Origin of the sequence: Pusillimonas sp. ANT_WB101, assembly GCF_008369125.1 — a bacterium.
Lineage (GTDB): Bacteria > Pseudomonadota > Gammaproteobacteria > Burkholderiales > Burkholderiaceae_B > Allopusillimonas.
On the sequence record NZ_VOAY01000001.1, the window covers coordinates 570,087 to 800,772 of the forward strand.

Genomic DNA, 230,686 nt, shown 5'->3' on the forward strand with positions numbered 1-230,686 from the left:
ACAAGGCAAACTGCAAGAGAACGTCATCGGCATTGTCGCTGCTCTCATGCATAATGGCTGCGACGGGTAGGGGTTGCTCTGCGTCAGTCATGGCGGGTCTCGATCATAGTTTGTGACGCTGTTGGTCCTTAATGCGTCAGGTTCTTGAATGGATGGTGTCATGGTACTGCTTCTGCAGTCAGGCAGGATTTCAGGCAGGTACACGGGTCATTTTGGGTTTCCACGAAAGCAACGCCCATTGCATGGGTGCAACGCCGCTTTGTGCGCGTTCAGGGTTGTCGTTGTACCAGGCGTGCAATGTGGCAAGTTCAGGCGGTGACAGCTCGCCAACCGACCCGGCGACTTTTTCCGCAAAGCCTGTAAAGTCTTTGGCGCCAGCCAGACGGCTGGGCGTCTCAATGTAGCTAAGAGTGGGGTGTATGCCCATGGCATACAGAATATTGACGGCGTATATATAGTCGGGCACCGGTTCGTGAATGCGGCCCAGTAAAGAAGCAATTTGTGCGTCAATGAAATGACCACCCACGATATGCGTCATGTACACACGCTTACGCGCATGTTTATTGAGTTTTTCTATAGCCAGAGCCAGATCATTGACCATGGACGAGCGTGAGGCTACCGCAATATCACATACGGGCACGCCCGACCAGTCGCTGTCCCAGGATAAGTGCAGGGCGGTGACGTTGGTTAGTTTTTGATCAGCAGCGATTTCCATAAGACAGTCAAGCATGCCAGCGCTGTAATCGAGGCCGTAAACATGCTGCAAACGATGAGCCAGTGGCAGGCAAATAGTGCCTGGGCCGCAGCCCACGTCTAACAAAGTGCTGACGCCGTCCAGATCCATATGTGAAATGAAGTCTTGGGCGTAGCTGCTGTGCCGGGCTTTTCGGCTGAGTTCTTTGGCACGGGCATCCCAGACGCTGGCAGGCCGTGGCGCACGCTGGCTGTGCAGTAAATGACGCCGGTAGAGCTCCGCAAAATCTATGCTCGATATCATTTAAAGGCCCGTAATGCGAGATATTTGAATTAACAGTGGGCAACAGCGCGCATGAAGGGTTGCCCGCTGGCGCGTGGCGCACATGCTTCGTACTGCCAATATCATCGCTATATCCTAGCATGCATAGGGCCGCTGGCTTTTGCGTTAGGGCAATAAATCGAAACCCTGTAAATAAGAATGATTCCCATCTATAATAGGTGGGCTTTTTGTGTATAGATAGGGGGCCTTATGGTCATGTCGTCCGGTGAAGTACCAGGTTTAGTCTCCGAGCATCATGCCTTAGTGGCCGAATACGGCCGCGCACAAGTTCGTTGCAGTCAAATGTTGCTGTCTCAGGCTGGCGAAATAACGCGTCTTGAAGCGCAATTAATGCAGCTTCAAGATCAAATAATGCAGTTACGCATTGCGGTCTTTTTGCGCGATACCGCGCACGCATGGAATAGCGCCAGGCGAGCACACAATCTGGGTGGTTATCCTGCAAAACAGGCTAACGGTGACGTCGTCGTGCAAGAAGATGCCCAGGTGGCATGGCCAGAGGCTGATCTGGTCATATGTCAGGTGGGGTGTGTCAGCCATGGCAATTATTGGCGAGATGGCGATATTTGCTCTCGTACTTACAGGCAATGTGTAGTGGTTGGCGACGAGCACGCGTTAAATGGGGTGCACAGCCCGGTAAAACAGGGCAATTGATCACGCTGGGCGATGGCGGCAAGGGCCATACAGGCAGGCCAGCGCCAATATTAGCCCTCCCATTGATGCAATCATGCCGGCAGCGCTCAGGCTTTTGTGCCAGCCTAACCAATGTGGCCCCCAGGCTGCCAGCGTATAGCCGGCCAGCGCGGCTATAGCGGCCAGCAACACGCTGATGCCAACTTGAGCCGCGAGGTTGTTGGTAAGTAAGCGTGCACTTGCGGCGGGGCATGTAAGCATGGCCACCACGATAATGGCACCCACTGCCTGAAACGCGGCCACCGTTGCCAGGGCAACCATTGCCAACAACAAGGCACTGACCACGGCCGGACGGGCTCCGGTGCTGGCAGCAAACCCCTGGTCAAATGTGGCTGCTTTAAGTGGCCGCCAACCTACACTAGTCATTACGATTAGTACGGCAAGTATCACGATTAGCCGTGGCAATGCAACCGGCACGGTAGCCAGCGCTGCTCGGTCCCACAATGAGTGCCAGCCGGTTGCGTCTAGCCAGATCAGGCTTTCAAGATTGCCATACAGTACATGTTCGACATCAAAATGCACGGTGGCGCTGCGCGATTGCTCCAGCCATAAGACGCCGGCCGCAAACATGGTTGTAAACACGACGCCTATGGCCGCACCGGGTTCTATATGTGTTAAGCGCTGTATGGTTTCAATAAGTGCGACAGCCAGCAAGGCGGCTACGGCAGCGCCTGCCAGCATGGGCCCTGTGGAAAGTGTGTCGGTCAACACAAAGACGCCTACCAGCCCCAGCAATATTACGTGACTAATGGCGTCGCCGAGCATGCTTTGCTTGCGCAACACCAGGAAGTTGCCAGGGATCGCACATACCACGCTGGCCAGTACGGCGACGGCAAGAGGTGTGAGGCTTAGCTGAATAAATTCTGCATACATTGGGTCGAGGCGCGGGCGGGTTGAAAACTTTACGCAGTAGTCGTTACGTGGGGCATCGAACCTACCGGGTTTTGTTCGGCGCCGGCCTGCCGGTAGTGTTGTTCAAATTCGCGAAACTGAGTGGCTGGAAGATATGTGTGTAAGGGCTGCATATGCGGCTGTTGTAAGTGGGCGGCTTGGTCGGGGTAAAGCCTTCTGTATAGCGCCCAGAGGTTTTCATCGCGTCGCGCGCCGCGCGCAGCCAGCGCGCCGGCCGCCGTGGTGAGCCCGTTAGCGTGCACCCACCCCGCCTTACGCAATAGTCGCAGAGTTTCAGGGCTGCAAATGTGCTTTTGCTTTTCAAGAGCTAGCAGGCCTTGACGTAGATGCACCTGTTGTTGGTAGTGCCTGTGCCGTAGCGCCGTGGCAATCAGGCCCCCCGACGGCGCGGCCAGCATCGAAATCAGAAACAACATAAACAAAGACAACGTAATAACGGCCCCCGTTGGCAGTGAGTGCGCTGTCGACGAGAGTGCGGCGCCGATGTGGCTACCGGTGGCCCCGAAGGCCGCTGACACCAAAACCATGGTTGTTACGCGGTTGGTCCAGAAGCGCGCTGCGGCCGCCGGAATAATGCAAAGCGCAACACTGAGTATCAGACCTACGATTTTCAGGCTTGTGACAACCAATGCCAGCAATAACCCAGATATTGCTAGATCAAGCAGGTGGACGGGAATGCCTGCGATAGAGGCGTGCTGGCTATCGAAACACAACAAGGTAAGAGGGCGGCGCACCATATAAATGATGATGCCGGTTGCCAGTGAGAGAACGGCGATGAGTTGAGCCTCGTGACGCAGCATACCTGCGGCGGTCCCCAATAGGTATGCATTGAGGCCCGCAGGCCGCCCGGTGCCCAGCGATTGAACCACTGTGAGCATGACCACGCCCAGGCCGAAGAAAGTCGAGAGTACGGCTGCAATGGCGGCGTCTTGCTGCAGGCGGGTTCGGCTGACTAACAAATGCATGCACCACAGTCCCAAGGCTGCGCTACCTGCGGCGCCAAGCATGAGGCCAGGCATCCATCGGCCGTCACCCGTTAAGAGGGCCATGATAATAAATGCGGCTGTCAGGCCAGGCAACGTGGCATGGCCGACAGCATCACTGGCGAGTGAACGTTGCCGCAACAAAATAAACGTGCCCAAGGCGCCGGCGGCTGCACCCAACATAATCGCACCCAGACATACGACAGTTGTGTTGTAGTTTGCACGGAAAAAAAGGGCGTCAATAAAAAGATTCATCGAGTGCCCCTTACACGCAAGAATTGGCTGCTCTCAGTTTTTTGAACAAGAATGCACAGCCTTTCAGAAATCAGAGAGGCGATGGATGCAGCGTGCCGTTTGCGGCCTAAGCGTGACGTCATGGTGCGGCAACCGGCGTGGTGGCAGGAGTTGCTGAACGGCAGGCCAGGTCGCGACGCAGGCGGTCTAGTTGGCCTGGTGTAAGCTGGCCGCCATAGGCCTCTTGCACTTTTTCTGGTGTAAAGATGGTGCGCACCGGGCCTATTGCGATGTTACGCACATTGAGCAGCATGACAAAATCAAAGTACTCAGGCACGGTGGCAAGGTCGTGATGCACACAAATAACCGTTTTTCCAGTGCCTGCAAGCCGGTGTAGCAGCGTGGCGATGGCTCGCTCGGTGGCGGCGTCTATACCGGCGAAGGGTTCATCAAGTATGAATAGGTCAGCGTTTTGTGCCAGAGCGCGGGCTACAAATACGCGCTGTTGTTGCCCCCCAGAAAGCTGGCCTATTTGTCGCGATGCGAAGCGGCCCATGCCAACCTGGTCGAGGCAGCTAAGCACACGCAAGCGGTGTGGTCGGCGCCACGGGCGCAGCCAGCCAAGCTCTCTGTACATGCCCATGGCGACTACGTCGTATGCCGTGGCGGGGAAGTGCCAATCTATGCTGGCACGCTGGGGCACGTAGGCGACCCGGGCACGAACGCGAGAGAGCGGCTGACCAAAAAACAGGATATCACCACTTACGCGTGGCGTAATGCCAAGGGCGGCCTTGATCAGTGTAGATTTGCCAGCGCCGTTGGGCCCGACAATGGCGTTCATGCTAGCGGTGGCAGCTGTGTAGTCGACCGAAAATAAGGCGCATGCTGACGCATAGCACACCGTAAGACCATGTATGGTCAGAGCGGGTTCCATGGTGTCGGCGTGAAATGCCGCATCTGACCATGTGGTATCCATTAGTTCACCCGTAAAAACTTGCCGTTCAAGACAAGGAAATTGACGTGCTGTTTATCCCTTCGGGGCAAGAGAATCGACCTGCTGTTTACCCTGTTCGGGGAAAGAGAATCGACGTGCTGATTAACCTTTCAGGGCAGGGAAGTTGAGGTGCTGTTCAACCCTTCAGGGGAGGGAGATCGACCGGCTGTTTAACTGTTCAGGCTAGGTGGATTGGCGTGCTGTTTGACCTTTCAGGGCGAAGAAACTGACGCACTGCTTAACCCTTTGGCTATGATCTGGGCGTTGTGTTCGATCATGCCCAGGTAGGTGCCCTCGGGGGTGCCTTCAGGGCCCAGGGCATCAGAGTAGAGTTCGCCACCGATGACGACGCGCTGCCCTTGCGCTGCAGCGCCCTCAGCCAGCGCACGAATGCTTTGGTCGGGTACCGATGACTCTACAAATATGGCGCTGATTTTGCGTTGAGTTATGGTCTGGACAAGTTGCCCGATTTGATGGAGGCTGGCTTCGCTTTCGGTGGATATGCCTTGTACGGCCAGCACTTCGTAGCCATAGGCCTGTGCGAAATACTGAAAGGCGTCGTGCGCGGTAATGAGCACGCGTTTTTCGGAGGGAACTGTGTGCAGTATGGCTTGGGTGCGCTTATACATGGCGTTGATGGCCTGGTTGTAACGTATTGCCTGCTGCTCGTAGTGATTTTTACCTTTAGGGTCAACCGAGATCAGCGCGTCGCGGGCCGCGTTGACCACCTGTTGCCAAAGCGCAGGGTTCATCCAAACATGGGGATCGAAGAGCGTGGGGTTTTCTTCATCGGCTAAAAGTGCTTCGCGAGGTATGGTTTCGGCCAGGGCCACAACAGGTTTGGTTCGTGCAAGATCAGCCAGCAACGGAACCAACTGTGCTTCGAGGTTGAGGCCGTGATAAACCACCAGATCTGCCCGGGCCAGACGTGTGACATCTAAATGTGTTTGGCGATAAAGATGGGGGTCTACACCCGGCCCCAAGAGTGCAGCCACCTTTACCCGGTTGCCGCCAACCTCACGGATGGCGTCGGCCAGCATGCCTGTGGTGGCGACAACGTGTAGTGCGCGCGTGTCAGCACCCGCAGCATGGAGAGAAAAGGAAGTACTGCCGAGCATCACAGCAGCGACGAGATGAAGAATGCGTTGGCGTAAAGTCATGATGAAACGTGTAATAGAACGGGGTGAAGGAGCAATACGAAAGAGCAATACGAAAGAGCAATACGAAAGAGCAATACGAAAGAGCAATACGAAAGAGCAATACGAAAGAGCAATACGAAATGTTGCGGTTGCAGCGGCTGAAGTTGTTTGGCGAGTTATAAAGTACACACAGTTTTTAAATTATAAATGAGACGTATTATCGTGTACATATCGTAACGCACACCGACGCGAATGCACAGCGGGTCACGCATATAAGGGTATTCTTACGGTTTGGTGCAGCAGTCGAGCGCCTAGGCGTTTAACCCTTCCACCCCGTCATACATCAAAACCTGCTTCTACATCAGGACGAATCATGCTGTTTTCTTCTCGAACACTCATGTCTTGCAGTACGCTGCTTTTCGCGCTGCTGTTAAGTCTCATGGTTTGTGCCAACCTCACATTTGCAGCTACGCCGTCATCATCGCCAGCGTCATCAACTGATGTCCGCAAGAATGCCGCACAGCAGTTGGACAAAGCACAAAAAACGGTTGAAGAAATTCAAAAGAGTTTGCAAAATCATCCAGAAAAAATAGATGATGCTGGCCTGATTAAAATGCGTGATGGCTTGCAGCAAGCAAAAAATGCTGCCGTCGACATTGCCACCCAACTTGAGCCTGAATTAACCGGCGTGCAGGCGCGTCTTACCGAGTTGGGCACCGTTGATCCTAATATCCCTGAACCCGCCGAAATTGCAGGACAGCGCGCACAGCTTACGCAAAATCAAGGCTTGCTCGACTCGCAGATCAAGCTAGCTAAACTGCTCGGCGTTGAGGCGACGCAGGGGCTCGATAAGATTGCAGAGTATCGTCGCATGAGGTTCCGCGCCCAATTGGGGCAACGCTCGCAGTTTGTCCTTTCATCGGGCTATTGGCGTGGCCAGCAGCGCGACTTGCCGCTAGATCTCGATCGTGCCAGCAGGGTGTTTAGTGAACTTGGTGCAAGTGTGCAGGCGTCTCCTCTGAGGGTACGCATCATCGCGCTGTCGCTGGCGGCGTTGGTGTTAGTGTTGGGTGAGGTGCTACGCCGTGGGCTTGCTACGTTTGCCGTAAACCACACAAAGCCTTCGCGACTACGGCGTTCTTTATATGCCACGCTCAGCATTGTCTTGTACACCTTGGTGCCGGGGCTGCTTGCGATTATTCTTGTTCCCTTGTTGCGGTGGGACGGTGTTGGCAGTGTAGAAATAGATAAATTTTTGCACCAGCTTACCGCCGCGGCATTTTTGGCGGGCTTTATCACGGGGGTGGGGTCGGTGTTGCTGGCCGCGCGCAGGCCTACTTGGCGTTTGCCGACTTTGCCTAATGAGCTCGCAAGCCGACTGGCTTGGTTGCCCGGCGCGCTGGGTTTGTCCATATCGGCGGCCTGGATCGCTCAGCAATTTCTTGACCTGATTAACGCAACGCTTACGACAACGTTAATGGTCAACAGTGTAGCCACGGTCGTTTTAGACATACTCATCGGCATTACCGCCTGGAGCCTGCGCGGCGCTTTGTACGCAAGGGTCGCAGACGCTGATAGTGCGCCCGAAAACAGCAATGTATTGCTGGGGTGGTTTCGTACCATGCAAACTGTGCTGATACTGGTTATTGGCATAAGTGTGGCCGCACTGCTGCTTGGCTACGTGGCACTAAGCACACTTATCGTGCAAGAGATTGTATGGCTGGGGCTGGTGGGGTGCACCACATACGTGTTGTTGGCGCTGGTCGCCGATATGTTCCAGAGCCTAATCACGCGCGTCAAAGAGGCACATGCCCGCAATAGCCTATCGGACTCACAGTGGCGGGCGCGCAGTCAATTGCTGGTGCTGCTGTCTGGCGCCACGCAACTGGCGTTAATCGTGGTTGCGTTTACGCTGGTGCTGATGCCGTTTGGTGAAGACCCAACCGACTGGCTCAACCGGCGCCTGGGCTTTCTTGTTCAGGGATTTAGCATCGGTGAGGTGGTGTTGAAACCTGTGTCCGTCTTGCTGGCCATAGGGGTGCTGCTGCTTGGGGTGTTTGCCGTGAGAGGGTTACGTAGCTGGGTAGAAAACCAGTTTCTGCCCGCTACGCGACTCGATGCCAGTATGCGCGTGTCGGCGTCCAATCTGTTTAGCTACGTCGCGTACTTTGTTGTGGTTTTAATGGCTATTTCGTCGCTGGGTTTCGGCCTGGAGCGCATGGCCTGGATTGTTAGCGCGTTGTCGGTAGGTATAGGTTTTGGCTTGCAGGCCATTGTTCAAAACTTTGTCTCTGGCCTGATACTGGTTGTTGAGCGCCCGATACGTGTTGGAGATTGGGTCAGCCTTAACGGCCTTGAGGGTAACGTGCGTCGCATCAATGCGCGGGCGACGGAAATTGAAATGTTTGACCGATCGACCATGATCGTTCCCAACTCTGAGTTCATTACCAAAACCGTGCGCAACGTGACCATGGGTAATCCACTGGGCGTGGCCACAGTCAAAATCAATATGCCTGTGAGCGCCGACGTTGAACAGGTGCGCCAAATAATGCTGGAATCCATGCGAGAGCACACCGAGGTGCTCGAGGACCCTGCGCCTTCCGTATTGCTGGGTGGGTTCGACGCCAATGGTCTGGCGTTTAGTGCGAGCTGCTTTGTTGCGTCTCCGCGCAATGCCTCCAGAACCCGCAGTGAAGTGCTGTTCGATATGCTGGCACGGTTTCACAGAGCGGGGATTCCCCTACATCAAGTGCAGTCGATGGTCGTGGCCTCAGCGGTGGGCGAGGCGTCCGACAGCGTTGCCACGCCGTTTGAAATGGGCGTACCAGCCCAGGGCAGAGTAAGTGAGCAGGGTCGTGCCGGCCAGGCCCACGAAAAACACCAGCCCGATGAGCAACCAGTCCGCCGGCCCCCCGGCGTCGGTGAACCCTGATGAAGATACCTTTGCCATAATAACTAACGCCAATACGCCGCCGGGCAGTCCGGCGATCTGGGCCTGCATCATGCGGCGGGACAACAGCCTTTTGTCTTTGAATACCAGGCTAATGAAAGCCGCCACCCCCAGCAGCGACAATACGATTAAAGGCCAGAGCCAAAGGCCCAGCATCTCCTGAAATACAGCGACCAGTGTCATAAGATCAAGATCTTTCATGATGTTCCTCCGTTTACGCGCGACCGCGCAACATGCTGATATAAGTGGGTTTTAGCGCCATGGTTTTCATTACCCAGCTGACCCACAGCTCTTCAAGCGGGGCGATCATGCCCGGAAATGACGGCGTCAGGTTGTTCTGGTAGTCAAATTCGACGAGCATTGCGCGGCCTAGCCGGGTAATGAGTGGGCAAGAGGTATAGCCGTTATACAGGGCGTCGGTGGGGCGGCCTGAAATATCGGCCACCAGATGCTCTACTGCCACGGGTACTTGCCACTTAACACTTGCGGCGGTTTTGCCTTTGGGTACCCCCGCGATATCCCCGACACCGAAAATTTTTGGGTAGCGCACGTGCCGTAGGGTGCCTCGATCAACGTCCATCCATCCTTCGGTGGCCCACGCGCCTTCTTGCCAGGTAAGCGGGCTGTTGCGAATGACATCAGGCGCTTTCATGGGCGGTATAACGTTAATGAAGTTGTAGCCGAACTCAGTGTCTCCGTCTGGTGTTTTGAACAGCGCGATACGGCGTGCGGGATCAATGGCTTTGAGCACATGGCTGTAATTGGTGTGGATGTTGCGTTCGTGAAAAAGCATGCGCACTTTTTCAGATACGATGGGCACGCTGAACAAGGCATCGTTGTGGGCGTTGTAGATGACTTCCGACTTGCCTCGCGTGCCTCGACGGGTAAGGTAATCTTCCGCGACAAAGGTGTATTTAAGCGGCGCGCCTGCGCATTTCATTTCGGTAGCAGGCCGCAGAAACAGGCCGGTGCCGCCCTGATCGGCAAAGTCTGACAGCAGACGCCAGGTGGCTGCGGCGGCAGCGGGGCTGTGATAGACGCTTCCCAGGCCGTTTTTGCCAATTAAGGATTCATCCATACCCTCAATGGCGGCATAATCCAATTGCATGCCGGTGGCGACGATTAGGTAGTCATAGGTGTACGTTTTACCGCCCGCAGTCACCACCTTGTCGGCCTCGGGGTCGATTTCGGCGACGGTATCCTGTACCCACTCGACCTCGCGAGGTACATAGCTTGCAGTGTCTGACTCAACATAGCCGGCAGGCTTGATACCGCTTGCCACCAGCGTGAGGCCGGGCTGGTATAAGTGCCGTGCCCGAGCGTCGATAAGGGTAATGCTGGCACCTTTGAGCCGGGCGGCCAGTCTTGATGCGCTGGCCAGGCCGGCTGCGCCTGCACCGGCAATGACGATTCGGGCTTTGGTAGAGATGAGTTCTGGCCTAGCAGCCACGGCTGGACCCATGGCGAGCGCACCTGTGGCGGCGATGCCCGCTTGAATAAATAGGCGACGACTTGGGTCTGGGCAAGCTGCTTGCCTTGATTGCAGTGCCAAAGACAGGGCGGTATTTCTTTTCATAACGCGACACCTTTTGCTAAGGGTTGAGGGCGAGGGTGCCGAGAATGTGCACCAGCCCTGAATAACAATGCCTTTAAGGACAATCTGTTACTGCGCAGACAATTAATTAAACTTGTTTGCCCATCTATATTAGATTATACTAAATTAGTAAAAACTAATAAAGAACTCTTTATGCTGGAAAAAACCTCCGCAGATCCGTTGTTTATGCAAGATGCCGCCTCAAAGGCTGCAGGGTTGCTGCGCACCGTCGGTAATGAGCATCGTTTGCTAATGCTGTGCCTGTTGATTGAGCATGAAGAACTCACGGTGGGAGAGCTGCTGCAGTACGTTGATCTCAGCCAGTCGGCCGTGTCACAGCATCTGGCCCGCATGCGCGACGAGGGCATAGTGGATGTTCGCCGTAATGGGCTGAAAATGTATTACCGCATCGTCAATCCCAACGTGAAAGTGTTGGTTGCAGCACTAAAAGATATTTTTTGCCCCTGAAAGGGCTTGATTAGAACGCGTTAACCGATAGAGGCTTGTCTATATGAGCTATCAAAAAATACTACCCGTCGAAGCGCAAAAGCTTTTGGACGAGGGCGCCATGCTTGTGGATGTGCGCGCCAACGATGAATACGTGCGAGAACATATCGCGCAGGCCCGTCATATGCCCATGGAACAGTTAAGTCGTCATTGTCTTGACGGCAGCGCTGCAACGTCAGTCATTTTCCACTGCAAGTCTGGCAACCGCACGCTTATGCAGGCAGAAAGCCTGGCTGAATGTGCGTCCTGCGACGTTTATGTTCTGGACGGTGGAATGGACGCCTGGAAGCGCTCAGGCCTGCCTACAGTTATGGACGCTTCCCAACCCATGGAGCTTTCGCGTCAGGTACACATTGCCGCCGGCTTGCTGGTTTTGCTTGGCGTCATACTGGGAACAGTGGTCTCGCCGTGGTTTTATATTTTGTCCGGGTTTGTTGGCGCCGGGCTGGTGTTCGCAGGGCTTAGCGGCTTTTGCGGTATGGCTCGCCTGCTGATGAAGGCACCATGGAACCGAAGGGCCGGGCTTTTGTGATCTGGCGCAAGGCATGGCATGGCGATGTAACGCATACTGATTTTGAGCGTTTGTGATCTTTTATAAGGAATACACATGAAAACAAATCTTGGTGGTATAGATCGCACCCTACGCATTATTGTAGGTATTGTCCTGATTGCTTTGGTGCTTTCGGGCACCATAGGCCTGTGGGGATGGATCGGGGTTGTCCCACTGGTCACGGGGCTGTTTGGCTTTTGCCCTGCCTACCGGCTGCTGGGCCTGAATTCTTGCCCGTTAAAGCGAAAAAATAGCGTTTGACCCGTTGCGGCACAAGCCTCCGCCTGTGCCGCAAAATAGCGTACAGTCAGCGTCAGATGCGGAGGGCATGTTCAATGTGGAAATGGGTGCTGGCTCGAACGAACGCGCCGGTTGTGAGGTGGTTGCGTGGTGCTTAGTCGAAGCGGGGCGCTTGCTTTCTTGATGCTGGTGTTTGTTAACTTAACGACACCTGCCCGCGCTCAACCACAGCTCGTCGCTGCTCACGCGCATTCTCTACAGTCTGTTGTAGCCGCTGACACCGCTCCTGTGGGTCATGTGGTTAAGTCAGACGCTAAGCCCGTTGAGGTACGTGTGGGCGTGCTCGCCTATTTGGGCACAGAGGCGGCTGAGGAAGGCTGGCAGCCCACTCAGGTTTTGTTGAAAAAAATGTTGCCGCAATACAGCGTGCAATTGTTTTATTACGACTTGGAAGGGCTGCGTCGGGCTGTCGACCGGCGAGAGGTGGACTTTGTGCTGACCAACCCCGGTCAGTATGCCGAGCTGGAGTTGGCAGTTGGTGCCAGTCGCATTGCCACGCTGGTGCAAGGCGCGCACACGCTGAACGGTCTTGGGCTGGGCTCTACCGTTATCGCCGCAGCAAAGCGCACAGACCTCACTCGTCTGGAAGACATGCGCAACAAAGTGGTTGCGGCCACCACCAACGAAGGATTTGGCGGATATCAAATCGTATGGCGAGAACTGGCGACGCTGGGCATAGACCCTGCCAGTGATTTTTCCGGCACGCACTTTGTAGGCTTTCCCATGAGTAAGGTGTTGGACGCGGTGGAGCAGGGTAAGGCTGATGTGGGCATTGTGCGGGGCTGCCTGCTTGAGTCTGTGCCGGGCTGGCAGCAGCGTTTCAAGGTACTCTCGCCGCATCCTGAATCTGGTCTGGGTTGCGTGGTGTCAACGCGGCTTTATCCTGACTGGCCTATCGCGCGTTTGCGCCATACCTCGCCTACCATAGCCAAAGATGTGGTCATTGCACTGCTGCAAATGCCTGAGGCCAGCAACGGGGTTAGCTGGACGGTGCCGGCCGACTACCAGTCTGTACATGATCTATTCCGTGAACTGCAGATCGGCCCCTATTCGTATTTGCGCGAGCAAGGCCTGATGGCGCTGGCCAAGCGTTACTGGGGCATATTGCTTCTGATTGCCGTTGTACTTCTTACCTGGCTCTTGTATACGCTGCGCGTGGAGCACTTGATTCATTCACGCACTAACGCGTTACGGAATGCGCTGCAGGAACGCAAAGAGATCGAAGCTCGTATGCGTACTAACCAGGAGCAGGTGGATCACATGTCGCGCCTGTCGATACTGGGTGAACTATCAACCACGCTTGCGCACGAGTTAAGCCAGCCGCTTGCCGGTATTGCCAACTATGGGCAAAGCCTTTTGCGGCGGCTTGATAACGGCCGGCTGACGGATGATGCCGTATGCCAGGCCGCAACTGAAATATCGCGCCAGGCAGAAAATGCGGCAGGCGTGCTGGGTCGCATCCGCGCCTTTGCGCGCAAACGGGTCAGCGTCAGAAAGCCCCGGCATATAGCCGCCGTGGTGCAGGACACGGTAGCGCTGTTTTGCGGCATGCTTGCACAGGCACCCGTAATCCAGATCGATGACCAACTGGCACCCGAAACGCGCGTTGATGTTGATGCTTTGCAGATGCAGCAAGTACTGCTTAACTTGCTGAAAAACGGTATGGACGCGATGCGCGCCTTGCCCGAAGACCAGCGGCTTATTGAGATCAGCCTCACTCAGGCAGACGAGCATGTTTGCATTGCCGTGCGTGATCATGGCGTGGGCTTGACGCCAGAGCAGCGCCAGCATTTGTTCCAGCCTTTTTACACAAGTAAAGAAAATGGCCTGGGTCTGGGGCTGTCGATCAGCAGCAGTATTGCCGAAGTGCATGGCGGAAAGCTCACTGCCTTTGCGCCGGATCATGGCAAGGGCATGATTTTTTCCCTACTATTGCCTGTATATGATTGAGCAATCCACGTCCACTATTTATGTCATCGACGACGATGAGTCTTTTCGGCGCTCTCTGGTGTTTCTGCTAGAGTCCGTCGGCTGGCCTGTCAGCGCCTTTGACAGTGCCGAAGCATTTCTGGCCTGTCACCCCGATCCGCCCGATGACATGGGCTGTATGGTGCTCGACATACGCATGCCTGTCATGAGCGGCCTGGCGCTGCAACAGCATCTGCATCGCAATGGGTGGCCGTTGTGCATTGTGTTTATTACGGGTCATGGCGATGTGCAGATGGCGGTGCAGGCCATGAAGGCCGGGTGCTGTGATTTTCTTGAAAAGCCCTTCAAAGACCAGGCCTTGCTTGACGCCGTTGACCAGGCCGTACAGCAAATGCACTTGGCCAGAAAAGATGCCAGCCTTAAGGCGCAGGCCAAGGCTTTGCTCGACAAGCTTTCGCCACGCGAAGACGAAGTTGCCAAGCTGGTGGCGCTTGGCCAGCCCAACAAGCAAGTGGCCCGAGAATTAGGCATCAGCGAAAAAACCGTACACATACACCGTCAGCATGTTATGGAAAAAACTGGGGTCACGGGCGCTGCCGGGCTGGCGCGCCTGATGTTGACGGCGGACGCCTCGGCGCTTGATGGCTGAATGCACACTGCGATCAGGCGTTTTACGCATGCGTTTACATTGGGCATATAGGTAAAACCATCTAGTCAGGTAGTTAAAGGCCACAATTACATTGTGGCCTTATGTTTTGTAACCTTAGGGTATTCCCTCATAGGCTGGAATATCACTATGCAAACTACCTGTATCACGACGCTTGTGCGACCTCTCTGCATTACTCTGGAGACTCGCCATGACTGACATCCGCCAAGTTTCCCGCACCACTAATGCGCCTGAAAAGGTTAGGCGCAGAGGTTTTCTTAAAGAAATGCTGGGTTTGGGGGCTGCCGCTACAGTTATCCCGATTGCGCCGGCCCAGGCTGCAATGGGAAGCCAGCCACCGCGGCGTCCGGGCCATGCCGGCAAGCGCTACGGCATGCTGGTGGATTTGCGTAAATGCATAGGCTGCCAGGCCTGTACCGTGAGCTGTTCTATTGAGAACGAGCCGCCTCTGGGCCAGTTTCGCACCACGGTTTTGCAGTATGAGGTGAATCTGCCCGATCTGGCACAGGCCGCCATGCTGAGCCTGCCGCGCCTGTGCAATCACTGCGATACGCCGCCCTGTGTGCCGGTGTGCCCCGTACAGGCCACCTTCCAGCGTGAAGACGGCATTGTGTTGGTCGACAACGACCGCTGCGTGGGTTGTGGATACTGCGTTCAAGCCTGCCCATATGACGCCCGTTTCATTAACCACGAGACTCAGACTGCCGACAAGTGCACATTTTGTGAGCACCGATTGGACGTCGGCCTGCTGCCTGCCTGTGTGGAAAGCTGTGTCGGCGGTGCGCGTGTCATTGGTGACCTCAACGATCCCGAAAGTGCCATATCGCGTCAGATGGCAGAGCACAAGGATGAAATCAAGGTACTCAAACCTGGCATGAACACGAATCCTCATGTGTTCTACATCGGCTTGCCGGACGAGTTTGTGGATGGCATCGACGGGCAAGCCAGTGTGCGCCCCATTCTGGACATGTAGGAGGCAGGCATGGAAATCATTGAATTGTTGACACCGTTTTACGAGGTGGCCTGGCTGCCCTGGGCGGTGCAGTACTTTTTTCTTATTGGTATTGCGGCAACCACGGCCATGATTGCTTCCGGCTGTGCATTTGCATCACCTGGCTCTCAGGGCGCGCGGCTGCTGCCTGCTGCCGTGGCTGTGCTGGCGGTGGCGGCGGTGGCCGCGCCTGTCTCGCTGCTGGCCGACCTGCATCAGCCTGGGCGTTTCTGGCATTTTTATGCGCATTTCACCCCTTGGTCATGGATGTCGTTGGGGGCCTACCTGCTTCCAGCATTCGTCATGCTGGCGCTGGCCTTTTGCGCGGCCTGGTGGTTTGAGCGGCGCGGCGTGCTGCGCGTCTTAGGTGTTCTTCTGATCGCATCCGCGCTGTCGATTCTGGTGTATACGGGTTCCGAAGTCATGGTGATCCGGTCCAGACCGTTGTGGAACACGCCATTTTTGCCGGTCAACTTCGCCTTGACCTCGTGGCTGGCCTCACTGGGTGCCATGTTGCTGGTTGCACGCTGGTTGCCGGGCGGCTTGCAGGCATTGCCAGTGGCCCTGGTGCGCAAGCTTGCATGGCTGGGGTTTATCGCACTCACCGTCTGTGCCATGGCGTGGGTGGTTGTCGGTGCCGAAGGTGGGGATCCGGCCTTCGACATGGCGCGACGCTTGTTTATGGAATTTCCGGCCTGGCGTCTGGCATTTCTGGGCTCGATCGGTGCCGGTGTTGCGGTCATGGCGTTACTGGCATGCAGCAACAATCGTCTGGCAGGCTGGTTTTACTCGCTGATCACTGCCGGTGCGCTGCTGGCCGTCGCCTGGGTGTTTCGCTGGATTGTCTTCATGGCGGTGCAGGAAGTGCCCAAATACGGGGCGGGGCTTTATATCTATCAAATGCCACTGGGCAGCGATGGCCTGTTGGGCATGCTCGGCGTGCTGGGCCTGTGCATTGCGCTGATTGCAATCGTCACGTGGGTAGTCAATGAATTTCGTGCTGGTTCGGTGCATGCTACCGCCGCAGCACGTTCTTGATAAGGAAGAATACGATGAGCAACAAAGACCACGATAACGAATTGCAAGAACAGCCCGTCACGTCGAAAACCGACCTTGATCGTCGTCGCTTGCTAATGCACGGTGGCGTTGCGGCGGGTGGGCTGGCCGCCTTCGCCGTCGGATACGGTGACACGCTTTACAAAGCTGCCAAAGGTTTAACGCAGGGCACAGCAGGGGAGCCAACGGCCGATGCCTTGCGCGGCAACTCACTTAAACCGGAGTTTGCCATTAACGCAAAAGGTGAGCTGTCTGCGGCCAACGGCCAGATCGTCAGCCCCTCGAGTTGTTTGGGGTGCTGGACGCAGTGCGGTGTACGTGTGCGGGTTGATACCGCGACGAATCGCATTGTGCGCATTGCCGGCAACCCTTATCACCCGTTGGCAACCACTAGCCCTGCCACCATGGATATGCCTGTGCGACAGGTGTATGCCATGCTGGGTGGTGACAATGGGCTAGAAGGCCGGGCTACGGCCTGTGCCCGTGGATCTTCCATGCAGGCTCAGCAAACCAGCCCCTATCGCGTACTGCAACCACTCAAACGTGTTGGGCCGCGTGGCGCCGGGAAGTGGGAAAGCATCTCCTTCGAGCAGTTGATCGAAGAGGTCTGCGAGGGCGGTGATCTGTTTGGTGAAGGACAGGTTGATGGCCTTCGCCCACTCTTTGATCACAAAACGCTGATCGACGCCGCTAACCCCGATTATGGTCCCGTCTGTAACCAGCTGGTCGTGTCCGACTCAGCGAACGAAGGCCGTAGCCCGCTTCTGAACCGCTTTGCTCAGCAGTCCTTCGGTACCGTGAATCGCAGCAATCATGGTTCCTACTGCGGCCAGAGCCGGCGCGTGGGTGCCGCCGCCGCACTGGGTGACTTACCCGGCATGCCACACGGTAAGCCAGACTGGAAGCACGCGAGTTTTGGTCTGTTTATTGGCTCAGCGCCTGCTCAGTCGGGCAACCCCTTTCAGCGGCAGGGCCGTGAGCTGGCTGAAGCGCGTTCGCGTAAAGAGAATCCATTCAAGTATGTCGTAGTGTCGCCCATACTTCCGACCTCATCGAGTCTGGCCTCGGGGTCGGGCAACCGTTGGGTAGCTGTTAAACCTGGTTCTGACCTGGCCCTGGCCATGGCCATGATTGACTGGATTATCGAAAATGACCGCTACGATGCCACTATGCTGTCGCAGCCTGGCCCCGAGGCTGCACAGGCAGTCGGTGAAGCTTCATGGACAAACGCCACCCATTTGTTGGTGAGTGAGCCTGAACACCCGCGTTTTGGCACGTTTTTGCGGGGCGCTGATCTGGGCTGGAAAAAGCCTGAAGGTGACGATGTTGAAGATGTTTATGTCGTGCAGATGGCTGATGGTAGCCTGGCACCGCACACCGTCGGGCATCCGGCCACGCTGGCGGTAGAGCCACGTGCAGTGACCTTGGTTTCTGACGGCGGTACTGTGCAGGTGTGCAGCAGCTTCGTCAAACTGCGTGATGAGGCCCGGCGCTTGTCGCGTGACGAGTATGCTGCCCAGTGCGGTATTGCCAAGGACACCATCGAAGAACTAGCCCGCGAATTTACCAGCCATGGCAAGAATGCGGTTGCCGACATGCACGGCGGCACCATGAACGGTGCGGGGTTTTACACCGCGTATGCCATTTACATGTTGAACACGCTGGTGGGCAACCTGAACGTCAAAGGCGGGCTGGTGCTTGATGCCGGGCCATTTGGGCCATTTGGCCCGGGGCCGCGTTATAACTTTGCGCAGTTTGAGGGCAAGGCCAAGCCTAAAGGTGTACCACTGTCACGCAGTCGCTTTCCTTACGAGAAAACGACTGAGTACAAAAACAAGGTCGAAAAGGGCGAGTCACCTTACCCAGCGCGTGCTCCGTGGTACCCGGCGGTTGGCGCGCTCAGCAGCGAGATGCTGGGGTCAGGGCTGTTGGGCTACCCCTACCCGGTCAAAGTGTGGCTTAACCACATGAGCAACCCGGTCTACGCCCTGTGCGGTTTCAAGAATGCATTTCTGGATAAACTGCGTGACAGCAAGGCTTTGCCGCTGCATATTTCCGTTAATGCTTTCATCAATGAGACCAATGCCTGGGCTGATTACATTGTGCCGGACACAGTCACCTATGAAAGCTGGGGTATTGGCGCACCCTGGGCCGACGTTATCGTCCGATCATCGACGGTACGCTGGCCAGTGGTTGACCCTGCAGTTGCGCGTACGGCCGATGGTCAGCCTGTTAATCTGGAAAGCTTTTTGATTGGTGTGGCCGTACGTCTGGGCATGCCTGGTTTTGGCAAAGGTGCAATTTCGGACATGGAAGGCAACCGCTACGACTTGTTCACGGCTGAAGATTTCTATTTGCGTGCACTGGCCAATATGGCCTTTACGGCTGGCAAGCCAGTGGGTGAAGCAAGCGATGACGACATGGTTTTGACCGGGGTGTCACGCTTTGAACAAACCCTGCAGCAAAAGCTAAAGCCAGAAGAATGGCGGCGTGTCGCCATGATTATGTCGCGCGGTGGGCGCTTTGATGACCTGCAGTCAGCATGGAATGGCGACAAAATCCGCAAAGCCTACACCACGCCACTGCAACTGTGGAACGAACCCATAGCCCGCATGCGGCACGCGATGACGGGTGAGCACTATAGCGGCTGCCCCACGTTTTACCCGACTCGGTTGGGCGACGGTACCCCCATGCGCGAGCAGTTCGACGAAAAACAGTGGCCATTCTTGATGACGTCTTACAAGTCTAATTTGATGAGTTCGATGTCTATCGGGGTAGATAGACTGCGGCAGTTGCATCCGCAGAACCCGGTGTCGATCAACAAGGCTGATGCGGCCAAACAGGGGATCAAGAACGGAGACGCGATACGCATTGTGACGCCAGGCGGCGAAGTGCGTGGTGTCGCGCTGGTGCGAGAGGGGATTATGCCGGGTGCGATCGCGGTGGAGTTTGGTTATGGCCATACCGAGCTGGGCGCCAAAAGCCACCTGATTGATGGTCAGGCCTTGCCTCACAACCCGCATCTGGCGGCGGGCGTTAACCTTAATGACTTGGGTTTTGCTGACCCCAGCCGGGGTGAACATGCCAATATCTGGGTAGACTGGGTTTCGGGCGCTGCCGTACGTCAGGGGCTGCCGGCGCGTATCGAGGCGGTTACGGTTTAGCGTTTAAATGGGGTCAGCTTAAGAGCCTGATAGCTTCAATTTTGAAGTGGCTATCGTAGGCACGTTGTTTCATAACCGAACCTCTTTTTAAGTTATCTTAAGGTCGTGTCCAGTTTTACATCGCCTCTGCCCCCACCAGTTGGATTCCAATCCAACTGGTGGGGGCAGAGCATGTCACGGGTTTTTTTTGATGCCAAGGTTTAGCTACCCGCAGGCGGAATACGGTTATTCGACTTCTGCGGGGTATCTGAGGTACGCATACCTGCTCGAAGACGCAGGCTTGATATGCGCCCCGAAATCAGCCAGGCTCAGATCAATGCAAGTGCCTGACGCGCTGCAATCCATTCTTCGTTGGTGGGTTCCACTACAACGGTAATGGGGCTGCCTGGCCTGGAAATAATGGGCTTGTTCTGCTCGTTGGCGTCTGGGTCTAACTCTATGCCCATCCACGCTAGGTCGCGGCACACCCGTTTGCGGATTTCGGCACTGTGTTCGCCGATGCCTGCCGTAAATGCCAGCACGTCCAGCCCGCCCAGCACGGCCGCGAGCGCGCCAGTTTCGCGAACAATACGTCGTACATACAAGGCCAGCGCATCACGCACGCGCTCTCCGGTTTCGTCGTCATTCTGTTCAAGCGGGAACAGTACGGGAGGGTCGGCGGACACGCCAGACAAGCCAAGCAAGCCAGACTTGTTGTACAAAATGTCAGCCACTTCTTCCAGACTGAGCTTTTCGATCTGCATCAGATAGATGACGGCGCCAGGATCCAAGGCACCGCAGCGCGTGCCCATCATCAAGCCATCCAGTGCTGAAAACCCCATCGTGGTGGCAATACTCTGCAGGTTTTTCATGGCACAAAGGCTGGCGCCGCTGCCCAGGTGGGCCGCCACGACGCGCCCATGTGCGACCTCGCCCAGTCTTTCCGGCAGGGCCACTGAAAGATAGTCATACGACAGCCCGTGAAAGCCGTAACGTCGCAAACCACGATCCCATGCCCCGTGGGTAAGCGGCAACATCTGTTCGATCTTGGGCATGTCGTGGTGGAAGGCGGTGTCAAAGCATGCAACCTGCGGCAGATCAGGACGGATCTGCAGCAGGATGTCGATGGCTTCCAGCGCGAATGGCTGGTGCAAGGGCGCCAGAGGGATGTAGTTTTTCAAATCAGCCAGCACGTTGGCGTTGACCCGTACCGGCGAAAAATACTTGTTGCCGCCATGTACCACCCGATGGACGACGGCGTGCAGCTGCCGCCCGGCCAGACGCTCGGTCACACGTTCGCGTATGTAAGTGAGGGCAGAATGGTAGGGTTGCTCGGTATCAAGGGTAATGGGTATGGGCGTCATGCCGGTTTGCCCAAAGGTGCTGGATGTGCGACCGACGCCCTGAACCTTGCCATTCCATACGGGTGTACGCGGCAGCGGGTTTTGCCCGCCGTCGAACATGGCGAATTTAATGCTTGATGAGCCGCAGTTCAGTACGAGAGTCAGGTCGCTCTGAACGGGGTAGCGATCAGTGAGTGTATTCATGGAGGCGTGTTCCGGTAGTGGTGTGCCAGCAAGACGGCAATGGCGCACGAAGCAATGCGGGTTTCCCGCGAGTCTGCGCGACTGGTAAGCACAATGGGTACTTTGGCCCCCAGCACAATGCCGGCACTGGATGCGTTGCCCATAAATTCAAGCTGCTTGGCCAGCATGTTGCCGCTCTCAAGATCAGGTGCGATCAGGATGTCGGCTTTACCGGCGACGGGCGAATCTATACCTTTGATGGCGGCTGCTACGGGCGAAACGGCATTGTCGAAGGCAAGGGGGCCATCGAGCAGAGCCCCGGTAATCTGGCCGCGATCTGCCATTTTGCATAGTGCGGCGGCATCCAGTGTGGCTGGCATATCGACATTAATGGTTTCGACAGCGGCCAGAATGGCGACACAAGGCTGCTTGACGCCGATGGCGTGTGCTAGATCAATCGCGTTGCGAATGATGTCGGCCTTTTCCAGCAGAGTGGGTGCAATGGTTATAGCCGCATCAGTGATGATGAAGGGGCGCGGGTATGACGCTGTCTGCATTAGATAGCAGTGGCTGATACGGCGTTTGGTGCGCAGCCCGGCGGCAGAAGGCAAGATGGCCCCCATGAGTTCGTCAGTGTGCAAACTGCCTTTCATAATGGCTTCGGCTTGCCCGCAAGCGGCCAGATGCGCGCCAGCACTGGCCGATGCGTGACTATGCGGCGTGTTTTCAATGTGTACGCCTGACAGGTCTAGGCCTGCCTCGGCCGCTACTGCTTCAATGCGGGCACGGGGGCCAACCAGAATGGGAGCAATCAGGCCATGGTCTCGTGCTTCGAGGGCGGCAGACAGGCTGAGGGCGTTGCAGGGGTGGACCACGGCGGTACGTATCGGGCCCATGGGCCGTACATGATCCATTAAGCGGCGTATTCCATCGCTGGTATTCACTTCAAAGCGCACCTCGGGCAGCGTAGCGCGTTCACGTTTGATTTGCACGGTGGGGGCGATAACATCTGCTGTTCCGCTGATAACCTCATGGCCGTCCTGGTTGACGCAGCTGCATGCCAGGGTAAGGCCTTTGCTCTCGGTGTTGCGAGCGGTTACCTTGACGCTAACGCGCAGTGTGTCGCCCACCCTGACGGGTGCCAGAAACGCCAGGGTCTGGCTGCGGTAAATCGTTCCAGGGCCGGGCAGTTTCATGCCCAGCACGCTCGAAATCAAAGCGCCGCCCCACATGCCATGGGCGATCACGCCATGAAAGCGTGTGGTCGAGGCAAACTCGGGGTCAATGTGCTGCGGGTTGAAGTCACCCGATTGCAGGGCAAACAGCTGTATGTCTTGGGTTGTGAGCGTACGTTCGATGGTTGCCGTGTCGCCGACGGCGATGTCGTCAAACACTTTGTTCTGCAAAATGGTCAGCGCGTGGTCTGGTGGCATGTCTGAGGTCATTGTTTAGATCCTCTTTTTGGCGCAACCTTCGCGGTTGTTGTACGGGAGACCTTTTGCGCCACCGGCTGGCGGGAGTGCGCTGTTTTAGCACTGGTGGCTTTTTTAGCCGAAGGTAAAGCTTTGGCGGGTAGCGCAGCGAGTTGTTTTGCCGAGGTGGTCGCCTTCTTGCCTGTGGTCGCTGTCGGCACTGCGGCCTTCTTCGCTGGGGCTGGTGTTTTGGTTACTGGTGCTGCGGCCTTCTTGGCTGGGGCTGGTGTTTTGGTTATGGGTGCTGCGGCCTTCTTGGCTGGGGCTGGTGTTTTGGTTATTGGCGCTGAGGTGTTCTTAACGGCGGCCGGAGTGTCGGTTACTGGCGCAGCAGCTTTCGTCGCGGAAGTAGCGGCTGTGGATGAAGGTGCTGCAATCTTCTGCGCTGAGAAGGGGGGCTTGGTTTCAGGCGCAGTGGTTGTCTTCGCGGAAGCTGGGCCTTGGTTTTCAAGTGCAGCAGCTTTCGTCGTTGAGGAAGCGAGGTCAATTGCTGGTGTGGCTATCGTCTTCGCCTGCGCAGTCGGGGCTTCCAACGAAGAAGTCACTTTGCCTGTGGACACCGTAGCGTCTTTCAGAGAGGGAGAGTTTGTGTCTGTAGAGGGCGTGGCGTCTTTCATACGAAAAGAAGCTTTGCCTTCGGAAGCGGCACCGTCTTTCAATGAAGAAGACGGCTTGGGTGCGGCGGTGACGTTGTCTTTAGTTGCTGAAGAATTTTTAGTCGCCGACGCTGGAAGTTGCCTGGCGACGGAAGACGCCTTCTTGGCTGGCATTGCCGGTATTTTTTCAGTCGCTGAAGTTGCTGTGGGCAACGCAGACCTCTGTGGCTGAGTTGAGTGCGAAAGTGGTGTGCGATGCGTGCTAATCGACGCTAACTTAGGCTCGGGCGCTGTGGGTGCAGAAATACTTGATTTTTCGACGTCGAGTTTTTTAGCTGGTGCGCTCTGTTCGAAGAGTGCCAGTATGCGTTGCAGGCTGGCTTCTTCTTCAGTGAGCAAATTGCCTCTGGACGTTACCAGACGCTCAAGGTCTTGGGCACGCTCACGGATGTCGTCGGCATTGGCGCGCTGGAGCAGGGTGGGGATCGCTTCAATTGCCGCCTTCGTATCATGGGCCAGCAGTACTGCTTGGTCGCGCACCAGCGCGCGGAAGGACGCCATATTAAAGTCACCGGGTCTTTCGGGCCCATGAAACTTCAGTGCATGGCCGAAGTGCCGCTCGTCGGCTTCGCCACGCGTGCGCAAAATGTAGAAGATGGCGCGCACGGTGGCCTCAAGCAGCCCGCCTTCGGTCATACGGTCGCGGATGCGGGCGAGTTCACGCTCGACAAATGCCAGGTGTTCGGGGGAGTCGCCGGGGTGATTGCGTGCAGGCAAAACGCTGTCTGCAGAGTAACCCGTCAGGGCCTGAACTAGCGGCGACCCGTACAAACCTTCAAATAACCAGGCATACATCTGATCGCGCTGGTCGCGGTAGGAATCGAGCAGGCGCACTATCATGGTTGACACGTTTTCCTGCACCTGCCAGAAGGGGTTATCAGGCATCATTTCACGACGGTCATCGCGCAAACGAGTAGCGGCACCCGCAACCGTGGGCGCCAGGGCGTTTGTGCTGGACCACCATTCGTAGGACATACGCAAGGGGTGTAAGGTCTGCATCATGCTCGCAATTTCTGGCGTAACCATGCCCTGCACCCAGGGCTGCACGAAAGTCTTGTAGAGGGCCAGATTGGTTTCTGAAACACGCGCAGCTGCTCTGAAGCGGTGATCTGATGCCGGGTCTGGTTTTACGATATTGCGCACGTCGTCGAGAGTGCGCCGATGTAGGGCCATAAAGTACGCGTCATGTGAATCGGGCCCGTGTGGCGACTGTGACGCGTCAGGGTTGTCATCAACCGTAGCTTGATACACACCGGCTGGCAATAGATCGATTAAATCAATATTGCTGGTAAATTCAACATGCTCTTTACGCCCGACCTTGCCTGAAACAAAAATGCCCAGGTGCCCGATGCTGTCATGGGTGGTGTAGACAATGGTTTGGTCGTGGCTGGCAACGTCTTCGTCGTTGCGATACAGGTCGGTGATCCAGCCCAGAGCCTGTGGGGGCGGGGTAATGTTGTCGCCGTAAGAGCAGAACACCACAATAGGCGAACGGATATTGCGTAAATCGATGCGCAGGCCATCAGACGTGATCAGTTCAGCGCTGCTTAGCCGGTTTCCAATGAACAAATTGTCGACGATATACTGCATTTCGACATCATTGAGAAAAACATAGCCTCCCCAGTATTTTTCAAACTCCAGGTAGCGTGGGCCTTCGGTATCGACGTTGGCATAAAGATGGTAGTTTTTTGCCCACCATGTGTTGGCGGGGTCGAGCTTTTCAAAGTTTTCTACCAGCCATGCGCCGTCAAAGCGACCCGCTCCCAAGTCGCTGGTTAGCGCTGTTAACCAGCTTCCGCCCGTAAGGCCGCCACCGTAACGCATGGGGTTGTTGCCCGCCCAGTATGACAGCGGCGCGCCGGCAACAATTAGCGGGCCAAACAATTCAGGCCATAGCGATGCCGCCATCATGACCAGCCAGCCAGCCTGGCAGTTGCCAATGACGGCGGGTTTGCCAATGCAACTATCGTGCAGCTCACCTACATGGCGCACAAAGTGGGCCAGCCCACGCATAACATCTTCAACCGTCTGACCTGGTACAGGGTCAGGGAGAAAACCCACAAAATAGCAGGCGTGGCCAGCCTTCATGGCTGCGCCGATTTCACTGTCAGGCTTGAACCCCGCTATGCCCGGGCCGTGGCCGGCCCGAGGGTCGATCACGATAAAGGGACGCTTGACGGGATCTATGGTGATATCGGCAGTAGGCAGAATGCGCACCATGCCGTAATTGATGGGGCGGGTAAACTCTAGGCCCGACTTAACAATTTCGCAGTCAAAGCTCAGCACGTTGGGCACCTCTTCCTGCAGATGCTCGCGGTACTGGTCGCCTCGCTGGCGCCGCACGTCTGCAAAAAGTATAGACCGTTGCCAGGCGTCCACACCGTATTCGCTGAGGGCACTGGCGAAAGACCAGGGGTCAAACATGGAAAAGGCTTTGGGCATGGAGGAAGGTTTTTTGTCGTTCATGAACTGGGCCTGAATTTGTCGACCGCGACAGTGTCGCGGTCGTTGTCGTTAGTAATGTATTGTCGCGAATGCCATATTCGTCAGTACATATGCTGTCCGCCATTCATGGAGACATTGCTGCCCGTCATGAATGCGGCATCATCGCTGCATACAAATGCAATCAGCGCGGCAAGCTCAGAGGGCTTGCCCAGCCTGCCCACGGGTATCTGCGAAATGATTTTGGTTTCAAGCACGTCTTTGGGTACGGCCGCTACCATTTGGGTGTCGAGATAGCCAGGTGAAACTGTATTAACAGTAACACCTTTGCGGGCAAGTTCTTGCGCCAGTGACTTGGTGAAACCATGTATGCCTGCCTTGGACGCAGAGTAATTGGTTTGCCCGAACTGCCCCTTGGTGCCGTTAATGGACGCAACATTGACGATGCGGCCCCATCCGCGCTCGGCCATGTCTTCAGCAAAGGGTTTGGTTACATTGAACATGGAGTCTAGATTGGTACGCAGTACGGCATCCCAGTCTATTTTCGACATCTTGCGAAACGTGGTGTCGCGCGTAATGCCTGCATTGTTGACAAGAATATCGACCTTATGGCCGTCAGCACGAATGTTCGCAGCCATGGCTTCGCAAGCATCATAATCGGCAATGTCGGTTGCATAGGCGTGAAAGCTGTAACCCTCTTCGGCCTGTTTGTACAGCCACGTTTTAACGTGGTCATTGCCAGGAGAGTGCGTGACCAGTACCGTGTGCCCGGCGTCGTGCAGTTTTCTGGCAATGGCTTCGCCCAGGCCCCCCATGCCGCCCGTTACCAGCGCAGTGTGTTTTTTTGTCATCATAAGCTCCTTAATATACGGTGGAACAAAATAAAAACGGACGGCGGCTGCGTTTCATGGCAAAACTTACGCCATGCCGCTGATGGTGGCGCGAAACCGTTTCAGCGATAGCGCAAATAAGGCGGCGCCTATGGCAAACAGGGCCAAAAACGGCTTCCACACCACGTCCAGCCCGGCACCCCGGTACAAAATGGCCTGGCCCAATTCCACAAAATGGGTGGTGGGTGCCAGCAGCATGATTTTCTGCACAACAATAGGCATGCTTTCATAAGGCGTTGAGCCGCCCGATAGCAGTTGCAGGGGCAACAAGGTAATCATTAGCAGCAGGCCGAACTGCGGCATGCTGCGCGCAACTGTAGCCATAAAAATGCCCATTGCTGTCGTGGCAAAAAGACAGAGTGTGGTCCCGACCAGAAACAGTGTGATTGAGCCTTCGATGGGCACGTGCAGAAAACCACGCACGACAAAGTTTAGCGACGCTGCGACCGCAATCAACACGACCAGACCCATAGACCATACTTTGGCCAGCATAATTTCTGTGGGTGTCACCGGCATGACAAGCAGGTGTTCAATGGTGCCGTGTTCGCGTTCGCGGATGAGCGCGGCGCCAGTCAAAATGATGGCAAGCATGGTGACGTTGTTGATAATCTGCATGAGGCCACCGAACCAGCTCTTTTCCAGCGTGGGGTTAAAGCGTGCCCGAAGGGCCAGTTCTACAGGTAAGTCGGCGTTGCTGCGATAACGCTGAACAAATTCATTAACCTCTGTCAGCACGATGTTCTGGATATGGCCGTTACCCGTAAAAGCCTGGCTCATGCGCGTCGCGTCGATGTTCAGCTGAACCTCTGCATATTTGCCCGCCAAGACATCGCGCTGAAAGTTGGGTGGAATATTTAGTACAAAGGTATACATGCCCGAGTCCATGCCAGGGTCCATGTCCTGATAGCTGATCGCCGCGGGTTTTACGAACTGCGGTGGGTAAAACGCCGACACAATGCGCGCAGAAAGAGGGGAATGATCTTCATCGACTACCGCGATGGACGCATGGTGCAAGGTCTCGGGCATAGACGTTGCAGCGGTGTAAACCGACAAGCTAAAGGTGTACACAATGAGCACCAGCATGGTGGGGTCACGCAGCAGACTCCACAATTCTTTAACGCCCAGACGGAAAATATTTGATAAGTGACGCAGCATGTTATCGATCCTGTTTACGCAACAGGGCAATGGCCGCGCCCATGATAATTGGCACCGCAATCAACATCGGCCAGAAACTTGCGTACAGGTCTTTCATGCTGAGCGCTTTTGCGAAAACGCCGCGGCTAATGGTGAACATATAGGTGGCGGGGTAGATATCACCGATGAAGCGGCCCATTCCTTCCAGCGACGATACCGGGTTGATCAGCCCTGAAAACTGAATGGCAGGTATAAGCGTACCGATCAGCGCAAAAAACATGGCGGCGATCTGGCTGCTGGTTACCGACGAAGCCAGCAAGCCCAGACCTGTGGAAATAACGCAAAAAATGCCAGCTGCCAACAGCAGGGTCAAAAGGCTTCCCTTTAATGGGACGCCAAAAGCCACGACGGCCACCAGCGTCATCAGCAGAAAGCTGATCAGGGCCAGACCAACATAGGGCAATTGTTTGCCAATTAAAAACTCGCTGCGGGTTACTGGCGTGACGTACAGGTTGATGATGGAACCCAGTTCTTTCTCGCGCACAACTGCCAGCGCCGTCAGCATTGATGGCAGCATGAGCAGCAAAAGAGGAATGACTGCTGGTGTGATGGCCGGCAGGCTTTTAACATCAGGGTTGTAGCGAAACCGGGACTGGACCACGGCAGGGCTGGTCAGGGTGATGCCCATTCTTTCGCGCACCTGCTCTTGCAACCATTGCTGATGCATGCCTTGAACATAGCCCTGTACGGTTTCGGCGCGCGTGGGCATGGCGCCATCTATCCATGCACCGATCTGCACCTTATGGTCTCTCATGATGTCGCGCCCGAACCCGGGAGGGATTTCGATGGCGAGCGCCAGTTCACCGCTGCGCATGCGTCGGTCAAGGTCGTCATGATTCAGAATAGGCGGTCGCTCGATAAAGTAACGCGAGCCTGACAGATTCGACGTGTAGTTGCGGCTGATGGTGGTCTGGTCCAGATCAAGGACGGCATAGCGCAAGTCTTCAACATCCATGCTGATGCCCAGGCTGATAACCACCAGCAAAATCAGCGACCCGAGCAGCGCCAGTGTGGCGCGCACAGGATCGCGGCGCAGTTCCAATGCTTCACGCCAGGTATAGCTGAGCATGCGTTGGAGGCTGAATGCGACAGGTCGCGGCCGCGAAGCGTGGGGAGTCGCGCTTCTGATCGGATTGTGCGTGTCACTTTCGCGTGGTGTGGTGGAAACATCTGGCGTATCGCTACTAACGGCTTCCTTCACCTGTGATGTCGCAGTTATGTCTGGGTTAGCACCTTGTGCAACCGGTGTTGCGTTTGTGAAATAGTCTGGCATGGTGGTGCCGCTGGCATCAACCAGATAACCCACAAATGCCTCTTCCAGTGTGGCGGCGCCGCGTTTCTTTGTGAGCGCGGCAGGCGTGTCGCTGTCCAGCACTTTGCCGGCATGCATAAGCGACATGCGGTCGCAGCGCTCGGCCTCGTTCATAAAGTGTGTGGAAATAAAGATCGTGACTTTGTCACGACGCGACAACTCAATCAGCAGACGCCAGAAGTTGTCGCGCGCCACCGGGTCCACGCCTGAGGTGGGCTCATCAAGAATCAACAACTCAGGACGGTGCACCATGGCAACAGCCAAAGACAGACGTTGGCGCAGGCCCAGTGGCAGATTGCCTGGCAATACATGGAGCGCATCTTCCAGGCTAAAGCGCGTGGCCATTTCTTGGACGCGCTCAGCGATGTCTGACTCGGGCACATGAAACAATCGGGCGTGCAACACCAGATTCTGGCGCACCGTCAGTTCACTGTAAAGAGAAAACGCCTGCGACATATAGCCTACGCGTTGGCGGGTGGCAATATCGTGGGGGTCTATCTCTTTACCGAAAAGCCAGGCGCGACCTTCGCTGGCGGGCAACAGGCCCGTTAGCATTTTCATGGTCGTCGATTTGCCGCAGCCGTTTGAACCCAAAAAGCCAAAAATCTCGCCACGTCGGATGCGAAAGCTGACATTGTCAACGGCCACAAACGTGCCAAAGCGCATGGTCAGGTTTTTGGCCTCGATGGCGACATCGGCGTCGGCATCCAGATCCAGCGCAGGAATGCTCACGGGCTCATAACCACGCCGCTTTTCTTCCGGAAGCAGGCGTATAAATGCGGCTTCCAGGCTTTCAGTGCCGGTCTGACGCAGCAATTCGGCAGGTGTGCCTTGCGCAAGTATGCACCCATCGTCCATGGCAACAAGGCGGTCAAAGCGCTGAGCTTCGTCCATATACGCGGTTGCCACAACAACACTCATGCCTGGCCTTTCGAGGCGGATACGGTTTATCAGCTCCCAGAACTGCGCACGTGCCAAAGGGTCTACGCCGGTCGTTGGCTCATCAAGAATGAGCAGATCGGGGTCGTGGATGAGTGCGCAGCAAAGGCCAAGCTTTTGCTTCATGCCACCCGATAACTTGCCCGCAGGCCTGTCCTGAAATGAATCAAGATCTGTGCTCTGCGTCAGGTCGTCGATGCGACGCCGGCGCTCGGCGGCGTTATGACCAAACAGCCGTGCAAAAAACTGCAGGTTTTCTTCGACCGACAGAGTAGGGTAAAGGTTTTTTCCCAGCCCCTGAGGCATATAGGCGATACGAGGGCATACCTCAACGCGGTGCGATTTGTCCGCCATGTCGCCGCCCAGCACTTCGATGGTGCCGCGCTGTATGGCGCGGGCGCCAGCGAGCAAGGCCAGCAGGCTAGACTTGCCTACGCCATCGGGGCCGATCAGGCCGACCATGCAGCCCGATGGGATATCCAGGTCAATGCTTTTAAGCGCTACCGTTTTGCCATAATGCTGCCCGACGCCGCGCAGATGCGCGACGACCCCAAGAGAAGTCTCTTTCGTCATTGTGCCCATCACTCAGGTACTTTGACGTTAAGCCACTCTGGCCAGGTTTTTTCTGTGTCGTACTTGATCCACGCCACGCCCGGCAGGCCTGTTTTCACCTGTTCGAGATGCTTGCGCAGTAAAGCGGGGGGAATCTGCGCCTTGACCCGGAACATCAGCTTTTGTCGCTCCGATTCGGTTTCCACGGTTTTTGGCGTGAACTGTGCTGTACTGGCCACAAATGAAATATGTGCGGGTATGACCAGCTCTGGCGCAGCGTCAAGAATAATGCGCGCCTCAGTGCCGATGGCCACGCGGCCAGCCACAGTCTCGGGTAAAAAGAAGGTCATGTACACATCGGCCAGGTCGACGAGATTAAGCACCCGCCCGCCCGCCCCCAGCACCTCACCTGGCTCAGCCACACGAAACTGAATGCGGCCATCACGTGGTGATTTGAGCAGGCTGTCATCGATGTCTGCCTGCACGCGCTTCATGGTGGCCTCCACGGCTGTCACACGTGATTGCGCACCGATTTTTTGTGCCTTGGCGGCCTCGACGGCAGCCAGACTGGCCAGAACCTGCGACTTCGACGCCGCCAGCGCAGCTTCAGCGCTACGGACTCGCGCACGGTCATCGTCCAGCTCTTGCCTGGATGAGGCGCCTTCTTTTGAAAGCGTTTCTGACCGGGAGAGTCGGCGACGGGCGGCATCAAGCTCTGCTTCGCGCTGGCTGACCACGGCGCGCATGGCAGCTACGTCACTTTCGCGCAATGCCACCTGGGCTTCTGCAGCCGTAACGGCGTGCAGGGCTTCCTGGCGCCCAGCATTGACTTCGTCCCGCTGTGCTTCGAGGGTGTCAATTTGCATGCGGGCCAGCGGTTGCGCCTTCTTCACAAAGTCGCCTTCCTTGGCCAGAATTTCTTCAACCCGCCCGGGCAATTTTGTTGCCACGTCAATTTCTACCGCCTCGATGCGACCATTGCCGCTGACGAAGCCCTCACCGGGGCCGTTGTCGGCCATCATGTTAGACCAGGCATACCAGCCGAAACCGACGGCAGCAACTACGGCAGCGACAACAACTGTTTTTTTAAGAGAGGCGGACATAGCCATCGTTCAAACCTTATTCTGTGATGTTTCCGGGGGTCGAGATCGCCCCGGAAGAGATGGTGGTTGCAGCGGCGGCGGCAGGGGCGGACGAGGAGCCGGGTATGTTGCCCGTCGTCGGAGTCGTTGGGGTGCTGTCAGGCGTTTCTGTGCTGGCACCGCCGCCAAGCGATGCATACAACGACACATGGGTCGACAGCAGGCTGCGCCTGGCCTGTACAAGTAGTTGCTGCGCCTCAAGTAAATCGCGCTGTGCGTCCAGCACTTCGAGATAAGCTGATGCACCACTGTCATAACGCAACTGAGCCAGCCGCGCCCGCCGAGTTTGCGCATCAACTGAGGCTTCCATGTTGGCAACCTGCTCGGACAACCATTGGCGCGCCGACAAGGCGTCGGCCACCTCGCGAAATGCGGTTTGTATGGTTCGCTCATAGTTGGCGACAGCCAAGTCGCTGCGCACTTCGGCCAGGTCCAGATTGGCGCGTCGGCGGCCCGCATCGAAAATCGGCAGAGATATCGAGGGCATAAAGGCCCAGGCGCGGCTGCCGCCTTTGAACAGGTTGTCGAGCTCGACACTTGCCGTGCCAAAATTTCCTGTCAGGCTGATAGTGGGAAAGAAAGCAGCCCGGGCCGCCTTGATATTGGCGTTTGCGCCTTCCAGGCGATGCTCGGCAGCGATGATGTCGGGGCGATCGGTAAGTAGGTCTGACGGCAAGCCAACACGCAGCGGCGCAAAAATTTTGCTGTCGGTGGAGGGCGGTTCGTTCAGGGTTGGAAACTCGACGCGGGTCTCGCCCAGCAACACGGCCAGGGCATGGGCCTGCGCCGTGCGTGCCTGCTCCAATTGGGTGCCCAGCGCCCGGGCTTGGATCAGCAGGGTTTCAACCTGGGTCAGTTCAAGTAAAGAGGTGGCGCCCACGTCGTGGCGACGCTTAAAAATACGATACGACTCTTCGCGTGTTGCGATGGTCTGGTTTGCCAGTGCAATGCGTTCGTCCAGTTCGCGCAAGCCCAGCCAGGCATTTGCAACGTTGGCAATCAACGTAATACGCACGGCCCGTTGTGCCGCATCGGTTGCCAAATACTCTTGCAGGGCAGAATCTTTCAGGTTGCGCACGCGTCCCCAGAGGTCAAGCTCCCAGTTGCTCAAGCCCGCGTAAGCCTCGTATTGCGAGGTAACGACAGAGTTACCCGAAAAATTCAGATCACCTGGTACGCGCGAACGGCCACCGCTACCTCCTACCCCAATTGTAGGAAACTGATCAGCCCGCTGTATGCTGTATGCCGCACGTGCCTCTTCGACACGAAGCAGCGCCATGCGGTAGTCAGGGTTGTTTGCCAGAGCCTGAGCGATGGCTTGCTGTAGCCCAGGGTTTATAAAGTAATCACGCCAGTGGAGTTCCACTGCAGTAGGCCCGCGCTCTGGTACGGCGGCTGTCGCATCTGCTGGCCAGTTATCGGCCACAGGGTTGGCCGGCAGTTCGCGCGTCGAAAGCGGGGCGCACCCCGCCAAGGTTGCAGCAAGCGCCAGGGCACCAAGCCGCAATGCATGGGTGGTACTCAGGTGGAATTTCATTTGTACTCGTTGTTCCTAGGAGACGCAATCAATGCAAGGCTTGATCACTGCCGTCAATAGTCAGTTCAGGATGTGATACCCGCCGTCCACATACTGTGTCGTGCCGGTAATGGCTTTGGCCTCGTCGCTGGCAAGAAATGCGCACAGGTAGCCGACGTCATCAATATTGACGGGTCGGCGCAGCGGTGCGCGCCGCAGGCTGTCCTGAATGAGGCCGTCGATATCAGGGAGACCCGATGCCGCACGCGTTGCAAGCGGCCCGGGTGATATGGCATTGACGCATATGCCTGCAGGGCCAAGTTCTGAGGCCAGGTAACGCACCAGCGCTTCTAGCGCGGCCTTTACGGGCCCCATCAGGCCATAGTTTGGAATGACTTCTTCGCTGCCCAGATAAGACATGGTTACCAGGCTGCCACCATCAATCATCAGTGGTTCAGCATGGCGTGCAAGCCGGGCGAATGAATGGCAGGAGATATCCATGGCCTGCATGAAACCTTCACGTGAGCTGTCGACGACACGCCCGTGCAAGTCTTCACGCGGGGCATAGGCAACCGAGTGCACGATAAAGTCGAGCTTTCCCCATTGCTGTTTGATTGTGTCGAACACAGCCTGCATTTGCTCGTCCTGTGTTACGTCGAGCGGCATGCGCAGGTCTATATCCAGCTCGTCGAACAGAGGCTCGACATGCGGGCGTGTGCTTTCTTTTTGCCAGGTGGCGGCCAGCTCTGCGCCTTGTTCACGCAGGGCGCGGGCGCATCCCCATGCAATGCTGTCGTCATTGGCGATACCGACGACCAGACCTTTCTTCCCCTTGAGTGAGGGCATTTTATTTTTCCTTGACGTATGTGCCTGGCGCGTCGCCGAGCAGCTTGTATCCATTACTTGGGGCACCCATGCCTGGGGGTTTGATCATCTCGCCCGAGCGAGCTTTGAGCCATGTCTGCCATTCGGGCCACCACGAGCCTTCGTGTGCGGCCGCAGTGCTGGCCCATTCTTCTGGCGCGATATAAGCGCCACGGGCTTGGCGGGTTTCGATCTGGTAGTTGCGCCGAGGGCGGCCTGGCTCACTGACAATGCCGGCATTGTGACCACCACTGGTCAGTACAAAGGTTATTTCGGCCGGCACCAGATAATGCAGCTTATAGACGGAACGCCATGGCGCCACGTGATCAGTTTGGGTGCCAACGCAAAACATGGGCAGCGTAAGATTGCCGAGTGCAACCGGGCGACCCTTGACCGGGTAGCGGCCTTTGCTGAGATCGTCGTTCAGAAAGAGCCGGCGCAGATACTGTGAGTGCATTTTTGCGGGCATGCGTGTGGCATCGGCATTCCAGGCCATAAGATCAAACATGGGTCGGCGTTCGCCCAGCAGGTATTCATTGATCATGCGCGACCACAGCAAGTCGTATGAGTTAAGCATCTGGAAGGCGCCTGCCATCTGGTCGGCACGCAGATAGCCGCGTGTGTCCATTTGCGCTTCGAGCAGGCTGACCTGGCTTTCGTCAATGAAAAGGGCAAGTTCACCCGGCTCGCTAAATTCAGTCTGGGCTGCAAGCAGTGTCATGGAAGCCAGTCGCGTGTCGTTATCGCGTGCCATGGCCGCCGCAGCGATAGCGAGTAGCGTGCCGCCAAGGCAATACCCCACAGCATGAATGTTGCGCTCGGGCACAATGGTGTTGACGGCGGTGAGTGCTCCCTGAATACCTTGTTCAAGGTAATCATCCATGCCCAAATTACGCTCTTCGGACCCTGGGTTCTTCCAGGAAATACAAAATACCGTATGCCCGTTGTCGACAAGATATTTGATCAAGGAGTTGTGCGCTGACAGGTCAAGAATGTAATACTTCATGATCCAGGCTGGAACAATGACTATGGGCTCTGGGTGTACCTTGTCAGTGGTTGGCGTGTACTGGATCAGTTCCATCAGGCGATTGCGCATTACAACTTTGCCCGGCGTTGCTGCCATATTTTTGCCGACCACAAAGTCATCGGTACCCGGTGGCGGTAGTTGCGCGATACGGCGTTGCGCATTGTCGAGAAAGTACGCAAAACCCCGCATCAAATTGGCGCCGCCTTCATCCAGAGTGCGCTTGAGCGCGACCGGGTTGGTGGCTAAATGGTTGCCGGGTGAGAATACATCCAGCCATTGTCGTGCGCCAAAGGCGACCAGGTTTTCATGATGAGGTTCTACCCCCCATACCCCGCGGGCCGCTTCTTCCCACCACTGCTGGTTCAGTAGAAAAGACTGGTGCATCAGATTAAATGGCCAGGCCATCCAGGCTGGATCACTAAAACGGCGGTCGTGGGCTGGTGGTTCGATGCAGGCGCGGGCTTCGCCAGGGCCTGCCACCAGGCACTGAAGCAGGTATTCGACCAATTGGCCGTTCTGATCGTGTGCCAGTCGCGCAAGTTCTGCTTGTTTTCCTGGCGAAGCCGCCAAATGCGTGGCCCAGTCTAGCCAGGCCAGCATGCTCGAATGAGGGGAAATTGAGGAAAACGCACGCGCCAGGGCGGCATGAGCCCGGCTGTCGATGGCGTTTGCCATGGAAAAAGGAGGACTGTTCACAATCTGACTCCCAACGCTAAGGATGAGTAATGCCTTTATTATCGCGGCTGCGTCAGCGGCACTGCTTGATTCAGATCAACTAACGACCGTATGGTCGTTATATATAGTTATGGTTTGAAGAAATGGCGCGCGGGGTGGAAGGCATCTCACCGGACCGGCGCCTGATCAAGCAAGCTTAAGGGAGTCTATCATGCTGAAGTTAGGGTTTCTACTAATCGATGGTGTTGTGCGACTAAGGTCGTATACCAGAAGCGTGGGCAGTCCAGACATTGCCTGCGCACCGTTTTTTTCGGCATGTCGTTGTCATGTGTAACGATACAGACGTTAAGCGTAAACGTATTCGCCTTCGGCCTGAGGTGCGCAGGGAGCAGATTCTTCAGGCTACGCTGGCCGAGTTCAGTGCACATGGCTACGCAGCCAGCTCCGTCGAGAAGATTGCGCAGCGTGCCGGTTTATCCAAAGCTGGGATCTACGCCCATTTTTCAGGTAAGGAAGAAATCTTCGAGGCCCTGTTGATGAAGGTGTTGGTGCCGTCCTTTACTGGCTTTGAGACGCATAGCATTGACGGCGAGTCACTGGAAGACATTGTGGATGTTTTTATTTCCACGATGTATGACCGCCTTGAGGATCAAACGTTTTTGGCTGTATTTAGGCTTATGATCGCTGAGGGTGGGCGTGCACCACATTTGCTCAAACGCTGGCGTAATGAGGTAATTAAACCCTATCTTGATCAGCAGCAGACACTGCTCGATCGCTGCGTTGAGCGTGGTGTGGTCCGTGCAAGTGCAGTGGCTGCAAATTATGCGCTAGTACTGGCACCCAGTGTATTTGGCTCGCTATTGCGTTTACTCTCTGATGAAGATGTGAACAAGCGAGAGTTGGCTCAGCTCAGAGATGCTCATCGACAATTTTTGATGGAAACGCTGCAACCATGACGAGGCCCAAAACAATGACAACCGTCATGATGACACCAGATGAACGGACTACTGAAATAGTCTCGCCCCCGCCCGGGCTCGAACACCGTGCCGTTCTGGTTGCACTAAATGATGCATCGAAATAAACGCTGTGAGGCCAAGTCGTTTGGGCCATTGCAAGAGAAGGGCGATGTGCCTAAACAAGCGCGGCCGCGTACGCTCGGGCGGCACGTTAGCACGCTACGTCGCGCGCTGTTCACATTGCCTTTCGGTCTGTTGCTGGCTGGTTGCGCCATGGTGCAGGTCAAGCCTCTGAGCACCAGCGACTACATTGCCATGCGCCGTGGCGATATTTTGTCTACCGGCGAAATCAGTGCAAGCGCACGTGAAACAGTGCGTGTGGCAGCGCTTGACGAAGGAGCCTGTGCAAAGTCTTCTCCACGCTGTCTGCATGCCCTGTCTGATGCAACGGGTATTGACGAAGAGCGTCGCATGGCGGCCCTGGCCGAACTGTGGCTACAGCAAGCTCAGGCAATACCCGTACGCGACGCCGTCGAAAACCTTGAGGCCCGCATTGATGCGTGGTTGGAAACTGCACGGCATGCCTATGCGTACCTGTTTTTTACGGCACGTAAGCCCGGGGAACGCGCGTTTGAAGACAGGCAGACCCAGGTACGCGACTACTACAACTATGCCGTGCTTCAGGCGACCACATTGATGTTCGAACGGCGCAACGGCGCTGTTGATGCCTCGGCGGCCAGTCGCGCCAACCTTGCACGAAGCAGAGAAGGCGGTAAGTTGTCGGTCAGTCCGGCCCGTACTGATGCGAAAGGCAGTCTGACATTGCGAGTTGGGAAATGGCGTATTCGTCCTGAGTTGACCGATGCCCGTCTGCCAAATGGCGCCACGCTACCTCTGGAGCTGATACCTGCTTCTTCTTTGTCGTTCGCGGGCTTGCGCAATGTGTATCAGCGCGACGGCTTTGGTGCGGAGTTGGTGTCTGTGGTGGCCGATAAACGTACAGCGATAGATCAAACAGATAAACAACAGGCAGTCGGAGAGGTCAATCTGGACGGCGCGGCAGCTGCAAAGCAAAACAAGTCGTCGCGAATTGCGCCGCAATACAGTGAGGTGCCTTATTCGTCAATGACATTGCTGCTGCATTTTGAGGGGGAAAACCTCGGCCAGGTGCTGTCTACCCATGATGCGTCGCTGACGGTGCATGACCCTTATCGCGAAAGCCATCTTATGGTGCAGGGTTCTCGCGTACCGCTGGCCGGCAACTTTACTGCAGGCTACGGGCTTTGGCTGGCGCGCTCTGATTTTGCCCGAGAGTCGTTGCGTACGCTGCTGGGGCGCGGTCCTGGCCTGGGCCAGCCCCATCTGTATCTGATGCAGCCTTATGACCCCAATCGCCGTATTTTGCTCATGCTGCATGGGCTTGCCAGTAGCCCGGAAGCCTGGGTAAATGTTGCTAATGAAATACTGGGCGATGAAACGCTGCGCAGAAATTATCAGGTGTGGCAAATGTATTACCCCACCAATATGCCGTTGGCCGCAAATCGTACGTCGATTTACTATACCGTTATGGGCGCGTTACGGCATTTTGATCCCGAAGGAGTCGCTCCGGCTTCTCGCGACATCGTGTTAATTGGTCATAGCATGGGTGGGGTGCTTGCCAGGCTTTTGCTGTCCAGCTCGGGCGATCGCATATGGCAGTGGTTTGAGAGTACCTATCCTGTATCGGCAGAACGCGTTGCCAAACTGCCAGTGCGCAGACGCGCCACGTTTTACTTTGAGCCCATGCCGGGCGTAAACCGGGCCATTTTTATTGCCGCGCCGCATCGGGGTACTGATATAGCGGCAGGCCGCCTCGGGCGCTGGTTTGCAAGCCTAATTTCGATTCCACTTACTCTGCTGGCAAACGTGGACGACATGGCAAGCGCTCTGGCTCGTGGCAAAGATGAACGGCCAGGGGCAAGCAAGCCTTTGCATATTCCGAACAGCATCGAAAACCTAAGCGCGACAGATTCTTTTGTGCAGGTCGCGGCAGAGTTGCAAATTTCGCCTCGTGTAATGTATCACTCCATTATCGCCAAAGCCGACCCCAACACGCCGTTGGAAGACTCCGATGACGGATTGGTGCCTTACCTTAGTGCGCATCTTGACGGCGCACAATCGGAAGCCGTGGTTATTTCAGGCCATAGCGTGCAGGAAAACGGGCACGCGATTCTTGAAATCCGGCGCATACTGCATGAGCACCTGAAGGCAACACGCCAGGGTGACCTCGCGCCTTGAAGCGGTACACCACAGCAAACGGCCGACAAACTTCACTGCTGAAGCTTGCCGGCCGAGGTTTGCACTGTATTGTGCCGCCAGATTACCAGCGTATATCGGTTACGTTAATTTCGACGCGACGGTTGGGTGCCAGGCACTCAATAAGTGCTCGCTGGTTTTGCTGTTCACAGTAAACCAGAGGGTGGCTTGCACCAGCGCCACGTGCGCGTACGCGATCAGGGTCGAAACCACCGGCCACGATTTGCTGGCGAACGGAATCGGCCCGACGCTCAGATAGACGCATATTGGCTTTGGCGTCGCCAATGCGATCGGTATGGCCAATGATGTCAAGACGGGTTTCGCCGCGCGCTATCAGCGACGGTACAAGTTGGGTGATGCGACTTCGGCCTTCAGGGGTAAGGTCTGCGCTGCCAAAGGCAAACGAGACGTCACTGTCCAGAATAATGGGCTTTTCCATGGTTGCGCAGCCTGAAATTGCCAGGGTAGTCATCAGCGCGGCGAGTAGAGATACAGTTCGTTTCTTGTCTTTCAGCATGGTACTCCTTAAGGTAAAAGCCCTCGACGGCGTTGTGTTTATTGGTTAGTAAATGGGCGCAACATTGTGTTGATGCCTGTCCGCCGACGGTATCCGTCTTGTAAGTGATATTACGAGTTCTTGCAAGTAAGGGCGCGGTAACGCGCAAGGCGCGGTCTTAGCCTGGCTTTACTTTGTGGGCTTTCTTGGTGACGAAATCATTGAGCCGACCTTGTACGTCTGCACCGGTCTGCACCACGGCAGCCATCAGACCTTCAGCGAACAGACCATCGGTAGCCGACATGTCTGCAATTCTGCTAATGGAACTGACAATGGCGTAGTTTGACAAAGGCGCATTGCCAGCAATGCGTTCTGCAAGCTCCATGGCAAAATCTTTGGCAGACACGGGGTTTTCGGGCGTGTTGCACACATAGTGTGCGAGGCCCAGGCGATGACCTTCTTCTATGCCCATTACCCGGCCGGTCAGCATCATTTCAACCATGCGGTTTGGCGTGATGATTTTGGCGGTACGTACCGTGGCGCCACCGCCCGTAAAAATACCTCGTGTGCCTTCGGGCAAAGAGAAATAAGTGCTGACATCGGCCACGCGGACATGGGCGGCACTGGCCAGTTCGAGCCCACCGCCTACAACCGCACCCTGCAAGCAGGCAATGACGGGGATGCCGCCATGCTGAATTTTGTCAAACGCACGGTGCCAGGCCTGGCATACGCGCAAAAAATCAACGGCGCTGCGTTCTTGATCATGGTGTTCTTTCAGATCGAGGCCGGCACAGAAATGGTCGCCTTCGGCCAACATGACGATAGCGCGAATATGAGCTGGAATGTTCGAAAAGTAGGCATCTATCTCGGCAACGGCGGCTTCATCCAACGCATTGCGCTTGTTGGCCCGATTCAGGGTAATGACGCCAATGGTGCCGGCTTCGTGCGTTTTAAGATAGTTTGTTGTCATGTTGAATCTCCAAAAAATACCCGCACACACGCTGCGTGCATGCGGGTAAGTGTTAATAAGTTTTCAGCGCTATGCCACCGCTATGCGCTTTGCTCCCGGGGTTCAAAAAACATGGTGCGCAGTGCCGTTTTCTGCAACTTGCCGGTCGCGGTCATGGGCATCTTATCGATAAAGTACACATCATCGGGCACCATCCATTTGGCGATACGATCCTTGTAAAGAGCAAGAATGCCTTCAACGGTTGGAGTGGTTGCCGGCTTTTTCATAATAATGAGTATCGGGCGCTCGCCCCATTTTTTATGTGCTCGGGCGATGCAGGCGGCAGAGAGTACATCTGCATGCTCCAGCGCGATGTTTTCAATATCAATGGAAGAGATCCATTCGCCGCCCGACTTGATCACATCTTTGCTGCGATCGGTAATGCGCATATAGCCATTGGCATCTATGCTGGCGACATCGCCAGTGTGAAACCAGCCGTTTTCCAGTGCGGTTTCATCATGACCGTAATAGCGCTCAATGACCCAGTTGCCGCGTATCATCAAGTTGCCGGTGGTCTTGCCATCGTGGGGCAGTGCCTGGCCATTTTCATCCATGATGCTGAACTGTGCGCCAAATAGCGGCCTCCCCTGCGACGCCAGAATGTGCAGTTTTTCTGTGTCGTCGAATGACTCTTGCTCGGGCAGCAGGGTGCATACCGTGCCCAGCGGCGATACCTCCGTCATGCCCCAGGCATGGCGTACAGACACGCCCATGCGTGCCAGCGCTGTGATCATGGCAGGAGGGCAGGCTGAGCCGCCGATAACGGCGCGGTCCAGTGTGCTGAAGCTTAGCCCGTTGGTCTGCGCGTGGTCGACCAAGCCTTGCCAAACTGAAGGCACGCCCGCAGACAAGGTGACACCTTCTGATTCGCATAACTGGTAAAGTGCGACGCCGCTAAGGTCAGCACCAGGCATTACGATTTTTGCGCCAGACATCAGCGCCGAATACGGTAGACCCCATGCGTTTACATGAAACATGGGAACCAACGGCATGACCGTGTTTTTGCGTGAGATGCCCAACGCATCCGGGTGGCATGATGCATAGGCATGCAGCACAGTTGAACGGTGGGCATAAAGCGCACCCTTTGGGTTACCCGTGGTGCCTGAGGTATAGCAAAGGCCACTAGCTGTGTTTTCGTCAAACTGGGGCCAGGTAAACTGCGCATCATCGTGTTGCAGCCACTGGGCGTAGTTTGGCCTGCCTTCATGGCAGGCGTTGTCTGGCTCTTGCAGAACAACCCACTGTTGCACTGCAGGGCATAGTGGAATCAGTTGCTCAACGAGTGCGGAAAAGTGTTGGTCGAAAAAAACAACGGTATCTTGTGCGTCATTAATAATGAACGCAATCTGATCCAGATGCAGGCGCGGGTTAATCGTATGGCAGATCACGCCGATGCCGGCCGTGGCGTAGTAAATTTCAAGATGACGGTGAGTGTTCCACGCAAGCGTGCCTACACGGTCACCGGGCTGAATGTTATTCGCCTGCAACCCAACGGCCAGCTTTCGCGTACGCGTCGCAAAGTCTGCATATCGATAACGGTGGATGCTTCCATTGCCCAATGCCGTGACAATTAGCTGATTGGGGTTGTTGGTGACGGCATGCGTCAGTATGGACGATATCAAGAGGGGAAGACTCATCATGTTTCCCGGTACTGGCATCAGCGTCTCCTGTAGTGTTCTGGTTGTAAGGTATTGGCAGGCATTTTAGACAAGCCAGGCGTATTTAACTATGGTGCATACCGACGGCTGGCTTGCAAATACTGCCCGCTGTTGTAATCGAGGCGGGCAGGCCGTGCAAATGTCTCTAATAAGCCTAGTGTTAGGCACCAGGCCAACCGACAGAGATAGTAACCATTGTGGGCAACGAAGCAACCAGATTAGCTTGACCCTCCGGGAGACGTCCATAAAAGACCCTCCTTAGGCTTTGATGCCTGCCAGTAATTCAATACGTGTGAAGTCCAGCCTTTGCAGGGCAAGGTGTACTTGATCATAAAAATCTGAGTGGGTAGGTTGCTCACGGTTTTGTGCTTCTATCCACCTTTCTATTTCGCTAAGTTCACCATTTGCGGCAAGGCTGGCCAACGTCTGGAGCACAGCAGCCGTTGGGGTGCTGGGCAGTGCCGAGGTGGTTTTTGGAGTTGGGCTGCTATCCCAAACCTGTGTGGGCAATGTAATGGTATTTTCGCTCAATATTTGCGCAGGCAAATGAACGCTAAAGCTGCTGCCGGTACCCGGAGCGCTGTCAAGAATAAGCTCGCCACCCATATTGCGAATGGCTGTGCGTGCAATATACAGCCCCAGGCCGACGCTGCCGGGGCGTTCGTCGCGCTGCTCGAATGCGTTGAAAATGGCCTGCTGGTCCTGCGGGCTGATGCCGCTGCCTGTATCACTAACTACAAACGTGAGGGCAGTCTGGTTTGCGGGGCCCGGTTTGGCGCTGACAATAAACCGTATTTGCCCTTTTCGGGTGAACTTGGCGGCATTGGAAATTAGGTTGAGCAGTATTTGTTGCAGGCGGCGAGGGTCGCTATGAATCAGCTCAGGTAATGGTGTCGCGGCAGTGAACTCGAAACGGTTATGTTGCTGACCACTTAGGCTTTTACCGTGCTGCACCACATCTTCCAGCAGGCTTTTCATTTGCGTGGGCTGCAATCGTATTCCCAGTGGTTGCAGTGCTCGTTTTGCGTGGTCGAGCATTTCGTCGATCAGTTCCATCTGGTAACTTGCCGACCGCTCAATGGCACGAAGATGACTGGCTTGCTCAGCAGTTTGTGTCTGGCTCAGAAGCCGTGCGTATCCCACGATGGTACTGAGCGGTGCCCGCAGATCGTGCCCAAGGTAGCTGAGTTGCTCGAGGTTTTTTTTGTCAGTCAGGCTTGCCTGTGATACTGCAGCTTCGCTGCGCATGCGCTCAAGCAGAAGCAGCACGAACGCTGTGGTGCCGATAATGGGCAGCACTACCGCGACCATGGGTGTAAGCAGGTTCATGACCGATGAGTTGTCGATAATGTTGAAACCCGGCTGAATGTCAAGCATGGCGTAGTACACGCTACGAATTGCGGTAAACAGTGTTACCAGCCCGAAAATGCTCAGCAGTGCCCAGTGGCTTCGTGTTGTGTCGGGCTGCATGGCGTTCTTCAGTGTTAAAAAACTGCCTCCCATAAATAACAACCATGTGGCTGATACGATCATGATGCGAATTCTGGTGTCGGGCTGTACTGCCGAGAACCAGAACAGGCCCAACAACGTAACAACAACCACAATAGTCATCAGATTAATGATGTCTGGTCGTCCGTAGAATCGTCGCAAGGCGTGCCAATAGCCAGCCAAGCCTACCAGCAGCGGACCATTTGCCAGCACTGACGCCAATGGCAGCGGAATATGCAGGTAAAAAGGGAAAATCATACAACCTAGAGCAATGGCAAAGGTTGCCGCTTGCCAGATGTAAGCGAACGGTTGCAGGTCAGATGGCAGATGTCTGCGCATAAAGGCGAGCACAGCGCCGTTGGCAAGCATCATCAATGTGGCGGCTGCGAGAGCAGTAATTGAGTCCATGGCTTGGCCGGTTTACTTTTTAAAGTTATAAATACCGGCGAAGCGGGATGATTTCAGCCCCGTCAACGGCACTGTTTGACTGATTTCTACTGCCCTTCGCATTACATTCTCCGTGTGGTTGTTGTCATTGTTATGCGCGCACCCAAGGCGGTCAGCGAAAATAGGCAATTAATAGAGGGCCTGGTGCAGGCCACCCCGACAATCATGCTCGTCTTGCATCCTTGATGTGATTGCGGCATAATTTAACGCAATGCATCCAGATGTGGCTAGTGCCACGCCAACCTGTGCTCCCTCACAAGGTGGTTCTATGATGCGGCCCATTTAGGGCAAACAAGTGGGTTTTAGTATTGCGCCCGCTATTGCGGGCTTTTTTATGCCTTTTCGTGGCCGGTGTTTTTAAAACCGCGCTGCTAGGGCATGGGGTTTTTTAGTCCAACTTGCTCACCCCGACATCGTGTCAAACGAGCTAAACAGGAGAGCATCATGCCCTACCATTTTTCAATTCGCGGTCAACGCTATTACGGGTATGCGAGCATAGGTGCCGCGCGCATCCGCTTTTATCGTGCCAGCGACGCCTCTGTAATTGGCTATTACCGTCCGGGCGAAGCCAACCCGTGGCCAATAAAGGCCCAGAACAACGATACCCCAGGGTTGGACGACGCCATTTTTTCAGACCTTGAAATCATTGGGGATCACATCAACAAGCGCCGTTGTGCGGGCTTTATAGGCAGCGGTAACAATGCTGTTGTTAACAGCCTTAGTAAACTGTATAACCCCTCGCCTCTACCTGACTACTGTGTGCTTGAGTTCGACTGAGCAAACTCATGGGTACGCTTTAGCGAACGCGTTGGCTGCCCACGCCTACGTTCATATCGCCGTACACCTCCACGCCTGAGCGGGTATGTGCGTTGTCATTGCTACTTGTGTCATGAGCGTGGCGGCCGGCGCAGGCCGAAAGGGCAAGAGTCAGTGTTAAAGCAAAAAGGCGAAAGAGGGCTGGCATAAGTGATGTGGCCTTGTCAGAGTGGGTTTGGGTCAGTGTACTGTGCAGGCTGCGTATTCAAAAACACTCGGTTCAGTATGCTTTTTTACAAGCGGTCATGGTGGGGTTGTCTGTTCCAATGCTTTGTTGTGCCAGGCATATTCTTTTAGGCATGGCTTATGCTGATATGGTCGTCATAGTGTCTTGTCTGGTTTGTACTAAGGGCAGGGCGTTGCAAGAGTACGACAACGACAGGTGGTTTATGTGCACTGCTGAACTAAGTCACACATGCTCGACCCCGGCCGGGCTTTGCAGGCCCGGCCTGTCTCGTCCTCACGCGATGTGCTCAGTGCACGGCGCTTGCTGGGCACCAAAAAAAAGATTGGCCGTCTTTCGACAGCCAATCTTTGTATTCGGTGGTGCCCAGGAGAGGACTCGGTCACACAGGCGCGACCCCGGCCGGGCCTGCATGCCCGACCTTTCTCGTCCTCACGTGATGCGCGCAGGCACATCACTTATTGGGCGCAAAAAAAAGGTTGTCTTTCGACAACCATTTTTTATAGACTTTGGTGCCCAGGAGAGGACTCGAACCTCCACACCTTGCGGCACATGGACCTGAACCATGCGCGTCTACCAATTCCGCCACCTGGGCATTAAAGTGTATGCTATCGCTTTGTTGGTTAACACTGCGTTTCGCACTACAACTTTAAGAGGCGCAAAGTATAACCTATATATTTTCACAATGGAAACAACATTTGTCCAAACGATCTAAAAACGACCCCGACAGTCGCAAAGCGGAAACGGGGCACCAAGATCTCCCTCCCGACTTCGACCCGGACGTCCCGACCCGAGAAGCAGTCCTGCAGCATTTGCGCACCGCGGGCAAGCCTATAACGGCAAAGGCGCTGGCCAAGGCACTCGGTGCCTCCTACCCGCTTTCTATAGGTTTTGACCGGCGCGTCAAGGCCATGGAGCGCGACGGGCAGATACTGCTGAATGCCAAGGGGCAATTGCTGCCCAACAGCCAGCTCGATTTCATCGCAGGTAAAGTGCAAGGCCACCGAGATGGCTTTGGCTTTTTGTTGCGCGACGATGGCGGGCAAGATCTTTTTCTGTCGCCACGCGAAATGCGCAAGGTATTGCATGGTGATCGTGTGCTCGCCAAGCCTGACGGCGAATACCGCGGCAAGCCTGAAGCAACGATTGTTGAAGTGGTTGAGCGGCACACCGACAAGCTGGTTGGCCGATTTCTGAAGGAACACGGCTCGTATATCGTCGTGCCTGAAGATCAGCGCATAAAGCACGACATACTCATACAGGGCGCCGATACCGGTGGGGCAGAAGCTGGCCAAGTGGTTACGGTGCAGATCATTCGCCAACCGGCACGGCATATGCAGCCCTTGGGCAGAGTGGTTGAAGTGCTGGGTGAAATCGATGATCCAGGCATGGAAATTGAAATCGCCGTACGCAAGTTTGATGTGCCGCATATTTTTTCGTCCCAGGTACTCGACGCCGCAACCCGTCTACCCGATACGGTCAAGCCTGCAGATTTGAAAAACCGCGTCGACTTGCGTGACGTACCGTTCGTGACGATTGATGGCGAAGATGCGCGTGATTTTGATGACGCCGTCTACTGCGCGCCGGTCGAACTTGGTACTGAAAAACGCAGGCGCAAAGGATGGCGTCTGCTGGTAGCTATTGCCGACGTCACCCATTATGTAAAGCCAGGCGACGCCATAGACGAAGAGGCGTTTGACCGCGGCACCAGCGTATATTTTCCGCGTCGGGTCATTCCCATGCTACCCGAGGCCCTTTCCAACGGTATCTGCTCGTTAAACCCCGAAGTTGATCGCGTTGTTCTGGTCTGCGACATGGTTATCGTTGGTAGCGGTGCAAAGGCCGGGCAAATCTCGGCCTACCAGTTTTATGACGCCGTCATCCATTCCCATGCGCGCACCACCTATACCGATGTATGGGGTGCCCTGCAGCAGCCTGATGGCCCTGCGGGCCACGCTATGGGCGAGGTATTGCCGCATCTGCAAAACCTGTACGAGCTTTATCAACTGTTCTCAGCGGCTCGCAAAAAACGCGGTGCCATTGACTTTGATACTGTTGAAACTCGTATCGTATGCAACCCGCTGGGCAAAATAGAGCGTATTGAGGCCTATGCACGCAACGACGCGCACAAGCTCATTGAAGAGTGCATGCTTGCGGCCAATACGTGCGCAGCCGAGTTCATGACCCGCAATAAGTGCCCGGGCCTGTACCGCGTGCACGAAGGGCCTACCCCTGAGAAGCTGCAGTCGCTGCGCGATTACCTTCGCAACCTTGGCCTCTCGCTTGGCGGGGGTGATGAGCCAACCACATCTGACTACGCCGTCTTGCTCAAGTCTGCCCAGGATCGACCAGATCGCGAAATTATTCAAACCATGTGCTTGCGCTCATTTCAGCAAGCCATCTACAGCCCCGAGCAGGTCGGCCATTTTGGTCTTTCTTATGACCACTATGCGCATTTCACCTCGCCCATACGCCGCTACCCTGATCTTTTGACCCATCGCGTCATAAAAAGTATTCTGCGCGGCAAGCGTTATGTACCCGATATCGAAGACACCATCGCTGCAGAAGCACTGCCCAAGGGCGAGCGTGAACACGCCATCTGGGAAAAAATAGGACTGTTGCTTTCTGCCAAAGAGCGGCGTGCTGACGATGCCTCGCGCGACGTAGAAGCCTGGCTCAAGTGCTGGTTTATTAAAGAGCATGTCGGCGAGGTCTTCAGTGGTCGCGTCACGGGCGTGGCCAGTTTCGGCCTGTTTATTACGCTTGATACGCTATTTGTTGAAGGCATGGTGCATGTTTCTGAGCTGGGTTCGGATTACTTTCAGTACAACGAGTCCATGCATGAGCTGCGTGGCGAGCGCACAGGTATACGCTACCGCATCACCGATGCGGTTCAGGTGCAGGTAGCGCGTGTAGACCTTGAAGCCAGGCGCATCGAATTCAGGCTGGTCAAGGGCACAGGGTTCAAAGAGCTCAAGGCGGCCATTGATGAACCTGCAGGACAACCAGAACGCAAGATCAAGCGTGCGGCCTCCACCAAACCCGAGGCGCTCAGAGGAACCACGTCCCGTCAACGACGGGCTGAAGCCAAGCGTGGCGCCAAAGCCGCCACAGCGCGAAAAACTGTAAAAGGCCACAACAAGCGCTAGCGTGTTTTGCACTATCCCGCCGGGCCTGGCTCGGCGGGATTAAAATAACCGCGATTCGTCTTCAAGGAACCACATGTCTTCCCATCAGGTACTGACGGGCTTTCACGCCGTCGTCGCCCGCTTGCGCCACGCGCCCGAGTCCATTAAAGAGCTGTACGTCGAAGAGTCGCGCCGCGACAAGCGTATGCAAACCTTCATACAGCAGGCCCAAAATGCCAAGGTGCGCGTGCGCCCTGTACCCCCAGACCGGCTCGATGGGCTGGCGCGTGGTGCGCGTCATCAGGGCGTGGTCGCGCTGGCAGAACCACGTCTGCTTGCCGCTGATGTAGATGAGGTACTTGATACCCTAGAAGATAAAGGCGAGAAGCCTTTATTGCTGATTCTCGATGGCGTCACCGATCCGCACAACCTGGGTGCGTGCTTGCGCACAGCAGACGCCGCAGGTGTGCATGCCGTTATCGCCCCACGTGATCGCGCTGTTGGGCTTAATCAAACCGTGCAGCGCGTTGCCTGCGGCGGGGCAGAAACCGTGCCCTACATCATGGTGACCAATCTTGCACGGACCATGCGTCAGCTCAAAGATCGTGATATCTGGATTGTGGGCACCGATGACGAGGCAGAGCAGAGCATGCACCAGGTTGACGGCCGTCGCGCCATGGCCTGGGTCATGGGTGCCGAAGGTGAGGGCATGCGTCGGCTTACCCGTGAAACCTGCGATGAGCTTGTCACCATACCCATGCTGGGTTCGGTAGAAAGTTTGAATGTCAGTGTTGCAAGCGCTGTGTGTCTTTACGAAACAGTAAGACAACGGAAGGTTTAACGTTGCTGGCCGGCTGCCTTTGCCTGAGGCGGCCGGGGCTGCCAGTTTTGGCTCAGGTTTACTCTCTCCGTCGCTACCATGAAGAAAAACGGCTTTACCACAACCATCGTCCATGCTGATCGTCGCGCCCACTCTGAATTTGGTGCGGTTCACGCGCCTCTGCATCCTTCATCTGAATACGCGTTTGCCGATTCCCGCGATCTGACTGCCGTCTTCCAGGGCAGGCCAGGTTTCACTTATGCTCGCCAGGGTACGCCGACCACGGCAGCGCTCGAAAACAAGATTACGCAAATGGAAGAGGGCATTGGCACTGTTAGCTTTGCAACCGGTATGGCTGCGCTGACAGCAATATTTTTTACGCTGCTCAAGGCGGGCGACCACTTGATCAGCAGCCATCATATCTTTGGCAATACCAATAGCCTGCTGGCCACGCTGGCAGGGCTGGGCGTGGAGGTTTCGTTTGTCGACGCCACTGACGTCGCCAATGTGGCTGCTGCTTTGCGCCCTGAGACTCGTATGGTGTTCACAGAGTCGCTTGCCAACCCCGGTACCCAGATTGCAGACCTCAAGGCCATAGGAGACTGGTGCAGCGAGCATGGCGTGGCGTATGTGGTTGACGGCACCCTGACCACGCCTTTGCTGTGTCGCGGTAAAGACGTTGGCGCTTCATTAATATTTAATTCGCTGTCCAAACACATAGGTGGCCACGGTAATGCGCTTGGTGGGGCGGTAACCGACACCGGGCTGTACGATTGGTCAAAATACCCCAATATTGCTGAGCCCTACCGCAAGGGCAAGCCCGCTTCATGGGGGCTAACGCAGATCAAGAAAAAAGGCCTGCGCGACATGGGTGGCACCTTGTCTTCGGATGCGGCTCACCGCATTGCAGTGGGTGCTGAAACATTGGCCCTGCGCATGGAACGCATATGCGCCAATGCGCTCGGACTGGCGCAATACCTTGCGGAACACGCGCGGGTTGTGAAAGTGCACTACCCAGGTCTGGCCAGCCATCCACAACATGAGCGGGCTGCCGCGTTGTTTCAGCAGCGCTACGGGGGCTTGATGGGCATCGAGCTGGCCGCAGATGTTGACGTGTTCGAGTTTTTGAACCGTTTACAAGTGCTGGCACTGGCAACCCACCTGGGTGATAACCGTACTCTGGTACTGCCCGTTGCACACACCATTTATTACGAGATGGGCCCGCAACGGCGCGCCGAAATGGGTATTTCAGATAACTTTCTGCGTGTCTCTATAGGTATCGAAGACTTTGAAGATCTTCGCGCCGATTTCGAGCAGGCTCTGACGTAGGCCGCGTTTTGATCGCCACGAGTGCAAATTTTCACGTTAGTCAACAGTCTTGAACTGAAAGTTTACAATTAATTAATAGGCTGTTGTGAAACGCCTAAAAGTAAGCATATATGCGGGTTTTGAGGGCTTTTCCACTTGACACGCCTGTCTTTCAAAGGCTTAATACGCGTTAGCCAGCTGAGTGCAGTTGTTGCCAGCAGCGCTTCCTAGTTGCGCCCGGGTTGTCGTCCACAATAGGTACGGCAGTGGTGTGCGCCTAGTTTTTAATCAAGCCAAGTTCGGGTGCGGGCTTGGCCAAAATAATTTTTTAGGGGTAATCCTTAATGAACAAAACAGAGCTTATTGAACACATCTCCACCAAAGCCGATCTGTCGAAGGCTGACGCTGGCCGCGCGCTTGAGGCGTTCATCGGCGCCGTCAAAACCACACTGAAGAAAAAAGACTCAGTGACGCTAGTGGGCTTTGGCACCTTTGCTGTAACTGAGCGTGCTGCCCGCACCGGTCGCAACCCACGCACCGGCGAAGCGATCAAAATTAAAAAGGCCCGTGTGCCTAAGTTCCGTCCTGGCAAAGCCCTGAAAGACGCCGTCAACTAATGTTGGCTTAGCGTGTTGCGCCAGTGTGCGCAATACGCTATAATATTTTTCTTGTTGAAGTTGCAGCGCAAGTGGCCCACAGAGCTTTAAATTCTGATACGGGTGCTTAGCTCAGTTGGTAGAGCGGCGCCCTTACAAGGCGTAGGTCGGCGGTTCGAACCCGTCAGCACCCACCACAAAACCTGCAATAAAATTAGGCACTTAGAGCGATCTAAGTGCCTTTTTTTATTGTCGAAAGCAATCCTGAAAGAGCGCCGCACGAAGCAAGGGTTATGTGCAGTTTCCTGATCATCCGCTGCGCAGCCTGCCAGACGGGTATGCACAATACACTGCCACGGATGTGGCCATCGCGGGTGTTTCGCGCATCGATATAGAGCGAGACAGACGCCTTGAAAAGGGCGGGTATGAAAAGATCCTGTCTGTGATCCAGGGCGGCGTGTTGCCGCGTAAGCGCCGGCCGTTCAAATTACAGTACCCAGCAGCGCTGCGGCTCATGTTTGTTCTGGCGCTAGAGTCTGCGATGCGGCTGCGAGAGATGTATACGCTGACACTGGATCAGTCGATATCGACCAACGTACGGTTTTTCTCGATAAGACGAAAAACGGACATAAGCGGCAAGTTCCATTGAGCTCCGTGGCAGCGTCCACGCTCTTTAGCAGCATAGGTGGCGGTGGGGGGGGCTTCATAGCTGCCGCAACGAGTTGGCTATTTGGATGAGCTATTGCGCTCTCACCGTCCCGGTGGTGTCGACTGGAGGATTAGGAATGGTCAGTTCGTTTAGATATTCGGGTTAATTGTGCTCGCGCAGCCATTCTCGTAAGGCATTGTTTGCGCGTGTTTGCCAACCAGGGCCGGTGGCGCGCAACCCTTCTAGGACATCCGGGTCAAACCGGATAGTCGTGGATACTTTACGTACTTCCGCCGTGGAGCCCGCAGGACGGCCAGGGCGTCGTGCTTGGATTTCGTCAGGAGTATGCACGCGGGCATGCTCGCCGCTTTTTGCCTGCCGGACAGACTCCAGCAGATCACGCTCAAACTGGCTAAGTTCATTGGTTTTAGGCATGAAGTTACCTTACAAGTTTACGCAGTTCTCTCAGGAACGCCTGAGAAAGATTATCGGTGGTTGATTTGGGATACACGATCAAAAGACTGACCGTACCGTCGGCCAACGTCGTGTAGTAGATGACCCTTACGCCACCTCGCTTACCAGTGCCGGCGCGGCTCCATCGGACTTTTCTCAGCGGTGTGGCGCCGGGAATAACATCCCCAGATTCCGGGTTTTGCGCAATCCAGTCTATGAACGCTTCGCGCTCGTCGTCACTCCATACAGAGGCCGCATATTGCATAAATATGGGCGTTTCAATGACGGTAAGCATGAGTTTATTGTAATAACATTAAATTAAAGCAGCAAGTATATATTGTTAATACAATTAATTGAATTGATATTTCTCAGGCTCTGCTAACGCAGGGCCTTTTTTATGGTGAGGTATGGCAAAGGTATTTACATGGTCGCCATCCATTGATGCCAAGGGCGAGGTGACCTATCGCGTGCTCGAAGCTCAGGTTGGCGACGGCTTTAAGCAGTCTGTGGGCGACGGCATCAACAACCGCAGCCAGTCATGGCCACTCACGTTCAAAGGCCATTCTGAAAAGATCCTTCCTATCGTTCAGTTTCTGGACGAGCACGAAGGCAGCAAGCCCTTTGAGTGGACGCCTCCGCTGAGCAAAAAGGCGCTGTTTGAGATGAAGGGCTTTTCGCTGATTGAGCGCGGCACTGACTATTACGTTCTGACAGCAAAATTCCCGCAGGTCTTTGCATGATCAACACAGCCCGCTGCAGTTTGATGGCATGCAATTGCCCAGCCGCGATGTAATCGCCGGCATGTGTTGGTGGCTCGTTTGCCGAGGTTGTCCGCAGCGCTGTGGATGGCAAGACGGTGAACGGCTATCCTTACCCATGCAGGGTTTTATGATAGGCGGTTTACACAGTTTTATTTACAGGCTCAATGAATACGTGACGTTGGACGAGAACAATCCGGCCCGTTTACGCTACCTAGAACTGGCCGGCTTGCTCTTGGCGGCACCTTGGGAACTGTTTTCCTATTGAAGGCGTAGGTCGGCGGTTCGAACCCGTCAGCACCCACCACAAAACCTGCAATAAAATTAGGCACTTAGAGCGATCTAAGTGCCTTTTTTTGCTTGGTGCCCCAAGCTGTTATCGGTATTTTGGCTGGCACGATACGCCAGACTTATACGTTTTAAAAAGCCAAGTATTGTGCCGTGAGGCGGGTTTCCCGTGCATAAAGCTTATCGATCAGAATTGGGCTGTGTTTTTGTCAAGCAGCTCTTCCAGCTCGCTCAGTCGAGCGGGCCGACTAATAAGGTAACCCTGGAATTGGCGGCAGCCATGTTGGTAAAGATAATCGCGCTGTTCTATGGTTTCAACACCTTCAGCGACGATCGTCATATCCAGACAGCCCGCGAGAGTGATGATGGAATCGATGATTTTGCCGGCGTTGGGGTTTGACAAGGCAACGCTGACAAAAGGTTTTGCGATTTTTATCTCAGAAAATATCTGTTGCTGCAATAGATAGGCCAGCGAGGAATAACCGGTTCCGAAGTCGTCCAGCGAAAAGGTGACTCCCTTTGCCTTCAGCTGCCGCAACTTGCTGATCGTTGCCTGGGTTTTTTTCAAGAAAATGCTTTCTGTGACTTCGAAGCGTAGTCTGTGCGGATTTGCGCCTGTTTTTTCAAGAATGTCCTGAACCGTGCTTACGAAGTTAGGATGATGAAGCTGGCGGGCGCTGACGTTAACAGAAATCGAAAGATGTCGTCGATTTGGTTGATGTGCCCAAGCCACTAGCTGCTGGCATACCGTTTCGATCATCCAGGCTCCCACAGCGATGATCAGGCCAGACTCTTCCGACACGAGAATGAAGGTGTCCGGATTGATCATACCGCGCCTGCTGTGCTGCCATCGGATCAGCGCTTCGACACCTATTGCTTCGCCGGCTTCGTTAACTTGCAACTGATAAAAGGGGATAAATTCGGACTGTGCCAGCCCTCTTCGGATATCAAGCTCAAGGTTCGACCGGGACAGCACACTCTTTTCTGATTCTGGGTCGAAGAAACTGACTGTTTCGTTTTCTGAGTTCTTGGAATCATGCATCGCAAGTTCGGCGCGCTTGATCCATAGATCAGCCGACCGGCATTTGGACTCCGAGAGGGCAATGCCGATTTTCATGGAAATCTGCTGCTCACGACCCTTTACTCGCAGCAGTGACTCAAAGGGTAGTTGCAACTTTTCAGCATACTCCCGCGCATAGTCGGCGAGTCTCTGACGGTACTTATGCTGATAAGCCGGGATGATGACAAACTGGTCGCCGCCCACCCGTGCTAGAAAATCGCCTGGTTTTAAGCCACGCGACAACACTTGTGTCACTTTGACGATGATACTGTCGCTGATATCCCGACCAAAAGTCACCGCGATCCGCTGAAAATTGCTCAGGTCAATAAATAGCAGCGCCGCGTACCGTTCTGTTTCAGCACAGTCGGCCAACAGCTGGGACACACGGTCAGGAATGCCTCTTTCATTGGGAAGACCGGTAAGCTGGTCGGTGCGGATTGATTCTGATAACCGTCCCTGAGCAAGAATGCGTTTGCCAATTTCGTCTTGCAGAGCACTGGTGCGATTCTTGACAGCCCGCTGCATTAACACATTCCAGAGCAATAAGATGAGCACGAATAGTGCTGTGGCAATCGTCGCGATCAATATTTTGCGCATTAACCGGCTTTTCTGACTGCTGACCGGATCATAAAGAAACTGCTGCACCGGCCGCGCCGCTGGCGCGATGTTCATGTTAGTTAGCGTATTCGCAATCCGCTGCAAGCGCTTGGTATTCATGTGTCCGATATCTACGAGATCAGCAAGCACCTGACCTTTCATTTCATCGGCCTGTTGCATCAACCTTTCTTGCGTGACTGAGCCGGCGTGCCCAGACTGAAGAATGAAACGTACGGCATCGTCGGGATGCTCCATCGCGTACATCCATCCTTTCTTGCTGGCGCGCAGAAAGGCTTCTAGTCGTTCTGGATGAGATCTGGCCTCATCGGCATGAGTGAACAGGGTATTGCCATAAAAATCAATGTCATAGTCCTGCGTATTTATCTCGTTGTAGGCAATATGCCGCGCATCAAGACTGGCAGACTCCCAAGTAGAGTGCACACCAATAACATCTGTTGTGCCTGTAAGCAGTTCCTCCATCCGCGCATCGCCGTCCACTATAGTGACTGCGGACAGGGGTATGTCTTGCTGCTGCAAAAGCACCTGCAGATGGGTCAGCCCGTTTTCTTTGTCCACGGTGATTCTACGTCCGCGCAGATCCTCGGGCTCAACGATGTTGTTGCTTTTCAGACTGATGAGTTTGAATGGGGCGTGTTGGTAAAAGGAAGCAAGCGCAATAAAGGGAGCACCTTGCAAATATGCTGCCAGAACAGAAATGTCGCTGATTCCGTACTCGGCGGTTTTATCCGCAACGCTTCGCAGTGATGATTTGTTTCGGCCACCCGGCAAAATCTGCACGTCGAGCCCCTCTGCACGGTAAAAATCAAGTGCCTGGGCCGTATAGAACCCTGCTGCCTGAAAGTACGGCCGGGATTTCAACTGTAATCTTATTATTTCGGGCTCAGTCGCCCCGGTGGCGGGCTGGAACGGGAGCACGCATATTGCAAGCAGTAGAGAGCACCTTGCAATGAGTATCAGCCTCAGAGCGTGTTTCAGGCTGGATTTCAATGAACTTCCTTGCACAACGGGGTGCTTGCTGCCGTATAGCTTGTCATGTAGGCGAAATCTTAAGTCGTTGAACAGGATTGCCACGCAGAATGCATCGCTCTGCATGATCGGATCGGGTTGTCTGACTGGCAATAGATGATGTTCGCTATTATGGCACCGGATGGTTCACAGATAATCCACACTGCATGAAATTTTTGAACGAAGATCTAATACCAATTACCAGTGTAATAAGAAAACCGCAAGGTTTATGGTGATGGCCGGGTGAGTGAACTAGACTGTCGTATTCGCAAAATGGTTCGCAGGTGACCAGGTTACAGTCAGGGGCAGTTTTGTTTGACTCATCAGAGCGCTCAAGTCGGACCAATACGCCCGCCATATTCCAGTCATTTTTATGTCCAAATGTCAGCGAACCTGGCAGACGAGATTTACGCCGCACCAAAAGGGATTTAGACCGTATCAAAATTGCGAAACAATTCATTTTCTTGTGCAAAGTGCAAATCAAGAACAATATCGAGGCGGTGCAGCACCCCGTGGATTTCGCGTAGGCTGGGTGCAGAGCTGGCGCTGCCGCTTGTTGCATCCACGGTGATGCGTTCCAGCAGCTGTAGCAACCTGAAGATCTCGCGGTGGCTTTGGCTTAGCGCTGCGAGCGGATCGTCGCCGCCCAGCTTTTCAGCCAGCTTGGGATAGAGTTGCGCCTCATCACTTTGTTCGTGCGGCAGCAATTGTTGCTGCAATTGTATGATTAGCGCACTCAACTCGCTCAATGCCGTTGACCGAGGAAGAAGCAGCAATCGATCTGTCAGATCATGCGTGCGCGCAAGCAGGGGAGCTAGAAAGGCGTGCTCCCGTTCGATGTGTGTCAAGGCCTGCGCGCTAAGGGAAGGCGACGCAACGGCGCCACGCCCTGCGCCGATTGCACGCAAGGCGTTGGCAATAACCGCTACATCGATGGCTTCTTGAAGAATGGCACCCGTGAGTGGCGGAAGCTGGCCTATCGCTGCTGCCGACATGGCAAGCAGCGATAAGCCCATGCCCACGACAATGCTCTGCTTGGCGATGCTGTGGGTACGATGTGCGATATCCAGCGCCTCTGCGATCCGATCAAGACGATCCGTCAGCAACACAACATCGGCCGTGTCACTGGCAACTGTAGCGCCGCGCGCTCCCATGGCAATGCCTACGCTGGCAGCCGCCAGCGCCGGCGCATCATTGATGCCGTCCCCAACCATAATTGAAGGTGTTTCTGCCGGAGCCTTTTCAATTAGCGACAACTTGTCCGAAGGATGAAGCTGAGCGTGCACCTCATCGGCACCTACGGCCGCGCCCACGCTTTGGGCCGGCTCAAGGCGGTCACCGGTTAGAATCACAATGCGCTGAATGCCCGCCTGCCGCAACTTGCGCACCGCGCGTGGAGCATCGTCACGCAGTCGATCCGCAAAGCTCAGCGCACCAAGCATGACGCCATTGACCACGACAAAACTGCCGGTGGCGTTGTCATAGTCCATCTTGCGCAAGAATGCCTGGGCCCAGGCCGAAGGAGCGGCGTTACGGATGGCGTAAGCATAGCTACCGAGGACCAAATGTTGATCATCAACCCTGCCACTCAGGCCAGCCCCGGCATCTTCAAGAACGTCACAAGGTGTGCTCAGGACGAGGCCACGCTCTTGTGCGATACGGACGATATTTTGTGAAGCCACGTGTGTCGAAGCCTGAGCCAAGGATGCCACCACCCGCACCAGCTCGTTTTCTTCCATGTGGCCACCGGTTTCAATCGCCAGCAGGAGCATCTTGCCTGTCGTCAAGGTTCCAGTTTTGTCAAAAAATAGCATGCGTGCCCCAGCAAGAGCCTCGAGCACGGCACCGCCTTTTACGAGAATTCCACGCTTGGCGCATCGTGACAAGCCCCCCACGATTGCGACGGGCGCTGCCAGAATCAGCGGACAGGGTGTTGCGACAACAAGCACGGCAAGCGCGCGCACGGCCTCACCGCTGAGTAACCAGGCCATCCCCGCGATGCCTACGGTCAGCGGAATGAACAGCAATGCAAAACGGTCTGTCATGCGGGTGAGCGGCGCATGCGAACGTTGCGCCTCTTCAACCTGCCGGACGATGCCTGAATAGGTGCTTTGCGCTGCTGGACGAGCGGCGCGCATATCGAAGGGCATGCTGGCGTTTACGCTGCCGCTTTGGATACGTGAACCCAGAACGTGCTTCGCTGGCTGCGACTCACCGGTGAGCGACGACTCGTCCAGAATGGCAACGGGGTCGAGCACATCGCCGTCCACCGGAACTAGCTCCCCTGAACGTACCAGTAAACGATCCCCGACAACGACTGTTGCGATGGGAATTTGTTCGAGCCCGTCGTTGTTGTTCTTATGTCGCCACGCATAGATTGGCGCTCGCTCAATGAGTTTGCTGATCTCTTTTTGTGCCCGTCGCAGCGCGTATGCCTCAAGTGCCTGACCGCCGGTTAGCATTACTGCGATGACAGCAGCTACCAGTGACTGATCGAGCAGAAGTGCACCGATAATCGCTAGCAGAGCGATCAGGTCGACGCGCACCTCTCTATGCCAAAGACGTATTGCGCTCTCGATCAGCAACAGGGCGGCAACGAGGACCGCACTGGCGATCCAGCACCAGTCAGCGAAAGCAGGGTTGCCGCTCCAGTGCAGGATTGCCCCACTTACCAGAGCCAGCACACTTAAGGCAAGCAGGACTGTGTCGTTGTATTTCGGTTTTTTTAAAATCTGACTCATGCGGCCTCTGAGTTTTTTCACTTGGTGATAGCGGTGTTAGATCGTTCCATGCAACTGGCACGTCATGGCAGAGAGAAGGGTATTCGGTTGGCGCGGTTATTGTTTGAAAATACGAATGGTCCCGACGAAGCTTAGGCTTTTTCCGCAACCTGGTGGGGTAAGTTTTAGATATTAAAGAGTTGACGGCTGCGAGTTAGCCTTTTTGTTGAATGAGTATCGCAAGTGTATTTAAGACCTTAGTCGGACATAATTGAAGCTGTTACCTTGAAGCGTGAGTGCCCGGCCCGGTCAGACAGATCGCTGTGTAAGTATTCGGCAGCGACAGACCTATTGTCGATGTTTGGCCGCAGGGTTTGTGGCAGGTGAGGGTATATGTGGTGGTTTATCTCGAAAGGGACTAGGCGCACTATTAGCCTACGCAAGGCAAATAGTCGGGAGATAAATTTCTATGCCCAAGCTTAAACCGGCAACCCTATTCCCCCGTAAAGAAGAGGACAACGCGATCAATCGCGGCATCGCGTCTGACCCAGACACGTATGAACAGCGCGTTACGCGACTGGCTTGGGTTGCATCAAGTGTGAGAGAAAAAAGACTTGGATCAACGCTGGGTAAAAGCGTATTAATCTAGACTTGATCTGACAAATACTGTTCGATCTGTCAGACAGAGGACAACCTGAAACAGCCTGTCGAGGAACTCGGTAGCTGCTGGCATTGATATTGGCTACCTCTCCATCCTAACCTCAAACCACGCCTCAGTTTCGCCCATATCTCGGAGCCCTTCATTTCGAGCTCGCGTAGCGGCTGCGATCCATTGCTTGGCCAGCGCAATATCTTCTGTCGACATTTCTGCCTCTGCTGTATCTTCGGCAGTCTGCCAAGCGCGGTGTGCAGTCAGGACGATGTCTGATCCACCGAGCGCTCGCTCTAGCGTTCGGCGAAACCGCTCTTCGGCATCGCTCTTGGCGCGCTCGGTGATCTCGGAAGGTGCATCTTGAAGGGCGATTGTGTATGTCATGGCTGCCTCTCTGAAAAACTGTTTATATAAACAGCTTTTTACCATGAAAAGAGATTAGGCTTTTGGTGTTCTCGACTGTTCGATCATGGCATTAATAACCAAATAGTCCACTAATCGGTCCACCAACGGGCAAGGGCTTACAGAAATAAATCTGTAAGCCCTTGATTTTACTGGTCGGGACGGTGTCACCCAAAAGGGCTGTCTAAGAGCTTGATTTCATTACTGTTACAAAGAAAATAATGAAATCATACGCCCATTCATACTCTCATGCAGCCATGTATTCGTTTGGCCGCGACAGCCAGTCCAGAATATGTTCACCCCGCCACAGTGTGCATTTATGCCCGAGCTTGATAGGTTGAGGAGCTCGTTTTTCTGCCACCATTTTACGCCACGATGTTTCGCCGTTTGGGAGCAAATGCCTGATCTCCGCCCATCGGTATAAACACTGCGGAATGATGTCCATATGTTTGGGGGCTGATCGGGCGGGCTGAGAAGATCCACTCAGCATAGCTGCGCTCCATGGGGAGTTGTTAACCCAAAGAGCACGGCGCTATTTGGCCGGTGCCAGCGGCGCGGTTGCATTGCCTTTGTCAGTGGCGGAAATCAATCAGGTAGTGAGTGCCTATGGCTCAAAGTTGATTCGTCTTGAGTTGGATGCTTGCCTATTTGCGCTGGATCGGGAATATATGAATGAGGTATAGCCTGGGTAAGATCCTAACTACTAATCTACGCATGGGCAGCTTCTCGAATGGCGTCGGCAACCCACTGATTCAAGCTTTCCCCACTGGCCGCAGCGGCGGTAGCGGCTGCTTCGTGAATTTCGGGGGAAACGCGTAAAACAAACTTTCCTGAAAAGCGCTTACGAGGCTCGATGCCTCGCTTGGCACACTCATCAAGAAACGCAGAAAGGGACTGTTCACCCTCGCAGCGCAATCCAGCGACATCGGGAGCGTAGAAATCGGCCCCGCCGTTAAGTCCTACAAATTCACCCCTAAACATTTCGATGTCTGGGTCGAAAGTAATGACGGCCGGTTGACCGTCAATGGTCATTACGTTCTTCATGGTTTGACTCCGTTATCTTCAAGCCATTTTCGGATGGAGGCTACAGCGCCTTTGTCTATATCTGGGGATGGATGAGGGCGATGCATAACCTTTACTTGATCAAAAAGGAACACGGCAACACGTGAACCTTCTCGCTCTGTAATTTCGGCACCAAGCTCCATAAAAAGCCCGACGGCATCGTTCCATTTAACGCCGGCAGGGGTTGGTCTAGAAAAGATCAGCTCCAGAGTTTTCCGATGCTTGGCTTTCATGAAATTAACGATACTATAAAACAGTATCAATTATAAAGATTTGGTTTGAATACGCTCATGACATTTGAAGGGTTTTATGATCCGCTTCGGCGGATTTTTTTAGGGTTCCGCATGGCACAAGAGTCTCGCTTATCTATTGTCATAGAGTCAGGAAGCGCAGAGCAGCAGGCTGTTGACCTTGAAAATACACTTGCAGCAGTTGATAAGGCGGGCCTGCGGGTATCAGGCACAGCCCAAAAGGTAGCTCGTGAACTGCACGAAGCGGGTAAGGCTGCTGGCAGGTCACCGCAACCTGTAAGCACTGGGAGCAAGAATTCTATGTGCCGTTCTACCGCATCATGGAAGAGGACGAGACCGGCGCCATGGGGCCGGGGCATATGTGTCGGTTTAATCACTACCTGACCATGGGCGTGCCGTCGCCATGGCTTCGGCCTTGCTGTATCTGCTTGCCGACAGCGCAGGTCGGTCAACGGTGCAATGATGCGCGCCACTTCCATACCCCCAAAAATATTTCGCATACCCCCAAACATACCCCAAAAATTTTGTGATGGCAGGCGAGGGCATACGAACCAAAGCGGCAGAAATTGGGCAATAAAAAACCCGCAAAGCCAGTGGCCATGCGGGTTTTTGAAGGTCTATGATGATTGTTACGGCATCATAAACCGTTATCTTTGGTCGGGACGGCGGGATTCGAACTCGCGACCCCTTGCACCCCATGCAAGTGCGCTACCAGGCTGCGCTACGCCCCGAAGAAGAACGAGAGTATATCCTAGATGAAACAGAAGCACAAACCACATACGAACAGACTATGAATTAGCCCACCTGGAATTGGGTTTCAGGGTAGCGAACACGGCTGCGTTTTTGCGTTGCAATACTGTATACCAACGTGAGCGGCCCGAGCCGCCCGGCGAACATGAGCACGGTCAACATGATCTGACTGGGTGCAGAAAGCGTTGGCGTAAGGTTGCGCGTAAGGCCGGTGGTGCTGACGGCCGAGACGATCTCAAACAATATGGTGATGAAGGGCGCGTCCTCGAAAACAGTCATGAGTAGTGTGCCAATGAAGATTAGTGCTGACGTAACCAGCACCAGAGCCAACGATTTTTGTACTGTTTCAGGCGAGATCGAGCGCCGAAGCAGTACTACTTCTTTGCGCCGAAAAATATAAGACCATGATGCGGCAAGCAGTACCACAAACGTACCTACCTTGATGCCGCTGGCGGTACTTAGCGAGCCGCCGCCCACGAACATGAGCAGCATGATCACCAGGGTTGAGCTGTCGCGCATTTGTGTGATGTCTACCGTCGTGAAGCCTGCTGTTCTGCTGGTAACGCTGTGCATCCAGGCCGCCAGCGCCTGCTCGTGTATCGACAGGTCACCCAGGGTTGTCGTGTTGTTGAATTCGAGCAACCATAAAACGAAAAAGCCGATGACATTAAGCGCCAGGGTACTGATCAGCATGATTTTTGTGTAAGGCAACAGCCTGGCCCAGCTGCGCTTGCTGCTGACATCACTGAGTACCGAAAACCCGATCCCGCCGAGAATAATAGAGAATGTGATGACCATCACGGTAACGGGATCGCCAACAAACTGAGCAAGACTGGCAGGAAATAATGAAAAGCCGGCGTTATTGAACGCGGCAATACTGTGGAAAATGGCTCTGTATATCGCTGTTATCCAGGGGTAGTCGCGTGACCACCAAAGAGCCAGGATGATCGCCATGACCAGCTCTATGCCTAAGGATATTTTTACAACAGATGAGGCTGTGCGTCGTATGCGCGATACATTGGTCTGGTTGAACGCCTCGAGGGCAACCGCCTGGTGCGTCAGGCTCAACTTTTTGCCCAACGTTACGGCGGCCAGTACCGCAAAGGTGACAAAGCCCAGGCCACCTGCCTGCACCAACAAAATCAGTACGATCTGCCCAAAATGAGACAGTTGCGCTGCCGGGTCGATAACAGTTAGACCCGTAACGGTTACGGCAGAGGTTGCCATGAAAAATGCCGAGAGCAGGCTGACGGGCTCGGTGCCTGCCACCGGTAGCGACAATAAAAGCGTACCTAATGCAATCAGGGCGAGAAACCCGGTCGCCAGCATAATGGGCGGGCTGGCGCGAACCTGGCCAGTGCGCCGGATGCGCTTATAAGACGACTGATAGTCGGAAAACGAGGGAAGCCAATTGCGCATGAATCAGGCCAATTTTGGGGCAATGGTTTTAAGTACCGAAAGCTGGCCCAGCATGACCAGCACGTCTTTGGCCTGTAACTGAAATTCGGGGGGTGGGTGTACCGTAACCTGGGTTTTACGCTTGATCAACAACACGTGCAGGTCGCTCATGTTGGTGACCACCTTGCTTAGCGCCACGCCTTCAAGGCGTTCGCTTACGTCGATCTCCACGATAAACTCGCCGTTTCCAATCGAGATATAGTCATTTACCATGGGGTAGCTGAGAGCCTGCGCCACCCGTGCTCCCATTTCTTCTTCAGGGTGAATGATGCGCTGCACCCCAAGCTTGCTTAAAATAAGATGCTGGGCATGCGACGAGGCCTTAACCCAAATGGTGTTAATGCCCAGCGACTTAAGGTGCACCACACAGACCAGGCTGGCCTGCACGTCTTCGCCGATGGCCACAAGCACCACGTCGTAGTTGTCTAGCCCCAGTTCTTCAAGCGCTGCGCGGTCGGTGACGTCGGCAATGACCGCACGAGTAAGGCTATCGGCATGTTTGTCGATCAGTTTTCCGCTGGCGTCCACGGCCAATACCGAGTGTCCCATTTTCATCAGTTCAAGCGACGCTGATGCGCCAAATCGCCCTAGGCCTATGACGGCGAACTGTCCCATGTGTTGTTCCTTGATGAGTGTCTGCAATGCCCGGCAACAGATACGATAATGGAATCGCGGCCTGGCAGTGATGTCTGAAATCTGGTAAAAACCCTTATGGACAATGGCAATGAGTGGTGGGGTTGTTTTTGGTACTGTATCAACGACCCACTGCGATGCCCACAGGCAGACTATGACTAAATTGTTTGAGCCCTTTCAACTAGGGGCTGTAATGCTACAAAATCGTATTGTAATGGCACCGCTGACGCGCAACCGTGCGTCTGAGGGGCGTGTGCCCAATGACATGATGCGTCGTTATTATTGCCAGCGGGCATCTGCTGGTCTTATTGTGTCTGAAGCCACCTCGATCTCGCCGCAAGGGGTGGGTTACCCGCATACGCCGGGTATTTGGTGCAGCGCCCAGGTCGAAGGCTGGAAACGCATTACTCATGCCGTGCACGAAAAGGGCGGCAAAATGTTTTTGCAACTGTGGCATGTGGGGCGGGTGTCAGACCCCGAATACCTCAGTGGGCAAATTCCGGTAGCACCCAGCGCAATTGCCTGCGATGGGTATGTAAGCCTGTTGCGCCCAAAACGTCGGTATGTAACGCCACGCGCTCTGCACATCGAAGAAATCAATCGCATTGTTGCTGATTTCACCGAGGCGGCACACAAGGCCAAAGAGGCTGGTTTTGATGGCATTGAAATACATGGCGCCAATGGCTATCTTATTGATCAGTTTTTGCACGATGGCAGCAACCGGCGCAATGATGAGTATGGCGGCTCTATTGAAAACCGCACACGGTTTTTGTTGCAGGTGGTCGATGCATGCATCAGTGTTTGGGGCGCAGACCATGTCGGCGTTCATCTTTCACCGGGTGGCGGCGCTCACGACATGCACGACTCCAACCCCCGTGCGCTGTTTTCATATGTTGCACAAAAACTTGCCGAGCGGCAGATCGCGTTTCTTTTTCTTCGTGAAACACCTGGTGAAGCCGCTTTGGCTCCCGAAATAAAGCGTGTGTTTGGTGGTTGTGTCATTGTCAACGAGCAGTACGACCTGGCGTCGGCGCGTCATGCACTTTTAGAAGAGCATGCTGATGCAGTGGCTTTTGGCAAGGCATTTATAGCCAACCCCGATCTGGTGCAGCGACTCAAAGTTGGTGCGCCACTTAATGACTGGGACGCCACAACTTTCTATACAGCAGGGCCCAAGGGGTATATTGATTATCCTGTCATGTGTGCTGATGTCGAGCCTTCTGCCGGTTCGCTCGACGATACGAAAAAACTGTCACAATGCGCGTCGGCATGCTAACTTTGCCGTAATGCCTGCTTACAGGCACAATACGGTAGCCCCGAATTGGCGGGCACTGTGGCAGGTTTGCAAGGAGGGTTGGGTGAAAGCGCCAATTACAGTAATTATTTCGGCGATCGTGCTGTCCGGGTGTGCGCTGGGCGTACAGCCTGATGGCTCTTCTCCCAGCGTTTCATACACTGCACCGCGTCCTTATCAAGCCGTGTATTTACGGGTTCAGAGCCAAGCCGAGCTCTGCCTGCGCGGTGACAAAGATCAGTATGATGTCTACGCTGAAGTTGATCCGGCCAGCCAGACGGGTTCAGTGTCTGTGCGCGGGCCGCTGTCAGATCTGGTGGTGGCGCGTACTGAAATCAAAGCAGTTGACCAGGCAAATACCCAGGTTACCCATACGGTGTGGGGTGTTAAGCCGTGGGATGAAGGCGCACTGAGCGCCATGCGGCGCTCAGTGATGCTTGATACGTCTGTGTGCGTGGCTTATCAGGCCGAACGCTAACCGGGTTTGCTGGGTGCGCGGCAAGCCTGGGTTGCTACGCTAGCTGTGCCTTTACCTGAGCTGACAGGGCAGCCATGTCGGCGCGGCCTGCCAGTCGTGCTTTTAACAGCGCCATAATTTTGCCCATGGCGGGCCCCCCGGTAACGCCACTTGCGGTCACCTCTTCGATGGCGGCGGCAATGGCAGCGTCAACTTCTTCTTGAGATGCAGCCTGCGGAAGAAACTCTTGCAGCACGGCCAGTTCGGCTTTTTCTTGCTCTGCCGTTTCGACACGGCCAGCCTGCTCAAAGGCAGCAATAGACTCGCGACGTTGCTTTACCTGTTTTTCTATGATGGCAACAATGTTGGCGTCGTCGAGTTCGGTTCGGTCGTCGATTTCTTTTTGCTTGATGGCGGCTTGCAAAAACCGCAGTGTACCCAGACGGGCCGAGTCTTTGGCGCGCATGGCTGTTTTGACGGCATCAGAAATCTGTGGCTTGAGCGTGTTGCTCATGGTGGCTTTCCTTTGTGAAGAAGTACGTATTTTAATGGATAAATGCACACTGCCGGGCGGCTGATCCAAGAGCGCGGCAAGCCTGGGCCAGACAATATCTAGCGTAAGCGCCCTTGTGTTCCTTCAGACGGCATGTAGGCCAATTAATGAAAATTACGACTGCGCGTAGGTAATGTGCCGAGTAACGGTGTCAGGTCAATAAGCCTGGAGGCCATTAAATGACAGATGCCCGACTGCCGCTGCCACACACCATACACACCCATTAGCTTGGCATTGATCAACTCGGCACGCTGACGCCGGGCCAAATCGGGGTAGATGATGACGTTGATGTTGCCGGTTTCATCTTCAAGGGTTACGAAGACAATACCGTTGGCAGTAGACGGGCGCTGACGTACTGTAACAATGCCACAGGCGCGGGCCAGCCGTCGGTCTGGGTAATTGTCGTTCATCATGGCAGCTGTGGCAAAACGTTTAGCCTGCAAGGTGTCGCGCAGCAAGGCCAGTGGGTGTCTGCCTAGTGTCAGGCCCAGCGACTGGTAGTCAGCCACGATGTCTTCGCCTTCGAGGGGGGCTGGCAGTTCAGGGCTCTCGCTCTCTTGTATGGGGGCGTGCCGCAGCATGCCCTGCAGTGCAGGGGTTGCCGCCTGCCAGCGCGCCTGTCTGCGATGGCCGCTTAATGTCTGCAGCGCATTGGCGGCCGCTAATGCGTCGAGATCGTGCCGGTTTAGTGTCGCCCGCGTTGCTACGTCGTGTATTGAGGTAAATACGCTTGCCCGGCGTGCGGCTTCTATGCGCAGCCCCGCTTCTTTAGACAGGCTTTTGATGCAATTTAGTCCAAGGCGGACAGCAGGGCGCTGGCTTGTTGTTTCTTTTTGCTCTAGTGTGCATTCCCAGCTACTGACCATGATGTCTGCAGGTAATACCGTGACGTTATGACGGCGTGCATCTTGTACCAGTTGGCTGGGTGCATAAAACCCCATGGGCTGTGAATTGAGCAATGCAGCCAGAAAGGCCTCAGGCTCATGGCACTTGAACCAGGCGCTTATATAGGCCAGCTTGGCGAAACTGGCCGAATGGCTTTCAGGGAAACCGTACTCGGCAAAGCCTTCCAGCTGCCGGAACAGGGCATGAGCGAAATCTTCAGAGCAACCGTTGGCTATCAACCCTGACACAAGGCGGTGCCGGAATCGGTCAACCCCGCCTTTGCGCCGCCAGGCTGCCATCGACTGTCGTAGCTGGTCAGCCTCATCGGCCGTAAAACCCGCCGCCTCCATGGCAATTTGCATGGCCTGTTCCTGAAAAATGGGCACGCCCAGGGTGCGCTTTAGTACGCGAGCGATTTCAGGTGTGGGGCTGGTGGCCTCTTCGTCGCCGTTGCGCCGTCGCAGATAGGGGTGCACCATGCCGCCCTGGATTGGGCCTGGGCGCACAATGGCCACCTGTATGACCAGGTCATAAAACTCGCGCGGTTTGAGACGGGGCAGCATGCTCATTTGTGCTCGCGACTCGATCTGGAACACGCCTATGGTGTCGGCGCGCTGTATCATTTCATAGGTTGCGGGGTCATCGTTGCGGATATCTTGCAGCGGCAACGGATGACCGCGACGCGCTTCTACCAGTTTCATGCAACGCTGCAAAACTGACAGCATGCCCAGCGCCAGCACGTCGATCTTGAGCAGCCCCATGGCGTCAAGATCATCTTTATCCCACTGCACCACACAGCGATCAGGCATGGCTGCGTTCTCGATGGGCACCAGACGGCACAGTTTGTCGCGCGCAATGACAAAGCCGCCCGGGTGCTGGGACAAATGCCGGGGAAAGCCCAGTAGCTTGTCTACCAGCCAGGCCCAGGTTTTGGCGCTGCGGCCTTCAGGGTCCAGACCCTGCTGCGCCAGCGCATCAAGCAGTCCCTGCTTGCCATCCCAATAGTGAAACGAACGCGCAACTCGGGCAACCAGATCGGGGTCGAGATCCAGCACCTTGCCCGTGTCGCGGAGCACGCTGCGGATGCGGTAGCTGCTGACAACGGCTGTCAGGGCTGCGCGGTCTCTTCCGTATTTATTGTAAATGTACTGAATGACTTCTTCGCGGCGTTGGTGTTCAAAATCAACATCGATATCAGGTGGCTCTTTGCGTGCCTGGCTGATAAAGCGGGCAAACAGTGTGTTGCCGTTTTCAGGGTTAACTTCGGTAATGTGCAGGCAGTAGCAGATTGCCGAATTGGCAGCTGAGCCTCGCCCCTGGCACAGAATGCCGCGCCCGCGTGCAAACTGAACAATGTCGTAAACCGTCAGAAAGTATGGCTCATAGTTGAGGCTGGCAATAATGGCGAGCTCGCTTTCGATCTGGCTGCGTACCTTGTCGCTCAGGCCTGACGGATAGCGTCGGCGTGCTCCGGCGTAGGTTTCCTGACGCAAATAGGTGCCAACCGTCATGCCATCAGGTACGATTTCTCGTGGGTATTGGTAGCGGATTTCTTCCAGGCTGAAGTGGCACAGGTTACTGATGTGCAGGGTTTCGCGCAGGGTGTGTGCGGGGTAAAGGTTAGCCAGTCGCAGACGACTGCGCAGGTAGTGCTCGGCATTGGGCTTGAGGGTGTAGCCGCAACGCTGTACAGGCTGTTTTTGGCGGATTGCCGCGAGCGCATCATGTACGGGCTGGCGTGAGCGTGTGTGCATCTCGGCCTGGCCGAGAGCGACCAGCTTTAATGCAAAACACTGCGCGGCTTGCTCAAGGGTCAGCCGATGTGCCGCATCGGCATGATGGTGGTGTAACCCCAGCCCCAGCCACAAGCGGTTGGGGAACGCCTGCTGAAGAAGTGATAAGTGTGTTTCGAGCACATTGGCAGCCACGCCATAGGCAGGCCGGTAAATAGCAAGGCAGTGAGGAAGCTGTTTCAAATGCTCATACCCTGGCCCGGCGCTAATGATGTCGTCCAGGCTGAGCTGGTAGCTACCTTTAGCGCTGCGACGACGCGCCAGAGTGATGAGTTCTGACAGGTCGCCATAGCCGGTTGCGTTGCAGGCCAGTACGATGATTTCCATGCCGTCCAGCCGAAAACGGCTGCCGATGATGAGTTTGATGTCGTGCTTTTTTGCTTCGCTGTGGGCCCGCACCACGCCTGCCAGAGAGCAGTCGTCGCACAGCGCCAAAGCCTGATAGCCTAGCCGCGCGGCGCGCTCAACCAGCTGCTCGGGGTGTGAGGCACCGGTCAGAAACGTAAAGTTAGATAGGCAGTCAAGCTCGGCGTAGTCAGCCAGAGAGGAAGTAGTATGAGACATGGTGTGTTGGTGGCTTGTTAGCCAAACAGCCCCTGCAGAAACCACCCTGCACCTTGGCTTTCGCGTTGTCGATAAAGCCAGTAGCGCGCGCCATTGGCGTCGCGGGCAATGAAGTAGTCACGTCGCTCATGTCCTGAGGGGCTCCACCAGCCGCTTTCGAGGCGCTCGGGCCCGTGGATTAAATGCAGGTTTTTGCCGTTGTGCACTGGTCGGTTGGCTACAACCGTCAACGGCTGTGGTGGGTCAAGCAGCCAGAAGGGACGGCTATGCATGGCCAGGCGGGGCGGCATAGCGGCCTTGGCGGCTTTGGATTTTGCGGTGCCTGTAGGGGCCGCGACAGCGCGAGGCCCGGCGGCAGATCGAGACGGGGGGGGCGAAGGGCTGGAAGAGATGTCTGGATCGCATTGGCTGTCATGGATGGGGCTCCACAAGTTGGCTTGCTCAGGTCGGTAGTCGGCAACGGGCTGGCTGCCAAGCACATGCTGGTCGCCCAGGCGAGCGCGCAAAAGATCGAGCAGGCGTCGCTCCTGGTGCAGCCATTGGGTGGGTTCTGGAAACAGCGTACCGCTGTGGGTTGGTCGAGTGTCTGTTTGCGTGACGGATAAGGTTATGGTGATGACAGGGGCAGGCAGGGTAATGGCCTGTAATCGTTCTCGCAATACAGGCAGAAAATCATCTGGTTGCCACGCACTTTCAGACACATGAAGTGCAACCTGCGTAGGGGCGCGTGCGTGACGCCCTTTTTCGTGGTGCAGGCAAATGCCCAGGCTGCGTGTGGATAGCTGCCTGGCTTGAAGCCAGCCGCTTAGCTGCTCTATAAGTCGCATGGTAACGACCAGGATGCCGTTGCAGTGTTCAATGCGCTCGGTCAGTTCGTAGCGCTGTGAAAAAGTGGGGGGCGCTTCAAACCAGTTGAAAATTTCGGTTGCCTGCCCGTAGGCGGCATCGACTTGCTGCAGTAATTGCGGGCTGCTGCGCTGTTGCAGTGCTTTGCGGGGAAGCGCCCGCAATTGTTGCAGGGTGCGGCAACCTATGCCATCGAGCCAGTCAGAATAGGGCTGCGCTGCGGGCAATACCTGCGCAGGCAAAACGTTGAGGCGTTGTGCCAAGTGGTGTGTGGTGAGCACGCGACGTTGACCTGACGGCTGACGCGAAAGCACCCATGCACCCAAAGCGCTGGGTGCCATGCCCAGGCGCGCGCGTGCGCCCTGATTACTCAAGGTGGCGTGGATGCGATGACAAAGCGTGCGTGGGCCACGAAACAGGCTGAGGCTGGCGCTGACTTCAAGCAGTATGGCCTGGTCTTCCAGAAAGCTGACATTGGGTGTGTATTGCAGCAAGCTCAGGGCCGTGTCGTGTAAATGCCGGCGCCGTGCATGGGGATTGTCGCTGAACAGCTGTATGCCGCAGGCCAGCCCGCGGGCGGTGTCTGCACTTGTGCCTGGGCGCACCCCTTGTTTCTCGGCTGCTGGCGTACACAAAAGAATACGGCCTTTGTCGAGCACGGCAGCCATGGTGTCAGCGGACCAGTTCGGGAAGCTGATGTCCAGGCTGTGCGTCGGCAGATAAAGGCTGATCCAGAGTGGCATGATGAGTTGTGGTGGCGTGTGGGGCGGGGTCTGGGTAAAAAGTGATGGGTAGTTGTTTGTCGCAAATGGGGCCCTGGCGTTTGACAATATGAATGGCAGCGCCCTGCATGGACGGCTGCAAAATAAGGCGCAGTGGAGCAGGGCTGGCCTGTTGGGCGGCAAGTGGGGGGCGCAGCATAATGAACAGAGCACCACTTTGTCGGGCAGCCAGGTGCAAACGACGCAAAGAGGCCTGGCGTACCTGGCTGGCCCAGCAAAGCAAAACAGAACAGGCGTTGTGTTTAAGGACTTGCTCGGCTGCCCACAGTGTGTCGCCCGGGGTTTGCGGACGAATCCAGACCAGCCTGTGCGTATCAAGACCCCAGTTAAGCCAGCAATGAAAATGGGGACTATATGGGGGGTTGACCAGCATGATGCTGCGTTCTGCATCAAGAGCGGCCAGGGCGGGTTGCAGCAAGCGAAGCTCGCCGCAGCCGGGCTGGCTGGGCATGATTTCTATGAGCGAGCCGAGCGGCCAGCCATTACCGGGCAACTCGTCATCTAGTGTGGCAAAGCCGGTGCGTACTGTGGTGGCTGGGCCATGAAATAATTGCGAGCCACGCCACAATGCAGGATGGATGCGTTCAGGGTGCTGCAAGACGGGTGAGAGCAAGGTTGTCATAGGCTTTATGCCGTAGTTGGGCAGTTTGGGCCTCGCAGGTATGGGCAGTGCAAGGTATGAGTAAGACCTGGCATATCTGCAGACAGGCAGTATTTATACTGTTTAAATATACAGTATAAATCAATGATAGGCGAATCGGCGTCTGGATATCAGTCAGGCCCTTCTTTGCCTGCTACCTGCCTTGTACAAGGCCTGTATGGTTCTGTAAAAAGAGGGGCAAGTGTTGAACATGTTGCGAGCGCATTCCCCACCCTAGCCTAACGGGCAGGGTCAAAAAGTTGAAACGAGAAACCCCCCGCTATAACGCTTTGCGTTTAGCTGCGGGAGATTTCATTGTTTCTGGCGTACAATTTTCATTAAACACCCTGCTTCTATTCTTTAAAGCCATCTGAAGCAGGCTGTACAAGGAGATGTATATGGCAACGGCTGCGAAGCCCGGTGTACCCGAGCCTTTTGTTTTTATGCCCCGCAACCAGAAACCACAACTGCTTTTTGTTCTGTTACATGGTGAATCTGCCAACCCCCGACAGCTTTTCCCGTTGGCTGAGGCTATAGGGAAAGCGTTTCCGGCAGCGATGATTGTGCTGCCCTATGCCAGAGAGAAGTGGTCGGCAGACTCGCATGGTGCTGATACGCAATCTGCAGATGAGGCTTCCACGTATTACTGGATCAAGCCGCAAGAAATCGATGTGGGCAATTACGCGGCTCATGTCGCTCAGGTGTTGCCCACGCTTATCGGGCAGATCGCCGCACTTCAGCAAAGCTACGGCCTGACTGGAGAGCACACAGCACTGGCGGGGTTTTCGCAAGGCGCTTCTGTAGCCCTTGAGGCCGCCCACGCCCATTCGGGGTTGGCGGGTCGCGTGTTGGCTTTTTCGGGGCTGTATGCTCGAATGCCTGACAAAGTACCACCCACTACCATGCTGCATTTTTTTCATGGCGCAGATGACCAGCAGGTTTCTGCCGATGAGGTAGAAGCAACCTTGACCCGGTTGGGTCAGCTTAAAGGCGATGCCACGCTTGATGTGGCTTCAGGCGTGGGGCACGAACTGCACGAGGCACTGATTAGTCAGGCAGTGATGCGGCTGCAAACGTGTGTGCCATTGCGTAGTTGGGAAGAGGCCCTGGGCATGCTGCAGCAAAAACTGACGGCACCCGAGCAGGGCCGGCCCGTTCGTAAAACAGTGCATTAACTACTGCTTCTGAACACCACAAGAGTCCTCGGCCTTCAGGCCGGGGCAACAAGTAGTATGCAGACTTGGGCCCCACAGCTACGCTGGGCAGTGGGGGAATCAATCTGCGCCTGAGGCGGGGCGCTTCCACAGAAACCTGATGTCTACACTGCCTTCAGAGGCAATGGTTATCTGTTTTGACTGTGTTTCGCCCTCATAGGTCGCAAATACCTTGTACTTGCCTGGCGACAATCGGGCCAGAAAAAGTGGGCCAGGAGACGTGACGTTAAGCACATTGGCGTCATGCTCGTCCCGCACGACTACCTGGACATTGCCTGCATAGGCGACAGCCGGGCTGCCTTGAGCCTGGCTGGCAAAAGTTAGCGCCAGTGGGTACTGCGACTGTGCGGCCTTAAAGGCATCAGACTCTTCTTTGCCTATGCCGCCACTTACGTATTCAACGCCGTTCTGGGTTTGTGTCGGGGGCAATTGCGCCCAGGCTGCAGTGGAGGCGAGCGCGCCAATGACCAGGCACAGGCTTGCCGCTGCTTTTGAAAGGGCGTGATTTCTAGTGCGTGTCTTGAGCATTTCATTCTCCGTAAGTAGACATCAGGCCTGGCGTGGGTGGGCACTGCTGTTTTTAAGCATTGCAGCACCCATGACTGCGTTGCAGGCGGCCCCAGGCATTTTTAATTGTACCTATCCATGGCATCAACGCCATGATTCAAATGTCCGTCAAACGTCGTCCAAGTGACATGGTGTGCTATTAACCCTGGCTGTGCTAATGCATGGCAACTAATTGTGGGTGGAGCTGGCTACCTGGTGGTCGCTGGTTTCTTGTGGGCAGATGTCACAGGGCCAGTCGTGGCGCCGTGCAATAGTGCCGGCAGGTGTGTAGCTGACCTCACTAAATAGCGCCTGACCGCTGGCATGCACGGCAATAACGGTAGAGCATCTTGTGCCGTATTCGGCGCTCACAATAAAGGGGCTGCTTAGCAGGCGTTCGCGTTCGAGGCTAAGTCCGGTGCGGGGTAGCATGTCGTCGCGCGCTGTCGTCTCGTCTTGAAGTATTTCGAACACCTCGGTTAACGAACGCTCAAGCATGTTTACCGGGAATGCATCGAGCGCGTTACGCAACCGTTGCGCCTTGGGCCACGGGGTATCCAGCAAGTGGTTGGACAGCACATAGCGTCCAGGCTCAAGGCTGACGGGTTGTGCCTGCCCTGTGCGGTTGCCGACATAGCGCGCGTCGTGAAGATCTCCGACGATAAGATTAAACCCGTTGTAGGCCTGGCTACCGCGCTGTACTTGCCCCGCGTAAGCCTGCGGTGTCATGTCGCTTTGTAAAAACCGGCTGACGAGCTGGCCCCGTGTTGGGGCATCAGGTATTAGACGCGCTGGATCACGATAATTGGTAATAAGCGCGTACCGACCTTGTTTTGTCATGCCCAGCCAGCTACCTTGCCCCTGCAGATCAATGCCCGCAATAATGCCAGGCCCCAGTGTGTCAGGGCGTGCCGGCACTGTGGGGCGATGATGAAATTCATCGCGGTTGGCAGCGATAAATAAGGGCCAGTCAGGGTGAGTGCCAATGGCCAGGTAAGCGATACACATGCTGGGGTGGCGCTTTAAAGCATGGCCACGGTGTGCCCGCCATTGTTTTCAACCAGATTGCGGATGCGCACGGCGTCACCGATGCGTGAGTAATGGCCCGAAGAGTTCAGCAGCACGATGGCGACGTCGCGGTTGTCGATGCGCGTAAGCATAACCAGACACTCGCCAGCTTCATTAATAAAGCCTGTTTTTGATATGCGGATGTTCCAGTCAGAGTTTTTGACCAGTCGGTTGGTATTGTTATAGACGAGCGTTCGGCCTTTGCCCACTGCCACTTGATACTGGTCATCGGTGGTGTAGCGATGAATAATGGGCTGGTGATTGACAGCCTTCAGAAGCTTGACCAGATCGCGGGGTGATGAAACATTGTCACTTGAAAGGCCTGTGGGTTCGACGAAGTATGTGCTGCGCATACCCAGTGCGCGAGCCTTGTCGTTCATGGCACGTACAAATGCGGGCATGCCGCCTGGGTAATAACGGCCCAGCGCATGGGCGGCCCGGTTTTCGGACGACATGAGCGCGAGGTGCATCATATCGGCCCGACTGAGCTCAGTGCCGACTCGCAGACGCGAGCGAGAATTGCGCAGCCGGTCAACATCGGCATCAGCGATCTGCAGTATTTCATCCATGGGCTGCCCGGCCTCTGCAACCACGAGCGCAGTCATCAGTTTTGAAATTGACGCAATAGGGCGTACTTCATCGCTGTTTTTGTCGTACAGCACGGAAGCGCTTTCGAGGTCTTGCACAAACGCCACTTCGGAGCGCAGCGCGGCTTTCAGCGCGGACGACTGGCTTTCATTAGCATGGGCAGGCCGACGGATAATGACATCGTTTTGTTCAGTTTGCAGGCTTGCTCGCACAACAGAGACTGAACCCTCATAAACGATAGGGCGCAAATTTTGACGATGGACGACGTGGGGTTTATGCAGGTCGGCCTTGAGCTGCACACTGGCGTCTTCGCCATTTTTGGCTTGTGCAGTTATGCCGATGGCAAAGGCCATGCATAGCGGGGCCAGCGCAAAAGGTAGAAAGCGGCGAAAAATAGGTTTCTTGATTGGCATGGCAGCGTCGAAAACGGTTCTTGATGGGAATGATGATATCAAAGAAAACGCATTTATATTATGAAGTTACATCATTTACCTAAATTTTTTTTGAACTCTTTTATAAATGCTCGATGCAAACGTGGTTTTTGCTGGATGAAGTCACAGTAGTTTGTTATGGCTTCTCAAATCGGGACTGTTCCGGCATTAACCCTACGGTCGTTGGCTCGATCCGTGTTATTGTCGAAAACCCGCCTTTTTTGGCTGGCCTCATCCGAACCTGTTGACACTCATTGTTATGCATCCTGTTTTGCCTGCCCATCTGATTGCCCGCTGGCTGCTTGTGCTAGTTGTGCTGGTCGGACTCTATTTTTTGCGTGGCTTTTTGGTGCCCGCACTGGCAGCAGTCATCATTGCGATGGCGAGCTGGCCGCAATACCGTCGTTTGCTTCGCCGTTGCGGCGGGTCTGAACCCATTGCCGCGACCATAGCCTTGCTCGTCGTGATAACCGTGCTTGTAGTACCGCTTTCACTGGCGCTGACCTATGCCATTCAAGAAGCCAGCAGCTTTATCGGCTGGGCGCTTACCGCCAACCGTGAAGGCGCGTCCACACCCGAATGGATACTGGCACTGCCCTTGGTGGGTGATTACCTGGCCCGACAGTGGGAAACCTATCTGGGCCAGCCCCATGCGCTGGGAGAAATGGTTGAGATCGTTAGTGGTGAGCATCTTGGCAACATCTACCGCATGTTGCTTGCGGCCACCGGCGATGTATTCCGCCTTGTGTTAACCGTGCTGTTCATGCTGATCACCCTGTTTTTTGTTTATAAAGACGGTGCCCACATTCTTGCGCAGCTCGACGTGGTGGGCGAGCGCATTCTGCCTGCTCGCTGGCAGCGATTCTCAAGGGTTGTACCTGCCACCATCAACTCCACGGTAACCGGCATGGGCTTGATCGCTCTGGGCGAAGGGGTGGTGCTTGGTACGGCATATTGGATCGCCGGCGTTCCATCTCCTGTGCTGCTGGGCGTGGTAACCGGGTTTATGGCGCTTGTGCCTGGGGGCGCTCCGCTTTCGTTTTCTATCGTATCGCTTTATTTAGTGGGCTCAGGGCACGCCATGGCGGGTTTGGGCCTGTTTTTGTGGGGCACGGTAGAGCTGTTCATCGTCGACAAAACGCTCAGGCCAAAATTGGTGGGTGGCCCCGTTAAACTACCATTTCTGCCCACGTTTTTTGGTCTGGTCGGCGGCGTCCAGACTATGGGGCTGGTTGGGCTGTTTGTTGGGCCGGTCCTCATGGCACTGCTGGTGGCCATATGGCGTGAGTGGATACTTGAAGAAGAAGAACCCATTTTTGTGCCCGACGCACAAGGTTCGACAACGACAGTTATCGTGGAACGACGGGCCGACATGTTGTGATGGGGGCCCGTAGTATCCTCAGGCTGGAGACGGAATTAAAAGCTCTTCAAGTGTGCCGCGTAATGTGTCCAGCGACAGGCTGGCGTCCAGCGTAGTTACCCTGCCGTCAAGTACTGCTTCAGGCTGGCGCAGCGCGTCGGAATACGCGTTCCAGTTTTCCAGCTTCCATTGATCGCGCGGGTCGGCGCGCTGCACTATACGTTCATAACGCACGGGTAGTGGCAGGTCTAGCCACACATGGCGCAAAATCGTTTGTGTGGGCAAGCCCAGGGCTGATGCCGAAAACAGCGCACCAGAAGCCAGCTCGCGATTCCATGGCCCGGGCAGTACAACGTCCATGCCAAGTTCGAGCTGGTCGCGCGCAATGCGCAGCGTGCTCTCATAGCCCAAGTCACGTACGTGTTTTTTGAAGCCCGGGCTGTCGCGATCATGGGGGTCAAAGCCCAGTGCCTGCAATAACGGGCCCGACCAGCACTCGCTGACCGCATCTTTATCGAGCACGCACCAGGCACGGCCTATCTGACGCTGGTGCTGCACAAAGCTGTTGGTGAGCGTCGTCTTGCCTGTTCCGGCGTGACCAAGCACGAAGAGGGCGGTTGGCGGTGACTGTGGCGTAGTTAGCTCAGAGGTCATTCGATATTTTGCGCTTGCTCGCGCATCTGTTCGATTTGAAGTTTGAGATCGATGGCGGCCCGGGTAACGTTAAGCGCTGAGGCTTTTGAACCCAGGGTGTTGGCTTCGCGGTTCATTTCCTGGAACAGAAAGTCAAGACGTTTGCCGGCGCTGCCGCTGTTTTTGCGGGCCCCCTCGGCAGCGGTTTCTCCAGTTTTCAGCAAGTGTTTCAGTTCAGTGATATGTGAGCGCAGACGTGAAAGCTCTTCGGCCACATCAATGCGCATGGAAAATAGCGCAGCTTCTTGTGCAATGCGAGCGCTTAGTTCTTCGCCACTGATGCGCTCAAAACCGTCGGGGCTGACGGACGCCAGGGCATCGCGAAGCTTGTCGGTGAGCCTGTTTTTATGCTCGGCAAGAATAGTGGGCAATTCGGTTTCGACTTGCTCAACAATGGTGCTGCAGGTGGCGGCGCAGTCTAGCATGACGCTGGCCAGGCGCTGGCCTTCGCGCTCGCGTGCAGCCTGCATCTCGACCAGCGCCTGCTCGGTGGCTTGCTGACACATGGCCATCCAGGTGTCAATATCAAAGGCTTCGGTATTGCCTGCGCCACGCGCTGCAGAAATAAGTTCGGCAAGCGTAGGTGCCGGAACATCGGGAATAAGGCGACGTGCTACGGCAAGTTGGCTGGCGGCGCTGGCAAGCAGTGTTTCGTCCAGTGCGGCGTCGGTGCTGGCTGCGGTGCGTGCGTAGTTGAGCCGGACTTCGACTTTGCCTCGCTTGACGTGACGTGCAAGCGATTCGCGAATTAAGCCTTCGGCCATGCGCAAGTCTTCAGGCAACCTGAAATGAATATCAAGAAAGCGGCTGTTGACGCTGCGAAATTCTATGGTGACGCTGCCTTGGGCTGATTCGGCGCGTGCGCTGCCGAACGAAGTCATACTGCGGATCATGCGCGGAAACCTATGTTTGTGACGTAAGACCCCATTGTAAGGTACAGGTTTGCCGGGCATGCGAAAATGGATCCGTTTCCGAACTCATTTATAAAGAGGCGTTTTCTTGACCAGTCTTTCAACTTCACCGGCTTCAGACATTACCCGTCCTTCGGGACGCCAGCAGGGGCAGCTTCGTCCCGTCGTCATTGAAACCGGCTACACCCTATATGCCGAAGGCTCAGTGCTCATCAAGGCCGGCGAAACGCATGTTTTGTGCAATGCCAGTGTGCTTGAGAAAGTGCCACCTTTTATGAAAGGCAAAGGCCGGGGCTGGGTTACCGCCGAATACGGCATGCTGCCACGCTCCACGCATACACGTTCAGACCGTGAGGCAGCACGAGGCAAGCAAAGCGGGCGTACACAAGAGATTCAGCGCCTGATCGGCCGCAGCCTGCGCGCTGTGTTTGATCTCGATGCATTAGGCGAACGCACGATTCATCTCGACTGTGACGTTATCCAGGCTGATGGGGGCACTCGCTGTGCAAGTATTACTGGCGCATGGGTGGCCGCCGCCATCGCGGCGCGCGGGCTAGTCGAGCGCGGTCTGTTGCAGTCCAGCCCGGTGCGCGACCATGTCGCGGCCGTGTCTGTGGGGTTGTTTGAGGGGCAACCCGTGCTTGATCTGGATTACATCGAAGATTCAGGCTGCGGTGCCGACATGAATATTGTCATGACCGGCACAGGCCATTTTGTTGAGGTGCAGGGTACAGCCGAAGGGCAAACGTTTGCGCGCCAGGAGTTGGGCGTACTGCTCGATTTGGCTCAGGCAGGTATTGCCGAGTTGATACAGATGCAGAAGCAGGCACTTGCATAATGCATGGTGCCGGGGCGTCATTCGCTTTGTCTGCATGACAAAGACTGGGCGGGTGAACTCGGCCTGCCCGACCCTCATCAGTTCAAAGGCATGTGTACGCCGAGTGCTCAGTTAACAAACGCCGGGCAGGTAGGGGAGCCTGCCCGGCCTTCATTAATTCAAAGCTATGTATACGCCAAGTACTCACGAAAGCTTTGAACAAGTCCGAAGTTGAAAAATCAGACTCAATAAGATCAATTGTTTACGTCACCAGGCTCAGCTAAAACCCGACTTATCCAGACCTTTCTTAGCCGATAAATCGACCGACCAATGGCGTGGACTCCAATCCCCATACCTTGGTGATCAGGTCGCGCACTTCGTCGGCTGACGCTGCATTGCGGTATGTACCGAGGCGCAAGGCCTTGTCTTCCAGTTCTGCACGCGAAAGCGTGTTTCCTGGGTCGCCTTTGGGCTCATCGACACGTCCGTTTAGCGTCTGGCCATCACGGGTACGTACTGTCACCTTTCCGATCCAGCGGTTTGGATAAGCCGTATCGACTTCTTCGTCCAGCTCCATCGTGACGCGCTGGCAAAACTGACGTACCTCAGCGTTGTCGAGGGCGGCGTCGAACTCTGCCAGCCCGGCGCGGCCATTTAGTGCGATGAGTGCCAGCACGGTACCCATGGAAAACTTGGACTGATGTACGGTCTGTGGGTCGGTGACCGGCCCGAGTACGTCAATGGCGCCTTGGTGAACCTGGGCGACGACTGATTCGATGTCGTCAGCCTTTAGGGAGTGCGTCTGCATGAGCGTGAGCAGGGCGTCGGCGGCTGGGTGCGTATGACGGCAGGATGCGTGGAACTTGAATGACGTTTCTGGAAGCGCCCAGCGGGTTCCCAGCCTGTCAGTCAGGCGGGCCGGGTCTGCGTCAGTAGACATGCCTGCGCCCATGCCTTGTACGCCTTCGAGTATGCGCTGTGCACCGGTAAAACCGTCTTGGGCAAGATAGGCGGCAAGCAGGCCGTTGCCTGCTGCGTTGGCCGTATGCAGCTGCTTGGAGTCGGCGGCATCACGTAAAAATTCCCACAAACCAGCGGCTTGTGTGCCGGCAGAGCCAAAGGCGTGCAGCATCTGCTCGGCGTTTAGGTTCAACAAGCGGCCAACGGCTGCGGCCGAAGCCAGTGCGCCCGCTGTGCCGGTAGTGTGAAAAATTTTATAGTGCGAGCGACCAAGAAACTCGCCGACGCGAATGCCAACTTCATAGCCGACAACGCAGGCGACCAGCAGGTCTTTTCCGGTGCGGCCCAAGGCCTGAGCGGTGGCGATGGCCGGCGGGAAGACCACGGCGGCCGGATGAAAGACCGAGCCGTTATGGACGTCGTCTTGTTCCACCATGTGGGAAGCAGCGGCATTGACCATGGCTGCAAACATTGGGCTGGTCGTTTTGCGCGTAACCAGGTTTTCAGAGGGGCCGCTGGTAGGGCCCATGGTCTCGGCAAAGCGCGCAATACTCTGCACGGGACGTGCACTGGAACCGGCCAGCTCTGAAGCCAGGCAGTCCAGCATCAAATCTTCGGCGCGGCGAAGAACGGCTGACGGGATGTCCTCAAAGGTGAGGCCAGATGCAAAAGAGGCCAGTTCGGCGCTTGGATGGCTCATGGTCATAGTCGTCAGTTCAATTAAAAGGAACGTGGCAGGCCGAGAACGTGTTCGGCTACGTAAGACAAGATCAGATTGGTAGAGATAGGGGCAACCTGATAGAGTCGGGTTTCGCGAAATTTGCGCTCAATGTCGTATTCGTTGGCAAAGCCAAAACCGCCATGAAATTGCAGACAGGCGTTTGCAGCTTCCCATGACGCGTCAGCAGCCAGCATTTTGGCCATATTGGCCTGGGCACCACAAGGCTGGTGAGCATCAAACAGTCGGCAGGCTTCATAACGCATGAGGCTGGCCGCCTCGATGTTGATGTGAGCCTTTGCAATCGGAAACTGCACACCCTGGTTTTGCCCGATAGGGCGTCCAAACACGATGCGTTCTTTGGCGTATGCGGTTACCTTGTCGATGAACCAGTGCCCGTCGCCAATGCACTCGGCGGCAATCAGTGAGCGCTCTGCATTCAGGCCGTCCAGAATATACCTAAACCCTTTGCCCTCCTCACCGATCAGATTTTCGGCAGGTATCTCGAGGTTTTCAAAAAACAGCTCGTTGGTTTCATGGTTGACCATGTTGGGAATGGGGCGCACATCCATACCGTTGCCGATGGCAGTGTGCAGGTCAACCAGAAAAATAGACATGCCGTCTGCTTTTCGCTTGACCTGGTCGAGTGGCGTTGTACGGGCAAGGAGTATCATGAGGTCAGAATGCTGTATGCGTGATATCCACACTTTCTGGCCGTTAATAACGTAGCGGTCACCTTTGCGTACGGCAGTTGTCTTGATTTTTGTAGTATCGGTGCCGGTGGTCGGTTCGGTAACCCCCATAGACTGCAGGCGCAATTCACCTGAGGCAATACGCGGCAGGTATTTATCTTTTTGTTCTTTTGAGCCGTGGCGCAGCAGCGTACCCATGTTATACATTTGCCCGTGGCAAACGCCCGAGTTACCGCCATTACGATTGATTTCTTCCATAATGACCGATGCTGCCGTGAGGCTCAGGCCCGAGCCGCCGTATTCTTCGGGTATAAGGGCAGCAAGCCAGCCAGCTTCGGTCAGAGTGCGAACAAATTCGTCCGGATAGCCTCGTTCCTCATCGATTTTTCGAAAATACTCTGGCGGAAACTGCGCGCAAAGATCGCGAATTGCGTCGCGGATATCCTGGTAATCGTGCTGGACGTGGGTCATGGTGGGTAAATTCCGAGGTAATTACAATAGTGTGATGCCTACTTTGCCTTAAGCGCCGCCGCTTGCCAATTATTGCTTTCTTAAGCCAGCGTTTGTAATTTCTTAAGTGACAACAATATAACCATGCATTTTGACCTGATAGACATGCAGCTGATGGTAAATGTGGCCGGGGCGCAGAGCATGACAAAAGGGGCTGAACGCTCTTTTCTTTCGCTGCCCGCGGCCAGTAACCGCGTTAAGAATCTTGAAAGCCAGCTGGGTACGGCGTTACTGTATCGCAGCAGCCAGGGGGTTACGCTGACGCCATCGGGTGAGGCGTTTGTGCGGCATGCGCGTATTGTGTTGCGCCAGCTTGAACACCTGCGCGGTGATATCCGCGAGTATGCCAGCGGTGTTAAAGGGCGCATACGTGTATACGCCAACACCACGGCAATGAATGAATTCATGCCTGCCATTTTGGCAGCCTATCTGGGTAGCCACCAAGATGTCAATGTAGAGTTGCGCGAGCGCCTCAGTTATCAGGTGGTTAAGGCCGTAGCTGATGGCAGCGCCGATATTGGCATCACTGCACAAGAGGGTGGTGGCGAAAACATTGAGTTTTTGCCCTACCGTACCGACAGGCTGGTGCTGGTTACCCATCGCGATCATCCTTTGGCGAGTCATGCAGCGGTCGATTTTGACGCCACGCTCTGTTACGACTATGTCGGGCTTTCAGAAACCAGTGCTATTCACGCATTTTTGCTGCAGGCAGCTGATGATCTTGGGCGCATGCTGCGCTTTCGGGTCGAGGTCAGCAATTTTGAAGCCGCCTGTCGCATGATTGCAGCACATGTGGGTATTGGTGTCATTCCCGAAACCGCCGCGCGTCGCTACGTAAAAGAATTGCCGCTGGCGGTTATTTCTCTTAATGACACCTGGTCGCTGCGTAAATTGCACATCTGTGTAAGGCGATTTGATCATTTGCCCGTTTTTGCAAAAGACCTGGTTTCCTTGCTGGTCAAAGACGCGGCTCAGGGCAATGACCTGGCAGACGGTGAAGAAGCTTCTGGTCACGATAAGGGCATACCTGGCGATGAAAAAAAGCCGGGCAAGAAAAAGACCGGGGGTCGTCGCAATGTCGCATAAGGTTGTTCTGGCGTCCAATAATGCGGGCAAGTTGCGTGAGTTCTCTGCGATTTTGGGTACGGCAGGCATTGATATGGTGCCGCAGGGCCAGCTGGGTGTGTCCGAAGCAGAAGAACCCTTTGCCACCTTTGTCGAAAACGCACTTGCCAAGGCGCGCCATGCCAGTCGTCAGACGGGTTTGCCAGCCATGGCTGATGATTCAGGTCTTTGCGTTAACGCACTGGGCGGGTCGCCGGGTGTGTATTCTGCCCGGTACGCTGCACTTAATGGGGGCGAAAAATCGGACGCGGCTAATAACCAGCAGTTGATTTCGGCATTAAAGGGGCAGGCAGATCGTTCCGGGTTTTATGTTGCCGTATTGGTTTATTTGCGTTCGGCCGATGATCCCACACCTGTCATCGCCGAGGGGCGCTGGGCAGGTGAAATTGTCGACGCGCCACGCGGCAGCAGTGGGTTTGGCTATGATCCACATTTTTTTATTCCCTCTTTGGGCAAGACGGTGGCCGAACTGGCCCCTGCCCAGAAAAACGCCATCAGTCACCGGGCCCAGGCTTTGCGGCGCTTGTTGAGCGCACTGCAGCCCGATACCGCTGGCGCAACAAAAAGGTAAGACAACATGGAAAACCAGGTCCGCCGGCCCGGCGTTATACCGGGGCCGCAGGGGCGTCCGATTCTGGCGGTATCTCCGCCGCTCTCTTTATATGTGCATGTGCCCTGGTGTGTGCGCAAATGCCCCTATTGCGATTTCAACTCTCACGAGAAAAGCGGTGATCTGCCAGAAGAGCAGTATCTGGCAGCCCTGGAGGCTGATCTGGAGCAAGCCCTGCCGCTGGTATGGGATCGCCCTGTCGTCTCGATATTTATAGGCGGGGGCACGCCCAGCCTGTTGTCGGCCAGTGCGATAGACCGCATGATGACTTTGTTTCGGTCTTATCTGAACCTGGTGCCAGGCAGTGAAATTACCATGGAAGCCAACCCAGGAACGGTAGAGGCCGAGCGTTTCTCTGCGTATGCAGGCAGTGGTATTAATCGCATCTCGTTAGGCATACAAAGCTTTGATGACAGAGCGCTGGTCGCCCTGGGCCGTATCCATGATGGCAGGCAAGCCATGGAAGCCATAGAGATCGCGCAACGGGCGGTGTCGCGGGTGAATCTGGACATTATGTATGCACTGCCCGGACAAACCGTAGAGGCCTGCGAGCGCGACTTGCGTAAGGCTATGTCATTTGATACTGGCCATCTTTCGCTGTATCACCTGACTCTGGAACCCAATACCGTATTTGCCAAGTACCCGCCGCAGGTACCTGACGACGATACCAGCGCCGCCATGCAGGAGCTTATTACCGACGCAACCCAGGCGGGAGGGTGGGAGCGCTACGAAGTCTCAGCCTATGCCAAGCCGGGCGAGTACTGTGCCCATAACGTCAATTACTGGGAATTTGGCGACTACCTGGGCATAGGCCCTGGCGCTCACGGCAAGCTATCATTTCGCGACAAAATTGTTCGCCAGGCTCGGCTGAAAAACCCTGCGTCCTGGATGGAAAAAGCAGTAAAGCGCGATGGCAGCCATATCGCCGAGGATCGTGAGGTGCAATGGAAAGAGCTGGGTTTTGAATTTATGCTCAATGCCTTGCGCCTGAAGCACGGCGTTCCACGCAGCAGCTTTACCGAGCGTACCGGGCAGTCTCTGTATGCCATCGCTCCTGCCATGGAGCGTGCCATAGAGCGCGGTCTACTTGATGCTGACCCCATCCAGCTCAAGGCCACAGACCTGGGCTGGCGTTTTCTTAATGATTTACTGTCTGAATTTCTTGACTGACACACAGGCAGGCAGGGGCTTGTTGCGTACCCAATACATATTGATGCATTCAGATGCGTTTCGGTGCGCGCCACCATGCCGTCTGCACTACAATGTGCACCATTATGGTGCGTTACGCACTGCAATGGTGATTGGTGTTCGCTGGCCCAGGCAAATTACAGCCGCAAAAGTTGGCACAACAATTGCGTAATGCTGAATGTCTTACTTTGATTCCACTGGACCAGGAGCTTATATGTCCGCCCCCGAAGAACTCGTCAAACTGATTGCTGAGCGCGAAGTCGCTTTTGTTGATTTCCGCTTTACCGATACTCTTGGAAAAGAGCATCACCTTACCGTCCCCGCTCATACGGTAGACGAAGAAAAACTTGAAGCCGGTGTGGCTTTCGATGGATCATCGATTGCCGGGTGGAAGGGCATCGAAGCCTCTGACATGATGCTGGTGCCCGACCCTGAGTCAGCCCGTGTTGACCCGTTTCGTGAAGAGATCACACTTAACCTAACCTGCGATGTTGTCGAACCTTCTGACCTGAAGGGTTACAGCCGTGATCCGCGCTCATTGGCCAAACGTGCCGAAGCCTATTTGAAGTCTAGCGGTTTGGGCGACACGGCTTTTTTCGGCCCCGAGCCCGAGTTTTTTGTCTTTGACGGTGTTAGCTGGAACGACGACACGTCGGGCTGCTTCGTCAAGATTAAATCAGATGAAGGCCACTGGTCGCGGGCCTATGACACCGAGGGTGGCAACCAGGGGCATCGTCCGGGCCTGAAAGGTGGTTATGTACCTGTTTCGCCGATCGACTCTTTTCAGGACATGCGCTCTGAAATGTGTTTGTTGCTGGAGCAACAGGGTGTACCCGTAGAAATTCATCACCACGAAGTGGGTGGCGCCGGGCAGCTTGAGATCGGTACGCGCTTTAGCACACTGGTCAAGCGCGCAGACTGGAACCAGATCATGAAATACACCATACGCAATGTGGCGCATGTGTATGGCAAGACAGCGACGTTTATGCCCAAGCCCATTGTTGGTGACAATGGCTCTGGCATGCATGTACACCAGTCTATCTGGAAAGACGGTCAAAACCTTTTTGCTGGCAACGGCTACGCCGGGCTTTCTGAGTTTGCGCTGTTTTACATCGGCGGCATCATCAAGCACGCCAAGGCGCTCAATGCAATTACCAACCCTGGTACCAACTCGTACAAACGCCTGGTACCGCACTACGAGGCACCGGTAAAGCTGGCTTATTCGGCCCGTAACCGTTCAGCCTCCATCCGCATTCCATACGTCGGCAGCCCCAAGGGCCGACGCATCGAAGCCCGTTTTCCAGATCCGCTGGCTAATCCATACCTGGCTTTTTCAGCCCTGATGATGGCCGGCCTTGATGGCGTGCAGAACAAAATCCATCCGGGTGATCCTGCAGATAAAAATCTGTACGACCTGCCTCCAGAAGAAGATGCAAAAATCCCGACCGTGTGCGCATCACTCGAAGAGGCGGTGGCGGCGCTCGATCAAGACCGTGAGTTCCTGACGCGGGGTGGGGTATTTAGCAACGAAATGCTCGACGCCTACGTTGAACTCAAAATGGCTGAGATCACACGTTTGCGCATGACCACGCATCCGGTTGAATTTGACATGTATTACAGCCTTTGATGTACACGCTCCGGCCACGCGTTGACCAGTTTGATCGGGGGTGAGCATTACGTAGCCGGGGAACATCATGGATGTAGACAGTTTTGACCTGCTGTCATCCGCTATTTTGCTGCTGAACCGAAATGGGTTTATTGCCCATGCCAATACAGCGGCAGAAGAATTATTCGGATACTCGCGCCGACAACTGACCGGCATGGAGGCCTCCATGCTGTTTGGTGTCGACGAAGCGCTGGCCAACCGCCTGCCCGGCGCGATTGATGGGCAATTTGGTGTTTTGCGTCAAGATCTGGTGCTTGACCAGCGTGGCCAGCATGAAGCCATCAGCCTCACGCTGGTTCCGCTGGTTCAGCAACCTTGGGCGGCGCTTATTGAGGCCAGAGCCATCGAGCACCATATTTTGCTCGACCGTCATCAACAATTAGGCAATGAACTGGCCACGCAGCGCGAGTCATTCAGAAATCTTGCCCACGAAATCAAAAACCCTTTGGGCGGAATACGCGGCGCAGCGCAACTGCTTGAAGCCGAACTGGGCGAGCACACTGGCCAGCGTGAATATACTCAGGTCATTATTGCCGAGGTCGATCGTCTGGCCTCTTTGGTTGATCGCCTGATTTCACCCCAGGGAGGCGCGTTGCAGACGTCGCGCTTTAATATTCATGAGGTTTGCGAGCGGGTTTACCGTCTGGTGACCACAGAGTTTCCCGAAGTTGAGTGCGTACGTGATTATGACGCCTCGGTGCCTGAGCTAACCGGCGATTTCTCACGGCTGCTGCAGGCTTTGCTAAACATTATGCGTAATGCGGCACAGGTACTCGTCGAGTCAACCTGGATGCAATCTGGTCGGTTAACCCTGCGTACACGAGTAGGGCGGCAATTGCTGATGAATGGTCGCCAGGTTCGTATGGGTGTGATTGTTTCGGTTATTGATAATGGCCCGGGCGTGCCGCCGGCACTTCACGACAAGGTGTTTCATCCTTTGGTCACGGGGCGGGCCAACGGCACCGGGCTGGGTTTAAGCCTGGCGCAAGAATTCGTTTTGCAGCATGGCGGGGCGCTCGAGTTTGATTCACGACCCGGTAGCACCACGTTTCGGATATTGCTGCCACTGGAGAACGCATGACGACCGTATGGATAATCGACGACGATCAGAGCATACGCTGGGTGCTTGAAAAGGCACTGGGCCGTGTTTCGATACCGGTACGCAGTTTTGCGCAGGGTAAAGATGTGCTGGCTGCGTTGGAGGAGAGCACGCCATCGGTTTTAGTGACCGATATTCGCATGCCGGGTATTGATGGGCTAAGCCTGCTTCATCGTATTAAACAGATGCATCCTGAGCTGCCGGTTATTGTTATGACGGCATTTACCGATTTGAACAGCACTGTAGCCGCGTTTCAAAAAGGTGCATTTGACTACCTGCCTAAACCTTTTGATGTGAACGCGGCTGTCGCACTGATACAACGGGCATTGCAGACGGCGTACGACGCAGGGAACATCGCTGAGGCAGCGCAGCAGTTTGAGAGTGGCACCGCCGACGCTGACCAGCAAACGGCTCGTGCTGCGGGCAAAGCAGTTGGTGCTGAACGCGTCATGCTGCATTCCAGTGCACCGGCCATGCAGGAAGTGTTTCGGGCCATTGGGCGGCTTGCTTCGTCCAACGTAACTGTGCTTATTACCGGTGAGTCAGGTACTGGCAAAGAGTTGATTGCCCGCGCATTGCATGAGCACAGTGCACGGAGCAAGAGGCCTTTTGTTGCACTAAATACTGCGGCTATTCCCAAAGACCTGCTGGAGGCTGAGCTGTTTGGCCATGAACGTGGCGCTTTTACGGGTGCGACGCAGCAACGTCGTGGGCGGTTTGAAGAGGCCCGGCAGGGGACGCTGTTTCTTGATGAAATCGGCGACATGCCCTTTGAATTGCAGACACGTTTGTTGCGCGTGCTGGCTGAAGGAAGTTTTTATCGAGTGGGCGGCTCAGAGCCAGTAGAAGCCGATGTACGTATTGTGGCGGCAACGCATCAGCCGCTGGAACAGCGAGTGGCTGAGGGGCGTTTCCGGGAAGACCTGTTTCATCGTCTGAATGTTATTCGTTTGCGCCTGCCGCCATTGCGTGAGCGCAAAGCGGATATTGCTGGGCTGGTTGATCGGTTTATGCACAATAGTGCAGAAGACCTTGGCGTGGCCCTGCGTCGACTCACCCCTGCCGCATTGGAAGCGCTAACCGCTTTCGACTTTCCGGGTAATATCCGCCAGCTCGAAAATTTTTGCCAATGGCTTACGGTAATGTCGCCGGGCCAGGTTATTGAAACCAAAGATTTGCCGCCTGAGGTACTTTCGCACACTGCGCCTGCCACGCAGGTTCTTAAAGATGTTGTACCGGTAAATCAGGCATGTGATGACTGGCTGAACTTGCTAAGCCAGGAAACCCAGGCCCGCCTGGCGCGCAACGAGCCTGCCATCATGGCGGCCATGACCAGACAGTTTGAACGCGTATTGATTGAAGCCGCATTGGCGCAAAGCCGGGGAAGACGCATCGAAGCCGCGCAGCGCCTGGGCATAGGGCGCAATACGCTTACTCGAAAGTGTACTGAGCTGGGACTAGAGTAGGGTAAACCGTTCTGCCTTTACTCTGGCGCAGTGAGAATGTGTGGTGTGTATTTTTGGAAGAGGCCTGTCGACGTTATCTGGACGGTTATTGCATTTATGACTGGACACGCCAGGCCTGCTTGTGAGGTGCGCAGAGTAGCGATACCATCAGCAGCAAGGTCGTGCTGAAGTGAATGGGGGGGGCGGCACAATGCCGCGCTTGAGTACTGCTGGAGTCCTCGCCGTTTCTGCGCCAAGTGGCAACCGACAGACGAAGACGGTATAAATGTTAGCGGCTAGCTTCGCCGCGCAAATACGCTTGCGCCCGTTGCGCCATTAAGGCCTCGCGCCGGATAAAATTCTCGACAAATGTGTCAGCCGGTGCGTGGTGCAGCGCATAAGGCGTGTCCCACTGAACCAGTGTGCCGTTTTTCATTACGCCTATGCGGTCAGCGATGGCAAATGCTTCAGCTTGGTTGTGCGTGACCAGCAGCGCGGTATGACCGGTTCTTTTGAGGATGTCGCGCACCTCGAAGGCTAGATGCTCGCGGGTGTCGATATCAAGATTGGAGAAAGGCTCGTCCAGCAGTAACAGCTCGGGCTCAGGCGCCAGCGCCCTGGCGAGGGCGATGCGCTGTTGCTGGCCGCCAGACAGTTCATGGGGATAGCGATGGCGTGAACCTTCAAGGCCAATAAGAGTAAGCAGCTCGGCAACTCGGGCACGGCGGCGCTCGCTGGGCCAGCGGCGCAGCCCGAAGCCAATGTTTTTTTCTACGGTCAGATGGGGAAAGAGGGCGTAATCTTGAAACATCATGCCCACTTTGCGCTGTTCTGGTGGCACCAGATGTTGCTGACTGGACAGAGACACGTCATCCAGCCAGATACTGCCCTGGCGCAGCGGTTCAAACCCGGCGATGGCGCGTAATACAGTGGTTTTTCCGCAGCCCGAAGCCCCGAGCAGACAACCAATACACCCTTTTTCGAGATGCAGGTTTAGCCCCTGCACGGCCGGTACCAGGCCGTGGTCGGTTTTATAAGATAGAGAAATACCTTCAAGGCGAAGCAGATCAGACATTCTAGTGATTCAGTTTGAATTGGGTTCGGGCAAGCAGTACGACCGGGAGTAAACCCGCAAGCACAATGCCCAATGCTGCCACCGCACCTTCTTCGTAAGTGCCGCGGGCTGCTTCGGCATACAGCCAGGTTGCAAGCGTTTCAAAATTGACCGGGCGCAATAATAGCGTGGCTGGTAGCTCTTTCATGGTATCTACAAAAACCAGCAAGGCCGCAGCGCCCAGTGCCGGACGCAGCAGGGGAAGATGTATTCGACGCAAAGTGCCTGCAGGGGTTTCACCCAGCAGCCGGGCCGCCTGTTCCATGGATGGCGGTATGCGGGCCAGACCCGCCTCGATGCTGCCGATAGATATGGCCAGAAAACGGATGACATAGGCGCAAACCAATGCTGTGCCTGTCCCCATGAGTATAAGGCCTGGATCAGCGTAGCCGAATGCTTGCCAAATAGTGGACCCCAGGCGGTCGATGAGCATAATAGGCGTCATCAGACCGATGGCGAGTACCGTGCCGGGGATGGCGTAGCCCGAACTGGCTACACGGGCACATGCCCGCATGAGGTTGTGGGCAGACCCGGAGCGTGCGGAGCGCGCCACCCAGGCGACAGTGAGCCCGCACAGTAGGGTGACGACGGTGGCAATGAGTGCAATGGAGACCGTGTTCCATGCGCTGCGTATTAGTTGATCGGAAACTGAGCCCGTGGTGCGTAAGTGTTTGATGCTTGCATCGAGCAGATAAATGGCGGGTGCAATAAAACCAATGATGACGGGAAACCAGGCCAAAGCACAGGCAATCAGGCCGCGCATGCCTTTTAGCCTGGTGGGCCGCACCACGCGCGAACGCTGGGTGCCTGCAAACCGTTGACGTCTGCGGCCATGGCGTTCGGCAATAATAATTACCGCAACAATGGCAAGCATGGCAAGTGCGATTTGTGCGGCGCCTGCCAGATCGTTACGCGTTACCCACGTTGTATAGACAGACACCGTGAGTGTTTGTACGCCCAGAAATTCTGAGGCACCAATGTCGTTAAGCGTTTCGAGCAGCGCAAGACTTACGCCAATGGCGATGGCCGGTCGGGCCATGGGCAGAGCAACGCGATAAAACGTGCTGCGACTGCTTTCGCCAAGTACGCGCGCGGCCTCAAGCAAGCTGGCTGATTGCGTTACAAACATGACGCGCGTGCTGAGATAAACGTAGGGGTACAGCACAAAGCCCAGAAGAAAGATGGCGCCGGGCAGCGAGCGCAGATCAGGCAGGCGGAACTGGCGCGGGCTGGTATACCCGAGCACGTCGCGGATGAGTGTTTGGACCGGGCCTATGGGGTGCAGAATGTCTAGGTAGGCAAACGCCACGATGTAAGTAGGCACGGCAAGTGGCAGCAGTAGCGCCCAAGCTGCCGTTTGGCGCGACGGAAAATCGAAGGCGGTAACCAGCCATGCGCTACCCACACCCAGACAGGTGACCAGAACACCGGTGCCGGCCAGCAGCAGCACCGTATTGAGAAACGCGGTGGGCAGCACAAACTGAAACAGATGTGCCCAGTGCTCGGTGCCGCCTTGCAGCGCAAACCACGCGAGCGCCACAATAGGCCCTAATACACTTGCGGCAATGCATAGCGCGGCCCCACGACCCGCGCGAGCTGAGACTGTGCGTGAAAGCCCCCTTGCAACTCGACAGGCGAGAGAGGGGGCAGCGAGTTGGCCACGCGTATGAGAAGCCGTATTCAGTTTGTTGCCTGCAAAAAAAACATTAGCCAGATACTGCCGGCGTGCCGGCGGGTGTCTGGCTGAGACCAAGGGGGCCGGGCTTAGCCCGGCCGAAGCCTGTATTAATTATTGAACCCGACCTTATCGACCAGTTCGCTGGCCTGCTTGCGATGTTTTGCGATTTCGGTCAGGGGAAGTGGGTCAATGACCAACTCACCAAAGCTTGCAACAACGGGGTCTAGCTTGACACCCGCTTTTACAGGGTATTCATAGTTGGCCATGGCGTACATGCTTTGGGCTTTTTCGGAGACCAGGTATTCGAGCAGCTTGATTGCATCGTCGCGATGTGGAGCGTGCTTGGCCAAGGCTGCGCCGGAAATATTAACATGCGTGCCCTTGCTTTTTTCGGCAGCAAAGGTTGGGCGCACGACCTTGATGGCTTCGCCCCATTTGTACGCATCGCTATCAGGTTTGGCGTTTTTCATGCGGCCAACATAATACGCATTGGCAATGCCGATGTCGCAGATACCGCCCAGAATGTCGCGTGCTACGTCGCGGTCGCCACCTGTTGCCGGGCGGCCTAGGTTGGCTTTGACGCCTTTCAACCATTTTTCGGTGGCTGCTTCGCCGTTATGGGCGATCATGGCGGCGATGAGTGCCGTGTTGTAGGGGTGCTGGCCTGAGCGTATGCATACCTTGCCTTTCCATTTGGGATCGGCGAAGTCTTCGTAATGGATGGCATCGACATTAACGTCGGTGGCTACATAGGCAACGCGGTCGCGTAGCGAAAGCGTATACCATTGATTATCAGCGCCGCGAAGATTGGCTGGGATGGCTTCGCGAAGCACGGCAGAGTCTACTGGCTGGGTGATACCTGCCTCGACCAGATCAAGCAGATTGCCGATGTCAACCGTCATGAGCAGGTCGGCAGGCGATTTGTCGCCTTCGGCCTTGACGCGCTCTATGAGGCCATCTTTGACAAAGACCGTATTGACCTGAACGCCAGTATCTTTGGTGAACTGGTCAAGCAAGGGTTGAATGAGCTGGGGCTCACGTGTGGTGTAAAGGCTGACCTCGGCAGCAGAAGCGGCACCGGCCAGCGCGGTGAACACGAGTGAGCTGGATACGATTGCTGCGCGAAGCAAGGGGCGCGGCGTTAATTTGAAACGCATATAAAATAGACTCCTGCGGGGTATACGGTAATGAAGAATACAGGCCTGAAGCAGGCCGGTATGGTTTAAACCAGAATGATTCTCATGTAAGATACGCAAAAGATACCAGACTCTGCGGCGTCGTTCAACTGTTTGTAAGGCTTCAAACTACAAGTTTTTGCAGGTTTTCTTGATCTAAGTTGAATTGGCTGCATTTTCATCGAAATATGGCCTTGAAAAAGCCCCAGCCCAACGTAATATGGCGGTAATACTTTCCGCCTCTAAATACTATAGACATGGCAGCATTTAATACTGAGCAAGTCCTGAGCGTTCGTCACTGGAACGACACTTTATTTTCCTTCAGAACCACGCGTGATCCAGCGCTTAGGTTCCATAACGGCCATTTCGTTATGCTGGGCCTTGAGGTCGAAGGCAAGCCGCTTATGCGTGCCTACAGCATTGCCAGCGCCAACTACGAAGAAAACCTCGAGTTTTTAAGTATTAAGGTGCAAAACGGGCCGCTCACTTCACGCTTGCAGCATCTGAAAGTAGGTGATTCGGTGCTGGTCAGCCGAAAGCCGGTCGGAACGCTGGTGGTCGATGACCTTAAGCCCAATGCCCGCAATCTGTACCTGTTTGCGACGGGTACAGGCCTTGCACCGTTCATGAGCATCATCAAAGACCCTGAGGTCTACGACCGGTTTGAAAAAATCGTTCTGGTGCATGGTGTGCGTTTCAAGAGTGAGCTGGCTTATTCAGACTTCATTCAAAACGAATTGCCAAACAACGAGTTTTTTGGCGATGTGGTTCGTGAAAAGTTGCTGTACTACCCCACGGTCACACGTGAGGCGTTTACCAACGAAGGGCGCATAACCAAAGCGGTAGAAAGCGGCGAGCTGGTTCAAAAGCTGGGCCTGCCTCAAATCGATCCCGTTTTAGACCGTGCCATGCTGTGCGGCAGCCCCGCCATGCTGACCGACACCAGTTCCATGCTTGAGCGTCTGGGCTTCAAAGTGTCGCCCGGGGTAGGGCAACCCGGTGATTACGTCATTGAGCGCGCTTTCGTCGATAAGTAATCGGCATTGCCAGGTTCCTCACGCAGCAGGCCCGATACCGGGCCTGCGCTGCATTGACATGTGCGCGTGTGCGCTGCACCTTCGGGCCTGAGCAGTGGCATGCCCACCTAAATCGGCGGCACGTGTCGTACGTGCCACAGTAGTGCTTAGGTCGCCGCATAGCGTTTCGGCCTTCATAAGCGTCTGCAAGCCTCTTTCTCTTTGCTCTTGAGCTGCCCCAATAATTGATGGGCGTCGTTCAGGTGTTGTTTGCATACTAGGGGGGGGCTTTTAACTTTAGCTATAGAAGACTAAAATCCGATAGTCATTGTGACTTTTTCGACTATCCAAGGCTTCTCATGACTAAAGAAATCATCCATACCGATGCTGCCCCCGCCGCTGTGGGGCCTTACGCCCAGGCCGTTGCTGTTCACGGTGGCAAAACTGTTTTCCTGTCAGGTCAGATCGGCCTGGAACCGGGCTCCGGCGAGCTGGTTTCCGAAAATTTTGAAGGCCAGGTGCGCCAGTCGTTTGCCAACATGAAGGCTGTCATCGAAGAGGCTGGCGGCACGCTCGACAATATCGTCAAACTTACCCTGTTTCTCACTGACCTCAGCAAGTTTGCCAGTGCCAATGCCATCATGGCCGACATTATTCCGCAGCCTTATCCGGCTCGCTCCACCATAGGGGTGGCCAGCCTGCCCAAGGGCGCGCAGTTCGAGGTTGAAGCCATCGTTGTGATCTGATCGCGATAAGCGTGTCAACGTTTCTTGTGTTCTATGTCAGTGTGCCGGCCTGCGTCGGGAGTCCAGCGTGAGCACGGGCTCCACGTCAAAAGCACAAAAATCAGCACCGTCTGTGCGGCAAGAACAAGGTTCTGTGGCACGCAAGTCGGCTAAAGGCGCAGCAGTACCTTCAGCGGGCAAGGCCAGCACTGGTAGTTTGGTTGAACGCAGGCTGGCCCGACTAGGTTTGCATCAGCCCGCTGACTTTATCGTTCACCTGCCGATACGCTACGAAGATGAAACCCGTATCGTGCCGATTGCCGCAGTAGTGCCAGGCACGACGGCGCAGGTAGAGGGCGAAGTCATTCGTAGCGAGGTTGAGTTCCGGTCTCGGCGGCAACTGCACGCGCTCATCCAGGACGAAAACGGCGACCAGTTGGCACTGCGCTGGTTGCATTTTTACCCTAGTCAGCAAAAGCAGCTTGCTGTCGGAAATTGCGTACGGGTCAGGGGTGAGGTTCGCAGCGGTTTTGGCGGCAGTGAAATGGTGCATCCTAAAGTTTCGGTGGGCGGTCGCCCATTGGCTTCGGCGCTGACCCCTGTTTATTCCACTACAGACGGCCTGTCACAGGCCAGCTTGCGCAAGGCCATTGATACGGCGTTGGGGCGTGCCGATTTGTCTGACACCCTGCCAGACGAAGTATGCAGTCAGTACGGGTTGATCCCGTTTCGTCAGGCCATACGGGTGCTGCATCATCCACCCGCTGACGTCTCCTGTGCCGATCTTGCCGAGCGCGAGCACCCAGCCTGGCGTCGCATCAAATTTGACGAGCTGCTGGCCCAGCAGTTGTCATTGGCGGCGGCAAGGGCTGCACGCCGCAGCCAGCAGGCACGCCCGTTGGCCAATGTGGGGCATGCTTTGCTGCAAGGCTTGCGCTCCAGCTTGCCCTTTACGCTCACTGCCGCGCAAGAGCGTGTGATCAATGAAATTTCCGCTGATTTATCGCGCTCATTTCCTATGCACCGCTTATTGCAAGGCGATGTCGGCAGCGGCAAGACCATTGTTGCGGCCTTTGCAGCGGCGCAGGCGATAGCCAGTGGTAGCCAGGCCGCCATCATGGCGCCCACTGAAATTCTTGCCGAACAGCACTTTAGTAAGCTGTCTGCATGGTTGCAGCCCCTGGGCGTCAACGTGGCCTGGCTGGCCGGAAGTCTGGCCGGCAAGGCCCGTAAGGCAAGTATGGCTGCGGCAGAGTCGGGTGAGGCCCAGCTCGTTGTAGGCACGCAAGCGCTTATTCAGGACAAAGTGGTGTTTTCCAGTTTGGGTTTGGTCATTCTGGATGAGCAGCACCGCTTTGGCGTGGGTCAGAGGCTGCAGTTAAACCGCAAAGGCGAAGAAAACATAGGACGGCAGGCGTATATACCGCACCAGCTCAACATGAGTGCAACGCCCATACCCCGCACCCTTGCGATGACGTTTTTTGCCGACCTTGATGTGTCGGCCATTGATGAGTTGCCGCCCGGACGCAGCCCGGTGCTGACCAAACTGATTGCAGACAGCCGTCGGCCAGAAGTGCTCGCCAGCGTGGCGGCCGAAGTCAGGCTGGGTAGGCAGGCTTATTGGGTCTGCCCCCTGGTTGAAGAAAGCGAAGCCTTGCAGCTGCAAACTGCCGTCGATACCCATGCCAGGTTGGCTGCGGCACTGCCTGATGTGCGGATAGGGCTGATACACGGCAAGCTGCCTGCCAATGAAAAGCAGGCGGTCATGCAGCGCTTTCGTGATGGCGATATTGACGTACTGGTGGCCACAACGGTGATCGAAGTAGGCGTCGATGTGCCCAATGCCTCGTTAATGATTGTTGAACACGCCGAACGCTTTGGCCTGGCACAGCTGCATCAGCTAAGAGGGCGGGTTGGGCGTGGTACACGCGAATCAGTGTGTGTGTTGATGTACCTGGCGCCTCTTAGCATGATTGCACGGCAGCGGCTGCGCGCCATGTATGAAACGACAGACGGTTTTGAAATAGCCCGTCGCGATCTTGAACAACGCGGGCCCGGCGAGTTTCTGGGGGTACGGCAGTCGGGCCAGGAGCTGCTGCGATTTGCCAGCCTCGAAACCGATGCGCAACTGGTGGCTCAGGCGCGCGAAGCAGCTTCAATGCTGCGCGATCATTACCCAAAACATGCGCAGGCGCACCTGCAGCGATGGATGCGCGGCCGTCAAGACTTTCTGCGTAGCTGATATGGCATGTTTTTTTGAGAAGAAAACCTTATGACTCTGACTGAACTGAAATACATCGTCGCGGTTGCACGTGAAAGGCACTTTGGTCGCGCCGCAGAAGCGTGCTTTGTCAGCCAGCCTACGCTTTCGGTGGCCATACGCAAACTGGAGGATGAGCTGGGGGTTATTCTGTTTGAACGGGGTGGCACCGAGGTGGGGGTTACGCCCATAGGTCTGCGTGTCGTGGCGCAGGCTCAGCGCGTGCTGGAAGAGTCTGCAAACTTGCGTGAAATTGCCCGGCAGGGTCATGACCCGTTGGCTGGGCCTTTGCGTGTGGGCGTTATCCATACAATCGGGCCTTATCTATTACCGCGGTTGGTGCCTACCGAAATTGAATTAACGCCGCAAATGCCGTTGTTGCTGCAAGAAAATTTTACGACGCGTCTGCTTGAGTTGCTGCGCCAGGGCGAAATCGACTGCGCCATTGTGGCCTTGCCCTTACCTGACTCCGGGTTTGTATTACACCCTTTGTACGACGAGCCTTTTGTGGTGGCCGTTTCCCACAATCATCCACTGGCGAAGAAAAAAGAGCTTGATGCTGCTGCCCTTAAAGAAGAGACCATGCTGCTGCTGGGCGCTGGCCATTGCTTTCGGGATCAGGTGCTTGAAGTGTGCCCCGAATTTTCTCGCTACTCGGCAGCCAGCGAAGGCATACAGCGTACGTTTGAAGGCTCTTCGCTGGAGACCATCCGGCATATGGTGGCTGCCGGAGTAGGGGTGACCGTGCTGCCGGCCAGTTCGCTATCTATGCCGGGTCTCGAGAACCAATTGCTTACTTATATACCGTTCAAAAAACCTGTACCCGACAGGCGCGTGGTGCTCGTTCACCGCAAAAGTTTTCCTCGGCCTGCTGCCATCGCGGCGCTTATTCATGCCATTCATGCGTGTAATTTGCCTGGCGTCAATTACCTGGATGTGCCGTTGGTTGAGGTGGCCGAAGCGGGCTAAATAAAGCATCTGCGTTATTGCGATAGATCCAAACATTGGTATTTTTGTTGTGGTATTCTCGATTGACTGATTCACTCTAGAATGGAGCAAAAACTATGGCTAAAGCAAGTAAACTCGAAAGCAGCCTACTGGCACAGGCAAGCACCAAGGGCTTGACCATCGATATCGGTCTTACAGACAAAGAGCGCGCTACCGTTGCTGCTGAATTGTCAAAAATGCTGGCTGACTCTTACACGCTTTACCTGATGACGCATAATTTTCACTGGAACGTCACCGGCCCACTGTTCAATACCCTGCATCTCATGTTCATGAATCAGTACACCGAAGAGTGGCAGGCTCTTGACAGCATCGCCGAGCGTATCCGTGCACTGGGTCTTTACGCACCCGGCACGTATGCTGAATACGCCAAATTGTCGTCCATTACTGAACCCAGCGAGGTTCCCGCTGCCGAAAAAATGATCGAGCTGCTGCTCAAGGGTAACGAAGCCGTCGCAAAGACAGCGCGTGCCGCACTCAAGAAAGCAGATGAAGCTGGCGACGACCCCACGGTTGATCTGCTTACTCAGCGTCTTGACATACACGAAAAAAATGCCTGGATGCTGCGCAGTCTTCTGCAGTAAGCGGCTACGGCCACACATGTATCAACCCCAATAGTTGTTCTTGGCCTGGGTCAAGCCGGGGCTGCACCAAACCCTTGAAGCGGTTCAGACCCTCAAGGGTTTTTCTATATTTCACACGCTAGAGAAAACCCTGAAAAGCTGTGCTTGTATATTGGTTTTTGGGTGTTTTCGTGTATGCTTGGCGCGTACATTTAGGAGGGTATATGAAACTTCGTTTTTCCCCCATTGCTGCTGCCGTAGGGCTGGCTGCCGGCATGGTCATGTCGTCTGGCGCATTTGCCGATACCATTAAAATTGCTGTGGCCGGCCCCTTTACCGGTGCGCTGACACAATACGGCTCCATGGTAAAAGAGGGCGTCGACACGGCTATTGAGCAGATCAATGCCAGTGGTGGCGTGCTGGGCAAGCAGCTTGAAGCAGTATCTATCGATGATGGTTGCGAGCCCAAGCAAGGCCCCGTGGTTGCCAACCGTGTTGTTAATGACAAAATTCATTACGTCGTTGGCCATGTGTGCTCAGGCGCCACTATTGCCGCCACCGATATTTACAATAATGAAGGTGTGGTCATGGTTACGCCATCTGCCACGTCTCCTGCCGTCACTGATGGTAAAAATTACGAGATGATTTTCCGTACCATTGGTCGTGATGACCAGCAAGGTCCGGCTGCCGCAAAATTCATCGTAGACAACATCAAACCATCCAAGGTAGCCGTGCTGCATGACAAGCAGTCGTACGGCCAGGGCATTGCCAGCGCAGTCAAGAAAGATCTTGAAGCGGCCGGTATTAATGTCGTACTTTTCGAAGGTATTAACGCCGGTGACAGCGACTACTCGGCTGTCATTACCAAGCTCAAGAGCGCCGGGGTTGACTTTGTTTATTACGGTGGCTATCACCCCGAAATGGGTCTATTGCTGCGCCAGGGGGCCGAGCAAGGCCTTAAAACGCAGTTTATGGGGCCTGAGGGCGTGGGCAACCCAGACATCAACGCCATTGGCGGTGCATCGGTAGATGGCATGCTGGTTACATTACCGGCCGACTTTACCGCTGATGAAGGCAACGCTGCTATTGTCAAAGCCTTTAAAGACAAAGGTCGCGACCCAAGTGGTGCGTTCCAGCTAACGGCTTATTCGGCAACCAAAGCCATTGCTGACGGCATTACCGGTGCGGGTGCTGATGACCCCATCAAGGTGGCTGATTACCTGCATGCCAACTCAGTCAAGACCCCTATCGGCGAGATTTCCTGGAACAAACAGGGTGACCTCAACGACTTTAAATTTGATATTTTTGTGTGGCACAAAGACGGTAGCAAGTCCGTCTACAAGTAAGTTATCTGTACGCTTCAGGCGCGCGCTGCGGGCCTGAGCAACAACACCCCTGGCCCTGGGTTTCAACCCAGGCCAGGGGTGTTTTAGTTGATATCGTTGCAAATAGTTGTGCGTTGAGCCGCTGAGTGTTCGCCCCGATATACTACACAAGGCGGGTGCTGGTGCGGGCTGAGAAAAAGCAGGCAGAAACGATGAGCGAGGCGCTGCAGCAGGCACTAAGGGCCTGTCTTTGCCCTAGCTAAAAGGGGCACCAGCCGACAGCGGCGCTAATCGTTTCGGCTTAAAGGCGCGAAGCAACCTGATTTAATTTGAGCCGTGTAAGCGGGTCACAAGCTGCTTGAATGGATTAGTCTTCAATGCGCTTGCTGGTTTCTGGGTCGAACCAATGCAACTGGTGGATGCCATCAGGGCCCATTTGTATGGCTTCGCCGATATGCAGCGGGTTTTCGCGGGTGACGCCAATAGGGCAGCGCAACACAACTGGAATGTCGCCGCGGCGGCCGTGGATAAGCTGCTCAGAGCCTAAGATTTCGATCATTTCAATATTGACGGTAATGCCTTTGGTATGCAGGCTTATATGCTCGGGCCGAATACCCAGAACCACCTTTTTGTTGGCCAGGTGCTCAGGCACCATGTCAGGTGAAAAATCGAGCAGCACACCGTCGGCATCTAACACACGTCGCTGGGCATCGACCTGTACCGGGATCAAGTTCATGGGTGGCGCGCCGATAAAGCTGGCCACGAACATGGAGGCGGGCTTTTCAAACACCTCAACGGGTGTGCCGATTTGCTCGGGTACGCCTTTGTTCATGACCACCATGCGCTGTGCCAGCGTCATGGCCTCAACCTGGTCGTGTGTGACATACAGGCTTGTCGTGCCCAACCGGTGATGCAGTCTTTGGATCTCAAGACGCATTTGCACCCGCAACTTGGCGTCCAGGTTGGACAGCGGCTCGTCAAACAAGAACACCTTGGGGTCGCGCACAATGGCCCTGCCCATGGCGACACGCTGGCGCTGACCGCCTGACAATTGGCCTGGGCGGCGGTCTAACAGTAGTGACAGCTCAAGAATTTTGGCGGCGTTATCGACGCGATCTTTAATTTCAGTTTTGCTGAGCTTGCGTATTTTCAGGCCGTAAGCCATGTTTTCATAAACGCTCATGTGGGGGTAGAGCGCGTAATTTTGAAACACCATGGCAATGTCACGCTCAGCGGGCTCAAGGTCGTTAACGACCTTGTCGCCGATACAGATCTCGCCACCGGTAACGCTTTCAAGCCCGGCCACCATGCGCATTAGGGTAGATTTGCCGCAGCCTGATGGCCCAACGATAACGATGAATTCGCCGTCGGCAACCTCCATGTTGATGCCGTGAATAACGGCAACACCGCCCGGATAAGTTTTGGTGACGTTGCGAAAGCTTAAAGTAGCCATGTGTGATTCCAGTTTTTGTATTCAGTACCGTGTCGCGAATGAAAGCAGTGACAGACCCGTTTATTTTTCGGCGTCGACCAGGCCTTTGACAAACCATCTTTGCATGAAAACCACGACGGCAACCGGCGGAATCATGGCCAGCAGGGCGGTTGCCATGACCAGATTCCACTCGGTGACACTGTCGCCGCCGGCAATCATGCGCTTGATGCCGATGACAACGGGGTACATGTTTTCTTGGGTGGTGATAATAAGCGGCCAGAGGTATTGGTTCCAGCCGTAAATAAATTGAATGACAAACAGGGCTGCGATACTGGTGCGCGATAGTGGCAGCAGGACGTCCCAGAAGAAGCGCATAGGGCCGGCACCGTCAATGCGTGCGGCCTCGACCAGTTCGTCAGGTACGGTCATGAAAAACTGGCGAAAAAGAAATGTAGCGGTTGCCGAGGCAATGAGCGGCAGTGTAAGCCCAGCATACGTGTTGAGCATGCCCAGGTCGGCCACCACCTGATAAGTGGGCGCGATACGCACTTCGACCGGAAGCATCAGCGTGACGAAGATCATCCAGAAAAAGAACATGCGGAACGGAAAGCGGAAATACACGACGGCGAATGCCGAAAGTATGGAGATGACGATTTTGCCGATGGCAATGACCAGCGCCATGACAGTACTGATCCACATCATGCGTGCCACTGGCGGCGTGTTGACTGCCTCACCGAACAGCACGGTACGGTAGTTTTCAAAGAAGTGGCTGCCCGGAATTAACGACATGGGCGCCTGCGCGACTTCTTGCGCCGTCTGGGTCGACGCAACAAATGTCACATAAAGGGGGAAGGCGATGATCGCCACGCCCACAATAAGAATGATGTGGGTAACGATATCCAGTACGGGGCGACGTTCGATCATGGCAGATTTTTTCTTTGCAGGCTGGGTGGAAAGGTGCGCGAACCTGAATCAGTAATTGACGCGACGGTCTATAAAGCGGAACTGGACGACGGTAAGTGCCACGACGATCAGCATAAGAACGACAGATTGTGCGGCCGACGACCCAATATCCAGCCCTTTGAAGCCAGCGTTGTAAACCTTGTAAACAAGAATGGAGGTGCTGTCGCCCGGACCGCCCTGCGTCATGATGTCGATAATGGCAAACGTGTCGAAGAACGCGTAAATGACATTGATGACCAGCAAAAAGAACGTAGTGGGTGACAACAGGGGGAAGACGATAGTCCAGAAACGCCGCATGGGGCTGGCGCCATCAATGGCAGCCGCTTCGATGAGCGAGCGTGGAATGGACTGCAAGCCAGCAAGAAAAAACAGAAAGTTATACGAAATTTGCTTCCAGACCGATGCCAGTACGACGAGAATCATGGCGTGGTCGGAATTTAGGCGGGGGTTCCAGGCTATACCGAGGTCGTTCAGGTACACCGCAAGCACCCCGACCGAAGGCGAAAAAAGAAACAACCAGAGCACACCAGCCACTGCAGTAGCAACAGCATAGGGCCAGATGAGCAATGTTTTATAAACGTTTGCTGCCTTGACGACGCGGTCGGCCAGGGTTGCCAGCAATAGCGAAATACTTAATCCGAGTACGGCAACCAGAAGCGAGAATACCGCCGTTGTCTTGAACGACTGCATGTACTCTTGGCTGTTAAAGAGCTCGGTAAAATTGGAAAGACCCACAAAGGTCGATGACAGACCAAATGGGTCTTCCAGGCGAAATGATTGCCACATGGCCTGCCCGGCGGGCAGGAAGAAAAACACGACCGTAATGGCAAGCTGTGGCAACAACAGCAGGTACGGGAGTGTTTTGTGCTTGAATACGACGCGTTTTTCCATGTGGCGATTTTATACTAGGGTTTATTTGACGCTTTTTTCGAAGCGCTCGAGAAGTTCGTTACCGCGGCGGGTCATGTTCTTCAGGCCGTCTTCAGGTGAAGTCTTGCCTGCGAAAATGTTTTCCATTTCGCCGTCCTCGATTTCGCGGATTTGCGGCAAATAGCCCAGACGTACGCCACGTGAGTTTGACGTAGTGGTTACGTCAAGCTCTTTGACAGCGACATCGGCACCCGGGTTTTTATCATAAAAACCAGATTCTTGCGTCAGCTTGTAGCCTGCCTTGGTAACAGGTACATAACCTGTCTTCTGGTGCCATTCGGCCGCTTTTTCGGGGCTCGAAAGAAATTTGAAGAACTTGGTGACGCCTTTATAGACTTCAGGCGACTTTTTGGCAAACACCCACAACGAAGCGCCACCGATAATGGTGTTTTGCGGTGCGCCTTTAATATCGGCGTAGTACGGCAGTGTTGAGGTGCCGAACTTGAAATTGCCGGTTTTGATGATGTTGGCACGGTTGCCACTGGAGCCCGTGAACATGCCGCACTTGCCCGAGGTAAAGAGGGCGTTGGATGCATCGCCGCGTCCGCCGTAAGTGAACGTACCTTCTTTGGACATGTTGGCCAGGAAGGTCATGTGCTTGAGGAAGGGGGGCTGTTCTAGCTCAAGGCGTGCGTCCAGGCCGCCAAAGCCGTTGTCATGCGACGCATACGGGATGTTGTGCCAGGCCGCGAAGGTTTCAAGCTGGATCCAGGAAGGCCACGATGTGGTGTAGCCGCATTCAAGGCCGGCTGCACGCAATTTTTTGCCGGCCTCTTCGACTTCGGTCCAGGTTTTTGGTGGCTTTTCAGGGTCTAGGCCTGCCTTCTGGAAGGCGTCTTTGTTGTAATAAAAGACCGGGGTCGAGCTGTTGAAAGGCATGGAAATGAGCTTGCCTTCGGGCGAAGAGTAATAACCCGCCACCGCACCGATAAAGTCGGCAGGGTTGATGGGATCACCGACTTCTTCAGACATTTCTTGCACTGGCTTGATGGCGCCCTTGGCGTACATCATGGTGGCAGTACCGACCTCGAAAACCTGCAGAACATCAGGTGCGTTACCCGCGCGGAAGGCAGCAATGCCGGCATTCATGGACTCGCCATAAGAACCTTTGTAAACCGCATTAATGACGTAATCAGGCTGGCTTTTATTGAACTCGTCCACCAGTTCTTTGACACGGTCGCCCAGGGCTCCTTCCATGGAATGCCAAAAATTGATGTCGGTGGCGGCTTGAGCGCTTCCCATGCTGGCAATAATGCCGGCAAGAGACAGCGCAAATAACTTTGCTCGCATAATTGATTTATCTCCAGAGTTATCCTGCCTAGCAGGCTGCAGGCAGGTTGGTGTGAAGTTTATGACCCGTTTGTTGCACGGGCGTGACTGTAACGATAACCGACGGAGGTCGTCAATGCCTATAGACAACCGTAATTTCCAGAAAATCGTACAATGTGGCGCTATGGCAAATGAACTTTCTCTCGCTTTTATCGGCGGCGGCAACATGGCTGGCGCTCTGGCTTCAGGCCTGATCGGCAAACGCTGTGGCGCGCACGACGTGCATATTATTGATCCCGATGCGTCGGCGCGCGAACGCTGGGCGCGACAGGGGGTATCGGTGGCCGAAGCGCCCGGCTCCGAATTGTCAGCGCTGAAGGTATGGGTTTTTGCCGTCAAACCGCAAGTGCTTAAAGATGTGGTCATGCTTTGCCGGCCATTTTTGCAGCCGGATACGCTGGTAATTAGCATTGCTGCAGGTATTTCGGCCCACACGCTGGCCGGTTGGCTGGGCGAAGACGAGGCTGCTTTTACAAGGCTTGTGCGCTGCATGCCCAACACCCCCGCGCTGATAGGCTGTGGTGCCAGTGGTCTGATGGCGCTAGATGGGGTAACTGAACAAGATCGCATGGTTGCGCAACAAATGTTGGGTGCCGTGGGTGAAGTTGTATGGGTCGACACTGACGCGCAGATTGACGCGGTAACCGCTTTGTCTGGCAGTGGCCCGGCCTATGTGTTTTTGTTTCTTGAGTCGTTGATACGTGGTGGCATTGAGCAAGGCCTTACACAGGAGCAGGCACGCACACTGGCGTTTGCCACAGTACGTGGTGCCACTGAGCTGGCTGCGCTCTCGCACGAAAGCCTGGCAACCTTGCGTGAGCGGGTTACATCAAAAGGTGGGACTACGGCGGCGGCACTACAGGTGTTTGAAAACGGCGACTTTGCAGAGCTGGTCGGCAAAGCGATGCGTGCTGCCGGTGATCGGGCGGCTGAGCTTTCCCGTGAGTTTTCCTGATTTCTCATTGCTGATAATCGATCGGTCTGGCTTTTATTTTGATACCAACTCGCTGCATGTTTTTCTGACTACTGGGTAGGCATTGTGCAGTCAGTCAGCCAAGTTACTGCTAAATGCAGCGCTTGCGCCCGGGCAGATCACCGGGCACTAAACCTATTTTTGATATTTATATTATGAGTCGCCAGCCTACCGTTTCGTTTGTCCCGATGAACTCATGGCAGTTTTTGCTTGCCGTCATGACTATGGGTGCCATTGTCGTCGGCTCCAATATCCTGGTGCAGTATCCCATTAACCGGTGGCTGACCTGGGGCGCACTGTCGTATCCCATTGCCTTCCTGGTGGCAGACCTGCTAAACCGGCGCTTTGGTGCTGCAGCAGCCCGCAGGGTTGCTTACATAGGGTTTTTGGTGGCGCTGGTTGTGTCGGTGTGGTTAGCGACCCCACGCATCGCTCTGGCGTCCGGCCTGGCGTTTCTGTGTGCACAGCTTACCGACATTTATGTGTTTGACCGGCTGCGCAATCAACGCTGGTGGCGTGCGCCGTTTCTGGGTGGTGTCGCCGGCGCCACGCTTGATACGTTTGTCTTTTTCAGTGTGGCGTTTGCGGGCACTGCCGTGCCGTGGGTTTCGTTGTTGGCGGGTGATCTGGCGGTAAAACTCGTCATTAATGCGATCATGCTGGCGCCGTTCAGGGCCTTGATGTGGAATCTTGCACGTCCAGCCTTGCCGGGCGCAGAAGAGGCGCGATAGGTGGCATGGCAGGGTGGCGCATGCGCTGCCATAGGCTAAATAATCTCGCCGAGGGGTGTTTAATCAACGAGAGGCGGGGCGTCGTAAGGGCTTATCCGTAGTGACACTTGTTTCAAGCATCGTCAGAATACGCATGCCGTTACATGGCGGAAGCTAATAACAATGGCTTGCCGTACTTTATGCGAACCCCGATCCGGGCTTGGCAATACGGCAGGCTCTACAGGAGACTTGAGGTCATCATGATGTTTACCAAGCGAGTAACCCCCCTCGTCGTGGCACTGTGTGCCATGGCTTTCGCCAGCGGTGCCAGCGCAGCCGAAACGCTTAAAATCGGCATTCCTCAACCCATGACGGGGCCGGCTACGCAGTACGGCGACCAGATTCAGGCAGGCGCACTCACCGCGATTGACGCCATGAATGCGGCAGGTGGCATCAAGGGCATGCAAATCGAGCCTCTACTGATTGACGACGGCTGCGAACCCAAACAAGCCGTGCCGGCTGCCAACCGTGTGATCAACGCTGGGGCCAAGTTTGCGATTGCCCATGCGTGCTCCGGCACGACGGTTCCAGCAGTCAATGTGTATGAGCAGGAAGGTATTGTGGCGATCACTCCGGGAGCCACCTCGCCGCTGGTGACTGACACCATCAAACCGCACTATTTTTTCCGCACCATTGGGCGTGACGACCAGCAGGGGCCTTTTGCAGCTGACTATATCGTCAAGCAACTCAAGCCTCAAACTGTTGCGATTTTGCATGACAAACAGACATATGGGTCGGGCGTTGCATCACAGGTACGTGACAGTCTGAAAAAATCGGGCACAAATGTGGCGTTGTTCGAAGGTATTAATGTTGGTGACAGCGATTACTCTGCCGTCATCACCAAGCTCAAGTCGCTTAACGCCGATTTGATCTATTTTGGCGGCTATCACGCCGAGCTGGGTCTGCTGTTGCGCCAGGCACGTGAGCAGGGCATGACCACGCAGTTCATGGGGCCGGAAGGGGTTGCCAATAAAGACTTGGTGGCGATTGCCGGGCCGGCCGTCGGTGGTCTGCTGGTAACCTTGCCTGCCGACTTTACCAAGCTTCCCGGCAATGAGCAGGTGCTTGCGAACTTCAAGAAATTCAATCGTAGCCCTGATGGGGCCTTTACGCTCACTGCCTATGCGGCCATGCAGATACTGGCTGACAGTATCAATGCCGTTGGCGCTGACCCCGAAAAAGTTGCTGACTACATGCACAGCCATGCGTTTGACACCGCCATTGGTAAGGTCGAGTACGACGAGAAGGGCGACCTGAAACAGTTTGAATTTGCCGTGTACAAGTGGGACGGCCAAGGTAATCTGGAGCAGCTTGGCAAGTAAGCACAAGCCTGCAAATACCGGCTGGCGCGCCCGGCCGGTGTTTATGTTTTAAATGGGCACGTCAGCCTGCATCACCGCTAGGCCGCCTTCCGGAATCTCCGATATATGTCTGAACTTATCCCTGAATTAACCCAACAGTTCTTCAATGGGCTGTCGCTGGGTGCCATTTATGCATTAATCGCCATCGGTTACACCATGGTGTATGGCATCGTTGGCATGATTAACTTTGCACATGGCGAGGTGTACATGATCGGCGCCTATGTCGGCCTGGTTACGTTGTCGGCCATTGGTGTTAACAGTGGCCTGCCGCTGCCATTAATCATATTAGCCATGCTGGTTGTCGCCGTGGCGGTCACGTCGGCTTACGGGTATGCCATCGAGAAGGTGGCCTATGCGCCGCTGCGCGGCGGTCCGCGGCTGGTGCCTCTGATTTCCGCCATCGGCATGTCCATATTCTTGCAGAACTGGGTAGCTATTGGCCAGGGTGCACGTGATATGGCGGTGCCTGCACTGGTAACGGGGTCGGTGCAGTTCACACTTGGATCAGACTTTGAAGTGACGGCACCTTATTCACGCATCATGATTATTGTGGTTACCGTACTGCTTATGATTGCGTTGTCGCTGTTCATCAAGTATTCACGAATTGGCCGCGCGTCGCGCGCATGCTCGCAAGATTTGCGCATGGCAAACCTGTTGGGCATAGACACCAACAAGATTATTTCCTTCACCTTTGTGATCGGCGCGATGCTGGCCGCCGTCGGTGGCGTGCTGATCGCCCTGGCCATTGGCAAGCTCAACCCCTTTATCGGGTTTTTGGCCGGCATTAAGGCATTTACGGCAGCCGTGCTTGGTGGCATAGGCAGCATCCCTGGTGCCATGCTGGGTGGCGTATTGCTGGGTCTGGCCGAGACGTTTGCGGCGGCGTACATCTCGTCTCAGTACAAAGATATTGTTGCCTTTGGCCTGCTGGTTCTGATTTTGCTCTTCAGGCCTTCCGGCCTGCTTGGTAAACCCGAAGTGGAAAAAGTGTAATGGGTAGCCACATCAAGAATGCGCTGTTTGCGGCCGTAATGGCTGGAGTCATTATTGCACCCGTATTTGGCGTACAAATCGTACGTGTGGGCATGGAAACTGCCCTTGAGACCGAATGGGGTTACGTGCTGTGGGGCATGGCCATTGTCTTTGTGTTCCAGTTGTTGGTCAGGCCCGCACTGGGTCGTTTGCTGGGAGGTACGAAAACTCGACGCCAATTGCCGGCCATGTCAGAACCCGTGCGGCGCGGTCTAATTTTTCTGCTGATTGCCATCGCGTTAATCTGGCCGTTTTTTACGGGTCGCGCTCAGGTCGATATTGCAACACTGGTGCTCATTTACGTTATGTTGGGCCTGGGGCTTAATATTGTTGTGGGCTTTGCCGGGTTACTGGATCTGGGCTTTGTGGGCTTTTACGCGGTAGGCGCCTATACCTACGCCTTGCTTTATCACTGGGCGGGTTGGGGGTTCTGGCAAGCCTTGCCACTGGCGGGTGCCATGTCGGCGCTTTTTGGGTTTTTGCTTGGCTTTCCCGTGCTTCGGTTGCGCGGTGACTACCTTGCGATCGTCACGCTGGGCTTTGGCGAAATCATTCGCCTGTTGCTGATCAACCTGTACTCACTGACGGGTGGTCCCGATGGTATTTCGGGCATACCCAAACCATCGGTATTTGGCTATCCCATGCTGCGTCGTGCGCCTGAAGGCGTGACCACTTTCCACGAGCTGGTGGGCTGGAATTACAGTACGCAGGATGTCATTGTGTTTCTTTACCTAATGGCGCTTGCACTGGCACTCATAACGCTGTTTGTGTCTAACCGGGTCATACGCATGCCCATAGGCCGAGCCTGGGAAGCTTTGCGTGAAGATGAGATCGCGTGCCGCTCTTTGGGGTTAAATCCTACTCGCATTAAATTGTCGGCTTTTACCATGGGTGCCATGTTTGCCGGCTTTGGTGGGGCGTTTTTTGCTGCCCGGCAAGGCTTGGTCAACCCCGAGTCGTTTACCTTTATTGAGTCGGCCCTGATTCTCGCCATTGTGGTGTTAGGGGGCATGGGGTCACAGGTTGGCGTCATTCTGGCGGCCATCGTGCTTACCGTTGTGCCTGAGATCGCGCGAGAATTTGCGGAGTACCGGATGCTGATTTTTGGTTTGGTGATGGTGTTGATGATGATGTGGCGTCCGCAGGGGCTGCTTCCTGTCAAACGTCCACATGTGGAGCTCAAGGCATGAGCGATGTACTTCTTGAGGTTTCACAGCTGACCATGCGGTTTGGCGGCCTTCTGGCCGTAGACCAGGTTGCATTTGAAGTAAGGCGCGATGAGGTTTTCGCCATTATCGGCCCCAACGGGGCAGGGAAAACCACCGTGTTTAACTGCGTGGGTGGGTTTTATAAACCCACGAGTGGTGACATTGTCATGGATGGCAAACGCATCACGGGCATGCCCAGCCACAAGGTGGCGCAGCAGGGGCTGGTACGTACTTTTCAAAACGTGCGGCTATTCAAAAACCTGACGGTACTTGAAAACCTGCTGGTGGCCCAGCACACGCATATTGAAACCAGCCTGCTCCGGGGTTTACTGAAGACGCGCGGGTATCGCCGCTCTGAAGACGAGGCGCTTGAAAATGCCGGGCGCTGGCTCGATTTTATGAACATACGCGAGTACGCCAACCGTGAGGCAGGAAACCTTGCTTACGGACACCAGCGTCGCCTCGAGATCGCGCGGTGCATGATCACCAAGCCACGCCTGCTTATGCTTGATGAACCGGCGGCTGGCTTAAACCCCCAAGAAAAGCGCGATCTTTCATCATTGATCGACCAGTTGCGACGCGAGTTCGGTGTTGCGGTGCTCCTTATCGAGCATGACATGAGCCTGGTTATGGGCATATCCGATCGCATTCTGGTCATGGAGCACGGCAAGCCCATTACCACCGATCTGCCTGAAGTTGTGCGGGCCGACCCCCGTGTCATCAAAGCCTATCTGGGGGAAGAATAAGTGCTCAAGCTTGAAAATATCGATACTTTCTATGGCGCCATTCAGGCTTTGAATGACGTGTCGGTTGAGGTTAATAAAGGCGAAATTGTTACGCTAATCGGGGCCAACGGTGCTGGCAAGACAACCTTGCTCATGACTGTGTGCGGCTCACCAAGGGCAAGCCGGGGCACGATTACGTTTAAGGGCGACGATATTACCCAGAGTGACACGCACACGATTATGCGGCGTGGTATTGCCATTTCACCCGAGGGGCGACGTGTTTTTCCTGATCTGACAGTGTCGGAAAACCTGAAAATGGGCGGGTTTTTTCTGAAATCGCGAGAAGTTGAAGCCGGGCTGGAGCATGTTTATGAGCTGTTTCCGCGTCTGCGCGAGCGTGCCAATCAGCGTGCCGGCACGATGTCGGGTGGCGAACAGCAGATGCTTGCGATAGGCCGGGCGCTAATGACCAAGCCTGACCTGCTGCTGCTCGATGAGCCTACGCTGGGGCTGGCTCCGCTGATTATTGCGCAAATTTTCGACATTATTCGTACCATTCGCGAAGAAGGTGTGACGGTTTTTCTGGTGGAGCAAAACGCCAATAAGGCGCTTCAGGTGGCAGATCGCGGTTATGTGCTCGAGACCGGGCGGGTGGTGTTGGCCGATACGGGTGCCAACCTGCTGGTCAACGATGAGGTGCGCAAGGCGTATCTTGGCGCGTAGGCCGTAGCGCGTACAGCATAGGTCTGGGGCGGCGAGATGTAGGCTTGCCGCCGTGCTGTCTTGGCTTTATGCATTGCACGCAAAATCTGGCTGTTTCGAACAAATAGCGTGAGCACGACGTCGGTCGTGCCAAAGACTCGTAACATTGCCTTATGGCAACCTTGTATCTCAGCTATTTCAGCTCGGTTGCCAGAACCGTGCGGGGTTGAGCAGTGTTATCCGTTCATGAAGGCGGAAGCCTGGCCTCTCCCGCCAAGTTTCTTAGCTCAGACCTTGTGCTGTCAAGGCTGCCTGGACGCCAGGATCGGCTTCCATGCGCGTGTAAAAGGCCTCAAGGTTTTTGCTGCCCACATTTACGTCCTTGGCCTTGGCCCAACGCAATAGTGTGTACAAATAAGGGTCAACAATAGATCTGGCACCCGCTATCCACACATTGCCTTCCAGTTGCTTTTCAATAATATCGAAAATATGCGTAAGCTTAATGGCTGAGTTTTTATAAAGCTCTTCCTGGCTGGCCTCGTCGGACACCAATGCGGCTGCGCCAAAAATATTGGTAAACGTGCGATGAATGTCAGAATTGCACAGGCCCAGCCAACGTCGTACTTCAGCGCGGTCACGGATGTTGTCTGGCATGAGGCCTGACTCGGGGTTAAGCTCGGCCAGGTACTCAAGAATCGCAGCACTCTGGGTTAGTGTGAAATCGCCATCTTCGAGCACAGGCACCGACCCCATGGGGTTTTTCGCCAGGTACTCAGCTTGTTTGATTTCGTCGCGGCCCACTTTAATGGCCTCGTACGGTTTACCTATCCACTCAAGGGTAATGTGCGATGCCAGAGGGCAGGCACCAGGCAGGTAGTAAAGCTTCATTTGTAAACTCCGGGAGAAACCGGTTTTAAAGCCGGGTAAATAAGCGCAGATTTTTGCTGCGCGACGAATACTGACTTAGCGTAAACATATAGAGCAGGCCCACTATTGATGATAGGGGGGGTCTGCAAACCGTACAGATTTTGAGACGGTGTAATTATGGGTATGGACATGAACCCGGCGTAGGTCGTGCAGAGGTCGAGAAGCGGGCGTGAAAGTGTCGTGAAGCAGCGGTGCTGCACGACCCGGATTCGGGAAGCAATAACGCTGTACCCAGGCCGTGGTCTAACGCAGCAAGACGTTGCAATCACTTTCTTACGTGCTGGCCGGCTTGAGATGTTGCGCCAGAAAAGCCTCCATGCGCGCATAAAATTCAAACTTGTTCTCGTCGTTGTGAAAGCCATGGCCTTCATTGTCTTTCACCATGTACTCGACTTCTACGCCACGTGCACGCAGTGCATCAACCATCTGATCACTTTCGTTTTTATTGACACGCGGGTCGTGGGCGCCCTGGGCAATAAACAGTGGCGTACGGATTTTGTCGGCGTTTAAGGCGGGGGAGGTGGCCTCAAGGCGTTGGCGGTCTTTCTCGGGGTCGCCCACCATGCAATGCATTTTGGTCAGCATTGGCTTCCAGTAGGGTGGAATGGTCGTGAGGAAGGTGAGCAGATTGGATACCCCAACATAATCGACCGCAGCAGCGTAAAGATCGGGTGTGGAGACGATACCCGCCAGTGTGGCATAGCCCCCGTAGCTGCCGCCGTAGATGGCGATACGTGACGGATCAGCAATGCCCTGGCCGATAAGCCACTGTACCCCGTCAGTGATATCGTCTTGCATGCTCAACCCCCACTGCCCGAAGCTGGCTTCCCAGAATTTGCGACCGTAACCCGTAGAACCGCGGTAATTAATTTGCAATACCGCATAGCCTCGGTTGGCCATAAATTGCACCTCTGGGTTAAAGCCCCAGCTGTCGCGTACCCACGGGCCGCCGTGCGGGTTAATGATGCAGGGCAAGCCTTGGGCTTCACGCCCCACTGGCAAGGTGAGGTAGCCATGAATAGTCAGACCATCGCGTGACTGAAACTTAATGGGTTGCATGGTCGCCATGTCATGCTCGGGCAGTGCCGGGTTGATATCAGCCAGTTTATCGAGGGTGTTGAGCCCCGTGTCATAGATATAGCGGCTGCCGGGGCTGCGGTCGTTGTAGGCGGCAACGATGTACTTGTTCTCGTCGCGGGTTTCGCTTTGCAAGGCCACTTCATAGCCTGGTAGCTTTTCACGGATACGCGCAAAGCGCTGGGCGGTCAGCTCGTCAAAAAAATGATACTGAGGCTTGTCAGTTTGGTAACTGACCATGGTAAGCACCTGGCGCTGGTGCGAATAGCCGGCGCCGTCGAGGTCATAGCCCTGTACCTCAAAAACCATGCGTTCTTCATCGGGTTTGGCGGGATCGATGATGACTAATGCGACGTTGTCGCGCCCGCGGTTGCTGAATGCATACAGCTCACGGTTGTCAGGCGTGAAAAACTCGGGGTAGATGGAGGTGCGGAAATCAGCCTTGATCAGTTCACGAAAAGGTTCTGATTCAGTATCGCGATACAACACCACCGTGTCCAGCCCATCGCTGGCCAGAGCGGCACGCACCTGGCCCATGTGATCGGTTTGCCATCCCACCACATTACCTGGGTTTTCGGCCACCAGGGTGAGTTCACCACTATGTACGTTGGCGCGATAAACATCGAATACTTCGGCGTTACGCTGGTTGTGGCTGATGAGTACGTGCTGGGGGTCGTCGACCAGGTCATCCTGGATACTGGCGCGCACGCCCGGAAACGGCGTAAGGTCAGTGACTTGCCCGGTGTGCACATCGACGGCCAGCACATGAAAGTTCTCGTCGCCGTTGAAATCTTTTTCATAAATAACAACGTCGGAACCCTTCCAGAAATACTGCGCAATGTCGCGCTCGGTTTCCTGTGTGAGTTGACGTGGCTGGCCTGTGGGCTTGCTGCCTTCAAGTGGCTGCACGAACACGTTCATGCGGGCTGGCTTGCCGTCTATACTGGCCGGTTCCATGAAGCCGAGCAAGGCACCATTGTCTGCAAGACGAAAGTAGCCCCGCGCGGGGTTGCGGAAGAAATCTTCAATCGCATAGTGTTTTGGCGGCATGTGTGTCTGGCCTTTTTGGTTGCGCGCCATGGTATGGCACTTGATGAATGCAAGAATCACATTACTATATCGCCAGATGACCTCAATTACGAAAAGAGGCAATATGAACTACAAGGAGATCTTATGACTGGGGGCAATATGCAGGTGGTGTTTCTCGACCGTGAAACAATATCGCCGCAAACAACGCTACGTTCGCCGTCATTTGCGCATGAGCTTAAAGTATACGGGCGCACCAGCCGCGAGCAGGCCCCGGAGCGTATCGCTGATGCCGATGTTGTCATCCTCAACAAGGTAAAGCTGGACCGGGCGGCAATTGAAGCTGCACCTAAGCTCAAGATGATTGCCCTTGCCGCAACCGGCACTGACAATATCGATCTTGAAGCCTGTGCAGACAAAGGTATTGTCGTTTCCAACATACGCGGTTATGCCACGCGCACTGTGCCTGAGCATACGTTTGCGCTCATTTTTGCGCTGCGTCGCAGTATTGTGGCTTACAGCGAGTCGGTTAAGGCGGGGCGGTGGCAAGAGGCGCAACAGTTCTGCTATTTTGATTACCCCATCAAAGATCTGGCAGGTTCTACCCTGGGTATTGTGGGTGAAGGCGCATTGGGTCAGGCGGTGGCAGGCATAGGTCGCGCTTTGGGCATGCGGGTATTGTTTGCGGCGCGCAAAGGCCGCAACGATCAGGGCAGCTTGTACACGCCCTTTGATAAATTTCTAAAACAAAGCGACATCATTACGCTGCATTGCCCGCTCACCGAACAAACGCGTGGCCTGATCGGGGCTGAAGAGTTCGCACGTATGAAGCGTAAGCCTCTGCTGGTTAATACCGCACGGGGCGGCTTGGTCGATGAAGCGGCACTGGTCGATGCCATGCGTTCAGGGCAGCTTGGAGGCGCCGGCTTTGATGTCACCACGCCTGAGCCGCCCGAGAAAGACCACCCGTTAATGCAGTTGCTTGATATGCCCAATTTTATTCTTACGCCCCATGTGGCTTGGGCAAGCCAGGAGGCAATTCAGTTTCTGGCTGATCAGCTGATCGACAATGTCGACGCGTTTCAACGTGGTGAGCCGCGCAATGTGGTCACGCCTCGGCGCTGACAGCCGTGTTGCACGCTGGTAAGCATTGATAGACAGTGCACTTCATACGGATGGTGGCGGTGTGCCTTTAAAGTTGGCACTCCGCCGTCCCAGGTGGTGGTACTTGCCGCTCTACGTGGTGGTACTTGCCGCCCTACGTGCTGGCAATGACGTACTGACCACATGCTTTTTTAATCGACTTTTTCACACAGGAACATCATGCGCATTATCATCGCCCCAGATTCATTCAAAGAGAGCCTGAGTGCGCGGGCGGTGGCTGAGGCCATGGCGGCGGGCATCCGGGACGCGATGCCGCAGGCGCAGACTGTTTGTGTGCCCATGGCTGATGGCGGAGAAGGTTCGCTCGAGGCCGTGCTGGCTGCCACCGGTGGCGAGCAGCGTACCTTGACTGTGCTCAACGCCAATGGTCAGAAACATCAGGCGAGCTGGGGCTGGTTGGGCGATGGCAAGGCATTTATTGAGATGGCAGCCGCAGCAGGGCTGGAGCAAATTCCAGAGACAGAACGCCGGCCCTTGCAAGCCAGCAGTTATGGGGTAGGGCAGCTCATCAAAGATGCGGTTGAGGCGGGTGCGGTGCATATTGCGGTTGGTCTCGGCGGCAGCGCCACTAATGACGGCGGGGCGGGGCTGCTGCAAGCCTTGGGCGCTCACTTGTTTGATGCACAAGGCAATGAACTGCCTGCGGGCGGCGCGGCGCTGAGCCAGTTGGCGCGCGTTTGTCTTGATGAGGTGGATCCGCGCATGAAGCAAGTGCGCTTTGATATTGCGGTCGACGTCGACAACCCGTTGTGCGGGCCGCGTGGCGCTTCCGCCATATTCGGGCCGCAAAAGGGGGCCTCTGCGCAAGACGTTCAGGTTCTTGATCAGGCGTTGGGGCATTTTGCCGACGTGTGCGCCCGGCAGTTTGAAAAAGACGAGCGAAATCTGCCCGGTATGGGTGCGGCGGGAGGGCTTGGGTTTGCCATCAAAACATGTTTTGACGCAGACTTTAGACCCGGGGTGGAGCTGATTGCCGAGCTTTCCTGCCTTGCGCAAGCCATGGAGGGTGCCGATCTGGTGTTTACCGGCGAAGGGAAAATGGATGCCCAGACCGTGCTTGGAAAAACGCCAGTCGGGGTGGCACGTGTGGCCGCCAGGCAGGGGATACCTGTTATCGCGCTTGTGGGTGCGCTGGGTGAAGGCTACGAAGAGGTTTACGCGGCAGGCATTACTGCCGCTTTTAGCCTGACGCCAGGCCCTATCACACTGCAGCAGGCTTGCGAGCAGGGTGCGGGCTATCTGCGACAGCGCGCGCGTGACTGCATGCGGGTGTGGCTGGCAGCCAGTGCCCGATCGGGGAGCGGTACAGCAGGCTGACCCGGTGTTTTAGTGTGCGCCGCCGAGTTTGTGGGGCGGCACGTGCGCAGACTAGCTAATAAGTTTGCGGCGAGGTACGTGCGTAGACCAATCAGTAAGTCTGCCCCATCAAGCCTGCGGCGTGGCGCTGGTGTGTGCATCTGAATGCAAGTGTTCTTTCAGATAGTCTACAAAAACACGTACGGCACGAGGCACGTGTGCGCTGTATGGCCGGATGGCATAAATGGCTTCACCAAACGCGCCTACAGGCTTCCAGGCTGGCAATAGCAGAATCAGCCGCCCTGCCATAACGTCTTCCTGAGCAGAAAAATCAGGCAATATGGCAATGCCCTGCCCGTCGAGTGCCACCTGGCGCAAGGCCTCGCTATTGTTGGCGCTGAAGTTGCCTCGGATGGCGACGCTGTGGCGCTCGCCCTTGCGGCCGGCTCGTTCAAAGCTCCACGCCGGCGAAGCGGCCGAACGTAAATAGTAAAGACAATTGTGCCCGGTGAGGGCGTCAGGATGGCGAGGTTTGCCATGTAGCTGCAGATAGGAAGGCGAGGCGACCAGCAGGCTGGTAGACGGTCTAAGCAGCCAGGCCACATGTGTTTCGGGCACGCTGCTGGTATGCCTAATTGCCAGGTCAAAGCCTTCTTGCGCCAGCGAGCTAAGGTGGTCTGACATTTCAATTTCTACCCGCACTTGTGAAAATGCTTCCAGAAAGCCACTGATGAGCGGCATTATTTTCTGTCGGCCTAACGCTACGGGGGCGGTTACGCGCACGACGCCCTGTGGGGTGTCAGCCAGATCGCGAATGCTGTCAAACCCCTGTTCGATGTGCGCAAAGGCGTTGCGGGTCTTGTCGACCAAAGCCTGGCCGGCTTCGGTCAGCCGAACGCTGCGTGTTGTGCGGCGTACCAGGGCGACGCCTGAGGCTTGTTCTAGCTCATTAATACGCAGGCTGACAGCAGCTTTGCTGACACCCAGACGCCGGGCCGCCGCCGTATAGCTGCCCGCGTCCTCCAGAATGCTGAGCCAATAGATGTGCGACCACATTAACTCTTTTGTGTGTTTGTGTTCGGTCAACATAGAGGCTCCCAGAGTGATAAATGGCGGTAACTAAATTCGCCTGCCGGTTTCAGTGCGGCCTGGCGATACGATGGAACCGATTGCCGTGTACATGACGATGGCGCGTGCCATTAGCCATGTGGCTATTAAGCAACGAGCAGGCCGTCAGAGCCCATGGCATCTTCGACGCAGCAAAAGGTTGAAGATTACACTGTTTATTATATTAAACAATGAATCCAGTTTTTCGATCTTGTTGTATGGGCTGGAGCTTTCTATACTTTCTGCATAGTCCAACCATAACGGAGCTCCTTTCATGAAAGATCAGGTTTCTACGGATACGCTGGCTGCACAGCCGCGTTATACCGACAGCAGCGATATCGTCAACTTTATTAATGGCGAACTAGCTGCCAGCCGCAGCGAGCGCAAACAAGATGTTTTTAACCCGTCTACCGGCGAGGTCGCCCGCAAGGTTGTGCTGTCGACAGCCGAAGACCTGAATGCGGCCGTCGCTGCGGCCAAGGCCGCTGCACCCGCGTGGGCAGATACGCCGCCGGTACGGCGTGCAAGAATCATGAATCGCTTTCTGGCGCTCATGGCCGAGCACACCGATGAGATGGCCGCCATGATTAGCGCAGAGCACGGCAAGGTGTTTACCGATGCTCAGGGCGAAATTGCGCGCGGCATGGATGTGGTTGAATTTGCCTGCGGCATTCCTCAGCTGTTAAAGGGTGACTACACCGAACAGATCGCCAATGGCATTGACAACTGGACTATGCGCCAGCCTTTGGGCGTCGTGGCTGGTATTACGCCGTTTAACTTTCCTGTCATGGTGCCGTGCTGGATGTTCCCCATGGCTATTGCGTCCGGCAACGCGTTTATTCTCAAGCCCAGCGAGCGTGATCCAAGCGCATCGCTGTTGATGGCGCGCCTGCTTAAAGAGGCAGGTTTGCCTGATGGGGTGTTTAGCGTGGTGCAAGGCGACAAGGTGGTTGTCGATGCCATTCTTGAGCACGAAGACATTGCTGCGGTCAGTTTTGTGGGCTCCACGCCTATTGCTCAGTATATTTACGAGCGTGGTGCACATTTTGGCAAACGCGTGCAGGCATTGGGCGGTGCTAAAAACCACATGATTGTCATGCCCGACTGCGATATCGAGCGCACTGTCGATGCATTGGTGGGTGCTGCCTACGGTTCGGCCGGTGAGCGTTGCATGGCTATTTCGGTTGCCGTACTGGTGGGTTCGGCCGGAGAGAAAATCCTGCCATTGCTGATTGAGCGCACTAAAACACTGAAGATTAAAGATGGCATGCATCTTGATGCAGAGATGGGTCCGGTTGTGACCAAAGAGGCGCTGGAGCGCATTGAGAACTACATTGCAATTGGCGTGGAGCAGGGTGCCGAACTGCTGGTGGATGGTCGTGGCTTTAAAGCGGAAGGGCATGAAAACGGCTTTTACACGGGCGGCACGCTGTTCGACAAAGTAACGCCCGAAATGCGCATCTATAAGGAAGAAATTTTTGGCCCCGTGCTTGCCTGCGTGCATGTTAACGATCTGGGTGAAGCAGTTGACCTGGTCAACGCGCATGAGTTTGGCAACGGGGTGTCGTGCTTTACCAGTGATGGTCACACTGCCCGCGAGTTTGCCCGCCGTATCCAGGTGGGCATGGTGGGCGTTAACGTGCCCATTCCTGTACCGATGGCATGGCACGGTTTCGGCGGCTGGAAGCGCAGTCTGTTTGGCGACACCCACGCCTATGGCGAAGAGGGCGTGCGCTTTTACACCAAGCAAAAATCCATCATGCAGCGCTGGCCTGAGAACATCGAGAAGGGCAACGAGTTTGTGATGCCAACACACGGCTAAACGTCGCCGCGTCTGGTTAAGCAGCCCTGTCAGTCTTGAGCTGACAGGATTTTTTTATAACGCGAGGCGACCGACTTTGTCGTACTGCTGCCCTGCCCGTGCTGTCGCTGTCGCCGTGTCCTTGCAACGCCCCATACCGGGCGTGTATTGCAATCGACTTCGTCGTCCTGCGGTTCCGCCTGTGCTGTTGCCATCGCCGCGCTTTTGCAGCGGTCTGTATCGGGGCCTGTATCGCGACTGACTTCGTCGTTCAGCTGCTGTGCCGTTCTGTCGCTATTGCAATGCCTTTGCAGCGGCCTCTATCAAGGCCTGTAATGTGGCTAGCGAGCGATTTGGTTCTGCCCCATGGTCCGCTGCTTCACGTCTTAAATTGTGTTCGGCCTATATCCACGTGGCGCGCATGGGGATATCAATGCGTCAGTCCTGGCTGCGTAGTAAAGTGATGCATAATTAACCCGCCTTTCCGAGAGTTACCGATGACCCGTCCTTTACGCCTTGCGATCAATGGTTATGGTCGCATTGGCCGCTGCGTACTGCGTGCGCTCCATGAGTCGCCGCACCGGGATGCCTTTGAGGTGGTCGCCATCAACGAGCCCGCCGCTGACCTGCCCACCATCGCTTACCTGACCCAATTTGATTCCACGCATGGCGCGTTTCGCGGCAAAATCGATCACGAAGGAGACAACCTGATCGTCGATGGTCGGCCCATTGCCGTCATTCACGCCAGCGACCCGTTGCAGGCCGGCTGGGAGCGCTTCGATGCAGACCTGCTACTGGAGTGTTCTGGCCGCTTTGGTTCACGCGATCAGTTGCAGCTTTTTCTACAGGCCGGCTTTAAGCGTGTACTGGTGTCGCAGCCCGGAAACAGCGCACGTGATGTTGATTACACCGTGGTCTATGGCATTAACGATAGCGGGCTAACAGGAAGCGAGCGCATTGTGTCCAACGCTTCGTGCACCACAAACGCCGTCGTGCCGGTGCTTGATGCGCTGCATGGCGCTTTTGGTATACGGCATGCCTTTCTTACCACCTTGCACTCGGTTATGAACGATCAGCCACTCATTGATGGCTACCACCATGCTGATTTGCGGCGCACCAGGTCGGCGCTGCAATCGTTGATTCCTGTGGAAACAGGGTTGGCGCAGGGCGTTGAACGCCTGCTGCCTCAGTTGGCAGGCAAGGTGCAGGCCAAGGCAGTTCGTGTGCCTATTCTCAACGTATCGGCCATTGATTTAATGGTGCAGCTGGGGCGTGACGTGCAGGTTGATGAACTCAACGCAGCGCTTCGTGGCTTAAGCGAGAAGCTTCCGGGCGTTATTGCGTATTCACATCACCCCCATGCGTCCATCGATTTCAATCATGATCCACATTCAGCCATTATCGATGGCAGTCAAACCCGCACCAATGGTGACGGTTTCGCCAACCTTTTCATCTGGTTCGATAACGAATGGGGGTTTGCCAACCGCATGCTGGACGTCGCCTGTACCTGGTCGCGCCGCTTTACTGATGAGGCGCGCGCCGACATTGCAGGCGTATAGTTAATAGCGTGTAACGCACTTGAACCTAGTAGGAGAACACATATGGCAGACACCCGTATCGAAACCGATTCCATGGGGGAAATCGCGGTTCCGGGCAATCATTACTGGGGAGCGCAAACTCAGCGTTCGATTGATAATTTTCCTATTGGTGTTTCGCGGTTCAAGTGGCAGCCTCCCGTTATCTCGGCACTGGGCATATTGAAGAAGGCGGCTGCCCAGGCCAATGCCGAATTGGGTGAACTGCCTGCCGAGATTGCCGACCTCATCGGCTGGGCTGCCGATGAGGTTATCGAAGGAAAGCTTAACGGCGAGTTTCCACTCGTGGTGTTTCAGACCGGCTCCGGAACGCAGTCAAACATGAATGCCAACGAAGTTATTTCAAACCGGGCCATTGAGCTGGCGGGCGGTAACATAGGCAGCAAAAAGCCTGTACACCCCAACGATCATGTTAATCGCGGGCAGTCGTCCAATGACACGTTTCCGACCGCCATGCATATTGCCGTAGCGCAACAGTTGCAGCAGCATCTTTTCCCGTCAGTAGGCAAGCTGCGCGCTACGCTCGCGGCCAAGGCCGAGGCGTATGCCGATATTGTCAAAACCGGGCGTACACATCTGCAGGACGCCACACCCATTACGCTGGGGCAAGAAATCGGTGCCTGGGTTGCTCAGATTGATTTCGCACTTGATGCCGTGCAGGCTAATTTGCCGGGGGTGTATGACCTTGCCATTGGCGGCACGGCCGTGGGCACTGGGCTCAATGCGCACCCAAAGTTTGGTGAAACCGCAGCCAGGCATATCGCCGAGATAACGGGTTTGCCATTTCGATCTGCCGACAACAAATTTTTTGCATTGTCAGCGCATGATGCGCTGGTTAACCTTTCAGCATCGCTGCGTACGCTTGCCGGTGCGCTTATGAAAATAGCCAATGATGTGCGTTGGCTGGCCAGCGGCCCGCGCTGCGGCATAGGTGAGTTGATTATCCCTGAAAACGAACCAGGTTCCTCCATTATGCCCGGCAAGGTCAACCCCACCCAATGCGAAGCCATGACCATGGTGTGCGCACAGGTGTTCGGCAACGACGCAACCGTGGCATTTGCGGGCAGTCAGGGTAATTTTCAGCTAAACGTCTACAAGCCCGTTATTGTGCATAACGTGCTTGAGAGTATCGAATTGCTGGGCGATTCATGCCTGGCGTTCAACGATCATTGCGCGGTGGGCATTGAGCCCAATCGTGAGGTCATCGCGGCTAACCTTGATAAAAACCTTATGCTGGTAACGGCGCTCAACCGCCACATAGGCTATGACAAGGCGGCAGCCATTGCCAAAAAGGCCCACAAAGAGAAGAGCACGCTGCGCGCTGCGGCGCTCGCGCTTGGTTATGTCACCGATGAGCAGTACGATCAATGGATACGCCCGATTGATATGACTCATCCAGGTTAATGGGTTATTGGCTACCCGCTAGGGGCTGATTCTTGGGCAGCACAGGTCTCTAATGGGTATCGGCTTGTGCTGCACATTTTCCTGTCTGTCCGCTGCGGCAATACGTTCAGGCCCGTTCACGTGTGCTGGGCTGCCTGGTCTGGCGGCACATGGGCTGTTGCAGTGTCGTGTTCAGGGTGTACCTGAATCAGGAGGTATAGCATGGCCAAACATGTCTTGATCAAACGCGTCTACGATAAACAAGAACCTTCCGATGGGTATCGTGTGCTGGTCGACCGTCTTTGGCCGCGCGGCGTCAGAAAAGATGAGCTTCAGCACGACGCCTGGGTCAAAGATCTTGCACCCAGCTCTTCGCTGCGCAAATGGTTTGGTCACAAACCTGAGAACTGGGAGAAGTTTCGCGAAAGCTATGAAGAAGAATTGCGTGAAGCCAGCCAGGTGGCACGCATGCGTGCACTTGTTGACGAGGCGGGTCGCAAGCGCATGACATTGGTGTATTCGGCTAAAGACACCGATCACAATCAGGCGGTGGTGCTGGCTGAGGTGCTTGACCGACTATACTGAAGAACCAATGCGCAGTGTGCTCCGCGCCAGAACGGCGCTACCAGCGCATGCGTTTTGTCAGTTGCAAGCAACCGGTATGACGTGGATCTGCCGGTCGATAGCTAACCGAGAGAGGCCAACATGAGCAAGGCACGATTGTTAGGGTTCGCCTGCTGCTTGCTGGCGGGCATGGCCGTCTGGCTTGCTCAGCCGCACACAGAATCCGGCATGTCTGTTCCTTTCGTTGCTGACGCCTTCGCCGCCACCCAACCTGCAGACGCTGCCGCCGGCAAGCCTGAAAATATGCCTGCTCCGCAATCCGGCACATCTAAGCCTGAACAGGCGGCTGATTCCTCTGCGGCTCGGCCTGCGGCCAAGACATTGTCCAATCATGTGACCGTGCTGCGGGTTGCCGGAACCATTAATCCGGCCACCGCAGATTTCATTACCGAAGGTCTTGATCAGGCACGAGACCAGGGCGCGGGCCTGGTTGTTATCGAGCTTGATACCCCGGGCGGTCTGGATACGTCGATGCGCAGCATTGTTCGCGGCATTCTGGCTTCTCCTGTGCCCGTGGTGGGCTTTGTCAGCCCTGGTGGTGCCCGGGCCGCCAGTGCCGGTGCATTCATACTTTATGCATGTCATGTTGCGGCCATGACGCCAGCAAGCAATCTGGGTGCCGCGTCGCCCGTGTCCATCGGTATGTCGGGTGGGGAAGGCGCCGGCGATAGCAAAGGCGCTGATAAAAAATCGGAAGGTGACACGATGACGCGCAAGGTCACCAATGATGCCGCGGCCTACATTCGAAGCCTGGCTCAACTGCGTGGCCGTAACGTTGATTTTGCCGAAAAAGCAGTTGTTGAAGCAATCAGCATGTCTTCTGCCGAAGCGCTGAAGGATGGCGTCATTGACCTGGTGGCCAACAATGTGCCTGATCTGCTCAGCAAGCTTGACGGGCGTCGTATCAAACTGGACGACGGCACGGTGGTGGCGCTGAACACCGCAAACCCGGTCATTGAACATATTGAACCTGACTGGCGTACTCAGTTTTTGACGCTTATTGCCAACCCCCAAGTTGCGGTCATGCTGATGATGGTGGGCATTTATGGGCTGTTTTTCGAGATTCTCAGCCCGGGTGCCACGTTGCCTGGGGTGGCGGGGCTAATTAGCCTGCTGCTGGGCATGTATGCCTTCCAGTTAATGCCGGTTAGTTGGTCGGGTGTGGGGCTGATGGCGGCAGGCACTACGATGATGATTGCCGAGGTCTTCTTGCCCAGCTTTGGCGCCTTGGGCATTGGCGGCATCATCGCATTTGTACTGGGTGGGCTGATGCTGACTAACACGGGTATCCAAGCCTATGATTTGTCACTGCCATTTGTTGTTGGGGTTGCCGTGTCGAGCGCGGCGCTTATTTTTATCGCCGGTGGTTTTGCCTTGCGCTCGCGCCGACGCGCAGTGGTTACGGGTAAAGAGCAAATGGTGGGCAGCGAGGGCGTTGTTACTTTTTTGAGTAATGGCACGCAATATGCTGACATTAGAGGCGAAAGCTGGCAGGTGCGCGGCGACCGCCCTTTCGCTGTGGGTGAGCGGGTGCGTGTCAAGGCGATCAACGGGCTGGTTCTGCAGGTTGTAAGCGTGGACAGCGCGACAATCTGCCCTACGCGATAAGTGCTATGAAGTACGTGGGGAGTGTGGCCTTGTGGGCTGTCATTCCATGCCAGCGCCGAAAGGCAATGAAATGGGGGTTAGCATGATGTTTATCAGCAGTTTCAATATCTTTCTTGGCACTGTCATTATCATCGTATTGCTGGTGGTGCTTAATGCGATCAAGATCTTGCGCGAGTATGAACGCGGCGTTGTGTTCTCACTGGGCCGTTTTACCAGTGTCAAGGGCCCAGGCATTATCTTTGTGATACCTGTCATTCAACAGGTAGTGCGTGTGGATTTGCGTGTTATTACCATGGATGTGCCCAGTCAGGACGTGATCTCGCGTGACAACGTATCGGTCCAGGTAAATGCGGTGCTTTATTTCAGGGTGGTTGCCCCAGAAAAAGCCATTATCCAGGTTGAACGTTATCTCGAAGCGACCAGTCAGTTGGCCCAGACTACGCTGCGGGCTGTGCTTGGCAAGCATGAGCTGGACGAAATGCTGTCCGAGCGCGAAAAGCTTAATGCAGATGTGCAGCAGATACTTGACGCGCAAACTGACTCTTGGGGCATCAAGGTCACCAATGTCGAAATCAAGCATATTGACCTGAACGAGAATATGATTCGTGCCATTGCGCGCCAGGCCGAGGCCGAACGCGAGCGGCGCGCCAAGGTTATTCATGCCGAGGGCGAAAGACAGGCTGCCCAGGCACTGATGGAGGCCGCTGCAATATTGGCGATACAGCCTTCAGCCATGCAGTTGCGCTATTTGCAGACCTTGACCCAGGTGGCAGGTGATAAAAGCTCGACACTGGTGTTTCCGATTCCCGTTGATCTATTGTCGACATTGGTTGGAAAGAGCGTGGCGGGCGGTATGCCGGGCATGCAAGGCTCGCCAAGTATGTCTGGTGTATCGGGTATGGCTGGTACACCAACAGGAGTGCCGGGCACTTCGAATGTGCCCGGCACAGCTAGTATGCCCAGCACGCCAAGTATGCCAGATAGCACGAGTTCGTCAGGGGCTTCTGGTGCGCCGGATACGTCTGGTACCAAACATGTTCCGCCAGGCTTGGGCGAGGTGTAAACCGCGCGGGGCCTCAACGCCGATACAAAGGGCGAAGGACTCACTCGGCTGGTTATAAAGGCCTCACAGGCCCGCAACAATGAATCAATGGCTTTGCCGCACAGCAATGAACAGCGGTGAAGGCGAGGCGAAATTTTTACCTATTTTTGGAGCAAGATTATGCAATTAGGGATGGTGGGTCTGGGTCGCATGGGCAGTAATATGGTGCAGCGTCTGTTGCGCAAAGGGCAAGACTGCGCAGTCTATGACACACATCCCGATGCAGGACGAGCGCTGGCCGAGCAGGGTGCTGTGGCCTGCGACACCTTGCCCGATCTGGTTGCAGCGCTGGCCCGCCCCAGGGCTATCTGGCTCATGGTGCCTGCAGCTGTGGTCGACAAAGTACTGGATGAATTGGTGCCTTTGCTTGAAAAGGACGATATCGTGATCGATGGCGGCAACTCGCATTATCACGATGACATTCGAAGGGCAGATGCGCTGGCAGACACGGGCATACATTATATGGATGTCGGTACCAGTGGCGGTGTGTTTGGCATGGAGCGCGGCTATTGCCTGATGATAGGGGGCGACAAGGCTGCGTTTGATCGACTTGAACCCGTGTTTTCTGCGCTTGCGCCAGGCGCCGACGCCGCAACTCGCACGCCAGGTCGTCTCGAATCGAGCAGCGCCGAACAAGGTTACCTGCATTGCGGCCCACATGGTGCGGGTCATTTTGTCAAAATGGTGCACAACGGCATTGAGTACGGAATAATGGCGGCGTATGCCGAGGGCCTTAACATGTTGCGCCAAGCCAATATCGGGTTGCGACAGCGCGACACTGATGCCGAAACCACACCCTTACGCGACCCGCGACATTTTCAGTACGAGATGGATGTGCCCGAAATTACCGAGTTGTGGCGGCGTGGCAGTGTCATCGGCTCTTGGCTGCTCGATTTGACGGCCTCTGCACTGAGCGGTGATCCATCGCTGGACCATTATTCAGGTCATGTGTCAGATTCAGGCGAAGGGCGCTGGGCATTGACCGCTGCCATTGAACAAGGCGTGCCGGCTCCAGTACTGAGTGCAGCACTATTTTCCCGCTTTGAATCGCGCGGCAATGCCGACTACGCCAACCGCGTGCTTTCTGCCATGCGCCATCAGTTTGGTGGCCATGTAGAAAAAACACCTGGAGATAACAAACCATGACTTCTGAGTCCGTCATACCGCATGCGGACGCGCTGGTGGTATTTGGTATTACTGGCGATCTTGCGCATAAAAAAATCTTTCCGGCGCTGTACTCCATGACACAGGCGGGTACTTTGCAAGTTCCCGTTGTAGGTGTGGCATCATCTTCGCTCACGACTAACCAATTGGACGAGCGCATACGACAGAGCGTTACTGAGGCGGTGGCCAAGCCAGACGCCAGTGTGCTCGATCGGCTAGTTTCTCTGGTCACTTACGTAGATGGCGATTATCGCGACGCAGCCACGTTTCAGCGGCTCAAGCAGGCTTTGGGCAAGGCAGTCAGGCCCGCTCATTATCTGGCCATTCCCCCTTCGCTGTTTGCCACGGTGATCAAGGCGCTTGATGAAGCAGGGCTGGCAAAACAGGCTCGCGTCATTGTTGAAAAGCCATTTGGGCGCGACCTCGAGTCGGCGCGTGAGCTTGACCGACTTTCACGCTCGGTGTTTCCGGACGAAGCTATATTTCGTATTGATCACTTCTTGGGTAAGGAAGCGATCATGAATATTCTGTATTTTCGCTTTGCCAATACATTTCTCGAGCCCATCTGGAATCATCACCACATCGATAGCGTGCAGATTACGCTGGCTGAAAATTTTGGGGTGGGAGATCGGGGTGCATTTTACGAAAGCGCAGGTTGCCTGCGTGATGTAATTCAAAACCATCTGTTCCAGATTGTAGCGTTGTTGGCTATGGAGCCGCCTTCACGTGCGGGTTATGCGGCCGTTCAAACAGAAAAGGCCAAGGTCTTCCAGGCGATGCGGCCGCTGTTACCGGACGATTTGGTGCGGGGGCAATACAAGGGCTATCGACACGAGCCCAAGGTGGCGCCCGACTCTGATGTAGAAACGTTTTGCGCACTTCGACTGTTTATTGACTCATGGCGATGGTCAGGCGTGCCGTGGTTTTTGCGCTCGGGTAAGTATCTGGCCACCAATGTGGCAGAGGTTTTGGTCAGACTGAAAACACCGCCTCAGAAGCTATTCGATGATGTAGGCGAAGACGCCAATTACGTCCGTTTTCGGATTTCGCCGCGATCGGCTGTGGCGCTTGCGGCACGGGTGAAGCTCCCCGGCAAGGAGTTTGTCGGAGAACAGCGTGAGCTGTACCTGCTAGATGTCGACCCTCATGAAGAATCACCGTATTCACGTTTGCTTTCTGACGCGATAGCAGGCGAGCGCGCACTCTTTACCAGTGCGCAGGCCATAGAGGCCGCGTGGGCGGCGGTCGACCCGGTATTGCGTGACCATAAACAGGCAGTACCGTACGCACGCGGCAGTTGGGGGCCGCCACAGGCTGACAAGCTAATGGCTGACCATGGAGGTTGGCGCGACCCTCGACCCGAGCCAGACCTCTGCGGCCCCGGGGCAGCTGCAATCTAAGGCTTTCAATCTTGGTTCGCACGGCGTTTGCGCAGGGTGTTGTGCTTATGCGCCAGTCGATGAGCCAAATGACACGCCACTGAACGTCAGCAACTGAGCAGCAAGCCACTGAATGTCAGCAACTGGATCACACGCCACTGAAAAGCACCGCACTGAACAGCACGCCACTGAACGGCATGTCTGCTGCCCTGAAAGCGGCGTGTTACTTGATGAGCGTAACCGGGGTATCAGTCAGACTGATTACCTTAGTGGCAATCGATCCGAGCACGAGGCCAGTTATTCGACCAAGCCCGCGTGTGCCCATGAAAATATTGGAGCAGCCTTTAGTGCGTGCATAACTGGCGATGGTGTCGGCCACAGGGCCAACCACGACTTCAGTCTCGTAGTTAACGCCTGCTTTTTCCAGATATTCTTTAACCGGTGCCAGCGCCGTGCTGCCTTCGTCCTGGTAGTACTCTTGTAGTACTTCGGCCGAGAAAAAGCGTTTGACATTACCCGAGACAATAGGCGGCTGTACGTTGATGACAAGCAGTTCAGCGCCATTGATAAGGGCAGCCGCTTTAACAGCGGCCGCTACTGCGCGAACTGATGCCTCGGAACCATCTACTGGAATCAGGAATTTATTCATTTATGCCTCGTTAACGTTTAAGCATGTTTACAAGCCCAAGCGTGGTTTCTGCTTGGCGCGTATGGATGACTGTTTTATATTAAAAGCTTATTGTGTTCGTTGATGATGATCTGAATCAACCTCTTGGAGGACTATGGCCGCCCCTATTGAAAACTATGCATTGCTGGGCAATTGCCGCACTGCTGCGCTGGTGTCAAAAGAGGGTGCCATAGAATGGTTGTGTTTCCCACGCTTTGATGCCCCTGCCTGTTTCGCCGCACTGCTGGGTACATCAGAAAATGGGCACTGGAAAATTTACCCCACAGGTAACGTGCGTGCTGTGCACCGCCAGTATGTTGATGGCACGATGATACTCGAAACCACCTTTATCAACGATGACGGTGAGGCCAAGATCGTCGACTTCATGCCATCAACATTTACACACTCCAGTGTGGCCCGTATTGTGGTGGGGCTAAAGGGCAAGGTCACATTCGACATGGACCTGGTTATGCGTATGGACTATGGCCGTACGGTACCCTGGGTAGAGCAGCATGGTCCGCACACACACACGGCCGTCGCTGGGCCCGATATGCTTGTGCTCCGTAGCCGCGTACCAGTCACCGCCCAGGCGCAGCACTCGGAGGCACGGTTCAGTGTAAGTGCTGGCGAGAGCAAAAGCTTTACGCTTACGCATCAGCTTTCGCATGAGCCTATCTGCGATGCGTTTGATGTGGATGAAGCGCTGACCAAGACCGAGTATTTCTGGCGACAGTTTTCTGATCGCTGCCCTGACACGGGGCCCTGGACCAACCTGGTCAAGCGGTCTCTCGTCACACTTAAAGCACTTACTTATCTGCCTACGGGTGGCATTGTTGCGGCGCCCACTACTTCGCTGCCAGAGCATATAGGTGGCCAGCGCAATTGGGACTACCGGTATTGCTGGCTGCGCGATGCCACCATGACGTTGATGGCGTTCATGAATCTTGGGTATTTTGATGAAGCGCGCGCGTGGCGCGACTGGTTGACGCGATCAGTGGCGGGCAACCCCGATCAAATGCAGATAATGTACGGCCTGGGTGGTGAGAGACGGCTTAGTGAATACGAGTTGCCGTGGCTGCCTGGGTATGAGGGCTCAGCTCCGGTGCGCATTGGCAACGCTGCGGCGACGCAATACCAACTTGATGTGTACGGTGAAGTGGCTGATGCCATGCAACAGGCCATTAAGGGACGTTTGCCTTCGCATCCGCGTATCGAAGCCATTGCCGAGGTAATCGTGCCATTTTTGGAGCAGGCCTGGCGTCAACCTGATGAGGGGATTTGGGAGATCCGCGCTGAAAAACAGCATTTTACGCATTCCAAGGTGATGGCCTGGGTAGCATTTGATCGTATTGCCCTTGTGGCGTCGGGCATGAGCAATGGGCAGGCTTTTTCTGACAACTGCCGGCGTGTTGCCAATGAGATCAAGGAAGAGGTCTGCCGCGAGGCCTTCAACCCCAAGATCAACAGTTTCGTCCAGTACTATGGTTCAGATTGTCTGGATGCCAGCTTGTTGCATATTCCGTTGACGGGGTTTTTGCCAGCGGATGATCCTCGCGTTATAGGTACGGTAAAGGCCATTGAACAACGTCTGACGCGCAATGGTCTTTTGCTGCGCTACGAGACGGAGCACGGGGTAGACGGGTTGCCAGTGGGCGAGGGCGCGTTTCTGGCGTGTTCGTTCTGGCTGGCTGATGTGTACGTGCTGCAAGGTAGAGATCAAGACGCCCGTGCGCTGTTCGATCTTCTTGCAGGCCTGTGCAACGATGTAGGTTTGCTGGCCGAGCAATATGACCCTGAACAGCGACGTATGTTGGGCAATTTTCCGCAGGCGTTCAGCCACGTGGGCATTATTAACACGGCATTAAACCTGCACCGCGCGAAGGCCCCTGCGCAAGCGCGTGCCTCGGCGTAACGCAGCAGGCCCATGTGCATGCGGTCAGGTCTGGTATGCTCGCGGTTTACTGAACAATTCTCAATTTATCGTGTTCAGTTATTAATGTGTTTTCAATAATGAATAAGCTTCCTAGTAATCACAATACCGAAACCATTGTCGTGCGGGTTACCGGCCATGTGCAGGGCGTGGGTTTTCGAGCCTCTGCCGTGCGGCAGGCCCACCTTTTTGGCGTTAAAGGCTGGATCCGCAGCAATGAAGACGGGTCGGTCGAAGCGTTGCTTCAGGGCGATCATGAGCAGGTTGACCGCATGTTGTCGTGGCTCCACGCCGGTCCACCGGCCGCCCGTGTCAATGAAGTAACCCACGAACAGTCGCTGCAAGAGCGTCACTACGATCGTTTCGAGCAGGTCTGACGTAACGCTTATTCTTGCTAGGCGTAAGGTTATCAGTGGGGTAGGATTGGTTGCTGTGGCATAGTATTGCCACACAAATAATCTCAAGGAGACCTTACATGGCAGATAATTGGCTAACCTCGCTTCAGACGGCGACACCGCAAGAAGGTTATGAGCTTGCAATCAAGCTTTCCCGCATGGCCATCAAATATACGCAGCCATCGGCTGACGTACGCGATAAGTTGCGGCCAGAATATGGCGAAAACGCTGACGCGCTGATTGCGGTATCCCAGGTCGTTGCCACCAACTTCCAAACTGTTGCAGCCGCCAATGCGTACTGGAAATAGTCCCTGTAGCCGGTAGCGGCCTGGCCTATCCAGCATGTCATGTCAGGCATGTTTGATATGAACTGATCCATGCGCGCGTGCAGCGCCCCTTGTGGCTGCACGCGGCCCACGGTAATAACACTAGCAGTCGTGCCAGGCAAGACTTGGTCTCTACTTGCGTGCACCGCCTTTTAGGGCTGCACGAGGTCTAGGTAATAACACGGGCGACCGTGCCCTCGCCGTTGATGGCAACGGTGAGGTTGCCGTGCTGGCCATCGGTCCATTCGCTTTCATCCTGCAGATTGTCATCGCGTGACGCATAGACACCACATAAAAACCGGCTGTCTCCGAGCGTTGCGGGCCGTAAAGCGGTGTATGCCAGTTTGGTGACGAGCCCGGCAGTGTCTATACCCAGGGCGAGCGAATGGATAGCCTGGTTGTCGTCTGTGAAGGTACAGGCCGCGGTTTCTTGGGAGAATTTTCCGGGTGTTTCGGTGTCTGTATTTTGAACCACCAAACGCCGCTCGCCATCGGAAGGGGTATGTATCAGGAAAGCGTCTTTTTCCCAACGTAGCGTCATGGTGTCTTCGTCGCCAGTTCTGTATGGGTATTCTGTCATCACAAATGTTTTGCCGGTCCAGTTGGCGATGTATAAAATGCCATTGCGTTCGGTGCCTATGTCCAGCGTCATGATGTGGCCGTCCCAGAACTGCAGGCCTTCGCCGCCTACCCAGGCGCTCAACATATCCACTTCAAAAGGCCAGGCCGTTGTGACTGTGTTTGTGGCTTCGCCGCTTATAAAACGTTGCTCGCCGAGCACTGGGTTCTCGGTGTCGGTCTCAGTGGCTGGCGTTACGGCATCTGCCGTTGGTGAGCAGATGTCGAGACGAAATTGTCCGTGCGCTGAGGAAAATACTTGTTCGTCTTGAGAGCATTCCATTTTGAAATTTTTGTTTGCGGCAGCGGAGCTGACTTCTGGTAAAAATACAGTGGTCAAAATGACTACGGATGCAATCGACAAATACCTATGAGTATGCGGGGCCATCAGGTTTCTCCTGAAGAACGAAACGCGATTTATGCGTTTTCTGGAAGGTGGTCCCTCCATTTTTAACGGTCGTTTCGGTATAAGCTAGGTCATGGTGGCCAATTTTTGTTTTGGGGTAATACCACCTAACGCCATAAAAAGGGTTTTACAACAGCCAGAGCTTTATTTTAATAAAGCATACCGTATATGCGGGGTTAGGCTAATATAAATCGGGCTTTGTCTTGATTTGCTGTTATGTCGTTCCCGGGTAAAAAACCTGTTTACCGTTGCGATCTTGCAGGATAATGTATCGGTATTATTACAATACAAAAATAATAAGGGGCGGCATTGAAAAGCACCATGCTCATAGCAGGGGTTCTGGCCAGTTTCTCAGCAGCATGGGCTTCAACAATGTGTGTTGCTGCTGCCTTACGGCCAATCGAAGTTCAGTTTGGTGACTGGACTGCAAGCTGCTCAATAATCGAGCAATCTTGCGGCGCCGCTACGTACAGCATGGAAGGTGGTGCAACCCTGACGTTGCAGCGATTTAACGTGCCGGATCGCAACTGGCAGGTGCGTCTGTATTCTTCCGATCCCAAAGCTCAAGATGCCAAGGCTATTCAGGTTGTCATTGGATCTGCTCATATTTCTCTTCTTGCGGCAAAAGACTGGCAGTCGGGTACACGACCAAATGAAATTGTGCTGATCTCGCCTGAGTCAGCCGATATGGTTTTTACCGGGCTGGTTCATGGCATGAATATGACACTGGCCGCAGGAGAGCCGGGCACAGTCAGCCGCGATTATTTTTCGCTAAAAGGGGTATCGGCTTCGCTATTGTGGATTGATGAGCAGCAGAACCGGGTTGGTTCCGCTCGTCAGACTGAAACGCCCAAAAGTCTTGCGACGGTTGTCCCTGCTGTTCGTAAGGCAAGACGATATTTTGAAGGTGAGGGCGAGGCAGACGATGCTGGGCCGACAGCGCATCTCGATACCCTTCCGTCCGCCGTAATCGCGTTGCGACGTGACGACAAAACCTGCAGCCCATTAACGATTAAGGCAGGCGAAGACGATGACGAAGGCTATGGCGTACAGTGGCTGGGTGCGGATACGGCCATGTTTATGGTCCCTTGCTTTGCCACACCTCGCGAACCCATCAACCGCTATATTCTGGCCACGGCGCCCGATTTCACCGATGCCCGAGTTCTGGCTTTTCAATCCTGGGATGAGAGCCTCTCACCGCCCGGCCCGTCTCGCAAACGTGGCCGGGATGTTCCCTGGCTGAATCTCGACCCGGTATTTAGCAGGCTGTCTGCCACGCAAACAGATAACTATGGAACGCTCATGCAAACATGGCGTTGGGACGGGAGCGAGGCACAATTGATTGAGGTTAAACAGAAACACTGGCAGGGGCAGGTTGAAGGCCCATGGTCGGTACTTTGGCAGGCCCCTGCTTCACAGCGCTAACGTTTGCCGTTATCGATCGGCGGCAGAGGGCGAGCATTCGAAAAAAAAAGTACATGTATACGGGAAGACTAATTTCATGCATATCAAAACCTTGATCGTATTTTTGCTGTTTCTGGTGGGCTTTTCCGGTGGCGCACAGGCGGCCAGTTTTGATTGTGACAAGGCAGTAAGCGACGTGGAGAAAATGATCTGCGCTGATGACACGTTGTCGAATCTCGACATTGCCTTGTCCTCTGAGTATCGTCGCACTGTGTTTCGTTCAGATGATCCTGCGACGATCAAGACGGCACAAAGAAGCTGGCTTAAAACTACGCGCAATGTGTGCCAGACCGTGCAGTGCCTGAAAGTTGCCTACAAACAGCGCCTGCTTGATCTGCAGGCCATACCGATTACGTATGCAGATTTGAATACAGCTGTTGACGCAACCTGCCGTGAAATGGCTGCCTTTGAGTCGTACGACACGCCCGGTATGTGCCGGTTAAGCGAATCGGGGTCTTTCGGGGTAATGGATGATACCGGCTTTTATTACGCACTGTACTGCGTGCATGATTGGCCGCCGGGAGGAGGGCCGACGGATTGCATGGTCTCATCTATGGCGTTATTTGCACGAGACCAAGTTTCGGATGTTGTTGAAAGGTTTCATGAACACGCGGCAGATGCGGGAAGCTACTTCTCAGTTCCTTATATTTTTACCGACGAAGATGGCACGTTTCTGGTTTTACCGGTGAGGGTAAGTGGTACCGGCAATTTCAATGTAAATGATTACTTTATCCGCCGACAAAAGCGCTGGGTACTCATGGATACGGAAAGCTGGCTGAACGACCTGAATCTGTACATTCCTTCAGGGCTAGAAATATGGAAGGGTGTTGAGCCAGACATGGCGTCTATGACCGCCAGTGCTGCCCTGTATCGGCCTTCGGATGGTAACTGTTGCCCCACCGGAGGCAGCATCGCCATCACGCTAATGGTTGTTGGCAATCGTTTGGCCATCAAGTCGGTGGAGATTACCGCAGCTGAGCCTGAGTCTGAATCCGAGCTGGAGTCCGACCCCAAGTCGGAACCAAAGTAGGAACCAAAGTAGGAACCAAAGTAGGAACTCAAGTAGGGGCTCAAGTAGGACCAAGTCTGGGCGCGAGTCCCGACCCTAGTCGATGACAATGCCCTGTTCCATGTCAGGAACAGGAACAGGCACAAGGACGGGCACAAGGGCGGAGCATAAACAGGAACAGGAGCAGAAGCAGAAACAGAAGCAAAAGCTCGCGCTGTGGCTGGGTTTGCATTCGACGGTTGCTGTGTCAACCGCACAGAATACCTGGGAGAGTGACATGCTTAAATTTGCAACGGTAGTTCTGGCGATATTAATAACAAGTGCAGGCGCTGCAGCGCACGCAGGGTACGACGAGGGTATTAATGCGGCCGATCACGGTGACTTCACAACTGCTCTGAAAGAATGGCGGCCATTGGCTGATAAGGGCGACGCGCGTGCTCAGTTTCGTATGGGCCTTGCGTATGACGAAGGGCAGGGTGTGCCTGCTGACTCTGCCGAAGCCGTACGCAGGTATCGTTTGGCTGCAGAGCAGAATAATGCCGATGCCCAAAACAATCTTGCTTATGCTTACAGCGCGGGTGAGGGCGTAGAAAAAAACGACGAGGAAGCACTCAGGTGGTATGAACGCTCAGCAACTCAAGGCCAGGTCTGGGCGCAGTACAATCTGGGGGTCAGGTATGAGATAGGGCGAGGGGTAAAACAGAACTATGAGCAGGCGGCCCGCTGGTATCAGTTGTCGGCCCAACAGGGTCATCCTCTGGCAATGGCAAATTTAGGATTGATGCTTACTGAGGGAAGTGGTGTCAAAAAAGACTTACCGCTTGCTGCTCAACTGTTTCGCTTGTCGGCCGAGCAAGATGTAGATATAGGTCAACATAATCTGGCGCTGGCGTATCGCCTAGGTCGCGGCATTGAGCAAGATTTCGACCAGGCACACTTCTGGTATTTGAAGGCCGCAGCTCAGGGGTATGCGCCGTCCGAACATAATCTGGGTGCCATGTACGAGCGAGGCCTGGGGGTCGGAAAAGATTACGACAGCGCCATGAAATGGTACAGAATGGCGGCGCAGCGTGGGTTTGCCTTAAGCCAGAATGCCATAGGGCTTATGTATGTGCGTGGTTTGGGTGTGCCTGTTAACAAGGTGGCAGCAGGTGCCTTGTTTATGCTCGCTGCCAACAATGGGAATTCGCTGGGTGCGCAAAATCTGCAGCGCGTACAGCAAGACCTTAGCCCACAAGATCTGAAGCGCGTACAGGCTCTGGCTGAAGCGATGATTGATCTCGATCAGATGTTGAACGAGCTGGATGAATATTTAAAAACCATATCAGCGTAGTAAAAATTAGCGTTTCAGCCGTTCACGCTCACAAAAAGTGAATCGATATTCCTGTTGAGCACGCACGCCACAATGGCAGGCCTGGCCATCAGGTGCTTTGGTCTCGTTTTGAACCACTGAATACGGCGAAGATGTACAGGGGAAAGCCCATCGCTCACGCTCACCACTGCGTCTGTAATCGCTCTTGTGCCCCTGGTCCGAGTTCCACGCCCCAAGCGCCAAACCCTAAGTGCCAAACCCTAAGTGCCTAACCCCAAGTGGCGAGTGCCATCATTAACGCCTGAACGCCGCCAGAATTTTGCCCCTGAACGCCAGCGTCAATGTGACACACACTGCACAGGAAACGGCAATACTCAGCGTCAGGTGCGCGCTCATATGGGGAATAAGCAATGCTATGGTCGCGCAGAAGGCCGCGAGACTACCGGTGCCCAGCATGATGGAGTGTATGGTGGCAATAATGCAGCTGGGGCCGAAGCGTTGATGAATGGTGATGGTCATTACCGTAAACCCTACCGGAAATGCCAGAATAAGCCCCGAGCCCATAGGCCCGATCCAGTGGCTGGCTGTGGTAACGGTGGCGACCAGCACTCCGGCGATTATGCCGCGCAACAGCAGCAGGCCGAAGCCGGTTTTGCCTTTGGCCGAAACAGTATCAGACAGAAAGCGAGCCCCATATCGCCAGCATGTCGCCGTAGTGAGAACAAACAGGCCCAGATTAATCCATGGCAGCGGCGGAAGAAATCGAAAGAGCAGGGCAAAAAATAGCCAGGCCATACACGCGATACCCAGGCAGACTATGGGGCGGCACCGCTTTGCTGTCATCATGTAAGCCAACAGAAAGAACTGCGTCGCACATAAGGACAGCAAGGCGTAGGAGGCCGCCTGAGACACAAACGGCGCTGTCGCCTGCTTGCTAAGAAAGAAGAAGCCAGGCCCCAGCGTAATGGGCAGGCCAGCCAAGGCACCGCCGATGAGCGGGCCAAATACGCCGACGGCCCAGGTAACAGCCATCACGATGAAGGTGGTAGCCAGCATGCGAATAGCTAACTCTTGCAAGGAGATGTCGGGGAGTGCGGCTAGCAAAGCGTGCAGCATGCTGATATATGCCTAAAAATGATGGCGGTAAGGCTACTCAACCGGAACGGCTCAATCTACACGCTTTATGGTCTGACGGCTAACCTGCAGTATGTGCTGATCCTCTGCTTGACTCATGCAAATATCGGCCTGTCTTAGAAAATGCTAACCGCGACGACGTGCACGCGCAGCGTCTTCTGAGGTTATTGCGCCTGCTTCGGCAATAACTACAGTGCACGTCTGAGTGCTGCTATTTACCGCACCAGAACAGCCCGACCTGTAATCCCGCCTCGCCGCAATAATGACAAGGTGCTGTCAGCCTCGTCCATGGGAAAGGTCGTTATGGGTATCGGAGCCACTTTGCCTGTTTTGACCAGTGCAATCAGTTCGCGCAGTTCTTCCAGGTTGCCCACGTAGCTTCCGATAATGCTGGCTGCTTTCATCGGAATCAGAGCCAGTGGCCATTGCGAAGCGCCTCCGAACAGGCCAATCAGAATCAGTTTTCCTCCCTTGATCAGACAGTCGAACGCGGTGGAAGTCGTTGCTGGTGCGCCGACCAGATCAATGGCAGCGTATGCAGATGAGCCGCCAAGGGCTTTGATAATCTGTTGGGTCGCGTCAGGGGCAGCGCCATCAATGGCTGCGAGTGCGCCGGCCTTTAATGCCGCCTCTCGCTTGGCAGGGTCAATGTCTACCATGACAGCACCCGCGCCACCCAGCGCAGAAAGAAGCTGTAAACACATCAAGCCCAGGCCGCCTGCTCCCATGATGACGATAGGATGGTTCTGATAAATATCTGCGCCGATTTTCTTGAGTGCAGAATACGTGGTCAAGCCTGAGCAGGCAAAAGGTGCGATCTGCGATGGGTCAAGATCGCCGATATCGATGAGGTACTTGGCATCTGGCACGATCATGTATTCGGCATACCCGCCAGGGCGATGTACGCCCAGACAACGCGGTGCGCCGCAGTGGTTTTCTGCGCCCGAGTTGCAGGCAGGGCAGTTGCCACAACCTATCCACGGGTAAACCAAGTACTTGTGACCTAGCTGCACACCGGTCGCGTCTGGGCCGCAGGCTTCGGCGACTCCCACTGTTTCGTGCCCGGGCGTCAAGGGAAGCTTTACCCCCCGGTCTTTAAGCGACAGCGTACGGCCATTGCCCAGATCGTAGCCACCTTCCCAAAGATGGATGTCGCTATGGCAAACACCAGCGGCACTTACCGAAATGAGTACTTCGCCGTCTTTCGGTGTCGGTTTGGCCATATCAAGCATTTGAAGTGGCTCGCGAAAATTTACCACGCAATAGCATTTCATCGTTAGGCTCCGGTTTAATTGTTTTTGACGAGAGGGCATTCACTGCTGGCTAGGGGTACGAACAACTCGTCGCCGGGCACAATATCCAAAATCTTGTAAACATCATTAGGTGATTTTGATTCGGCGGGTTTCTTCACCTCTACTTTGTATACGTCCATGATGACGCGGCCATCTTCCGGGCGTACGCGCGCGTTCTGAATCAGCTTCGACTGTACCGGCATGGCACGCAATTTTTTGTTCACCGCTTGGCCATCAAACGTGCCGGCTGCCTTGACGGCGTCCAGGTAGTGCAGTGTAGAGACGTACGACAAGGCTTGAACCATGGAGGGTGCGCGTTCAAAACCGGTGGCTTTTTGCCAGCGCTTTGTCCAGGCGCGGGTGTCGTCATTCGCGTCCCAATAAAACACTGTTGGAAACGTGAGGCCTTGGGCGTAGTTCAACCCCATGCCCATCACATCATTGATGAAGACAAGAAAGGTAACCAACTTCTGTTTCCCCGCAGTTATACCGAAATCTTGCGCTTGTTTGATCAATGTGATCAAGTCGCCGCCTGCACTTGCAAGGGCGACGATATCTGCACCAGAAGACTGGGCCTGCAATAGGTATGAGGCAAAATCTGAGGTACCCAGTGGGTGACGTACGCTGCCAAGGAACTCGCCGCCGCCCTTTTTGATAAATTTTGCGGCGGTCTCTTCCATTGTTTTGCCGAAGACGTAATCGGTGGTGATGGCAAACCATTTCTTACCGCCAGCCTGAATGGTGTTTTGCACAACGGCATTGGCCAGTGCATAAGTGTCTGGCGCCCATTGTGTGGATATGTCTGTGCACTGTTTGCCGCTGAAATCACCCGCAAAGCCACCGCTAATCAAGGCGGTTTTGTTCTTTTCCTTGGCGATATGCATGGCGGCCAAGCCCGTGGAGCTTGCCCCTCCGTCAACAATCGCTACCATGTTCTCTGTGTCGAACCAGTTTCTGACCATTGTTGAGGCGATGTCTACTTTGTTCTGTGTGTCACCCCCGATTACTTCTATCTTTTTGCCAAGCACCGAGCCGCCGAAATCCTCGACGGCCATTCTCGCAGCAATTTCAGAGCCTAAACCACCAAGATCAGAATAAATTCCCGAGCGATCATTCGATACGCCTATGCGAACGACGTCAGAGTTTTGTGCAAATGCGGAGGCGGAAATTGCCAAAGATGCGCAGGCGAGTGCGATAAAACGATATTTCATGCTGTCTCCTAATTGTTAGTATGTTTTTGCTGCAAGGGATGATGCGACTTCGTGTTGATAAAAATGGCTGCTGTGTCAGCGCGGCTTGACGATGATCAGGATTGCGAATCGCCTTCAACGAACAATGTCATTGACGATGTGAGAGGGTGTTTGGTTGCAATATGACCCAAAGCGAAGGTGTCGCTTGTTGGCCATCGCAGCGGTGGAGTTGCGTGTGAAACGGCAGGCATTGCAGCTCTGGTTCTTAATGTTGTTAGAAAATGCCAGGTGTTGCGGGGGGCGAGTCATGCGCAAGGTTTTTCGAAAGTATTAATGCGGGTCGCAAGAGGCTGAGCATATACGACACGCAGAATTCAAGCATTGGTATTTCTACGAATTGCCCCCTGTTGAACGGTACCGCTACACATCAGCGAAGAGATGATTCAGGTTGCGCGATGAGTCGGTTTTTGGGTAGAGGATGTCAACGCTCAACCGCAATTTGCAGGGCACGTTCGAGCGAGACATGGATCATGTCGCCATGCCCGTATTGTGGAAACGCTTCATATGTAACCAGTGCGCCGCCTTGGCGCAAGCCTTCGGCGATTTCTTTCACGGCTGCGCGTGAGTCTATGCCAGCGCTGTTTGCGGGTACGGGCGCTGGATCAGACGGCAAGGCCCTGGTGGCCGCACGCGACCTGCCGCTTACCAGGATGGCAACGCGTTTGCCCGCAGCGCGAGTTTTATTGAAGCCACGCCAATCGCGCATCAAGGCGCCATCATGCCACCAGGCAGAAGGGTCGCCGGCGATGTAACGGGAAAATGCGTCTGGCTGCGTAAACAAGGTATACAACGTAAAGAGGCCGCCGTAAGAGTGACCCCACAGGTATTCGCGATCTGGGTTGATGGCTGCACGCTCGCGCACCAACGGTTTAATCTGCGAAATAATAAAGTGCAGGAAGATGTCGGCACCACCGCCGAGCCGTCCGCGCACCATGGGTTGGGTAATGAGCGTGCCGTTGTCGTCATAAACGGGGGGGTGTGTAGTCATATGAGCGCGCGACAACATCGTTGCGAAAGTCGGTGTCGTAGCCAATGGCAACGAGTACGGGCGCGTTACTAGCAGACACAGCGGCGAGATCGTTGCCGGTAAGTGTATCCATGGCAGCATTGCCATCCAGCATATACAGCACCGGGTATCCCGCATCCGGCGCTGCTGCGCGAGGTATGGAAATTTCAATCCGGTAGTGGCGCTTACCGTAGGCTGAATCAATATGGTGCCGTTCAAAACGATACAGCGCTGACGGACGATTTGCGATGGTTTCCCCAACTACTCTGTCAGCTCTGTTGGGTGGTGCAGGGACAGCATGGGCCAGTGCAAGGGTGGGGCCAAGCAAGCACAGGCAGCACAGCATAAACTTGATGAACGCAAACAATCGCAAAACTCAGGGCCCCTGATATGGGTGGTATGGCCCCGCTAAACCTTCGCACGCAAGATCAACAGCGGCAATATCGTGGCTGCGGTATCCGATCGGCCCTCGAGTAGTATGCCTGTCAACAGTGTGTTCAGCTGCTGAGATGTATGCGGTTGAACTTGGGCACGCTAAAACTGGATGGCTAGGCGGGTAGTAAAGCGTTACCGCACAAACAGAAACGCGAACCATTCTCGATAGTATATTGCACGATGCGATTTACACCGAAGGTTTAGCCCGCTGGCGTTGCCCAATGTCGGCGACCATAGACGGGCTTAGCATTGACTCGGCCAACCGCAATCTATCTCTGCAGCATGCGCTATTATTCTGTTTACAACTTAATGGAAGCGACATTATGTCCAGAAAAAACACAGAAGAACCCGATCCGGACGAAGTCGCCCTGATCCAGTGGTGCACCGAGGTCGAAGAGCTATTCGTGCAGGCTGGCGCCTCACGCAATGATGCGCAGCAGCATATCGAAGACGAGGCTGAGTGGTTTACCGATATGTTTTATGAAGGCCTGACACCGGCGGAAGCCGCCAAAGCCGCGCTTAATTAAGCCACTTAAGGCGTCCATGACCCTGAATGCTTGCATAGACACCAATCTCATGCTGTGCAATCCAGAGGTCGTGCCGGTTCAATAAGGGTTTTGCCCGCGTATGCTGGCGCACTCTTAGTGCGCAGTAGGCCGCAACTTTTCCACCAGCGAAACCAACGCTACGACGACGCCTCCAGCAATGATGCCAAAGAGGGCACCCAACAAGCTGGGTGCCACCATGCTTAGCAATGGGCCTGGCCCGGCCAGGGTATCCAGGCCCGCCGACCAGTGTTCGAACAGATGGTGCACCGGCCCTATGCCGTGTACCAGAATCGAACCACCCACCATGAACATGGCAGCAGTGCCTACGACAGACAGCGTCTTCATCAAATAGGGGGCACTACTGATGAGGGCACGACCTGTGGCGCGCGCGAGGACATGGCGTTTGCGGCATAAATACAAACCAAGGTCGTCCAGCTTGACGATGCAACCCACCAAGGCATAGACGCCGACCGTGACGGCCAACGCAATAGCACTCATGACTACCACTTGTTGCACCAGTGAGGCCTGAGCCACTGCACCAAGGGTGATGGCAATGATTTCCGCAGAAAGAATAAAGTCAGTGCGTATGGCGCCTCGGATTTTCTTTTTCTCGTAAGCCACAGGGTCTGTGCTCGGGTTATTCAGGGCCTGCTGGCGCGCCTCATGCTCGATGGTTTTAACATCGTGCCCATGCAAAAATTTATGCGCAAGCTTCTCAAAGCCCTCGTAGCATAAATAGGCGCCGCCCAGCATAAGCAGCGGGGTAATTGCTGCTGGCACGAAGGCACTGATGAGCAATGCAGAGGGCACCAGAATCAGTTTGTTGATCAGTGAGCCCTTGGCGACAGCTGCCACAACAGGCAATTCGCGGTTAGCGGCTACGCCGGTAACTTGCTGCGCGTTCAGAGCAAGGTCGTCGCCCAGTACACCCGCCGTCTTGCGCATGGCAACTTTAGTCATCATCGACACGTCATCGAGTAACGTGGCAATATCGTCGAATAATGCGAAAAAGCTGCCGGCCATGTTGGGAGTCCTTGCTATTCAGATGGACTTGCTGTTTTATGTCATCGCTTGTGAATGTGCAATGATTTCTTTGCCAGGAGAATATGTGAAGGATTACGCAATCAGGCGCGGCTCGCTCGAGATGACGGCTGCCATGCTGGTATCAGGAACCGTGGGGTGGTTTGTACTGATGTCAGGCCAGAGTGTGCGAGACGTTGTTTTTTGGCGCTGTGTGTTCGGTGCTGGCACGTTACTGGTTATTTGTTTTGCCATGGGGTTTCTCCGGCCGGGCAGTATCACGGCAAAGGGGTTGGCCTGGGCCGTGGTCAGTGGTGCGGCCATTGTCGCCAACTGGGTATTGCTGTTTGCCGCGTATTCAGGCGCTTCAATCGGTGTGGCTACTGCCGTGTACAACACCCAACCATTCATGCTGGTCGGTCTGGGCGCGTTGTTTTTGGGTGAGCGCATTACGTTCGACAAAATCGCCTGGCTGAGCCTGGCTTTTGCGGGCATGTTGGCCATTACCCAAGAGCAGGGTGCCCCTCAATATGGGCAAGGCAGCTATCTGGTCGGCATTGGTCTTTCGCTGGGCGCCGCGTTTTGTTATGCCGTGGCCGCTTTGCTGGTTAAACGTCTCACAGGCACGTCGCCGCACCTCATTGCGCTTATACAGGTTTGCACCGGTATTGTGCTGATTGCACCTTTTGCCAATGTTGCAGCATGGCCCAGCTTGCCGTCCACCGCCTGGATGTGCCTGGCTGCCATGGGTGTCATCCACACCGGCCTTGTTTATGTGTTGCTTTACAGTGCTATACAGCGTCTGCCTACAGCAGTAACGGGGGCCTTGTCGTTTATCTACCCCATTGTCGCTATTTTGGTCGATTGGTTCGCTTTTGATCATGTGCTGGGGTGGCTGCAATGGGTGGGAGTGGCCGCCATTCTGTTTGCAGCGGGTGCCATGCGTCAGGGCTGGCGGCCGCAGACGGGGCTCAGAGCGTTGCGGCGCCGCATGGCACAGAGCGGGCGCGCCTGAGGGGCGCACGCGAAGCCAAGCCCCACCACGTCACACCACACCACACTGCGCTGCGCCAGTTAAGCCAGCTAAGCCAAGCCCCACCACGTCACACCACACCACACTGCGCTGCGCCAGTTAAGCCAGCTAAGCCAAGCCCCACCACGTCACACCACACCACACTGCGCTGCGCCAGTTAAGCCAGCTAAGCCAAGCCACGCCACGCCCATTCCAGCCCAGCCATGCGAAGCCTTGTCACGGTAGGGGAAGCAAAGGCAGGGCACGCTACATCAAACCACGTCACACCGCGGCAGCGGCTCACCATGTGAATGCCAGCTACTGCCACTCTGTGTAGCAGGGACGTTCATTCCAGACGGGTAATATGTTGCATATTTACAATGTGGTCACGGCCTATTTGTAGTTGGTAAATTAAAGGGCCTGTGCTAGTGTTTCCCGCTTCCCGTCTTCTCGCGAGTACTTTGTGTTGTCAGTTTTATTCGGCGCCGCTTTGTTGGTAGCCATGCAATTTCTTGGTGACGCCGTCGTGCGCCTTATGGGGGTACCGCTTCCAGGTCCGTTGCTGGGCATGGTATTCATGCTGCCGGTGCTTATGCTGTTGCGTCGTGTGCCTGAGGGCCTGGGCACAATCTGTCGCTATTTGCTGGGCAATATGCCGCTTCTGTTCGTGCCGCTGATCGCGGGTGTTATGACCCAGTTTGGGGTGCTTGGCCTTGAATGGATTCCTTTTCTGCTGTCATGCATTGTGGGCACGGCGATCACCATTGTGGTGACGGCGCTGGTGTTTCGCTGGATGATGCAGCGCACGACCGGGAAAAAATCATGACCAATATTCTTGAGCAGGTCGTGTCCTGGTTTACGTTGCCGGCATTACTCTGGCTGGCACTGACGGTGGCGGCCTATCTGCTGGCCATCAGGTTATATGTGCGGGCGGGGCGCCATCCTTTTCTTACCCCCGTGCTGGTGGCGGTTGTCATGGTTATCGTCGCGCTATATGCCAGTGGTACCAGTTACGATACCTATGCCGTGTATACCTTGCCTTTGCGTTATCTGATTGGGCCCGCCACGGTGGCGCTGGCCATACCTTTATATAGCCAGATCGCCCGGCTCAAGCGTGTTGCATTGCCAGTGCTGGTGTCGCTGGCTGTTGGTTGCATAACTGGCATTGTCTCTGCGGTGGGCATTGCGTGGGTATTTGGTGCCAGTTGGTCAACGCTGGTTTCTCTGGCGCCCAAGTCGGTCACCATGCCTATTGCCATGGAAGCGGCAGCGCTCAATGGGGGCGTGTCGTCGCTGGTTACAGTGGCCGTAGCTATTACAGGTGTGGCAGGCGTAGTTATGGCGGGTGGCCTTTTTCGCTACCTTCGCATTACCGATGATGCTACCCAAGGGTTTGCACTGGGGCTGAGCGCGCACGCAATCGGTGTGGCCCGGGCCTACCAGGTTAGCGAAACGACCGCTGCCTTTGCTGCTCTGGGCATGGGGTTAAACGGCATCGCGACGGCAGTAGTGCTACCCTTTTTGATCTATCTACTGGCGCTTTTGTGAGCCGGAAGCTATGATTTTGCAAGAACTGAGCGCTTCCGCGTGGCGGTAAAGGGGCGCCCTCAAACTATTAATTACAAGGCTAAGGAGACGCAAGATGTCCAGTATTTACGATCAAGGTTTACCTAAAACTCCCGCCAATTACGCGCCCATTTCTCCGCTGTCATTTATCGAACGCAGTGCCAGTGTTTATCCAGACCAACTCGCTGTAATTCACGGCACGGGCCCCTCTGCGTTGCGCCGTACCTGGGCCGAGGTTTACGCGCGCTGCAGGCAGCTTGCCAGTGCACTCAGCAAAGACGGGATTGGCAAGGGCGATACGGTTGCCGTCATGATGCCCAACACCCCACCCATGGTTGAAGCGCATTTTGGTGTTCCCATGACGGGGGCGGTGCTCAATACATTGAACACACGGCTAGACCCTGAAATGATCGCCTATATGCTGGATCACGGCGAGGCCAAGGTCATTATCGTCGACACCGAATTTGCGTCGGTGGTTAGCAAGGCAATTGGTTTGCGTACGAATACGCAGCCCATCAAGGTTATTGATGCCTCAGACGTGCTGTACACCGGCGGCAACGACACAGCAGGTGAAATCGAATACGAAGATTACATCGCTGGCGGCGACCCTGATTATGCATGGGAACTACCCGGCGACGAATGGGATGCCATCGCGCTTAACTACACCAGCGGCACGACAGGCAAGCCCAAAGGGGTTGTGTACCACCATCGGGGCGCTGCAGCCGCGGCTATTTCAAATATTCTCGAATGGGACATGCCGCACCACGCTGTTTATCTTTGGACTTTGCCTATGTTCCACTGCAATGGGTGGTGCTTTCCGTGGGCAGTTGCTGCGCGTGCAGGGGTCAATGTGTGCCTGCGCCGGGTTGAGGTTCAAGCCATCTGTAACGCCATGCGTGAGCATGGTGTCACGCACTATTGCGGCGCACCTATAGTTCACAGCCTGCTGGTTAATGCCCCGCAGAGCATGAAAGAAGGCATTCCTTCAGGGGTCAAGGCCATGGTGGCCGGTGCAGCGCCACCCGCATCCATGATAGAAGGCATGGAACGCCTGGGTTTCGACCTTTTGCACGTTTACGGCCTGACCGAAACATATGGCCCGGCCACGGTGTGCCCCAAGCACGATAGCTGGAACGATCTCGACATTGGTGAACGCGCGCGGCTTAATTCGCGTCAGGGCGTGGCCTATCATCTTGAGCGTGGCATTGCCGTCATGGATGGCGAAACCATGCAGCCTGTGCCTGCAGATGGAGAAACCATGGGCGAGATCATGTTTCGGGGCAATATCGCCATGAAGGGGTATCTTAAAAACCCCGAGGCTACGCAAGAAGCGTTGCGAGGGGGGTGGTTTCATAGCGGTGATCTGGCTGTCATGTACCCGGACGGTTACGTCAAAATCAAAGACCGAAATAAAGACATTATTATTTCAGGTGGTGAAAATATTTCTTCTATCGAAATTGAAGACGTGCTTTATCGCCACCCCGCTGTACTGGCAGCTGCCGTAGTGGCACGGCCCGATGATAAGTGGGGTGAAACGCCATGCGCCTTTCTAGAACTTAAGGCTGATGCCGAGGTTACGTCTGACGAAATTATTGCGCATTGCAAGAAGCACATGGCCAATTTCAAGGTGCCCAAAACCGTGTTGTTTTGCGAGTTGCCCAAAACATCTACCGGAAAAATCCAGAAATTTGAGTTGCGCAAACGCGCCGAAGCGCTGAACGCGACGGTGGCCCAGTAGTTGTTGCCCTATTTACGGCATAATCGTTACTGTGCAAGAGCCATTAATTAATGGCTTCTTGCCAACAATTTTCATACGGGCGTGGCCCGTTGTCATACAGAGGTTGATGCATGCCATCTTTTGATGTGGTTTCAGAGGTAGATAAACACGAACTTAGCAACGCGGTTGATCAAGCCAATCGCGAGATCGAAACTCGTTTTGACTTTAAGGGTACGGGCGCCGTGTTCGAGCTGGAAGGGTATGTGGTCACCCAGTCTGCCCCCAGTGTTTTTCAGCTTAATCAAATGCTAGATATTTTGCGTGGCCGGTTAACAGCGCGCAGTATTGATATACGTTGCATGGAGATCGGTGATCCGCTCGAAAACGTTTCGGGTGCGCGGCGCAAGGTCACCGTACGTCAGGGCATTGAACAGGCGCAGTCCAAAAAGCTTATTGCTGCAATGAAAGCGGCCAAGCTCAAGGTTGAGTCACAGATCAATGGCGACAAGCTGCGCGTTACCGGAAAAAAACGCGATGACCTTCAGGCTGCCATGGCTTTGCTGCGTAAAACAGATGTCGACCTGCCGCTGCAGTTCAACAACTTTCGTGATTGAAGGGCAGATTCCTGGTCGAAATACAGACACGCGATGGAAGCGTGGGTGTCTGATTGAAAAGCTGGTACGTGATGGAAACGCGTATGCCTGTTCGAAAAACAGGTATGCGACTAAAGAGCAGCTGCCTGATCGACATGTATTTGTGTGGTTTGAATTAAACGTGGCAGCGCTTCGGCGCGCTGTCACGTAGTCTAGACCAGCCACCTTGCTTAAGATAGGCGCGTTTGTTGTGGCGCTTCAGGGTTTCAGGCGGTAGCCTGTCTTGAAGATTCTGGCCAGCAACAGCGCGCATAACAACAAGAAAAACAGCGTCATGCCCAGGCTAACGAATACGTTAACGTCGGCAATGCCGTAGAAGCTCCAGCGAAAGCCGCTTACCAGGTACACCACCGGGTTAAGCAGGGTAACTTTTTGCCAAAACGACGGCAGCATATCAATAGAATAAAAACTGCCACCCAGAAAGGTGAGCGGCGTAACAATGAGCAGCGGCACCAGTTGCAGCTTTTCAAAGCCATCGGCCCAGATGCCGATGATGAACCCAAAAAGGCTGAAGGTTACTGAGGTAAGCACCAGAAACGTTAGCATCCAGATCGGGTGGTCTATATGCAGCGGTACAAAAAATTCTGCCGTCAAAAGAATAATGATCGCCAGCACAATAGACTTGGTGGCTGCAGCACCTACATAGCTGACCACGATTTCCATGTGTGACACAGGCGCCGACAGAATCTCATAAATAGTGCCCGTAAACTTCGGAAAATAAATACCGAAGGAGGCGTTGGAAATACTTTGCGTGAGCAATGAAAGCATGACCAGGCCGGGTACGATGAAGGCACCATAGCTAATGCCTTCTATTTCGGTAATGCGGTTACCAATGGCTGCGCCAAACACCACGAAATACAGCGACGTTGAGAGCACCGGCGCAACCAGGCTTTGTAGCAGGGTGCGCCAGCTTCGGGCCATTTCGAACAGATAAATGGCACGCATAGCATGAACGTTCATTTTGCTTCCTGCAGTAATTGAACGAAGATTTCTTCCAGTGAGCTTTGCTTGGTGCGCAGGTCTTTGAAGTGGACATCCGCATGTCGCAATGCGTCAAACAGTTGGGTGATGGCGTTTTGACCTGCGTGTATATCGTAGGTGTAGACCAGTTCGCAGGGGTCGTTTGGCGACGTTTCTAGCTTGAATGCGGCCAGCGATGCCGGTATGGTCGGCAAAGGCTGCTGCAATTGCAACAGCAATTGTTTTTTGCCCAGCTTTTGCATCAGCTCAACCTTGTTCTCAACCAGTACGATCTCACCGTTGTTGATGACGCCGACGCGGTCAGCCATGTCTTCGGCTTCTTCGATATAGTGTGTTGTGAGAATAATGGTGACACCCGTGCTACGCAGCGTGCGCACCAGCGCCCACATGTCTTTGCGCAATGAAACGTCTACTCCGGCTGTGGGTTCGTCCAGAAAGAGTATTTGCGGCTCATGCGCCAGCGCCTTGGCGATAAGTACACGGCGCTTCATGCCGCCAGACAGCGTGATGAGCTTATTGTCTTTTTTATCCCAGAGCGACAGCGATCGCAGCACTTTTTCGATATGTGCGGGGTCGCGTGGCTTGCCAAACAGGCCGCGACTAAAGCTGACGGTAGCCCAAACGGTTTCAAACGCGTCGGTAGTAAGTTCTTGGGGAACCAGGCCGATTTTTGCGCGCGCTTCACGATAGTTTTTGACAATGTCGTGCCCATCGGCCAGCACGGTGCCACTGCTCGCGTTGATCAGGCCGCAGATGACGCTGATCAGCGTGGTTTTGCCCGCCCCGTTGGGCCCAAGTAATGCAAAGATTTCACCGCGGCGAATATCCAGGTTAATGTCTTTAAGTGCCTGGAAGCCGCCTGCGTAGGTTTTGTTCAGGCCTGCTATTGAGATGACTGGCTGCATAATGATTTTCCGATGACACTCGGGCACAATAGCATATTCGAAGCCTTAAGTTCAGCGTCGGCTCATCGCTCTAGGCGCCATGCTGTGCAGGGCTGATATTAGTCTTATTCTGCTGCGCAGAAATGCCGCAGAAGTTGTCCGCTACAAGGCGGGCGAGGGTGTTCTTTCATGGATAAAGCCGCTTACGCGCACGCTTTACTTACTCCCAGCCAAATGTATGCGGCCGACAAGGCCGCCATGAAGGCGGGCGTGTCGGGTCCGGCGCTTATGGAGGCAGCTGGCGCGGCTGTTGCCCAGGCCGTTATCGCGCGCTGGTCCCCCCGCCCGGTGTCAGTGCTGTGCGGCCCCGGCAATAACGGTGGCGACGGCTTTGTTGCCGCTCGTCATTTGCAGAATGCGGGTTGGCCTGTACGGCTCGGGCTGCTTGGCGCACCCGATGCGCTGTCGGGCGACGCCGCCCATCATGCCCGTTTGTGGGCTAGCGTGGTGGAGCCCATGTCTCCCGCTTTGCTCGAGGGGGCCGGTCTCGTCATTGATGCGTTGTTCGGCGCGGGTCTTTCGCGGCCGCTTGATGGCGTGGCGGCTGATACCGTTTCGGCGCTGGCAGGCAGCGGACTACCCGTGTGTGCGGTTGACGTGCCCAGCGGCCTCGACGGTGGCAGCGGCGCAGCACGGGGCTCTGTGGCTTCAGCGTGTTTAACTGTTACGTTTTTTCGCAAAAAGCCCGGTCATTTGCTTTTGCCGGGTCGGCAAAAGTGCGGCGACGTGGTGGTGGCTGATATTGGCATTCCTGACGCCGTGCTCAATACTATCGAGCCACTGGTTTTTGAAAACAACCCTGCGCTGTGGCTGCACGCGTTTCCTTGGCCGCGTGTCGATGCACACAAGTATCAGCGTGGGCATGCACTGGTTGTAGGGGGGCGTATTATGACCGGCGCTGCCCGCCTGGCGGCAACGGCCTGTGCACGCATGGGCGCCGGGCTGGTTACGGTCGCGGCACCGTTACTGTCTTGGCCTATCTATGCGTCGGCCCTTACCAGCATTATGGTGCACCCTATACGCGAATCAGGGTCGTTGGGCGACATCCTGGCTGATGCCCGTATCAATGTCGTCGTACTGGGACCGGGTGCGGGTATTTCTGAGCTCACGCGGCGTCAGGCGTTGCAGGTGCTGCAAGGAGAACGGGCGACGGTGCTCGACGCCGACGCGATTAGTGTGTTTGGCAATGACCCCCAGGTGTTTTTTGACGCTATTCAGGGGCCGTGTGTGCTAACGCCGCATGATGGCGAGTTCAGTCGCATCTTTCCGGGCGAGGGTAGCAGGCTGGAGCGCGCGCTCAATGCCGCGCGACTCAGCGGCGCGGTCGTCGTGTTAAAGGGCGCTGACACCGTTATTGCCGCACCAGACGGACGTGCTGTTATTAATAGCAATGCACCGCCTCAACTTGCCACGGGCGGCACCGGCGACGTTCTAGCCGGCATGACAGCTGGCCTGATTGCACAAGGCATGCCTCTCTTTGACGCAGCTGCGGCGGCTGTTTGGTTGCACGGCGAGGCGGCACGCCTGTATGGCATAGGTCTTATCTCAGAAGATCTGCCGGGCATGCTGCCCCGCGTACTGCGGCGGCTCAGGCATCACAGTTAGGTGCTCGCGGTAAACTTAACACTATCGATCCCGCTGGGCATCATCGCTCAAGCCCGGCGTATCACACAAGGTATGTGCCCATGTCCGATGTAATTGCCCTGGTTTTTGATTTTGACGATACGCTGGCGCCTGACAGCACGTCAGGGTTTCTGGCCGATATGGGTGTTGACGTTGAGCAATTCTGGGCCCAGGAAGTGGGGCCGTTACTGGCGCAACAAGATTGGGATCCGGTACCCGCCTACCTGTACAAAATGATAGAGCTGTCTCGGTCAGTCAGCCATGGCACAATTACACGTGAGCGGCTCCAACAATGGGGCAGCCGTTTGCCACTGCATTCGGGCGTTGAAACCCTGTTCAGCCGTCTTCGCACTACCGTTCAGGCGCAGCACCCGCAAATACAGATTGAGTTTTACCTGATTACCAGTGGCATCGGCGATGTCGTGCGCAGCACATCTATTGCGAGCGAGTTCACAGATATCTGGGCTTCTGAATTTATATATGACTCGCAAACGTCAGGTATTGAATTTCCGCGGCGTATTGTCAGTTTTACCGACAAAACACGTTATCTGTTTCATATTCAAAAAGGCATTATCGGGCCAGCCTCACGCAACAAGCCGTTTGAGGTCAATCGTAAAATCCCCGAAGACAGGCTGCGTGTGCCTTTCGAACAAATGATATTTGTGGGTGATGGTTACACAGACATTCCGTGCTTTTCTCTTATACGCCGATCAGGTGGGGTAGCGTTCGGCGTATGGGACCCAAAACATCGAGACAAGCGCAGCCGGGCTTGGGGCTTCATCCAGGAGGGCAGGGTCTCTAACCTGAATCAGGCGCGCTACGATGATGAAGCCGAGCTATATCAATGGCTGGAAGAGGCGGTCGATAGCATCGCCAGCCGCATGGCGATCAGCAACCGGATCTACCGTGGCTGAGCCGGAAATCTCCACGCTGACACTGCCGGCGGCAATGCTTACAGTGCCTTCTGATGCGGTGTTCAGCCAGTTTGATGAAGAGGCTATGCGCATGGCGCTGGCGCAAGCCAGGCTGGCGCGTGACGCAGGTGAGGTACCCGTGGGGGCCGTGGTACTCGATGGTTCAGGCAATGTACTTGGTCATGGGTTTAACCGCACTATCTCAGGCCATGACCCCACAGCACACGCCGAAATCGTGGCATTACGGCACGCTGCTATAGCCATGCAAAACTATCGGCTGCCTGATGCCTCGCTTTACGTCACGCTTGAACCCTGTGTCATGTGCATGGGCGCGATGCTGCACGCTCGCTTGCGCCGCATTGTGTATGGCGCCACTGACCCTAAAACGGGTGCCTGCGGCAGCGTGCTCACGCTGCAGTCTCAGCCCCAGTTAAATCATCAGACACAGGTTGTAGGTGGTTTGCTGGCTGCAGAATGCGGTGATCTGCTGCGACAGTTTTTTCGCGAACGTCGCCAGGCCAAGCGCAAAGCACCAATTACTGACGCCTTGTAAGCTAGAGGTGGTTGTTTCCCCCGCTTGCACAAGCCCGTAACTGTGTGCGTCGACTGAAACTGGCACACCAGGACGTGCACGCAGTGCATATTACGCAATCACTGCGCGCGATGTTTTGTACGTGTGTTGCCCGGGTGTATTACCATTATGTCTGTCAACATTCAGCAGGAACTCGCTCTCATGGCCAAGGCTCGCACCCACGCTCACCCCGACACGGCAACCGACGTCGTCGAGAATCAAAACAGCGCGGGCAAACCCGCCAAACGTGCCAAGCGCACAGCCGCCGGGGTCAAGAAGGGGGTAAAAGCGGGCCAGGCACATGATGCTGATCAGAGTCCTAGCCAGAGCCAGAGCCAAGTTAAGAGCAAAAACCAGGGCGAGAGCAAAGGCCAGGCTAAGAGCACAAGCCAGACCAAGAACAAAACCGAGCCTAAGAGCAAAAACCAGGTCAAGAGCGCAAGCCAGCAGGCCAAGAGCAAAAGCCAAGCCAAGAGCGCCAGCGAGGCCATTGTTCACGCGCATTCTGGCAACGACGACCACGACCACGACCACGAGCATAATCATGCGCACAGCCATCCGGCGCCCGGCGGCATTTATCTGTTTTCACCTTCGGGGGCTGTAACGGATGCGACCGCGCTTGAGAAAGCACGTACCCGGTTGAGCTCGCTGGGGTTTCGTACGGCTGTTGACCGCACGGTGCTGGCTGTGCATGAGCGATTTGCCGGTACCGATAAACAGCGTCTGGCGGCCATTGCCCGTTCCTTGAAACAAAAGCATCCTGTGGTCATGGCAACGCGGGGTGGTTATGGTTTGTCCAGGCTGTTGCCCTTTATTGACTGGCAGGCTGTCGCAGACAGTGGCAAAACCTTCATTGGGCAAAGTGATTTCACGGCATTTAATCTGGCCTTGCTGGCCAAAACTGGGGCTTGCAGCTATGCCGGGCCCACAGCAATTTATGATTTCGGCGCTCCACGTATGGACGACCTTACGGCCGCGCTGTTTGTGGAAGCCATGCACGGTGAGCTCGAGGTACTGGGCTTTGAAACCGAAGACGCTGATCCGGTCGATGCACGCGGCGTGCTGTGGGGCGGCAATCTGGCCATGGTGGCATCGCTGGTAGGCACGCCTTATATGCCCAAGATACGGGGTGGCATCCTGTTTCTCGAAGATATAAGCGAACATCCGTTCCGTGTCGAGCGCATGCTCACGCAGTTGTGGCATGCGGGCATACTGGGCCAGCAGAAGGCCATTCTGTTGGGTCGCTTCACCGAATATCGCCTGGGCGCCATCGATAATGGCTATGATTTGCCTGCCGTCGTTGCCTGGTTGCGCGAGCATGTCAAAGTGCCGGTGATTACAGGGTTGCCCTATGGGCATGCCAAAGTAAAGGCAACATTGCCCATAGGCCGCAAGGTTGGCATCGCCACCGAGCCTGGCCTGGCGCACTTGGTGCTCGAAGAGCGCCATTAAGTGGGCTCGCCGGGCCTCTTGGCCTGGCGGCAAGCATGCATGCGTGGGGCTTGTTAAACTAGTGGGTTGTTCTGTGTTCTGAATTACTTACTGCGAACCCCACCCCGTGATCTCAACTGCCAATCTAACTATCCAGTTCGGCTCCAAGCCGCTTTTTGAAAACGTCAGCGTCAAGTTTGGTGAAGGAAACCGATACGGCCTCATTGGGGCCAATGGTTCCGGCAAATCTACCTTCATGAAGATTATTGGCGATGATCTGGAGCCCAGTGCGGGTAACGTGTCGCTTGAGCCAGGCGTGCGCCTGGGCAAGCTGCGGCAAGACCAGTTTGCCTATGAGGATGTGCGCGTTCTCGACGTAGTCATGATGGGCCACGAAGAGATGTGGCAGGTTATGGCTGAGCGTGATGCAATTTACGACAACCCCGAGGCCACTGAAGACGACTACATGCGCGCGGCCGAGCTTGAGGCCAAGTTTGCGGAGTACGACGGGTATACTGCCGAGTCACGCGCAGGCGAACTGCTGCTGGGCCTCGAACTAACAGTAGATCAGCACGAGCTGCCCATGCGTGAAGTCGCTCCGGGCTGGAAGTTGCGGGTGCTGCTGGCCCAGGCTCTGTTTTCCAACCCTGATGTCTTGCTGCTCGACGAACCGACCAACAACCTCGACATCAACACCATACGCTGGCTCGAAGACGTGCTGAACAGCTATCAGAGCACCATGATCATCATTAGCCATGACCGTCACTTCCTGAATCAGGTGTGTACGCATATGGCCGATCTTGACTACCGTGAATTGCGCATTTACCCGGGCAACTATGATGACTACATGCTTGCGTCAACCCAGGCGCGTGAACGCCTGACAAACGCCAACGCCAAGGCTAAAGAACGCGTGGCCGAGTTGCAAGACTTTGTCCGTCGCTTTTCAGCCAACAAATCCAAGGCGCGCCAGGCAACTTCACGGTTAAAGCAGATAGACCGCATTAAGTCAGAATCCGTCCAGGTTAAGCCGTCGTCGCGCCAGAATCCATATATTCGGTTCGAGCAGAACAAAGTCCTGCACCGCCTCGCCGTCACCATCGATGGCATCAGCAAGGCCTTTGATCAGCCCGTTATCCGCAATTACTCAGCCATGGTCGAGGCAGGCCAGAAAGTGGCCATTATTGGCGCCAACGGCGTCGGTAAAACAACACTGCTCAGGATGCTGGCCAATGATCTGAAACCTGATTCAGGTGCGGTAAAGTGGTCAGATACCGCTGACATAGGCTATATGGCGCAAGACGTATCCCATCAGTTCGATTCCACCAAAAACCTGTTTGACTGGCTGGGTGATTACCGGCAGCCGGGTGATGACGACCAGTCGTTGCGTTCAGTTATGGGGCGTTTGCTGTTTTCGGGTGACGACATCAGCAAAGAGGTAAATGTGCTTTCTGGTGGCGAAAAAAACCGCATGAGTTTTGGGCGGCTAATGCTGGGTCGTCATAACGTCATGCTGCTCGATGAACCTACCAACCATCTGGATATGGAATCCATCGAGTCGTTGCAGTTTGCGCTGGAACTGTTCGAAGGCACGCTGTTTTTCGTGTCGCATGACCGCGAGTTCGTATCAGGCCTGGCTACCCGTATCATCGAAATTATGCCTGACGGCCAGATCATTGATTACACAGGCAGCTACGACGATTACCTCGCTTCGCGCGGAATCGCCGCCTGATGTAACGAGTGCCTGTTTCGTATACCCTGAGCGCACCGGCGTCTTACGAAGAAGACATTAAAAAGAGCCGGTTTCTGGCGTTGGCAGACGCTGTGCAAACGCCCGAAGAGGCGATGGCGTTTTTTGCCGCAAACAGCGTTGCCGATGCCACGCATAATTGCTGGGCGTACCGCATTGGCGCTGAGTACCGTTTTAATGATGATGGTGAGCCCGGCGGCACAGCCGGGCGCCCGATTCTGCAGGCCATAGAAGGTCAGCAGTGCGACCGCGTTGCCGTATTGGTCATACGCTGGTTTGGTGGTGTAAAGCTGGGGACGGGCGGCTTGATGCGCGCCTATGGCGGTGCGGCGGCGCAATGTCTGCGTCTGGCTGCCAAAACCGAGCTTGTCGACGAAGTGCAGGTAAGCTGCGCCTGCGATTTTGCCGACATCGCCATTTTTCGGGCGCGCCTGCCTGGCTTTGATGTACGGGTGCTTGATGAGCAGTTTACCGATACGGGTGTGCGCTGGGTGCTTGCCGTGCCCCGCACCGAGGCTGCAGCGCTGCAGGCCCTGCATACCAACCTGACGCGCGGCAAAGGCATGTGGGAGCCGAAAGAGTAACAAGGCGGGCCATTTACGCTCTGTGACGCGAACCTGCCGGGCGTAGTGTCGCCAGCAGGTCACACGCGGCCCGAATCAGGCCTGTTCTTCGCCAGCACCGTTTTGCTGGGCGGCAATCTCGGCGTGCACTTGCTCCATGTCGAGGTCGCGTATTTGCGCAATCAGCTCATCGAGCTGCGAGGCCGACAGAGCGCCGGGTTGCGAAAACAGCAAAACCTGCTCACGAAACACCATGAGTGTCGGAATTGAGCGGATGGACAGCGTGGTGGCCAGCTCCTGCTCGACTTCTGTATTGACCTTGGCGAATGTGATGTCGTCGTTTTTCTCGGCGGCAGCCTCAAAAGTTGGCGCAAAGTTATTGCAAGGCCCGCACCACGGTGCCCAGAAGTCCACGATGAGTGGCTTGGTGTCCTGGATGGCTGTCTGAAATGTGTCTTTGTCCAGTTCGATGGTGCTCATAGATACCCCTAAAAATAAAAAAGCGGCCTCTAGAAAGCCGCTTGTTCTGGATAGTTTGAGCTTCCAGTGTAACGCCTTTGCGAGGCCGTTGCAGAGGCCGCAGGCTGACCTCTGCTTGAAAGAGGCCTGTTTCGGCAGCCATTTCGTTGATTTTTATTCGGCGAAAAATCCATATTTGATGACGAACAGAATGGCGACGAGCAGGGTTGCCATGTGGATGTCGCGGAAGCGGCCCGTCACGGCCTTGAGCACGACATAGCTTATAAAGCCAAAGGCCAGACCATTGGCAATGGAATACGTAAAAGGCATGGCCATGGCGGTGAGGGCAGCTGGCGTTGCTTCGGTGACGTCTTTCCAGTCAACATTGACGATCTCGCGAAGCATGAGGCCGGCCACGTAGAGCAGGGCTGGTGCGGTGGCGTAGGCAGGTACGGCACCTGCCAGCGGTGCCAGGAACAGCGACAGCAAGAACAATACGCCTATGGTCAGGGCAGTAAGGCCGGTGCGCCCGCCAGCCTGCACGCCAGAAGCGCTTTCGGCGTAAGCGGTGGTGCTACTGGTTCCCAGGAATGAACCCGCGACAATCGCTGTACTGTCAGCCAGCAAGGCCCGGCCAAGGCGGTTGGGCTTGCCTTCTTCGATGAGGCCGGCGCGGGTGGCCACGCCGATCATGGTGCCGGTGGCATCAAACACTTCGACCAAAACGAGCACCAAAATGACGTGGACAAACCCGGTGTGTAACGCGCCCATGATGTCGAGTTGCATAAAGGTGGGTGCCAGACTGGGTGGTGTGGAAAACACACCATAAAACTGGCTGTTGCCCGTAGCCATGGACAGCACCGTGACAACCAGAATGCCGATAAGAATGGCTCCACGCACCTTGAGTGCGTCGAGCCCGGCAATTATAAAAAACCCAAGTATGGCGAACAGTGGGGGGGCAGAGGTCAGGTCGCCGAGGCCAACTTTGGTGGCTTCGTTGGCCACCACAATGCCTGAGCTGCTGAATGCAATGAGCGCGAGAAACAGCCCAATACCTGCGGCAATGGCCGAGCGTAAAGAATGGGGTATGCCTGCGACCAGCCACGTTCGGACGCCCGAGACGGTGAGCAATACAAAGATAACGCCAGAGATGAATACAGCCCCCAACGCCTGCTGCCAGGTGTATCCCAGGGTTCCTACCACGGTAAACGCAAAAAACGCGTTAAGCCCCATGCCTGGTGCCATGCCGATAGGCCAGTTAGCCACGAACGCCATAATAAACGTGCCAAGTGCGGCGGCCAGGCAGGTGGCGACAAACACCGCGCTTTTATCCATGCCCGTCGTCGACAGAATCTCGGGGTTGACGAAGATAATGTACGACATGGTAAGAAACGTAGTAATCCCGGCAAGGATCTCTGTGCGAGCGGTGGTATTGTGCTCACGCAACTGGAAAAAACGTTCTAGCATAATGATTCCCGTGGCAGATAGCTGGTCGTTATTGCAGGTTGGTCGTTATTGCAGTATTGATAGCTAGAATTCTACGGCGGTTTGTCTGCGGGTTGTACACTAGCAATCATGATAATTATAGGTTTTGAAAGTTCATGCGATGAAACCGGCGTTGCTCTGGTCGATACCCAGCGCGGCTTGCTGGCACACGCCCTGCACAGTCAGATTGCCATGCATCGCGAATACGGGGGGGTCGTACCTGAATTGGCGTCGCGCGATCACATCCGGCGCGTCTTGCCGCTGACGCGAGAAGTATTGCAGAAAGCAGGCGTGTCCATGGACGACATCGGCGCGGTCGCCTATACCGCTGGGCCCGGCCTTGCAGGAGCCCTGCTAGTGGGCGCAAGCGTGGCCCAATCTTTTGCGTGGGCGCGGGGTTTGCCTGCCATACCCATTCATCATCTTGAAGGCCATCTGCTTTCGCCGCTGCTGGCCCAGCCTCGTCCTGACTTTCCTTTTGTCGCGCTACTGGTCTCAGGTGGGCACACGCAGCTCATGAGGGTGGATGGCGTAGGGGCGTATTCTCTGCTCGGCGAAACCCTTGACGACGCAGCGGGCGAGGCTTTCGACAAATCGGCCAAGCTGATGGGGCTGGGTTACCCGGGTGGCCCGGCGCTTTCTGCGCTGGCGCGCAAGGGCGACCCGCAACGTTTTGCGTTGCCCCGACCGATGCTGCATAGCCGCGATCTTGATTTCAGTTTCAGTGGGCTTAAAACAGCGGTGCTTACGCGTATCAAGGCTGCCGACAAAGACGGCGGGCTTAGTGAGCAAGATCGAACCGACCTGGCTGCAGCTACTGAGGCGGCAATTGTGGACGTGCTGGCGGCAAAATCCATTAAAGCCATGAAACAGACAGGCCTGAAGCGGCTTGTGGTGGCGGGTGGGGTAGGTGCCAATCGGTTGCTGCGCGAGCGTTTGGTAACCACCATGAAAGGCCTGGGCGGCGAGGTGTTTTTCCCGCCGTTAGAGTTTTGCACTGATAACGGCGCCATGATTGCCTTTGCCGGCGCTTGCCGCGTCAACGCCGGCCTGGCTGATCTGTCTGCAGGGCACCATGCGTTTACGGTAAAACCTCGTTGGGATCTGCGCGATGTTTGTCTTCCCGCAGACAACGCGGTTGTTCAGGCCTAGCGACGTCGCTGACCCGGTTTTTTCTTGTCGCTGCCAATACGGGTTTCTTTGCCTGTCATGAGGCGGCTGATATTGGCCTGGTGGCGGTAAAGCAGCACCACACTGATAACAACAATGGCGATAGCTACGGAGCCATCCATGCGCCAGGCGACATTGCCACCCAGAAGATAATAAAACGGCGCAAAAATGGCCGCTACGATGGACGCCAGTGAAGAATACCTCGACACCCAGGCAATAATTAGCCATGTGCCCACGGTTGCCAGTGCCAGCCATGGGTTGAGCCCCAGCAGAACGCCCAGGGCAGTGGCAACACCTTTGCCGCCTTTAAACCCAATAAACAAGGGGTAAACATGCCCCAAAAATGCGGCCACGGCACAAGCCGCGACCACGCTGAAAGACAGCCCGAAACGCTGGGTGATCCATACAGACAGCACCACGGCTGCCCACCCTTTGGCGGCATCACCAAGCAGCGTTAACGCCGCCGCGGTTTTGTTGCCTGTGCGCAAGACGTTGGTGGCCCCGGGGTTTTTGGAGCCGAAGCTGCGCGGATCGGCCAGGCCCATGGCCCGACTGACGACGACAGCAAACGGTATCGACCCTATGAGATACGATGCGACTATAAGAAGAACGGCGATGAGGGTGGCTGAAATCATAGACATAGAAAGGCTGGCTCCGTTGGCTGCTGCACGCGATTCTACCTAGTGTCGCCCAAATTACCAAAACGACCGGGTACAATTCGCTACGTTCGGTTGAGTTTATGTGGAAAGCAATGCGCATACTAGTATCCAATGATGATGGTTATAACGCTCCCGGGCTCGAAGCGCTGGTCAAAGCGCTTGATGGCCTGGGCGACCTCACTGTAGTGGCGCCTGAAACCAACTGCAGCGGTTCATCCAACTCGCTGACGCTCAACCGCCCTTTGTCGGTGCGGCAGGCCAAAAATGGCTTTTATTTTGTCAACGGTACGCCCTCCGATTGCGTTCACATCGCGCTTACGGGTTTGCTCGATTTCCGGCCTGATCTGGTGGTTTCGGGCATCAATAACGGCGCCAACATGGGTGAAGACACGCTGTACTCCGGCACCGTCGCGGCAGCCACCGAGGGCTATCTGTTTGGCATTCCCGCCATCGCCTTCTCAATTGTGCGCAAAGGCTGGGATCACCTCGATACGGCGGCGCGCATAGCCCGTCAGGTGGTTGAGCAACAAACCCGCTCGCCGCTGGCAGGCCAAATTCTTCTCAACGTTAATATTCCGGCTGTGCCCTACGAGGCCATTCAGGAAATCCGGGTTACCCGTCTGGGCAAGCGTCATCCTTCGGAGCCCGTTGTTAAAAGCAGTACACCCTATGGCGAGCCGGTGTACTGGATAGGGCCGGTCGGGCGTGTCTCTGACTCGGCCGATGACACCGACTTCGGTGCCATTGAGCAAAACGCGGTGTCGATCACGCCATTACGGTTTGATTTAACACACTACACCCAACTCGATCAGGTACGTACCTGGGCAGATCCTCTATGCGTAAACCGGTAGCGCCTTTTACCTTCGAGCGCGGTACCACCAACCGTTTCGGGCGGTCCAGTCTGGGCGGCGGCGTATCGGCAGCCAACAGCAACACACGGATTGTCACGGCTGCAGGCGCTGGCGTAACGGCCGGGCAGGCACCTACACGCGCCTTTCCGGGTCGTAGCGGGGCTGCACCCCTAAACACAGGTACGCCGGGCAAAGGTCAGTCTTTGCTGGCAAGCGCGGGGGCGCGAGCTCCGCAAGTCAATCTGGGTTTGAACTCCGAACGATCACGCGCCATCATGGTTCAACGCTTGCGCAATCAAGGCATCCAGGACGAGCGTGTGCTTAATGCCATGATGCAGGTGCCGCGGCATATTTTTGTCGATGAAGGCCTGGCCAGTCGTGCTTATGAAGACGCTGCATTACCCATTGGCCACAGCCAGACTATATCGCAGCCCTGGGTCGTGGCACGCATGATTTCGGCCATGTGTGAAAACCGCGAACCCACGCGCATTCTTGAGGTTGGCGCTGGGTGTGGTTACCAGACCGCCGTGCTGGCACATTTAGTCAAAGAAGTTCATGCAATCGAGCGCATTCGTGGCCTTTTCGAATCAGCCCGCGAAACGCTGCGATCGCTCAAGCTCATGTCACGCGTTCGTCTGGTTTTTGGAGACGGCATGGCAGGGTTACCCGGTTTAGCGCCTTTCGACGGTATCGTCGTTGCCGCTGCCGGTATTAAAATTCCCCAGGCGCTGCTAGAACAGCTCGCCGTTGGGGGCCGTCTAATCGCGCCTGAAGGAACGACTGCGCAACGGCTGATTCTCATTGAGCGCACCGGTGCCGCATCATGGCGCCGCGAAGAGCTCGAGTCAGTGCGTTTCGTTCCATTGCGTTCAGGTACACAGCCGTATTAAAAATGGAGACCTCTATGCATACAGAGATACAACAGTCAGGTCAAAACGCTTTTTTCCGCAATGCCAGGCCCGAAAGCGGCCGGCTTGCTTTAGTTGCCGTGGCTGTCGCCGCGGCGCTACTTGCTGGCTGTGCGGCTGAAACACAGGCGCCCATTACAGACATGACAGGTGGCAAGGCGACCACATCATCCGCCACCGGTACCTATGTTGTAAAACCGGGTGACACGCTATACCAGATCGCTCAGGCGCACAGCATGACTTACGCTGATCTGGCACGCATCAACAATATTACCGACCCCAGCCAGCTCAAGCCTGGGCAGGTACTGCGCGTTACAGGTAAAGCGGCACCCGCAGCGTCGACATCCGCCGGCCCTGCACAAACCATACCGGTAACCCCTGTGCAACCCGTAACGCCCGCAGCACCCGTTGACGTACCTCGCGCCAGCGACGCTGCTACTGTCAACTGGGGGTGGCCGGCATCGACATCCGGCAAAATCATCCAAGATTTCAATGCCAACACCAAGGGCATTGATATTTCGGGTGCCATAGGTGATCCTGTTTATGCGGCGGCCGATGGCGATGTGATGTACGCCGGAAACGGGGTACGCGGGCTGGGTAATCTAATACTGCTGGGGCATGGCAACAGCTTTGTTACAGCCTACGCTCATAATCATGAGCTTAAGGTCAAGACTGGGCAAAAGGTCAAGAAGGGCGATCAAATTGCTACGCTGGGGCAAACTGACACCAGTTCGCCACGCTTGCATTTCGAGATCCGTCGTGGCGGTACGCCGGTTAATCCAATGTCGTATCTGCCCAAGCGATGATCCCCACCCTGGTCTTTGACCTCGAAACTATTCCAGATGCCGAGGGCTTGCGCAGGCTAAACCCCAGCTGGGACCAGGGTATGTCAGACACCGACGTCATCGAAATGGCCTTGGCTGCCAGGCGCGAGTCTCACGGAAACGATTTCCTGCCTTTGCACCTGCATAAAGTGGCGGTGGTGGGCTGTGTATTTCGTGATGACAGGGGTTTTCGCGTTAAAACGCTGGGTAATGCCAGCGACCCCGAGCCGGTGTTGCTGTCAGCTTTTTTCAAAACCATCGAGCACTATACGCCGCGTCTGGTCAGCTGGAACGGCTCTGGTTTTGACCTGCCCGTGCTGCATTACCGCACGCTCATCCACGGCGTGCCCGCGCCTCGTTATTGGGATATGGGCGACGATGATCGCGACTTCAAGTTTAATAACTACATTAGTCGCTATCATCACCGCCACATCGATCTGATGGATTTGCTTGCCAAATACAATGGCCGGGCCAATGCCCCGCTTGACGAACTCGCCAAGCTTTGCGGGTTTCCAGGCAAGCTGGGCATGGACGGCAGTCAGGTATGGAGGGCGTGGTCCGAAGGTAAGGCTGATGAAGTGCGCGCATATTGTGAAACGGATGTGGTCAATACCTGGCTCGTGTATTGCCGCTTTCGTTTTTTGCGGGGTGAACTCGATCAGACTGCCTATGACGCAGAAGTGCGTCTGGTACAAGACACGCTGAACGCCAGCGATGCCCCGCACTGGAAAGAATACATGGCGGCATGGGCGGCAACTTGAGCGCTGAGTTTTAGTCGGCTCTATGCCGGCCCGCCCAAGGTTAGACGGAGCCAGGCGAGACAGGCCAGGGCTAGGGCAAGGCAGTGTGCATGCGCGCAATGCATACAAAAAAATGAAAACAACAGAATGACGGCTGTAATCGACTGAAAGGATTACGGCAAACTCTGAAACAGAGTCGAAACCGTTTGGCTTGCACAATTGAGTCTCCTCCTCAAAGCAACAAAGGAAGTCTTATGAAAGCCACCAACCTAACCATCTCCCTGAAACTCGCAGCAGTATCAGCAGCCATGGCGCTGGGCGGCGTTGCTTATGCCGCTTCAGGCACGGGCACAGCGCCGGTCGATGCAAGCAGCAACCAAAGCGTGGCAACGCAGTCAGCGCCCGCGGCGGCTCAGCAGAAAGACCATTCTTGGGGCCGCAAGGGTGAGGCGCATCGTCATGGCCATCATCGCCGTGGTGTCAAACACGATGTCGCTATGTGGGTGCCAGGCTATGGCCCACTGAATAAAACAGTCGTTGACTCGCTTGACCTGACTGCCGACCAGACCAAGCTGCTTAACGAAGTAAAAACAGAGCAGAAGCAGAGCCGGAAAACTCGCCACGACGCCATGAAAACCCAGCGCCAGACCCAGATAGAGCAGCTTAAGGCAGGCAAGATGGATCCGAAGGCTGCCATGCAGGCCTCAGAAAAGGCTGGAGAGCAGGCTATTGCTGCACGTCAAGACGCCAGCCAGAAGTGGTTAAAGGTCTGGGATGCGCTTGATACTACCCAGCGGCAAAAAGTCGCAGCTCATTTTAGCGAACGTGCCGAGAAGTTTGCACAGCGCTCAGAGCGTCACAAAGAAAAAAGGGCCGAGCATATAAAAAACAAAGACGGCGCAACGCAATCTAGCCCCGCATCAGCTCAGAGCTAAGTGCTTTTGACTGTTTAGCCAGTAACCGGTTGAACGCTAATCTTTTCTGACATCCTGGTGTGGCTTGCTCCGTAGCAGATCAGACCAAAACCCGGCTCGCGTGTTACAGCGAGCCGGGTTTTGATTTAGCAGGCAACAGTTATATTACGCTGGCAAGTACGTCAAATAACGTTCCTGACTCGACTTGCCTGGCATACGGTGTCAAAATTCGTCCCTTGATTTGCGGACTCCCTAACCATGACACTCGATGTACTTGAAATTGAATCGCTTGACCTTGATGGTCGCGGTGTTAGCCACCGTGACGGCAAGGTCATTTTTGTTGATGGTGCTTTGCCGGGCGAGCGGGTGCTGGCGCGTACCGTGCGCAGCAAGCCGTCGTATGATACGGCCAGGGTCGAAAAGATTCTCAGGCCTTCTTCTCAGCGTGTAACGCCTCCCTGTCCGTATTTTGGCACATGTGGTGGCTGTGCCATGCAGCATCTCGAACCGGCAGCCCAAGTGGCCGTTAAGCAGCGAGTACTCGAAGATGCTCTGGGGCATATCGGCAAAGTGCGCGCGGCTCAAATATTTCCGCCCATGCGCGGGCCTAACTTCGGTTATCGCTATCGTGCACGTCTCTCGGTACGCAGTGTGCGTAAAAAAGGCAAAGTGCTTGTCGGCTTTCGTGAAAAACGCGGCAGCTATGTGACCGACATGGAGCAGTGCCTGGTGTTGCCACCTCAGGTTTCGGCGCTATTAATGCCTTTGCGCGAGCTGGTTGGTGCCTTGTCGCAACCTGAGCGCATTCCGCAAATTGAAGTTGCGGTCGGAGACGAGACCATCGCCCTGGTGTTGCGCCATATGGAGCCGCTAACGGCCGACGACATTACTTTGCTGCGTGCTTTTGGCCAAGGCCATGGCGTAAGCTGGTGGTTGCAGGCCAAAGGCCCTGAAACCGTACACCCGCTCGAGAGGGCAGATGCCGACAGGCTGGCATATACCTTGCCAGAATTTGGCCTGCGCATGGCCTATAGACCTACCGACTTCACTCAGGTTAATTACCATATCAACCGATTGCTGATTTCACGGGCGTTGGGTCTGCTCGACGTCCAGCCCACGGATCGCGTGGCCGATCTGTTCTGTGGTCTCGGTAATTTTTCATTGCCGCTGGCCACACAGGCAGCGCAGGTGGTGGGCATTGAGGGCAGTGATCAATTGACGGAGCGTGCTCTTGAAGCCGCCCGCCAGAATGGCCTTGAAGAAAAATTGCGCTTTGCCACACTCAATCTGTTTGAAGTTGACGTGCAATGGTTGCGTGATCTCGGGCACTTTGACCGTATGCTTATTGACCCGCCGCGAGACGGCGCTGAAGCCGTTGCGCGGGCATTGTCAGCCCTGCGTGCAGATGAGCGCCCCAGTCGCATTGTGTACGTCTCCTGCAGCCCTGCGACGCTTGCGCGTGATGCTGGCATACTCGTGCACGAGGGAGGATATCGCTTGCGAGGCGCAGGCGTGATCAATATGTTTCCGCACACAGGGCATGTGGAGTCGATCGCTGTATTTGAGGCCTGAGTAGGGTGGGGCTCGGAAAATAGTGTATGCCTGCGAGCATTGTGCCATGAGCGCAGGCCGTCAAACGAGCAAGAAAGCGGCGCCGCATGGCATGAAACGTATGGCGGGCGCTGTAGCTATGGCGTAGCAGCAGGAACAGCAGGATCCGCAGGTACGGGAACAGATACAGTAGCGGTAACTGCAACTGAATCTGGACCTGAACCTGAAAAAAACTGTAACGCTGAAATTGATAATTTCAGCGTTTGTCGCGCCAGCAACTTAAATAGTTAAAACTTGGCCCCTTTAAGCAGTTCCTTAGTGTCGGACAGTGGTCTTACACGTTGGAATGTTGCTTGCAGGGGCCGGGCTGTGAGGCCATAAGACTACAAGTTTGCTTAGGCTGCGGTCTCGGCCAGAAGGCGCTCTGCTTCAATGCGCACTCGTTCAGGGGCCGTGCCACCTATATGTTTGCGGGCAGCCACTGAACCTTCGAGTGTAAGAACACCGTAGATGTCGCTCTCGATGGCAGGGTGGAAAGCCTGAAGCTCGGGCAAAGACAGGTCAGCCAGATCACAACCTTTTTCTTCGCAGGCGCGCACGGCGTGGGCGACCGTTTCGTGGGCATCGCGAAATGGCGTACCTTTTTTGACCAGGTAGTCGGCGAGGTCGGTGGCCGTGGCAAAACCCTGCAAAGCCGCCGCGCGCATGGCATCGGCCTTGACACGTATGCCGCCAACCATGTCTACAAAAATAGTCAGCGTGTCGCGTATGGTATCGGCGGCGTCGAACAGACCCTCTTTATCTTCTTGATTGTCTTTGTTGTAGGCGAGAGGCTGGCCTTTCATGAGGGTAAGCAGGGCGATAAGATGGCCGTTAACGCGGCCCGTCTTGCCACGTGCAAGCTCGGGAACATCGGGGTTCTTTTTTTGCGGCATGATGGAACTGCCCGTGCAGAAACGGTCGGCCAGATCAATAAAGCCCACACGCGGGCTCATCCACAGCACCAGTTCTTCTGACAGGCGCGATATATGCACCATGACAAGCGCAGCCGCTGCGCAGAATTCGATGGCGAAATCGCGGTCGGACACGGCATCGAGCGAGTTGCGGCACACGCCGTCAAAGCCCAGGGTACGAGCCACGCGCTCACGATCAATAGGGTATGAAGTGCCCGCAAGCGCGGCAGCGCCAAGTGGCAGGCGGTTTACCCGCTTGCGGCAGTCAGCCAGGCGCTCTGCGTCGCGGCCAAACATTTCGGCATAGGCAAGCACATGGTGCCCGAAGGTTACAGGCTGTGCCACCTGCAGGTGCGTGAAGCCAGGCATGATCGTTTCGGCGTGCTCAAGCGCGAGCCCGGCCAGCTTTTGACGCAGTTGGCGCAGCAAATCAATGGTAATGTCGATTTCGCCGCGCAGCCAGAGACGGATATCGGTGGCAACCTGATCATTGCGCGAGCGGCCTGTATGCAGCCGTTTGCCGGCATCGCCGATAAGTTCGACCAGGCGTTTTTCAATATTGAGGTGCACGTCTTCGAGGTCTATAGACCACTCAAAGGTGCCCGCTTCAATTTCTTGCAAGACAGTGACCATGCCTTTTTCAATGGAAGCCCTGTCTTCTTCGCTGATAACGCCGACCGCCGCCAGCATTTCGGCGTGGGCGAGTGAACCCTGGATATCGACGGCCGCCATGCGCTGATCAAAGTTAACTGACGCGGTATAGCGTTTGACCAGATCGGAGACGGGTTCTGAAAAGCGGGCGGACCAGGCCTGCGCCTTGTTTGCAAATTGATTTTGCAGGTCTGAAGACGTATTTTTTTCCATAGTGCTGAAATTATAAGGGACACGCTCAGTTATAGTATGGGCCATTGATTTACAAGGCTGTTTTGGCTGCTTAACGGTAGCTTTCTCTATCTGGATTATGGAAGAACACACCCTGCTGGCCCACCTTGACCACAACTGGTTGGGGGATCACATGCCGCAAACCCTATGGGGCCAGATTGCGCTAGGCATGGCTCTGTTGCTCATACTGGTGGTGCTGGCCAGCTGGATTACCTCGCGAGTACTTACTACCATTACGCGCCGTACCCTGGTCGCTGTAGGGCGAGACGACTGGTCGTCGTCGTTGTCTCATCGTCGGGTGTTTCGCAATGTCAGTTACGCCGTCCCGTTGCTTGTCGTTATGTCTAATATCGGGCTGTTGCCGATTGATGAGCGGCTCAGCGGGTTTCTTGTGCGGCTGTTTCTGTCGGCAGGCAGTGTGTTTTTGTTTATGGCGCTCAATGGCGTGCTGTCGGCCTGGCAAGACGTATACGCGCTCAGCACACGGGCTCAGACCAGGTCTATTAAAGGTTATCTTGAGCTTGGCAAAATCATTATGTGGGCGATTTGCCTGATCCTGGTCATATCCATTATGGTCAACCGCTCGCCGCTGTTGATGCTCTCTGGGTTGGGGGCCTTGTCTGCAGTCTTGTTGCTGGTTTTCAAAGACACACTGCTGTCACTGGTTGCCAGTACGCAGATGACGACAAACGACATGCTGCGCATTGGCGACTGGATCGAAATGCCCCAGGCGGGTGCCGACGGGTTCGTCATTGATATCGCCTTGCACACTGTCAAGGTGCAAAACTGGGACAAAACCGTTACCACTGTACCCACGTACAAGTTGTTTTCCGAAAGCTACCGAAACTGGCGTTATATGTTCGAGTCAGGTGGTAGGCGCATCAAGCGTACCTTGCGCATTGATGCGTCGACCGTCCGTTTTCTGACCGAAGCCGAAATCAACGCACTGAGCCGTTTTGCATTGCTCAACGACTATCTGGCAGATAAGCAGAAAGAGATCGAAGAGAGCAACAACGCGCTGGGTGAGTGGGCCACGATGCAGGGTAACCGTCGTCGCCTTACTAATTTGGGCACGTTCCGCGCGTATGCCTTGGCCTTCTTGCAACAGAATAAACAGTTGCGCCAAGACATGACGATGATAGTTCGCATGATGGAGGCTGACTCTCAGGGCGTACCTATTGAGATTTATTGTTTTTCAGCCGATACCGCCTGGGTTGAGTATGAGCGTATACAGGGCGATATTTTTGACCATTTGCTGGCAATTCTGCCCGAACTGTCATTGCGTCTTTACCAGGCACCGTCGGGCTCTGACCTTAACCGCGCAATTGGCCATAATGCGCCACATGTTGTGGATCAGGCAGCATTGGCCGCACACTCTGCACAAGCCATGCGATAATTTTCGTTTTCCCGGAGTCATTATTAATGAAACAGATCGCGGCAATCATTAAGCCGTTCAAGCTCGACGAGGTGCGTGAAGCGCTGGCCGATATTGGTGTTAGCGGCCTGACGGTCACAGAAGTCAAGGGGTTTGGGCGCCAGAAAGGTCACACCGAGCTTTATCGGGGTGCCGAGTACGTCGTTGACTTCCTGCCCAAAATACGCATTGAAGTCGTCTTGCCGGCTGCTATGGTTGACGCAGCCATTGATGCCATCATCAAGGCAGCTTTTACCGGTAAAATTGGCGATGGCAAAATTTTTGTCAGCCCGGTTGAGCAGGCCATTCGTATCCGTACAGGCGAAAGCGGTATCGATGCACTGTAAAATACAGCGTGACCAGGCCCCGTTCGTCCACATGCCCCGCCCGGGCTGTTTACACTGAATGCTTAGTCAGGCCCTGGTCGTAGGTTGCTTTGGCAGCCAACGCCCAGAATTCGGGCAAAAACCCCTCGGCGACCAGTAAAGGGCTGCCGGCACGCCAAAAAACAGAACATCGAGCCAGTGTTTTTTGGGCTGGCGGGCAATCGGGCCCAAGAATATGGCGCGCTGTGTGATAAAGCGGGGCCTGTTCGCGCAGGCGGCAGGCAAAAAACGGGGAACGCAGTATTTGCGGGTCGTGGTATAGCATGTCGGCCAGCGGCCGAGTGCGCAGACGCCGCATGCCTTGCCACAGGCCGTGCGATGCCGGTAGCGGCGTAAAGCTGCGAGCAAACACGCTGTCGATACCGTTGACCGACATAATGATCTCTCGCACCCATATGGGTGTGTGGGTTGGTACCTGCAGCATCCATGCCTCTTCGGGGCGTAAACCTTCGGAAAACTCGCGTGAAACGCGCAGTTGTACGCTTCCGAGGCGACGAAGGCCGGCGGTTAGCGCGCCGGGACGAAACAGCCAGTGTTTTTGCTGGTGAGTAAATGAAGGCGATGGCAGTTCGTGCCAGTCGCTATTGGGCGGCGGGTGTAATTGCATGAGCCGTATTATCGCGTATCGCGAAGAAAGACTAAAATCTCGTCATGGAAAAAATCCGAATTTCAAAAATTATGGCCCAGCAAGGGCTGTGCTCACGTCGCGAAGCCGACAGCTATATCGAACGAGGCTGGGTGCGGGTCGACGGTGAGGTGGTGTCTGAACTGGGCAGCAAAGCCTGGCCAAACCAAAAAATCACCCTCGAACGACAGGCTCAGCGCCGCCAGACTGCACGCGTTACCATCTTGCTTCATAAGCCCGTGGGCTATGTGTCGGGGCAAGCCGAACAGGGCTACCGCAATGCGGCGTCGCTGATCTCGGCCGCCACCCGCTACCGTGGCGATCATGCGCCCATTTCGTTTGAGCCCATGCATTTGCGCGGCCTGGCGCCGGCAGGGCGGCTTGATATCGACTCTACCGGGCTTCTGGTACTAACCCAAGACGGCCGTATTGCACGGCAGTTGGTGGGTGAAGACTCCGAAGTCGAAAAAGAATATTTGGTGAGGGTGCAGGGCAAAATTGCCCATAATGGGCTGGCACTGCTTAACCATGGTCTTTCAATGGATGGCTCGGTATTGCGTCGGGCAAAGGTCAGCTGGCAAAACGAAGACCAATTGCATTTTCTTTTGCGCGAAGGCAAAAAACGCCAGATTCGCCGCATGTGCGAGATGGTGGGGCTCAAGGTTGTGGGCCTTAAGCGCGTACGCATGGGCAATGTAGTGCTGGGTGACTTACCACCGGGCAAGTGGCGCTACATGAAAGAAAACGAACACTTTCTCTGATCATAGAGCGCGGGTTCCGAGAGAAAACGAGCACATACTTTGAACATGGTGCGCAGGGTCTGTGGGAAATCGTGCACTTACTCAAACCATGTGCGCGGGCTCCGTGTACAAGTGATGCCGTCCTCTGATCAGGGCGGCGTCTGCTTGTGTAGCAACCTGTCTGTTTAACGGCAATATACCCAGTCGCAACCCGGTCAGCCCATGGGGCCGTCCGGGTGTAATTGTTGCCGCCGCCAGCGCTGGCGCGCCTGGTTTAGCTGGCTCCAATTTTCATAACCCTGCTGCCTGGCGCGCTTGATCAATATCAGGGCAAGCTCAGCAGTAACCATTGCATCGACAGTTGCGTCATGCCGTGCGCAAACGCCTATTTTGAACGCATGCAGCCAGCCATCCAGGCCATCAGCTGGCGCGACCATGCCCGGGCATAGCATGGGAGCCAGTTCGGCGAGATCAAGCGGGGCTGGGTCAAAACGAATGCCGAGCCATTGCATCATGGCTCTTTGCAGCATGCGTCGGTCAAATTCTGCGTGGTAGGCCAGCCAAAGCCTGCCCGAGGCGTAGCGCAGTAAATCGACAAGAGCCTGTTGTGGTGGTGATCCGTGCTCCAGATCGTGGCGAGTAAGACCGTGTATCAGTTGGTTGTCGGGGTCAAGCGCTGTGGGTGTCGCCAGAATACGGCTGAATGTATTGCCCAGGCATATAGCCTGATTGTCGAGCGTGACGGCACCGATAGACAAAACCTCATCGCGGCGCGTATCAAGCCCCGTAGTTTCCAGATCAAACACGATCAGGCCTTGCCCTGACAGGGTGCTGCCAGGCCCCAGACGGGCGGGCGCCGCTTCACGTGCCAACTGCTTGAGCATAAGTGTCATGTCGCGGGTTTGGCCCGCCTCTGCATTGGTGTCAGCTTTGGGGGCAGGGCGCGACAGTCGATTGCGCAAGCGGTTCCACACACTCATCACAAAGCTCCATTACAGGCGATATCTGTAGGCCAACAGGGCTTGAGCATGTCGCACCTGCCGCAAGGCTTCGCGCAACATGCGGCGCTGGAGGTTGTTGAGGTGGTCCACCTGCAAGATGTTGCTGGGAGCTTCCTGCTGTTTTGCCTGTCGTTGATGCAGTTGCAGGCGTATCAGTTGCAAGTAGCGGCAGGCTTCAGACCACGCCGTAGCTTCGTCAGGTTTAATGATCTTAAAGGCGGCCAGCCTTTGCAGACGCTCGTGGGTGCACGCGTTCGGAATACCTGCGGCAAGTGCCAGCACACGAATGGCATCGGTAAAGGGGGTTAAACCGTGACGTTTAAGGTCAAGTTCAGGGCCCGGCCCGCCCATGGCTTTGGCCAACCATGTGCGCATGGCCCCTGGTGCAGGCGGGTACTGTAAGGCGGCCTGCGCCAGCAAGCGCTGAAAATCAGGGTGGTCGGCGACCTCGGCCAGCAGATGCTGTTGCAGCCCGTCAAAACCACAATCTTTGCCCCATAGACGCCGCAGGTCAAAAAATATTGAAGCTTCTAGAAGTTGGGCAGGTTTGGGCGAGCGGATAATGCCGTCAAAGCGGCGGCGCCACTCCGTTGCGGACAGACACAGGTCTGGGTTGCCTGCCATGATGTTGCCACGACACAATGTCAGCCCACAGCGGTCAAGCGCCTTGTTTATGGCCTGCGCAATAGGCAGCAGGGTATTTCGTTTTGCATTGGTGTCGTCGTCGGAGTCGGCCTGAAAAATGATGGCGTTGTCCTGATCGGTTACCAAGGCTTGCTCGCCCCTTGCCTGGCTGCCGAATACAAGCCATGCAAAGTCAAACCCCGGGTCGCCTTGTTCTTTGAGCACTAACTCGATCACCCGCGAGGTCGTGTGATCGTTCAGTTGGGTAATCATGCGTGTAATCTGACCAGCGTCAGCACCATGTGCCAGCATGGAATCGACCAGGCGTGGCAGCCCCGCACGATGGCGCTCAAGCGCATCCAGGCTATCTGCCTGACGTATGGCGCGTGCCAGGTGCACAAGATCAACACGCTGCAGTGCAAACAGATCGCGTTCAGATAGCACGCCCACCAGCACCCCGTTGTTGGTGACACATACGTGGGCAATATGGTGTTCGGCCATGGTCAGGGCCGCATCAAACAGGCTTGCGTCGGGGGCCACTGCGATAGGATCTGGCGTCATCAGCGAAGAGACGGGGGTATTTAGCGACAGCGTGCTGTCTGCAATCACCCGCCGCAGGTCGCGCAGGGTAAAGATGCCGGCGGGTGCGTGACGATGGTCGACAATCACCACGCTGCCGACCTGCTGGGCATGCATGGTTTGCACAGCCTGCCGCAGCGATTCATCAGGCGTGCAGGTGACGGGGTTGCGCAGGGCCAGCTCGGACACGGGGGCTGTCAAGGAGTAGTGCGCGCCAAGGCTGGCTTGGGCTTGTGCCTGTACTTGCAGTTGCAGTTCACCGAGAAGGCTGCTTACGCCATGCAGGGCAAAGGCGCGAAACGGTTCTGATACTTTCAGCAACTGTGCAAAGGCATTTCGATCAAGCACCAGGCAGAACGTATCTTCGCTGGCCAGATAGGTGGTGCGGGTGGGGCGTTCACCCACCAGAGCAGCCATCGGAAAACTATCGCCTGCCGACAGCAAAAGCTCTTCGGTCTGGGTGTTGTTGTGCGGATCACTGCGCTGGCCCGTAACCAGCCCTTGTCGGATCAGAAACCAATGTGAGGCGGGCCCGTCTGAACCCTGCGTGATAATGTCCCCCGCAGCATAAAAGCGCAGCAAACCCTTTTCAATTATGTACATGCAGTGCGCAGCTTCCATATGCTGAAAGGGGGCGAACTGCAAAAGGAATGCCAGAATGGCCTGGCTGTTTTGCCCGAGCGCGGCACGGTTTGCGGGGGATATAACGGATTCGGTCATGGCGTACGTGCTCTGTGTTGAGGAGGGCACCTCTAGCCTACCAAAATCTGACTACGTGTGTTGAGAACCGAGGCGCAGCAAGCATGGGCTGCCAAGACTGCTGAGCCTGGCGCCAGCATGCTGGGGGCATTTTTTTTCTTTGGCAACAATCTAGGTGAGATAAAGGTGCCAGCCGCAGGGTATGTCGCGAGCTGGCACTGTGTGGTTTATTTTTGATTACGGGTCAGCGTAAAGCTACCGTGTTCGTCTTGTTTCAGCGTTTTGACCAGCCAGGGCAGGGTAGCTTCAAGCTCAGCGTGCAGTGTCCACGGTGGGTTGACGATAAACATGCCGCTGCCGTGCAGGCCAAAGCCGTCTTCGGCAGGTTTGCGCACTGTTAGAGTCGCGTTAAGGCCATCGACAGCAAGACGCGTGAGGGTACGCTGCAGCTCTTTTGCCTCAGGCCGCTGCACCAGTGGGTACCAGATGACAAAACAGCCGGTGGCGAAGCGCTTAAGGCCTTCGCGCAAAGCTTTTAGGGTGTCGCGGTAATCCTGTTTGTCTTCATACGAGGGGTCAATAATGGTAATGCCACGCCGGGGTGCTGGGGGCAATTGGCCTTTAAGGCCATTAAACCCGTCTTCCATATAAACGGTAGTTTGTCGTTGCGCCTGCCGCGATTCGAGGGCAAGGTTTTGCTGAAGCACTTCGTTTTCGCTAGGGTGCATTTCGAACATGCGCAGGCGATCGCCACGGCGCAAGGCTTGTAGCGCCAGCCAGGGCGAGCCGGGGTAGTAATTGGCCATGCAGTCGGGGTTGCATTGCTCAATCGCTTGTATGTAGCGCTGGATCATGGGTGGCGGGGTTTGTGCTGCCAGAATGAGATCCAGGCCCTCGGAGAATTCGCCGTTTTTAAGTGCCCACTCACTGCGCAAGTCGTAGACGCCGGCACCCGCATGTGTGTCAATAACCCAGTACGGCGTGTCTTTGCGATTGAAGTAATCAAGAATCTGTACAAAGATGGCATGCTTGAGCACGTCGGCGTGGTTGCCTGCGTGAAATGCGTGTCGGTAACTAAACAAGACGGCTCCTGGAGGTAAAAATGTGCGGCGGTGGCGAGGTGCCTGGTCGGTCATGTTTGACTAACCGTTTCTGAACATCAGTGGCTGTTCAACAACGACTGGGCAACAACCACGTGTGAGGCATGGCTGGGCGTCTGTGGCCGATTGATAGTATCCCACCTGTCTGAGACGCCCGACCGAGTCGAAGGAACGGGCGTGCGTTAATGTGCAGACTATCAGCCGAAATGGAACTTGCCTGGTGCCATGGTGTTGATTTCGTCGGTAATGACGGCACTGCAGCCCCAGTTGAACAGGTCGCGCGCGCGGTCGGCGTCATTAACAGTCCATACCGCCACGTGATAGCCAGCGGCGCACATGGCGCCGATCAGTTCGCGGGTGATGTGGCGATTACTGGGGTTGATGCCTATGCATTGTAGTTTCTCAAGCCGCTGTTGCCAGTCGGCGGGCACTTCGTCTTCAATGAGCAAGGCTCTTGGCAGCATGGGTGCTTCTTGCAGAGCTGCCTCGAGGGCCTGTTCAGAAAACGAAGAAATTAACGGCGGTACATCGGCGTGCGCCCAAAGCTTTTGTGCCAGTCGTGCAACCTGCGTGCCAGTCTCTGCTTCGAGCCCCGTGGTGGGTTTGATCTCGATATTGCTGCGTATGCCGTTGGCCAGCGTATATGCCGCGATACTGTAAAGTGTAGGAATAGGCTCGCCAGCGTATTGGGGCGAGTGCCATGCGCCAAAATCGATGTCGGCCAATTCGGCCAACGTTCTGTCACCCGCAATGCCTGTCGCATTTGATGTGCGGTCTACGGTATCGTCATGAAGCAGCACGGCGACGCCGTCTTTGCTTAGCTTGACATCGTATTCCATCATTAAAAAGCCCCGGCTCGCGCCGAGCCGGAAGGCTGCCAACGTATTTTCGGGTGCCTGGCGGCCTGCGCCGCGATGAGCCACCAACTGTGGGTAAGGCCAGGGATTATGCAGTTTAGTCATGAGTTGCAGTGGGTGCCTTGGGATTGGCCCGCTATGATTAATGGGTGCAGAATAATGATTGTAATCGTCCCTGCGACGATTGCCTGACCGGGGCAGGGCGCTGTAATGGTAAACTGCGTAAAATTTTTCGATACAACCGTGGCGTATGGTCGACGGCCTGCGCACAGTGAGTGATTAATGTTCGATTTTATTCGTACGCATCAGCGTTTGATGCAGTTCATCCTGCTGATATTGATTGTGCCGTCCTTTGTGCTCATCGGTGTAAGTGGCTATAGCACGTATGTTTCGGGCGACCAAGAGTTGATCAAGGTCGGTGACGGAGCCATCACGCAGCAAGAGTTTGATCAGGCGCGCAGCAATCAATTGCGCCAGCTCCAGCAAAGCAACCCTGGTGGCTTTGACCCTTCTGTGCTTGACAACCCGCAGACACGCAGTGCGTTGCTGCAGTCGCTTGTCGATCAGCGCGTAATGGTCGAAACGGCGACGGCAGAGCGTTTCAGCGTCTCTGACACCGCGTTGCGACAAGCCATTGCCTCAATGCCCGAGCTGCAAGAAAACGGTCAGTTTTCTCCTGAGCGCTACAGTCAGATACTTGCTTCTGTCGGGTTGAAATCCCGCGACTTTGAAGAAGGCCGCCGCGCTGAGCTTGCCCTTGATCGCGTGCTGCAGCCTGTAGCAACGACGGCAGCCGTGCCTGATCAGGTGGCCCAACGCATAGAACAGGTACTTACCGAGCAACGCAAAATACGCCTGCAGGTGTTTCCATCCTCCGATTACGAGCAAGCACTTAACATCACCGACGCCGATATCCAGGCCTGGTATGACAAGAACAAACATACGCTGCAATTGCCAGATCAGGTTAGCGCCGAGTATTTGCTGCTTAATGAGAAGGCGGCAATGAGCAATCTGCCCACCGTGAGCGATGCAGATCTGCACGCTTATTACGAGCAGAACAAGGGCAAATATATTCAACCTGCCCGCGTAAACGTCAGCCATATCCAGATCAACGTTCCTGCCGGTGCCTCAGGCGGCCAGCGCCAGAGTGCACACGAAAAGGCCAGCGAAATTGCCCGCAAGCTCAAGGCAGATCCGGCATCGTTTGCTGATGTTGCCAAAGCTCAGTCCGAAGACGCAGGCACGGCTAAGAGCGGTGGCAAGCTTGGTTGGGTTACCAAGGGCTCATGGCCTGCAAATCTTGAAGATGCCGTTTTTGCGTTAAAGCAGGGCGCTGTGTCGGGCGTTATTGATGGCCCAGGTGGCTTCCATATCTTCCAGGTCAACGAAATCCAGGCCGAGCACGGTGAAACATTCGAAGAGGCTCACGACAAGGTCGAAGCTGAGGTGCGTCGTCAGTTAGGTGCCGATCGATTTGCCGAGATGGCCACCAAACTCACCGATCTGGTTTACGACAACCCTACCTCTCTGCAGCCAGCTGCTGAGTCTCTGGGGCTCAAGATCAAAAAAGTCGACGGTATTGCACGTGACCAACTGCTGCCCTCCGATCAGGTGTCTGGTGACGCTGCATCTGCCAGCGAAGACGCGGGCATACTCAGCGATGTACGTGTACGACGCTCGCTGTTCAGTGCGCAATCACTCAATGACAAGGCCAATACCGGCGTTATCGAGATCTCTCCGTCCGCCATGTTGGTGTTGCGTGTCGACAAGCTTACGCCAGCCCACGTGCCTGAGCTGGCTCAGGTTTCGGATCATATTCGCGAAACACTTCGCCATGAGCGCGCACTTGAGGCTGCATCCAAGGCGGGTGAAGCAGCGTTAACCACCTACAAGGCTGCTCAGCCTGGCGATATCCCTGAAGGGTTCGGTTCACCGCTGGAAATCAGCCGTATCAACACGCAAAATGTTGAAAAGCCGGTTATTGATGCCGCGTTCACCGCTGCCACATCTTCTTTGCCAACTTATGTTGGCGTGGAAGGTGCTCAGGGCTATACGTTGGTACGTATAGAGCAAGCCACTCCGGGTACTTTTGGTACGTCCATGCTGGCATCGCTCAAAAATGATTTGTCAGCTGCCTGGGGGCATAAGGAGCGTCAGGCTGTACTCGAGGCCATGCGCGAACAATTGGGTGTCAAGGTGCTTCCTGAAGGCGAAGCGGCAATTGCTGGTGAGGGCGAATCCACCGACAAATAGGCTGGGCGACGTTCGTCGCTACCTAACAAGAAGGCCCGGGTCCTGTCGCGCACAGGGCACGGGCTTTTTTATAGCCCTGGCAATCTGTTGCATTGCCAGGCAGGCCGTGAAACAAACGCCCAAAGGGTTCGTTTGCAAGTGAAAGATGCCGGCAAGGAATGCGCTGCCCGAGACGTGTAGCAGGGTTGCTATCGTGCCCTTAACCCCCCACAGTCCTAGCTTCCATTTTTTTCGCGTGATGAGTTGCTTGCCTAAAGATAATCGTAGGGCTGGGCATAGAGCTTCGAACGCTTTCTAATGGAGCGCAATACGGTGCCAAGCGTTGCCTGCGAACCGCGCTGATTATCGGCACCATAAAAAAGCCCGATCGAAAGATCGGGCCGAAAATGTTCGGTTAACAAATACTCCGGGTAGCGATCACGCTTCGCAGCGTTTCGGCTGACCAGCAAACCCATTGCCGTTGTGTACGGCAGTGGGTTTGTAATCAGGGGGAGCTTTATAGCGTCGTTTTACCCGAAGTAATCAGGAGGCGCTTTTTATAGCTTCATATTACGGGGCAACCAGGTGGCGATCTCGGGTATGAAGTACAAAAGAAGAACGCCCACAATCATAAGCGCAAACATGGGGAAAGCTGCACGTGCCAGGTAAGGGAGTTCTTTCTTGGTCATGCCTGACAACACAAACAAGTTAAAGCCCACCGGGGGTGTAATCTGCGCCATTTCTATAACAAAGACCAGAAAAATGCCAAACCAGATCAGGTCGATGCCTGCGGCGTTGACGGTGGGCAACAGCACCCCCATGGTCAGTACGACAATAGAAATGCCGTCCAGAAAGCACCCGAGCACCACAAAGAAAACCATCAGGGCGACAACCAGGCCGAACTGTGACAACCCCATGGATGCAATCCACTCAGCCAAGGCTCTGGGAAGGCCGATATAGCCCATAGACAGCGTTAAAAACTGTGCGCCGGCCAATATGAGCGCAATCATGCAATAAAGCCGTGTTGCCCCCATGAGTGCGTCTTTGAAAACCTTCCAGCTCAGAGACCCCTGCACAAGAGACAGCAACAGGGCACCGACCACACCAAGTACGGCCGCTTCGGTTGCCGTGGCGAACCCGGTGTAAATAGCACCAAGCACGGCGGCAATCAGCAGAATGACGGGTATGAGATGACGCGATTGATAGACCTTTTGCATGAAGGTCATGGGCTCACCGGCTTTCGGGATCTGGTCTGGGTGCATTAGCGACCAAACAATGATGTAGCCCATAAACAAGGCAGCCAGCAGCATGCCGGGAAAAATACCAGCTATAAACAGCTTGGAGATGGATACATCGGCAGCCACCCCATACACAATCATGATGATTGAAGGGGGTATTAGCAGACCTAAGGTGCCAGCTCCTGCAAGCGTGCCCAAGATTTTTTCTTCTGGGTACCCCCGGCGTGTGAGTTCAGGAATTGTCATCTTGCCGATGGTGGCGCACGTGGCGGCAGAAGAGCCCGATACAGCAGCAAATATGGCACAACCGACAATATTGGTGTGTAACAGTCGACCTGGTATGCTATCGAGCCATGGAGCCAGGCCTTTGAACAAGTCTTCGGACAAGCGTGAACGAAACAGTATTTCGCCCATCCACAGAAAAAGAGGTAGCGCGGTGAGTGTCCAGCTCGATGCCGCACCCCAAATCGTGATGGCCATGGCGTCGCCGGCCGGGCGATTGGAAAAAAGCTCCATGCCCAGCCAGGCCGTGCCCGCGAGCGTCAGGCCTACCCAGACGCCGCCCGCCAGAAAGCCGAAAATCGACAAGACGAGCAGGCCGATGATTACTACTTCACTCATAACGTTGCTCGTCGCTTTCTGAAGCCGGTGGAATGCCTTTGCACCGGCGAATCGTTTCGTCCAGTATGGCAATAAAGAAAATTATCGTGCCCACGGCCATGACGACCTGTGGGATCCATAATGGTGTTGCATCGTCGCCAGTGGAGATATCGTTAAACGCGTACGAGTCGAGCACCAGCTTGCAGCTGAACCAGGCCAGATTGGCTGTAATGGCACAGGCTACGAGCAAGGCAAAGATATCCAGTCTGATCCTGCCCTTGGCGGGCAGGGCAGACAAAAGCAAGGTTACGCGGATGTGTTCGCCCCGGCTGAACGTATGGGCCAGCGCAAGAAACCCTGCTGCCGCCATGAAATAACCCGCGTAGGCATCAAGGCCGCTGATATGGACGCCGATTTGGCGGGTGACAATCAACATAAGAATTGCCACCAGCAATGCGACCATAAACACAGCGGCCAGCCCACCCGACACCAGATACAACCCGTCGAGAAACCGTCGCATAGTGACTCTTACTTGTCAGCGCGGTAAGTGTCGATCACCTGCTTGCCTTCTGGGCCGGCCTTCTCAAGCCATTCGGTCAGCATGGTGTCGCCGACTTTATCCAGACCTTGCATCAGTGCATCGGAAGGTTTGATGATTTCCATACCGTTTTTCGACAGCTGCTCCAAATACCACTTGGTTTTTTCCTGGGAGTCTTTCCAGCCACGCTTCTCGGCCTCGTCGCCAGCCTTGTTCAACGCTTCTTTGGATTTGTCATCCAATGCGTCGTAGGCCTTTTTGTTCATGATGAGGGCGTTCTTGGGCAACCAGGCCTGGGTGTCGTAAAAGCGCTTGATGTACTCATATGCTTTGGTGTCCCAGCCGGTGGAGCCCGAAGTCATGAATGCCTGAACGACGCCTGTGGCCATGGCCTGGGCCAGTTCGGCTTGCTGGATGGTAACGGGCTGTGCGCCAACAAGCTCCGCAATTCGTGCAGTGACGGGGCTGTAGGCACGCCATTTGACGCCTTTAAGGTCGTCAACGGAGTTGATTTCTTTATTGGAGAAAATGCCTTGGGGGGGCCATGCCACGGTATAAAGCAGTTTCATGCCCTGCTGCCCAAGTTTCTTGTCCAGCAACCCTTTCTGAGCCTGGTATAGCTTCCAGGCGGCATCGTAGCCGGTTGCCAAAAAGGGCAGGCCGTCTAGTGCATAAATAGGGTCGTCGTTGGCAAAGTTGGTGAGCAGAATTTCACCGATCTGGGCCTGATTACCTTGTACCGCACGTTTAATTTCAGGCGCTTTGTACAGCGAGGCGTTGGCGTGCAACGTGATATCAAGTTCACCACCCGAGTATTCTTTAACGTCTTTGACAAACTGTTCAAGGTTCTTGGTATGAAGATTGGAAGCCGGGTAGGCGCTGGGAAGATCCCATTTTGTGACGGCCTGGGCATTGAGCGTAAACGCTGCTGCACTGGTTGCGGTAATGATAGCGAGCATTTTATTCATGAAGTTGGTCCTTTACATGTTGAAAGGGCGCAGGGTCATGACCCTGCCGCGTCCTAACGTTTAAAGCAAGCGAAACAGGGCATGAGATAATGCATATCCGTTTCGCACGGCGGCTTGATTGTAGTGTGCGCGGTCGTCTTTCCCTTGCCTTAACGGGTAATTTAGGGGTAAATCCTAGGCGTTCGGCGCACTGCCAGCGAGTTACACGCTTTATCCGCAAGCCCGGTGGCTGCCGGCAGGGCTGCAACCGCTGCTTACGGCTGATATCGCTACCGGCCCGGTTCGGTTATCAATGGTTTGATCCATACGTTTGTCTCTTAGTGCTGTCGGCAGAGACAATGACTTTTTTCAGGTTACGGAGCTTTTTTCATGATGCGCGCTGTACTTTTTACGCTTGCCCTCACACTGACAGCGTGGACGCCTGCATGGGCCCAGGGGTATATGGCGCGGGCGCTGAATCACCCTGTGCCCGGAGGCGTGGCGGTGGTTGGCCTGGGCAACGGCGCGGCCACTCCTTCGGCAGCCTTTGAAAACAAGCCTGTCATGGTGCTGCAAGACAGTGACGAGCAATGGATCGCCCTGGTTGGGCTTGATCTTAAAACGCAAACTGGTCCGCACCAGATCAGCATAAAAACAGCAAGCGAAGCGCGCACTGTTAATTTTAATGTGGACGCGCGTATCTATCCTTCACAACACATAACCCTCAAGAACAAACAGCACGTCAACCCCGACCCCGAGCAGGTTAAACGCTACGAGCGCGAATATAAACAGCAGATCGAAGCCTATGCCAGCTTTCGCCCCACCGGGCCCAGCAACATCGTGCTCGACCGGCCTGTAGAGGGTGGGCGTCTTTCCAGCCGCTTTGGTCTGCGCCGCTTCTTTAACGGCGAAGAACGCAATGCGCACTCGGGGCTAGACTTTGCCGTTCCTGCTGGCACCCCCGTCAAAGCGCCTGCCGATGGCGTGGTCACCATCGTGGCTGATTATTTCTTCAATGGCAAAACCGTGTTTGTTGATCACGGGCAAGGCCTGGTTACCATGTACTGTCACTTATCCGCTTCAGAAGTGAAGCCGGGGCAGACAGTTAGCCGTGGTCAAGTCATTGCCCGCGTTGGCGCTACCGGTCGGGCCACAGGGCCGCACTTGCACTGGAACGTAAGCATGAACGGCAATCGTGTCGATCCTGCCATTTTTATCAATGCTTACCAGCCCTGAGTGATGCGTTCGGCATTGTTACGGGGGCTGGGCGCCAGTCTTTCCATCGCTGTTGGCTACGTGCCTGTGGCGATCTCGTTCGGGCTGGCTGCGGTCTACGCCGATATATCTCCTTATATGGCCGTACTGATCTCGGCACTGGTGTATGCGGGGGCTGCACAGTTTGTACTCATTAGCCTGGTTGCGGGCGGCGGGGCAGCCTTCAGTGTTGTTGGTGTGGTGCTGTTAATGAATCTACGCCATCTTTTTTATGGCCCTGCCATTTTGTCGCGGTTAGATGGTTCAACGCGCAAGCTGCCTCTGGTTGCGTTGGCCGCTGGCCTTACCGATGAGGTTTTTGCAACGTCTGTGGGCAAACTGCGGGAGCAACCGGCACATGAGCGTGAGCATTGGTACGCTGGCCTGCAACTCGGCGCCTATGCTTCGTGGGTTGCGGGGACGGCGGTGGGTGCCTGGTTTGGGCGTGACTGGCTCAGCAACTCTGCGGTGGTAACACAGACCTTGGGTTTTGTACTGCCTGCCTTGTTTCTCGCGTTGCTGCTCGAAGTTCGCACACTGGTGCGACCGTCTGTGCTGGTGGGAGCAGCGCTTGTATCGTTGCTCGCACTAACAGTGCTTCCGGGCTATGCAGCAATTCTGGCAGGTATGGGCGCAGGCGTTCTGATGGCGCTTCGGTCATGAGTACATCAACCTTGCTTTGGGTCGTGCTGTTCAGCGGTGTAGGCACGTTCTTGATCCGTCTCATTCCCATGATATGGCAGGACCGTGGCAGTATGAACACTGCACGCCATGGCCGCCTGCGTCGCGCTCTCGATGCCATTGGCCCAGCCGCCATTGTGGCGTTGCTGGTGGTTTCGTTCTGGGGGCTGGTTAATGTTCGTGAAGACGCTGTTGCCACCGTGGTGCCCGTGGTGGCGGGGGTGCTTGGCGTGATGGCCGGCAAGGCATGGCTAAATACCATTGCCTGGGGCACACTTGCTGGTGTGCTGGCCTACGGTGCAACGGTGTGGGCTTTGACGAAATGGTGGCTATAAATAGTGTTTTGCCAAAATGATAGGCCAGGAAACAATAGATAAGAACACAACAGGCCAAACACACCAGGCCAGATTAGGCATTACAGATACCAAAAGACCAGACCAGGTATTGTATAAACGATGAATGTTGAACGCCATCTATGTGGCCTCATCGTGAGGCCACACGCTGAACTGTTTAGCCTTTTAACCGAACAATCTTTTGTACCTGCGGTACATGGCGCATGGCACGAATAACCTGAGCCAGATGCTTGCGGCTGTCTACTTGTATGGTCAAGTGCAGCAATGTTGTTGCGCCCGCATCATCTTGCATGGTCAGGTGCATGATGTTGGAGTCAGCCTCGGTAATTTCAGCGGCCAGGCGGCCCAGCACGCCGCGTTCGTTGATGGTGGTTACATCAAGCCGTGTGGACAAGTGGCGTGCGGTGTTGGTGTCCCAGATGACGGGGATCCAGCGCTCGGGTTCTTTGGCCCGCTGACGTTGCGCTACCGAGCATTCTTCCATGTGCACGACCAAGCCGTGACCCAGCCGTATACCGCCGATAATGGCATCACCGGGAAGCGGGCCGCAGCAGGGGGCCAACTGCACTGCCTGGCCCTCGTTGCCATGGATGACAATAGGGCTGCTGGTTGAAGAGCTAAACTCATCGACTGCTGCCGCCGTGGTGGCTAAAATGGGGTTTTCAGGAGCGAATCGGCGCGCAACAACGGCGGCAAGCCTTTTGCCCAGGCCGATATCTGCCAGGATCTCTTCTCGTGAGATGGCGCCTGACCCTTTGGCCAGTTTTTCCCATTCGGGATCATCGCTGGCAGGGTGGGGCAGATGCAACTGATCAAACGCCTGGTTTAGCAAGCGCTGGCCGAAGGCAACAGACTCTTCATACTTGACTGTGCGCAAGTAGTGGCGGATTTCAGAGCGGGCACGGCCAGTGCGTACATAGTTAAGCCATTGCGCACTGGGTCGCGATGCTGGCGACGTGACGATTTCTATAGCATCGCCACTTTTGAGTTCGGTACGCAGGGGCGCGAATTCGCCATTGATCTTGGACGCGACGGCCTGGTTGCCAATATCAGTGTGAATCGCGTAAGCGAAATCGACGGGTGTGGCACCACGTGGCAGCGACAAAATTTTGCCCTGTGGCGTAAACACATAAACGGCGTCGGGGAATAGATCAACCTTGACGTGTTCAAGAAATTCACCTGAGTCGCCGGTTTGGCTCTGGATGTCGAGCAATGATTGCAGCCACTGGTGCGTGCGCTTTTGCAGATCGTTGAGCGACACGTCTTCTTCTTTGTACAGCCAGTGCGAAGCAACGCCTTCTTCAGCGACGTGGTCCATGTCGTGCGTACGAAACTGAAATTCGACGGGTGTGCCGTAAGGCCCTACAACCGTGGTGTGCAACGACTGGTAGCCATTGATTTTTGGAATGGCGATGTAGTCTTTGAATTTACCGGGAACGGGCCGGTAAAGTTGGTGCAGGGTGCCCAGGGCCAGGTAGCACTCAGGCAGCGTGTGCACGATAACCCGAAACCCATAGATATCAAGTACGTCGGAAAATGACTTTTTTTGTTCCTGCATCTTGGTGTAGATGCTAAACAAGGATTTTTCGCGACCACTGACGTCGGCTTCAATGCCGGCGGCCGGCAACGCTACGCGTACCGCATCGGAAATTCTGCCTAGTACTTCACGGCGGTTGCCACGTGCCGCCAACAGCGCTTTATGCAGCACATCGTAGCGGTTGGGGTGTATGGCCTGAAAGCAAAGGTCTTGTAGCTCGCGAAACAGGGCGTTGAGCCCCAGTCGGTGCGCAATAGGCGTGTAGATGTCGAGAGTTTCGCGCGCTACACGCCGACGTTTTTCTAAGCTTACCGCGCCTAGGGTGCGCATATTGTGCAGACGGTCAGCCAGCTTTATGAGAATGACGCGTACGTCGCGCGCCATGGCCAGAAGCATTTTGCGAAAGCTTTCGGCCTGCTGCTCGGCCTTGGTGGCAAATTCGAGGCGATCAAGCTTGGACACGCCATCGACGATTTCGGCGACATCGGGGCCGAATTTTTCGGCGAGCTCTTGCTTGCTGACGTTTTGATCTTCGATGACGTCATGCAGCAGAGCGGCCATGAGCGAGTCGGCATCCAGCTTCCAGCCGGCGCATATTTCGGTAACCGCGATGGGGTGCGAAATGTACGGTTCGCCACTTGCCCTGAACTGGCCCAGATGAGCCTGGTCTGAAAAGCGATAGGCTTCTTTAACCCTTTCGATCTCTTTGGGCGCGAGGTACTCGCTAATAATTTCGGTAAGCGGTGCCAGTGAGGCGATGGTGTTGGCCTTGGTGCTGCCTGACTCGTCAGCAGCACCAAGGGCAGAGGCACCATGTTGGGGGTTGCGGCCAGCCTTGCGGCGGCGCAGGCGCGGGCCTTTTTTAAGGGCAGCGATTAGGCCTGACGATGCGCCTCGTAGTGCAGAAAATGCCATGGCCGCCCCCTGCTGAATTAGGTCGGAACCTTGCGCAGCATTTCGAGGCCGGTCACGCCCGCGGCGATTTCACGCAAGGCGGTGACGGTGGGTTTGTCTTTGGTGTCAAGGCGGGGCTCGTGGCCTTGCGCCAGCTCACGTGCCCGGTATGCGGCAACCAGGGTGAGGTTGAAGCGGTTGGGGATTCGATCAAGACAGTCTTCGACGGTAATGCGCGCCATGTTTTACCTTGTATGAGTTGCTAACGGAAGGGCTTCAGGCGGTGGTTTTGCTGATGCCCAATTGGGAGAAAAGATCTGCATGACGGGCAGCCTGCGTTGCATAGCGCAATCGCGTTGCGGTGACAACAGCCGCCAGCTGCTTTAATGCGGTGCTAAATTCTTGATTAATAATAACATATTGACACTCAGAAGCATGGGCGATTTCACTGCCCGCTGCAAGCAACCGCCGCGCAATGACATTGGGTGCGTCTTGCCCACGCTTGGTGAGCCTGGCTTCGAGCGCCTCAATGGAGGGAGGCAAAATAAAAATACCTATTGCCTGAGGGAAGCGTTCGCGCACCTGACGTGCTCCTTGCCAGTCGATCTCGAGCACTACATCCTGGCCGTTTTTTAAGGCTTCATCAATGCGGTCACGTGGCGTGCCGTAAAAGTTGCCGTGCACTTCGGCCCATTCGAGCAGCGCGTTGTTTTCGCGAAGTACCTCAAACTGTTCATGCGTGACGAACCGATAGTGCTTATTGGCCTCTTCGCCAGGCCTGGGTTCGCGCGTGGTGCACGAAATGGACAGGACGATTGAGGGGTCTTGCTGCAGCAGCCCGTTGACGAGGCTGGATTTGCCTGCGCCGCTTGGGGCAACCACGAGGAAGATATTACCGGAGTCAGATGACATGATCAGAAAAAATAACAGAATAAAGCGCAGATTTTACCAGTTAGCGTGAGCAGGCCGGCCTTTGGAGAGGGCTTAATCTTCTGGATATGATGTTAAGTGAGAACGGTTAACCTTGCAGGGCTTCAAATTTTTTGGGTGAAGTCGAGCGTGGCCACAACGGGTGTGTGATCAGAAGGTTGCTCGTTGCCGCGTGGCTGCTTGTCGATGACGCAGCTGGTGCAATAAGGAGCGAGCGCGTCGGAGAGCAATATATGATCAATGCGCAGGCCTGCATTACGACGATACGCAAAGCGGCGGTAGTCCCACCAAGTAAATGATTTCTCTTCTTGAGGAAACATGCGGAAGGCATCGGTGAGCCCAAGCCCAAGCAGCGATGAGAGCGCCTCCCGTTCGGCGGGCGAAACCAATATGTCGCCTTCCCATTTGGCCGGATCATGGACGTCTTCGTCGGTGGGGGCAACGTTGTAGTCGCCAAGAATGGCCAGCCTGGGGTTTTCTTTGAGTTCATCGGCCAACCAGTCTTGCAAGGCGGCGTACCAAGCAAGCTTGTATTCGTATTTGTCGCTGCCCACGCTTTGGCCGTTGGGGCAGTAAGCACTGATGATGCGAATGTCACCGATCGGGCTGTCAACGGTGACGGCCACGATACGCTGTTGCGGGTCATCAAACCCGGGGATGTTGCGCTGGACATTTGTGCTTTCGGCCGGGCCAATAATCGCCACGCCGTTATAGGTTTTTTGGCCTGCCCATTGTGCCTGATAGCCGATTTCGCTAAAGGCTTCGAGTGGGAATTTGTCGTCGGCAAGCTTGAGTTCTTGCAGGCAGAGGGCATGCACTGGGTTGGCCTGCAGCCAGTCTAGCACCTGAGGCAGGCGCACCCTGAGTGAGTTTACGTTCCACGTTGCAAGTTTCATGTGATCCATTTTATTTTGCAGGTTCGAGGGGCGTACACACGGCGTACACGAGATACAGGCATTGTACAGACGAGCTGTCTAGCCACCGACCAAAGCAGTGGTAGAGGTGGGACCACGAAACAGATATGTCGCGAAGCAGGCCAGCGATGGTCTATCTTTTAGGTCTGAAATAAAGTGTTAAGCCCCGTCAGGTGGCTTCTGTTTTACCTAAGTGTTTGTAGTAATTGGTTTTTTTTCATAATGTGTGTTACCCTGTAAGGTGTCGAGGGCGCACGGGGCGCCCTTTGTCGTGCCTTTAGGAGATCATCACATGGCAACAAAGAAGACGGCCAAGAAGCAGCCTTTTGTTATCGAGCCCCTCAAATGGGTCGCTCCAGACCAGCGTGATAGCAACACAGACGGCTCCGATGACAGCAAGAAGGCCAAGCCAGCAAAAGAATCCCAAGACTAGGCCGTCTCGGTTTCTGGCTATTAGATGTATGCGGCAGTGTATTGCACTGCCGCATTTTTTTTACTTTGACGTTATTATTGCCTCTTTACCACGGCTGAATATTCAGGAGACTGGGATGGAAGACGTAGTTGTTGTTGGTGCCTGCCGCACCGCCATTGGTGATTTCGGAGGCGCGCTCAAAGACGTGGCGCCGTGCGATCTGGGTTCAACCGTTGTCAAAGCCGTAATGGAGCGCAGCAATGTACAGGCCGCCGATGTCGGCCACGTTGTTTTTGGGCATGTCATCAACACAGAGCCGCGCGACATGTATCTGTCGAGGGTTGCTTCCATTAATGCGGGCATTGGCCATGAAACCCCCGCCTTCAACGTTAATCGGCTTTGTGGGTCGGGCCTGCAGGCCATTATTTCGGCAGCGCAGGCGCTTATGCTTGGCGACGCTGAAGTCGCCATTGGCGCGGGTGCAGAAAGCATGAGCAGGGCGCCTTATGTTGCGCTGGGCCAGCGCTGGGGTGCGCGCATGGGCGACAGTGTCATGCTCGACATGATGACAGGGGCGCTTTCAGACCCCTTCGATAAAATGCACATGGGTGTTACTGCCGAAAATGTGGCCGAAAAATACGGCATTAGTCGCGAAGACCAGGATGCACTGGCGCTTACGTCGCATCAGCGTGCTGAAGCCGCTATTTCCCAAGGTCATTTTTCGGCGCAGATTGTTCCCGTAGTGCGCAAGACGCGCAAGGGCGATGTCGTATTCGATACTGACGAACACGTGCGCATGGGCGCTACTGCCGAAACATTCCAAGCTCTTAGGCCTGTATTCAAGAAAGAGGGCGGCACGGTCACGGCCGGTAATGCGTCAGGGCTAAATGATGGTGCCGGTGCCGTACTCCTCATGACCGCCAGCGCTGCAAAGGCCCGTGGCATCAAGCCCATGGCGCGTCTGGTTTCGTATGGGCACGCTGGGGTCGATCCCAAATATATGGGTATTGGCCCGGTGCCTGCCACACGTATCGCACTTAAAAAGGCGGGGCTAGATATTAGCCAGATTGATGTCATTGAAGCCAACGAGGCTTTTGCGGCTCAGGCCTGCGCTGTAAGCAAAGAGCTAGGTTTTGATCCGGCCAAAGTTAATCCTAATGGTAGTGGCATTAGTCTTGGCCACCCCATCGGTGCAACAGGCGCCATCATCACGGTAAAGGCGCTGCATGAGCTTGACCGCATCGGCGGGCGCTACGCGCTGGTAACCATGTGCATAGGCGGCGGGCAAGGTATTGCCGCCATCTTCGAACGTGTCTGAGGCCGTGGCTCATCATGTGGATGATGAGCCCACCCTTTCTGAAGAGGACGGCATCCGCTATTTGCATTTCGGCACCCGTTGGGTGCAGGGCGCCATGCGTACCGCCCGGCCGGCCGATCTGGTATTGGCCTATACGCAGCAAATGATGGGCTGGTTGCTTTTTCTGGAGCCCAGTCGGCACGATGAGGTCGGTATTCTGGGTTTAGGGGCGGGCTCATTGTTGCGCTATACCCTCAAGCACACTCCGGCCTCGGTACATACCGTCGAATGGAACCCGGCCGTAACCGCAGCCTGTAGAATGTATTTTCGGCTGCCGGGCGCGTCACGCTCTACGATCGAACATTGTGATGCAGGCATTTGGGTCGAAGATGGCAGCAATGTGGGCCGTTTTATGGCGCTCATGGTTGATCTGTACGATGCTGGGGCTCAGGGCCCTGTGCGCGACTCCCTCGAGTTTTATCAAGGTTGTCGCAATGCGCTTGCCGAGACCGGCATCATGACGGTCAATCTTTTTGGCGATCACGCCAGCTTTCCCCGCAATCTGGACAATATCCGCAGCGCTTTCGACGGGCGTGTGCTGGAGTTGCCCGAAGTTGATGCCGGCAATCGGGTCGTGCTGGCTTTCAAGGGGCCGCTGCTTGACGTGTCAGTGGGGCGGTTCTTGCAGCGGGCAGAGCAGGTGGAGGCCACGTACGGCTTACCCGCCCGACGCTGGGCCAGGGCTTTGCTGGCGCAGCAAGGTTCAAGTTTGTCTATGGCTATATAGTGCGTATTCAATCGATTTTGCGATAGTGGCAGGGATATCCCTTGCGGAAAAAAAACGATCAAAAGGGTAAGCTACGCCCACCCACCGCGCGCGCGATGCGCTGCGCAGTTATTTACAAGGAGTTCTACATGAGGTTGAGCAGTTCGGCCAGGCTGATCCTGGGTGCCGCAGCTTTAATGGGCGCAATGGCGCAAGCTCCTGCGATCGCGCAGTCGGTTGCGGTAACGTCCATTGTTGAGCACCCCGCACTGGATGCAGTCAAAGACGGCGTTAGACAGGCGCTCACTGACGCAGGCTATACCGACGCCAAGGGCTTAAAGTGGCAATTTCAGACAGCTCAGGGCAATACGGCCATTGCGGCGCAGATTGCGCGCAAATATGTTGGCGACAACCCCGATGTAATCGTGGCCATCGCCACGCCTTCGGCGCAAGCCGTCGTGGCCGCAACCAAAACCATACCTGTGGTGTACTCAGCGGTTACTGACCCCATCGCTGCCCAGCTTGTAAGCACCATGGATGCCACAGGCACCAATGTTACCGGTGTCTCAGACGCACTTGTGCTTGAAAAACAGATTGAGCTGATCAAGAAAGTGGTGCCAGAGGCCAAGCGAGTAGGTATGGTCTACAACCCGGGTGAAGCTAACTCGGTTGTAGTGGTCAAACGCCTGCGCGAGCTGCTGCCTCAAGCAGGCATGACGCTGGTTGAAGCGACTGCCGCTCGCACGGTAGACGTTGGCGCCGCCGCACGCAGCCTGGTGGGCAAGGTCGATGTCATTTACACCAACACCGACAACAACGTGGTGTCAGCATACGAAGCGCTGGTTAAAGTGGGTAATGACACCAAGCTGCCGCTGATTGCCTCTGACACAGATAGCGTCAAGCGCGGCGCCATCGCTGCACTGGGTGTCAACTATCGTGACCTGGGCGTGCAAACCGGCAAAATGGTGGTACGCATTCTCAAGGATGAAAAGCCTGGCGATATCCCGTCCGAAACCAGTAGCAAGCTTGAGCTGTACGTTAACCCGGCCGCTGCCAAGGCTCAGGGCGTGACGCTGACCGAATCGTTCATCAAGTCAGCGACTGAAGTCGTCCAGTAAACGCGACGAGTTGGTTTAAACTTATTGGCGGCACAAAACAGGTGGGTTGCACAAGGCGGCCTGCCTGTTTCTTTTTTCTCTTGCACGAGCTGCATCAATGTCTATTTACTCTTTATGGGGCGCACTCGAAATCGGTCTGATCTTCGGGCTGGTCGCGCTGGGCGTATTGATTTCCTTCCGGATATTGCGCTTTCCGGACCTTACCGTTGACGGAAGCTTCCCCTTGGGTGGGGCTGCGGCTGCGACGCTGATCCATGCGGGCCTGGACCCTTTCTCGTCCACGCTACTGGCCACATTTGCAGGCGCCCTGGCAGGCATGATTACCGGATGGCTCAACGTAAAGCTGAAGATTATGGATTTGCTGGCCAGCATTCTTATGATGATTGCCCTGTACTCCATTAATTTGCGTGTTATGGGCGCACCCAATGTGCCGCTAATCATGGAACCCACGGTTTTTTCGGTATTGCAGCCTGATGGCGTGGTCGACTACGTGGCACGACCCATAATGCTGCTAATTTTGGTAATAGTGATCAAGTTTGGGCTTGACTGGTATTTTTCAACTGAAACCGGCCTGGCTATGCGCGCTACGGGGTCTAATCCACGCATGGCGCGCTCGCAGGGCGTTGCGACGGGCGGGCGTATTCTGGCTGGCATGGGTATATCAAATGCGCTATGTGCGCTGGCGGGTGCATTATTTGCACAATCGCAGGGCGGGGCCGATATCTCCATGGGCATAGGCACGATTGTTATTGGTCTGGCCGCTGTTATTGTGGGTGAAAGCATACTGCCGTCGCGGCGTATGGCATATGCCACGCTGGCGGTTATTTTGGGCGCGGTGCTGTACCGCTTTTTCATTGCCCTGGCGCTTAATGCTGACTTTATCGGTCTGAAGGCGCAAGACCTTAATCTCGTTACAGCCGTGCTCGTCACGATTGCGCTGGTCATACCGCTAATCAAGCAGCGCCTGCGCGGCAACAAAAAGAGGCGTTGATATGCTGAGCGCAAAAGATCTTTATATAACCTTCAACGTAGGCACACCGATTGAAACCCGTGCACTACAAGGCCTTTCACTAGAAATTCCGTCGGGGCAGTTTGTGACGGTAATCGGATCTAACGGGGCCGGAAAGTCTACGTTTTTAAATGCCGTCTCGGGCGAGCTGGAGGTGGACACCGGCACCATCGCTATTGATGGGCAAGACGTTACCCGCCAGCCCGTCTGGACCCGAGCACAAAGGGTGGCGAGGGTGTTTCAAGACCCCATGGCAGGCACGTGCGAAGACCTGAGCATTGAAGAAAATCTGGCCTTGGCTTATGGGCGTGGCAAGCGGCGCGGTTTTTCAAGAGCGGTCAAAAATGCCATGCGCGATGAGTTTCGTGAACGGGTATCCATTTTGGGCCTGGGCCTGGAAAACAGGCTCTCCGATCGTATCGGCCTGTTATCAGGTGGCCAGCGCCAGGCGGTTAGCCTGCTTATGGCGGCATTGCAGCCTTCGCGGATTTTGCTGCTTGATGAGCATACGGCAGCGCTTGACCCACGAACCGCGCAGTTTGTGCTTGAGCTTACTGACCGTATTGTGGGTGAGAGCAAATTGACCACCATGATGGTGACACACAGCATGCGTCAGGCGCTTGATGTGGGTGAGCGCACCGTTATGCTGCATCAGGGTAAGGTTGTGCTCGACGTCTCGGGCGAACAGCGCAAGGGTATGGAAGTGGCTGATTTGTTGCATATGTTTGAGCGGGTACGTGGCGAAGAACTGGCTGATGACGGTTTGTTGTTAAGTTAAGGTGAGTGCGTGGGCAGTGTGAGCCAATCGGTTAAATCTCCGGCTGAAAAGCGCTACCGCTACTGCAATATTGCCAAGTTTTCAGACGGACACTTGTTAAACCGTAAACCGTGAGTGTGACAAAACAGCTGTCGGCTTTTGTTGCTTTGGGTTTGCCTGGAGCTGGCAACATGGAGCATGAGTGGCACGCCACTTGCTGGGGAATCTGCCATATATAACTTTCACTGGGTTTCATGGCCAACAAGGACGCATCACTCACACTCAAAATTCTGACCGTAAACACGCACAAGGGGTTTACGGTGTTTAACCGCCGCTTCATTCTGCATGAGCTGCGTGAAGCCATCCGTTCGACCGGTGCAGATATTGTTTTTCTTCAAGAAGTACTGGGGGCCCATCAGCTGCATGCTGAAAAGCTGGCCACCTGGCCTACTACAAGTCAATATGAGTTTCTTGCCGACTCCATCTGGCCCCAGTTTGCGTATGGGCGCAATGCCGTCTACCCAAATGGCCATCACGGCAACGCGGTGTTGTCGAAGTTTCCAATTACCTATCACGAGAATATTGATATCTCAGTGGGTGAAAAGGAAAAGCGCGGCATGCTGCACTGCGTGGTCAAGCCGCCAGGCTATGACGGAGAGGTGCATGTGGTGTGCGTGCATTTGGGCTTGCGTGAAGGTCATAGAACGACCCAAATGGGCGAGTTGTGCAAGTACATAGGCAACGAGGTGCCGCAGCAGGCGCCGCTTGTGGTGGCGGGTGATTTCAATGACTGGCGAGAACGTGGTCAGCGCCTGCTTGCACGCAGCGCCAATCTTCGTGAGGTGTTCTGTGAACGACGAGGTCGGGTTGCCCGTACGTTTCCGGCTCATTTTCCCTTGCTCAGGCTTGATCGCATCTATGTGCGCAATTTACTGAATTTCGAGCCTATTTCGCTGCGTTACCGCCCTTGGTCGCGCTTGTCGGATCACGCACCTCTGGCTGTGGAGATTGAGTTATGACAGTCACTTGGACAACTGGAAACGCCATTACCTTGCTGGAGAACGGCGAAGATTTTTTCCCGGCAGTGTTTGAGGCCATCGAGCAGGCCCAGCGCAGCGTGGTGATCGAAACATTTATCATATTTGCCGACAAAGTGGGCAATCAGCTGCAGGAAGTAGTTATCGCTGCTGCCAAGCGTGGCGTTAAGGTAGATATTGCAGCAGATGGCTATGGCACAGCAGACTTGTCACCAGCCTTTATCGAGGCCATGACATCTGTGGGCGTGGGGTTTCATCTTTTTGACCCGCAGCCCAAGCGGTTTGGTATGCGTACCAACTTATTCAGGCGCCTGCATCGAAAAATTATTGTGGTTGACGATACGCTGGCGTTTGTGGGCGGTATCAATTTTGGCGCTGATCATCTGGCAGACTATGGGCCAGAGGCCAAGCAGGACTATGCCATCGCTATACGCGGCCCGCTTGTTGACGAGATTGCTCGTTTCGAGTCTGAAGTACTGGCGCCGGTAAAGCCACGTTTTTCATGGCGACAACTGCGCCGCAACAAACAACGCCAAATGGAACCGCCGGGCGATAGTTCAGCAGCCCTGGTGGTTCGCGATAATGACCAACATAAAAATGACATAGAACGGCATTACAGGCTGGGGATACGTGCGGCACAACATCAGATCACCATAGCCAATGCCTACTTTTTTCCAGGCTACCGGTTCTTGCGTGACCTGCGTCGCGCCGCGAAGCGGGGTGTCAACGTTCGCCTGATTTTGCAAGGGCAGCCAGACATGCCGTTTGCGCGCTTTGTCGCCACCATGTTGTATGACTACCTGCTGTCTGCTGGTGTTGAGATTTATGAGTACTGTGAACGGCCTTTGCACGGCAAAGTGGCTGTGGTCGATAACGCTTGGTCAACCGTCGGGTCGAGCAATCTCGACCCGCTGAGTCTGGCACTAAACCTGGAGGCCAACGTGCTTATCCAGGATCGCGCATTCAGTACGCAGCTCCATGAAAATCTTCAAAAGCTTGTTGATAATCACTGCAAGCGCATGAGCCCGGATACACAGCCACGCAGAAAAATTCAGCGCGTTTTTCTCGGTGTTTTTGTTTTTCACTTTCTGCGTAATTTTCCGTCGTGGCTGGCGCGTCTGCCTGCGCGCCAGCCAGCGCTCAAGTCCATATTGGTTGAGGATGACAAACTGATCGATGGCATGCCTGTCGGTGAAGCGGCGACCGATAACGGCCGGGATCACCTAAATGAATCTGATCCTAAGCCAATAGGGCTCGGAACAGACGGAGACCCGGCATCGGCTACCCCTAACATTGTGCGTCCCGCCGTGGATGCAGCCAGACGAGGCGACAGGGGTGCTACAGATCGCGCAACAGAATCCAGTGAAGCTCTTGCACCAGACGGTGCCGACGCGGGGCAACACGCTTATTCGCATGAATACCTAGACTCGGGTCCAAGAACCAAGGAGTCCACATGAAATCATCATGGGTCTCGTCGTGCATAAACTGGGGCAAGGCAAACTGGTCCAGATTGCGAACAGTATTGACCACGGTATTTCTGATACTGATTGTGCTTTTGATCGGCATGGCGGCGTGGAAAGTGGAATGGAGCGAGGTGCTGAAGGCGATGGCGCAGGTTCCCCTACGTGCACTTGCGCTGGGCGGCGTGCTCACGCTGGCCAGTTATTTTGTGTATGCAACCTTTGACCTGATCGGAAAACGGTATGTCGGGCACAAACTGTCGTCGCTCAGAACGTATCTGTCGGGCATGATGGTTTACGCCTTTATCATGAGCCTGGGGTCGTCTGTGGGCGGTCTGGGCCTGCGTCTGCGGCTATACACGCAGCAGGGTGTATCACCGGGCAAGGCGACCCGCGTCTTTGGCCTGGCTGTGGTCACCAACTGGATCGGCTATCTGCTGCTTGCCGGCGTGGTGTTCGCGCTTGGTGCGATCGACTTGCCTGCAGATTGGTGGCTGGGCACAGGCACGTTGCGAATCATCGGTGCCATCATGGCGGTGGTCGCGCTTGCTTATGTGCTTCTGTGTTTTTTTTCCGGCACACGGTCATGGTCTGTCCGCGGGCAGCAAGTGGAGCTGCCTTCTGGCGTGCTGTCATTACTTCAGGTCTTTGTGGCAACGTGCAATTGGGCGCTTATGGGTTCGGTGTTGTGGGTGTTGCTGCAGCAGCGGGTAGCCTACCCCGTGGTGCTTGGCGCCATACTGCTAAGTGCTGTTGCCGGGTTAATCGCTCGCGTCCCAGCGGGGCTTGGGGTGCTGGAAGCGGTAGTTATTGCGCTGCTGACATCACCCGATATGTCGCGTAGCGAAGTGCTTGCGGGTGCGTTGGTGTATCGCGCCGTCTATTACCTTGCTCCACTTTTTATCGCGGGCGTGATTTATTTGTTGACCGAAATGACGCAACGCAACCGTGCGTCCGCTTTTCAGGCGCCTAACGTAAAGGCACGAAGTTAGTAGGAGCACCCGACACGGGTGCAACTAGTTCGGTGTCATGGTGATGACTGGACTTGATGCGTTTAAGGAGCAAGTTATGGCGTTAATCGTAGCAGCTCGATTCGAGACTTTCGAGGCCGCTAAGGCAGCTGCAATCTCGCTGATGAACGCGGGAATATCATCTGATGCCTTGCATACTTTCTATGTGAATCCAGCAGGCACTCATGATACGTTTCCAGGGGGGGGCGATAGCGTCGCTGACCCTGGATCTGAAGGAGGGCAGTACGGTGCCGTTGGTGGTGCGGCCATTTTCGGCCTTCTCGGCGCAGGGATAGGGATGGCAGTTACTTACAGTTTTGGCGTATCCGCCCTGTTCATTGCCGGTGGTGCAGGGATAGGTGCCTACGTTGGTTCGTTGCTTGGCGCCGTTTATAAGCTGGGGCGAGCTCATCCAGAACGCAGCCGGGCGCAAAGCCGAATTGCCCAAAAACATGAAGGACGGCCCTCAGGCGTGTTGCTGGCCGTACATGTCGAATCTGATCAGGTGGAGCGTGTGTCAGTATTGCTGCGTGACGCCGGTGGTGTTGAGGTAGAAAGAGCTCGCGGCCAATGGCGCGATGGACAATGGCAAGATTTTGATCCTTTGATTAGCCCCAATCTTGAAGTCAAGCCTTAGCACTTGGCTTGCTTACTCCGCCTTCAGCGTAGGCGGAGTAAGCAGGCAATAAAGGGCGCCGACAAGTTTTGGCGGGGTTGGTCGGGTGCGCGACATACCCCACTGTTCAAAGCGAAGAGACATTGTTTATTTTGGTGCTACGTCAATGTCATAATCCACCGACTTAACGCCAGCGACCTGTCGTGCCGCCTGAATGGCGTTTTGTGCTGCTGCCTGGCTGTCGACCTTGCCGCGCAACTTAACTACGCCTTCGTACGTATCAATCTGGATATCATTGGCATGAACGCCAGGCACGCCGAGCACGGCGGCCTGAACCTGTGTGTTTATGGTGGTATCGTCGGTGTATTCGGTGGCGCTGCGCTGTTCGGGTTGTTGATGAGCGCAGGCACCAAGTGTCATGGCCGCAGCCATGGCAAGCAAAAGCTGGGCGGTCCTGGATTTAATCATGCTACCTCCTTTGTTTTAAATTGAGTAGTCAACAGTGACGATAACAGGGCGGCAAATTGCGTGCCTAAGCAGAGTTTGAAACACAACGAAATAGGTATCACTACTTACGTCTGGCGATTACCTATATACTTTACCCCTTATAAAACACTAAGAAATAGACAATGGCGTCGGCATCGGCGCTGTGGTCGTTCGGGAGTCCCTGATGCCGAATCTTCGCCTGCCTACCTGGCAGCAAGCGCGCGTAGTATTGTTTTCATCTCTTTTTTTGCTTGCTGCGTGCGGTGAGAAAAGCCAACCAGCGCCAGGAGGAATGAAGGTTCCGGTCAGCGTTGTCACCGTTGAACCGCGCAAAACTGAAATTTTTGTCGAATTACCAGGCCGTGTTGAAGCGGTCAAAGATGCGCAGATTCGCGCGCGGGTCACCGGCATTGTTCAAGAGATTAATTTCGAGCAAGGCAGAGATATAAAAGAAGGTCAGTTGCTGTTTACCATTGATCCTGCACCTTACACTGCAGTGCGTGATCAGGCTGCCGCCCAGCTCAAAAATGCTGAAGCCAATGTGCGTAGCGCACGCCTGCTTGCCGATCGCTATACCAAGTTAATCAAGGCAAATGCTGTCAGCCGCCAAGAGTATGACGATGCGGCGGCACGCGCAGCGCAGGCAGAGGCGTCCGTGGCTGCTGCCAAGGCTGATCTGCAGTCAGCCACAATCAATCTGGACTACACCAAAATTCAGTCGCCGATTGACGGGCGCATCGGCAAATCGATGGTGACCGAAGGTGCTTTGGTCAGTGCTACGGAAGCCACGCAGTTGGCCGTCGTGCAGCAGCTTGATCGCGTCTATGTGGATATCACCCGTTCAACCACGCAGCTGGCGAACCTGCGCAAGGCGCTCGCCAGTGGGCAACTCACCCAGTCGGAAGACGGCTCGGCGCTCGCTCAGGTGCTGCTTGAGGACGGTTCCGAGTATGAGCACAAAGGCAAGCTTTTGTTTTCGGGTGTTAGCGTTGACCCAACAACGGGGCAAGTAAATTTGCGCGCACTGTTTGATAACCCTGATGAGATTCTGCTGCCTGGCATGTATGTGCGGGTCCGTCTTGAGCAGGGTACAGATGAAAAAGCCCTTATCGTTCCAGAACAGGCTGTTCAGCGTACAGCCGATGGCTTGAACAGTGTCATGGTGATCAAAGACGGTAAGGTTGCTCCCATGACAGTAGCGCTTGGTCCCCTGGTTAAAGATGGGTATGTCATCTATAAAGGGCTTGCTGCCGGAGACGTTGTTATTGTAGAAGGCTTCCAGAAGATTGGCCCGGGAGCCCAAGTGCAGCCAATGCCATGGCAGCCTGGCAAAAAGCCAGCTAAGCCCGGCGCGGGCGCAGCCGCCAAACCGGGCCAGGGCGATAAAGCCCAGGCAGGAGAAGCACCGGCAGAGCCGGGCAAGCAGGCTCCTGCCGACAAACCCGCAGCCGGGGCTGGCAACACCGACGCGGGTGGAGCGGCAGGCGATGCGAGCAAAGCGCCTGATGGTGCTCCTGCATCAAAAGCCAAGACCGAGGGCTGATAAGCAGCCAAATCATGCGGGCCCAGTGGGCCCGCTGCGTTAACGCTTCAACAGTGAGCACACATGCCGCAGTTTTTTATTGACCGTCCGATCTTTGCGTGGGTTGTGGCCCTGGGCATCGCGCTGGCAGGAATGCTGGCGATTCCCAACATGCCCGTATCCCAGTACCCCGATGTGGCCCCGCCAACCATAACTATTAGCGCGACGTACCCCGGCGCTTCGGCCGAAGATGTTTCGACCACGGTGGCCAGCATCATCGAAAACGAGTTAAATGGCGCTAAAGGCCTGCTTTACTATGAGTCTGTCAGTGACTCGTACGGCAGTGCGCAGATCACCGCAACTTTTAAACCGGGTATTGATCCCGACCTGGCGCAAGTCGATATCCAGAACCGGCTGGCCAACGTCACCTCCAAATTACCTGCAGCTGTGACCGCACAGGGCCTTCAAGTGGCCCAAGCAAATACTGGCTTTCTGATGGTGGTAGGGCTGTCATCCATTGATGGTACTTTGGACGAAACAGCACTCGCCGATTATATTACCCGTTCGATTCAAAACTCGGTTGCACGCGTTCCTGGTGTGGGTAGTTTTCAGCTGTTTGCCTCGCCTCGTGCCATGCGCATCTGGCTCGATCCAGACAAGCTGACGGGGTTCAATATTAGTGCCCAAGAAGTCAACGCCGCCATCAAGCAGCAAAATCTGCTGATTTCTGGTGGCATTCTGGGTTCGCCGCCCAACCCCGAATCGCAGCGCGTGTCGGCACCCATTATCGTCAATGGCCAACTGGCTACCGTTGAAGAGTTCGGCAACATCGTATTGCGTTCCAATGTCGATGGTTCGGCGGTAACGCTAAAAGACGTGGCCCGCATCGAGGTGGGCTCTGACAATTACCAGTTTGGTGCCCGCCTTAACGGAAAACCCACGGCTGCTTTCGCCATTGCCCTGTCACCGGGTGCCAATGCGCTGTCCACGGCCGAAGGCGTTCGCTCAAAACTGAAGGAATTGTCACAGTTTTTTCCTGAAAACATTACCTACGCCATTCCTTACGATACGTCGCCCTACGTAAAGCTTTCTATCGAGCAGGTGGTTCACACGCTGTTAGAAGCTATGGTGCTGGTGTTTATCGTAATGTTCGTGTTTTTGCAGAACGTGCGATACACATTAATTCCGGCCCTGGTGGTGCCGGTAGCCATTCTCGGTGCATTTGCCGTCATGATGGCGTTAGGGTTTTCAATCAACGTGCTCACCATGTTTGCCATGGTACTGGCCATCGGTATTCTGGTTGATGATGCCATTGTGGTGGTCGAGAACGTCGAACGCATCATGGTCGAAGAGGGCATTTCGCCAAAAGAGGCCACCCGCAAGGCGATGCCGCAGATCAGTGGTGCAATTATAGGCATCACCCTGGTGCTTTCCACGGTGTTTTTGCCACTGGCCTTTCTGTCGGGTTCCGTCGGCGTTATTTACCGACAGTTCTCGGTCGCCATGGCGGTCTCCATTATGTTTTCGGGCCTTTTGGCCCTGACATTTACGCCTGCCTTGTGCGTAACCCTGCTCAAGCCCATTCCCAAAGGTCAGCACGAATCAAAACGTGGCTTTTTCGGATGGTTCAACCGTTCTTTCGATCGTACAACCGATAAATACGAGAGCTGGGTATCAAAAAGCCTGAAGCGTGGCGGGCGCATGATGCTCGTTTACCTGCTGTTGCTGGTGGTACTTGGTTGGATGTACATGCGCTTGCCTACGTCGTTTCTTCCTGAAGAAGACCAAGGCTATCTCATTACCAACATCGAACTGCCCGCGGGCTCAACCGCTAATCGCACGCTCGAAGTCATTAATCAGGTTGAAGACTTTTTCATGGCGCAGCCGCAGGTCGAGAACATCGTTGCCATACGGGGCTTCAGTTTTAACGGTAACGGGTTGAATGCCGCACTTGCGTTTGTGACCCTTAAAGATTTTTCCGAACGACCAGGGCCCGAGAACTCTGCACAGGCGCTAGCGGCCAAAGGAACCCAGCATCTGCTGTTTGGCATACCTGACGCAATGGTGTTTGCTATTACGCCTCCAGCCATTTCTGAACTGGGCAATGCAACAGGCTTTGATTTGCGGCTCGAAGATCGGGGTGGCCTCGGTCATGAAGCCTTAACTGCAGCCTCACAGCAATTGCTGCAGTTGGCCGCGAAGAGCCCGATTCTTGCTGATACGCGTATTACGGGCCTGGCAGGCGGCAAACAACTTAAGGTCAATATAGACCGGGAGAAAGCGGCAGCACTGGGCGTTGATTTTTCCGAGGCGGCTGCGCTGATTTCCAGCTCGCTCGGCTCGTCTTATTTGGGCAACTTTACCAATCAGGGCTGGGTGCAGAACGTCTGGATGCAGGCGGAGCAGGACCAGCGCATGTCGGTCGACGATATTCTCAAGCTCAACGCCCGTAATAATGAGGGCAAGATGGTGCCGTTGGCATCGTTTGTATCGACTTCCTGGACGACAGGCCCGGTGCAGGTGGTGCGCTATAACAGCTACGAGACCGTGCGCATCGGTGGCGCTGCGAAGCCGGGGTACGCAACCGGTGACGCCATGGCCGAAATGGAGCGACTGGTCGCACAATTGCCGGCTGGTATCGGATTCGAATGGACAGGGCTGTCATATCAAGAGATCCAGGCGGGCAACCAGACCAGCATTCTGATGGCACTGTCAATTTTGATCGTGTTCATGGTGTTGGCTGCGCTGTATGAAAGCTGGGCCATTCCGCTGTCGGTACTTATGGCAGTGCCATTGGGTATGCTTGGAGCGGTACTCATGATTGCCAGCAAAGGCATGTCGAATGACGTGTACTTCCAGGTTGGCATGGTGACGGTGATCGGTTTGGCGGCCAAAAACGCCATTCTGATTGTCGAGTTTGCCAAAGATCTTCATGCGGAGGGGATGGGCTTGGTTGAGGCGACGGTGCACGCTGCACGCCTGCGTTTCCGGCCAATTCTCATGACGTCATTTGCCTTTATTCTTGGGGTGCTTCCACTTGCCCTGGCTACTGGGGCCAGCTCTGCCAGCCAGAATGCTGTTGGTTTTGGCGTATTGGGGGGTATGCTGGCGGCAACGCCACTGGCGGTGTTGTTCGTGCCAGTGTTCTTTGTTGTGGTGTTGCGACTGTTCAAGACTAAGATCAAGGTTATTGGCAAGGATTCAGCGTCAAACCATGATGGCGTTACGCCACCTACTACGCCGCCCCCATCGGGACATGATGTAAAACACCGTGAGGATCAAGTATGAATGACGGTATCTTGAACCAAAGTCTTGATGTGTTGCAGCGCCCGGCCGTACCACAGCGCCCAGCGCGCGGGAACACGACAAGCAAAGGATTGCGCCGTGCTGCTCTGCCGACGCTGATCGCGATGACGCTGGGGGGGTGCTCGCTCGCACCACATTATGAGCGCCCTGATGCGCCGATACCGCAGCAATACCCCGACGCCGGCTCAGTCACCAATGCTGGGCCGCGCAGTGCGGCGCAGTCAGCACCTTCGGCGGCTGTTAGCGCCGATCTGGGCTGGGCTGAATTCTTCACCGATGAACGGCTCAAGGCGCTGATCAGGCTGGCACTCGCCAATAATCGCGATATGCGTATTGCCGTGGAGCGTGTTGAAGAAGCGCGTGCACAATATGGTGTGGCCGAGAGTGATCGGTTTCCGACCATAGGCGCAGGCGCTAATGCGCAGGTCACGCGTTCTCCCGAAAACATGCGTATGGGCGGGTCCAGCTCGCCTAGCGTGGCACGCTCGTACATGGCCGGCATCGGCTTGACCGCCTTTGAACTCGACTTTTTCGGACGCGTTCGCAATCTCAGCGAGGCAGCATTCCAGCAATATCTGGCGACAGCCCAAGGGCGGCGCACGGTGCACATCAATCTGGTGTCACAGGTGGCAGAAGCCTATTTCAGGCTGCGCACGGCACAAGATCTTGAGTCGCTGATGCGGCGTACGATAGATTCACGCAAAAACACGCTGGCACTCGTTAAGGCGCGCTACGATGCCGGTATTGCCTCCGCCCTCGATCTGGCTCAGGCGCGTGGGCAGCTTGATACCGTACGTGCTGACTTGGCGGGCATACGGCGTTCAGAAGCGCAGGCGCTCAACGCCCTGCAGTTGCTGCTCGGTGTGCAGTTGCCCGATACTCTGCCCAAACCCGGTACATTCAGCCGCGACCAAGTACTTGCCGCAATCCCTGTAGGCCTGCCTTCAGAGCTGCTTGAACGGCGTCCCGACATTATGGGGGCCGAAAATGCATTGCTGGGGGCTAATGCCAACATCGGCGCGGCCAGGGCGGCATTCTTCCCAAATATATCCATTACGGGTCTGCTGGGTTTTGCCAGCCCTCAGCTAGGTGGGCTGTTTGGTTCGGGGCAGCGCTATTGGCAGTACGCTCCGCAAATACAAATCCCTATTTTTGCCGGTGGCGTGCGGGGCAATCTGGAAGTGGCCGAGGCACGCAAAAACATTGCAGTGTCGCAGTATGAAAAAGCCATTCAGACCGCGTTTCGTGAGGTGGCTGATGCGTTGGCGGGAGAGGCCACTTATGCCGACCAGCTTGACGCACTGCGGGCAGTCGAAGCCTCTGCAGCAGAGTCGCTCAAGCTTGCTCAACTCCGTTACGAGACGGGTGTAGACAGTTTTCTGCAGGTGCAAAATGCCGAGGTAAATTTGTACACCGTGCAGCAATCCTTTCTGCAAACAGGCATGGATTCTCTGATGAATCGGGTCGAGTTGTACAAGGCCCTTGGTGGTGGCTGGCTCGAAGACACGGCCAAACCAGTGCCAGGTACTGAAGCTGACCGTGTGCACGGTGAAGTTCAGGGTACCAATCCTTAGACGATTACGGCCCAGTATCCGCTGGTAGGAAAAAACCGCCGCTGCACTGGTTTCTGGTGCAGCGGCGTACTTAATGATGCGCCCGGCACGGCACGCCTTCAGCAATCCTGCTGTGTCAAATTCTGAACTAAAAATTAAATCCAAACAGATCGGATATATCTGCAGGGATCTTCATGCCAAGCGCGTTCTAGGAAGACTGTGAACAAGTCCGACGCCGAGAAAATAGACTCAATAAAATCAATCGTTACGGCATCGGGCTCCACTAAAATCCGACTTATTCAGAGCTTCCCTAGCTGTTTTATTGGTTGGCTAAATCGTTCGCTTATCAAGACGTCCAACAGTCCAGGCAACAAGCTAAGAAGCTCTATGAGCTAGCTAAATAGATCGTCTTGGGCGAATAGATAGCAGGCGGCCAAAACAAGTCGCATTTTTCTATTCACAAGCACAATCTATCCCTGGACATTTCTTCTCGTCGGTTCTGCATAGGCAGAGCGGCGGGGGACAAGGCTGGCATAAAAGGCGATAATGGGCTTTGTTCACTTTTGCAACCAGGAAGACGAGGCTATAGATGGAATTGGGCGTAAATATTGATCATGTCGCAACCTTGCGTGAGCAGCGACACACAACGTATCCCGATCCCATCGAGGCCGCATTGCGGGCGGAAGAGGCTGGGGCAGATCTGATCACGCTGCACTTGCGGGAAGACCGGCGTCATATCCAGGATGCCGACGTCGATGCCATTTTGCCACTGCTGCGCACGCGCATGAATTTAGAATGTGCAATCACGTCTGAAATGCTGGCCATTGCCTGCAGGGTACGCCCGCACGATGTCTGCCTGGTGCCAGAAAAACGTGAAGAACTCACGACCGAGGGCGGTCTTGATGTCGCTGGTCACTTTGAGCATGTTCGTCAGGCTGTTGCGCAACTGCAAGATGCAGGCATACGGGTGTCGCTCTTTATAGACCCTGAAGCAGAACAAGTTGATGCCGCGTTCCGCTCAGGTGCAACGGTTATCGAACTGCACACCGGTGCTTATGCCGAAGCCGCCGAGAGGCTGATCATGGCGCCCGTCTCCGAGGGTACGCCTGCGCCCTACAAGGTGCTCACAGCGCTCACTTCCGATTCTGCCGCGCAGTCACCGGCCGTAGGTTTTGAGCTTGCACGATTGCGCTCAGCAATTGCACAGGGCGTAAGGCATGGTTTGCGGGTTAATGCAGGCCACGGCCTACATTACAACAACGTCGGGCCTATCGTCGCATTGCCCGGCATTGTCGAACTGAATATCGGTCATGCCATTGTGGCCCGTGCCGTATTCGATGGCTGGGAGAAAGCCATCCGCGACATGAAAGCATTATTAAGAAAGGGTTGAAAATGTCTGTATCTGTATCGGTAGCACCTGTTGAAAGCCTGCTGAGCCGTCGTTCTGTGAAATTAGTGCAGGCTCCTGCACCCTCAGACGAAGAGCTCTCCCTCATTTTCGAAGCCGCCATGCGCGCGCCAGATCATGGTCGGCTACGCCCCTGGCGTTTCGCCGTTATTCGTGGCGATGCGGTTAGCCAGCTGGCCGACATGACGTTATCTCGCACCAAAGAAGCGGGTGTCGAACTGGCACCAGGCAAAGAAGAAAGTGTGCGCCGTTGGCTGGCCAAGGTACCTATGCTTATTGCCGTGGCGTGCCGCCTGGATCACGCCAATACCAAAATCCCCGAACGCGAGCGCATGCTGGCCACCGGTGCGGCTGTCACCAATATGTTGAACGCGGCTCATATGCTTGGATACGGCGCCTTCTGGAGCACCGGCTTGGGTACGTATATTGACGAGGTTGCCGAAGACCTGGGCTTTGACCCACTCGACTACATCTTCATGGGGTATGTTTCACTGGGCACGCCCATCAATCAGATGCCAGCCATGGAACGTCCTGATTTCCACGAATATGTCACCGAATGGTCGGGTGTCTAGGGCCTCGTTTACCATTTGGAGCGGGAAGATGAATCAGTTAAAAACAGATGTGGCCATTATCGGAGCGGGCACGGCGGGGATGTCAGCTTACCGCGCCGTTAAAACGGCCGGTTTTGATGCCATTCTGATCGAAGGCGGCCCATACGGAACGACCTGCGCACGTGTTGGCTGCATGCCGTCCAAATTGTTGATCGCGGCGGCTGACGCTGCCCACACGGCCGCAACGGCTGCACCGTTTGGGGTGCACGTTGAAGGCTTGCGCATAGATGGCGAGCAAGTCATGGATCGCGTCAGGCGTGAGCGCGACCGCTTTGTTGGCTTTGTGCTCGAAAGCGTTGACGGTATTCCGGCAAGCGACAAGGTGCGCGGATACGCGCGCTTTGTGTCTGACACCGTTCTGCACATTGACGACCACACCGAAATTCAGGCCACCAGGGTAGTCATTGCCACGGGAACTTCGCCGGTGGTTCCTGACATCTATGCAGCGCTGGGTGATCGCGTCATTGTCAATGATGACGTGTTCAACTGGCAGACACTGCCGCGCAGCGTGCTGGTGGTTGGGTCGGGCGTAATCGGGCTCGAAATTGGACAGGCGCTGTCCAGGCTGGGTGTCAGAACGTGCCTGATCAACCGCAGCAGCAGCTTGGGTGGGTTGGCAGATCCCGAAGTCAAGGCAAGCGCTGCCGCAGCATTCGGGCAAGAGCTTGATCTACGGCTTGATTCCCAGGTACTGGGCGCACACCTGGAAGGCGATCAGGTCAAAGTAAGGCTACAGCGCAAAGGCCAGGCGGAAACCACTGAACACTTCGAATACGTGTTAGTTGCTACCGGGCGGCGTCCTAATCTTTCCGGGCTTGATCTGCAAAACACCAAGGCAGTACTGGACGAGCGGGGCATGCCCGAGTATGACGCCGAAACCCTGCAACTGAGTGACACGCCCATTTTTATAGCGGGTGATGTCAACGGTATTTTGCCCTTGCTGCACGAAGCGGCTGATGATGGCCATATAGCCGGCGGTAATGCAGCTGTCTGGCCCAAGGTTGTACCAGGCAAGCGTCGCACGCCCATGGCTGTAGTGTTTACCGACCCGCAGCTGGCATGGGTTGGTACGCGCTATAAGGATCTGGCCTCAGCAGGCGTGGTATGCGGGCAAGTCAATTTTGCCAATCAGGGTCGATCCAGGGTCATGCTAAAAAACCAGGGCATGCTGCGTGTTTATGCCCGCGTTTCTGATGGCCGTTTTCTGGGTGCCGAAATGGCTGGTCCATCCATGGAGCATATTGCGCACTTGCTGGCGTGGGCGCATCAAAGCCAACTGACTATTGCGCAGATGATACAAATGCCGTTTTACCATCCTGTGGTCGAAGAGGGCTTGCGTACGGCACTTCGTCAGGCGGCACGGCACCTTGCCGAGGCTGACCTTGACTACGTGCGCGAGTGCGAACAGGCCGTCAATAACGTGTGATTGACGTCGGGCTTGTCGCGTAAAACAGGCCCGCCTCACTTCAGTGTTACTGCAATACCTTGCGCACGCTGGCTGTCAGAGCCTCAACTGACTCGGTGTCAGCAGCCAGCAACCGTGCTCGGCCCTTGGCATCAAAAAAATACACGCCGCGACTGTGCGCTACTTCGTAGGTATCGGGGCTGTTAGGGTTGGGTTTTTCGATCTGATAGGCAACACGGTAGCGGCGGGCAACATCGGCCACCTGTTTTTCTGTGCCGGTCAGGCCTATGGCATTACTGTCAAAGGCATCTACGTATGCCTGCAACAGTTCGGGTGTGTCACGGTGTGGGTCTACGCTAACAAAGATAATACGCACTTTGCTGGCGTCATCGCCCAAACCTTCCATCACGTGGGCTAGCTGCGCCATCGTGGTAGGGCAGATGTCGGGGCAACTGGCATAACCAAAAAACATTAACACCGTCTTGCCTTTGAAATCATCCTGCGTGTAGGTTTTTCCGCCAGCGCCTTCCAGCGTGAACTTCAGGTCAGGTAGAAAGCCGCGCACCGGGTGTATGGCCTCATCAGCCTGGGCAGATGCTTCAGCGGGTGCCAGCAGCACGCCCAGAGGCAATGCAAACATGGTCATAATAAAAAGCTGACGTAGCAGCTGACGGAAACGCGGGATGATCATGGGTTAAATACTCCAGTGCGGGCCAGGCCCGAGAAGCAAACTCAGACGCAGTATGTTCGGTGCGGCATGGTATGGAAATGGCTGGCGACAGGTGTGTTTTCAACCTTGAGCGTGTTGCCTGCTCCCTAAATAATTATAGGCGCAGGCAGTTCAGACAAAGGCCGAGGGTATTTCGTCAGCTGCAAAAGTAGGATACTCACACGCTTCTGAGCGAAAGGGTCTGCGCGCATTGATCGCGAGCATTAAGCCAGCCTCGAACAATGGATAGCCCCCTCCGCCCAGTGTGACCCGTGCAAATATGCTGCAGTTTGGGTTTTCCGCGCTAAGCACTGGGCTCAGTGACCAGCCCGCTGTGGCGCAAAAGCGCGTCAATCGAAGGCTGGCGGCCACGGAACGCAACAAAAGACTCACTGGCAGGCCGTGCACCGCCTATTGCCAGTATTTCTTTAAGAAATAACTGCCCGGTCTTGGCATCGAGCAGGTCGGGCAAGCCGTCAGGCCCTGATTGGGCGTTTTCCTCAAATGCGGCGTAGGCGTCGGAAGACAGTACCTCAGCCCATTTGTAGCTGTAATAGCCTGCGCCATAACCACCCGCAAACAGGTGCGAGAAGTTGTGAGGAAAGCGATGCCACTCGGGTGGGAACAATACAGCGACTTCGTTTCGCACTTCAGTTAAGGTCTCAAGAACCGCTTGTATCGACAGGCCTTGCGATTGGTGGTGAATTAACATGTCAAACAGCGCGAACTCAACCTGTCGCAGTGTTTGCATGCCACTATGAAAATTACGCGCTGCCAGTAGCTTGTCGAACAATTCGCGCGGCAAGGGCTCACCGGTGTCTACGTGTGCCGAAAGGCCACGAAGCACTGGCCATTCCCAGCAGAAGTTTTCCATGAACTGCGACGGCAGTTCGATGGCGTCCCACTCAACGGCGGCGAACGGCGATACGCCGGGCTCACTTACCTGCGACAGCAATGCGTGCAGTGCGTGGCCGGTTTCATGAAATAGCGTGATGACATCGTCGTGGGTAAGCAATGCAGGCTTGCCACTCTGCGGTCTGGAGAAGTTGCAGGTGAGCCAGATGACTGGCGTCTGCAAACCGTGTGTGCTCAGGCGGCGTGTGCGTTCACTGTCGACCCAGGCACCACTTTGCTTGCCCTGTCGGGCATAAAGGTCAATATAAAGTGTGCCAGACACCGTGTTTTCAGCGGTGACCACCTCGAATGCCTGGGCGTCTTCATGCCATACCGGTGCATCGCAGCGGCGCAAGCTGACGCCAAACAGGGTATGAATAACGCCGAACAAGCCCTTCAAGACCTGAGGTTCGGTAAAGTACTGTTTGACCTCTTCTTCAGAGTAGGCGTAGCGTTCTTCGCGCATGCGCTCGGAGGCGAAGGTAATGTCCCAGGGCTGGAGTTCGTCCATGCCAAGGTTTTGATGAGCGAACTCACGCAGTACGGCCAGGTCTTTGATGGCGAATGCCTTGGCCTTGGCGGCCAGCTCGCGTAGAAACTCCAGCACTTGCGTGGCACTTTCTGCCATACGGGTTTCGAGACGCAATGCCGCGTAACTGTCAAAGCCTAGCAGGGCTGCCTCTTCAGCGCGCAGCCCCAGCAGCTGTTCAATAAGCGCAGAATTGTCGAGTTGAGGCTGCCCTTGTTCAGACGCAATGGTTGAATAGGCACGGTACATCTCCTGGCGCAGGCTGGCATCGCAGGCATGCTGCATGACGGGCAGGTAGCATGGCATCTTCAACACCAGTTTCCAGCCATCCTTGCCGTCTTCCTGAGCGGCGATACGCGCTGCTTCGACCACGTCTGCAGGCAGCCCGGCCAGCCTGGCCTGGTCGTGAATATATAGCGACCACTGGTCGACGGAGTCAAGCACGTTTTCGGAAAATTTCTGTGAAGCCTGGGCCTGCTGGTCTGAAACCTCGGCATAACGCGCGCGGGCTTCGCCTTCGAGCTCAACACCGCTCAGCCTAAAGTCTCGCAATGCCAGCTCTATGACCCGCTGGCGTTCGCTTGACAGCGTTGCGAATGCCTCTGAGGCCTTCAGGCGCTTGTATTGGGCATACAGGCCGGTGTGCAGGCCAACCCAGGTGGAAAACTCGGTGACTAGGGGCAAGCAGGCGTTATACGCGGCACGCAGTTCGGGCGTATTGACCACGGCATTAAGATGCCCTGCCACAGACCATGCCCGCCAGAGTTTGCCAGAGACGTCTTCAAGCGGATCGACGATGGCGTCCCATTGCGCGGGCAAAGCCGGATCTGCACTGTGTTGCACCGCCACGCGTGTTTCTTCAATGAGCGCTTTGATGGCGGGCTCGATATGGCTGGGCTGAATGGCAGAATAGTCGATCAGCCCATCAATGGGCGCGAGCAAAGGGTTAGTAGTAGACATAGGAAATTCCGTTTGGGAGCAGGTGGCCGTGCATCACGGGCGTGTGTCTGTGCCTGCGGTTAGACCGTGGCTGCGGATGCTGCAGACTGCTGGCTGCGTTCGGCGGCTTCAAGCGTGTTGACCAGCAGCATGGCGATGGTCATGGGCCCTACGCCTCCGGGTACCGGCGTAATGGCACTAGCCACTTCTTTGGCTGAAGCGAAGTCAACGTCACCAACCAATTTGCCATGCTCGTTGCGGTTAATGCCTACATCGATCACCACGGCACCGGGTTTTATCATACTGCCGGTTACCATGCCGGGCTTTCCGGTTGCTACGATTAATACGTCGGCGCGTCGGGTTTGTGCGCCCAGATCACGGGTTTTGGAGTTGCACAGGGTGACCGTAGCGCCAGCTGCCAGTGTAAGCATGGCCATGGGCTTGCCCACGATGTTGCTGGCCCCGACGATAACGACCTCGGCACCCCACAATGACACGTTCTCGGACTCAAGCATTTTCATGATGCCGTAGGGTGTGCAGGGCCGAAACAAGGGCTGACCCGTCATGAGCAGGCCGGCGTTGCTGATGTGAAAACCATCTACATCTTTGCGTGCGTCTATGGTTTCGATGACGCGCGCAGAGTTCATGTGACCAGGCAAAGGCAGCTGGACAAGAATGCCATGAACGGCGTTGTCGTTGTTGAGCTTGCGTACTTCATCGAGCAATTGTTCTTCGGTGACGTCGGCATGAAGACGTATAACGCTTGAATGCAGCCCCGCCTTTTCGCAGGCAGCGGCTTTGTTACGCACGTAAACCTGCGACGCAGGGTCGTCGCCGACCAGCACGACCGCGAGGCCGGGCACCACACCTTGTTGCTTAAGCTGTTGCACACGGACAGCCACATCGGCCTTGACCGAATCTGCCAGTGTTTTCCCATCGATAATGCGTGCGCTCATGCTGTGGTCTCTTTCGTTAGCGCGATTTTCATTAGGTCAGCAACAGTGGTGACTTCGAGTTTTTCCATAATGTTGGCGCGATGCGCTTCCACGGTTTTGATGCTGATATTGAGGTCGCCGGCGATCTGTTTGTTGAGACGCCCGGCGACTATGCGCTCGAGCACCTGCTGTTCACGCGCCGTCAGCCGACTGAGAACTGCCTCGTGGTTTTTCTGTGCCTGTGCCTGGCTGACGCGCTCGGTGGCTTCTTCAAGCATGCGTGCCACGATGTTGCGCAGGTCGGTTTCGTTAAACGGCTTTTCGAGAAAGTCTATGGCGCCTTTTTTCATGGTGGAAACCGCCATGGGTACATCACCGTGGCCGGTGATAAAGACGATAGGCAGCGGGGCCTTGCGTGCAATAAGTTCTTCTTGAAGCTCGAGGCCGCTCATGCCTGGCATACGCACGTCAGCAATGAGTACGCCAACCTGGTCGGGCTCATAGGCGTTCAGGAATTCTTCCGCCCCGCTGAAGCTGCGAACGCGATAGCCATTAGCCTCGAGCAGCCAACGCAGCGAGTCGCGTACGGCCTCGTCATCGTCAACAATGAAAATCGTGCTTGGCGCTTGAATTGTAGTCATGCATGCAACTCCTGAGTGTCTTCTGACGAACTGGCCGCTTGTGGCGTGGCGCGGGGCAAGGTAAACCTGAATATCGTGCCCCCATCGGGGTTGGCACTAGCCCAGAGGCGACCATGGTGGGATTCTATGATTGTGCGGCAAATATTAAGCCCCATGCCGAGCCCTTCGGACTTGGTGCTGTAAAACGGTTCAAACAGGCGATTAGGGTCACGCAAGCCGTGGCCACGATCTATGACTGCAAATTCAACCAGCGCCTCCTGATCTGTGATGACAAGATGCAGCGTACGATAATCGCTTTGTTCCATGGCTTCTACGCCATTTTTGAGCAGGTTTAATAATACCTGTTCGATAAGTATAGGGTCAGCCATGACGTCGGGAATGCTTTCTGGCATGTCAAGTGCGATGGTGATCTGGCGCTTGCGTGCGTCGATATCAGCAAACCCCACCGCGTTTTCAACAATGCGCATGGCTGGAACACGCTGGCGCCGCGGCTCGCTGCGCTTTACGAATTCGCGGATACGACTGATTATTTTACCTGCCCGTTCGGCCTGCTCGGCGGCTTTTTGCAGCGCGACCAGCAAGCGCTCGGGGTCGCTGTTGCCTGACTTGAGCATTGCGACGGCGCCCATGCTGTAATTGCTGATGGCGGTGAGCGGCTGGTTTAGCTCGTGGGCCAGCGATGATGCCATTTCGCCCATAGTAGTAAGGCGACTGGTTAGCTGGACTTTTTCTTCTTGCCGTCGCGAGGCTTCTTCGTGCTTGCGGCGCTCGGTAATGTCGCGTGCCACCTGAAGGCGAACGCGACGGCCATCTGTCCAGGCAAGAATACGGTGGTGTACTTCAAACCAGCGTTGTGCTGATTCAGAATAAATTTCTACCGTTTCGTCGGTAAACCTGCCCAGCCTTCCGCCCAACAGTTCGGCATGGCCACTTGATTGCGCGCCAAAAAAACGCCGATAGGTTCGGTTGGCAAACAATAGTTCGAGCCCCTCGGCCGTGTCTGCCGCGACCGATATGGCGTCATCCAGGCCTTCGAGCACCGTCATAAAGCGCTCATGGGCAGCAGTAAGCGCTTCGCGAATGCGCTTGGGTTCGGTAATGTCGGTCATGGAGGTCATCCAGCCGATCTGCTCGCCGTTGGGGTCACGCAACGGGGACACATACATGCGTGCGGTAAAACGGGAACCATCGCGCCGCTGGGCTTCGACCTCAAGCCCACTGCTGGGCGTACGGCCTGACAACAGAATGTCGAGGGTTTCTTGATGTTGTGCGTGACGCCCTGGCACCCAGTAAGGGAAGGGCGTAGTACGGCCGATGAGATCGGCCTCGTTCCAGCCTATCATGCGGCAGAACGCCGGGTTTACATAGGCGATGCGACCATGCATATCAAACACCCGCATGCCGGTGGACATGGAATTTTCCATGGCGCGCCGAAAGCCTGTTTCGGCAATGAGGGCTGCCTCGGCCCGTGTGCGAAAGCGCGTGTAGCGCCAGAGCGCAAGCAGACTGAACACGATAACGCACGACAGTGCAACAACCACCATCAGCAGGCGCTGCTGGCGAGTTTCTTGATCAATGGTTATGAACATGACGCTGTCGCTCTGCAGGCGCTGCAGCCAGAAAAACACGCCCATGACGCAAAGGTACAGAATCAACACAACAACCGGAGTAAGCCAGTACACGCCGCGCCGTGTGTTGTGGGCCTGCTCATAGAAGGTTGTCGGGATCAGGGATTTTTTGGAATTGGCAGCCATGGGTGCATGTATAGCGCGAAGCGCGCGCAAAGAGGGCCTGTCGTATCAATATCGCATTTTAGACCGTAACTGACCGTTGTATTTTTCACATTGTAAAAAGCCATACCATAAAATGAAATTTTGCTTGAACAAGCGGCGTGTCTTTCCTAGAATGGGGAGGTTCTCGCGTATTTCATACACAAGACTAAATTCGCATACACGCGCCGGTATAAGGTATAACGAAACCAAACACCAAGCACGGGTAATGTAGACAACATGCGGCATCCACCCCTTCCACGACAGGAGACAATTAATGTCCTCTCTAGAACAGGCCAAGAATATGGCAAACTCACTTAGCGATGATGACCTGGAAACCCAAGAATGGCTCGAAGCGCTCGAAGCCGTTCTTGATCGTGAGGGCCCGGAGCGCGCCCACTTTCTGCTCGAGCGCCTTATTGATCTGGCCCGCCGATCAGGTGCCCATATTCCCTTCTCGGCCAACACGGCTTATGTAAACACGATCCCACCAGGGCTGGAGCCTCAGTATCCGGGCGATATCGTCCTCGAAGAGCGTATACGCTCTTATGTGCGCTGGAACGCCATGGCCATGGTGGTCAAGGCCAACCGCCACAGCCCACCAGATGGTGGCGACCTTGGCGGTCATATTGCCTCCTTTGCCTCGATGGCCACCATGATTGGCTGCGGGCAAAACCATTTCTGGCACGGTGAAACCGAAAACAACGGCGGCGATCTTGTGTACTTTCAGGGCCATTCATCGCCCGGCATGTACGGTCGTGCGTTTCTTGAAGGCCGTCTCACTGAAGAGCAGCTTGATAACTTCAGGCAAGAAGTTGACGGCAAGGGCCTGTCTTCGTACCCGCACCCCAAGCTTATGCCAGATTTCTGGCAGTTTCCCACTGTATCAATGGGCCTTGGCCCCTTGATGGCTATTTATCAGGCTCGCTTTCTCAAATACCTGCACGCCCGCGGTATCGCTGACACCAGCAATCGCAAGGTCTGGGTATTTTGCGGCGACGGCGAAATGGACGAGCCCGAATCCCTCGGCGCAATTGGTCTGGCTTCGCGCGAAAAGCTCGATAACCTGATCTTCGTCATCAACTGCAACCTGCAACGGCTTGATGGGCCGGTGCGCGGCAATGGCAAAATAATCCAGGAACTCGAAGGTGATTTCCGTGGCAGCGGCTGGAATGTCATCAAGCTGATCTGGGGCGGTTATTGGGATCCTCTGCTTGCCCGCGACAAAGAGGGCATTTTGCGTCGTGTCATGGAAGATTCCGTCGACGGCGAATATCAAGCCTATAAAGCCCACGACGGAAAATTCGTGCGCGAAAACTTCTTTGGCAAACACCCCAAGCTGCTTGAAATGGTCAGCCGCATGAGCGACCAGGATATCTGGCGCCTGAACCGTGGTGGTCATGACCCCTACAAGGTATATGCCGCATTCAAGTCGGCATCTGACCACAAGGGCCAGCCCACAGTCATTCTGGCCAAGACCATTAAAGGGTATGGCATGGGCCATGTCGGTCAGGCGAAAAACCCCACGCACCAGCAAAAGAAACTCGACATGGACTCCGTGCGTGAGTTCCGTGACCGTTTCAACATCCCGGTACCTGACGACAAGCTCGACGATCTTCCGTACTTCAAACCGTCGGCAGATTCGCCCGAAATGAAATACCTGCACGAACGCCGCAATGCGCTCGGCGGTTTTCTTCCCCGTCGCCGCATGAAGGCTGATGAACACTTCACGGCGCCAAAGCTCGAGGTATTCAAGGCAGTGCTCGAACCCACCGCTGAAGGCCGCGAAATTTCCACCACGCAGGCGTTCGTCCGTATTCTTAATCAGATCCTTCGTGACAAAGAACTCAGCCCTCGCGTCGTGCCCATTCTGGCCGATGAGTCGCGTACGTTCGGCATGGAAGGCTTGTTCCGTCAGATCGGCATTTATGCTCCCGAAGGGCAAAAGTACGTGCCTGTCGACAAAGAGCAGGTCATGTATTACCGCGAAACCGAAAACGGTCAGCTGTTGCAGGAAGGTATTAACGAGGCGGGCGCGTTCAGCTCCTGGATGGCAGCCGCCACGTCGTACTCTTCCAATAACCGCATCATGATCCCGTTCTTCATCTATTACTCGATGTTCGGGTTCCAGCGTGTGGGCGATCTTGCGTGGGCAGCGGGTGACATGCAGGCGCGTGGCTTCCTGCTGGGCGGTACGGCTGGGCGTACCACGCTCAACGGCGAGGGCTTGCAGCATGAAGATGGGCATAGCCACATCATGTCCGGGCTAATCCCCAATTGCGTGTCGTACGACCCAACGTTTGGTCATGAGCTTGCCGTCATCATCCAGGACGGCCTGCGGCGCATGATTCAAAATCAAGAAAACGTTTATTACTACATCACCGTCATGAACGAGAACTACCCGCAACCCGGCCTTGTGCCTGGTGATGAGGAAGGCATCATACGGGGCATGTACAAGTTCAAGTCAGTGGGCGACAGCAAGCAGCCTCGTGTTCAGCTTATGGGCTCGGGCACTATCTTGCGCGAAGTTCTTGCAGCGCAAGAAATGCTCGAAAAAGACTGGGGCGTGGGCTCTGACCTCTGGAGTACCACCAGCTTTACCGAGTTGCGTCGTGATGGCCTTGACTGCGAACGTCACAATCTGCTCAACCCTGAAGCCGAGCAGCAGGTGCCTTATGTAACGCGTCAGCTCATGGACACCGCAGGGCCCATTATTGCCTCCACTGACTACGTTAAATCGTATAGCGATCAGATTCGTCCGTTCATTCCTTCGGGCCGCATCTACAGAAACCTGGGTACAGATGGTTTCGGGCGCTCTGATTACCGTCATAAACTTCGTGAACACTTCGAAATCGACCGTAATTTTGTCGTGCTGGCCGCCTTGCGCAGCTTGGCCGATGAGGGCAAGCTACCCCTCACAAAAGTGTCGGAAGCCATCAAGAAGTACGGCATCAATCCGGCCAAAGCCAATCCGCATCACGCTTGAGGGGGGGATAAAAAATGAGCAACACCACCGAAATTAAGGTTCCGGATATCGGTGACTTCGACGAGGTTGAAGTCATTGAGGTGCTGGTTTCCGAGGGCGACACGATCACGGCAGAGCAAAGCCTGATTACCGTTGAATCCGACAAAGCGTCGATGGAAATTCCATCGCCCACAGCGGGCGTGATCAAATCTATCAAGGTCAAGGTCGGCGACAAAATCCGCCAAGGCACAGTTATTATTGATGTCGAACAAGAGGGCGGCGACGCCCCCCCGGCAACTGTTGCTGAGGGAAAAAATGTTGCAGCCCCGCAGGCTCAGGGTTCTGAAAGTAAAGCAGAAAGCAACGCGGTTCAAGACGACACTTCGGCTGCGCCTGCACCAGCCGCCTCTGGCGGCGAGCGCCTCACGGTATCGGTGCCCGATATCGGCGACGCAAAAGATGTCGAAGTTATTGAGATTCTGGTTAAAGTGGGTGACACCGTCCAGGCCGAGCAAAGCCTTATTACGGTTGAGTCTGACAAGGCCTCCATGGAGGTTCCCTCCACGGCAGCGGGTGTCGTCAAGGCTATTCTCGTCAAGCTTGGCGACAAGGTTAACGAGGGTAGCGATATCCTCGAGCTTCAGTCTACGGGCAAAGCCGGCGTAAGTGCGGCAGCCGCAGCACCTGCTCCATCTTCAAGTACACCAGCCAAGGCGCAGCCCGACGCTGCCAAGGCCGCTGGCACAGGTTCCAAGGCCACTAGCGCTGCACCGGCAGCAACTCAGGCCGAGCAGGCGTCTGCAGCAGGCGAGTTGGCGTCGACGCCACCTGAACGCCATTCACCTACAGAAGCTTACGGCAGCGTCGATGTGCCTTTACGCAACCTGCCGCATGCCTCTCCCTCTGTGCGTAAATTTGCCCGTGAACTTGGCGTTGACCTTGCCACGGTCAAAGGTTCGGGATCCAAAGACCGCATTACCCAAGATGACGTACGTCAGCACGTTAAAAATGCGCTTGCTAACGGCGCAAGCGCCACCGAAGTTGCAACGGTAGGCGTAGAGGGTGGTTTCAGTGTGCTGGGCTGGCCCAAGGTTGATTTTGCCAAGTTCGGCGATATCGAAACCAAGCCGCTCTCGCGCATCAAGAAAATATCCGGTGCCAACCTGCATCGCAACTGGGTGATGATCCCGCACGTTACCAACAACGATTTGGCAGATATCACCGAACTTGAGGAACTGCGCCAGCAACTGAATAAAGAGAACGAAAAATCGGGCGCCAAAGTGACGATGTTGGCCTTTCTTATCAAGGCGGTTGTGGCGGCACTCAAGAAGTTTCCCGAGTTCAACGCCTCGCTCGATGGTGACAACCTCGTGCTCAAGCAGTACTACAACGTTGGCTTTGCGGCGGATACGCCCAACGGGCTGGTAGTTCCTGTCATTCGTGATGCCGACAAAAAAGGCGTGTTTGAACTTGCCAAAGAAATGGGCGAACTGGCCAAGCTGGCTCGCGACGGCAAGCTTTCGCCAGCACAAATGCAGGGCGGCTGCTTTTCCATCTCGTCTCTGGGTGGCATAGGTGGTACCTCATTTACCCCTATTATTAATGCCCCTGAAGTGGCCATTCTCGGCGTATCACGGTCGTCTCATGAACCGATCTGGAACGGCAAAAAGTTCGTGCCTCGTTTAATGCTTCCGCTGTCCTTGTCCTATGATCACCGCGTTATTGATGGTGCTTCGGCAGCGCGCTTTAATGCCTACTTGGGTAGCCTGTTGTCCGACTTCCGTCGCATTGCACTTTAGGAGCCGTATATGAGCACAATCGAACTGAACGTGCCCGATATCGGCGACTTCGCCGAAGTTGAGGTTATTGAAGTGCTGGTAGCGGTTGGCGACACCATCGAGCCAGAGCAAAGCCTGATCACCGTTGAATCGGAGAAGGCTTCCATGGAAATCCCTGCCAGTCAGGGCGGGGTCATCAAGAAAGTGCTGGTCAAGATCGGTGACAAGGTTACTGAGGGCTCTGCCATGGCGGTTATAGAGCCGTCCAGCCAAAAACCGCAAGCGGCTGCATCAGACGGCAAAAACGCCGCTGACGCTGGCAAGGCGGGCGGGCAGGCCGCTGCAGCGTCTGCCGGTGCGGCGGCCACTGCAGCTGCAGCCAGTAGTTCGGGTGCCGCCCCAGCGCCTAAAGCTGCCAGCTATAGCGGCAGTGTCGATGCTGAGTGCGATGTACTGGTTCTGGGCGCCGGCCCAGGCGGGTATTCGGCCGCGTTCCGGGCCGCTGACCTGGGCCTTTCTGTGGTGCTGGTCGAGCGCTATGACACGCTGGGTGGGGTATGTCTGAACGTAGGCTGCATACCATCCAAAGCCTTGTTGCACACGGTGGCCGTGCTCGAAGAGGCACAGTCGCTCTCGGCACACGGCATTATCTTTGACAAGCCCAAAATCGATCTGGACGGCGTCAGGGCGTACAAAGACAAAGTGGTCAGCAAGCTGACCACGGGTCTGGCGGGCATGGCCAAAGCCCGTAAAGTAACCGTCATAACAGGCAATGGTGAGTTTGCCGACGCAAATCATTTGCGCGTCAGCCAGCCAGATGGCAGCGCAAAAACGGTCAAGTTTGCGTCTGCCATTATTGCGGCAGGTAGTCAGTCGGTAAAACTGCCGTTCTTGCCTGACGATGAGCGGGTGGTTGACTCCACCGGCGCGCTCAAGCTGGCCAGCATTCCTGAAAAAATGCTTATTGTCGGTGGCGGCATCATTGGTCTGGAAATGGGTACGGTTTACTCTGCGCTCGGTGCCAGACTCGACGTGGTCGAAATGCAAGACGGCCTTATGCTTGGTGCCGACCGCGATATGGTCAAAGTATGGCAAAAAATGAATGCGGGCCGATTTGATCATGTCATGCTCAACACCAAAACGGTTGGTGCCGAGGCAAAAGATGACGGAATCTGGGTAAGTTTCGAAGGTGAAAACGCACCCAAAGAAGCACAGCGTTATGACGTCGTGCTGCAAGCCGTAGGCCGTTCGCCTAATGGCAAGCATATTGGTGCCGACAAGGCAGGCGTTACTGTTGCCGATCGAGGCTTTATTGAGGTTGATCGCCAGATGCGCACCAACGTACCGCACATTTACGCCATTGGCGATATTGTCGGTCAGCCCATGCTGGCGCACAAAGCCGTACACGAAGGGCATGTGGCTGCTGAAGTCATTGCAGGGCAGAAGAGCTATTTCGATGCCCGTGTCATCCCGTCGGTGGCCTACACCGATCCCGAGATTGCCTGGGTTGGTCTTACAGAAGACGACGCTAAGAAAAACGGCGTGGCCATCACCAAGGGGCTTTTCCCTTGGGCTGCCTCAGGGCGTGCGATCGCCAATGGGCGCGATGAAGGCTTTACCAAGCTGTTGTTTGATGCCGAATCTCATCGCATTCTCGGTGGCGGTATCGTCGGCACGAATGCAGGCGACCTCATCAGCGAAGTCGTCCTTGCCATAGAAATGGGTGCTGATGCAGTCGATATCGGCAAAACCATACACCCTCATCCCACGTTAGGTGAGTCCATTGGCATGGCCGCCGAGGTGGCGGAAGGAAGCTGCACTGATCTTCCGCCCGTGAAGCGTCGGTAAACGCCCTCAGCCTCAGGGTTTTTACTACCGCAGCAACACGGCAGGTGCTACTATCAGCACCTGCCGTTTATGTTTTTATCCAATACGTATATGCCCTCACGTTGCCCCGACCCCACCGCGTCTTTGCAAGACTGGCTTAGTTATCTCGAAACCGCCCACAGCAAACCCATAGATTTGGGCCTTGAGCGCGTCAAGGCAGTTGCCACCAGCCTGGCGCTCACGTTTCCCTATATCACTATTACTGTCGCAGGTACCAATGGCAAGGGCTCTACGTGTGCCATGCTCGACGCCATGCTGCTGGCATCGGGCTACAAGGTGGGGCTTTACACCTCGCCCCATTTAATTGATTTCAATGAACGCATACGTATAAACGGTGAGTTTGCCAGCGATGCAGATATTGTCGAACAGTTTTGCAAAATCGAAGAGGCGCGCGGCGATATTACGCTCAGCTACTTTGAGTACGCGACGCTGGCCGCCTTGTTGCTGTTTGAACGCGATCAGGTTGACGTAGCCGTGCTCGAGGTGGGCCTGGGTGGGCGTCTTGATGCCGTAAATATTGTAGATACTGATTGCGCCATTCTCACTAGTGTTGACATCGACCATGCTGACTATCTTGGCGATACCCGCGAAAAGATAGGCTGGGAAAAAGCCCACATTTTCCGCCCTGGCAAGCCTGCCATTTGTGCAGACCCCATGCCTCCCGACAGCGTGGCGCAATACGCTGAAGAGATCGGTGCCGACCTTTGGCGTTTTGGTCAAGACTTTAACTATTCGGGAGATCGGCAGCAATGGGCATTTGGCGCAAAAGGGCGGCGCCGTTCTGGCCTTGCCTACCCATCGTTGCGTGGCGCAAATCAACTTATTAATGCCTGTGCAGCGCTTGCAGCGCTTGACGCGTTGCGTCCGCGCATTGTTGTAACGCAACAAGACGTGCGCTTGGGTCTGTCACAGGTTGCTTTGCCTGGCCGCCTGCAGATTTTACCTGGCATGCCTACAATAGTTCTCGATGTGGCGCACAACCCGCATGCCGCCGCAGCGCTTGGTCAAAATCTTGACAACATGGGGCATTTTACAGGTACGCATGCCGTCGTCGGCATGATGAAAGACAAAGACGCCGCGGCCGTCATTGCTCGGCTCGCAAGCCGGGTTGACCATTGGTATTGCGCCAGCCTGCCACAACCCCGGGGAATGTCGGGTGAGGCGCTGGCACAAATCGTACGCCAGGTCCTTGCCAGCAGCGCCCAGAGCAGCGAGTCGGTCGCGCCTCCTGAACGAGTGCGCATCAAGGCGGCAGGCGGCATCGTCAGCGAGCCTGCCGAAGCACCAGGCATACGCCCCGCTATGCAACCACTTGTTGCTGCCAAGGCCGTAACGGTGTCAAATTTTGACAATCCGCTGCAGGCGTTTGCTGAGGCACAAAAACAGATGTCGGGGAATGATAGAATTCTCGTGTTTGGTTCGTTTGCAACCGTGGGGCCTATACTGAACGGGCTTGGTCGTCCGGTAAATTGACGGCTAGCCAGAATCTGGCAGGTTTTTACGCATTGGTCAGCCATTAAAATAGCAGTCTGGCGCCAGGTGCCCCCCCCAGTTTGCGACGATGATGCGCCGTCGTTTGCGACGGTGTAAATCACCCTGTGGCGGTGCGCCATGCGTCCGCCTGCATACAAGATAGGTTTTCAGAAATGGGTTTGTTTTCTCGTAATGAGTCCGCTTCCGGGTCCGAGCGCCGCACGGGCTCCCGGTCTTCACTCTCGAGCGAGGCGCAGGCGAACGAGTTGCGAAGCCGGGCGCGACGCCGACTGATCGGTGCGTTGGCGCTCGTGCTGGTTGCGGTTATTGTGGTGCCGATGTTGTTTGACACTTCCACGACGCCAGAGCAAGACGCCACGCCTGTCGTCATGCCCACCATAGACCCACCGGCTATCAACGAGGGGGCAGGGGCGCTTGCACAGGCAGGCAGCGACACACTCTCGGGCACCATTCAGCAACCCGATGCCGATAACGGTACGTCTGTCGATGACGGCACCAGCGGTACGGCTGCCACGGCAACTCCTGCGCCAGATGGTCAGGTTGAAACCGCTGCTGCAGAGCCTTCCAGGGCTGAAGCGGTACCACCGCCAAAACCTAAAGCTGAACCCAAGCACGAATCCAAGCCCGAACCGGCACCAAGCCCCAAGCCTGCTGCCAAGCAACCAGTCGAGCGCACTGATGATGGTGCGGTGGCTTTAGCCATGCTTGAAGGCCGTACCCCACCCAAGAAGTCTGCTGCGCCGGTTTCTTCGGGCAATTTCACACTACAGATTGCTGCCTACAGCACTGACGACGACGCCAAACAGCGCCGTGACAAGCTGGTGGCATCGGGCGTAACCAATACCTATGTTGAGCGCGCAAGCTCAGGAGGTAAAACCACATACCGTCTGCGTGTCGGCCCATTCCCTTCGCGCGAGGCAGCCCAGGCAGCACAGGCGCGCCTGCGTGCACTTGGCTATGACAACGGCTTCATCTCCGCTAAGTGACCTCGTTCGACTATCTTGTCCTGGCCATACTGGTAGTGTCCGCATTTCTCGGGCTCTTGCGTGGTCTCGTCAAAGAACTGCTCTCACTTGTCGCCTTTGTGGTCGCGTTCATGGCGGCCGTCTGGTGGGGGCCCATAGTCTCACAATGGCTAGTACAGTGGCTCGATAATGCGCTGGTGCGCGCAGGTGCAGCGTACGCGGCTGTGTTTTTCTGCGTTCTGCTGCTGGTAGGCCTTGTCAACATTACGCTTGGCGCGCTTATTGCAAAAACCGGTCTGACGCCCGCTGATCATGGGCTCGGCGCCCTGTTCGGTTTTTTGCGCGGCCTGGTATTTGTATTGGTATTGGTCGGCCTGGCCGGCTATACCGAACTGCCCAAGGAACCCTGGTGGCAAGAAGCCAGGCTCTCAGGCGCTGCCGTCAGGGGTATTCTGGAGATCAAGCTTCTCCTGCCCCCCAGTGTAGCGTCCTGGTTACCGTATTGATCATCATTACAGGAATACATCGATGTGCGGAATCGTAGGGGTGGCTGGCGCCGGCCCCGTCAACCAGCTGATCTATGACAGCCTTCTGTTGCTGCAGCACAGAGGTCAGGATGCAGCTGGTATCTCGACGTCACATGAGCAGTTTTTTAATATGTACAAGGCGCACGGGCTGGTGCGCGACGTGTTTCGTACGCGTAATATGCGTTCGTTGCCGGGCGCTAGCGGCCTGGGTCAGGTGCGTTACCCCACGGCGGGCTCCAGCGAAAGCGTCGACGAGGCTCAACCGTTTTATGTCAATGCGCCGTTTGGCATCATGTTCGTGCATAACGGTAACCTTACCAACTGGCGCGAGCTGCGCGAAGAACTCTTTCGCATAGACCGTCGGCACATCAACACCAACTCAGACTCCGAAGTCTTGCTCAACGTGTTCGCCCACGAGTTGCAAGAGGCCTCGCATGGTTCCACGCTCGATGACGATGCCATTTTCAGGGCAGTCAGCGCCGTGCACAGGCGCGCGCGGGGTGCTTATGCCGTTATCTCACAAATCGCCAGCTATGGCATGGTCGCCTTTCGTGATCCGCATGGTATTCGCCCTTTGTGCTTGGGCTCTATGCACACCGCTAAGGGTAAAGAATGGATGATTGCGTCCGAGTCGGTGGCGCTTACGGGTTGCGGCTACACACTTGAACGTGACATTGCGCCCGGCGAGGCTATTTTTATTGACCTCGATGGCAATCTGACCAGCCGGCAATGTGCTGAAGCGCCCATGCTTACTCCCTGCGCGTTCGAGTACGTTTATTTTGCGCGCCCCGATTCAGTCATGGATAAGGTGTCTATTTATCATGCCCGTCTTCACATGGGTGAGTATCTTGCCGACAATGTCGCCAAGGCCTTGCGGCTTGGTGATATCGACGTCGTCATGCCTATTCCTGATTCGTCCCGGCCTTCAGCAATGCAACTGGCTTCGCGGCTTGGTCTGGATTATCGCGAAGGTTTCATCAAAAACCGTTATATAGGCCGCACATTTATTATGCCGGGTCAGGCAGTGCGCAAAAAATCGGTACGCCAAAAGCTCAGTGCCATAGACATGGAGTTTCGCGGCAAAAACGTGCTGCTGGTCGATGATTCCATCGTACGTGGTACCACCAGCCGCGAAATCGTCGATATGGCTCGCGCAGCAGGTGCCAACAAGGTGTTTTTTGCGTCGGCGGCGCCACCCGTACGGTTTCCCAACGTATACGGCATTGACATGCCCACACAGGCAGAGCTAATTGCGGTCGGACGAGACACCGGCGAAATTGCCCAAGAAATCGGTGCTGATGGCCTTGTGTACCAAGAGCTGGGCGATCTGGAGCAGGCCATTCGCGACCTTAACCCTCACATGCAGGCATTCGAATCGTCTTGCTTTAACGGGCAGTATGTTACAGGCGACATTGATGATGCGTACCTTGAGCGCCTGAGCCGTACCCGCGGCGAGCGCCCGGCAGCGGGCGAAATGGCCACAAGCGGTAAACAAGACTGATCTGAACAAGCTGCACGGGGCGCGCTGCACCCTCCAGAGGGGGGGGCGGTCCATCTTGTGGGTGGTGGGCGCGCTGCGAGGCCGGCCGTGAAGCAAGCCCAGTTTGAACAGATTGTGCGAGGCCAACCGCACCATCCAAAGAGGCGGGGCTGGTCGATCTTGTTATGAGTGTAAAGCGCGTCGTGAAGCCAGCAGCGATGCAGGCCCAGCCTGAACAGCATGTACGTGGCAGTACCGCTCGTTCAGAGAGCGCTTTGTCTTGCTTGCGTGTGATGAGTTGGCAGCGAGGCTGCCAGCTGTGAACGCATACACGCAGAGGCGATTTGGGTGCCTGTGGCTGCCTTATGGTGCTTAGTCGGCGCGGCGCAGCAGCTTCGTCAACGCCAGCACGCCTATAAGTGCAAAAAGCGCCATGCTCCACAAGGCGTACTCTACACCCAGCAGGGTGACGCGCGCGTCCATGCACGTGGAAAAAATGCCAAAAAGCCATGGTACGCCAGCGTCAAGACCACTGCTAACCATGAATCGATCAGCAAAGGTGCGATCACAGGAAAACATCATGGAAGCCACGGCATACTGATACCAGGCTGCCGCAATACCCCCCATGCTTAGCAAAACCACCAAACCGGCTGAAAGCCGCGCAAAACCAGCCTTAAACCGCGCAAGAAGCACACCCGCCCAGCACACTATGGCAATCACCAAGAACATAAGCCGCTGCAGCACGCACCAGGCGCAGGGGCGCATGCCAAACACATGCTGTGTGACAAGGGCAAACCCGACAGCGCCTACGCAGAGCAGGGCGATAAGGTGCAATAAGGCATGGTTGCGAAGCGTCATGAATCAACCGAGTAGTAGTGGAGTTTTGTTTGGTGCAGCACGTTCAAAAGCACAAATTAAGGCAGTTTGGTACTGCAGCATGCTTGGGCATGATAATGAGGCCAAGGCTTGTGTCTGCCGGCAAAAGAAAGAGTTTATATCAGTTGCTCGCGTTATCGAGTGTTTCGAATAGGTGTCGCTCAAACTGGAGCTGCAAACGGGGGTGGCCGAGCACGGCACCTTCAATAATAAAGATGTCTTCTACCCGATCACCCAGCGTCATGATTTTGGCCATTTTCAGATCAATGCCATGGTGCGCAAATACCTGGGCCAGGCTGTACAGAAGCCCAGGTCGGTCGGCCGATGTGACGGATAAACGCCACGAAGCACTACGCTCGTCAGGTTGAAGGACGACGTTTGGCACTATAGGAAACACTCGGGCGCGACGAGACCCGCGTTGCCGCATCACCCGTTGCATGGCAGTCTTGGGTTCTTGGGTTTCGATGGGCAAAAGTGCTTGGCCAAGTTCGTGCTCGATCAACGACGCATTAGAGCGATAGTCTTTATCGTGTGATGCAAGCAACACAATAAAACTGTCAAGTGCCCAACCGTGGTGGGTAGTATGAATGCGCGCATCCTGCACACTTAATGCGCGACGATCAAAATAGCGGCAGATATCCACAAAAAGATCAGCGCGATCACGCGTATAAACCATAATCTGCAGTGCTTCGTTCTGATCCAGCACACGTGCCTTTACAACAGGCACATCTGAATTGACCCGGTAATAAAGCTGCCGGGTGTGCCAGGCAATTTCGCTTGCTTCATGGCGAAGAAAATAGGCGATATCGAGCTGGCTCCAGAACTGATCACGACTTTCGTTGCGCAGCCCCATCAGGCGGATTTCGGTGGCCGCCGCCTCTTTGCGCTGCGCCAGTACGGTGCGCGTATCGGGTTGCGCGCCACCCAACATGTTTAGCGTCTGCCGATAAAGGTCTTCTAGCAGCTTACCCTTCCAGGAGTTCCAGATTTTAGGGCTGGTTCCGCGTATATCGGCCACCGTCAACAGGTACAGCGCGGTAAGACGGCGCTCGTTGCCAACACACATGGCAAATTCGCGGACGACATCGGGGTCTGATAGGTCTCGTTTCTGGGCAACCATAGACATGGTTAGGTGCTGGCGCACCAAGAACTCGAGCAAGGAGCGGTCTTCACCTTCGATGCCGTGCTGTATGCAAAACCGCCGCACTTCAATTGTGCCCAATTCAGAATGATCGCCGCCGCGGCCTTTGGCAATGTCATGAAAAAGGGCGGCAATATACAGCAGCCAGTGGCGGTCGAAGTCAGCGATGAGATGGCTGGCGAGCGGGTATTCCTGGGCATGCTCGGGCATGGTGAAGCGGCGCAAATTACGGATAACCATGAGAATATGCTGGTCTACCGTATAAGCATGAAACAGATCATGCTGCATTTGCCCGACAATGCGGCGAAACACCGGCAAATAGCGTGGCAGAATATTCAGCATGGTAATACGCCGCAACGCATGCACGATACCGCGCGGCTGCTGAAATATTTGGAGAAAATGCCGACGATTTACCGGGTTGCGACGAAACTGCGCGTCAATCAGTCTGCGTGCATGCCACATAGCCCGCATGGTCTGCCCGGTAATGCCAGTGATCTCTTCGTGGTCCTGCATGACCAGAAATGCGCGAAACAGCAGGGCAGGGTTACGCTCGAACGCATCATCACGGAATATGCCCAAGTGCCCGCGTACCGCGAAAAAATCATCATCAATCGTGCGCACCTGGTCTTCAGGAAGCGGAAATAAAATCTCTTCGAGGCTCTGCATCAAAATAATATTAAGCTGGCTTACCACGCGAGCCGCCCAATAATACCGCTGCATAAGCAGCTCACTGGGGCGTCTGCTGCGCGTGGCTTCAAACCCGTAAATGCTGGCCAGCCCCGGTTGCAGGTCAAACAGCACGCGGTCTTCACGTCGCCCTGCCAGCAAGTGCAGTTCGATGCGCAGGCGCTTGAAGGCCTGTTCAGCCCGTCGCAGGCTGCGAAACTCGGCGGCGGTCAGCAAGTCGGTACGAACAACTTCTTTCCAGGTTCGTCCCAAACCTGCCGCCTGCGCAACCCAAAGAGCCACTTGAAGGTCGCGCAAGCCACCTGGAGCTTCCTTGCAGTTGGGCTCCAGCGCATAGGGGGTGTCTTGGTGTCGGGCGTGGCGCTGTTGCATTTCAGAGCGTTTGGCCTGAAAAAACGATTGCGGGTCGAGCTGATCAAGCATGATCGCCTGCAGCTCACGCAGCAAACTGCGGCTGCCAATCAGCCAGCGAGATTCCATCAATGAGGTCTCGACGGTAATATCGTTGGCGGCTTCGTGCTGACAATCTTCAATAGTGCGCACACTGTGGCCAGGCTCAATGCCCAGATCCCACATTGCAGCGATTAACGTTTCGATCTGGCTGCTCTCTTCGTGCGAAGGCTGGTGCGGAAGCAGCACTAATACATCTACGTCTGAAAACGGAAAGAGCTCGCCACGCCCATAGCCGCCCACGGCAGCCAAGGTAGCGCCCGCAGGCAGTGGGTGCAGCCGCACCAGGCCGCGCAACGCCTGGTCGGTTACACGACGCAATGCGGTAAGCAGGGTGTCGGGCCGCAAATGGCTGCGAAATGCCGTAATGGCGTCGGCTCGACGACTGGCTAGCTGATCACGCAGGACGGTGAGTGATGGAGCGTTCATGGCGGGAATGGCATGCCGGCGTGGGCCTGCCGGAGGCGGATTGTCAACGCCGGGTACGTGAGGCTTCAGGCGGCAACTGCCTTGACGAAGGCGGGCGGCTGAGGCATACCCTCAGATACCGTCAGCACTTCATAGCCTGTGTCAGTAACAACCAGCGAATGCTCCCACTGGGCCGATAGGTTGTGGTCACGTGTAACGACAGTCCAGCCATCTGCAAGGGTGCGGATATCGCGACGGCCGGCGTTAATCATGGGCTCAATCGTGAAGATCATGCCTGGCTCCAGCTTGGTGCCGGTGCCAGGTTTGCCGTAATGCAGCACCTGCGGATCTTGGTGGAACTTGCGGCCCACGCCATGGCCGCAATATTCGCGTACAACTGAAAAACCCTGTTTTTCGGCGTGTTTCTGTATTGCATGGCCAATATCACCCAGTGTGGCGCCCGGGCGTACCTGTTCAATGCCCAACCACATGCAATCGTAGGTCGTTTCGACGAGACGCCGGGCCAGAATGGATGGCTCGCCGATGTAGAACATGCGGCTGGTGTCGCCGAACCAGCCGTCTTTGATAATAGTGACGTCGATATTCATGATGTCACCGTTTTTAAGCACCTTGTCGCCAGGGATGCCATGACAGATTACATGGTTGACCGAGGTGCAGATGGAGGCGGGAAAGGGGGTATAGCCAGGAGGTGCGTAGCCTACGGTTGCAGACTCAACCTTGAGCTCATTGGTGATGTGATCGATGCATAGCCGATCAAGCTCGCCGGTTGTCACCCCCGCCTGCACGTGAGGAGCGAGAAAATCTAGAATTGACGCAGCAACCTGGCAGGCGGCGCGCATTTTTTCGAGGTCGGCGGGATCGGTAACGAGTGGAATCATAGTCGCTTGCTTACAGTGTGAAAATAATAGT

At 55.4% G+C, this 230,686-nt stretch carries 194 protein-coding genes, 3 tRNA genes, 4 pseudogenes and 1 riboswitch (1 of these 202 running past the window's edge); of the genes and pseudogenes, 111 read left to right on the forward strand and 90 right to left on the reverse strand.

Going from position 1 to position 230,686, the window contains the following annotated elements; translation table 11 throughout:
• On the reverse strand, positions 1-91 hold the start of the coding sequence (locus FQ179_RS02785) for a DUF2478 domain-containing protein (RefSeq protein ID WP_149395753.1). 452 nt of this gene lie to the left of the window's left edge; only the first 91 of its 543 coding nucleotides appear in the window; the start codon lies at positions 89-91; its stop codon lies beyond the left edge, outside the window.
• A 99-nt stretch (positions 92-190) separates the two neighbouring features.
• Positions 191-997: a class I SAM-dependent methyltransferase gene (locus FQ179_RS02790; protein WP_149395754.1), complete on the reverse strand. Its 807-nt coding sequence runs from the start codon at positions 995-997 to the stop codon at positions 191-193.
• Between the two features lie 234 nt (positions 998-1,231).
• On the opposite strand from FQ179_RS02790, the gene FQ179_RS02795 reads away from it, so the two are divergent.
• The gene (locus FQ179_RS02795; RefSeq protein ID WP_149395755.1) at positions 1,232-1,687 is read left to right on the forward strand and encodes a hypothetical protein; all 456 of its coding nucleotides are present in this window, start codon (positions 1,232-1,234) and stop codon (positions 1,685-1,687) included.
• On the opposite strand, the gene FQ179_RS02800 is transcribed toward FQ179_RS02795, so the two are convergent.
• From FQ179_RS02800 to FQ179_RS02815, 4 genes are all read right to left on the reverse strand, one after another.
• Complete coding sequence (locus FQ179_RS02800) at positions 1,688-2,599, reverse strand: metal ABC transporter permease (protein ID WP_149395756.1); 912 nt, start codon at positions 2,597-2,599, stop codon at positions 1,688-1,690.
• A 29-nt stretch (positions 2,600-2,628) separates the two neighbouring features.
• Positions 2,629-3,876: a metal ABC transporter permease gene (locus FQ179_RS02805; RefSeq protein WP_149395757.1), complete on the reverse strand. Its 1,248-nt coding sequence runs from the start codon at positions 3,874-3,876 to the stop codon at positions 2,629-2,631.
• Between the two features lie 118 nt (positions 3,877-3,994).
• The gene (locus FQ179_RS02810; protein WP_304654080.1) at positions 3,995-4,831 is read right to left on the reverse strand and encodes a metal ABC transporter ATP-binding protein; all 837 of its coding nucleotides are present in this window, start codon (positions 4,829-4,831) and stop codon (positions 3,995-3,997) included.
• A 230-nt stretch (positions 4,832-5,061) separates the two neighbouring features.
• Entirely contained in the window at positions 5,062-6,009 is a 948-nt protein-coding gene (locus FQ179_RS02815) for a metal ABC transporter solute-binding protein, Zn/Mn family (RefSeq protein WP_149395758.1), read from the reverse strand.
• On the opposite strand from FQ179_RS02815, the gene FQ179_RS02820 reads away from it, so the two are divergent.
• Positions 6,008-6,199: a hypothetical protein gene (locus tag FQ179_RS02820; RefSeq protein ID WP_149395759.1), complete on the forward strand. Its 192-nt coding sequence runs from the start codon at positions 6,008-6,010 to the stop codon at positions 6,197-6,199. The two genes, FQ179_RS02815 and FQ179_RS02820, sit on opposite strands and share 2 nt — an antisense overlap.
• Before the next feature lie 402 nt (positions 6,200-6,601).
• Positions 6,602-8,920: a DUF3772 domain-containing protein gene (locus FQ179_RS02825; RefSeq protein ID WP_255474900.1), complete on the forward strand. Its 2,319-nt coding sequence runs from the start codon at positions 6,602-6,604 to the stop codon at positions 8,918-8,920.
• On the opposite strand, the pseudogene FQ179_RS22565 reads toward FQ179_RS02825, so the two are convergent.
• Positions 8,870-9,139: pseudogene (locus tag FQ179_RS22565) on the reverse strand (DUF5368 family protein); the annotation flags it as partial. The gene FQ179_RS02825 and the pseudogene FQ179_RS22565 sit on opposite strands and share 51 nt — an antisense overlap.
• 13 nt (positions 9,140-9,152) lie before the next feature.
• Positions 9,153-10,514 (reverse strand): NAD(P)/FAD-dependent oxidoreductase, encoded by a 1,362-nt coding sequence (locus FQ179_RS02835; protein WP_149395762.1) that lies wholly within the window; start codon positions 10,512-10,514, stop codon positions 9,153-9,155.
• Positions 10,515-10,685: 171 nt separating this feature from the next.
• Here FQ179_RS02835 and FQ179_RS02840 point away from each other — a divergent pair, with 171 nt between their 5' ends.
• From FQ179_RS02840 to FQ179_RS02875, 8 genes are all read left to right on the forward strand, one after another.
• On the forward strand, positions 10,686-11,000 hold the full coding sequence (locus FQ179_RS02840; RefSeq protein ID WP_149395763.1) for a helix-turn-helix transcriptional regulator: 315 nt from the start codon (positions 10,686-10,688) through the stop codon (positions 10,998-11,000).
• 43 nt (positions 11,001-11,043) lie between these two features.
• Positions 11,044-11,571 carry a rhodanese family protein gene (locus FQ179_RS02845; protein WP_149395764.1) on the forward strand — a complete coding sequence of 176 codons (528 nt, stop codon included), beginning with the start codon at positions 11,044-11,046 and terminating at the stop codon, positions 11,569-11,571.
• A 75-nt stretch (positions 11,572-11,646) separates the two neighbouring features.
• Positions 11,647-11,850 carry a DUF2892 domain-containing protein gene (locus FQ179_RS02850; RefSeq protein WP_149395765.1) on the forward strand — a complete coding sequence of 68 codons (204 nt, stop codon included), beginning with the start codon at positions 11,647-11,649 and terminating at the stop codon, positions 11,848-11,850.
• A gap of 126 nt (positions 11,851-11,976) precedes the next feature.
• Positions 11,977-13,839: a PhnD/SsuA/transferrin family substrate-binding protein gene (locus FQ179_RS02855; RefSeq protein WP_223146182.1), complete on the forward strand. Its 1,863-nt coding sequence runs from the start codon at positions 11,977-11,979 to the stop codon at positions 13,837-13,839.
• Entirely contained in the window at positions 13,832-14,467 is a 636-nt protein-coding gene (locus FQ179_RS02860) for a response regulator transcription factor (protein ID WP_149395766.1), read from the forward strand. Before FQ179_RS02855 ends, FQ179_RS02860 begins: the two co-directional genes overlap by 8 nt.
• Before the next feature lie 208 nt (positions 14,468-14,675).
• The gene (dsrO, locus tag FQ179_RS02865; RefSeq protein ID WP_149395767.1) at positions 14,676-15,458 is read left to right on the forward strand and encodes a sulfate reduction electron transfer complex DsrMKJOP subunit DsrO; all 783 of its coding nucleotides are present in this window, start codon (positions 14,676-14,678) and stop codon (positions 15,456-15,458) included.
• 9 nt (positions 15,459-15,467) lie between these two features.
• A complete protein-coding gene (gene nrfD / locus FQ179_RS02870; protein ID WP_149395768.1) occupies positions 15,468-16,514 on the forward strand; it encodes an NrfD/PsrC family molybdoenzyme membrane anchor subunit in 1,047 nt (348 codons plus the stop codon).
• Between the two features lie 14 nt (positions 16,515-16,528).
• Positions 16,529-19,696 carry a tetrathionate reductase subunit A gene (locus tag FQ179_RS02875; protein WP_149395769.1) on the forward strand — a complete coding sequence of 1,056 codons (3,168 nt, stop codon included), beginning with the start codon at positions 16,529-16,531 and terminating at the stop codon, positions 19,694-19,696.
• A gap of 308 nt (positions 19,697-20,004) precedes the next feature.
• Here FQ179_RS02875 and FQ179_RS02880 read toward each other — a convergent pair whose 3' ends face one another.
• The 10 genes and pseudogenes from FQ179_RS02880 to FQ179_RS02925 all read right to left on the reverse strand — a co-directional run bounded on the left by FQ179_RS02880 (position 20,005) and on the right by FQ179_RS02925 (position 35,882).
• A complete protein-coding gene (locus FQ179_RS02880; RefSeq protein ID WP_149395770.1) occupies positions 20,005-21,222 on the reverse strand; it encodes an acetate/propionate family kinase in 1,218 nt (405 codons plus the stop codon).
• A complete protein-coding gene (locus FQ179_RS02885) occupies positions 21,219-22,634 on the reverse strand; it encodes a bifunctional enoyl-CoA hydratase/phosphate acetyltransferase (RefSeq protein WP_370459852.1) in 1,416 nt (471 codons plus the stop codon). The genes FQ179_RS02880 and FQ179_RS02885 overlap by 4 nt, the downstream gene beginning before the upstream one ends.
• Positions 22,635-23,524: 890 nt before the next feature.
• A pseudogene (locus FQ179_RS02890) lies at positions 23,525-25,795 on the reverse strand (DUF3141 domain-containing protein); the annotation flags it as partial.
• 80 nt (positions 25,796-25,875) lie between these two features.
• On the reverse strand, positions 25,876-26,625 hold the full coding sequence (gene phbB, locus FQ179_RS02895; RefSeq protein ID WP_149395773.1) for an acetoacetyl-CoA reductase: 750 nt from the start codon (positions 26,623-26,625) through the stop codon (positions 25,876-25,878).
• Positions 26,626-26,688: 63 nt separating this feature from the next.
• Positions 26,689-27,816, reverse strand: coding sequence for an ABC transporter permease (locus FQ179_RS02900; RefSeq protein ID WP_149395774.1), 1,128 nt, complete (start codon positions 27,814-27,816; stop codon positions 26,689-26,691).
• A 1-nt stretch (position 27,817) separates the two neighbouring features.
• Positions 27,818-30,679 (reverse strand): ribosome-associated ATPase/putative transporter RbbA, encoded by a 2,862-nt coding sequence (gene rbbA, locus FQ179_RS02905; protein WP_149395775.1) that lies wholly within the window; start codon positions 30,677-30,679, stop codon positions 27,818-27,820.
• A gap of 8 nt (positions 30,680-30,687) precedes the next feature.
• Entirely contained in the window at positions 30,688-31,767 is a 1,080-nt protein-coding gene (locus tag FQ179_RS02910) for an HlyD family secretion protein (protein ID WP_149395776.1), read from the reverse strand.
• Positions 31,768-31,777: 10 nt separating this feature from the next.
• Positions 31,778-33,337, reverse strand: a complete 1,560-nt coding sequence (locus FQ179_RS02915) for an efflux transporter outer membrane subunit (protein ID WP_149395777.1) — start codon at positions 33,335-33,337, stop codon at positions 31,778-31,780.
• A gap of 60 nt (positions 33,338-33,397) precedes the next feature.
• Complete coding sequence (gene fabI / locus FQ179_RS02920; RefSeq protein WP_149395778.1) at positions 33,398-34,162, reverse strand: enoyl-ACP reductase FabI; 765 nt, start codon at positions 34,160-34,162, stop codon at positions 33,398-33,400.
• A gap of 1 nt (position 34,163) precedes the next feature.
• Positions 34,164-35,882 (reverse strand): alpha/beta hydrolase, encoded by a 1,719-nt coding sequence (locus FQ179_RS02925; protein ID WP_149396878.1) that lies wholly within the window; start codon positions 35,880-35,882, stop codon positions 34,164-34,166.
• Positions 35,883-36,208: 326 nt separating this feature from the next.
• Here FQ179_RS02925 and FQ179_RS02930 point away from each other — a divergent pair, with 326 nt between their 5' ends.
• On the forward strand, positions 36,209-36,838 hold the full coding sequence (locus tag FQ179_RS02930; RefSeq protein ID WP_149395779.1) for a TetR/AcrR family transcriptional regulator: 630 nt from the start codon (positions 36,209-36,211) through the stop codon (positions 36,836-36,838).
• A 108-nt stretch (positions 36,839-36,946) separates the two neighbouring features.
• A complete protein-coding gene (locus FQ179_RS02935) occupies positions 36,947-39,115 on the forward strand; it encodes a triacylglycerol lipase (protein ID WP_255474807.1) in 2,169 nt (722 codons plus the stop codon).
• A gap of 82 nt (positions 39,116-39,197) precedes the next feature.
• Here FQ179_RS02935 and FQ179_RS02940 read toward each other — a convergent pair whose 3' ends face one another.
• The 4 genes from FQ179_RS02940 to FQ179_RS02955 all read right to left on the reverse strand — a co-directional run bounded on the left by FQ179_RS02940 (position 39,198) and on the right by FQ179_RS02955 (position 44,192).
• Positions 39,198-39,650, reverse strand: coding sequence for an OmpA family protein (locus FQ179_RS02940; protein WP_149395780.1), 453 nt, complete (start codon positions 39,648-39,650; stop codon positions 39,198-39,200).
• 157 nt (positions 39,651-39,807) lie between these two features.
• Positions 39,808-40,599, reverse strand: coding sequence for a crotonase/enoyl-CoA hydratase family protein (locus FQ179_RS02945; protein ID WP_149395781.1), 792 nt, complete (start codon positions 40,597-40,599; stop codon positions 39,808-39,810).
• 80 nt (positions 40,600-40,679) lie between these two features.
• A complete protein-coding gene (locus FQ179_RS02950) occupies positions 40,680-42,296 on the reverse strand; it encodes a long-chain-fatty-acid--CoA ligase (RefSeq protein WP_149395782.1) in 1,617 nt (538 codons plus the stop codon).
• Between the two features lie 258 nt (positions 42,297-42,554).
• Positions 42,555-44,192 carry a HAMP domain-containing sensor histidine kinase gene (locus FQ179_RS02955; RefSeq protein ID WP_149395783.1) on the reverse strand — a complete coding sequence of 546 codons (1,638 nt, stop codon included), beginning with the start codon at positions 44,190-44,192 and terminating at the stop codon, positions 42,555-42,557.
• Positions 44,193-44,439: 247 nt separating this feature from the next.
• Positions 44,440-44,536, forward strand: a riboswitch (SAM-I-IV-variant riboswitch).
• A gap of 139 nt (positions 44,537-44,675) precedes the next feature.
• Between FQ179_RS02955 and FQ179_RS02960 the strand changes: the two genes are divergently transcribed.
• Positions 44,676-45,008, forward strand: a complete 333-nt coding sequence (locus FQ179_RS02960; RefSeq protein ID WP_149395784.1) for a hypothetical protein — start codon at positions 44,676-44,678, stop codon at positions 45,006-45,008.
• 733 nt (positions 45,009-45,741) lie between these two features.
• Here the strand turns inward: FQ179_RS02960 and FQ179_RS02965 are convergent.
• A tRNA-Leu gene (locus FQ179_RS02965) sits at positions 45,742-45,826 on the reverse strand.
• A gap of 103 nt (positions 45,827-45,929) precedes the next feature.
• On the opposite strand from FQ179_RS02965, the gene rnr reads away from it, so the two are divergent.
• From rnr to FQ179_RS02995, 6 genes are all read left to right on the forward strand, one after another.
• Complete coding sequence (gene rnr / locus FQ179_RS02970; protein WP_149395785.1) at positions 45,930-48,380, forward strand: ribonuclease R; 2,451 nt, start codon at positions 45,930-45,932, stop codon at positions 48,378-48,380.
• Between the two features lie 73 nt (positions 48,381-48,453).
• Positions 48,454-49,200 (forward strand): 23S rRNA (guanosine(2251)-2'-O)-methyltransferase RlmB, encoded by a 747-nt coding sequence (gene rlmB / locus FQ179_RS02975; protein WP_149395786.1) that lies wholly within the window; start codon positions 48,454-48,456, stop codon positions 49,198-49,200.
• A gap of 78 nt (positions 49,201-49,278) precedes the next feature.
• Complete coding sequence (locus tag FQ179_RS02980) at positions 49,279-50,508, forward strand: cystathionine gamma-synthase family protein (RefSeq protein ID WP_149395787.1); 1,230 nt, start codon at positions 49,279-49,281, stop codon at positions 50,506-50,508.
• A 323-nt stretch (positions 50,509-50,831) separates the two neighbouring features.
• Positions 50,832-51,104 (forward strand): HU family DNA-binding protein, encoded by a 273-nt coding sequence (locus FQ179_RS02985; protein ID WP_149395788.1) that lies wholly within the window; start codon positions 50,832-50,834, stop codon positions 51,102-51,104.
• 100 nt (positions 51,105-51,204) lie between these two features.
• Positions 51,205-51,280: transfer RNA gene (locus FQ179_RS02990), tRNA-Val, on the forward strand.
• Between the two features lie 98 nt (positions 51,281-51,378).
• On the forward strand, positions 51,379-51,732 hold the full coding sequence (locus tag FQ179_RS02995; protein WP_255474809.1) for a hypothetical protein: 354 nt from the start codon (positions 51,379-51,381) through the stop codon (positions 51,730-51,732).
• A 162-nt stretch (positions 51,733-51,894) separates the two neighbouring features.
• Here the strand turns inward: FQ179_RS02995 and FQ179_RS03000 are convergent, their stop codons facing one another.
• Both FQ179_RS03000 and FQ179_RS03005 read right to left on the reverse strand, forming a co-directional pair.
• Positions 51,895-52,167: a BrnA antitoxin family protein gene (locus tag FQ179_RS03000; RefSeq protein WP_149395789.1), complete on the reverse strand. Its 273-nt coding sequence runs from the start codon at positions 52,165-52,167 to the stop codon at positions 51,895-51,897.
• A gap of 4 nt (positions 52,168-52,171) precedes the next feature.
• A complete protein-coding gene (locus FQ179_RS03005) occupies positions 52,172-52,480 on the reverse strand; it encodes a transcriptional regulator (RefSeq protein ID WP_149395790.1) in 309 nt (102 codons plus the stop codon).
• A 112-nt stretch (positions 52,481-52,592) separates the two neighbouring features.
• Between FQ179_RS03005 and FQ179_RS03010 the strand changes: the two genes are divergently transcribed.
• On the forward strand, positions 52,593-52,925 hold the full coding sequence (locus FQ179_RS03010; protein WP_149395791.1) for a phage tail protein: 333 nt from the start codon (positions 52,593-52,595) through the stop codon (positions 52,923-52,925).
• 493 nt (positions 52,926-53,418) lie between these two features.
• Here the strand turns inward: FQ179_RS03010 and FQ179_RS03015 are convergent, their stop codons facing one another.
• Together FQ179_RS03015 and FQ179_RS03020 are read right to left on the reverse strand one after the other, a co-directional pair.
• Complete coding sequence (locus FQ179_RS03015; protein WP_149395792.1) at positions 53,419-56,001, reverse strand: EAL domain-containing protein; 2,583 nt, start codon at positions 55,999-56,001, stop codon at positions 53,419-53,421.
• Between the two features lie 341 nt (positions 56,002-56,342).
• Entirely contained in the window at positions 56,343-58,655 is a 2,313-nt protein-coding gene (locus FQ179_RS03020; RefSeq protein WP_149395793.1) for a heavy metal translocating P-type ATPase, read from the reverse strand.
• Positions 58,656-59,103: 448 nt separating this feature from the next.
• Here FQ179_RS03020 and FQ179_RS03030 point away from each other — a divergent pair, with 448 nt between their 5' ends.
• Positions 59,104-59,283: a hypothetical protein gene (locus tag FQ179_RS03030; RefSeq protein WP_149395794.1), complete on the forward strand. Its 180-nt coding sequence runs from the start codon at positions 59,104-59,106 to the stop codon at positions 59,281-59,283.
• 93 nt (positions 59,284-59,376) lie between these two features.
• Here FQ179_RS03030 and FQ179_RS03035 read toward each other — a convergent pair whose 3' ends face one another.
• The 6 genes from FQ179_RS03035 to FQ179_RS03060 all read right to left on the reverse strand — a co-directional run bounded on the left by FQ179_RS03035 (position 59,377) and on the right by FQ179_RS03060 (position 63,824).
• Positions 59,377-59,670, reverse strand: coding sequence for a hypothetical protein (locus FQ179_RS03035; RefSeq protein ID WP_149395795.1), 294 nt, complete (start codon positions 59,668-59,670; stop codon positions 59,377-59,379).
• A 726-nt stretch (positions 59,671-60,396) separates the two neighbouring features.
• Entirely contained in the window at positions 60,397-60,732 is a 336-nt protein-coding gene (locus FQ179_RS03040) for a type II toxin-antitoxin system HicB family antitoxin (RefSeq protein ID WP_149395796.1), read from the reverse strand.
• Positions 60,729-60,983 (reverse strand): type II toxin-antitoxin system HicA family toxin, encoded by a 255-nt coding sequence (locus tag FQ179_RS03045; protein WP_149395797.1) that lies wholly within the window; start codon positions 60,981-60,983, stop codon positions 60,729-60,731. Before FQ179_RS03045 ends, FQ179_RS03040 begins: the two co-directional genes overlap by 4 nt.
• A 672-nt stretch (positions 60,984-61,655) precedes the next feature.
• A tRNA-Pro gene (locus FQ179_RS03050) sits at positions 61,656-61,732 on the reverse strand.
• A gap of 64 nt (positions 61,733-61,796) precedes the next feature.
• Positions 61,797-63,170, reverse strand: a complete 1,374-nt coding sequence (locus FQ179_RS03055; protein WP_149395798.1) for a TrkH family potassium uptake protein — start codon at positions 63,168-63,170, stop codon at positions 61,797-61,799.
• A 3-nt stretch (positions 63,171-63,173) separates the two neighbouring features.
• Positions 63,174-63,824, reverse strand: coding sequence for a TrkA family potassium uptake protein (locus FQ179_RS03060; RefSeq protein WP_149395799.1), 651 nt, complete (start codon positions 63,822-63,824; stop codon positions 63,174-63,176).
• Positions 63,825-63,996: 172 nt separating this feature from the next.
• Between FQ179_RS03060 and FQ179_RS03065 the strand changes: the two genes are divergently transcribed.
• Entirely contained in the window at positions 63,997-65,118 is a 1,122-nt protein-coding gene (locus FQ179_RS03065; RefSeq protein ID WP_149395800.1) for an alkene reductase, read from the forward strand.
• 82 nt (positions 65,119-65,200) lie between these two features.
• On the forward strand, positions 65,201-65,614 hold the full coding sequence (locus FQ179_RS03070) for a BPTD_2524 family lipoprotein (RefSeq protein ID WP_149395801.1): 414 nt from the start codon (positions 65,201-65,203) through the stop codon (positions 65,612-65,614).
• Positions 65,615-65,648: 34 nt separating this feature from the next.
• On the opposite strand, the gene FQ179_RS03075 is transcribed toward FQ179_RS03070, so the two are convergent.
• The 4 genes from FQ179_RS03075 to imuA all read right to left on the reverse strand — a co-directional run bounded on the left by FQ179_RS03075 (position 65,649) and on the right by imuA (position 71,638).
• Complete coding sequence (locus FQ179_RS03075; RefSeq protein WP_149395802.1) at positions 65,649-66,107, reverse strand: GatB/YqeY domain-containing protein; 459 nt, start codon at positions 66,105-66,107, stop codon at positions 65,649-65,651.
• Between the two features lie 143 nt (positions 66,108-66,250).
• Complete coding sequence (locus FQ179_RS03080) at positions 66,251-69,388, reverse strand: error-prone DNA polymerase (RefSeq protein ID WP_149395803.1); 3,138 nt, start codon at positions 69,386-69,388, stop codon at positions 66,251-66,253.
• A 17-nt stretch (positions 69,389-69,405) separates the two neighbouring features.
• A complete protein-coding gene (locus FQ179_RS03085) occupies positions 69,406-70,977 on the reverse strand; it encodes a DNA polymerase Y family protein (RefSeq protein WP_255474810.1) in 1,572 nt (523 codons plus the stop codon).
• On the reverse strand, positions 70,907-71,638 hold the full coding sequence (gene imuA / locus FQ179_RS03090) for a translesion DNA synthesis-associated protein ImuA (RefSeq protein ID WP_149395804.1): 732 nt from the start codon (positions 71,636-71,638) through the stop codon (positions 70,907-70,909). The genes FQ179_RS03085 and imuA overlap by 71 nt, the downstream gene beginning before the upstream one ends.
• 416 nt (positions 71,639-72,054) lie before the next feature.
• Here imuA and ypfH point away from each other — a divergent pair, with 416 nt between their 5' ends.
• Entirely contained in the window at positions 72,055-72,831 is a 777-nt protein-coding gene (gene ypfH / locus FQ179_RS03095; protein ID WP_255474811.1) for an esterase, read from the forward strand.
• 99 nt (positions 72,832-72,930) lie between these two features.
• Here the strand turns inward: ypfH and FQ179_RS03100 are convergent, their stop codons facing one another.
• The 3 genes from FQ179_RS03100 to pbpG form a co-directional block, all read right to left on the reverse strand.
• Positions 72,931-73,398 (reverse strand): carboxypeptidase regulatory-like domain-containing protein, encoded by a 468-nt coding sequence (locus tag FQ179_RS03100; protein ID WP_149395806.1) that lies wholly within the window; start codon positions 73,396-73,398, stop codon positions 72,931-72,933.
• Between the two features lie 207 nt (positions 73,399-73,605).
• Entirely contained in the window at positions 73,606-74,424 is an 819-nt protein-coding gene (locus FQ179_RS03105; protein WP_149395807.1) for an NRDE family protein, read from the reverse strand.
• A gap of 14 nt (positions 74,425-74,438) precedes the next feature.
• Positions 74,439-75,485: a D-alanyl-D-alanine endopeptidase gene (gene pbpG, locus FQ179_RS03110; protein WP_149395808.1), complete on the reverse strand. Its 1,047-nt coding sequence runs from the start codon at positions 75,483-75,485 to the stop codon at positions 74,439-74,441.
• 277 nt (positions 75,486-75,762) lie between these two features.
• Between pbpG and FQ179_RS03115 the strand changes: the two genes are divergently transcribed.
• On the forward strand, positions 75,763-76,884 hold the full coding sequence (locus tag FQ179_RS03115; protein WP_149396881.1) for an AI-2E family transporter: 1,122 nt from the start codon (positions 75,763-75,765) through the stop codon (positions 76,882-76,884).
• 18 nt (positions 76,885-76,902) lie between these two features.
• Here FQ179_RS03115 and FQ179_RS03120 read toward each other — a convergent pair whose 3' ends face one another.
• Together FQ179_RS03120 and FQ179_RS03125 are read right to left on the reverse strand one after the other, a co-directional pair.
• Positions 76,903-77,517, reverse strand: a complete 615-nt coding sequence (locus tag FQ179_RS03120) for an AAA family ATPase (RefSeq protein ID WP_149395809.1) — start codon at positions 77,515-77,517, stop codon at positions 76,903-76,905.
• Positions 77,514-78,449, reverse strand: a complete 936-nt coding sequence (locus FQ179_RS03125; protein ID WP_149395810.1) for a YicC/YloC family endoribonuclease — start codon at positions 78,447-78,449, stop codon at positions 77,514-77,516. The genes FQ179_RS03120 and FQ179_RS03125 overlap by 4 nt, the downstream gene beginning before the upstream one ends.
• 106 nt (positions 78,450-78,555) lie before the next feature.
• Between FQ179_RS03125 and rph the strand changes: the two genes are divergently transcribed.
• The gene (gene rph, locus FQ179_RS03130) at positions 78,556-79,305 is read left to right on the forward strand and encodes a ribonuclease PH (RefSeq protein ID WP_149395811.1); all 750 of its coding nucleotides are present in this window, start codon (positions 78,556-78,558) and stop codon (positions 79,303-79,305) included.
• A 286-nt stretch (positions 79,306-79,591) separates the two neighbouring features.
• Here rph and FQ179_RS03135 read toward each other — a convergent pair whose 3' ends face one another.
• Positions 79,592-80,944: an MmgE/PrpD family protein gene (locus FQ179_RS03135; protein WP_149395812.1), complete on the reverse strand. Its 1,353-nt coding sequence runs from the start codon at positions 80,942-80,944 to the stop codon at positions 79,592-79,594.
• 20 nt (positions 80,945-80,964) lie between these two features.
• Positions 80,965-82,125 (reverse strand): acyl-CoA dehydrogenase family protein, encoded by a 1,161-nt coding sequence (locus FQ179_RS03140; protein ID WP_149395813.1) that lies wholly within the window; start codon positions 82,123-82,125, stop codon positions 80,965-80,967.
• Positions 82,126-82,242: 117 nt separating this feature from the next.
• Here FQ179_RS03140 and FQ179_RS03145 point away from each other — a divergent pair, with 117 nt between their 5' ends.
• The 6 genes from FQ179_RS03145 to ntrC all read left to right on the forward strand — a co-directional run bounded on the left by FQ179_RS03145 (position 82,243) and on the right by ntrC (position 89,318).
• Positions 82,243-83,250, forward strand: a complete 1,008-nt coding sequence (locus FQ179_RS03145; protein WP_149395814.1) for a LysR family transcriptional regulator — start codon at positions 82,243-82,245, stop codon at positions 83,248-83,250.
• Positions 83,240-83,860 (forward strand): RdgB/HAM1 family non-canonical purine NTP pyrophosphatase, encoded by a 621-nt coding sequence (gene rdgB, locus FQ179_RS03150; protein ID WP_370459829.1) that lies wholly within the window; start codon positions 83,240-83,242, stop codon positions 83,858-83,860. The genes FQ179_RS03145 and rdgB overlap by 11 nt, the downstream gene beginning before the upstream one ends.
• Before the next feature lie 6 nt (positions 83,861-83,866).
• Complete coding sequence (gene hemW, locus FQ179_RS03155) at positions 83,867-85,069, forward strand: radical SAM family heme chaperone HemW (protein WP_149395816.1); 1,203 nt, start codon at positions 83,867-83,869, stop codon at positions 85,067-85,069.
• Positions 85,070-85,301: 232 nt separating this feature from the next.
• Positions 85,302-86,714, forward strand: coding sequence for a type I glutamate--ammonia ligase (gene glnA / locus FQ179_RS03160; protein ID WP_149395817.1), 1,413 nt, complete (start codon positions 85,302-85,304; stop codon positions 86,712-86,714).
• Positions 86,715-86,781: 67 nt separating this feature from the next.
• The gene (gene glnL, locus FQ179_RS03165; RefSeq protein WP_149395818.1) at positions 86,782-87,834 is read left to right on the forward strand and encodes a nitrogen regulation protein NR(II); all 1,053 of its coding nucleotides are present in this window, start codon (positions 86,782-86,784) and stop codon (positions 87,832-87,834) included.
• Positions 87,831-89,318 (forward strand): nitrogen regulation protein NR(I), encoded by a 1,488-nt coding sequence (gene ntrC / locus FQ179_RS03170; RefSeq protein ID WP_149395819.1) that lies wholly within the window; start codon positions 87,831-87,833, stop codon positions 89,316-89,318. The genes glnL and ntrC overlap by 4 nt, the downstream gene beginning before the upstream one ends.
• A gap of 268 nt (positions 89,319-89,586) precedes the next feature.
• Here the strand turns inward: ntrC and FQ179_RS03175 are convergent, their stop codons facing one another.
• From FQ179_RS03175 to FQ179_RS03185, 3 genes are all read right to left on the reverse strand, one after another.
• Positions 89,587-90,372: an ABC transporter ATP-binding protein gene (locus FQ179_RS03175; RefSeq protein ID WP_149395820.1), complete on the reverse strand. Its 786-nt coding sequence runs from the start codon at positions 90,370-90,372 to the stop codon at positions 89,587-89,589.
• A 1-nt stretch (position 90,373) separates the two neighbouring features.
• Complete coding sequence (locus tag FQ179_RS03180) at positions 90,374-91,978, reverse strand: iron ABC transporter permease (RefSeq protein ID WP_149396882.1); 1,605 nt, start codon at positions 91,976-91,978, stop codon at positions 90,374-90,376.
• A 218-nt stretch (positions 91,979-92,196) separates the two neighbouring features.
• Entirely contained in the window at positions 92,197-93,246 is a 1,050-nt protein-coding gene (locus tag FQ179_RS03185; protein ID WP_149395821.1) for a Fe(3+) ABC transporter substrate-binding protein, read from the reverse strand.
• A 275-nt stretch (positions 93,247-93,521) separates the two neighbouring features.
• On the opposite strand from FQ179_RS03185, the gene FQ179_RS03190 reads away from it, so the two are divergent.
• From FQ179_RS03190 to FQ179_RS03215, 6 genes are all read left to right on the forward strand, one after another.
• Positions 93,522-94,301, forward strand: a complete 780-nt coding sequence (locus FQ179_RS03190) for a ferredoxin--NADP reductase (protein ID WP_149395822.1) — start codon at positions 93,522-93,524, stop codon at positions 94,299-94,301.
• Positions 94,302-94,639: 338 nt separating this feature from the next.
• A complete protein-coding gene (locus FQ179_RS03195) occupies positions 94,640-95,026 on the forward strand; it encodes a Rid family detoxifying hydrolase (protein WP_149395823.1) in 387 nt (128 codons plus the stop codon).
• Between the two features lie 133 nt (positions 95,027-95,159).
• Positions 95,160-97,247 carry an ATP-dependent DNA helicase RecG gene (gene recG, locus FQ179_RS03200; RefSeq protein WP_149396883.1) on the forward strand — a complete coding sequence of 696 codons (2,088 nt, stop codon included), beginning with the start codon at positions 95,160-95,162 and terminating at the stop codon, positions 97,245-97,247.
• 30 nt (positions 97,248-97,277) lie between these two features.
• Positions 97,278-98,234 (forward strand): LysR substrate-binding domain-containing protein, encoded by a 957-nt coding sequence (locus tag FQ179_RS03205; RefSeq protein ID WP_149395824.1) that lies wholly within the window; start codon positions 97,278-97,280, stop codon positions 98,232-98,234.
• A 95-nt stretch (positions 98,235-98,329) separates the two neighbouring features.
• On the forward strand, positions 98,330-98,854 hold the full coding sequence (locus FQ179_RS03210; RefSeq protein ID WP_149395825.1) for a Dps family protein: 525 nt from the start codon (positions 98,330-98,332) through the stop codon (positions 98,852-98,854).
• Positions 98,855-99,057: 203 nt separating this feature from the next.
• Entirely contained in the window at positions 99,058-100,179 is a 1,122-nt protein-coding gene (locus tag FQ179_RS03215; RefSeq protein WP_149395826.1) for a branched-chain amino acid ABC transporter substrate-binding protein, read from the forward strand.
• A 346-nt stretch (positions 100,180-100,525) separates the two neighbouring features.
• Here the strand turns inward: FQ179_RS03215 and FQ179_RS03220 are convergent, their stop codons facing one another.
• Genes FQ179_RS03220 through ugpB form a run of 4 tightly spaced genes read right to left on the reverse strand, consistent with a single transcriptional unit; the run spans position 100,526 to position 104,773 of the window.
• A complete protein-coding gene (locus tag FQ179_RS03220) occupies positions 100,526-101,611 on the reverse strand; it encodes a sn-glycerol-3-phosphate import ATP-binding protein UgpC (RefSeq protein WP_149395827.1) in 1,086 nt (361 codons plus the stop codon).
• 60 nt (positions 101,612-101,671) lie between these two features.
• Positions 101,672-102,514, reverse strand: a complete 843-nt coding sequence (gene ugpE / locus FQ179_RS03225) for a sn-glycerol-3-phosphate ABC transporter permease UgpE (protein WP_149395828.1) — start codon at positions 102,512-102,514, stop codon at positions 101,672-101,674.
• Positions 102,515-102,562: 48 nt separating this feature from the next.
• Positions 102,563-103,444, reverse strand: coding sequence for a sn-glycerol-3-phosphate ABC transporter permease UgpA (gene ugpA / locus FQ179_RS03230; protein WP_149395829.1), 882 nt, complete (start codon positions 103,442-103,444; stop codon positions 102,563-102,565).
• A 21-nt stretch (positions 103,445-103,465) separates the two neighbouring features.
• The gene (ugpB, locus tag FQ179_RS03235; protein ID WP_149395830.1) at positions 103,466-104,773 is read right to left on the reverse strand and encodes a sn-glycerol-3-phosphate ABC transporter substrate-binding protein UgpB; all 1,308 of its coding nucleotides are present in this window, start codon (positions 104,771-104,773) and stop codon (positions 103,466-103,468) included.
• A gap of 163 nt (positions 104,774-104,936) precedes the next feature.
• Here ugpB and proC point away from each other — a divergent pair, with 163 nt between their 5' ends.
• The 7 genes from proC to FQ179_RS03270 all read left to right on the forward strand — a co-directional run bounded on the left by proC (position 104,937) and on the right by FQ179_RS03270 (position 111,604).
• Entirely contained in the window at positions 104,937-105,767 is an 831-nt protein-coding gene (proC, locus tag FQ179_RS03240) for a pyrroline-5-carboxylate reductase (RefSeq protein WP_149396884.1), read from the forward strand.
• Positions 105,768-105,940: 173 nt separating this feature from the next.
• On the forward strand, positions 105,941-106,516 hold the full coding sequence (locus FQ179_RS03245) for a VUT family protein (RefSeq protein WP_149395831.1): 576 nt from the start codon (positions 105,941-105,943) through the stop codon (positions 106,514-106,516).
• A 239-nt stretch (positions 106,517-106,755) separates the two neighbouring features.
• Positions 106,756-107,877 carry a high-affinity branched-chain amino acid ABC transporter substrate-binding protein gene (locus FQ179_RS03250; protein ID WP_149395832.1) on the forward strand — a complete coding sequence of 374 codons (1,122 nt, stop codon included), beginning with the start codon at positions 106,756-106,758 and terminating at the stop codon, positions 107,875-107,877.
• 105 nt (positions 107,878-107,982) lie between these two features.
• Positions 107,983-108,909 (forward strand): high-affinity branched-chain amino acid ABC transporter permease LivH, encoded by a 927-nt coding sequence (gene livH, locus FQ179_RS03255; RefSeq protein ID WP_149395833.1) that lies wholly within the window; start codon positions 107,983-107,985, stop codon positions 108,907-108,909.
• Complete coding sequence (locus FQ179_RS03260; protein WP_149395834.1) at positions 108,909-110,138, forward strand: high-affinity branched-chain amino acid ABC transporter permease LivM; 1,230 nt, start codon at positions 108,909-108,911, stop codon at positions 110,136-110,138. Before livH ends, FQ179_RS03260 begins: the two co-directional genes overlap by 1 nt.
• On the forward strand, positions 110,135-110,902 hold the full coding sequence (gene livG / locus FQ179_RS03265; protein WP_149395835.1) for a high-affinity branched-chain amino acid ABC transporter ATP-binding protein LivG: 768 nt from the start codon (positions 110,135-110,137) through the stop codon (positions 110,900-110,902). The genes FQ179_RS03260 and livG overlap by 4 nt, the downstream gene beginning before the upstream one ends.
• The gene (locus FQ179_RS03270; protein WP_149395836.1) at positions 110,903-111,604 is read left to right on the forward strand and encodes an ABC transporter ATP-binding protein; all 702 of its coding nucleotides are present in this window, start codon (positions 110,903-110,905) and stop codon (positions 111,602-111,604) included.
• 261 nt (positions 111,605-111,865) lie between these two features.
• Here the strand turns inward: FQ179_RS03270 and FQ179_RS03275 are convergent, their stop codons facing one another.
• Together FQ179_RS03275 and FQ179_RS03280 are read right to left on the reverse strand one after the other, a co-directional pair.
• The gene (locus FQ179_RS03275) at positions 111,866-112,471 is read right to left on the reverse strand and encodes a glutathione S-transferase family protein (RefSeq protein WP_149395837.1); all 606 of its coding nucleotides are present in this window, start codon (positions 112,469-112,471) and stop codon (positions 111,866-111,868) included.
• A 312-nt stretch (positions 112,472-112,783) separates the two neighbouring features.
• Positions 112,784-114,694 carry an alpha/beta hydrolase family protein gene (locus FQ179_RS03280; protein WP_370459853.1) on the reverse strand — a complete coding sequence of 637 codons (1,911 nt, stop codon included), beginning with the start codon at positions 114,692-114,694 and terminating at the stop codon, positions 112,784-112,786.
• Between the two features lie 81 nt (positions 114,695-114,775).
• Between FQ179_RS03280 and FQ179_RS03285 the strand changes: the two genes are divergently transcribed.
• Entirely contained in the window at positions 114,776-115,738 is a 963-nt protein-coding gene (locus FQ179_RS03285) for a D-2-hydroxyacid dehydrogenase (RefSeq protein ID WP_149396886.1), read from the forward strand.
• A 198-nt stretch (positions 115,739-115,936) separates the two neighbouring features.
• Positions 115,937-117,094, forward strand: a complete 1,158-nt coding sequence (locus FQ179_RS03290) for a glycerate kinase (RefSeq protein WP_149395838.1) — start codon at positions 115,937-115,939, stop codon at positions 117,092-117,094.
• 108 nt (positions 117,095-117,202) lie between these two features.
• Here the strand turns inward: FQ179_RS03290 and FQ179_RS03295 are convergent, their stop codons facing one another.
• Positions 117,203-118,162 carry a LysR family transcriptional regulator gene (locus FQ179_RS03295; protein WP_149395839.1) on the reverse strand — a complete coding sequence of 320 codons (960 nt, stop codon included), beginning with the start codon at positions 118,160-118,162 and terminating at the stop codon, positions 117,203-117,205.
• Between the two features lie 292 nt (positions 118,163-118,454).
• Between FQ179_RS03295 and FQ179_RS03300 the strand changes: the two genes are divergently transcribed.
• The 8 genes and pseudogenes from FQ179_RS03300 (at position 118,455) to zwf (ending at position 128,857) form a co-directional block, all read left to right on the forward strand.
• Positions 118,455-120,002, forward strand: a complete 1,548-nt coding sequence (locus tag FQ179_RS03300) for a CoA-acylating methylmalonate-semialdehyde dehydrogenase (protein ID WP_149395840.1) — start codon at positions 118,455-118,457, stop codon at positions 120,000-120,002.
• Positions 120,003-120,478: 476 nt separating this feature from the next.
• Positions 120,479-121,540, forward strand: coding sequence for a type I glyceraldehyde-3-phosphate dehydrogenase (locus FQ179_RS03305; RefSeq protein ID WP_149395841.1), 1,062 nt, complete (start codon positions 120,479-120,481; stop codon positions 121,538-121,540).
• A gap of 42 nt (positions 121,541-121,582) precedes the next feature.
• Entirely contained in the window at positions 121,583-122,980 is a 1,398-nt protein-coding gene (gene fumC, locus FQ179_RS03310; RefSeq protein WP_149395842.1) for a class II fumarate hydratase, read from the forward strand.
• 201 nt (positions 122,981-123,181) lie between these two features.
• Entirely contained in the window at positions 123,182-123,544 is a 363-nt protein-coding gene (locus tag FQ179_RS03315) for a DUF488 domain-containing protein (protein WP_149395843.1), read from the forward strand.
• Positions 123,545-123,664: 120 nt separating this feature from the next.
• A complete protein-coding gene (locus tag FQ179_RS03320) occupies positions 123,665-125,191 on the forward strand; it encodes a nodulation protein NfeD (protein WP_255474814.1) in 1,527 nt (508 codons plus the stop codon).
• An 85-nt stretch (positions 125,192-125,276) separates the two neighbouring features.
• A pseudogene (locus FQ179_RS03325) lies at positions 125,277-126,026 on the forward strand (slipin family protein); the annotation flags it as partial.
• A gap of 387 nt (positions 126,027-126,413) precedes the next feature.
• A complete protein-coding gene (gnd, locus tag FQ179_RS03330) occupies positions 126,414-127,439 on the forward strand; it encodes a phosphogluconate dehydrogenase (NAD(+)-dependent, decarboxylating) (RefSeq protein ID WP_149395844.1) in 1,026 nt (341 codons plus the stop codon).
• Positions 127,436-128,857 carry a glucose-6-phosphate dehydrogenase gene (gene zwf / locus FQ179_RS03335; RefSeq protein ID WP_149395845.1) on the forward strand — a complete coding sequence of 474 codons (1,422 nt, stop codon included), beginning with the start codon at positions 127,436-127,438 and terminating at the stop codon, positions 128,855-128,857. Before gnd ends, zwf begins: the two co-directional genes overlap by 4 nt.
• Before the next feature lie 202 nt (positions 128,858-129,059).
• On the opposite strand, the gene FQ179_RS03340 is transcribed toward zwf, so the two are convergent.
• Positions 129,060-129,485, reverse strand: a complete 426-nt coding sequence (locus FQ179_RS03340; protein ID WP_149395846.1) for a universal stress protein — start codon at positions 129,483-129,485, stop codon at positions 129,060-129,062.
• A 133-nt stretch (positions 129,486-129,618) separates the two neighbouring features.
• Here FQ179_RS03340 and FQ179_RS03345 point away from each other — a divergent pair, with 133 nt between their 5' ends.
• The 3 genes from FQ179_RS03345 to FQ179_RS03355 all read left to right on the forward strand — a co-directional run bounded on the left by FQ179_RS03345 (position 129,619) and on the right by FQ179_RS03355 (position 132,136).
• Positions 129,619-131,415 carry a glycoside hydrolase family 15 protein gene (locus tag FQ179_RS03345; RefSeq protein WP_149395847.1) on the forward strand — a complete coding sequence of 599 codons (1,797 nt, stop codon included), beginning with the start codon at positions 129,619-129,621 and terminating at the stop codon, positions 131,413-131,415.
• A gap of 98 nt (positions 131,416-131,513) precedes the next feature.
• Complete coding sequence (locus tag FQ179_RS03350) at positions 131,514-131,810, forward strand: acylphosphatase (protein WP_149395848.1); 297 nt, start codon at positions 131,514-131,516, stop codon at positions 131,808-131,810.
• Between the two features lie 98 nt (positions 131,811-131,908).
• Positions 131,909-132,136 (forward strand): hexameric tyrosine-coordinated heme protein, encoded by a 228-nt coding sequence (locus FQ179_RS03355; RefSeq protein ID WP_149395849.1) that lies wholly within the window; start codon positions 131,909-131,911, stop codon positions 132,134-132,136.
• 187 nt (positions 132,137-132,323) lie between these two features.
• Here the strand turns inward: FQ179_RS03355 and FQ179_RS03360 are convergent, their stop codons facing one another.
• Positions 132,324-133,160: a hypothetical protein gene (locus FQ179_RS03360; RefSeq protein ID WP_149395850.1), complete on the reverse strand. Its 837-nt coding sequence runs from the start codon at positions 133,158-133,160 to the stop codon at positions 132,324-132,326.
• Between the two features lie 339 nt (positions 133,161-133,499).
• On the opposite strand from FQ179_RS03360, the gene FQ179_RS03365 reads away from it, so the two are divergent.
• The 3 genes from FQ179_RS03365 (at position 133,500) to FQ179_RS03375 (ending at position 136,984) form a co-directional block, all read left to right on the forward strand.
• On the forward strand, positions 133,500-134,603 hold the full coding sequence (locus tag FQ179_RS03365) for a DUF1176 domain-containing protein (protein WP_149395851.1): 1,104 nt from the start codon (positions 133,500-133,502) through the stop codon (positions 134,601-134,603).
• A gap of 76 nt (positions 134,604-134,679) precedes the next feature.
• Positions 134,680-135,672, forward strand: a complete 993-nt coding sequence (locus FQ179_RS03370; protein ID WP_149395852.1) for a lysozyme inhibitor LprI family protein — start codon at positions 134,680-134,682, stop codon at positions 135,670-135,672.
• A 256-nt stretch (positions 135,673-135,928) separates the two neighbouring features.
• Positions 135,929-136,984, forward strand: coding sequence for a tetratricopeptide repeat protein (locus FQ179_RS03375; RefSeq protein WP_188074488.1), 1,056 nt, complete (start codon positions 135,929-135,931; stop codon positions 136,982-136,984).
• A gap of 273 nt (positions 136,985-137,257) precedes the next feature.
• Here FQ179_RS03375 and FQ179_RS03380 read toward each other — a convergent pair whose 3' ends face one another.
• The 5 genes from FQ179_RS03380 to FQ179_RS22575 form a co-directional block, all read right to left on the reverse strand.
• The gene (locus tag FQ179_RS03380) at positions 137,258-138,079 is read right to left on the reverse strand and encodes a hypothetical protein (RefSeq protein WP_149395854.1); all 822 of its coding nucleotides are present in this window, start codon (positions 138,077-138,079) and stop codon (positions 137,258-137,260) included.
• A gap of 233 nt (positions 138,080-138,312) precedes the next feature.
• Positions 138,313-139,371: an alcohol dehydrogenase gene (locus FQ179_RS03385; RefSeq protein ID WP_149395855.1), complete on the reverse strand. Its 1,059-nt coding sequence runs from the start codon at positions 139,369-139,371 to the stop codon at positions 138,313-138,315.
• 14 nt (positions 139,372-139,385) lie between these two features.
• Positions 139,386-140,600, reverse strand: a complete 1,215-nt coding sequence (locus FQ179_RS03390; RefSeq protein ID WP_149395856.1) for an ABC transporter substrate-binding protein — start codon at positions 140,598-140,600, stop codon at positions 139,386-139,388.
• Between the two features lie 460 nt (positions 140,601-141,060).
• The gene (locus FQ179_RS22570; protein ID WP_255474816.1) at positions 141,061-141,627 is read right to left on the reverse strand and encodes an alpha/beta hydrolase; all 567 of its coding nucleotides are present in this window, start codon (positions 141,625-141,627) and stop codon (positions 141,061-141,063) included.
• Positions 141,602-142,018: a hypothetical protein gene (locus FQ179_RS22575; RefSeq protein ID WP_255474817.1), complete on the reverse strand. Its 417-nt coding sequence runs from the start codon at positions 142,016-142,018 to the stop codon at positions 141,602-141,604. The genes FQ179_RS22570 and FQ179_RS22575 overlap by 26 nt, the downstream gene beginning before the upstream one ends.
• A 385-nt stretch (positions 142,019-142,403) precedes the next feature.
• Between FQ179_RS22575 and FQ179_RS03400 the strand changes: the two genes are divergently transcribed.
• A complete protein-coding gene (locus FQ179_RS03400) occupies positions 142,404-142,607 on the forward strand; it encodes a hypothetical protein (RefSeq protein WP_149395857.1) in 204 nt (67 codons plus the stop codon).
• Positions 142,608-142,721: 114 nt separating this feature from the next.
• Here the strand turns inward: FQ179_RS03400 and FQ179_RS03405 are convergent, their stop codons facing one another.
• Positions 142,722-143,651 carry a DUF808 domain-containing protein gene (locus tag FQ179_RS03405; RefSeq protein ID WP_149395858.1) on the reverse strand — a complete coding sequence of 310 codons (930 nt, stop codon included), beginning with the start codon at positions 143,649-143,651 and terminating at the stop codon, positions 142,722-142,724.
• A gap of 85 nt (positions 143,652-143,736) precedes the next feature.
• On the opposite strand from FQ179_RS03405, the gene FQ179_RS03410 reads away from it, so the two are divergent.
• From FQ179_RS03410 to FQ179_RS03430, 5 genes are all read left to right on the forward strand, one after another.
• Positions 143,737-144,663, forward strand: coding sequence for a DMT family transporter (locus FQ179_RS03410; RefSeq protein WP_370459830.1), 927 nt, complete (start codon positions 143,737-143,739; stop codon positions 144,661-144,663).
• Between the two features lie 460 nt (positions 144,664-145,123).
• Positions 145,124-145,486, forward strand: a complete 363-nt coding sequence (locus tag FQ179_RS03415) for a CidA/LrgA family protein (RefSeq protein ID WP_255474818.1) — start codon at positions 145,124-145,126, stop codon at positions 145,484-145,486.
• The gene (locus FQ179_RS03420) at positions 145,483-146,208 is read left to right on the forward strand and encodes an LrgB family protein (protein ID WP_149395859.1); all 726 of its coding nucleotides are present in this window, start codon (positions 145,483-145,485) and stop codon (positions 146,206-146,208) included. The genes FQ179_RS03415 and FQ179_RS03420 overlap by 4 nt, the downstream gene beginning before the upstream one ends.
• Positions 146,209-146,302: 94 nt before the next feature.
• Positions 146,303-147,964: an acyl-CoA synthetase gene (locus FQ179_RS03425; protein WP_149395860.1), complete on the forward strand. Its 1,662-nt coding sequence runs from the start codon at positions 146,303-146,305 to the stop codon at positions 147,962-147,964.
• Positions 147,965-148,074: 110 nt separating this feature from the next.
• Positions 148,075-148,557 (forward strand): YajQ family cyclic di-GMP-binding protein, encoded by a 483-nt coding sequence (locus FQ179_RS03430; RefSeq protein WP_137237307.1) that lies wholly within the window; start codon positions 148,075-148,077, stop codon positions 148,555-148,557.
• Between the two features lie 237 nt (positions 148,558-148,794).
• Here FQ179_RS03430 and FQ179_RS03435 read toward each other — a convergent pair whose 3' ends face one another.
• Together FQ179_RS03435 and FQ179_RS03440 are read right to left on the reverse strand one after the other, a co-directional pair.
• A complete protein-coding gene (locus tag FQ179_RS03435; RefSeq protein WP_149395861.1) occupies positions 148,795-149,556 on the reverse strand; it encodes an ABC transporter permease in 762 nt (253 codons plus the stop codon).
• Complete coding sequence (locus FQ179_RS03440; protein ID WP_149395862.1) at positions 149,553-150,482, reverse strand: ABC transporter ATP-binding protein; 930 nt, start codon at positions 150,480-150,482, stop codon at positions 149,553-149,555. The genes FQ179_RS03435 and FQ179_RS03440 overlap by 4 nt, the downstream gene beginning before the upstream one ends.
• A 168-nt stretch (positions 150,483-150,650) precedes the next feature.
• On the opposite strand from FQ179_RS03440, the gene FQ179_RS03445 reads away from it, so the two are divergent.
• The 6 genes from FQ179_RS03445 (at position 150,651) to FQ179_RS03470 (ending at position 157,391) form a co-directional block, all read left to right on the forward strand.
• Positions 150,651-152,126 carry an NAD(P)H-hydrate dehydratase gene (locus tag FQ179_RS03445; protein ID WP_149395863.1) on the forward strand — a complete coding sequence of 492 codons (1,476 nt, stop codon included), beginning with the start codon at positions 150,651-150,653 and terminating at the stop codon, positions 152,124-152,126.
• Positions 152,127-152,206: 80 nt separating this feature from the next.
• Positions 152,207-153,058, forward strand: a complete 852-nt coding sequence (locus tag FQ179_RS03450) for an HAD family hydrolase (protein ID WP_149395864.1) — start codon at positions 152,207-152,209, stop codon at positions 153,056-153,058.
• A 34-nt stretch (positions 153,059-153,092) separates the two neighbouring features.
• The gene (gene tadA / locus FQ179_RS03455) at positions 153,093-153,611 is read left to right on the forward strand and encodes a tRNA adenosine(34) deaminase TadA (RefSeq protein WP_149396890.1); all 519 of its coding nucleotides are present in this window, start codon (positions 153,093-153,095) and stop codon (positions 153,609-153,611) included.
• Between the two features lie 507 nt (positions 153,612-154,118).
• The gene (locus FQ179_RS03460) at positions 154,119-155,081 is read left to right on the forward strand and encodes an LD-carboxypeptidase (protein ID WP_149396891.1); all 963 of its coding nucleotides are present in this window, start codon (positions 154,119-154,121) and stop codon (positions 155,079-155,081) included.
• 106 nt (positions 155,082-155,187) lie between these two features.
• Positions 155,188-156,789 (forward strand): ABC-F family ATPase, encoded by a 1,602-nt coding sequence (locus tag FQ179_RS03465; RefSeq protein ID WP_149395865.1) that lies wholly within the window; start codon positions 155,188-155,190, stop codon positions 156,787-156,789.
• 8 nt (positions 156,790-156,797) lie between these two features.
• Complete coding sequence (locus FQ179_RS03470) at positions 156,798-157,391, forward strand: YigZ family protein (protein ID WP_149395866.1); 594 nt, start codon at positions 156,798-156,800, stop codon at positions 157,389-157,391.
• Between the two features lie 75 nt (positions 157,392-157,466).
• On the opposite strand, the gene trxA is transcribed toward FQ179_RS03470, so the two are convergent.
• Together trxA and FQ179_RS03480 are read right to left on the reverse strand one after the other, a co-directional pair.
• The gene (trxA, locus tag FQ179_RS03475; protein WP_149395867.1) at positions 157,467-157,850 is read right to left on the reverse strand and encodes a thioredoxin; all 384 of its coding nucleotides are present in this window, start codon (positions 157,848-157,850) and stop codon (positions 157,467-157,469) included.
• A gap of 153 nt (positions 157,851-158,003) precedes the next feature.
• The gene (locus tag FQ179_RS03480) at positions 158,004-159,296 is read right to left on the reverse strand and encodes an NCS2 family permease (protein ID WP_149395868.1); all 1,293 of its coding nucleotides are present in this window, start codon (positions 159,294-159,296) and stop codon (positions 158,004-158,006) included.
• A gap of 108 nt (positions 159,297-159,404) precedes the next feature.
• On the opposite strand from FQ179_RS03480, the gene tsaD reads away from it, so the two are divergent.
• The gene (tsaD, locus tag FQ179_RS03485) at positions 159,405-160,466 is read left to right on the forward strand and encodes a tRNA (adenosine(37)-N6)-threonylcarbamoyltransferase complex transferase subunit TsaD (protein ID WP_149395869.1); all 1,062 of its coding nucleotides are present in this window, start codon (positions 159,405-159,407) and stop codon (positions 160,464-160,466) included.
• Here the strand turns inward: tsaD and plsY are convergent.
• Positions 160,463-161,125 (reverse strand): glycerol-3-phosphate 1-O-acyltransferase PlsY, encoded by a 663-nt coding sequence (gene plsY / locus FQ179_RS03490; protein ID WP_149395870.1) that lies wholly within the window; start codon positions 161,123-161,125, stop codon positions 160,463-160,465. The genes tsaD and plsY overlap by 4 nt on opposite strands.
• Positions 161,126-161,235: 110 nt before the next feature.
• Between plsY and surE the strand changes: the two genes are divergently transcribed.
• The 6 genes from surE (at position 161,236) to rlmD (ending at position 166,952) form a co-directional block, all read left to right on the forward strand.
• Positions 161,236-161,994 carry a 5'/3'-nucleotidase SurE gene (surE, locus tag FQ179_RS03495; protein WP_149395871.1) on the forward strand — a complete coding sequence of 253 codons (759 nt, stop codon included), beginning with the start codon at positions 161,236-161,238 and terminating at the stop codon, positions 161,992-161,994.
• Complete coding sequence (locus FQ179_RS03500) at positions 161,979-162,884, forward strand: protein-L-isoaspartate(D-aspartate) O-methyltransferase (RefSeq protein WP_188074489.1); 906 nt, start codon at positions 161,979-161,981, stop codon at positions 162,882-162,884. The genes surE and FQ179_RS03500 overlap by 16 nt, the downstream gene beginning before the upstream one ends.
• Positions 162,885-162,898: 14 nt before the next feature.
• Entirely contained in the window at positions 162,899-163,708 is an 810-nt protein-coding gene (locus FQ179_RS03505; protein WP_255474819.1) for a peptidoglycan DD-metalloendopeptidase family protein, read from the forward strand.
• A complete protein-coding gene (locus tag FQ179_RS03510) occupies positions 163,705-164,487 on the forward strand; it encodes a 3'-5' exonuclease (protein WP_149395872.1) in 783 nt (260 codons plus the stop codon). Before FQ179_RS03505 ends, FQ179_RS03510 begins: the two co-directional genes overlap by 4 nt.
• 233 nt (positions 164,488-164,720) lie before the next feature.
• On the forward strand, positions 164,721-165,401 hold the full coding sequence (locus tag FQ179_RS03515) for a hypothetical protein (RefSeq protein ID WP_149395873.1): 681 nt from the start codon (positions 164,721-164,723) through the stop codon (positions 165,399-165,401).
• Positions 165,402-165,638: 237 nt separating this feature from the next.
• Positions 165,639-166,952: a 23S rRNA (uracil(1939)-C(5))-methyltransferase RlmD gene (gene rlmD, locus FQ179_RS03520; protein ID WP_149395874.1), complete on the forward strand. Its 1,314-nt coding sequence runs from the start codon at positions 165,639-165,641 to the stop codon at positions 166,950-166,952.
• Positions 166,953-167,326: 374 nt separating this feature from the next.
• Here the strand turns inward: rlmD and argH are convergent, their stop codons facing one another.
• Positions 167,327-168,748, reverse strand: a complete 1,422-nt coding sequence (argH, locus tag FQ179_RS03525; RefSeq protein ID WP_149395875.1) for an argininosuccinate lyase — start codon at positions 168,746-168,748, stop codon at positions 167,327-167,329.
• Between the two features lie 97 nt (positions 168,749-168,845).
• Here argH and FQ179_RS03530 point away from each other — a divergent pair, with 97 nt between their 5' ends.
• Both FQ179_RS03530 and FQ179_RS03535 read left to right on the forward strand, forming a co-directional pair.
• Positions 168,846-170,162: a mechanosensitive ion channel family protein gene (locus FQ179_RS03530; RefSeq protein ID WP_149395876.1), complete on the forward strand. Its 1,317-nt coding sequence runs from the start codon at positions 168,846-168,848 to the stop codon at positions 170,160-170,162.
• A 26-nt stretch (positions 170,163-170,188) separates the two neighbouring features.
• Positions 170,189-170,527, forward strand: coding sequence for a P-II family nitrogen regulator (locus FQ179_RS03535; RefSeq protein ID WP_149395877.1), 339 nt, complete (start codon positions 170,189-170,191; stop codon positions 170,525-170,527).
• 49 nt (positions 170,528-170,576) lie between these two features.
• Here the strand turns inward: FQ179_RS03535 and FQ179_RS03540 are convergent, their stop codons facing one another.
• Positions 170,577-171,173, reverse strand: a complete 597-nt coding sequence (locus FQ179_RS03540) for a chorismate lyase (protein ID WP_149395878.1) — start codon at positions 171,171-171,173, stop codon at positions 170,577-170,579.
• A 44-nt stretch (positions 171,174-171,217) separates the two neighbouring features.
• On the opposite strand from FQ179_RS03540, the gene FQ179_RS03545 reads away from it, so the two are divergent.
• Positions 171,218-171,952, forward strand: coding sequence for a pseudouridine synthase (locus FQ179_RS03545; protein WP_149395879.1), 735 nt, complete (start codon positions 171,218-171,220; stop codon positions 171,950-171,952).
• A 194-nt stretch (positions 171,953-172,146) separates the two neighbouring features.
• Here FQ179_RS03545 and FQ179_RS03550 read toward each other — a convergent pair whose 3' ends face one another.
• From FQ179_RS03550 to ugpQ, 4 genes are all read right to left on the reverse strand, one after another.
• Entirely contained in the window at positions 172,147-172,911 is a 765-nt protein-coding gene (locus FQ179_RS03550; protein WP_149395880.1) for a PolC-type DNA polymerase III, read from the reverse strand.
• Between the two features lie 12 nt (positions 172,912-172,923).
• Positions 172,924-174,855: a DUF294 nucleotidyltransferase-like domain-containing protein gene (locus FQ179_RS03555; RefSeq protein ID WP_149395881.1), complete on the reverse strand. Its 1,932-nt coding sequence runs from the start codon at positions 174,853-174,855 to the stop codon at positions 172,924-172,926.
• Between the two features lie 206 nt (positions 174,856-175,061).
• Positions 175,062-175,916 carry a 23S rRNA (adenine(2030)-N(6))-methyltransferase RlmJ gene (locus FQ179_RS03560; protein ID WP_149395882.1) on the reverse strand — a complete coding sequence of 285 codons (855 nt, stop codon included), beginning with the start codon at positions 175,914-175,916 and terminating at the stop codon, positions 175,062-175,064.
• A gap of 215 nt (positions 175,917-176,131) precedes the next feature.
• Positions 176,132-176,896: a glycerophosphodiester phosphodiesterase gene (gene ugpQ, locus FQ179_RS03565; RefSeq protein ID WP_149395883.1), complete on the reverse strand. Its 765-nt coding sequence runs from the start codon at positions 176,894-176,896 to the stop codon at positions 176,132-176,134.
• Between the two features lie 177 nt (positions 176,897-177,073).
• Here ugpQ and FQ179_RS03570 point away from each other — a divergent pair, with 177 nt between their 5' ends.
• Entirely contained in the window at positions 177,074-179,044 is a 1,971-nt protein-coding gene (locus FQ179_RS03570) for a SurA N-terminal domain-containing protein (protein WP_149395884.1), read from the forward strand.
• Positions 179,045-179,295: 251 nt separating this feature from the next.
• Here the strand turns inward: FQ179_RS03570 and FQ179_RS22210 are convergent, their stop codons facing one another.
• The 4 genes from FQ179_RS22210 to FQ179_RS03585 all read right to left on the reverse strand — a co-directional run bounded on the left by FQ179_RS22210 (position 179,296) and on the right by FQ179_RS03585 (position 182,367).
• On the reverse strand, positions 179,296-179,499 hold the full coding sequence (locus tag FQ179_RS22210) for a hypothetical protein (protein ID WP_188074490.1): 204 nt from the start codon (positions 179,497-179,499) through the stop codon (positions 179,296-179,298).
• 81 nt (positions 179,500-179,580) lie between these two features.
• Positions 179,581-180,882: a TRAP transporter large permease gene (locus FQ179_RS03575; protein ID WP_149395885.1), complete on the reverse strand. Its 1,302-nt coding sequence runs from the start codon at positions 180,880-180,882 to the stop codon at positions 179,581-179,583.
• Positions 180,875-181,381, reverse strand: a complete 507-nt coding sequence (locus FQ179_RS03580; RefSeq protein ID WP_149395886.1) for a TRAP transporter small permease — start codon at positions 181,379-181,381, stop codon at positions 180,875-180,877. Before FQ179_RS03580 ends, FQ179_RS03575 begins: the two co-directional genes overlap by 8 nt.
• A gap of 8 nt (positions 181,382-181,389) precedes the next feature.
• Positions 181,390-182,367 (reverse strand): TRAP transporter substrate-binding protein, encoded by a 978-nt coding sequence (locus tag FQ179_RS03585; protein WP_149395887.1) that lies wholly within the window; start codon positions 182,365-182,367, stop codon positions 181,390-181,392.
• Between the two features lie 372 nt (positions 182,368-182,739).
• Between FQ179_RS03585 and FQ179_RS03590 the strand changes: the two genes are divergently transcribed.
• From FQ179_RS03590 to FQ179_RS03600, 3 genes are read left to right on the forward strand one after another with little or no spacing between them, the layout of a single operon-like run.
• A complete protein-coding gene (locus tag FQ179_RS03590) occupies positions 182,740-183,582 on the forward strand; it encodes a peptidoglycan DD-metalloendopeptidase family protein (protein WP_223146214.1) in 843 nt (280 codons plus the stop codon).
• A 3-nt stretch (positions 183,583-183,585) separates the two neighbouring features.
• Positions 183,586-184,263, forward strand: a complete 678-nt coding sequence (locus FQ179_RS03595) for an AzlC family ABC transporter permease (protein WP_255474904.1) — start codon at positions 183,586-183,588, stop codon at positions 184,261-184,263.
• Entirely contained in the window at positions 184,260-184,616 is a 357-nt protein-coding gene (locus FQ179_RS03600) for an AzlD domain-containing protein (protein WP_149395890.1), read from the forward strand. The genes FQ179_RS03595 and FQ179_RS03600 overlap by 4 nt, the downstream gene beginning before the upstream one ends.
• Before the next feature lie 175 nt (positions 184,617-184,791).
• Here the strand turns inward: FQ179_RS03600 and FQ179_RS03605 are convergent, their stop codons facing one another.
• From FQ179_RS03605 to xth, 4 genes are all read right to left on the reverse strand, one after another.
• Positions 184,792-187,086 carry a bifunctional (p)ppGpp synthetase/guanosine-3',5'-bis(diphosphate) 3'-pyrophosphohydrolase gene (locus FQ179_RS03605; RefSeq protein ID WP_149395891.1) on the reverse strand — a complete coding sequence of 765 codons (2,295 nt, stop codon included), beginning with the start codon at positions 187,084-187,086 and terminating at the stop codon, positions 184,792-184,794.
• Positions 187,087-187,103: 17 nt separating this feature from the next.
• Entirely contained in the window at positions 187,104-187,307 is a 204-nt protein-coding gene (gene rpoZ / locus FQ179_RS03610; protein ID WP_149395892.1) for a DNA-directed RNA polymerase subunit omega, read from the reverse strand.
• Between the two features lie 34 nt (positions 187,308-187,341).
• On the reverse strand, positions 187,342-187,977 hold the full coding sequence (gene gmk / locus FQ179_RS03615) for a guanylate kinase (RefSeq protein ID WP_149395893.1): 636 nt from the start codon (positions 187,975-187,977) through the stop codon (positions 187,342-187,344).
• A gap of 122 nt (positions 187,978-188,099) precedes the next feature.
• Entirely contained in the window at positions 188,100-188,891 is a 792-nt protein-coding gene (gene xth / locus FQ179_RS03620; protein ID WP_149395894.1) for an exodeoxyribonuclease III, read from the reverse strand.
• Between the two features lie 310 nt (positions 188,892-189,201).
• Here xth and FQ179_RS22215 point away from each other — a divergent pair, with 310 nt between their 5' ends.
• The 10 genes and pseudogenes from FQ179_RS22215 to FQ179_RS03665 all read left to right on the forward strand — a co-directional run bounded on the left by FQ179_RS22215 (position 189,202) and on the right by FQ179_RS03665 (position 198,412).
• Positions 189,202-189,342 carry a hypothetical protein gene (locus tag FQ179_RS22215; protein ID WP_180119493.1) on the forward strand — a complete coding sequence of 47 codons (141 nt, stop codon included), beginning with the start codon at positions 189,202-189,204 and terminating at the stop codon, positions 189,340-189,342.
• 115 nt (positions 189,343-189,457) lie between these two features.
• On the forward strand, positions 189,458-190,639 hold the full coding sequence (locus tag FQ179_RS03625) for an acetyl-CoA C-acyltransferase family protein (protein WP_149395895.1): 1,182 nt from the start codon (positions 189,458-189,460) through the stop codon (positions 190,637-190,639).
• Entirely contained in the window at positions 190,614-191,405 is a 792-nt protein-coding gene (locus FQ179_RS03630) for a spermidine synthase (RefSeq protein ID WP_255474820.1), read from the forward strand. Before FQ179_RS03625 ends, FQ179_RS03630 begins: the two co-directional genes overlap by 26 nt.
• Before the next feature lie 128 nt (positions 191,406-191,533).
• Entirely contained in the window at positions 191,534-192,502 is a 969-nt protein-coding gene (locus FQ179_RS03635) for an ABC transporter substrate-binding protein (protein WP_149395896.1), read from the forward strand.
• Positions 192,503-192,599: 97 nt separating this feature from the next.
• Positions 192,600-193,493 carry an ABC transporter permease gene (locus FQ179_RS03640; RefSeq protein ID WP_149395897.1) on the forward strand — a complete coding sequence of 298 codons (894 nt, stop codon included), beginning with the start codon at positions 192,600-192,602 and terminating at the stop codon, positions 193,491-193,493.
• Position 193,494: 1 nt separating this feature from the next.
• Positions 193,495-194,289 (forward strand): ABC transporter ATP-binding protein, encoded by a 795-nt coding sequence (locus FQ179_RS03645; protein ID WP_149395898.1) that lies wholly within the window; start codon positions 193,495-193,497, stop codon positions 194,287-194,289.
• A 233-nt stretch (positions 194,290-194,522) separates the two neighbouring features.
• A complete protein-coding gene (locus FQ179_RS03650; RefSeq protein ID WP_149395899.1) occupies positions 194,523-195,287 on the forward strand; it encodes an endonuclease/exonuclease/phosphatase family protein in 765 nt (254 codons plus the stop codon).
• A pseudogene (gene clsB, locus FQ179_RS03655) lies at positions 195,284-196,456 on the forward strand (cardiolipin synthase ClsB); the annotation flags it as partial. The gene FQ179_RS03650 and the pseudogene clsB, both read left to right, overlap by 4 nt.
• Before the next feature lie 302 nt (positions 196,457-196,758).
• Positions 196,759-197,757 (forward strand): lysylphosphatidylglycerol synthase domain-containing protein, encoded by a 999-nt coding sequence (locus FQ179_RS03660; RefSeq protein WP_149395901.1) that lies wholly within the window; start codon positions 196,759-196,761, stop codon positions 197,755-197,757.
• Between the two features lie 76 nt (positions 197,758-197,833).
• Complete coding sequence (locus tag FQ179_RS03665; protein WP_149395902.1) at positions 197,834-198,412, forward strand: hypothetical protein; 579 nt, start codon at positions 197,834-197,836, stop codon at positions 198,410-198,412.
• Positions 198,413-198,538: 126 nt separating this feature from the next.
• Here FQ179_RS03665 and FQ179_RS03670 read toward each other — a convergent pair whose 3' ends face one another.
• On the reverse strand, positions 198,539-198,859 hold the full coding sequence (locus FQ179_RS03670) for a BON domain-containing protein (RefSeq protein WP_149395903.1): 321 nt from the start codon (positions 198,857-198,859) through the stop codon (positions 198,539-198,541).
• 202 nt (positions 198,860-199,061) lie between these two features.
• Here FQ179_RS03670 and FQ179_RS03675 point away from each other — a divergent pair, with 202 nt between their 5' ends.
• The 6 genes from FQ179_RS03675 (at position 199,062) to FQ179_RS03700 (ending at position 208,703) form a co-directional block, all read left to right on the forward strand.
• Complete coding sequence (locus FQ179_RS03675; RefSeq protein ID WP_149395904.1) at positions 199,062-200,420, forward strand: efflux RND transporter periplasmic adaptor subunit; 1,359 nt, start codon at positions 199,062-199,064, stop codon at positions 200,418-200,420.
• Between the two features lie 63 nt (positions 200,421-200,483).
• Positions 200,484-203,687, forward strand: a complete 3,204-nt coding sequence (locus FQ179_RS03680; protein ID WP_149395905.1) for an efflux RND transporter permease subunit — start codon at positions 200,484-200,486, stop codon at positions 203,685-203,687.
• A 122-nt stretch (positions 203,688-203,809) separates the two neighbouring features.
• Positions 203,810-205,279 (forward strand): efflux transporter outer membrane subunit, encoded by a 1,470-nt coding sequence (locus tag FQ179_RS03685; protein WP_255474905.1) that lies wholly within the window; start codon positions 203,810-203,812, stop codon positions 205,277-205,279.
• A gap of 568 nt (positions 205,280-205,847) precedes the next feature.
• Positions 205,848-206,648 carry a pyridoxine 5'-phosphate synthase gene (locus FQ179_RS03690; protein ID WP_149395907.1) on the forward strand — a complete coding sequence of 267 codons (801 nt, stop codon included), beginning with the start codon at positions 205,848-205,850 and terminating at the stop codon, positions 206,646-206,648.
• 2 nt (positions 206,649-206,650) lie between these two features.
• Complete coding sequence (locus FQ179_RS03695; protein ID WP_149395908.1) at positions 206,651-207,238, forward strand: nitroreductase; 588 nt, start codon at positions 206,651-206,653, stop codon at positions 207,236-207,238.
• 28 nt (positions 207,239-207,266) lie between these two features.
• Positions 207,267-208,703: a dihydrolipoyl dehydrogenase gene (locus tag FQ179_RS03700; RefSeq protein ID WP_149395909.1), complete on the forward strand. Its 1,437-nt coding sequence runs from the start codon at positions 207,267-207,269 to the stop codon at positions 208,701-208,703.
• Positions 208,704-208,749: 46 nt separating this feature from the next.
• Here FQ179_RS03700 and FQ179_RS03705 read toward each other — a convergent pair whose 3' ends face one another.
• From FQ179_RS03705 to FQ179_RS03725, 5 genes are all read right to left on the reverse strand, one after another.
• Positions 208,750-209,328 carry an SCO family protein gene (locus tag FQ179_RS03705; protein ID WP_149396895.1) on the reverse strand — a complete coding sequence of 193 codons (579 nt, stop codon included), beginning with the start codon at positions 209,326-209,328 and terminating at the stop codon, positions 208,750-208,752.
• Positions 209,329-209,695: 367 nt separating this feature from the next.
• On the reverse strand, positions 209,696-211,774 hold the full coding sequence (locus FQ179_RS03710; RefSeq protein ID WP_149395910.1) for a M3 family metallopeptidase: 2,079 nt from the start codon (positions 211,772-211,774) through the stop codon (positions 209,696-209,698).
• Between the two features lie 59 nt (positions 211,775-211,833).
• The gene (gene folD, locus FQ179_RS03715) at positions 211,834-212,709 is read right to left on the reverse strand and encodes a bifunctional methylenetetrahydrofolate dehydrogenase/methenyltetrahydrofolate cyclohydrolase FolD (RefSeq protein ID WP_149395911.1); all 876 of its coding nucleotides are present in this window, start codon (positions 212,707-212,709) and stop codon (positions 211,834-211,836) included.
• Positions 212,706-213,329, reverse strand: coding sequence for a response regulator transcription factor (locus FQ179_RS03720; protein ID WP_149395912.1), 624 nt, complete (start codon positions 213,327-213,329; stop codon positions 212,706-212,708). The genes folD and FQ179_RS03720 overlap by 4 nt, the downstream gene beginning before the upstream one ends.
• Entirely contained in the window at positions 213,326-215,083 is a 1,758-nt protein-coding gene (locus FQ179_RS03725) for a PAS domain-containing sensor histidine kinase (protein ID WP_149395913.1), read from the reverse strand. The genes FQ179_RS03720 and FQ179_RS03725 overlap by 4 nt, the downstream gene beginning before the upstream one ends.
• A gap of 292 nt (positions 215,084-215,375) precedes the next feature.
• On the opposite strand from FQ179_RS03725, the gene aceE reads away from it, so the two are divergent.
• From aceE to purF, 7 genes are all read left to right on the forward strand, one after another.
• A complete protein-coding gene (gene aceE, locus FQ179_RS03730) occupies positions 215,376-218,084 on the forward strand; it encodes a pyruvate dehydrogenase (acetyl-transferring), homodimeric type (RefSeq protein ID WP_149395914.1) in 2,709 nt (902 codons plus the stop codon).
• 14 nt (positions 218,085-218,098) lie between these two features.
• Entirely contained in the window at positions 218,099-219,862 is a 1,764-nt protein-coding gene (aceF, locus tag FQ179_RS03735) for a dihydrolipoyllysine-residue acetyltransferase (protein ID WP_149395915.1), read from the forward strand.
• Positions 219,863-219,871: 9 nt separating this feature from the next.
• The gene (gene lpdA / locus FQ179_RS03740; RefSeq protein ID WP_149395916.1) at positions 219,872-221,689 is read left to right on the forward strand and encodes a dihydrolipoyl dehydrogenase; all 1,818 of its coding nucleotides are present in this window, start codon (positions 219,872-219,874) and stop codon (positions 221,687-221,689) included.
• 90 nt (positions 221,690-221,779) lie between these two features.
• The gene (gene folC, locus FQ179_RS03745) at positions 221,780-223,201 is read left to right on the forward strand and encodes a bifunctional tetrahydrofolate synthase/dihydrofolate synthase (protein WP_149396896.1); all 1,422 of its coding nucleotides are present in this window, start codon (positions 221,780-221,782) and stop codon (positions 223,199-223,201) included.
• 173 nt (positions 223,202-223,374) lie between these two features.
• The gene (locus FQ179_RS03750; RefSeq protein ID WP_149395917.1) at positions 223,375-224,208 is read left to right on the forward strand and encodes an SPOR domain-containing protein; all 834 of its coding nucleotides are present in this window, start codon (positions 223,375-223,377) and stop codon (positions 224,206-224,208) included.
• Positions 224,205-224,693, forward strand: a complete 489-nt coding sequence (locus FQ179_RS03755) for a CvpA family protein (protein ID WP_149395918.1) — start codon at positions 224,205-224,207, stop codon at positions 224,691-224,693. The genes FQ179_RS03750 and FQ179_RS03755 overlap by 4 nt, the downstream gene beginning before the upstream one ends.
• A gap of 22 nt (positions 224,694-224,715) precedes the next feature.
• Complete coding sequence (gene purF / locus FQ179_RS03760; protein WP_149395919.1) at positions 224,716-226,215, forward strand: amidophosphoribosyltransferase; 1,500 nt, start codon at positions 224,716-224,718, stop codon at positions 226,213-226,215.
• A gap of 351 nt (positions 226,216-226,566) precedes the next feature.
• Here the strand turns inward: purF and FQ179_RS03765 are convergent, their stop codons facing one another.
• The 3 genes from FQ179_RS03765 to map form a co-directional block, all read right to left on the reverse strand.
• Positions 226,567-227,052, reverse strand: coding sequence for a disulfide bond formation protein B (locus FQ179_RS03765; protein ID WP_149395920.1), 486 nt, complete (start codon positions 227,050-227,052; stop codon positions 226,567-226,569).
• Positions 227,053-227,191: 139 nt separating this feature from the next.
• Positions 227,192-229,777: a [protein-PII] uridylyltransferase gene (locus FQ179_RS03770; protein ID WP_149395921.1), complete on the reverse strand. Its 2,586-nt coding sequence runs from the start codon at positions 229,775-229,777 to the stop codon at positions 227,192-227,194.
• 65 nt (positions 229,778-229,842) lie between these two features.
• Positions 229,843-230,652, reverse strand: a complete 810-nt coding sequence (gene map / locus FQ179_RS03775) for a type I methionyl aminopeptidase (protein WP_149396897.1) — start codon at positions 230,650-230,652, stop codon at positions 229,843-229,845.
• Between the last annotated feature and the right edge of the window lie 34 nt (positions 230,653-230,686).

Excerpts from the sequence above, each read along its gene's own strand:
- FQ179_RS02790 (WP_149395754.1), bottom strand. The coding sequence starts at position 997 with ATGATATCGAGCATAGATTTTGCGGAGCTCTACCGGCGTCATTTACTG.
- FQ179_RS02795 (WP_149395755.1), top strand. The coding sequence starts at position 1,232 with ATGTCGTCCGGTGAAGTACCAGGTTTAGTCTCCGAGCATCATGCCTTA.
- FQ179_RS02800 (WP_149395756.1), bottom strand. The coding sequence starts at position 2,599 with ATGTATGCAGAATTTATTCAGCTAAGCCTCACACCTCTTGCCGTCGCC.
- FQ179_RS02805 (WP_149395757.1), bottom strand. The coding sequence starts at position 3,876 with ATGAATCTTTTTATTGACGCCCTTTTTTTCCGTGCAAACTACAACACA.
- FQ179_RS02810 (WP_304654080.1), bottom strand. The coding sequence starts at position 4,831 with ATGGATACCACATGGTCAGATGCGGCATTTCACGCCGACACCATGGAA.
- FQ179_RS02820 (WP_149395759.1), top strand. The coding sequence starts at position 6,008 with ATGATGAAACGTGTAATAGAACGGGGTGAAGGAGCAATACGAAAGAGC.
- FQ179_RS02815 (WP_149395758.1), bottom strand. The coding sequence starts at position 6,009 with ATGACTTTACGCCAACGCATTCTTCATCTCGTCGCTGCTGTGATGCTC.
- FQ179_RS02825 (WP_255474900.1), top strand. The coding sequence starts at position 6,602 with ATGCGTGATGGCTTGCAGCAAGCAAAAAATGCTGCCGTCGACATTGCC.
- FQ179_RS02835 (WP_149395762.1), bottom strand. The coding sequence starts at position 10,514 with ATGAAAAGAAATACCGCCCTGTCTTTGGCACTGCAATCAAGGCAAGCA.
- FQ179_RS02840 (WP_149395763.1), top strand. The coding sequence starts at position 10,686 with ATGCTGGAAAAAACCTCCGCAGATCCGTTGTTTATGCAAGATGCCGCC.
- FQ179_RS02845 (WP_149395764.1), top strand. The coding sequence starts at position 11,044 with ATGAGCTATCAAAAAATACTACCCGTCGAAGCGCAAAAGCTTTTGGAC.
- FQ179_RS02850 (WP_149395765.1), top strand. The coding sequence starts at position 11,647 with ATGAAAACAAATCTTGGTGGTATAGATCGCACCCTACGCATTATTGTA.
- FQ179_RS02860 (WP_149395766.1), top strand. The coding sequence starts at position 13,832 with ATGATTGAGCAATCCACGTCCACTATTTATGTCATCGACGACGATGAG.
- dsrO (WP_149395767.1), top strand. The coding sequence starts at position 14,676 with ATGACTGACATCCGCCAAGTTTCCCGCACCACTAATGCGCCTGAAAAG.
- nrfD (WP_149395768.1), top strand. The coding sequence starts at position 15,468 with ATGGAAATCATTGAATTGTTGACACCGTTTTACGAGGTGGCCTGGCTG.
- FQ179_RS02875 (WP_149395769.1), top strand. The coding sequence starts at position 16,529 with ATGAGCAACAAAGACCACGATAACGAATTGCAAGAACAGCCCGTCACG.
- FQ179_RS02880 (WP_149395770.1), bottom strand. The coding sequence starts at position 21,222 with ATGAATACACTCACTGATCGCTACCCCGTTCAGAGCGACCTGACTCTC.
- FQ179_RS02885 (WP_370459852.1), bottom strand. The coding sequence starts at position 22,634 with ATGCCACCAGACCACGCGCTGACCATTTTGCAGAACAAAGTGTTTGAC.
- phbB (WP_149395773.1), bottom strand. The coding sequence starts at position 26,625 with ATGATGACAAAAAAACACACTGCGCTGGTAACGGGCGGCATGGGGGGC.
- FQ179_RS02900 (WP_149395774.1), bottom strand. The coding sequence starts at position 27,816 with ATGCTGCGTCACTTATCAAATATTTTCCGTCTGGGCGTTAAAGAATTG.
- rbbA (WP_149395775.1), bottom strand. The coding sequence starts at position 30,679 with ATGACGAAAGAGACTTCTCTTGGGGTCGTCGCGCATCTGCGCGGCGTC.
- FQ179_RS02910 (WP_149395776.1), bottom strand. The coding sequence starts at position 31,767 with ATGGCTATGTCCGCCTCTCTTAAAAAAACAGTTGTTGTCGCTGCCGTA.
- FQ179_RS02915 (WP_149395777.1), bottom strand. The coding sequence starts at position 33,337 with ATGAAATTCCACCTGAGTACCACCCATGCATTGCGGCTTGGTGCCCTG.
- fabI (WP_149395778.1), bottom strand. The coding sequence starts at position 34,162 with ATGCCCTCACTCAAGGGGAAGAAAGGTCTGGTCGTCGGTATCGCCAAT.
- FQ179_RS02925 (WP_149396878.1), bottom strand. The coding sequence starts at position 35,882 with ATGGCAAACGCCATCGACAGCCGGGCTCATGCCGCCCTGGCGCGTGCG.
- FQ179_RS02930 (WP_149395779.1), top strand. The coding sequence starts at position 36,209 with ATGTGTAACGATACAGACGTTAAGCGTAAACGTATTCGCCTTCGGCCT.
- FQ179_RS02935 (WP_255474807.1), top strand. The coding sequence starts at position 36,947 with ATGATGCATCGAAATAAACGCTGTGAGGCCAAGTCGTTTGGGCCATTG.
- FQ179_RS02940 (WP_149395780.1), bottom strand. The coding sequence starts at position 39,650 with ATGCTGAAAGACAAGAAACGAACTGTATCTCTACTCGCCGCGCTGATG.
- FQ179_RS02945 (WP_149395781.1), bottom strand. The coding sequence starts at position 40,599 with ATGACAACAAACTATCTTAAAACGCACGAAGCCGGCACCATTGGCGTC.
- FQ179_RS02950 (WP_149395782.1), bottom strand. The coding sequence starts at position 42,296 with ATGCCAGTACCGGGAAACATGATGAGTCTTCCCCTCTTGATATCGTCC.
- FQ179_RS02955 (WP_149395783.1), bottom strand. The coding sequence starts at position 44,192 with ATGGACTCAATTACTGCTCTCGCAGCCGCCACATTGATGATGCTTGCC.
- FQ179_RS02960 (WP_149395784.1), top strand. The coding sequence starts at position 44,676 with ATGCCCTACCATTTTTCAATTCGCGGTCAACGCTATTACGGGTATGCG.
- rlmB (WP_149395786.1), top strand. The coding sequence starts at position 48,454 with ATGTCTTCCCATCAGGTACTGACGGGCTTTCACGCCGTCGTCGCCCGC.
- FQ179_RS02980 (WP_149395787.1), top strand. The coding sequence starts at position 49,279 with ATGAAGAAAAACGGCTTTACCACAACCATCGTCCATGCTGATCGTCGC.
- FQ179_RS02985 (WP_149395788.1), top strand. The coding sequence starts at position 50,832 with ATGAACAAAACAGAGCTTATTGAACACATCTCCACCAAAGCCGATCTG.
- FQ179_RS03000 (WP_149395789.1), bottom strand. The coding sequence starts at position 52,167 with ATGCCTAAAACCAATGAACTTAGCCAGTTTGAGCGTGATCTGCTGGAG.
- FQ179_RS03005 (WP_149395790.1), bottom strand. The coding sequence starts at position 52,480 with ATGCTTACCGTCATTGAAACGCCCATATTTATGCAATATGCGGCCTCT.
- FQ179_RS03010 (WP_149395791.1), top strand. The coding sequence starts at position 52,593 with ATGGCAAAGGTATTTACATGGTCGCCATCCATTGATGCCAAGGGCGAG.
- FQ179_RS03015 (WP_149395792.1), bottom strand. The coding sequence starts at position 56,001 with ATGCAGAGCGATGCATTCTGCGTGGCAATCCTGTTCAACGACTTAAGA.
- FQ179_RS03020 (WP_149395793.1), bottom strand. The coding sequence starts at position 58,655 with ATGAGTCAGATTTTAAAAAAACCGAAATACAACGACACAGTCCTGCTT.
- FQ179_RS03030 (WP_149395794.1), top strand. The coding sequence starts at position 59,104 with ATGCCCAAGCTTAAACCGGCAACCCTATTCCCCCGTAAAGAAGAGGAC.
- FQ179_RS03035 (WP_149395795.1), bottom strand. The coding sequence starts at position 59,670 with ATGACATACACAATCGCCCTTCAAGATGCACCTTCCGAGATCACCGAG.
- FQ179_RS03040 (WP_149395796.1), bottom strand. The coding sequence starts at position 60,732 with ATGAAGAACGTAATGACCATTGACGGTCAACCGGCCGTCATTACTTTC.
- FQ179_RS03045 (WP_149395797.1), bottom strand. The coding sequence starts at position 60,983 with ATGAAAGCCAAGCATCGGAAAACTCTGGAGCTGATCTTTTCTAGACCA.
- FQ179_RS03055 (WP_149395798.1), bottom strand. The coding sequence starts at position 63,170 with ATGCGCAATTGGCTTCCCTCGTTTTCCGACTATCAGTCGTCTTATAAG.
- FQ179_RS03060 (WP_149395799.1), bottom strand. The coding sequence starts at position 63,824 with ATGGGACAGTTCGCCGTCATAGGCCTAGGGCGATTTGGCGCATCAGCG.
- FQ179_RS03065 (WP_149395800.1), top strand. The coding sequence starts at position 63,997 with ATGACTAAATTGTTTGAGCCCTTTCAACTAGGGGCTGTAATGCTACAA.
- FQ179_RS03075 (WP_149395802.1), bottom strand. The coding sequence starts at position 66,107 with ATGAGCAACACGCTCAAGCCACAGATTTCTGATGCCGTCAAAACAGCC.
- FQ179_RS03080 (WP_149395803.1), bottom strand. The coding sequence starts at position 69,388 with ATGTCTCATACTACTTCCTCTCTGGCTGACTACGCCGAGCTTGACTGC.
- FQ179_RS03085 (WP_255474810.1), bottom strand. The coding sequence starts at position 70,977 with ATGCCACTCTGGATCAGCCTTTATCTGCCGACGCACAGCCTGGACATC.
- imuA (WP_149395804.1), bottom strand. The coding sequence starts at position 71,638 with ATGACAACCTTGCTCTCACCCGTCTTGCAGCACCCTGAACGCATCCAT.
- ypfH (WP_255474811.1), top strand. The coding sequence starts at position 72,055 with ATGGCAACGGCTGCGAAGCCCGGTGTACCCGAGCCTTTTGTTTTTATG.
- FQ179_RS03100 (WP_149395806.1), bottom strand. The coding sequence starts at position 73,398 with ATGCTCAAGACACGCACTAGAAATCACGCCCTTTCAAAAGCAGCGGCA.
- FQ179_RS03105 (WP_149395807.1), bottom strand. The coding sequence starts at position 74,424 with ATGTGTATCGCTTACCTGGCCATTGGCACTCACCCTGACTGGCCCTTA.
- pbpG (WP_149395808.1), bottom strand. The coding sequence starts at position 75,485 with ATGCCAATCAAGAAACCTATTTTTCGCCGCTTTCTACCTTTTGCGCTG.
- FQ179_RS03115 (WP_149396881.1), top strand. The coding sequence starts at position 75,763 with ATGCATCCTGTTTTGCCTGCCCATCTGATTGCCCGCTGGCTGCTTGTG.
- FQ179_RS03120 (WP_149395809.1), bottom strand. The coding sequence starts at position 77,517 with ATGACCTCTGAGCTAACTACGCCACAGTCACCGCCAACCGCCCTCTTC.
- FQ179_RS03125 (WP_149395810.1), bottom strand. The coding sequence starts at position 78,449 with ATGATCCGCAGTATGACTTCGTTCGGCAGCGCACGCGCCGAATCAGCC.
- FQ179_RS03135 (WP_149395812.1), bottom strand. The coding sequence starts at position 80,944 with ATGAGCCATCCAAGCGCCGAACTGGCCTCTTTTGCATCTGGCCTCACC.
- FQ179_RS03140 (WP_149395813.1), bottom strand. The coding sequence starts at position 82,125 with ATGACCCACGTCCAGCACGATTACCAGGATATCCGCGACGCAATTCGC.
- rdgB (WP_370459829.1), top strand. The coding sequence starts at position 83,240 with ATGTCGCATAAGGTTGTTCTGGCGTCCAATAATGCGGGCAAGTTGCGT.
- hemW (WP_149395816.1), top strand. The coding sequence starts at position 83,867 with ATGGAAAACCAGGTCCGCCGGCCCGGCGTTATACCGGGGCCGCAGGGG.
- glnA (WP_149395817.1), top strand. The coding sequence starts at position 85,302 with ATGTCCGCCCCCGAAGAACTCGTCAAACTGATTGCTGAGCGCGAAGTC.
- glnL (WP_149395818.1), top strand. The coding sequence starts at position 86,782 with ATGGATGTAGACAGTTTTGACCTGCTGTCATCCGCTATTTTGCTGCTG.
- ntrC (WP_149395819.1), top strand. The coding sequence starts at position 87,831 with ATGACGACCGTATGGATAATCGACGACGATCAGAGCATACGCTGGGTG.
- FQ179_RS03175 (WP_149395820.1), bottom strand. The coding sequence starts at position 90,372 with ATGTCTGATCTGCTTCGCCTTGAAGGTATTTCTCTATCTTATAAAACC.
- FQ179_RS03185 (WP_149395821.1), bottom strand. The coding sequence starts at position 93,246 with ATGCGTTTCAAATTAACGCCGCGCCCCTTGCTTCGCGCAGCAATCGTA.
- FQ179_RS03190 (WP_149395822.1), top strand. The coding sequence starts at position 93,522 with ATGGCAGCATTTAATACTGAGCAAGTCCTGAGCGTTCGTCACTGGAAC.
- FQ179_RS03195 (WP_149395823.1), top strand. The coding sequence starts at position 94,640 with ATGACTAAAGAAATCATCCATACCGATGCTGCCCCCGCCGCTGTGGGG.
- FQ179_RS03205 (WP_149395824.1), top strand. The coding sequence starts at position 97,278 with ATGACTCTGACTGAACTGAAATACATCGTCGCGGTTGCACGTGAAAGG.
- FQ179_RS03210 (WP_149395825.1), top strand. The coding sequence starts at position 98,330 with ATGGCTAAAGCAAGTAAACTCGAAAGCAGCCTACTGGCACAGGCAAGC.
- FQ179_RS03215 (WP_149395826.1), top strand. The coding sequence starts at position 99,058 with ATGAAACTTCGTTTTTCCCCCATTGCTGCTGCCGTAGGGCTGGCTGCC.
- FQ179_RS03220 (WP_149395827.1), bottom strand. The coding sequence starts at position 101,611 with ATGGCTACTTTAAGCTTTCGCAACGTCACCAAAACTTATCCGGGCGGT.
- ugpE (WP_149395828.1), bottom strand. The coding sequence starts at position 102,514 with ATGATCGAACGTCGCCCCGTACTGGATATCGTTACCCACATCATTCTT.
- ugpA (WP_149395829.1), bottom strand. The coding sequence starts at position 103,444 with ATGGAAAAACGCGTCGTATTCAAGCACAAAACACTCCCGTACCTGCTG.
- ugpB (WP_149395830.1), bottom strand. The coding sequence starts at position 104,773 with ATGCGAGCAAAGTTATTTGCGCTGTCTCTTGCCGGCATTATTGCCAGC.
- proC (WP_149396884.1), top strand. The coding sequence starts at position 104,937 with ATGGCAAATGAACTTTCTCTCGCTTTTATCGGCGGCGGCAACATGGCT.
- FQ179_RS03245 (WP_149395831.1), top strand. The coding sequence starts at position 105,941 with ATGAGTCGCCAGCCTACCGTTTCGTTTGTCCCGATGAACTCATGGCAG.
- FQ179_RS03250 (WP_149395832.1), top strand. The coding sequence starts at position 106,756 with ATGATGTTTACCAAGCGAGTAACCCCCCTCGTCGTGGCACTGTGTGCC.
- livH (WP_149395833.1), top strand. The coding sequence starts at position 107,983 with ATGTCTGAACTTATCCCTGAATTAACCCAACAGTTCTTCAATGGGCTG.
- FQ179_RS03260 (WP_149395834.1), top strand. The coding sequence starts at position 108,909 with ATGGGTAGCCACATCAAGAATGCGCTGTTTGCGGCCGTAATGGCTGGA.
- livG (WP_149395835.1), top strand. The coding sequence starts at position 110,135 with ATGAGCGATGTACTTCTTGAGGTTTCACAGCTGACCATGCGGTTTGGC.
- FQ179_RS03275 (WP_149395837.1), bottom strand. The coding sequence starts at position 112,471 with ATGAAGCTTTACTACCTGCCTGGTGCCTGCCCTCTGGCATCGCACATT.
- FQ179_RS03285 (WP_149396886.1), top strand. The coding sequence starts at position 114,776 with ATGCAGGTGGTGTTTCTCGACCGTGAAACAATATCGCCGCAAACAACG.
- FQ179_RS03290 (WP_149395838.1), top strand. The coding sequence starts at position 115,937 with ATGCGCATTATCATCGCCCCAGATTCATTCAAAGAGAGCCTGAGTGCG.
- FQ179_RS03295 (WP_149395839.1), bottom strand. The coding sequence starts at position 118,162 with ATGTTGACCGAACACAAACACACAAAAGAGTTAATGTGGTCGCACATC.
- FQ179_RS03300 (WP_149395840.1), top strand. The coding sequence starts at position 118,455 with ATGAAAGATCAGGTTTCTACGGATACGCTGGCTGCACAGCCGCGTTAT.
- FQ179_RS03305 (WP_149395841.1), top strand. The coding sequence starts at position 120,479 with ATGACCCGTCCTTTACGCCTTGCGATCAATGGTTATGGTCGCATTGGC.
- fumC (WP_149395842.1), top strand. The coding sequence starts at position 121,583 with ATGGCAGACACCCGTATCGAAACCGATTCCATGGGGGAAATCGCGGTT.
- FQ179_RS03315 (WP_149395843.1), top strand. The coding sequence starts at position 123,182 with ATGGCCAAACATGTCTTGATCAAACGCGTCTACGATAAACAAGAACCT.
- FQ179_RS03320 (WP_255474814.1), top strand. The coding sequence starts at position 123,665 with ATGAGCAAGGCACGATTGTTAGGGTTCGCCTGCTGCTTGCTGGCGGGC.
- gnd (WP_149395844.1), top strand. The coding sequence starts at position 126,414 with ATGCAATTAGGGATGGTGGGTCTGGGTCGCATGGGCAGTAATATGGTG.
- zwf (WP_149395845.1), top strand. The coding sequence starts at position 127,436 with ATGACTTCTGAGTCCGTCATACCGCATGCGGACGCGCTGGTGGTATTT.
- FQ179_RS03340 (WP_149395846.1), bottom strand. The coding sequence starts at position 129,485 with ATGAATAAATTCCTGATTCCAGTAGATGGTTCCGAGGCATCAGTTCGC.
- FQ179_RS03345 (WP_149395847.1), top strand. The coding sequence starts at position 129,619 with ATGGCCGCCCCTATTGAAAACTATGCATTGCTGGGCAATTGCCGCACT.
- FQ179_RS03350 (WP_149395848.1), top strand. The coding sequence starts at position 131,514 with ATGAATAAGCTTCCTAGTAATCACAATACCGAAACCATTGTCGTGCGG.
- FQ179_RS03355 (WP_149395849.1), top strand. The coding sequence starts at position 131,909 with ATGGCAGATAATTGGCTAACCTCGCTTCAGACGGCGACACCGCAAGAA.
- FQ179_RS03360 (WP_149395850.1), bottom strand. The coding sequence starts at position 133,160 with ATGGCCCCGCATACTCATAGGTATTTGTCGATTGCATCCGTAGTCATT.
- FQ179_RS03365 (WP_149395851.1), top strand. The coding sequence starts at position 133,500 with ATGCTCATAGCAGGGGTTCTGGCCAGTTTCTCAGCAGCATGGGCTTCA.
- FQ179_RS03370 (WP_149395852.1), top strand. The coding sequence starts at position 134,680 with ATGCATATCAAAACCTTGATCGTATTTTTGCTGTTTCTGGTGGGCTTT.
- FQ179_RS03375 (WP_188074488.1), top strand. The coding sequence starts at position 135,929 with ATGCTTAAATTTGCAACGGTAGTTCTGGCGATATTAATAACAAGTGCA.
- FQ179_RS03380 (WP_149395854.1), bottom strand. The coding sequence starts at position 138,079 with ATGCTGCACGCTTTGCTAGCCGCACTCCCCGACATCTCCTTGCAAGAG.
- FQ179_RS03385 (WP_149395855.1), bottom strand. The coding sequence starts at position 139,371 with ATGAAATGCTATTGCGTGGTAAATTTTCGCGAGCCACTTCAAATGCTT.
- FQ179_RS03390 (WP_149395856.1), bottom strand. The coding sequence starts at position 140,600 with ATGAAATATCGTTTTATCGCACTCGCCTGCGCATCTTTGGCAATTTCC.
- FQ179_RS22570 (WP_255474816.1), bottom strand. The coding sequence starts at position 141,627 with ATGACTACACACCCCCCCGTTTATGACGACAACGGCACGCTCATTACC.
- FQ179_RS03400 (WP_149395857.1), top strand. The coding sequence starts at position 142,404 with ATGTCCAGAAAAAACACAGAAGAACCCGATCCGGACGAAGTCGCCCTG.
- FQ179_RS03405 (WP_149395858.1), bottom strand. The coding sequence starts at position 143,651 with ATGGCCGGCAGCTTTTTCGCATTATTCGACGATATTGCCACGTTACTC.
- FQ179_RS03420 (WP_149395859.1), top strand. The coding sequence starts at position 145,483 with ATGACCAATATTCTTGAGCAGGTCGTGTCCTGGTTTACGTTGCCGGCA.
- FQ179_RS03425 (WP_149395860.1), top strand. The coding sequence starts at position 146,303 with ATGTCCAGTATTTACGATCAAGGTTTACCTAAAACTCCCGCCAATTAC.
- FQ179_RS03430 (WP_137237307.1), top strand. The coding sequence starts at position 148,075 with ATGCCATCTTTTGATGTGGTTTCAGAGGTAGATAAACACGAACTTAGC.
- FQ179_RS03435 (WP_149395861.1), bottom strand. The coding sequence starts at position 149,556 with ATGAACGTTCATGCTATGCGTGCCATTTATCTGTTCGAAATGGCCCGA.
- FQ179_RS03440 (WP_149395862.1), bottom strand. The coding sequence starts at position 150,482 with ATGCAGCCAGTCATCTCAATAGCAGGCCTGAACAAAACCTACGCAGGC.
- FQ179_RS03445 (WP_149395863.1), top strand. The coding sequence starts at position 150,651 with ATGGATAAAGCCGCTTACGCGCACGCTTTACTTACTCCCAGCCAAATG.
- FQ179_RS03450 (WP_149395864.1), top strand. The coding sequence starts at position 152,207 with ATGTCCGATGTAATTGCCCTGGTTTTTGATTTTGACGATACGCTGGCG.
- tadA (WP_149396890.1), top strand. The coding sequence starts at position 153,093 with ATGCTTACAGTGCCTTCTGATGCGGTGTTCAGCCAGTTTGATGAAGAG.
- trxA (WP_149395867.1), bottom strand. The coding sequence starts at position 157,850 with ATGAGCACCATCGAACTGGACAAAGACACATTTCAGACAGCCATCCAG.
- FQ179_RS03480 (WP_149395868.1), bottom strand. The coding sequence starts at position 159,296 with ATGCTAGAACGTTTTTTCCAGTTGCGTGAGCACAATACCACCGCTCGC.
- tsaD (WP_149395869.1), top strand. The coding sequence starts at position 159,405 with ATGATAATTATAGGTTTTGAAAGTTCATGCGATGAAACCGGCGTTGCT.
- plsY (WP_149395870.1), bottom strand. The coding sequence starts at position 161,125 with ATGTCTATGATTTCAGCCACCCTCATCGCCGTTCTTCTTATAGTCGCA.
- surE (WP_149395871.1), top strand. The coding sequence starts at position 161,236 with ATGCGCATACTAGTATCCAATGATGATGGTTATAACGCTCCCGGGCTC.
- FQ179_RS03500 (WP_188074489.1), top strand. The coding sequence starts at position 161,979 with ATGCGTAAACCGGTAGCGCCTTTTACCTTCGAGCGCGGTACCACCAAC.
- FQ179_RS03505 (WP_255474819.1), top strand. The coding sequence starts at position 162,899 with ATGCATACAGAGATACAACAGTCAGGTCAAAACGCTTTTTTCCGCAAT.
- FQ179_RS03510 (WP_149395872.1), top strand. The coding sequence starts at position 163,705 with ATGATCCCCACCCTGGTCTTTGACCTCGAAACTATTCCAGATGCCGAG.
- FQ179_RS03515 (WP_149395873.1), top strand. The coding sequence starts at position 164,721 with ATGAAAGCCACCAACCTAACCATCTCCCTGAAACTCGCAGCAGTATCA.
- rlmD (WP_149395874.1), top strand. The coding sequence starts at position 165,639 with ATGACACTCGATGTACTTGAAATTGAATCGCTTGACCTTGATGGTCGC.
- argH (WP_149395875.1), bottom strand. The coding sequence starts at position 168,748 with ATGGAAAAAAATACGTCTTCAGACCTGCAAAATCAATTTGCAAACAAG.
- FQ179_RS03530 (WP_149395876.1), top strand. The coding sequence starts at position 168,846 with ATGGAAGAACACACCCTGCTGGCCCACCTTGACCACAACTGGTTGGGG.
- FQ179_RS03535 (WP_149395877.1), top strand. The coding sequence starts at position 170,189 with ATGAAACAGATCGCGGCAATCATTAAGCCGTTCAAGCTCGACGAGGTG.
- FQ179_RS03540 (WP_149395878.1), bottom strand. The coding sequence starts at position 171,173 with ATGCAATTACACCCGCCGCCCAATAGCGACTGGCACGAACTGCCATCG.
- FQ179_RS03545 (WP_149395879.1), top strand. The coding sequence starts at position 171,218 with ATGGAAAAAATCCGAATTTCAAAAATTATGGCCCAGCAAGGGCTGTGC.
- FQ179_RS03550 (WP_149395880.1), bottom strand. The coding sequence starts at position 172,911 with ATGAGTGTGTGGAACCGCTTGCGCAATCGACTGTCGCGCCCTGCCCCC.
- FQ179_RS03555 (WP_149395881.1), bottom strand. The coding sequence starts at position 174,855 with ATGACCGAATCCGTTATATCCCCCGCAAACCGTGCCGCGCTCGGGCAA.
- ugpQ (WP_149395883.1), bottom strand. The coding sequence starts at position 176,896 with ATGACTAAACTGCATAATCCCTGGCCTTACCCACAGTTGGTGGCTCAT.
- FQ179_RS03570 (WP_149395884.1), top strand. The coding sequence starts at position 177,074 with ATGTTCGATTTTATTCGTACGCATCAGCGTTTGATGCAGTTCATCCTG.
- FQ179_RS22210 (WP_188074490.1), bottom strand. The coding sequence starts at position 179,499 with ATGGGTTTGCTGGTCAGCCGAAACGCTGCGAAGCGTGATCGCTACCCG.
- FQ179_RS03575 (WP_149395885.1), bottom strand. The coding sequence starts at position 180,882 with ATGAGTGAAGTAGTAATCATCGGCCTGCTCGTCTTGTCGATTTTCGGC.
- FQ179_RS03580 (WP_149395886.1), bottom strand. The coding sequence starts at position 181,381 with ATGCGACGGTTTCTCGACGGGTTGTATCTGGTGTCGGGTGGGCTGGCC.
- FQ179_RS03585 (WP_149395887.1), bottom strand. The coding sequence starts at position 182,367 with ATGAATAAAATGCTCGCTATCATTACCGCAACCAGTGCAGCAGCGTTT.
- FQ179_RS03590 (WP_223146214.1), top strand. The coding sequence starts at position 182,740 with ATGCGCGCTGTACTTTTTACGCTTGCCCTCACACTGACAGCGTGGACG.
- FQ179_RS03595 (WP_255474904.1), top strand. The coding sequence starts at position 183,586 with ATGCGTTCGGCATTGTTACGGGGGCTGGGCGCCAGTCTTTCCATCGCT.
- FQ179_RS03600 (WP_149395890.1), top strand. The coding sequence starts at position 184,260 with ATGAGTACATCAACCTTGCTTTGGGTCGTGCTGTTCAGCGGTGTAGGC.
- FQ179_RS03605 (WP_149395891.1), bottom strand. The coding sequence starts at position 187,086 with ATGGCATTTTCTGCACTACGAGGCGCATCGTCAGGCCTAATCGCTGCC.
- rpoZ (WP_149395892.1), bottom strand. The coding sequence starts at position 187,307 with ATGGCGCGCATTACCGTCGAAGACTGTCTTGATCGAATCCCCAACCGC.
- gmk (WP_149395893.1), bottom strand. The coding sequence starts at position 187,977 with ATGTCATCTGACTCCGGTAATATCTTCCTCGTGGTTGCCCCAAGCGGC.
- xth (WP_149395894.1), bottom strand. The coding sequence starts at position 188,891 with ATGAAACTTGCAACGTGGAACGTAAACTCACTCAGGGTGCGCCTGCCT.
- FQ179_RS22215 (WP_180119493.1), top strand. The coding sequence starts at position 189,202 with ATGGCAACAAAGAAGACGGCCAAGAAGCAGCCTTTTGTTATCGAGCCC.
- FQ179_RS03625 (WP_149395895.1), top strand. The coding sequence starts at position 189,458 with ATGGAAGACGTAGTTGTTGTTGGTGCCTGCCGCACCGCCATTGGTGAT.
- FQ179_RS03635 (WP_149395896.1), top strand. The coding sequence starts at position 191,534 with ATGAGGTTGAGCAGTTCGGCCAGGCTGATCCTGGGTGCCGCAGCTTTA.
- FQ179_RS03640 (WP_149395897.1), top strand. The coding sequence starts at position 192,600 with ATGTCTATTTACTCTTTATGGGGCGCACTCGAAATCGGTCTGATCTTC.
- FQ179_RS03645 (WP_149395898.1), top strand. The coding sequence starts at position 193,495 with ATGCTGAGCGCAAAAGATCTTTATATAACCTTCAACGTAGGCACACCG.
- FQ179_RS03650 (WP_149395899.1), top strand. The coding sequence starts at position 194,523 with ATGGCCAACAAGGACGCATCACTCACACTCAAAATTCTGACCGTAAAC.
- FQ179_RS03660 (WP_149395901.1), top strand. The coding sequence starts at position 196,759 with ATGAAATCATCATGGGTCTCGTCGTGCATAAACTGGGGCAAGGCAAAC.
- FQ179_RS03665 (WP_149395902.1), top strand. The coding sequence starts at position 197,834 with ATGGCGTTAATCGTAGCAGCTCGATTCGAGACTTTCGAGGCCGCTAAG.
- FQ179_RS03670 (WP_149395903.1), bottom strand. The coding sequence starts at position 198,859 with ATGATTAAATCCAGGACCGCCCAGCTTTTGCTTGCCATGGCTGCGGCC.
- FQ179_RS03675 (WP_149395904.1), top strand. The coding sequence starts at position 199,062 with ATGCCGAATCTTCGCCTGCCTACCTGGCAGCAAGCGCGCGTAGTATTG.
- FQ179_RS03680 (WP_149395905.1), top strand. The coding sequence starts at position 200,484 with ATGCCGCAGTTTTTTATTGACCGTCCGATCTTTGCGTGGGTTGTGGCC.
- FQ179_RS03685 (WP_255474905.1), top strand. The coding sequence starts at position 203,810 with ATGACGCTGGGGGGGTGCTCGCTCGCACCACATTATGAGCGCCCTGAT.
- FQ179_RS03690 (WP_149395907.1), top strand. The coding sequence starts at position 205,848 with ATGGAATTGGGCGTAAATATTGATCATGTCGCAACCTTGCGTGAGCAG.
- FQ179_RS03695 (WP_149395908.1), top strand. The coding sequence starts at position 206,651 with ATGTCTGTATCTGTATCGGTAGCACCTGTTGAAAGCCTGCTGAGCCGT.
- FQ179_RS03700 (WP_149395909.1), top strand. The coding sequence starts at position 207,267 with ATGAATCAGTTAAAAACAGATGTGGCCATTATCGGAGCGGGCACGGCG.
- FQ179_RS03705 (WP_149396895.1), bottom strand. The coding sequence starts at position 209,328 with ATGACCATGTTTGCATTGCCTCTGGGCGTGCTGCTGGCACCCGCTGAA.
- FQ179_RS03710 (WP_149395910.1), bottom strand. The coding sequence starts at position 211,774 with ATGTCTACTACTAACCCTTTGCTCGCGCCCATTGATGGGCTGATCGAC.
- folD (WP_149395911.1), bottom strand. The coding sequence starts at position 212,709 with ATGAGCGCACGCATTATCGATGGGAAAACACTGGCAGATTCGGTCAAG.
- FQ179_RS03720 (WP_149395912.1), bottom strand. The coding sequence starts at position 213,329 with ATGACTACAATTCAAGCGCCAAGCACGATTTTCATTGTTGACGATGAC.
- FQ179_RS03725 (WP_149395913.1), bottom strand. The coding sequence starts at position 215,083 with ATGGCTGCCAATTCCAAAAAATCCCTGATCCCGACAACCTTCTATGAG.
- aceE (WP_149395914.1), top strand. The coding sequence starts at position 215,376 with ATGTCCTCTCTAGAACAGGCCAAGAATATGGCAAACTCACTTAGCGAT.
- aceF (WP_149395915.1), top strand. The coding sequence starts at position 218,099 with ATGAGCAACACCACCGAAATTAAGGTTCCGGATATCGGTGACTTCGAC.
- lpdA (WP_149395916.1), top strand. The coding sequence starts at position 219,872 with ATGAGCACAATCGAACTGAACGTGCCCGATATCGGCGACTTCGCCGAA.
- folC (WP_149396896.1), top strand. The coding sequence starts at position 221,780 with ATGCCCTCACGTTGCCCCGACCCCACCGCGTCTTTGCAAGACTGGCTT.
- FQ179_RS03750 (WP_149395917.1), top strand. The coding sequence starts at position 223,375 with ATGGGTTTGTTTTCTCGTAATGAGTCCGCTTCCGGGTCCGAGCGCCGC.
- purF (WP_149395919.1), top strand. The coding sequence starts at position 224,716 with ATGTGCGGAATCGTAGGGGTGGCTGGCGCCGGCCCCGTCAACCAGCTG.
- FQ179_RS03765 (WP_149395920.1), bottom strand. The coding sequence starts at position 227,052 with ATGACGCTTCGCAACCATGCCTTATTGCACCTTATCGCCCTGCTCTGC.
- FQ179_RS03770 (WP_149395921.1), bottom strand. The coding sequence starts at position 229,777 with ATGAACGCTCCATCACTCACCGTCCTGCGTGATCAGCTAGCCAGTCGT.